The 220,116-nt window shown below is 71.9% G+C and carries 230 protein-coding genes and 2 pseudogenes (2 of these 232 cut by a window edge); 109 read left to right on the plus strand and 123 right to left on the minus strand.

All coding sequences use genetic code 11. The features are described 5' to 3' along the window. Nucleotides 1-295: the 3' end of an MFS transporter gene (locus FHX46_RS14150; RefSeq protein ID WP_167114330.1), read on the plus strand. It extends 1,034 nt beyond the left edge of the window; the window shows 295 of its 1,329 coding nt (coding positions 1,035-1,329); the start codon falls outside the window, past its left edge; its stop codon occupies nt 293-295. A 759-nt stretch (nt 296-1,054) separates the two neighbouring features. Next, a pseudogene (locus FHX46_RS29130) lies at nt 1,055-1,327 on the plus strand (transglycosylase SLT domain-containing protein); the annotation flags it as partial. Nucleotides 1,328-1,407: 80 nt separating this feature from the next. Here FHX46_RS29130 and FHX46_RS14160 read toward each other — a convergent pair. Continuing rightward, complete coding sequence (locus FHX46_RS14160) at nt 1,408-2,370, minus strand: alpha/beta hydrolase (RefSeq protein WP_167114338.1); 963 nt, start codon at nt 2,368-2,370, stop codon at nt 1,408-1,410. A gap of 165 nt (nt 2,371-2,535) precedes the next feature. Between FHX46_RS14160 and FHX46_RS14165 the strand changes: the two genes are divergently transcribed. Together FHX46_RS14165 and FHX46_RS14170 are read left to right on the plus strand one after the other, a co-directional pair. Continuing rightward, on the plus strand, nt 2,536-2,991 hold the full coding sequence (locus tag FHX46_RS14165; protein ID WP_167114341.1) for a MarR family winged helix-turn-helix transcriptional regulator: 456 nt from the start codon (nt 2,536-2,538) through the stop codon (nt 2,989-2,991). An 89-nt stretch (nt 2,992-3,080) separates the two neighbouring features. Further along, nucleotides 3,081-4,733 (plus strand): amidohydrolase, encoded by a 1,653-nt coding sequence (locus tag FHX46_RS14170; protein WP_167114344.1) that lies wholly within the window; start codon nt 3,081-3,083, stop codon nt 4,731-4,733. 1 nt (nt 4,734) lies between these two features. Here the strand turns inward: FHX46_RS14170 and FHX46_RS14175 are convergent, their stop codons facing one another. The 3 genes from FHX46_RS14175 to FHX46_RS14185 all read right to left on the minus strand — a co-directional run bounded on the left by FHX46_RS14175 (nt 4,735) and on the right by FHX46_RS14185 (nt 7,809). Then, complete coding sequence (locus tag FHX46_RS14175; RefSeq protein WP_167114347.1) at nt 4,735-5,847, minus strand: DUF1015 family protein; 1,113 nt, start codon at nt 5,845-5,847, stop codon at nt 4,735-4,737. Nucleotides 5,848-5,870: 23 nt separating this feature from the next. Then, nucleotides 5,871-6,671 (minus strand): alpha/beta fold hydrolase, encoded by an 801-nt coding sequence (locus FHX46_RS14180; protein ID WP_167114350.1) that lies wholly within the window; start codon nt 6,669-6,671, stop codon nt 5,871-5,873. Between the two features lie 97 nt (nt 6,672-6,768). Beyond that, nucleotides 6,769-7,809, minus strand: a complete 1,041-nt coding sequence (locus FHX46_RS14185; protein ID WP_167114353.1) for an AraC family transcriptional regulator — start codon at nt 7,807-7,809, stop codon at nt 6,769-6,771. Nucleotides 7,810-7,926: 117 nt separating this feature from the next. Here FHX46_RS14185 and FHX46_RS14190 point away from each other — a divergent pair, with 117 nt between their 5' ends. From FHX46_RS14190 to FHX46_RS14210, 5 genes are all read left to right on the plus strand, one after another. Beyond that, nucleotides 7,927-9,411 (plus strand): flavin-containing monooxygenase, encoded by a 1,485-nt coding sequence (locus tag FHX46_RS14190; RefSeq protein WP_167114357.1) that lies wholly within the window; start codon nt 7,927-7,929, stop codon nt 9,409-9,411. After that, entirely contained in the window at nt 9,408-11,114 is a 1,707-nt protein-coding gene (locus FHX46_RS14195) for an FAD-dependent oxidoreductase (RefSeq protein WP_167114360.1), read from the plus strand. The genes FHX46_RS14190 and FHX46_RS14195 overlap by 4 nt, the downstream gene beginning before the upstream one ends. A 7-nt stretch (nt 11,115-11,121) precedes the next feature. After that, nucleotides 11,122-11,730, plus strand: a complete 609-nt coding sequence (locus FHX46_RS14200) for an acetoacetate decarboxylase family protein (protein WP_167114373.1) — start codon at nt 11,122-11,124, stop codon at nt 11,728-11,730. 384 nt (nt 11,731-12,114) lie between these two features. Next, the gene (locus FHX46_RS14205) at nt 12,115-12,399 is read left to right on the plus strand and encodes a hypothetical protein (RefSeq protein WP_313886134.1); all 285 of its coding nucleotides are present in this window, start codon (nt 12,115-12,117) and stop codon (nt 12,397-12,399) included. A gap of 578 nt (nt 12,400-12,977) precedes the next feature. Continuing rightward, complete coding sequence (locus FHX46_RS14210; protein ID WP_313886135.1) at nt 12,978-13,295, plus strand: hypothetical protein; 318 nt, start codon at nt 12,978-12,980, stop codon at nt 13,293-13,295. Between the two features lie 303 nt (nt 13,296-13,598). On the opposite strand, the gene FHX46_RS14215 is transcribed toward FHX46_RS14210, so the two are convergent. Beyond that, entirely contained in the window at nt 13,599-13,913 is a 315-nt protein-coding gene (locus FHX46_RS14215) for an antibiotic biosynthesis monooxygenase family protein (RefSeq protein ID WP_167114378.1), read from the minus strand. A 339-nt stretch (nt 13,914-14,252) separates the two neighbouring features. Here FHX46_RS14215 and FHX46_RS14220 point away from each other — a divergent pair, with 339 nt between their 5' ends. Continuing rightward, nucleotides 14,253-14,900 (plus strand): response regulator, encoded by a 648-nt coding sequence (locus FHX46_RS14220; protein ID WP_167114381.1) that lies wholly within the window; start codon nt 14,253-14,255, stop codon nt 14,898-14,900. A gap of 18 nt (nt 14,901-14,918) precedes the next feature. Here FHX46_RS14220 and FHX46_RS14225 read toward each other — a convergent pair whose 3' ends face one another. The 3 genes from FHX46_RS14225 to FHX46_RS14235 form a co-directional block, all read right to left on the minus strand. Then, nucleotides 14,919-15,752 carry an aldo/keto reductase gene (locus tag FHX46_RS14225; protein WP_167114384.1) on the minus strand — a complete coding sequence of 278 codons (834 nt, stop codon included), beginning with the start codon at nt 15,750-15,752 and terminating at the stop codon, nt 14,919-14,921. Between the two features lie 23 nt (nt 15,753-15,775). Continuing rightward, on the minus strand, nt 15,776-16,957 hold the full coding sequence (locus FHX46_RS14230; RefSeq protein WP_167114386.1) for an MFS transporter: 1,182 nt from the start codon (nt 16,955-16,957) through the stop codon (nt 15,776-15,778). Nucleotides 16,958-17,122: 165 nt separating this feature from the next. Further along, nucleotides 17,123-17,836: a haloacid dehalogenase type II gene (locus tag FHX46_RS14235; protein ID WP_167114389.1), complete on the minus strand. Its 714-nt coding sequence runs from the start codon at nt 17,834-17,836 to the stop codon at nt 17,123-17,125. A 216-nt stretch (nt 17,837-18,052) separates the two neighbouring features. On the opposite strand from FHX46_RS14235, the gene FHX46_RS14240 reads away from it, so the two are divergent. Beyond that, complete coding sequence (locus tag FHX46_RS14240) at nt 18,053-20,116, plus strand: NAD(+) synthase (protein ID WP_167114392.1); 2,064 nt, start codon at nt 18,053-18,055, stop codon at nt 20,114-20,116. Here FHX46_RS14240 and FHX46_RS14245 read toward each other — a convergent pair. The 3 genes from FHX46_RS14245 to FHX46_RS14255 all read right to left on the minus strand — a co-directional run bounded on the left by FHX46_RS14245 (nt 20,113) and on the right by FHX46_RS14255 (nt 23,420). Continuing rightward, nucleotides 20,113-20,835: a CPBP family intramembrane glutamic endopeptidase gene (locus FHX46_RS14245; RefSeq protein WP_167114395.1), complete on the minus strand. Its 723-nt coding sequence runs from the start codon at nt 20,833-20,835 to the stop codon at nt 20,113-20,115. The genes FHX46_RS14240 and FHX46_RS14245 overlap by 4 nt on opposite strands. A gap of 87 nt (nt 20,836-20,922) precedes the next feature. After that, entirely contained in the window at nt 20,923-21,558 is a 636-nt protein-coding gene (locus FHX46_RS14250; protein WP_167114400.1) for a response regulator, read from the minus strand. Between the two features lie 137 nt (nt 21,559-21,695). Beyond that, nucleotides 21,696-23,420, minus strand: coding sequence for a GAF domain-containing sensor histidine kinase (locus FHX46_RS14255; RefSeq protein ID WP_167114403.1), 1,725 nt, complete (start codon nt 23,418-23,420; stop codon nt 21,696-21,698). A 122-nt stretch (nt 23,421-23,542) separates the two neighbouring features. Between FHX46_RS14255 and FHX46_RS14260 the strand changes: the two genes are divergently transcribed. Genes FHX46_RS14260 through nrfD form a run of 4 tightly spaced genes read left to right on the plus strand, consistent with a single transcriptional unit; the run spans nt 23,543 to nt 29,126 of the window. After that, the gene (locus tag FHX46_RS14260) at nt 23,543-23,971 is read left to right on the plus strand and encodes a DUF6098 family protein (RefSeq protein WP_167114405.1); all 429 of its coding nucleotides are present in this window, start codon (nt 23,543-23,545) and stop codon (nt 23,969-23,971) included. 57 nt (nt 23,972-24,028) lie between these two features. Beyond that, the gene (gene fdh / locus FHX46_RS14270; protein ID WP_243871272.1) at nt 24,029-27,286 is read left to right on the plus strand and encodes a formate dehydrogenase; all 3,258 of its coding nucleotides are present in this window, start codon (nt 24,029-24,031) and stop codon (nt 27,284-27,286) included. Then, nucleotides 27,283-28,188 (plus strand): 4Fe-4S dicluster domain-containing protein, encoded by a 906-nt coding sequence (locus tag FHX46_RS14275; RefSeq protein WP_167114411.1) that lies wholly within the window; start codon nt 27,283-27,285, stop codon nt 28,186-28,188. Before fdh ends, FHX46_RS14275 begins: the two co-directional genes overlap by 4 nt. Then, nucleotides 28,185-29,126, plus strand: a complete 942-nt coding sequence (gene nrfD / locus FHX46_RS14280) for an NrfD/PsrC family molybdoenzyme membrane anchor subunit (RefSeq protein ID WP_167114414.1) — start codon at nt 28,185-28,187, stop codon at nt 29,124-29,126. Before FHX46_RS14275 ends, nrfD begins: the two co-directional genes overlap by 4 nt. Here the strand turns inward: nrfD and FHX46_RS14285 are convergent. Continuing rightward, nucleotides 29,104-29,925 (minus strand): MBL fold metallo-hydrolase, encoded by an 822-nt coding sequence (locus FHX46_RS14285; RefSeq protein WP_167114417.1) that lies wholly within the window; start codon nt 29,923-29,925, stop codon nt 29,104-29,106. The genes nrfD and FHX46_RS14285 overlap by 23 nt on opposite strands. 91 nt (nt 29,926-30,016) lie before the next feature. On the opposite strand from FHX46_RS14285, the gene FHX46_RS14290 reads away from it, so the two are divergent. Continuing rightward, nucleotides 30,017-30,649, plus strand: coding sequence for a hypothetical protein (locus FHX46_RS14290; protein ID WP_167114420.1), 633 nt, complete (start codon nt 30,017-30,019; stop codon nt 30,647-30,649). Between the two features lie 35 nt (nt 30,650-30,684). On the opposite strand, the gene FHX46_RS14295 is transcribed toward FHX46_RS14290, so the two are convergent. Further along, nucleotides 30,685-32,343 (minus strand): hypothetical protein, encoded by a 1,659-nt coding sequence (locus tag FHX46_RS14295; RefSeq protein WP_167114423.1) that lies wholly within the window; start codon nt 32,341-32,343, stop codon nt 30,685-30,687. A gap of 1,141 nt (nt 32,344-33,484) precedes the next feature. On the opposite strand from FHX46_RS14295, the gene FHX46_RS14300 reads away from it, so the two are divergent. The 3 genes from FHX46_RS14300 (at nt 33,485) to FHX46_RS14310 (ending at nt 35,924) form a co-directional block, all read left to right on the plus strand. After that, entirely contained in the window at nt 33,485-34,666 is a 1,182-nt protein-coding gene (locus tag FHX46_RS14300; protein WP_167114426.1) for an MFS transporter, read from the plus strand. Between the two features lie 46 nt (nt 34,667-34,712). Then, nucleotides 34,713-35,291, plus strand: a complete 579-nt coding sequence (locus FHX46_RS14305) for a TetR/AcrR family transcriptional regulator (RefSeq protein ID WP_167114430.1) — start codon at nt 34,713-34,715, stop codon at nt 35,289-35,291. Nucleotides 35,292-35,381: 90 nt separating this feature from the next. Beyond that, entirely contained in the window at nt 35,382-35,924 is a 543-nt protein-coding gene (locus tag FHX46_RS14310; RefSeq protein ID WP_167114433.1) for a hypothetical protein, read from the plus strand. 13 nt (nt 35,925-35,937) lie between these two features. Here FHX46_RS14310 and FHX46_RS14315 read toward each other — a convergent pair whose 3' ends face one another. Then, nucleotides 35,938-37,038, minus strand: coding sequence for a CaiB/BaiF CoA transferase family protein (locus tag FHX46_RS14315; RefSeq protein WP_167121463.1), 1,101 nt, complete (start codon nt 37,036-37,038; stop codon nt 35,938-35,940). A 187-nt stretch (nt 37,039-37,225) separates the two neighbouring features. Here FHX46_RS14315 and FHX46_RS14320 point away from each other — a divergent pair, with 187 nt between their 5' ends. After that, complete coding sequence (locus FHX46_RS14320) at nt 37,226-37,900, plus strand: hypothetical protein (protein WP_167114436.1); 675 nt, start codon at nt 37,226-37,228, stop codon at nt 37,898-37,900. Between the two features lie 51 nt (nt 37,901-37,951). Here the strand turns inward: FHX46_RS14320 and FHX46_RS14325 are convergent, their stop codons facing one another. Genes FHX46_RS14325 through FHX46_RS14335 form a run of 3 tightly spaced genes read right to left on the minus strand, consistent with a single transcriptional unit; the run spans nt 37,952 to nt 39,540 of the window. Further along, the gene (locus tag FHX46_RS14325) at nt 37,952-38,350 is read right to left on the minus strand and encodes a ChaB family protein (protein ID WP_167114439.1); all 399 of its coding nucleotides are present in this window, start codon (nt 38,348-38,350) and stop codon (nt 37,952-37,954) included. 58 nt (nt 38,351-38,408) lie between these two features. Continuing rightward, nucleotides 38,409-38,684: a hypothetical protein gene (locus FHX46_RS14330; RefSeq protein WP_167114442.1), complete on the minus strand. Its 276-nt coding sequence runs from the start codon at nt 38,682-38,684 to the stop codon at nt 38,409-38,411. Between the two features lie 10 nt (nt 38,685-38,694). Then, nucleotides 38,695-39,540 (minus strand): SDR family oxidoreductase, encoded by an 846-nt coding sequence (locus FHX46_RS14335; protein WP_167114445.1) that lies wholly within the window; start codon nt 39,538-39,540, stop codon nt 38,695-38,697. 95 nt (nt 39,541-39,635) lie between these two features. Between FHX46_RS14335 and FHX46_RS14340 the strand changes: the two genes are divergently transcribed. From FHX46_RS14340 to FHX46_RS14350, 3 genes are read left to right on the plus strand one after another with little or no spacing between them, the layout of a single operon-like run. Next, a complete protein-coding gene (locus tag FHX46_RS14340) occupies nt 39,636-40,706 on the plus strand; it encodes an NAD-dependent epimerase/dehydratase family protein (RefSeq protein WP_208400147.1) in 1,071 nt (356 codons plus the stop codon). A gap of 35 nt (nt 40,707-40,741) precedes the next feature. Then, entirely contained in the window at nt 40,742-42,052 is a 1,311-nt protein-coding gene (locus tag FHX46_RS14345) for a M20/M25/M40 family metallo-hydrolase (protein ID WP_167114448.1), read from the plus strand. Next, entirely contained in the window at nt 42,049-42,561 is a 513-nt protein-coding gene (locus FHX46_RS14350) for a hypothetical protein (protein WP_167114451.1), read from the plus strand. Before FHX46_RS14345 ends, FHX46_RS14350 begins: the two co-directional genes overlap by 4 nt. Nucleotides 42,562-42,690: 129 nt before the next feature. On the opposite strand, the gene FHX46_RS14355 is transcribed toward FHX46_RS14350, so the two are convergent. From FHX46_RS14355 to FHX46_RS14365, 3 genes are all read right to left on the minus strand, one after another. Beyond that, nucleotides 42,691-42,912, minus strand: coding sequence for a DUF5703 family protein (locus FHX46_RS14355; protein ID WP_017982338.1), 222 nt, complete (start codon nt 42,910-42,912; stop codon nt 42,691-42,693). After that, nucleotides 42,909-43,937, minus strand: a complete 1,029-nt coding sequence (locus tag FHX46_RS14360; RefSeq protein ID WP_167114454.1) for a hypothetical protein — start codon at nt 43,935-43,937, stop codon at nt 42,909-42,911. The genes FHX46_RS14355 and FHX46_RS14360 overlap by 4 nt, the downstream gene beginning before the upstream one ends. A 62-nt stretch (nt 43,938-43,999) precedes the next feature. Continuing rightward, the gene (locus tag FHX46_RS14365; RefSeq protein ID WP_167114457.1) at nt 44,000-44,962 is read right to left on the minus strand and encodes an aldo/keto reductase; all 963 of its coding nucleotides are present in this window, start codon (nt 44,960-44,962) and stop codon (nt 44,000-44,002) included. A gap of 122 nt (nt 44,963-45,084) precedes the next feature. On the opposite strand from FHX46_RS14365, the gene FHX46_RS14370 reads away from it, so the two are divergent. The 5 genes from FHX46_RS14370 to FHX46_RS28500 all read left to right on the plus strand — a co-directional run bounded on the left by FHX46_RS14370 (nt 45,085) and on the right by FHX46_RS28500 (nt 49,419). Then, entirely contained in the window at nt 45,085-45,921 is an 837-nt protein-coding gene (locus tag FHX46_RS14370; protein WP_167121465.1) for an undecaprenyl-diphosphate phosphatase, read from the plus strand. Nucleotides 45,922-45,930: 9 nt separating this feature from the next. Continuing rightward, nucleotides 45,931-46,647, plus strand: a complete 717-nt coding sequence (locus FHX46_RS14375; RefSeq protein WP_167114460.1) for a histidine phosphatase family protein — start codon at nt 45,931-45,933, stop codon at nt 46,645-46,647. Then, nucleotides 46,644-48,692 carry a M3 family metallopeptidase gene (locus FHX46_RS14380; protein WP_167114464.1) on the plus strand — a complete coding sequence of 683 codons (2,049 nt, stop codon included), beginning with the start codon at nt 46,644-46,646 and terminating at the stop codon, nt 48,690-48,692. Before FHX46_RS14375 ends, FHX46_RS14380 begins: the two co-directional genes overlap by 4 nt. Nucleotides 48,693-48,807: 115 nt before the next feature. After that, nucleotides 48,808-49,143, plus strand: coding sequence for a class I SAM-dependent methyltransferase (locus FHX46_RS28495; protein WP_313886136.1), 336 nt, complete (start codon nt 48,808-48,810; stop codon nt 49,141-49,143). 24 nt (nt 49,144-49,167) lie between these two features. Further along, nucleotides 49,168-49,419 carry a hypothetical protein gene (locus FHX46_RS28500; RefSeq protein WP_243871273.1) on the plus strand — a complete coding sequence of 84 codons (252 nt, stop codon included), beginning with the start codon at nt 49,168-49,170 and terminating at the stop codon, nt 49,417-49,419. A 17-nt stretch (nt 49,420-49,436) separates the two neighbouring features. Here the strand turns inward: FHX46_RS28500 and FHX46_RS14390 are convergent, their stop codons facing one another. Then, nucleotides 49,437-50,045 carry a TetR/AcrR family transcriptional regulator gene (locus tag FHX46_RS14390; protein ID WP_167114467.1) on the minus strand — a complete coding sequence of 203 codons (609 nt, stop codon included), beginning with the start codon at nt 50,043-50,045 and terminating at the stop codon, nt 49,437-49,439. 165 nt (nt 50,046-50,210) lie between these two features. Here FHX46_RS14390 and FHX46_RS14395 point away from each other — a divergent pair, with 165 nt between their 5' ends. The 3 genes from FHX46_RS14395 to FHX46_RS14405 are packed head-to-tail and all read left to right on the plus strand — an operon-like array spanning nt 50,211 to nt 52,951. Continuing rightward, a complete protein-coding gene (locus FHX46_RS14395) occupies nt 50,211-51,329 on the plus strand; it encodes an MFS transporter (RefSeq protein ID WP_313886137.1) in 1,119 nt (372 codons plus the stop codon). Between the two features lie 45 nt (nt 51,330-51,374). Further along, complete coding sequence (locus FHX46_RS14400) at nt 51,375-52,166, plus strand: alpha/beta fold hydrolase (protein ID WP_208400148.1); 792 nt, start codon at nt 51,375-51,377, stop codon at nt 52,164-52,166. Then, nucleotides 52,160-52,951, plus strand: a complete 792-nt coding sequence (locus FHX46_RS14405; RefSeq protein ID WP_167114473.1) for a MerR family transcriptional regulator — start codon at nt 52,160-52,162, stop codon at nt 52,949-52,951. The genes FHX46_RS14400 and FHX46_RS14405 overlap by 7 nt, the downstream gene beginning before the upstream one ends. A gap of 54 nt (nt 52,952-53,005) precedes the next feature. Here the strand turns inward: FHX46_RS14405 and FHX46_RS14410 are convergent, their stop codons facing one another. From FHX46_RS14410 to FHX46_RS14430, 5 genes are all read right to left on the minus strand, one after another. Further along, nucleotides 53,006-53,995, minus strand: a complete 990-nt coding sequence (locus tag FHX46_RS14410; RefSeq protein ID WP_167114476.1) for a malate dehydrogenase — start codon at nt 53,993-53,995, stop codon at nt 53,006-53,008. Then, nucleotides 53,992-56,190 carry an FUSC family protein gene (locus FHX46_RS14415; RefSeq protein WP_167114479.1) on the minus strand — a complete coding sequence of 733 codons (2,199 nt, stop codon included), beginning with the start codon at nt 56,188-56,190 and terminating at the stop codon, nt 53,992-53,994. Before FHX46_RS14415 ends, FHX46_RS14410 begins: the two co-directional genes overlap by 4 nt. Then, nucleotides 56,187-59,318: a GH92 family glycosyl hydrolase gene (locus FHX46_RS14420; RefSeq protein ID WP_167114481.1), complete on the minus strand. Its 3,132-nt coding sequence runs from the start codon at nt 59,316-59,318 to the stop codon at nt 56,187-56,189. The genes FHX46_RS14415 and FHX46_RS14420 overlap by 4 nt, the downstream gene beginning before the upstream one ends. Nucleotides 59,319-59,345: 27 nt before the next feature. Further along, nucleotides 59,346-63,134 carry a GH92 family glycosyl hydrolase gene (locus FHX46_RS14425; RefSeq protein ID WP_208400149.1) on the minus strand — a complete coding sequence of 1,263 codons (3,789 nt, stop codon included), beginning with the start codon at nt 63,132-63,134 and terminating at the stop codon, nt 59,346-59,348. Between the two features lie 386 nt (nt 63,135-63,520). Continuing rightward, a complete protein-coding gene (locus FHX46_RS14430) occupies nt 63,521-63,862 on the minus strand; it encodes an ArsR/SmtB family transcription factor (RefSeq protein WP_167114486.1) in 342 nt (113 codons plus the stop codon). Nucleotides 63,863-63,918: 56 nt separating this feature from the next. On the opposite strand from FHX46_RS14430, the gene FHX46_RS14435 reads away from it, so the two are divergent. Next, entirely contained in the window at nt 63,919-65,115 is a 1,197-nt protein-coding gene (locus FHX46_RS14435) for an MFS transporter (RefSeq protein WP_313886138.1), read from the plus strand. Nucleotides 65,116-65,450: 335 nt separating this feature from the next. Here FHX46_RS14435 and FHX46_RS14440 read toward each other — a convergent pair whose 3' ends face one another. The 3 genes from FHX46_RS14440 to FHX46_RS14450 are packed head-to-tail and all read right to left on the minus strand — an operon-like array spanning nt 65,451 to nt 68,858. Further along, complete coding sequence (locus FHX46_RS14440; protein ID WP_167114489.1) at nt 65,451-66,725, minus strand: erythromycin esterase family protein; 1,275 nt, start codon at nt 66,723-66,725, stop codon at nt 65,451-65,453. Between the two features lie 23 nt (nt 66,726-66,748). Next, nucleotides 66,749-68,038 (minus strand): M20/M25/M40 family metallo-hydrolase, encoded by a 1,290-nt coding sequence (locus FHX46_RS14445; RefSeq protein WP_167114491.1) that lies wholly within the window; start codon nt 68,036-68,038, stop codon nt 66,749-66,751. Beyond that, nucleotides 68,031-68,858, minus strand: coding sequence for a M55 family metallopeptidase (locus FHX46_RS14450; protein ID WP_167114494.1), 828 nt, complete (start codon nt 68,856-68,858; stop codon nt 68,031-68,033). The genes FHX46_RS14445 and FHX46_RS14450 overlap by 8 nt, the downstream gene beginning before the upstream one ends. A 115-nt stretch (nt 68,859-68,973) precedes the next feature. Between FHX46_RS14450 and FHX46_RS14455 the strand changes: the two genes are divergently transcribed. The 5 genes from FHX46_RS14455 (at nt 68,974) to mptB (ending at nt 75,999) form a co-directional block, all read left to right on the plus strand. Continuing rightward, nucleotides 68,974-70,788, plus strand: coding sequence for an ABC transporter substrate-binding protein (locus FHX46_RS14455; protein ID WP_167121468.1), 1,815 nt, complete (start codon nt 68,974-68,976; stop codon nt 70,786-70,788). Between the two features lie 2 nt (nt 70,789-70,790). Continuing rightward, entirely contained in the window at nt 70,791-71,807 is a 1,017-nt protein-coding gene (locus FHX46_RS14460) for an ABC transporter permease (protein WP_167114497.1), read from the plus strand. Then, a complete protein-coding gene (locus FHX46_RS14465) occupies nt 71,804-72,718 on the plus strand; it encodes an ABC transporter permease (RefSeq protein WP_313886139.1) in 915 nt (304 codons plus the stop codon). The genes FHX46_RS14460 and FHX46_RS14465 overlap by 4 nt, the downstream gene beginning before the upstream one ends. Then, nucleotides 72,715-74,334: a nickel ABC transporter ATP-binding protein NikE gene (nikE, locus tag FHX46_RS14470; RefSeq protein WP_167114498.1), complete on the plus strand. Its 1,620-nt coding sequence runs from the start codon at nt 72,715-72,717 to the stop codon at nt 74,332-74,334. The genes FHX46_RS14465 and nikE overlap by 4 nt, the downstream gene beginning before the upstream one ends. Before the next feature lie 75 nt (nt 74,335-74,409). Continuing rightward, nucleotides 74,410-75,999 (plus strand): polyprenol phosphomannose-dependent alpha 1,6 mannosyltransferase MptB, encoded by a 1,590-nt coding sequence (mptB, locus tag FHX46_RS14475; protein WP_167114502.1) that lies wholly within the window; start codon nt 74,410-74,412, stop codon nt 75,997-75,999. On the opposite strand, the gene FHX46_RS14480 is transcribed toward mptB, so the two are convergent. Genes FHX46_RS14480 through FHX46_RS14490 form a run of 3 tightly spaced genes read right to left on the minus strand, consistent with a single transcriptional unit; the run spans nt 75,968 to nt 79,153 of the window. Then, complete coding sequence (locus FHX46_RS14480) at nt 75,968-76,375, minus strand: TIGR03668 family PPOX class F420-dependent oxidoreductase (protein WP_167114505.1); 408 nt, start codon at nt 76,373-76,375, stop codon at nt 75,968-75,970. The genes mptB and FHX46_RS14480 overlap by 32 nt on opposite strands. Next, nucleotides 76,365-77,222: a S66 peptidase family protein gene (locus tag FHX46_RS14485; RefSeq protein WP_167114508.1), complete on the minus strand. Its 858-nt coding sequence runs from the start codon at nt 77,220-77,222 to the stop codon at nt 76,365-76,367. Before FHX46_RS14485 ends, FHX46_RS14480 begins: the two co-directional genes overlap by 11 nt. Then, nucleotides 77,219-79,153 (minus strand): alpha/beta hydrolase family protein, encoded by a 1,935-nt coding sequence (locus FHX46_RS14490; protein WP_167114511.1) that lies wholly within the window; start codon nt 79,151-79,153, stop codon nt 77,219-77,221. The genes FHX46_RS14485 and FHX46_RS14490 overlap by 4 nt, the downstream gene beginning before the upstream one ends. 76 nt (nt 79,154-79,229) lie before the next feature. Between FHX46_RS14490 and FHX46_RS14495 the strand changes: the two genes are divergently transcribed. The 11 genes from FHX46_RS14495 (at nt 79,230) to FHX46_RS14545 (ending at nt 84,748) form a co-directional block, all read left to right on the plus strand. Next, nucleotides 79,230-79,808, plus strand: a complete 579-nt coding sequence (locus tag FHX46_RS14495) for a DUF3090 domain-containing protein (RefSeq protein ID WP_167114514.1) — start codon at nt 79,230-79,232, stop codon at nt 79,806-79,808. 3 nt (nt 79,809-79,811) lie between these two features. After that, nucleotides 79,812-80,615 (plus strand): SCO1664 family protein, encoded by an 804-nt coding sequence (locus FHX46_RS14500; RefSeq protein WP_390622620.1) that lies wholly within the window; start codon nt 79,812-79,814, stop codon nt 80,613-80,615. 146 nt (nt 80,616-80,761) lie between these two features. After that, a complete protein-coding gene (locus FHX46_RS14505) occupies nt 80,762-81,325 on the plus strand; it encodes an RNA polymerase sigma factor (protein WP_167114516.1) in 564 nt (187 codons plus the stop codon). Further along, nucleotides 81,316-81,885 (plus strand): Asp23/Gls24 family envelope stress response protein, encoded by a 570-nt coding sequence (locus tag FHX46_RS14510; RefSeq protein WP_167114519.1) that lies wholly within the window; start codon nt 81,316-81,318, stop codon nt 81,883-81,885. The genes FHX46_RS14505 and FHX46_RS14510 overlap by 10 nt, the downstream gene beginning before the upstream one ends. Then, on the plus strand, nt 81,882-82,259 hold the full coding sequence (locus tag FHX46_RS14515) for an Asp23/Gls24 family envelope stress response protein (RefSeq protein WP_313886140.1): 378 nt from the start codon (nt 81,882-81,884) through the stop codon (nt 82,257-82,259). Before FHX46_RS14510 ends, FHX46_RS14515 begins: the two co-directional genes overlap by 4 nt. After that, nucleotides 82,256-82,552 (plus strand): hypothetical protein, encoded by a 297-nt coding sequence (locus FHX46_RS14520; RefSeq protein WP_167114524.1) that lies wholly within the window; start codon nt 82,256-82,258, stop codon nt 82,550-82,552. The genes FHX46_RS14515 and FHX46_RS14520 overlap by 4 nt, the downstream gene beginning before the upstream one ends. 69 nt (nt 82,553-82,621) lie before the next feature. Further along, nucleotides 82,622-83,077: an Asp23/Gls24 family envelope stress response protein gene (locus FHX46_RS14525; protein ID WP_167114527.1), complete on the plus strand. Its 456-nt coding sequence runs from the start codon at nt 82,622-82,624 to the stop codon at nt 83,075-83,077. 13 nt (nt 83,078-83,090) lie between these two features. Next, entirely contained in the window at nt 83,091-83,267 is a 177-nt protein-coding gene (locus FHX46_RS14530; RefSeq protein ID WP_167114529.1) for a hypothetical protein, read from the plus strand. A gap of 4 nt (nt 83,268-83,271) precedes the next feature. Further along, entirely contained in the window at nt 83,272-83,643 is a 372-nt protein-coding gene (locus tag FHX46_RS14535; RefSeq protein ID WP_167114532.1) for an Asp23/Gls24 family envelope stress response protein, read from the plus strand. Next, on the plus strand, nt 83,640-84,179 hold the full coding sequence (locus tag FHX46_RS14540; protein ID WP_167114535.1) for a DUF6286 domain-containing protein: 540 nt from the start codon (nt 83,640-83,642) through the stop codon (nt 84,177-84,179). Before FHX46_RS14535 ends, FHX46_RS14540 begins: the two co-directional genes overlap by 4 nt. Next, the gene (locus FHX46_RS14545) at nt 84,176-84,748 is read left to right on the plus strand and encodes an alkaline shock response membrane anchor protein AmaP (RefSeq protein WP_167114538.1); all 573 of its coding nucleotides are present in this window, start codon (nt 84,176-84,178) and stop codon (nt 84,746-84,748) included. The genes FHX46_RS14540 and FHX46_RS14545 overlap by 4 nt, the downstream gene beginning before the upstream one ends. Before the next feature lie 6 nt (nt 84,749-84,754). Here FHX46_RS14545 and FHX46_RS14550 read toward each other — a convergent pair whose 3' ends face one another. Beyond that, nucleotides 84,755-85,135 carry a winged helix-turn-helix transcriptional regulator gene (locus FHX46_RS14550; RefSeq protein ID WP_167114541.1) on the minus strand — a complete coding sequence of 127 codons (381 nt, stop codon included), beginning with the start codon at nt 85,133-85,135 and terminating at the stop codon, nt 84,755-84,757. Between the two features lie 198 nt (nt 85,136-85,333). Here FHX46_RS14550 and FHX46_RS14555 point away from each other — a divergent pair, with 198 nt between their 5' ends. The 4 genes from FHX46_RS14555 (at nt 85,334) to FHX46_RS14570 (ending at nt 89,502) form a co-directional block, all read left to right on the plus strand. Continuing rightward, nucleotides 85,334-86,797: a DHA2 family efflux MFS transporter permease subunit gene (locus tag FHX46_RS14555; RefSeq protein ID WP_313886141.1), complete on the plus strand. Its 1,464-nt coding sequence runs from the start codon at nt 85,334-85,336 to the stop codon at nt 86,795-86,797. Beyond that, the gene (locus FHX46_RS14560; protein ID WP_167114548.1) at nt 86,778-87,587 is read left to right on the plus strand and encodes a DUF3097 domain-containing protein; all 810 of its coding nucleotides are present in this window, start codon (nt 86,778-86,780) and stop codon (nt 87,585-87,587) included. Before FHX46_RS14555 ends, FHX46_RS14560 begins: the two co-directional genes overlap by 20 nt. A gap of 75 nt (nt 87,588-87,662) precedes the next feature. Then, on the plus strand, nt 87,663-88,094 hold the full coding sequence (locus tag FHX46_RS14565; RefSeq protein ID WP_167114551.1) for an NfeD family protein: 432 nt from the start codon (nt 87,663-87,665) through the stop codon (nt 88,092-88,094). Between the two features lie 28 nt (nt 88,095-88,122). Continuing rightward, a complete protein-coding gene (locus tag FHX46_RS14570; protein WP_167114554.1) occupies nt 88,123-89,502 on the plus strand; it encodes an SPFH domain-containing protein in 1,380 nt (459 codons plus the stop codon). Between the two features lie 216 nt (nt 89,503-89,718). On the opposite strand, the gene FHX46_RS14575 is transcribed toward FHX46_RS14570, so the two are convergent. After that, a complete protein-coding gene (locus tag FHX46_RS14575; RefSeq protein WP_167114557.1) occupies nt 89,719-89,961 on the minus strand; it encodes a helix-turn-helix domain-containing protein in 243 nt (80 codons plus the stop codon). A gap of 2 nt (nt 89,962-89,963) precedes the next feature. Here FHX46_RS14575 and FHX46_RS29135 point away from each other — a divergent pair, with 2 nt between their 5' ends. After that, nucleotides 89,964-90,188, plus strand: coding sequence for a PaaI family thioesterase (locus FHX46_RS29135; RefSeq protein WP_390622651.1), 225 nt, complete (start codon nt 89,964-89,966; stop codon nt 90,186-90,188). Here FHX46_RS29135 and FHX46_RS14580 read toward each other — a convergent pair. The 3 genes from FHX46_RS14580 to FHX46_RS14590 form a co-directional block, all read right to left on the minus strand. Next, the gene (locus tag FHX46_RS14580) at nt 90,174-91,535 is read right to left on the minus strand and encodes an MFS transporter (RefSeq protein WP_167114560.1); all 1,362 of its coding nucleotides are present in this window, start codon (nt 91,533-91,535) and stop codon (nt 90,174-90,176) included. The genes FHX46_RS29135 and FHX46_RS14580 overlap by 15 nt on opposite strands. A 124-nt stretch (nt 91,536-91,659) precedes the next feature. After that, nucleotides 91,660-92,418, minus strand: coding sequence for an SGNH/GDSL hydrolase family protein (locus tag FHX46_RS14585; protein ID WP_167114563.1), 759 nt, complete (start codon nt 92,416-92,418; stop codon nt 91,660-91,662). A gap of 152 nt (nt 92,419-92,570) precedes the next feature. Further along, a complete protein-coding gene (locus FHX46_RS14590; protein ID WP_167114567.1) occupies nt 92,571-94,004 on the minus strand; it encodes an MFS transporter in 1,434 nt (477 codons plus the stop codon). A gap of 214 nt (nt 94,005-94,218) precedes the next feature. On the opposite strand from FHX46_RS14590, the gene FHX46_RS14595 reads away from it, so the two are divergent. Further along, complete coding sequence (locus tag FHX46_RS14595) at nt 94,219-95,133, plus strand: helix-turn-helix transcriptional regulator (protein WP_313886142.1); 915 nt, start codon at nt 94,219-94,221, stop codon at nt 95,131-95,133. Between the two features lie 16 nt (nt 95,134-95,149). On the opposite strand, the gene FHX46_RS14600 is transcribed toward FHX46_RS14595, so the two are convergent. Beyond that, on the minus strand, nt 95,150-96,229 hold the full coding sequence (locus tag FHX46_RS14600) for a DUF5937 family protein (RefSeq protein WP_167114573.1): 1,080 nt from the start codon (nt 96,227-96,229) through the stop codon (nt 95,150-95,152). A 101-nt stretch (nt 96,230-96,330) separates the two neighbouring features. Here FHX46_RS14600 and FHX46_RS14605 point away from each other — a divergent pair, with 101 nt between their 5' ends. Beyond that, nucleotides 96,331-97,599 (plus strand): MFS transporter, encoded by a 1,269-nt coding sequence (locus FHX46_RS14605; RefSeq protein WP_208400150.1) that lies wholly within the window; start codon nt 96,331-96,333, stop codon nt 97,597-97,599. Here FHX46_RS14605 and FHX46_RS14610 read toward each other — a convergent pair. Continuing rightward, nucleotides 97,596-98,108, minus strand: coding sequence for a CGNR zinc finger domain-containing protein (locus tag FHX46_RS14610; RefSeq protein WP_167114578.1), 513 nt, complete (start codon nt 98,106-98,108; stop codon nt 97,596-97,598). The two genes, FHX46_RS14605 and FHX46_RS14610, sit on opposite strands and share 4 nt — an antisense overlap. Nucleotides 98,109-98,133: 25 nt before the next feature. Between FHX46_RS14610 and FHX46_RS14615 the strand changes: the two genes are divergently transcribed. Beyond that, nucleotides 98,134-98,313: a hypothetical protein gene (locus FHX46_RS14615; protein ID WP_167114581.1), complete on the plus strand. Its 180-nt coding sequence runs from the start codon at nt 98,134-98,136 to the stop codon at nt 98,311-98,313. Next, on the plus strand, nt 98,310-99,158 hold the full coding sequence (locus FHX46_RS14620) for a patatin-like phospholipase family protein (RefSeq protein ID WP_167114584.1): 849 nt from the start codon (nt 98,310-98,312) through the stop codon (nt 99,156-99,158). Before FHX46_RS14615 ends, FHX46_RS14620 begins: the two co-directional genes overlap by 4 nt. A 27-nt stretch (nt 99,159-99,185) precedes the next feature. On the opposite strand, the gene FHX46_RS14625 is transcribed toward FHX46_RS14620, so the two are convergent. The 7 genes from FHX46_RS14625 to FHX46_RS14655 form a co-directional block, all read right to left on the minus strand. Continuing rightward, nucleotides 99,186-100,070, minus strand: coding sequence for an SMP-30/gluconolactonase/LRE family protein (locus tag FHX46_RS14625; protein ID WP_167114587.1), 885 nt, complete (start codon nt 100,068-100,070; stop codon nt 99,186-99,188). A 73-nt stretch (nt 100,071-100,143) separates the two neighbouring features. After that, the gene (locus tag FHX46_RS14630; RefSeq protein WP_167114590.1) at nt 100,144-101,271 is read right to left on the minus strand and encodes a tyrosine-type recombinase/integrase; all 1,128 of its coding nucleotides are present in this window, start codon (nt 101,269-101,271) and stop codon (nt 100,144-100,146) included. A gap of 275 nt (nt 101,272-101,546) precedes the next feature. Beyond that, nucleotides 101,547-102,311 (minus strand): SDR family NAD(P)-dependent oxidoreductase, encoded by a 765-nt coding sequence (locus FHX46_RS14635; protein ID WP_167114593.1) that lies wholly within the window; start codon nt 102,309-102,311, stop codon nt 101,547-101,549. Between the two features lie 26 nt (nt 102,312-102,337). Beyond that, nucleotides 102,338-102,787 carry a MarR family winged helix-turn-helix transcriptional regulator gene (locus FHX46_RS14640; RefSeq protein ID WP_167114596.1) on the minus strand — a complete coding sequence of 150 codons (450 nt, stop codon included), beginning with the start codon at nt 102,785-102,787 and terminating at the stop codon, nt 102,338-102,340. Continuing rightward, nucleotides 102,784-103,353: an NADPH-dependent FMN reductase gene (locus FHX46_RS14645; RefSeq protein WP_167114598.1), complete on the minus strand. Its 570-nt coding sequence runs from the start codon at nt 103,351-103,353 to the stop codon at nt 102,784-102,786. The genes FHX46_RS14640 and FHX46_RS14645 overlap by 4 nt, the downstream gene beginning before the upstream one ends. A 396-nt stretch (nt 103,354-103,749) precedes the next feature. Continuing rightward, nucleotides 103,750-104,274, minus strand: a complete 525-nt coding sequence (locus tag FHX46_RS14650) for a hypothetical protein (RefSeq protein WP_167109608.1) — start codon at nt 104,272-104,274, stop codon at nt 103,750-103,752. Between the two features lie 149 nt (nt 104,275-104,423). Beyond that, nucleotides 104,424-104,798 (minus strand): MerR family transcriptional regulator, encoded by a 375-nt coding sequence (locus FHX46_RS14655; protein WP_167114601.1) that lies wholly within the window; start codon nt 104,796-104,798, stop codon nt 104,424-104,426. A 92-nt stretch (nt 104,799-104,890) separates the two neighbouring features. Here FHX46_RS14655 and FHX46_RS14660 point away from each other — a divergent pair, with 92 nt between their 5' ends. Both FHX46_RS14660 and FHX46_RS14665 read left to right on the plus strand, forming a co-directional pair. Then, nucleotides 104,891-106,096, plus strand: coding sequence for an MFS transporter (locus FHX46_RS14660; RefSeq protein ID WP_167114604.1), 1,206 nt, complete (start codon nt 104,891-104,893; stop codon nt 106,094-106,096). Between the two features lie 107 nt (nt 106,097-106,203). Then, a complete protein-coding gene (locus FHX46_RS14665) occupies nt 106,204-106,539 on the plus strand; it encodes a hypothetical protein (protein ID WP_167114607.1) in 336 nt (111 codons plus the stop codon). 621 nt (nt 106,540-107,160) lie between these two features. On the opposite strand, the gene FHX46_RS14675 is transcribed toward FHX46_RS14665, so the two are convergent. Then, on the minus strand, nt 107,161-107,739 hold the full coding sequence (locus FHX46_RS14675) for a helix-turn-helix domain-containing protein (protein ID WP_167114608.1): 579 nt from the start codon (nt 107,737-107,739) through the stop codon (nt 107,161-107,163). 124 nt (nt 107,740-107,863) lie between these two features. On the opposite strand from FHX46_RS14675, the gene FHX46_RS14680 reads away from it, so the two are divergent. After that, nucleotides 107,864-108,832, plus strand: a complete 969-nt coding sequence (locus tag FHX46_RS14680) for an NAD(P)/FAD-dependent oxidoreductase (RefSeq protein WP_313886143.1) — start codon at nt 107,864-107,866, stop codon at nt 108,830-108,832. Continuing rightward, nucleotides 108,832-110,031 carry an MFS transporter gene (locus tag FHX46_RS14685; RefSeq protein WP_167114611.1) on the plus strand — a complete coding sequence of 400 codons (1,200 nt, stop codon included), beginning with the start codon at nt 108,832-108,834 and terminating at the stop codon, nt 110,029-110,031. The genes FHX46_RS14680 and FHX46_RS14685 overlap by 1 nt, the downstream gene beginning before the upstream one ends. Before the next feature lie 449 nt (nt 110,032-110,480). Here FHX46_RS14685 and FHX46_RS14690 read toward each other — a convergent pair whose 3' ends face one another. After that, the gene (locus FHX46_RS14690) at nt 110,481-110,678 is read right to left on the minus strand and encodes a hypothetical protein (RefSeq protein WP_167114614.1); all 198 of its coding nucleotides are present in this window, start codon (nt 110,676-110,678) and stop codon (nt 110,481-110,483) included. Nucleotides 110,679-111,179: 501 nt separating this feature from the next. Between FHX46_RS14690 and FHX46_RS14695 the strand changes: the two genes are divergently transcribed. Continuing rightward, entirely contained in the window at nt 111,180-112,157 is a 978-nt protein-coding gene (locus FHX46_RS14695) for a hypothetical protein (RefSeq protein ID WP_313886144.1), read from the plus strand. 254 nt (nt 112,158-112,411) lie between these two features. On the opposite strand, the gene FHX46_RS14700 is transcribed toward FHX46_RS14695, so the two are convergent. Then, nucleotides 112,412-112,843, minus strand: a complete 432-nt coding sequence (locus FHX46_RS14700) for a GDSL-type esterase/lipase family protein (protein ID WP_390622621.1) — start codon at nt 112,841-112,843, stop codon at nt 112,412-112,414. Between FHX46_RS14700 and FHX46_RS14705 the strand changes: the two genes are divergently transcribed. Further along, the gene (locus FHX46_RS14705) at nt 112,813-112,974 is read left to right on the plus strand and encodes a hypothetical protein (RefSeq protein WP_167114620.1); all 162 of its coding nucleotides are present in this window, start codon (nt 112,813-112,815) and stop codon (nt 112,972-112,974) included. The genes FHX46_RS14700 and FHX46_RS14705 overlap by 31 nt on opposite strands. Nucleotides 112,975-113,049: 75 nt before the next feature. Here the strand turns inward: FHX46_RS14705 and FHX46_RS14710 are convergent, their stop codons facing one another. Then, nucleotides 113,050-113,922, minus strand: coding sequence for an NmrA/HSCARG family protein (locus FHX46_RS14710; RefSeq protein WP_167114623.1), 873 nt, complete (start codon nt 113,920-113,922; stop codon nt 113,050-113,052). 135 nt (nt 113,923-114,057) lie between these two features. On the opposite strand from FHX46_RS14710, the gene FHX46_RS14715 reads away from it, so the two are divergent. Next, entirely contained in the window at nt 114,058-114,504 is a 447-nt protein-coding gene (locus FHX46_RS14715) for a MarR family winged helix-turn-helix transcriptional regulator (RefSeq protein ID WP_208400153.1), read from the plus strand. Nucleotides 114,505-114,519: 15 nt separating this feature from the next. Here FHX46_RS14715 and FHX46_RS14720 read toward each other — a convergent pair whose 3' ends face one another. After that, a complete protein-coding gene (locus tag FHX46_RS14720) occupies nt 114,520-115,422 on the minus strand; it encodes an aminoglycoside phosphotransferase family protein (protein ID WP_167114629.1) in 903 nt (300 codons plus the stop codon). A gap of 286 nt (nt 115,423-115,708) precedes the next feature. Here FHX46_RS14720 and FHX46_RS14725 point away from each other — a divergent pair, with 286 nt between their 5' ends. Then, nucleotides 115,709-116,701 (plus strand): zinc-binding dehydrogenase, encoded by a 993-nt coding sequence (locus FHX46_RS14725; RefSeq protein WP_243871274.1) that lies wholly within the window; start codon nt 115,709-115,711, stop codon nt 116,699-116,701. On the opposite strand, the gene FHX46_RS14730 is transcribed toward FHX46_RS14725, so the two are convergent. The 3 genes from FHX46_RS14730 to FHX46_RS14740 are packed head-to-tail and all read right to left on the minus strand — an operon-like array spanning nt 116,698 to nt 119,539. Further along, a complete protein-coding gene (locus FHX46_RS14730) occupies nt 116,698-117,804 on the minus strand; it encodes an aminotransferase class V-fold PLP-dependent enzyme (protein ID WP_167114632.1) in 1,107 nt (368 codons plus the stop codon). The genes FHX46_RS14725 and FHX46_RS14730 overlap by 4 nt on opposite strands. Beyond that, entirely contained in the window at nt 117,801-118,208 is a 408-nt protein-coding gene (locus FHX46_RS14735; RefSeq protein ID WP_167114635.1) for a RidA family protein, read from the minus strand. Before FHX46_RS14735 ends, FHX46_RS14730 begins: the two co-directional genes overlap by 4 nt. Next, on the minus strand, nt 118,205-119,539 hold the full coding sequence (locus tag FHX46_RS14740; protein ID WP_167114638.1) for an aspartate aminotransferase family protein: 1,335 nt from the start codon (nt 119,537-119,539) through the stop codon (nt 118,205-118,207). Before FHX46_RS14740 ends, FHX46_RS14735 begins: the two co-directional genes overlap by 4 nt. A gap of 170 nt (nt 119,540-119,709) precedes the next feature. Between FHX46_RS14740 and FHX46_RS14745 the strand changes: the two genes are divergently transcribed. The 7 genes from FHX46_RS14745 to FHX46_RS14775 are packed head-to-tail and all read left to right on the plus strand — an operon-like array spanning nt 119,710 to nt 126,650. Continuing rightward, on the plus strand, nt 119,710-120,957 hold the full coding sequence (locus FHX46_RS14745; protein ID WP_167114641.1) for a M20 family metallopeptidase: 1,248 nt from the start codon (nt 119,710-119,712) through the stop codon (nt 120,955-120,957). Next, complete coding sequence (locus FHX46_RS14750) at nt 120,950-121,765, plus strand: IclR family transcriptional regulator (RefSeq protein ID WP_167114644.1); 816 nt, start codon at nt 120,950-120,952, stop codon at nt 121,763-121,765. The genes FHX46_RS14745 and FHX46_RS14750 overlap by 8 nt, the downstream gene beginning before the upstream one ends. Beyond that, complete coding sequence (locus tag FHX46_RS14755) at nt 121,762-122,550, plus strand: SDR family NAD(P)-dependent oxidoreductase (RefSeq protein WP_167114647.1); 789 nt, start codon at nt 121,762-121,764, stop codon at nt 122,548-122,550. Before FHX46_RS14750 ends, FHX46_RS14755 begins: the two co-directional genes overlap by 4 nt. A 42-nt stretch (nt 122,551-122,592) precedes the next feature. Then, nucleotides 122,593-123,549 (plus strand): thiamine pyrophosphate-dependent dehydrogenase E1 component subunit alpha, encoded by a 957-nt coding sequence (locus FHX46_RS14760; RefSeq protein WP_167114650.1) that lies wholly within the window; start codon nt 122,593-122,595, stop codon nt 123,547-123,549. Beyond that, nucleotides 123,542-124,525, plus strand: a complete 984-nt coding sequence (locus FHX46_RS14765) for an alpha-ketoacid dehydrogenase subunit beta (protein WP_167114651.1) — start codon at nt 123,542-123,544, stop codon at nt 124,523-124,525. The genes FHX46_RS14760 and FHX46_RS14765 overlap by 8 nt, the downstream gene beginning before the upstream one ends. 8 nt (nt 124,526-124,533) lie before the next feature. After that, nucleotides 124,534-125,340 (plus strand): acetoacetate decarboxylase family protein, encoded by an 807-nt coding sequence (locus tag FHX46_RS14770; protein WP_167114654.1) that lies wholly within the window; start codon nt 124,534-124,536, stop codon nt 125,338-125,340. Between the two features lie 5 nt (nt 125,341-125,345). Continuing rightward, on the plus strand, nt 125,346-126,650 hold the full coding sequence (locus FHX46_RS14775) for an MFS transporter (RefSeq protein WP_167114657.1): 1,305 nt from the start codon (nt 125,346-125,348) through the stop codon (nt 126,648-126,650). A 148-nt stretch (nt 126,651-126,798) separates the two neighbouring features. On the opposite strand, the gene FHX46_RS14780 is transcribed toward FHX46_RS14775, so the two are convergent. Continuing rightward, nucleotides 126,799-127,341, minus strand: coding sequence for a GNAT family N-acetyltransferase (locus FHX46_RS14780; protein WP_167114660.1), 543 nt, complete (start codon nt 127,339-127,341; stop codon nt 126,799-126,801). A gap of 203 nt (nt 127,342-127,544) precedes the next feature. Next, complete coding sequence (locus tag FHX46_RS14785; protein ID WP_167114663.1) at nt 127,545-128,498, minus strand: alcohol dehydrogenase catalytic domain-containing protein; 954 nt, start codon at nt 128,496-128,498, stop codon at nt 127,545-127,547. A gap of 281 nt (nt 128,499-128,779) precedes the next feature. Here FHX46_RS14785 and FHX46_RS14790 point away from each other — a divergent pair, with 281 nt between their 5' ends. Together FHX46_RS14790 and FHX46_RS14795 are read left to right on the plus strand one after the other, a co-directional pair. Then, complete coding sequence (locus tag FHX46_RS14790; RefSeq protein WP_167096297.1) at nt 128,780-129,010, plus strand: hypothetical protein; 231 nt, start codon at nt 128,780-128,782, stop codon at nt 129,008-129,010. 45 nt (nt 129,011-129,055) lie between these two features. After that, a complete protein-coding gene (locus FHX46_RS14795) occupies nt 129,056-129,763 on the plus strand; it encodes a trimeric intracellular cation channel family protein (protein WP_167114666.1) in 708 nt (235 codons plus the stop codon). Between the two features lie 5 nt (nt 129,764-129,768). On the opposite strand, the gene FHX46_RS14800 is transcribed toward FHX46_RS14795, so the two are convergent. Both FHX46_RS14800 and FHX46_RS14805 read right to left on the minus strand, forming a co-directional pair. Further along, on the minus strand, nt 129,769-130,629 hold the full coding sequence (locus FHX46_RS14800; protein ID WP_167114669.1) for a dihydrodipicolinate synthase family protein: 861 nt from the start codon (nt 130,627-130,629) through the stop codon (nt 129,769-129,771). 116 nt (nt 130,630-130,745) lie between these two features. Beyond that, the gene (locus tag FHX46_RS14805) at nt 130,746-131,624 is read right to left on the minus strand and encodes a LysR family transcriptional regulator (RefSeq protein ID WP_167114672.1); all 879 of its coding nucleotides are present in this window, start codon (nt 131,622-131,624) and stop codon (nt 130,746-130,748) included. 89 nt (nt 131,625-131,713) lie between these two features. Here FHX46_RS14805 and FHX46_RS14810 point away from each other — a divergent pair, with 89 nt between their 5' ends. Both FHX46_RS14810 and FHX46_RS14815 read left to right on the plus strand, forming a co-directional pair. Beyond that, nucleotides 131,714-132,070, plus strand: coding sequence for a YybH family protein (locus tag FHX46_RS14810; RefSeq protein ID WP_167114675.1), 357 nt, complete (start codon nt 131,714-131,716; stop codon nt 132,068-132,070). 143 nt (nt 132,071-132,213) lie between these two features. Then, entirely contained in the window at nt 132,214-133,002 is a 789-nt protein-coding gene (locus tag FHX46_RS14815) for a putative protein N(5)-glutamine methyltransferase (RefSeq protein WP_167114678.1), read from the plus strand. Here FHX46_RS14815 and FHX46_RS14820 read toward each other — a convergent pair. Genes FHX46_RS14820 through FHX46_RS14830 form a run of 3 tightly spaced genes read right to left on the minus strand, consistent with a single transcriptional unit; the run spans nt 132,977 to nt 134,564 of the window. Next, a complete protein-coding gene (locus FHX46_RS14820; RefSeq protein WP_167114681.1) occupies nt 132,977-133,684 on the minus strand; it encodes a FadR/GntR family transcriptional regulator in 708 nt (235 codons plus the stop codon). The two genes, FHX46_RS14815 and FHX46_RS14820, sit on opposite strands and share 26 nt — an antisense overlap. A 39-nt stretch (nt 133,685-133,723) precedes the next feature. Further along, nucleotides 133,724-134,212 (minus strand): DUF1990 family protein, encoded by a 489-nt coding sequence (locus FHX46_RS14825; RefSeq protein ID WP_167114684.1) that lies wholly within the window; start codon nt 134,210-134,212, stop codon nt 133,724-133,726. Between the two features lie 16 nt (nt 134,213-134,228). Next, nucleotides 134,229-134,564 carry a cupin domain-containing protein gene (locus FHX46_RS14830; RefSeq protein WP_167114687.1) on the minus strand — a complete coding sequence of 112 codons (336 nt, stop codon included), beginning with the start codon at nt 134,562-134,564 and terminating at the stop codon, nt 134,229-134,231. A gap of 70 nt (nt 134,565-134,634) precedes the next feature. On the opposite strand from FHX46_RS14830, the gene FHX46_RS14835 reads away from it, so the two are divergent. Next, nucleotides 134,635-135,585, plus strand: coding sequence for a GlxA family transcriptional regulator (locus FHX46_RS14835; protein ID WP_167114690.1), 951 nt, complete (start codon nt 134,635-134,637; stop codon nt 135,583-135,585). Nucleotides 135,586-135,986: 401 nt separating this feature from the next. Here the strand turns inward: FHX46_RS14835 and FHX46_RS14840 are convergent, their stop codons facing one another. Beyond that, nucleotides 135,987-136,352, minus strand: coding sequence for a winged helix-turn-helix transcriptional regulator (locus FHX46_RS14840; protein ID WP_167114693.1), 366 nt, complete (start codon nt 136,350-136,352; stop codon nt 135,987-135,989). An 86-nt stretch (nt 136,353-136,438) separates the two neighbouring features. Here FHX46_RS14840 and FHX46_RS14845 point away from each other — a divergent pair, with 86 nt between their 5' ends. Beyond that, nucleotides 136,439-137,104 (plus strand): NADPH-dependent F420 reductase, encoded by a 666-nt coding sequence (locus FHX46_RS14845; RefSeq protein WP_167114696.1) that lies wholly within the window; start codon nt 136,439-136,441, stop codon nt 137,102-137,104. A 122-nt stretch (nt 137,105-137,226) separates the two neighbouring features. Here FHX46_RS14845 and FHX46_RS14850 read toward each other — a convergent pair whose 3' ends face one another. After that, nucleotides 137,227-137,568: a hypothetical protein gene (locus FHX46_RS14850; protein ID WP_167114699.1), complete on the minus strand. Its 342-nt coding sequence runs from the start codon at nt 137,566-137,568 to the stop codon at nt 137,227-137,229. A gap of 194 nt (nt 137,569-137,762) precedes the next feature. On the opposite strand from FHX46_RS14850, the gene FHX46_RS14855 reads away from it, so the two are divergent. Then, entirely contained in the window at nt 137,763-138,152 is a 390-nt protein-coding gene (locus FHX46_RS14855; protein WP_167114701.1) for a VOC family protein, read from the plus strand. Here the strand turns inward: FHX46_RS14855 and FHX46_RS14860 are convergent. Both FHX46_RS14860 and FHX46_RS14865 read right to left on the minus strand, forming a co-directional pair. Next, nucleotides 138,149-139,285: an RNA polymerase sigma factor gene (locus tag FHX46_RS14860; RefSeq protein WP_167121474.1), complete on the minus strand. Its 1,137-nt coding sequence runs from the start codon at nt 139,283-139,285 to the stop codon at nt 138,149-138,151. The two genes, FHX46_RS14855 and FHX46_RS14860, sit on opposite strands and share 4 nt — an antisense overlap. Before the next feature lie 8 nt (nt 139,286-139,293). Then, complete coding sequence (locus FHX46_RS14865) at nt 139,294-139,701, minus strand: YciI family protein (RefSeq protein ID WP_167114705.1); 408 nt, start codon at nt 139,699-139,701, stop codon at nt 139,294-139,296. A gap of 198 nt (nt 139,702-139,899) precedes the next feature. Here FHX46_RS14865 and FHX46_RS14870 point away from each other — a divergent pair, with 198 nt between their 5' ends. Both FHX46_RS14870 and FHX46_RS14875 read left to right on the plus strand, forming a co-directional pair. Continuing rightward, nucleotides 139,900-140,883 carry a GlxA family transcriptional regulator gene (locus FHX46_RS14870; protein ID WP_167114707.1) on the plus strand — a complete coding sequence of 328 codons (984 nt, stop codon included), beginning with the start codon at nt 139,900-139,902 and terminating at the stop codon, nt 140,881-140,883. A gap of 83 nt (nt 140,884-140,966) precedes the next feature. Next, on the plus strand, nt 140,967-141,569 hold the full coding sequence (locus tag FHX46_RS14875; RefSeq protein WP_167114710.1) for an isochorismatase family protein: 603 nt from the start codon (nt 140,967-140,969) through the stop codon (nt 141,567-141,569). A 76-nt stretch (nt 141,570-141,645) separates the two neighbouring features. On the opposite strand, the gene FHX46_RS14880 is transcribed toward FHX46_RS14875, so the two are convergent. Beyond that, complete coding sequence (locus FHX46_RS14880; protein WP_167114713.1) at nt 141,646-142,329, minus strand: ABC transporter ATP-binding protein; 684 nt, start codon at nt 142,327-142,329, stop codon at nt 141,646-141,648. Continuing rightward, on the minus strand, nt 142,326-143,414 hold the full coding sequence (locus FHX46_RS14885; protein ID WP_167114716.1) for an ABC transporter permease: 1,089 nt from the start codon (nt 143,412-143,414) through the stop codon (nt 142,326-142,328). The genes FHX46_RS14880 and FHX46_RS14885 overlap by 4 nt, the downstream gene beginning before the upstream one ends. Before the next feature lie 172 nt (nt 143,415-143,586). Between FHX46_RS14885 and FHX46_RS14890 the strand changes: the two genes are divergently transcribed. Together FHX46_RS14890 and FHX46_RS14895 are read left to right on the plus strand one after the other, a co-directional pair. Beyond that, the gene (locus FHX46_RS14890) at nt 143,587-144,807 is read left to right on the plus strand and encodes a sensor histidine kinase (RefSeq protein WP_167114719.1); all 1,221 of its coding nucleotides are present in this window, start codon (nt 143,587-143,589) and stop codon (nt 144,805-144,807) included. Then, nucleotides 144,804-145,439 (plus strand): response regulator, encoded by a 636-nt coding sequence (locus FHX46_RS14895; protein ID WP_167114721.1) that lies wholly within the window; start codon nt 144,804-144,806, stop codon nt 145,437-145,439. Before FHX46_RS14890 ends, FHX46_RS14895 begins: the two co-directional genes overlap by 4 nt. A 72-nt stretch (nt 145,440-145,511) precedes the next feature. Here the strand turns inward: FHX46_RS14895 and FHX46_RS28250 are convergent, their stop codons facing one another. Further along, the gene (locus FHX46_RS28250; protein ID WP_208400156.1) at nt 145,512-146,024 is read right to left on the minus strand and encodes a CGNR zinc finger domain-containing protein; all 513 of its coding nucleotides are present in this window, start codon (nt 146,022-146,024) and stop codon (nt 145,512-145,514) included. 63 nt (nt 146,025-146,087) lie between these two features. On the opposite strand from FHX46_RS28250, the gene FHX46_RS14905 reads away from it, so the two are divergent. Next, nucleotides 146,088-146,828, plus strand: a complete 741-nt coding sequence (locus tag FHX46_RS14905; RefSeq protein ID WP_167114724.1) for a DUF6196 family protein — start codon at nt 146,088-146,090, stop codon at nt 146,826-146,828. A gap of 313 nt (nt 146,829-147,141) precedes the next feature. On the opposite strand, the gene FHX46_RS14910 is transcribed toward FHX46_RS14905, so the two are convergent. From FHX46_RS14910 to FHX46_RS14925, 4 genes are all read right to left on the minus strand, one after another. Further along, nucleotides 147,142-149,526, minus strand: coding sequence for an ATP-binding cassette domain-containing protein (locus tag FHX46_RS14910; protein WP_167114727.1), 2,385 nt, complete (start codon nt 149,524-149,526; stop codon nt 147,142-147,144). A 61-nt stretch (nt 149,527-149,587) separates the two neighbouring features. Continuing rightward, complete coding sequence (locus tag FHX46_RS14915; protein WP_167114730.1) at nt 149,588-149,995, minus strand: VOC family protein; 408 nt, start codon at nt 149,993-149,995, stop codon at nt 149,588-149,590. Nucleotides 149,996-150,005: 10 nt separating this feature from the next. Then, nucleotides 150,006-150,449, minus strand: a complete 444-nt coding sequence (locus tag FHX46_RS14920; RefSeq protein ID WP_167114732.1) for a helix-turn-helix transcriptional regulator — start codon at nt 150,447-150,449, stop codon at nt 150,006-150,008. A gap of 91 nt (nt 150,450-150,540) precedes the next feature. After that, nucleotides 150,541-150,918, minus strand: coding sequence for a hypothetical protein (locus tag FHX46_RS14925; RefSeq protein WP_390622622.1), 378 nt, complete (start codon nt 150,916-150,918; stop codon nt 150,541-150,543). Nucleotides 150,919-150,984: 66 nt separating this feature from the next. Here FHX46_RS14925 and FHX46_RS14930 point away from each other — a divergent pair, with 66 nt between their 5' ends. After that, entirely contained in the window at nt 150,985-151,770 is a 786-nt protein-coding gene (locus tag FHX46_RS14930) for a glycerophosphodiester phosphodiesterase (protein WP_167114735.1), read from the plus strand. Nucleotides 151,771-151,779: 9 nt separating this feature from the next. Here the strand turns inward: FHX46_RS14930 and FHX46_RS14935 are convergent, their stop codons facing one another. Beyond that, complete coding sequence (locus FHX46_RS14935; protein ID WP_167114738.1) at nt 151,780-152,451, minus strand: transglycosylase family protein; 672 nt, start codon at nt 152,449-152,451, stop codon at nt 151,780-151,782. A gap of 230 nt (nt 152,452-152,681) precedes the next feature. Here FHX46_RS14935 and FHX46_RS14940 point away from each other — a divergent pair, with 230 nt between their 5' ends. Further along, the gene (locus tag FHX46_RS14940) at nt 152,682-153,437 is read left to right on the plus strand and encodes a thymidine kinase (RefSeq protein ID WP_167114741.1); all 756 of its coding nucleotides are present in this window, start codon (nt 152,682-152,684) and stop codon (nt 153,435-153,437) included. 228 nt (nt 153,438-153,665) lie between these two features. After that, nucleotides 153,666-154,013, plus strand: a complete 348-nt coding sequence (locus FHX46_RS14945) for an RNA polymerase-binding protein RbpA (protein WP_017982421.1) — start codon at nt 153,666-153,668, stop codon at nt 154,011-154,013. A 280-nt stretch (nt 154,014-154,293) separates the two neighbouring features. Here FHX46_RS14945 and FHX46_RS14950 read toward each other — a convergent pair whose 3' ends face one another. From FHX46_RS14950 to FHX46_RS14960, 3 genes are read right to left on the minus strand one after another with little or no spacing between them, the layout of a single operon-like run. Further along, nucleotides 154,294-154,908, minus strand: a complete 615-nt coding sequence (locus FHX46_RS14950; protein ID WP_167114744.1) for a DsbA family oxidoreductase — start codon at nt 154,906-154,908, stop codon at nt 154,294-154,296. A 14-nt stretch (nt 154,909-154,922) separates the two neighbouring features. Next, nucleotides 154,923-156,464 (minus strand): MFS transporter, encoded by a 1,542-nt coding sequence (locus FHX46_RS14955; protein ID WP_313886145.1) that lies wholly within the window; start codon nt 156,462-156,464, stop codon nt 154,923-154,925. A 1-nt stretch (nt 156,465) separates the two neighbouring features. Further along, nucleotides 156,466-157,488, minus strand: a complete 1,023-nt coding sequence (locus FHX46_RS14960) for a zinc-binding dehydrogenase (RefSeq protein ID WP_243871276.1) — start codon at nt 157,486-157,488, stop codon at nt 156,466-156,468. A 45-nt stretch (nt 157,489-157,533) separates the two neighbouring features. Between FHX46_RS14960 and FHX46_RS14965 the strand changes: the two genes are divergently transcribed. Together FHX46_RS14965 and FHX46_RS14970 are read left to right on the plus strand one after the other, a co-directional pair. Beyond that, the gene (locus FHX46_RS14965) at nt 157,534-157,692 is read left to right on the plus strand and encodes a hypothetical protein (protein ID WP_167109609.1); all 159 of its coding nucleotides are present in this window, start codon (nt 157,534-157,536) and stop codon (nt 157,690-157,692) included. Between the two features lie 31 nt (nt 157,693-157,723). Next, the gene (locus FHX46_RS14970; protein ID WP_167114747.1) at nt 157,724-158,428 is read left to right on the plus strand and encodes a TetR/AcrR family transcriptional regulator; all 705 of its coding nucleotides are present in this window, start codon (nt 157,724-157,726) and stop codon (nt 158,426-158,428) included. 111 nt (nt 158,429-158,539) lie between these two features. Here the strand turns inward: FHX46_RS14970 and FHX46_RS14975 are convergent, their stop codons facing one another. The 4 genes from FHX46_RS14975 to FHX46_RS14990 form a co-directional block, all read right to left on the minus strand. Then, nucleotides 158,540-158,692, minus strand: a complete 153-nt coding sequence (locus tag FHX46_RS14975; protein WP_167114750.1) for a hypothetical protein — start codon at nt 158,690-158,692, stop codon at nt 158,540-158,542. 278 nt (nt 158,693-158,970) lie between these two features. Beyond that, nucleotides 158,971-159,735 carry a polyprenol monophosphomannose synthase gene (locus FHX46_RS14980; RefSeq protein ID WP_167114753.1) on the minus strand — a complete coding sequence of 255 codons (765 nt, stop codon included), beginning with the start codon at nt 159,733-159,735 and terminating at the stop codon, nt 158,971-158,973. 26 nt (nt 159,736-159,761) lie between these two features. Continuing rightward, entirely contained in the window at nt 159,762-161,351 is a 1,590-nt protein-coding gene (gene lnt / locus FHX46_RS14985; protein ID WP_167114756.1) for an apolipoprotein N-acyltransferase, read from the minus strand. Nucleotides 161,352-161,361: 10 nt separating this feature from the next. Further along, on the minus strand, nt 161,362-162,972 hold the full coding sequence (locus FHX46_RS14990; RefSeq protein ID WP_167114759.1) for an amidohydrolase: 1,611 nt from the start codon (nt 162,970-162,972) through the stop codon (nt 161,362-161,364). Nucleotides 162,973-163,070: 98 nt separating this feature from the next. Here FHX46_RS14990 and FHX46_RS14995 point away from each other — a divergent pair, with 98 nt between their 5' ends. The 4 genes from FHX46_RS14995 (at nt 163,071) to FHX46_RS15010 (ending at nt 167,122) form a co-directional block, all read left to right on the plus strand. Beyond that, nucleotides 163,071-164,465, plus strand: coding sequence for a KamA family radical SAM protein (locus tag FHX46_RS14995; protein ID WP_167114762.1), 1,395 nt, complete (start codon nt 163,071-163,073; stop codon nt 164,463-164,465). Between the two features lie 159 nt (nt 164,466-164,624). Beyond that, nucleotides 164,625-165,110: a MarR family winged helix-turn-helix transcriptional regulator gene (locus FHX46_RS15000; RefSeq protein WP_167114765.1), complete on the plus strand. Its 486-nt coding sequence runs from the start codon at nt 164,625-164,627 to the stop codon at nt 165,108-165,110. A 59-nt stretch (nt 165,111-165,169) separates the two neighbouring features. Continuing rightward, nucleotides 165,170-166,150 (plus strand): zinc-binding dehydrogenase, encoded by a 981-nt coding sequence (locus FHX46_RS15005; protein ID WP_167114768.1) that lies wholly within the window; start codon nt 165,170-165,172, stop codon nt 166,148-166,150. A 66-nt stretch (nt 166,151-166,216) separates the two neighbouring features. Next, complete coding sequence (locus FHX46_RS15010; RefSeq protein WP_167114770.1) at nt 166,217-167,122, plus strand: NmrA family NAD(P)-binding protein; 906 nt, start codon at nt 166,217-166,219, stop codon at nt 167,120-167,122. Nucleotides 167,123-167,175: 53 nt separating this feature from the next. Here the strand turns inward: FHX46_RS15010 and FHX46_RS15015 are convergent, their stop codons facing one another. Further along, nucleotides 167,176-167,505: a hypothetical protein gene (locus FHX46_RS15015; RefSeq protein WP_167096332.1), complete on the minus strand. Its 330-nt coding sequence runs from the start codon at nt 167,503-167,505 to the stop codon at nt 167,176-167,178. A gap of 101 nt (nt 167,506-167,606) precedes the next feature. Between FHX46_RS15015 and FHX46_RS15020 the strand changes: the two genes are divergently transcribed. After that, complete coding sequence (locus FHX46_RS15020; protein ID WP_167114773.1) at nt 167,607-168,056, plus strand: hypothetical protein; 450 nt, start codon at nt 167,607-167,609, stop codon at nt 168,054-168,056. On the opposite strand, the gene FHX46_RS15025 is transcribed toward FHX46_RS15020, so the two are convergent. Continuing rightward, nucleotides 168,053-169,153, minus strand: coding sequence for an MGDG synthase family glycosyltransferase (locus tag FHX46_RS15025; RefSeq protein WP_167114776.1), 1,101 nt, complete (start codon nt 169,151-169,153; stop codon nt 168,053-168,055). The genes FHX46_RS15020 and FHX46_RS15025 overlap by 4 nt on opposite strands. Beyond that, nucleotides 169,150-170,037, minus strand: a complete 888-nt coding sequence (locus FHX46_RS15030; protein WP_313886146.1) for a DMT family transporter — start codon at nt 170,035-170,037, stop codon at nt 169,150-169,152. Before FHX46_RS15030 ends, FHX46_RS15025 begins: the two co-directional genes overlap by 4 nt. A 97-nt stretch (nt 170,038-170,134) precedes the next feature. Between FHX46_RS15030 and FHX46_RS15035 the strand changes: the two genes are divergently transcribed. Next, on the plus strand, nt 170,135-171,211 hold the full coding sequence (locus tag FHX46_RS15035; protein WP_313886147.1) for a GDSL-type esterase/lipase family protein: 1,077 nt from the start codon (nt 170,135-170,137) through the stop codon (nt 171,209-171,211). A 13-nt stretch (nt 171,212-171,224) separates the two neighbouring features. Here FHX46_RS15035 and FHX46_RS15040 read toward each other — a convergent pair whose 3' ends face one another. The 6 genes from FHX46_RS15040 to FHX46_RS15065 form a co-directional block, all read right to left on the minus strand. Further along, nucleotides 171,225-172,238, minus strand: a complete 1,014-nt coding sequence (locus FHX46_RS15040; RefSeq protein ID WP_167114779.1) for a MerR family transcriptional regulator — start codon at nt 172,236-172,238, stop codon at nt 171,225-171,227. Beyond that, entirely contained in the window at nt 172,232-172,909 is a 678-nt protein-coding gene (locus tag FHX46_RS15045) for a HEAT repeat domain-containing protein (RefSeq protein ID WP_167121481.1), read from the minus strand. The genes FHX46_RS15040 and FHX46_RS15045 overlap by 7 nt, the downstream gene beginning before the upstream one ends. Nucleotides 172,910-172,977: 68 nt before the next feature. After that, entirely contained in the window at nt 172,978-173,277 is a 300-nt protein-coding gene (locus FHX46_RS15050) for a hypothetical protein (RefSeq protein ID WP_167114781.1), read from the minus strand. Then, nucleotides 173,270-173,491, minus strand: a complete 222-nt coding sequence (locus tag FHX46_RS15055; RefSeq protein WP_167114784.1) for a hypothetical protein — start codon at nt 173,489-173,491, stop codon at nt 173,270-173,272. The genes FHX46_RS15050 and FHX46_RS15055 overlap by 8 nt, the downstream gene beginning before the upstream one ends. A 31-nt stretch (nt 173,492-173,522) precedes the next feature. Next, the gene (locus FHX46_RS15060; protein ID WP_167096338.1) at nt 173,523-173,975 is read right to left on the minus strand and encodes an Lrp/AsnC family transcriptional regulator; all 453 of its coding nucleotides are present in this window, start codon (nt 173,973-173,975) and stop codon (nt 173,523-173,525) included. Further along, complete coding sequence (locus tag FHX46_RS15065) at nt 173,972-175,114, minus strand: M24 family metallopeptidase (RefSeq protein ID WP_167114787.1); 1,143 nt, start codon at nt 175,112-175,114, stop codon at nt 173,972-173,974. The genes FHX46_RS15060 and FHX46_RS15065 overlap by 4 nt, the downstream gene beginning before the upstream one ends. Before the next feature lie 53 nt (nt 175,115-175,167). Here FHX46_RS15065 and FHX46_RS15070 point away from each other — a divergent pair, with 53 nt between their 5' ends. Beyond that, nucleotides 175,168-176,103, plus strand: a complete 936-nt coding sequence (locus tag FHX46_RS15070) for a 5'-3' exonuclease (RefSeq protein ID WP_167114790.1) — start codon at nt 175,168-175,170, stop codon at nt 176,101-176,103. On the opposite strand, the gene FHX46_RS15075 is transcribed toward FHX46_RS15070, so the two are convergent. Genes FHX46_RS15075 through FHX46_RS15085 form a run of 3 tightly spaced genes read right to left on the minus strand, consistent with a single transcriptional unit; the run spans nt 176,104 to nt 177,838 of the window. Further along, a complete protein-coding gene (locus FHX46_RS15075; protein ID WP_167114792.1) occupies nt 176,104-176,742 on the minus strand; it encodes a GOLPH3/VPS74 family protein in 639 nt (212 codons plus the stop codon). After that, nucleotides 176,729-176,944, minus strand: coding sequence for a hypothetical protein (locus FHX46_RS15080; protein WP_167096342.1), 216 nt, complete (start codon nt 176,942-176,944; stop codon nt 176,729-176,731). Before FHX46_RS15080 ends, FHX46_RS15075 begins: the two co-directional genes overlap by 14 nt. After that, nucleotides 176,945-177,838, minus strand: coding sequence for an SPFH domain-containing protein (locus tag FHX46_RS15085; RefSeq protein ID WP_313886148.1), 894 nt, complete (start codon nt 177,836-177,838; stop codon nt 176,945-176,947). Between the two features lie 81 nt (nt 177,839-177,919). Between FHX46_RS15085 and FHX46_RS15090 the strand changes: the two genes are divergently transcribed. The 3 genes and pseudogenes from FHX46_RS15090 to FHX46_RS28845 form a co-directional block, all read left to right on the plus strand. Continuing rightward, the gene (locus tag FHX46_RS15090; RefSeq protein WP_167114795.1) at nt 177,920-178,831 is read left to right on the plus strand and encodes an ABC transporter ATP-binding protein; all 912 of its coding nucleotides are present in this window, start codon (nt 177,920-177,922) and stop codon (nt 178,829-178,831) included. Then, nucleotides 178,828-180,036, plus strand: coding sequence for an ABC transporter permease (locus tag FHX46_RS15095; RefSeq protein WP_167114798.1), 1,209 nt, complete (start codon nt 178,828-178,830; stop codon nt 180,034-180,036). The genes FHX46_RS15090 and FHX46_RS15095 overlap by 4 nt, the downstream gene beginning before the upstream one ends. A 161-nt stretch (nt 180,037-180,197) precedes the next feature. Next, a pseudogene (locus FHX46_RS28845) lies at nt 180,198-180,410 on the plus strand (epoxide hydrolase N-terminal domain-containing protein); the annotation flags it as partial. A gap of 399 nt (nt 180,411-180,809) precedes the next feature. Here the strand turns inward: FHX46_RS28845 and FHX46_RS15105 are convergent. The 13 genes from FHX46_RS15105 to pafA form a co-directional block, all read right to left on the minus strand. Further along, nucleotides 180,810-182,009, minus strand: coding sequence for a GNAT family N-acetyltransferase (locus FHX46_RS15105; protein WP_167114801.1), 1,200 nt, complete (start codon nt 182,007-182,009; stop codon nt 180,810-180,812). Then, nucleotides 182,006-182,371 (minus strand): DUF4333 domain-containing protein, encoded by a 366-nt coding sequence (locus tag FHX46_RS15110; protein WP_167114804.1) that lies wholly within the window; start codon nt 182,369-182,371, stop codon nt 182,006-182,008. Before FHX46_RS15110 ends, FHX46_RS15105 begins: the two co-directional genes overlap by 4 nt. A 24-nt stretch (nt 182,372-182,395) precedes the next feature. Further along, nucleotides 182,396-183,595, minus strand: a complete 1,200-nt coding sequence (locus tag FHX46_RS15115; RefSeq protein ID WP_167114807.1) for a GNAT family N-acetyltransferase — start codon at nt 183,593-183,595, stop codon at nt 182,396-182,398. A 40-nt stretch (nt 183,596-183,635) separates the two neighbouring features. After that, entirely contained in the window at nt 183,636-184,157 is a 522-nt protein-coding gene (locus FHX46_RS15120; RefSeq protein ID WP_167114810.1) for a DUF4333 domain-containing protein, read from the minus strand. Between the two features lie 65 nt (nt 184,158-184,222). Next, complete coding sequence (locus FHX46_RS15125) at nt 184,223-186,973, minus strand: DEAD/DEAH box helicase (protein WP_167114814.1); 2,751 nt, start codon at nt 186,971-186,973, stop codon at nt 184,223-184,225. A 46-nt stretch (nt 186,974-187,019) separates the two neighbouring features. Further along, the gene (locus tag FHX46_RS15130) at nt 187,020-187,877 is read right to left on the minus strand and encodes a diacylglycerol/lipid kinase family protein (protein ID WP_167114853.1); all 858 of its coding nucleotides are present in this window, start codon (nt 187,875-187,877) and stop codon (nt 187,020-187,022) included. A 14-nt stretch (nt 187,878-187,891) separates the two neighbouring features. Then, a complete protein-coding gene (tatC, locus tag FHX46_RS15135; RefSeq protein WP_167114856.1) occupies nt 187,892-188,836 on the minus strand; it encodes a twin-arginine translocase subunit TatC in 945 nt (314 codons plus the stop codon). A 17-nt stretch (nt 188,837-188,853) separates the two neighbouring features. Next, entirely contained in the window at nt 188,854-189,198 is a 345-nt protein-coding gene (gene tatA / locus FHX46_RS15140; protein ID WP_167114859.1) for a Sec-independent protein translocase subunit TatA, read from the minus strand. Further along, nucleotides 189,198-189,443, minus strand: a complete 246-nt coding sequence (locus FHX46_RS15145; RefSeq protein ID WP_167096351.1) for a bacteriophage holin — start codon at nt 189,441-189,443, stop codon at nt 189,198-189,200. Before FHX46_RS15145 ends, tatA begins: the two co-directional genes overlap by 1 nt. Nucleotides 189,444-189,452: 9 nt before the next feature. Then, on the minus strand, nt 189,453-190,433 hold the full coding sequence (locus tag FHX46_RS15150; protein ID WP_167114862.1) for a helix-turn-helix transcriptional regulator: 981 nt from the start codon (nt 190,431-190,433) through the stop codon (nt 189,453-189,455). Beyond that, nucleotides 190,430-191,410 (minus strand): helix-turn-helix transcriptional regulator, encoded by a 981-nt coding sequence (locus FHX46_RS15155; protein WP_167114865.1) that lies wholly within the window; start codon nt 191,408-191,410, stop codon nt 190,430-190,432. The genes FHX46_RS15150 and FHX46_RS15155 overlap by 4 nt, the downstream gene beginning before the upstream one ends. Nucleotides 191,411-191,520: 110 nt before the next feature. Continuing rightward, entirely contained in the window at nt 191,521-192,297 is a 777-nt protein-coding gene (locus FHX46_RS15160) for a DUF1684 domain-containing protein (RefSeq protein ID WP_167114868.1), read from the minus strand. Next, the gene (pafA, locus tag FHX46_RS15165; protein ID WP_094002928.1) at nt 192,294-193,652 is read right to left on the minus strand and encodes a Pup--protein ligase; all 1,359 of its coding nucleotides are present in this window, start codon (nt 193,650-193,652) and stop codon (nt 192,294-192,296) included. The genes FHX46_RS15160 and pafA overlap by 4 nt, the downstream gene beginning before the upstream one ends. A 181-nt stretch (nt 193,653-193,833) precedes the next feature. Here pafA and FHX46_RS15170 point away from each other — a divergent pair, with 181 nt between their 5' ends. After that, on the plus strand, nt 193,834-194,628 hold the full coding sequence (locus FHX46_RS15170; protein WP_167114871.1) for a pentapeptide repeat-containing protein: 795 nt from the start codon (nt 193,834-193,836) through the stop codon (nt 194,626-194,628). Nucleotides 194,629-194,695: 67 nt separating this feature from the next. Here FHX46_RS15170 and prcA read toward each other — a convergent pair whose 3' ends face one another. The 4 genes from prcA to dop form a co-directional block, all read right to left on the minus strand. After that, on the minus strand, nt 194,696-195,448 hold the full coding sequence (gene prcA / locus FHX46_RS15175) for a proteasome subunit alpha (RefSeq protein WP_167114874.1): 753 nt from the start codon (nt 195,446-195,448) through the stop codon (nt 194,696-194,698). A gap of 56 nt (nt 195,449-195,504) precedes the next feature. Then, the gene (prcB, locus tag FHX46_RS15180) at nt 195,505-196,365 is read right to left on the minus strand and encodes a proteasome subunit beta (RefSeq protein ID WP_167114877.1); all 861 of its coding nucleotides are present in this window, start codon (nt 196,363-196,365) and stop codon (nt 195,505-195,507) included. A 121-nt stretch (nt 196,366-196,486) separates the two neighbouring features. After that, nucleotides 196,487-196,681, minus strand: a complete 195-nt coding sequence (locus tag FHX46_RS15185) for a ubiquitin-like protein Pup (RefSeq protein WP_017982463.1) — start codon at nt 196,679-196,681, stop codon at nt 196,487-196,489. Nucleotides 196,682-196,751: 70 nt separating this feature from the next. Then, nucleotides 196,752-198,254: a depupylase/deamidase Dop gene (gene dop / locus FHX46_RS15190; RefSeq protein ID WP_167114880.1), complete on the minus strand. Its 1,503-nt coding sequence runs from the start codon at nt 198,252-198,254 to the stop codon at nt 196,752-196,754. A gap of 101 nt (nt 198,255-198,355) precedes the next feature. Here dop and FHX46_RS15195 point away from each other — a divergent pair, with 101 nt between their 5' ends. After that, nucleotides 198,356-198,934, plus strand: a complete 579-nt coding sequence (locus FHX46_RS15195) for an NUDIX hydrolase (RefSeq protein WP_167114883.1) — start codon at nt 198,356-198,358, stop codon at nt 198,932-198,934. On the opposite strand, the gene FHX46_RS15200 is transcribed toward FHX46_RS15195, so the two are convergent. From FHX46_RS15200 to arc, 4 genes are all read right to left on the minus strand, one after another. Next, a complete protein-coding gene (locus FHX46_RS15200; RefSeq protein ID WP_167114886.1) occupies nt 198,888-199,490 on the minus strand; it encodes a hypothetical protein in 603 nt (200 codons plus the stop codon). The two genes, FHX46_RS15195 and FHX46_RS15200, sit on opposite strands and share 47 nt — an antisense overlap. A gap of 66 nt (nt 199,491-199,556) precedes the next feature. Beyond that, entirely contained in the window at nt 199,557-200,582 is a 1,026-nt protein-coding gene (locus tag FHX46_RS15205) for an aldo/keto reductase (RefSeq protein ID WP_167114889.1), read from the minus strand. 20 nt (nt 200,583-200,602) lie between these two features. After that, nucleotides 200,603-200,944, minus strand: a complete 342-nt coding sequence (locus tag FHX46_RS15210) for a hypothetical protein (protein WP_167114892.1) — start codon at nt 200,942-200,944, stop codon at nt 200,603-200,605. Nucleotides 200,945-201,068: 124 nt separating this feature from the next. After that, nucleotides 201,069-202,877, minus strand: coding sequence for a proteasome ATPase (gene arc, locus FHX46_RS15215; RefSeq protein WP_167096363.1), 1,809 nt, complete (start codon nt 202,875-202,877; stop codon nt 201,069-201,071). A gap of 462 nt (nt 202,878-203,339) precedes the next feature. On the opposite strand from arc, the gene FHX46_RS15220 reads away from it, so the two are divergent. Further along, nucleotides 203,340-203,549: a hypothetical protein gene (locus FHX46_RS15220; RefSeq protein WP_167114895.1), complete on the plus strand. Its 210-nt coding sequence runs from the start codon at nt 203,340-203,342 to the stop codon at nt 203,547-203,549. Between the two features lie 31 nt (nt 203,550-203,580). Beyond that, the gene (locus FHX46_RS15225) at nt 203,581-204,345 is read left to right on the plus strand and encodes a hypothetical protein (RefSeq protein ID WP_167114898.1); all 765 of its coding nucleotides are present in this window, start codon (nt 203,581-203,583) and stop codon (nt 204,343-204,345) included. Nucleotides 204,346-204,354: 9 nt separating this feature from the next. On the opposite strand, the gene FHX46_RS15230 is transcribed toward FHX46_RS15225, so the two are convergent. Both FHX46_RS15230 and FHX46_RS15235 read right to left on the minus strand, forming a co-directional pair. Further along, nucleotides 204,355-205,179, minus strand: coding sequence for a tRNA (adenine-N1)-methyltransferase (locus FHX46_RS15230; RefSeq protein WP_167114901.1), 825 nt, complete (start codon nt 205,177-205,179; stop codon nt 204,355-204,357). Between the two features lie 55 nt (nt 205,180-205,234). Next, entirely contained in the window at nt 205,235-206,392 is a 1,158-nt protein-coding gene (locus tag FHX46_RS15235; protein WP_208400158.1) for a site-2 protease family protein, read from the minus strand. Nucleotides 206,393-206,488: 96 nt separating this feature from the next. Here FHX46_RS15235 and FHX46_RS15240 point away from each other — a divergent pair, with 96 nt between their 5' ends. The 3 genes from FHX46_RS15240 to FHX46_RS15250 all read left to right on the plus strand — a co-directional run bounded on the left by FHX46_RS15240 (nt 206,489) and on the right by FHX46_RS15250 (nt 209,207). After that, nucleotides 206,489-207,364: a RecB family exonuclease gene (locus FHX46_RS15240; RefSeq protein ID WP_167114904.1), complete on the plus strand. Its 876-nt coding sequence runs from the start codon at nt 206,489-206,491 to the stop codon at nt 207,362-207,364. 44 nt (nt 207,365-207,408) lie between these two features. Further along, on the plus strand, nt 207,409-208,203 hold the full coding sequence (locus FHX46_RS15245) for a thioesterase family protein (RefSeq protein ID WP_167114907.1): 795 nt from the start codon (nt 207,409-207,411) through the stop codon (nt 208,201-208,203). Between the two features lie 77 nt (nt 208,204-208,280). Continuing rightward, on the plus strand, nt 208,281-209,207 hold the full coding sequence (locus FHX46_RS15250; RefSeq protein WP_167114910.1) for a ParA family protein: 927 nt from the start codon (nt 208,281-208,283) through the stop codon (nt 209,205-209,207). Between the two features lie 104 nt (nt 209,208-209,311). On the opposite strand, the gene FHX46_RS15255 is transcribed toward FHX46_RS15250, so the two are convergent. Together FHX46_RS15255 and FHX46_RS15260 are read right to left on the minus strand one after the other, a co-directional pair. Beyond that, nucleotides 209,312-210,523, minus strand: a complete 1,212-nt coding sequence (locus FHX46_RS15255; protein WP_167114913.1) for an RNA polymerase sigma factor — start codon at nt 210,521-210,523, stop codon at nt 209,312-209,314. Beyond that, a complete protein-coding gene (locus tag FHX46_RS15260; RefSeq protein WP_167114916.1) occupies nt 210,520-210,891 on the minus strand; it encodes a YciI family protein in 372 nt (123 codons plus the stop codon). Before FHX46_RS15260 ends, FHX46_RS15255 begins: the two co-directional genes overlap by 4 nt. Nucleotides 210,892-211,011: 120 nt before the next feature. Between FHX46_RS15260 and FHX46_RS15265 the strand changes: the two genes are divergently transcribed. Beyond that, on the plus strand, nt 211,012-211,458 hold the full coding sequence (locus FHX46_RS15265; RefSeq protein ID WP_167114919.1) for a YybH family protein: 447 nt from the start codon (nt 211,012-211,014) through the stop codon (nt 211,456-211,458). Here FHX46_RS15265 and FHX46_RS15270 read toward each other — a convergent pair. The 5 genes from FHX46_RS15270 to metH all read right to left on the minus strand — a co-directional run bounded on the left by FHX46_RS15270 (nt 211,455) and on the right by metH (nt 217,839). Beyond that, on the minus strand, nt 211,455-212,396 hold the full coding sequence (locus FHX46_RS15270; RefSeq protein ID WP_167114922.1) for an AEC family transporter: 942 nt from the start codon (nt 212,394-212,396) through the stop codon (nt 211,455-211,457). The genes FHX46_RS15265 and FHX46_RS15270 overlap by 4 nt on opposite strands. Next, nucleotides 212,393-213,238, minus strand: coding sequence for an ATP phosphoribosyltransferase (gene hisG / locus FHX46_RS15275; RefSeq protein WP_167096374.1), 846 nt, complete (start codon nt 213,236-213,238; stop codon nt 212,393-212,395). The genes FHX46_RS15270 and hisG overlap by 4 nt, the downstream gene beginning before the upstream one ends. A gap of 31 nt (nt 213,239-213,269) precedes the next feature. Next, on the minus strand, nt 213,270-213,533 hold the full coding sequence (locus FHX46_RS15280) for a phosphoribosyl-ATP diphosphatase (RefSeq protein WP_167114925.1): 264 nt from the start codon (nt 213,531-213,533) through the stop codon (nt 213,270-213,272). 66 nt (nt 213,534-213,599) lie between these two features. Continuing rightward, the gene (locus tag FHX46_RS15285; protein ID WP_279589468.1) at nt 213,600-214,271 is read right to left on the minus strand and encodes an HAD family hydrolase; all 672 of its coding nucleotides are present in this window, start codon (nt 214,269-214,271) and stop codon (nt 213,600-213,602) included. A gap of 16 nt (nt 214,272-214,287) precedes the next feature. Further along, nucleotides 214,288-217,839, minus strand: coding sequence for a methionine synthase (metH, locus tag FHX46_RS15290; RefSeq protein WP_167114928.1), 3,552 nt, complete (start codon nt 217,837-217,839; stop codon nt 214,288-214,290). A 51-nt stretch (nt 217,840-217,890) separates the two neighbouring features. Between metH and FHX46_RS15295 the strand changes: the two genes are divergently transcribed. After that, on the plus strand, nt 217,891-218,805 hold the full coding sequence (locus tag FHX46_RS15295; RefSeq protein ID WP_167096377.1) for a PAC2 family protein: 915 nt from the start codon (nt 217,891-217,893) through the stop codon (nt 218,803-218,805). Beyond that, nucleotides 218,802-219,929 (plus strand): MFS transporter, encoded by a 1,128-nt coding sequence (locus FHX46_RS15300; protein WP_167114931.1) that lies wholly within the window; start codon nt 218,802-218,804, stop codon nt 219,927-219,929. Before FHX46_RS15295 ends, FHX46_RS15300 begins: the two co-directional genes overlap by 4 nt. Here the strand turns inward: FHX46_RS15300 and FHX46_RS15305 are convergent. After that, nucleotides 219,912-220,116, minus strand: the final stretch of a protein-coding gene (locus FHX46_RS15305; RefSeq protein ID WP_167121485.1) for a metallophosphoesterase family protein. It continues 620 nt past the right edge of the window; the window shows 205 of its 825 coding nt (coding positions 621-825); the start codon falls outside the window, past its right edge — the gene reads right to left on this strand; it ends in the stop codon at nt 219,912-219,914. The genes FHX46_RS15300 and FHX46_RS15305 overlap by 18 nt on opposite strands.

Raw genomic sequence — 220,116 nt, forward strand, 5'->3', positions numbered from 1 at the left:
GCTGCACGCGCTGCTGTACGGCCCGGAAGCGAGCTTCCTGCTCGAACTGTTCGAAACGCGGCTCCGCTACACCGGTTCCGCGGTCGGTTACCAGATCGGCAGCATGCTTTTCAGTGGTCCGACTCCGTTCATTGCGGCGGCCCTGTTCGCCTGGGCGCAGTCGATCTGGCCGCTGGCGGCTTACATGATCCTTTCCGGGGTGCTCACCGTGATCGGAGTGGCGATGGCGAAGGAGACCCGGGCGATCGAATTCGTATCGGCCCGCTCCGGTGAGGCGCTCGACAAGGTCGAGTAGCAGCGCTGTCACCGAGGGCAAAAACCGTGTCCGAGCTGCGCGAACACGGTGCAGGTAGATCGCCCTCGGCACCCCTAAACTGTGGGTTCAGTCACCGTTTGGTGATATCTCCGTTGCTCGTTCGTAATCTGGCTGAGGCCTCGTGGTGACCCCGAGAAATCCCCCGTTCTCCTCACCCGTGGCCCCCGCCGGCCTGGCCCCCGACAGGGCCGGCGCGGACGAACGTCCGAGCAAGGAGACCTCCCGTTCATGGGAAGCCATAATTCGAAAACCCGTTTTCCCCGCCCAATGGTCCTGTTTTCCCCGGACAGGAACCGTCCCCGACACGCAGCAAAACCGAAGAACTCCGGTCGCCTCGCCGCGCGCACGTCCGTTTCCGCGGGCCTGCTCGTGATGTCGGTGGCCGGATCCGCGAGTCCGCTCGCGATGGCGAGCACCGGCGGCGATCCCGCGCCGCCGGTGCCCGCCGCCGAGACCGCCCCGGTCGCCGACGCCGCACATGTCGCTCCGGTCCTCGGGCCGCCGTCGACCTGGGTCGTGAGCACCCCGGCGTCCGTCCTGGACATCCCGGCCCGCCCCGCGCACCCGGAGCCGGCCGCCGCGGAAACCCCCGCCGCGGCACCGGCTCCGCCGCCCCCGCCGCCGCACCCGCCGGAGGTGTTCGACACCAGCGGCGACCAGCTCGCCGACTGGGTCAACGAGGCCCTGCGCGTCATGAAATCGCAGGACATGCCGGTGGGTGCCGGTGATGTGCGGGCCATCCGCACGATCATCGAGAAGGAGTCGGGCGGCGACCCGCAGGCGGTGAACCGGTGGGACAGCAACTGGATCGCCGGCCACCCGTCCAAGGGCCTGATGCAGTGCATCGACTCGACGTTCAACTCGTACAAGCTGCCCGGCCACGACGACATCTTCGACCCGGTGGACAACATCATCGCCGGGGTGCGCTACACCTTCGACCGCTACGGCGGTTTCGCCGGTCACCCCGGGCTGAAGAGCATGTCCCAGGGCAGCGGTTACCGCGGCTACTGACGTACCACGGGCGTCCGTCCGATCCGGACGGACGCCCGTGGCCGCTGTGGACGGTCCCGCGGACCGGAACCCGCCGCACCTCAGTCCTGCAGTGCCTTCCTCAGCACCGACACCGCCTGGTTGATCGCGGCGTCGGCGGCCGGGGTCTCGCGTAGCGCGTTGAGCATCACGAAGTCGTGGATGACACCCTGGTAGCGCACGGCGGTGACCGGGACGCCGGCCCGGCGCAGCTTGTTCGCGTACGCCTCGCCCTCGTCGCGGAGCACGTCGGCCTCCGCGGTGATCACCAGCGCGGGGGGCAGCCCGGCCAGCTCGTCCAGGCTCGCGCGCAGCGGTGAGGCGGTGATCTGCGCGCGCTGCGCGGCATCGGTGGTGTACTGGTCCCAGAACCACTTCATGCCCTCCAGCGCCAGGAAGTAGCCGGTGGCGAACTCCCGGTACGAGGCGGTGTCGAAGCTCGCGTCGGTGACCGGGTAGAACAGGACCTGCTGGCGGAAGGTGACGTCGCCGCGCTGCTTGGCCAGGATCGTCACGGCGGCGGTCATGTTCCCGCCGACCGAGTCGCCGGCGATCGCCACGCGGTTCGCATCGAGTCCGTGCTCCGCGCCCTCGGCGACGATCCACTGCGCCGCGGCGTAGTTCTGCTCCAGCGCGACCGGATAACGCGCCTCGGGTGAGCGGTCGTATTCGGGAAAGACGACGGCCGCACCGGTACCGGCGGCGATCTCCCGGATGAGCCGGTCGTGGGTGTGGCTGTTGCCGAACACCCAGCCCGCGCCGTGGATGTAGAGCACGACCGGCAGGGTGCCGGTGGCGCCGGCGGGACGCACGATGCGCAGCCGCACCTGGCCGGTCGGCCCGCCGTCGATGGTGCGGTCCTCGATGTCGGCGTCCGGCTTGGCGATCTCCCCGGACTGAACCTCGTCGACGGCCCTGCGGCCTTCCTCGGGCGGGAGCTGGAACAGGTACGGCGGCTTGTCGGTCGCCTCGGCGAACGCCTGGGCCGCGGGTTCGAGGGCGAGGTTGTGCGGGTTGGCGGTCATGACGGTCTCCTGACTGTGCGGGCCGGCGGTCCGACCATTCGGTTGCATCAAACCAGATTGTGCACAACTTAATTGCCCGATATGGTATGTGTCACTCTTGAATGGCGGGCGACCTGGTTCTGGGGGAAGATCGAGTGCTGGTACTCCGGGTGGGAAGGAGGAGGCATGGCCGAGGACGCACCACGACTCGACGATCAGGTCTGCTTCGCGTTGTACGCCGCCTCGCGCGCGGTGACCTCGCTGTATCGTCCCCTGCTCGACGAGCTGGGGCTCACCTATCCGCAGTACCTGGTGATGCTGGCGCTGTGGGAGCACGGCGAACTCTCGGTCAAGGAGCTCGGCCGGGCGCTGTCGCTGGACTCCGGCACGCTGTCGCCGCTGCTCAAGCGTCTGGAGAAGCTCGAGCTGGTGCGCCGTGAACGGCGTGCCGACGACGAGCGGTCGGTGTGCATCCGGCTCACCGGCAAGGGGGACGAGCTGCGGTCGAGGGCGGCGCCGCTGCCCGGGGTGGTCGGCACGGCGATGGACCTGCCGGCAGCCGGGCTGGAAGACCTGCGCGCGACGCTGCGCGGGCTGACCGACTCGGTGAACGCCTACCGCGAGTCCCGGACGGACGTATAACGACCTATACGGCGCGGCCCGGACGCGTGCGATCCGGCGGGCGGGACCCCTACCCTGCAAGGGAACGGCCCCGACCGGAAGGATCTGCTGTGCTCGATCTCCTGGTGCGCAACGTCCGTGCGCTGACCGTGTCCGACGAACGTCCCCGGGCGCACGCCGTCGGCGTGCTGCACGGGCGGATCGTCGGCCTCGACGAGGAGGTCGAGGGGCTGGCCGCCCGGACCGTGATCGACGGCGGCGGCGCGGTGCTCACGCCGGGGTTCGCCGACGCGCACAACCACATGGTCTGGTACGGCTTGTCGCTGGCGGAGATCGACCTGTCGGTGTGCCGCACCCTGGACGAGCTCTACGACACCGTCGCCGCGCGCGCCGCGCAGCTGCCCGCCGACGCCTGGGTGATCGGCTCGAAGTACGACGACTTCGTGCTCGGCGGCCACCCCGACCGCACCGCGCTGGACCGCGCCGGCGGCGGCCGTCCGGTGTGGCTCAAGCACCGCTCGGCGCACATGTGCACGGTCAGCTCCGCGATCCTCAAGCAAGCCGGGGTGCTCGACGCCGCGGTGCGCGTGCCCGAGGGCGGGGTGGTCGCCCGCGACGACGACGGGGCGCCGACCGGGCTGCTCGCCGAGCAGGCGCAGCAGCTGGTGGACGCGCTGGTGAAGCCCTACCCGGTGGAGGAGCTGGCGGCCGCGATCGAACGGGCCGCGAAGGTGTACGTCACCGAGGGCCTGACCTCGGTGACCGAGGCCGGGATCGGTGGCGGCTGGATCGGCCACAGCCCGGCCGAGGCGTCGGCGTACCAGCTCGCGCGTGCCCGTGGTGCCCTGCCGGTGCGGGTCGAGCTGATGCCGGCCAGTGAGGTGCTGCATCCCCTGGGCGGCAACCCCGCCGACACCGGGTCGATCGGCGTGGACCTGGGTCTGCGCAGCGGGTTCGGTGACGAGTTCCTCCGGCTCGGCCCGATGAAGATCTTCACCGACGGCGCGTTGAGCAGCCGGACCGCCGCCCTGACCGAGCCGTTCTGCTCGCACGGCGGCCTGGGTGTGCTGCAGGACGACCCGAAGGTGCTGCGGGACACCATCGTCGCCGCTCACCGCAGCGGCTGGCGGGTCGCCGCGCACGCGATCGGCGACCGGGCCATCGACCTGACGCTGGACGCGTTCGAGGAGGCCCAGCGGGTGCTCCCGCGCCCGGACGTGCGGCACCGCATCGAGCACGCCGCCATGGTGCGGCCCGATCAGCTGCCGCGGCTGGTGGCGCTGGGCGTGGTGCCGGTGCCGCAGGCGCGGTTCCTGTACGAGATCGGCGACACCATGGCCGAGGCGCTCGGCGAGTCGCGGGTGCCGTGGTTGTACCGCCAGAAGTCGCTGGTGGCGGCCGGATTGCGGGTGCCGGGCAGTTCCGACCGGCCGTGCGTCGGGGTCGGCGCCCCGCTGGCGGGGCTGCGCTCGATGGTGGAGCGCACGACCAGCGCGGGCGTGGTCCTCAGCCCGGACGAGCGCGTCGACGGGGCGGAGGCGCTGCGCGCCTTCACCGCGCACCCGGCGTGGGCGTCGCACCAGGAGAACGAGCGGGGCCGGCTTGCCCCCGGGTTGTGGGCGGACATGGTGCTGCTCGACGACGACCCGACCACCGTGCCGAGCGCGCGGATCAGCGAGATCGGTGTCCTGGCCACGTTCGTCGGCGGCCGGTGCGTGCACGGTGCCGGCAACGTGCGGGCCGACGGCCCGGTACCGGCCTGATTCATCCGGTCAGCGCGGCGAGCAGCAGTCCGCTGCGCGGTTTCGGGGTGAAGTAGGTGCTCTTGCGCGGCAGGCGGCGGCCCTGCGCGTGCGCGGTGAGCACTTCGGACAGTGGCACGGGCGCCAGCCGCAGGACGGCGTCCGTGCCCGGCCCGGGCGGGTGACCTTCGGGCAGCGCGTGCACGTGCGGGCCTTCCGGGTCGAGCCCGAGTGCCTTGGCGAGTAACAGGTTCTCCACCGCGGTGTGGTCGGGCTCGCCCGGCGGCAGCTCGACCAGCAGTGTGCCGCCGTGGCCCGTCACGACCGTGCTGCCCGGGACCGGGGTGTCCACACCGGACGTTTCCCGGACGGTCAGGCCGGCCCTCCGCCAGGCCCGCGCCAGCGCGGCCGCGGTCAGCCCGGTACCGCTGATCGTGCGGTGGATCGCGCCGATCCGCAGGTCCGGCCCGGCGGTCACCAGCGCCAGCAGGGGAGTGCCCGCCTCGGCCGCCGCCGCGACGCGGTGGTTGCCGTCGGCGACGAGCAGGGGAGCGGCGCGCACGGCGGCGAGCAGCCGGTCCTGCTCCGCACCGGGACCGGTCAGCCACAGCCGGTGCGCGCGGCCGCCGCCGGTCACCTCCACCGCGGGCGCGCCGCGCGCCGCGCCCAGGGCCGCCGCGGTGAGCTCGTCGCCGGACACCGGCACCAGCATGGCCGCGCTCGTGGCGCAGCCGAGCGCCCGCAGCGCGGCCGCCCGCTCCGCGACCACACCGGTGTAGACCTCTTCGCTGTGCCGGATCCGGGCGCCGACCGCGGACGGGTCGACCAGGCACAGCACTCCCGCCGCGGTCCCGTCCGGCCCGCTGATCCGGTACGGCGCGACGACGTCCCGCACCGGCCGGTAGTCCCGGGTCCGCAACCGGTCCAGCATCGCCCGTGCGGCCGGCAGGGACTCTTCCAGCGACCGGCCGCCCGGCAGCCGGTGCGGGTGCTGCACCGCCAGCAGCGAGTCGCCGGGGTCGGCCGCCAGCGCCGCCGCGATCTCCACCGGGTCGGCGAACTCGTCCACGTCCGGCCCCCCGGCCGGCGCGTCGAGGACCCATCCGGTGCCGATCGGGCGTGCCCAGTCCGTCATGCCCCGATCCTGCCGGACGGGGTTCAGCACGCCGCCGGCAGTTCCTCCGTGCCGGTCCCGGTGCGTGCCCAGCGGGCCAGCCGCGGCGCCGCCGCCACGTAGAAGTCCGGGTCCAGCCCCATCCCGGTGTGCGAGCTGCGCACCTCCACGCATTCGGCGTACGGGTCCAGGCACAGCTGCCACGGTGCGATCGCGTCGGCGCGCGAATACACCGCCAGCGCGGGCACCTCCGGCGGCAGGGGCGCGGCGAGGGCCTTGATGTTCTCGTCGTAGCAGGCACCGGTGAAGCAGTCGGTGTTCATCAGCCCGGGAATGCCCAAAGTGGACAGCCGGGCGAGGAGACGGGCCACCCGCACCACCTTCGGGTGCGCGCCCAGCGGGTCGAGCACCGGGCTGCCGAGCATCACCAGGCCGCGCACCAGATCCGGGCGGCGGATCGCGGCCAGCCGCGCCAGCCACCCGCCGCGGCTCTGCCCGAGGAGGACGACGCGGCGACCGGTGTCCGTGGCGTGCCGTTCCAGCCGTGCGACGAGCCGGTCGACCAGTTCGGTGGTGCAGCCGACGTTGAACCCGATCCGCGCCCCGGCCGGGCGGTAGCCGCGCGCTTTCAGCCAGGCCCCGGCCAGCGTCATGCTGCGGTCGCCGAAGCCGAAACCCGGCACCAGCAGTACACCGAGCCCGGCGCCCTCCCGCGGATCGTCCGGCCGCCAGATCGGGTGCCGCATCAGCCGCGGGATGTCGAGCATCGCCAGCAGCAGGTGTTCGCGTGTCGCCATGCGGATGGTGTCGCCCGCTGCGCGCGCGGGCTGGAGCAGCGTGATCATGTGCGGCCTCCTCGCGAGCTGAAGAGACCCTTGATCTACCCCGGAATTCCGCTGTTGACACCTCGAACCGCGCCGACGGTCGACATCGGACGCGAAGTCAGCGGCGCGGCCCGCTCCGCAGGTACCGCGCGGGAGTGGTACCGGTCCAGCGGCGGAACGCGAAGATGAAGCTGGACGCCTCCGCGTATCCCAGCCGCAGGGCCACGTCTTCCACCGACAGCGCGCCGGTGGCGAGCATTTCCTCGGCCAGGGTCTGGCGGACCTCGTCGAGCAGTGCGCGGAAACTGGTGCCGGCGTCCTCCAGGCGCCGCCGCAGGGTGCGGGTGCTGATGTTGAGCTCGCGCGCCACCTCGTCCATGGCCAGCGTGCCACCGACGCGGATCAGCTTGTCCCGCACCTGCTGCCCGATGCCGGAACGGGCGCGGCGGCGGCCGACGAGCTCGCGGCACTGCGCCTCGCACAGGGCGACCGTGTGCTCGCTGGCCTGCGGCAGCGGCTGCCCGAGGGCGGCGGGATCGAGCGTGACGAGGTGCGCCGCTGCGTCGAAGCCCGGGTGGATACCGAAGACCTCCGCGTACCGCGCGGGATCCGGTGGCCCGGGGAAGGGGAAGTCCACGCGACGCAGGTGCAGACCACTCGGCAGCAGGTCGTGCAGGACGGTGTGGATCGCACTGGCGTCGCGTTCCAGCAGGAACCGGCGCACGTCGTGCGGCAGGCCGTCGTCGCGCAGCCCGAACCGCAGCTCGTCCTCGGCCAGCTCGACGACCGGCAGGCAGAAGATGAAGCTGAGGTCGAGGTAGCGCAACGCGAAACCGATCGCGTCACGCAGGGTCGGGCTGCTGATGCAGGCGAACCCGAACACGCCGAAGGTCGCGACCCGGTAGCGCACGCCGGCGTCCAGCCCCAGGCCCGGTGGGTCACCGAGCGCCCGCACGAGGTTGCGCGCCACGGCCAGCTCCTGGCGCGCCTCGACCTGCGCCGCCGGGTCGTCCAGCCGGGCCGGGGACAGCCCGGTCCCGCGCAGCAGGGCCTCGCGGGACACTCCGCGCTCGGCGCCGAACCGCACGAGCAACGCCACGCTCGCGACACCCCGGGGGAAGTCCCAGTCGCGCACGGCGACGGGTAGCAGCTGAGCCATGGCCGGAAGTATGCACCGGGGGTGTCCGGAACTCTCGATTTCCTGGCCGCTGGTCTCTGGGATTCCGCCTCACCAGCACCCTACTGTGGAGTAGCACGACCGGCACCGAGGAGCAGCATGGTATCGACCACCACCGGCCGACGGCCGTCCGTCCTGATCATCGGTGCCGGTTTCGGCGGCCTCGCTGTCGCGACCGAACTGGTCCGTGCCGGGTTCGCGGATTTCACGATCCTGGAGCGGGCGGAGGAGATCGGCGGCGTGTGGCGGGCCAACACCTATCCCGGCGCGGGCTGCGACATCCCGTCGCCGCTGTACTCGTTCTCGCACCGGCCGAACCCGGACTGGCCCCGGCGGTTCTCCCTCCAGCCCGCGATCAAGCGCTACCTGGAGGACGTGGCCCGCGAGTACGGCGTGACCGACCGGATCCGCTTCGGCACCGGCGTCGCCTCCGCCGAGTTCGACGAGGGCACCCGGCGGTGGCGCGTGCGCACCGAGGCGGGCGAGGTGATCGAGGCCGACGTGCTGGTCCCGGCCGTGGGCCAGCTGTCCCGCCCGGCGCTGCCCGAAATCGCCGGCCGCGACTCCTTCCGCGGCCCGGCCTTCCACTCGGCGAACTGGGACCACGACTGCGAAACGGCGGGCAAGCGCATCGCGGTGATCGGCACCGGTGCCAGCGCGATCCAGTTCGTGCCGCACCTGCAGCGGGTCGCGAAGCAGGTGACGGTGTTCCAGCGGTCCGCGCCCTGGGTGGTGCCCAAGAACGACGTGGCCTACACGCGGTGGCAGCGCCGGCTGTTCCGCCGCCTGCCGGTGACCCAGAAGGTCGAGCGGTTGCGCATCTGGCTGGTGTGCGAGCTGCTGTCGCTCGGGCTCGTCGACGTGCCGCTCGTGCGGTGGTTCCTCGGCCGGCTCGGCACCCGGCACCTGGCCCGGCAGGTACCGGACCTGCAGCTGCGGGCCACACTCACGCCGGACTACCCGCCCGGCTGCAAGCGGGCGCTGTTCTCCAACGACTACTACCCGGCCCTGACCCGGCCGAACGTGACCGTGGCGACCGAGAAGATCGTGGAGATCCTCCCCACGGGCGTGCGCACCGCCGACGGCGTGGTGCACGAGGCAGACGTGCTGGTCTACGGCACCGGGTTCCACGCGACCGACTTCCTGGTCCCGATGACGGTCCGCGGGCGCGGCGGTGTCGAGCTGGCGAAGCGGTGGCGGGACGGCGCGTGGGCCTACCTCGGCATGACGGTCCCGGGTTTCCCCAACCTGTTTCTCGTCTACGGCCCGAACACCAACCTCGGCGGCAATTCGATCGTGTTCATGCTCGAGTCGCAGGCCCGCTACATCGTCCAGGCGGTCCGGGCGCTGGCGGGCCGGCCGGGGACCGCGCTCGACGTCAAGCCGGAGGTGGCCGCCCGGTTCGACACCGCGCTGCAGCGGCGGCTGGCCCGCTCGGTGTGGACCCGCTGCGCCAGCTGGTACCGCACCGGGACCGGCCGGATCGTCAACAATTGGCCGGGCACGGTCACGCGGTACCGGCGGCGCACGCGGACCCTCGACCTGCGCGACTACCGGGCGCTGACGGGGGAGGAGGCGGCATGACCGGCGAGCCGGACTACGACGTGGTGGTGATCGGCTCGGGGTTCGGGGGCAGCGTCAGCGCGCTGCGCCTGACCGAGAAGGGCTACCGGGTGGGGGTGCTGGAGGCGGGCCGGCGGTTCGCCGACCACGAGTTCGCCAAGACGTCCTGGCGGCTGCGCCGGTACCTGTGGGCTCCGGCGCTGGGCTGCTTCGGCATCCAGCGGCTGACGTTGCTGCGCGACACCTTCATCCTGAGCGGTGCCGGGGTCGGCGGCGGCTCACTGGTCTACGCCAACACCCTCTACGAGCCGCCGGCGGCGTTCTACGCGGACCGCCAGTGGGCGCACATCACCGACTGGCGCGCGGAGCTGGCGCCCTACTACGACCAGGCCAGGCGGATGCTCGGCGTCACCGCCTACCCCGGCACCACGCGGGCCGACCGGGTGCTGCGCGAGGTGGCCGGGGACATGGGCATCGCGCACACGGTGCGGCCCGCCCCGGTCGGGGTGCTGTTCGCCACCGGCGGCCGGCGGCCCGGCCAGGAGGTGCCGGACCCGTTCTTCGGCGGCGCCGGTCCCGTGCGGCGGACGTGCACGCACTGCGGCCAGTGCATGACCGGCTGCCGGCACGGCGCGAAGAACACCCTGGTCAAGAACTACCTGCACCTCGCCGAGCTGGCCGGGGCTCGCGTGCACCCGCTGACCACGGTGGTGGACGTCCGCCCGCGGCCCGGCGGCGGGTACGAGGTCGGCACGGTCCGCACCGGGGCGCGCCGGCACCGCCGGACGTTCACCTGCGAGCAGGTGGTGTTCGCCGCGTCCGCGCTGGGCACGCAGCGGCTGCTGCACCGGCTGCGCGACCGGGGCGCACTGCCGGAGCTGTCGCCCCGGCTGGGGCACCTGTCGCGCACGAACTCGGAGGCGATCCTCGCGGTGCGGTCGCGGGACCGGCACGCCGACTACACCGACGGCGTGGCGATCACCTCGTCGATGCACCCCGACGACGTCACCCACATCGAACCCGTGCGCTACGGCAAGGGCAGCAACCTGATGAGCCTGCTCGCCACCGTGCTCGTCGACGGCACCGGCGGCACCGGGGGGCAGCGGCGGTGGGTGCGGGGCCTGCGGGAACTGGCCCGGCACTGGCGCGAGCTGCCGCGCCTGCACAACCCGCGCCGGTGGTCGGAGCAGATGGTCGGCCTGCTGGTGATGCAGAGCGTGGACAACTCCGTCACCACCTACACCCGGCGGGGGCTCTTCGGCCGCCGGATGACCACCCGGCAGGGCGACGGCGCGCCGAACCCGGCGTGGATCCCGCACGGCCACGAGGTGGCCCGCCGCGTGGCGGAGAAGATCGACGGCGTGCCCCAGGGCGCCTGGACCGACTTCGCGAACATCCCGCTCACCGGGCACTTCATCGGTGGCTGCCCGATCGGGGACTCGCCGCGGACCGGTGTGGTGGACCCCTACCAGCGCCTCTACGGCCATCCCGGCCTGCACGTGGTGGACGGCTCGGCGATCACGGCGAACCTCGGCGTGAACCCGTCGCTGACGATCACCGCCCAGGCCGAGCGCGCGCTCGCGCTGTGGCCCAACAAGGGCGAGGCCGACCGGCGTCCGCCGCTGGGGGAGCCCTACGTCCGGCTGGCCCCGGTCGCCCCGCGCACCCCTGTCGTCCCGGCGGCCGCGCCCGGTGCGTTGCGCCTGCCCGTCACCCCGATCTGAGGTCCTGATGGCTGAACCGGCCGGATACCCGCCCGAACCCTGGCACCTGCGCGGCCGGATGCACGGCTCCCTCTGGTGCGTCCCCGCCGCCGAACTGCCCACGCTGCCGCCCGGGGTGCGCCCGCTGACCGTCGCGGGGCGCGCGTTCGTGATCGCCGCGTGGGTCGACTACCAGCCACCCGGGGTGCTGTCCTACCGCGAGCTGATGGTCACCGTGGCGGTGCGTGACCTGCCGTCGGTGACGATTCCGCACATCTGGGTGGACAGCCCGGTGTCCCTGGCCGGCGGCCGGGCCCTGTGGCACATCCCGAAGGAGCTCGCCGAGTTCACGCTGGCCGACGAGCCGGAGTTCACCGCAACGGCCCACGCGGACGGGAGCCTGCTGGCGGGCGCGGAGTTCACGCGCCTCCGCACGGTGCCCGTCCGGCTTCCCCTGGCGTTCTCCGTGCTGCAACGCGGTCCCCGGCGCAGCCGGGTCCGGGTGACCGCCCGGCTGGGGGTGGCGCGTGCGGCGTGGCGGGTCGGTGCGGGCGGTCCACTGGCGTTCCTGGCCGGGCGCCGGCCGGTGATCAGCCTGGTCGCCCGCGACTTCCGGATGCGCTTCGGCGGCACCTGAGACCCGGGTGATCCGCCGGCACTTCACACGGGCGGGTTAAATTCATGATCGAATTCGCTGACGGTACGTGCGCACTGTGGTACCGCATCAGGCGCGTTTAGCCGCAGCACATCGCGCGTTTTACGCACGGTGATGACCGTGGGTGAAGCACCCCCCTGCGCAAACTACCGGATCATCGCAGCGCACGACACGTGTGGGTGGGAAAGGGCCGGCCCGCACGGAATGAAACGTCGTTCGTCCGGGTGATTGCGTGGTGCGCTCGAATCCTCGCCGGGTGGCGCCGACCGGCTGCTAGCGTCTGCCGTGCTCGTGACGGGACTCCCGTCGCGGCAGAACTGTAAGCGAGTCGATGGGAATCACAAGGTGCTCAAGAAGTCTGCAATTGTGGCGGCCGTCGCGGCCGGTTTCGTGATGATCGGTTCCCCGGCCTTCGCGGCCCAGGGCGCGTGGGACGAGGGCGGCGACACCGGCCAGGTCGGCCTGGTCAACGTCGACGACGTCCTCAACGACAACAACGTCGGCGCCTGCCACAACAACGTCAACGTCCTCGGCGTCCAGGTGGCCGACGCTCTCAACGGCGTGGGCCTGGACATCCCGGTCCTGACCGGTGCGGCCCAGCAGGAGGCCGGCTCCGCGCCGAACGTCTGCGTCGCCGAGGTCGAGGACTGATCCGGCCGCACGCCGGGCCGGCCCGGTCCGGCTGATCAGGGGCGCGGGCGGGAACCACTGGTACTGATTCCCGCCCGCGCCCACTTTGGCCGAGTGACAACAAGGCACACCCGCATCCGAATGGGATGCGGGTGTTTTGCCGTGCGCGGGTAATTCCGCCCGTGGCGCCGGGCCGGCTGTGCCGATTGCCGGGGGACCGCTGGGATTCCGCGATACGGACGGGAATGACACGCCGGTACGTCACACCTCCGGGCTAATTGCTGACGCCCGTCCCTTCACGGCAGGTATCTGCTGTTCTACCTGATCGGTGGGTTTAGCGGCGGGCGGCCGCACCCGTCCGGGGCAGGATCACCGACAGTGAAAACCCGGGGGTAGGAATGGAGTGGATAACCGCAGCACACCGCGTATGTGGGTACCGAACGCCGGGTGAGGTGCTGGTGAAACGTCGATCGACCGGGTGATGCCGGAACACGTACCGATTTGCTTTCGACGGGCCCCTGCTGCTGATAATGTCTGCCGTGCTCGGGACGGAAGTCACGTCACGGCGAAACTGTAGTCGAGTCGATGGGGAATAAAAGGTGCTCAAGAAGTCCGTAATTGTCGCCGCTGCTGCGGCCGGTTTCATGATGATCGGTTCCCCGGCCTTCGCCACCCAGGGCGGCGGATGGGGTCACCACCACGGCGGCGGCGACACCGGTCAGATCGGTCTGATCAACGTCGACGACGTCCTCAACGACAACAACGTCGGCGTCTGCCACAACAACGTCAACGTCCTGGGCATCCAGGTGGCCGACGCGCTCAACGGCGTGGGCCTGAACATCCCGATCCTGACCGGTGCGGCCCAGCAGGAGGCCGGCTCCGCGTCGGAGGTCTGCGTCGCCGAGGTCGAGCACTGAGGCCGGATTCCGGAGGGGGTTCCGCGCCGGAACGATTCTGATCCGGCCGAGAGTCCCGTCGGTCCGACTGCACTCCGGATGGACCGGGACGGTTTTCTGGGTGAGAGCCGGCCGGATCGGAAAAGGCGGGTACGGACGGGAACTACTGGTACTAGTTCCCGTCCGTACCCGGTGTTCTTCGGGTAGTACGACGACAAGCACCCGTATTCGCATCGCGAATGCGGGTGTTTGCCGTGTCCGCGATTCTAGCGGTATACCGGCGGTGGTGCGACCGCGTGCCGGGCTGCGGCCGGCCGCTGCTACTCAGGGTCGTTCGAACTCCACCACGACGTCGTAGAGGGCCGGGTTCGGGGACACGACGCCCGGCACTCCGCGCATCGCCGCCCGGAAGCCGGGTTGGCCGGTGGCGGCTTCCCACGCCTCGGCACTGTCCCAGTGGGCGACGTTGACGAGCTGGAAGCGGGTGTCCGGGAGCTGGGCCCGGTGCAACCGCGAGTCCCGGAATCCCGGCGCGTCCCGCATGAGCTTCGCGCGTTCCCGCCACTGCTCGACGAACGCGTCCACCTCGTCGGCGGGCAGCTCGATGACGTTGATGAAGGTGACCCCGTTTTCAACCATGCATGAATTCTGGGACCTCGACCGCGGTGGAGGTCAAGAGCGCCGCCGGGATGTCCCCAACATCACCTCCCGCCAGCACCGCGGGCAGGTGATTCGTGTCTCGGCCGGATGACGGGACGGGTTAGCGCTCCGCCGCCCGGGGTAGCCGGTTGACGAAGGGCTTCCGGCGGTGTGCGCGGCACCGCACCCGACGAACGCAAAGCAGGGGTAGGCACCATGTTGTGGCTGATGTTGTTAGTTCCGGTCGTGATCCTGATCAGCACGGTGAGCATGCAGAAGTTCGAGGCCGTCATGCTCGAGACCGACCCGCTGCGCGACCGCGACCGGTATCGATGAGCCATGGTCCGGGTGTTCCTCGTCGACGACCACGAGGTGGTCCGGCGCGGCGTCGCTGACGTCGTGCGGGCGGAGGCGGACCTGGAGGTGGCGGGCGAGGCGTCGACGGCGGGGGAGGCGCTGGCCCGCATCCCGGCGGTACGGCCCGACGTGGCGGTGCTCGACCTGCGGCTGCCGGACGGCAACGGCATCGAACTGTGCCGGGAGCTGTGTTCCCGCATGCCGGAGCTCCGGTGCCTGATGCTGACCTCCTACACCGACGAGCAGGCCATGCTCGACGCCATCCTCGCCGGTGCGCGCGGGTACGTCGTCAAGGACGTGCGCGGCATGGAGCTGGTGTCCGCGGTGCGCCAGGTCGGCGCCGGGAAGTCCCTGCTGGACAACCGGGCCGCCGCGGCGCTGATGGCCCGGCTGCGGAACGAGCCCGCCGTGCCGCGGGCCGTGGCCGGGTTGTCGGACCGGGAACGCGCGCTGCTCGACCTGATCGGGGAAGGCCTGACCAACCGGCAGATCGCCGAGCGGATGTTCCTGGCCGAGAAGACCGTGAAGAACTACGTTTCCCGGTTGCTGCACAAGCTGGGGATGCAGCGGCGCACACAGGCGGCGGTGCTGGCCACGAGCCTGCGCCGGGAAGTGCCGGGCCGCCGCTGAGGCAGCCCGGCACGGTCCTCAGCGCATGTTGAAGGTGTCCGGGTCGGGACCGGTGCGCAGGCCCTTCTCCAGCTTCGCCAGCTCGGCGAGGTCGCCGTCGTCCAGCTCGAAGCCGAACAGGTCGAGGTTTTCCCGGACGCGGGAGGGCGTCACCGATTTCGGGATGACCACGTTGCCCAGCTGCAGGTGCCAGCGCAGCACGATCTGCGCCGGGGTGCGGCCGTGCTTACCCGCGATCGCGGTCACGGCCGGCTCGGCGAGCAGCTCGCCGCCTTTCGCCAGGGGGCTCCACGCCTCGGTGACGATGCCGTGGGCGGCGTGGTAGGCCCGCAGCTCCGTCTGCTGCAGGTAGGGGTGCAGCTCGATTTGGTTGACCGCGGGCACGATGTCGCTCTCCTGCGCCAGCCGGTCCAGGTGGTGCGGCTGGAAGTTGGACACGCCGATCGCGCGGACACGCCCCTCGGCGTGCACCTTCTCCAGCGCACGCCAGGTGTCGACGTAGCGGTCGGCGTCGGGGACCGGCCAGTGGATCAGGTAGAGGTCCAGGTGGTCCAGGCCGAGGTCGGCCAGGCTCCGGTCGAACGCCCGCAGGGTCTCGTCGTAGCCCTGGTCGGAGTTCCACAGCTTGGTGGTGACGAACAGCTCCGCACGCGGGAGGCCGGACTGGTGCAGGGCCCGCCCGACCGCGGCCTCGTTGCCGTAGGCGGTGGCGGTGTCAATGCTGCGGTAGCCGGCCTCCAGCGCGGTGGCGACGGCCTGGGTGGTCTCCTCGGCGGGGACCTGGAAGACCCCGAAGCCCACCCGCGGCATGGCCACGCCGTTGTTCAGATCGACCGTGGGAATGGTGGTCATGTGTGTCCTTTCGTTGTCGTCGGTCAGTGGAGGGCCGGGATCTCCGGCTCCGTCCGGGGCGCCGGGCGCCGGTCGAGCGCGCCGGAGAGCAGCGCGACACCGAGCCCGGCCGCGGCCAGTACCGCGCCGATCCAGTTCGGCGCCGTGTAGCCGAGGCCGTGGGCGATCGCGAGCCCGCCGAGCCACGAGCCACCCGCGTTGCCGAGGTTGAACGCCGCGATGTTCGCGGCCGACGCCAGGGCCGGTGCGTCCCCGGCCTTGGCCATCACCCGGGCCTGCAGCGGCGGCACGGCCGCGAACCCGGCGGCGCCGAACACCGCGATCGTCACGGCGGCGGGCAGCTGGGCGTGGGCGGTGAACACGAACACGACGAGCACGGCGGCCAGCACCGCCAGGCTGACGTACAGGCTCGGCATGAGCGCGCGGTCCGCGGTCCTGCCCCCGATCAGGTTGCCCACGACCAGGCCCCCGCCAAACAGGACGAGCAGCCACGCCACTGCACCGGAGGAGAACCCGGCGACCTCGGTCATCATCGGCGCGATGTAGCTGAACGCCGCGAACATGCCACCGAAGCCGAGTGCGGTCATCGCCAGCGCGAGCCACACCTGGGGGCGGCGGAACACCGCCAGCTCGGAGCGCAGGCTGTGGTCCTCGTCGACCGGACGGCTGGGGACCAGCGCGACGACGCCGATCAGCGCGATCACGCCGAGGACGGTCACGGCCCAGAACGTCGAGCGCCAGCCGAACTGCTGGCCCAGGGCGGTGCCGGCGGGCACGCCCAGGACGTTGGCGACGGTCAGGCCGGTGAACATGATCGCGATCGCGCTGGCCTGGCGCGATGTGGGTACGAGCGACGCGGCGACGACCGACCCGACGCCGAAGAACGCGCCGTGGGAGAGGGCGGCGACCACCCGGCCGGTCATGAGCAGACCGTAGCCGGGCGCCAGGGCGGAGACGAGGTTGCCGGCGATGAACAGCACCAGCAGGCCGGTCAGCACCGTCTTGCGCGGGACCTTCGAGCCCAGCGCGGTGAGCAGGGGAGCGCCGACCACGACGCCGAGGGCGTATCCGGAGATCAGGAGCCCGGCCGTGGGCACGGAGACCCCGAGGTCCGTGGCGACGTCGGGCAGCAGGCCCATGATCACGAACTCCGTGGTGCCGATGCCGAAGGCGGCGATGGCCAGCGCGAGCAGGGCGACAGGCATGATCTTTCCTCGAGGTCGAGATAGTTGCATACGCGGCTTATTGCGAACGATGACTACGTTATCAGTCAAGCATCCGCGGGGAAGGCTGCGCAGCCTGCAGGGGAGGTGAAACGGGTCACCGCCTGGCGACGTCCCTGATGTATAACGCCCTATACGCCGCGGCGATCAGCAGCCGAGCGTGGTCGCCAGCTCCGGGAAGCTCGACACGACCAGATCGGCCGGGACATCGCCTGGCCGGTCCGCGGCCTGGTGCGGGCCCTTCTCCTCCGGCCGTTCCAGGAACGCGGTGCGCAGCCCCGCGGCGCGCGCACCGGCGAGGTCCCACCCGTGCGCCGCGACCATCAGCATCTCGTGCGGCGCGACGTCCAGGAGGGCGGCCGCCGTGTGGTAGACCTCCGGGGCGGGCTTGTAGGTACGCGCCAGCTCCGCCGACAGGACGCAGTCGAACGGCAGCGCCGCATCCTTGATCAGGTGGGTCATCAGGGCGAACCCGCCGTTGGACAGGGCCGCCACCACGAACCGCGACCGCAGCCGCGCCAGGCCCGCGACGGAGTCGGGCCAGGCCGGCAGCCGGTGCCAGGCGCGCACGAGCCGGGCGCGGTCCTCCTCGCCCAGCGCGACGCCGTGCTCCTCGAGCAGCGCGTCCAGGGACTCGCGGTGCAGGGTGTCCAGCACGGCCCAGCCGCGCGAGCCGTCCTGCACGCGCCGCATCGAGGGCAGGTACTCCGCGCGCCACGCCGAGGCGAACCCACCCGCGTCCAGCTCCACCCCGGCCGCGCCGAACACCTCGGCCACCTGGTCGCGCACCCCGCGGTACCAGTCCACGGTGGTGCCGAAGATGTCGCACGCGATGACACGGATGCCGTCGAGGTCGCCCATCCCGCCATCTTGCCGCAGCACCACGCGTGCCCGCCGGTACCGGCGCCGGGACGGCGGTCCCCGGCCCGACGGCTACCTCGCGGCTCACCGCCAGTCCGTCGGACCCCGGGATGGAAACGCCGGCGTCGGCGAGATCACGCACCCGGGTGCCGGGCACCGGAGAAGCCTGGATCTAGGCTCGAAGGTGGACGGTACGCACGCGGAAACGGGGACAGTGTGACATCAGCGCAGGACCACGACTTCACCTCCCTCTACCGGCACGGGTTCGTGCGGGTGGCCGCCGCGGTGCCCGAGGTCCGGGTGGCCGATCCCGAGTTCAACTGCGACGCCACGCTGACGCTGGCCCGCCGCGCCGCCGCGGACGGCGTCGCCATCACCGTCTTCCCCGAGCTGGGTTTCTCCTCCTACACCGCCGACGACCTGTTCCACCAGAACGCGCTGCAGGCGGCGGTGGACGACGCGGTGGCGCGGTTCGTGCAGGAGTCCGCGGAGCTGCCGGGCGTGTTCGCGATCGGGGCGCCGCAGCGGATCGACGGGCGGCTGTTCAACTGCGGCATCCTGGTGCACCGGGGCCAGGTGCTCGGCGCGGTGCCCAAGAGCTACGTGCCGGGCTACCGCGAGTTCTACGAGAAGCGGCAGTTCGTGGCCGGCCGGGACGCGGTGTCGGAGCGGGTCCGCATCGCCGGGCAGGACGTGCCGTTCGGCAGCGACCTGCTCTTCGCCGCGCCGAACGTGCCGGGCCTGGTGTTCCACGCCGAGATCTGCGAGGACGGCTGGGTGCCGGTGACGCCGAGCGGGTTCGGTGCGCTCGCCGGGGCGACGGTGCTGCTGAACCTGTCCGCGAGCAACATCGTGATTGGGAAGGCCGGCTACCGCCGCACGCTGTGCACCGGGCACTCCGCGCGGTTCCTCGCCGCCTACATCTACTCGGCGGCCGGGCCGGGGGAGTCCACCACGGACCTCGCCTGGGACGGACAGGCGGTGATCGCCGAGAACGGCTCACTGCTGGCCGAGGGGGAGCGGTTCGCCTCCGACCAGCTGGTGACCGCCGACGTCGACCTGGAGCGGCTGGCCGCCGACCGGCTGCGGCTGACCAGCTTCAGCGACAACGCGCACGACCACCGGGAGCGGCTCAAGCGGTTCCGCCGGGTGGACTTCGAACTGGACCTGCCGCCCGGGCCGGTGCAGCTGCGCCGCGAGATCCAGCGCTTCCCCTACGTGCCGGCGAACACCGCCGACCGCAACGAGCGGTGCCGCGAGGTCCACCACATCCAGGTGCAGGGGCTGGCGCAGCGGCTCGCCGCGACCGGGATCGAGAAGGTCGTCATCGGCGTTTCCGGCGGCCTGGACTCGACGCAGGCGCTGATCATCGCCGCGCAGAGCATGGACAAGCTGGGCCTGCCGCGGGAGAACGTGCTGGCCTACACGATGCCCGGTTTCGCGACCAGCAACCACACCCTGACCAACGCGCACAAGCTGATGAAGGCGCTGGGCACGTCGGCGCACGAGATCGACATCCGGCCCTCGGCGCGGCAGATGCTGGCCGACCTCGGGCACCCGGCCGCGGACGGCTCGCCGGTGTACGACGTGACCTTCGAGAACGTGCAGGCGGGGGAGCGGACCTCGCACCTGTTCCGGCTGGCCAACCACCACGGCGCGCTCGTCGTCGGCACCGGCGACCTGAGCGAGCAGGCGCTGGGCTGGGCCACTTACGGCGTGGGCGACCAGATGTCGCACTACAACGTCAACGCGTCGGTGCCCAAGACGCTGATCCGGTACCTGATCGCGTGGGAGGTGGAGACCGAGCGGCTGGGGGCGGGCGCCGACGAGGTGCTGCGCTCGATCCTGGCCACGGAGATCTCGCCGGAGCTGGTGCCGGGCGAGGGGCCGGACGCGGGTCCGGCGCAGAGCTCCGAGGCGAAGGTCGGCCCCTACGAGCTGCAGGACTTCCACCTGTACTACCTGCTCCGGTTCGGGTACCGGCCCAGCCGCATCGCCTACCTGGCCCAGCACGCGTGGGGCGACGCGGGCACCGGCGCCTGGCCGGATCTGGTGCCGGAGTCCGAGCGCAACAGCTACGACCTGCCCACGATCAAGAAGTGGCTGCGGGAGTTCCTGTGGCGGTTCATCCAGACCAGCCAGTTCAAGCGCTCGGCCATGCCGAACGGGCCGAAGGTCGGTTCGGGTGGTTCGCTGTCGCCGCGCGGCGACTGGCGCGCCCCGAGCGACGCGAGTGCGCGGGCCTGGCTGGACGAGCTGGAGGCGAACGTCCCCGGCTAACCGCCGCGCCCGGCGAACCAGGCGAGCACGAGCCCGCCGGAGTTGAGCGCGAAGTGCACCAGCGCGGGGGCCAGCACGCCGCGTCCGGCGTAGCGCAGTGCGCACAGCGCCACCCCGGCCACGGCGGCGCCCGCCATCGCCAGGACCGACAGCAGGGGGAGGGGAAGGGCCCCGACTGCGGCGTCGACGCCGGCGTTGCGCCGCAGCGCCAGTGACGGCAGCAGGTGCCACAACCCGAACAACGCGGATGCGCCGAGGACGGGCCGCCACCGCCAGCGTTCGCCGCCGCCGAGCAGTGCGGGCAGCACGCCCCGGAAGGCGACCTCTTCGACGACGACGGTGCCGAACGGGATGCGCACCAGCGCCAGCCACACCAGGTCAGCCGGCGACGGTTGCCCGACGCGCCCGTCGTGGAACAGCGGCCGCAGCGCGGGCACGGCCAGCGCGACGGCGAAACCGGCCGCGACAACGAGGCAGGTGAGACCGCCGGTCCGGGCCGCGCGCCGCCAGTCGCGCGGCGACAGACCCAGCTCGCCGGACCGGTACCCGGCCAGGCGGGCGAGTCCGATGAGGACACCCGCGGTCACCACTCCGCAGACGGGATAGGCCCACCCGGGCAGCACCCGGTTGGCCAGCGTGGTGGCGGCCGCCAGGACCACGACGGCGCCGAGGACGGCGGTCCGGCTGGACAGGCGGGGGGCGGCGGTGTTCTGGCGCATCCTCCTCAGTGTGCCTGGCCCGGAGATCAACTAGTGTATAATGCCCTATACAGCACAGCTCTGTACGAGCCAATTTTGCCCCGGCACCTACCTGCCCTCCCGCAGTTTCGTCGCAAGGACGGCGGCCTGGGTCCGCCGTTCCAGGCCGAGTTTGGTGAGCAGGCGGGAGACGTAGTTCTTGACCGTCTTCTCGGCGAGGAACATCCGCTCCGCGATCTGCCGGTTGGTCAGCCCTTCACCGATGAGGTCGAGGAGAGTGCGCTCCCGGTCGGTCAGCGCGGCGAGCGGACCGCGCTCCGGGGTGTCCGAGCGCAGCTTCGCCATCAGCGTCGCGGCCGCGCGCGTGTCCAGCTGGGAACGGCCCGAGCCGACCTCGCGCACCGCGGACAGCAGCTGGAGGCCCTGGACGTCCTTGATCACGTAGCCGCCCGCACCGGCGAGGATCGCGTTGAGCATCGCCTCCTCGTCGGTGTAGGAGGTCAGGATCAGCACGTTCAGCCCGGGCAGCCGGGAGCGCAGTTCCCGGCACAGCTCGATGCCGTTGCCGTCGGGCAGCTGCACGTCGAGCACCGCCACGTCCGGACGCAGCGCGAGCACCCGGGCCAGTGCCTGCCCCGCGGTGGACGCCTCGCCGATGACGGACAGCCCGGGGTCGGACTCCAGCAGGTCGGCGACGCCACGGCGGACGACCTCGTGGTCGTCGACCAGGAACACCTCGATCATCCCGCTACCTTTCGCCGTGCGCGGAACCTCCCAGGCTACGGACGCCCGCGCCGCCCGGACACGGACGAAGGTCACCAGCGCTCAGGGCACGAGGACCGCAGCTCCGGTGACCCCGTGGGGCGGGAGGTCCCGAACCGCTACGAGACGGGCGCGGACCAGGTCAGGCGGGTGCCACCGCCCTCGGCGAGGGTCACCGAGCAGGTGCCGCCGGCCTGCGCGGCGCGTTCGCGCAGGTTGTGCAACCCGCTGTGGGCGACCCGGTCCGGGATCCCGGTGCCGTTGTCGACGACGTCGATCACGAGATCGTCGTCCACCGACACGGTGATCGTCAGGGTGGTGGCGCGGGCGTGGCGGACCGCGTTGGTCAGCGCCTCCCGCAGCACGGCTTCGGCGTGCTCGGCGAGTTCGCTGCCGATGACGCCGATCGGTCCGGACATGCGCACGGTCGTGCGCAGGCCGGTGTCGCCGGTGACATCGGCGATGATCTCGTTGAGGCGCTTGCGCAGCTGGGTGGTGCCGTGCAGGCCACCGTGCAGGTCGAAGATCGCGGTGCGGATCTCGGCGACGATGTTCTGCACGTCGTCGATCATGTCCGCCAGGCGCCGCTGGATCTCCGGGTTGCGGGTGCGCATGTGCGTGCTCTGCAGCGCGAGCCCGTGGGCGAACAGCCGCTGGATGACGTGGTCGTGCAGGTCCCGTGCGATGCGGTCGCGATCGGAGACCACCTTGAGCTCGCTCAGCGAGCGCTGGTCCTCGGCCAGCTGGAGCGCGAGCGCCGCCTGGTCGGCGAACGCCGCGGCGAGCGGGAGCTGGGTGTGGTCGAACGGGTCCTGCCCGGTTTTGCGGAGCGTGACGAGCACGCCGGAGACGTGGTCGCCGGACGGGCGCAGCGGCAGCACCAGCGCGGGCCCGAACTCGGGGGACAGGTCGTAGGTGAGGTTGTCCACGCGTCGCGGCTGGGCGTCGGTGTAGGCGGCGCCGCAGCTGGAGCCCTCGACGGGGATGTCGCGGCCGGTCAGCGGGTTGTCGTCGAGACCGGTGGACACCGTGACGGTCAGGTGGGTGACATCGGCGGGTGGCAGGTCGGGGTCGTCGGGCTGGGCGATGAACGCGTAGTCGGCCCCGGCGAGGGCGAGCGCGCGGTTGGCGATGAGGGACAGGACGTCGGTGGGATCGGCGGCGGCGAGGAGTTCGGCGCGGATCTCGCTGGTCGCTTCCTGCCAGCGTTGCCGCAACCGGGCTTCCTCGTAGAGGCGCGCGTTCTCCACGGCGATACCGGCCGCGGCGGCGAGTGCGCGCACCACGACCTCGTCGTCCTCGGTGAACGGCTGGCCGTTGTTCTTCTCGGTGAGGTAGAGGTTGCCGAACACCTCGTCGCGGACCCGCACCGGCACCCCGAGGAAGGTGCGCATCGGCGGGTGGTGGGCCGGGAACCCGGCGGCGGCGACGTGCTGGGACAGATCGTCCAGGCGCAGCGGTTCGGGTCGCTGGATGAGCAGCCCGAGCAGGCCGCGCCCGGTGGGCAGGTCGCCGATGCGGTGGCGGGTCTCCTCGTCGATGCCCTCGTAGACGAACTCGGCGAGTCCTTCGCGGTCCTGGTCGACCACCCCCAGCGCGCCGTAGCGGCAGTCGACGAGGTCGATCGCGGCGTGCACGACGCGGCGCAGGGTCGCGTCCAGTTCGAGGCCGCCGGCGACCGCGAGCATCGCCTCCAGCAACCCGTCCATCTGGTCCCGCGACTGCACGAGTTGCTCGATGCGGTCCTGCACTTCCCGCAGCAGTTCGCGCAGGCGCAACTGAGACAGCGTCTCGCGCAACCCGGCGACGGGTGGAGCCGCGCCGGAATCGTCGGTCCCGGGCATCTCGCCAGAGTCGCATGTCACCTGGGCCGACACCAGTCAAAGGAGGCGTCTCGTGCGGCGATTTTCCGCCCCTCGGTGCGCCGCCGCGGTTAGCGACCGCCATGGCTGGGCATGTGTGGGACATGGCCGTTGAAGACTCCCTGCCCACGCTGCACCGGCTGGCCGATCTGGCCGAGCTCCTCACTCCCGGATCGGTCGTCTACGTCCGCTACTCGCCCGGTCCGGAGGCGGACGCCGAGCACCCGAGCACCGATCACGAAAGCGGGCTCGAGATGCCCGGCGTATCGGTGAACCCGCTGAACGCGCCGGGCTGGTGGACGCTGCCGGTGGAGGACTGGCTGGCGCGGCGGATCTGCCAGTACCTGCACCAGCAGCAGGAGGGGGCGCGGCCGTGGGTGCTCACCGGCAAGGAGGTCGACTTCGGACCGGACAACGAGCCGTTGCTGGTGGACGTGGAGCCCATCGCGTGGATTTCCGGCGATCTGGTGCGCGAGGCGCGCGAGCGGTACCACTCCCGGTTGGACGCGGGGCGCGCGACGCACGAAGATTGACCGCACGGGGTTTGCTGTGTCCGGCGGCCGGGAAAGCGGGCCGGGAGGAGGTGCGCGATGGGCGTGGGTGACTGGCTGCGCTCGTGGCCGGTGTACCGGCAGCTGACCGGCGCCGACCCGCTGGGCCGGGGTAGCGCAGCGCAGTCGGCGCGGTCGCGGTCGCTGGTGCCGCGCACCGCCTCGGCGGACCGGGTGGTCCATTCGGTGTGCCCGTATTGCGCGGTGGGGTGCGCGCAGAACGTCTACGTCAAGGACGAGCAGGTCGTCCAGATCGAGGGCAATCCGGACTCGCCGATCTCGCGTGGCCGGCTGTGCCCGAAGGGGTCGGCCAGCAAGCAGCTGGTGACCGGTCCGCAGCGGGTGCAGAAGGTGCTCTACCGCGCGCCCTATGGCACGCAGTGGCAGGAGCTGGACCTGCCGACGGCGATGGACATGGTGGCCGAGCGGGTGCTGGACGCGCGGCGCAAGGGCTGGCAGGACCGCGACGAGCACGGCAACACGTTGCGGCGCACGATGGGCCTGGCGAGCCTGGGTGGCGCGACGCTGGACAACGAAGAGAACTTCCTGATCAAGAAGTTGTTCACGGCGCTGGGTGCGATCCAGATCGAGAACCAGGCCCGTATTTGACACTCCGCCACGGTTCCCGGTCTGGGAGCCTCCTTCGGTCGCGGTGGTGCGACGGATTACCAGCAGGACCTGATCAACTCCGACTGTGTGATCATCATGGGCTCGAACATGGCCGAGGCCCATCCGGTCGGGTTCCAGTGGGTGGTGGAGGCCAAGGCGCGGGGCGCGAAGGTCTTCCACATCGACCCGCGGTTCACCCGGACCAGTGCGCTGGCGGATCGGCACGTGCCGTTGCGCGCCGGGTCGGACATCGCGTTCCTCGGCGGCGTGATCAACTACATCCTGAGCAACGGGCTGGAGTTCCGGGAGTACGTGCGGTCGTACACGAACGCGCCGTTCCTGGTGAGCGAGGAGTTCGCCGACACCGAGGACCTGGACGGGTTGTTCAGCGGCTACGACCCGGAGACGGCGTCCTACGACCCGGCGAGCTGGCACTACGAGAGCTCGCGGCCCGGGCCGGGTGACGGCGCGCGGGCGAAGGAGCAGTCGGCGCCGGACCAGCACGGGTCGGGCGGGCCGCCGATCCAGGGCGGGGCCGACGACATCGCCGCGGATCCGTCGCTGGAGCACCCGCGGTGCGTGTTCCAGATCCTCAAGCGGCACTTCTCGCGGTACACGCCGGAGATGGTGGAACGCGCGTGCGGGGTGCCCGTCGAGCTGTTCCTCGAGGTGTGCCGGGCGTGGACGGAGAACTCGGGCCGGGAGCGGACCGCGGCGCTGGTGTACAGCGTGGGCTGGACGCAGCATTCGATGGGTGCCCAGTACATCCGGGCGGGTTCGATCATCCAGCTGCTGCTGGGCAACATCGGGCGTCCGGGCGGCGGGGTGTTCGCGCTGCGCGGGCACGCCTCGATCCAGGGCTCCACCGATATTCCGACGTTGTTCAACCTGCTGCCCGGGTACCTGCCGATGCCGGACACCTCGCACGAGGACATCGCCGCCTACCTGCGCGGCATCCGCGGTGAGCGGCAGAAGGGGTTCTGGCACAACGCCGACGCCTACCTGGTGTCGCTGCTGAAGGAGTACTGGGGCGAGCACGCCACGGCGGACAACGACTGGTGCTTCGACTACCTGCCGCGGATCAACGGTGATCACGGCACCTACCGGACCGTGATGGACATGATCGACGGGAAGGTGTTCGGGTACTTCCTGCTGGGGCAGAACCCGGCGGTGGGGTCGGCGCACGGCCGGTTGCAGCGGCTGGGCATGGCGAACCTGGACTGGCTGGTGGTGCGGGACCTGGCGATGATCGAGAGCGCCACGTTCTGGAAGGACTCGCCGGAGATCGAGACCGGGGAGATCGTGCCGGAGCGGTGCCGCACCGAGGTGTTCTTCTTCCCGGCGGCGTCGCACGTGGAGAAGTCGGGCACGTTCACGCAGACGCAGCGGATGCTGCAATGGCGGGACAAGGCGGTGGAACCCAAGGGTGATCAGCGCAGCGAGCTGTGGTTCTTCTACCACCTGGGCCGGATCCTGAAGGAGAAGCTCGCGGGGTCGGCGGACGAGCGGGACCGGCCGCTGCTGGACCTGTGGTGGGACTACCGGATGGAGGGGGAGGAGCCCTCCGGTGAGGACGTGCTGCGGCGCATCAACGGGGTGAACCTGGAGACCGGGCGGGCGCTGAACGGCTACCTCGAGCTGAAGGCGGACGGCAGCACGGCGTGCGGTTGCTGGATCTACAGCGGGGTGTTCGCCGACGAGGTGAACCAGGCGGCGCGCCGCAAGCCGCACGACGAGCAGGGGCCGTACGAGTCGGAGTGGGGCTGGACCTGGCCGCTGAACCGGCGGGTGCTGTACAACCGGGCGTCGGCGGATCTGCAGGGCCGTCCGTGGAGCGAGCGCAAGAAGCTGGTGTGGTGGGACGCGCAGAAGGGCGAGTGGACCGGGTACGACGTGCCGGACTTCGAGAAGACGAAGCCACCGGACTACCGGCCGGAGCCGGGTGCGTCGGGTCCGGCCGCGTTGCACGGTGATGATCCGTTCGTGATGCAGGCCGACGGCAAGGGCTGGCTGTTCGCGCCGAACGGGGTGCTGGACGGGCCGTTGCCGACGCACTACGAGCCGCACGAGTCGCCGGTGCGCAACCCGCTGTACGGGCAGCAGGGCAATCCGGCGCGCAAGGTGTACGCGCGGGCGGACAACCCGTCGAACCCGTCGCCGCCGGAGCAGCACGGCGAGGTGTTCCCGTTCGTGTTCACCGCGGCGCGGCTGACCGAGCACCACACGGCGGGCGGGATGAGCCGTCAGCTGCCGTACCTGGCGGAGTTGCAGCCGGCGTTGTTCGTGGAGGTCTCGCCGGAGCTGGCGGCCGAGCGCGGGCTGGTGCACCTGGACTGGGCGCACGTGGTGACGAGCCGCGCGGCGGTGGACGCGCGGGTGTTCGTCACCGAGCGGATGCGGCCGCTGCGCATCGAGGACCGGGTGGTGCACCAGATCTGGATGCCTTACCACTGGGGTTACACGGGTCTGGTCGACGGCGACGTGGTGAACGACCTGCTGGGTGTGGTGGCCGATCCGAACGTGTTCATCCAGGAGAGCAAGGTGGCCACGTGCGACATCCAGCCGGGCCGCCGCCCGCGGGGCCCGGCCCTGCTGGACTACCTGGAGGAGTACCGGAAGCGGGCGGGTGTCACGGTGGAGACGGGCGCGCACGTCGACACGGCCGCCGGAGCGGAGGGGCGGTCATGACGAACGGTTTCTCCGGTCCGTTGCCGGACCCGGCGGGCAACGCCGGTTACCTGGAGCACCCGCCGCGGGTGGGGTTCTTCACCGACACCTCGGTGTGTATCGGCTGCAAGGCGTGCGAGGTGGCGTGCAAGGAGTGGAACGGGGTGCCCGACGACGGGTTCGACCTGCTGGGCATGTCGTTCGACAACACCGGGTCGCTCGGGGCGAACTCGTGGCGGCACGTGGCGTTCGTGGAGCAGGACCGGCCGGGTGCGGTGTCGCCGGAGCCGGTGGATCTGGGGCTGCCCTCGTTCGAGCTGCCGGGCGCCGGGGACGGCGCGGGGAGCCGGACGGACTTCCGGTGGCTGATGAGTTCCGACGTGTGCAAGCACTGCACGCACGCCGGTTGCCTGGACGTGTGCCCGACCGGCGCGTTGTTCCGCACCGAGTTCGGGTCGGTGGTGGTGCAGCCCGACATCTGCAACGGCTGCGGCTACTGCGTGTCCGGCTGCCCGTACGGGGTGATCGAGCGGCGTGAGGACGACGGTCGCGCGTGGAAGTGCACGTTGTGCTACGACCGGCTGCGGGACGGGCTGGAGCCGGCGTGTGCGAAGGCGTGCCCGACCGACTCGATCCAGTTCGGACCGCTGGACGAGCTGCGGGAGCGGGCCGCACGGCGGGTGGACGCGCTGCACGAGGCTGGTGTTGCCGAGGCGCGGTTGTACGGCGAGAGCCCGGACGACGGTGTGGGCGGGGACGGTGCGTTCTTCCTGCTGCTGGACGAGCCCGAGGTATACGGTCTGCCACCGGATCCGGTGGTGCCCACCAAGGATGCCGGGTCGATGTGGCGGTACGCGGGGGTGGCCGCCTCCGCGCTGGTGGGCGCCGCGGTGTCGGTCTTCTTCGGACGGGGCAGGGGATGAAGGAGCAGGTCGCGGTGCCGAAGGCGGAGTTCCGGTCGTACTACGGGCGGCCGGTGCTCAAACCGCCGGTGTGGGAGTGGAAGATCCCGGCCTACCTGTTCACCGGCGGGTTGTCGGCCGGGTCGGCGCTGCTCGGTGCGGGGGCGGATCTGACGGACCGGCCGGTGCTGCGGCGGGCGGGCCGCCTGGGCGCGCTGGGTGCGCTCGCGGCGAGCATGTACCTGCTGGTGGCCGATCTGGGCCGGCCGGAGCGCTTCCTGCACATGCTGCGGGTGGCCAAGCCGAGTTCCCCGATGAGCATGGGCACCTGGATCCTGGTGGCCTACGGGCCGGGCGCCGGGGTGGCGGCGGTGGCCGAGCTGGTGCCGGCGAAGCTGGCGAAGACGTGGCCGGGGCGGCTGCTGCGGTGGGCGGCGCGACCGGCCGGGCTCTCCGCCGCGGCGATCGCGCCTGCGGTGGCGTCCTACACGTCGGTGCTGCTGTCGCAGACGGCGGTGCCGGGGTGGCACGCGGCGTACCGGCAGCTGCCGTTCGTGTTCACCGGGTCGGCCGCGGCGAGTGGCGCGGGGCTGGGGCTGGTGTGCGCGCCGGTCGCGGAGGCGGGCCCGGCGCGGCGGCTGGCGGTGGTTGGCGCGGCGGCCGAGGTGGTGGCGTCGAAGCTGGTCGACCAGCGGCTCGGGCTGATCTCGCAGGCGTACACGACGGGCAGGGCGCACCGGCTGCGGAGGTGGGCGGAGTACCTGACCGTCGGGGGCGCGGTGGGTGCGCTGGCGGGTCGTCGCAGCCGTGCGGTGTCCGTGGTGTCGGGACTGGCGTTGCTGGCGGGTAGCGCGTTGCAGCGGTTCGGGGTGTTCGAGGCCGGGGTGGAGTCCACGAAGGACCCGAAGTACGTGGTGGTGCCGCAGCGGGAGCGGCTCAGCCGCGCGCGCGGGCGCTGATCAGGTTCGCCAGCGGGAAGCTCTCGCCTCGGGCGAGCAGGCGCACGTCGGTGGCCGGGTGCCGCCGGGCGGCCTCGGTGAGGAAGTTCGACACCGGTGAGGTGAACTTGCCGTAGTCGTCGAAGTGCACCGGTACCACGTGGGTGGGGTTCATCAGTTCCAGCATGCGGCCGCCCTGGCGGTCGTCCATGCTGACCAGCACGCCGAGCACGCGGGTGCCGCCCAGGTGCAGCACGGCGACGTCGATGTCGGGGTAGCGCCGGCGGATCTGGGTGAGTTCGTCGTGGATGATCGTGTCGCCGCTGACGTAGAGGCGCAGTGCGGCGGCGCCGGGGTGCGGGGTGTACTCCCAGATGCTGCCCATCACCGGTGGCAGGATCCGGTCGAGCGGGCCGCGGGAGTGCCGGGCGGGGACGGCGGTGACGGTGAGGGTCGCGTCGCCGTCGGCGAGGGTTTCGCTGTGCCAGGTCGGCAGGGCGATGGTGGCGCCGAAGCCCTTCTTGGACAGCCGGGTCGCGGCGTGCTCGGTGGTCAGGATGGGCACGTCGGCGGGCAGGTCGCGGCGGGCGATGCGGTCGAAGTGGTCGCCGTGCAGGTGGGACAGCACCACCCCGTCCAGAGGCGGCAGGTCGGCCACCTGGGCGGCGGGTTCGGTGCGGCGCCGGGAGATTAGACCCTGGCCGAAGTGGGACCACTGGCCCCGGTGCAGGAAGTTCGGGTCGGTGAGCACGGTGAACGGCCCTAGCCGGATGAGGGTGGTGGCGGTGCCGATGAAGGTGAGCGAGTCGGCGGGGAACATCGGCGCCCTTTCGGCCGGAGGTGGTGACGGGGCGGGGCTACCCCGGGCGGGCCGGATGATTCACCGGCGGACGGGCGGGAACCCGGCCGTCATGGCACCTGCCCTCGTCCGACCCGTGTTCGGCGCGCTGGCCCGACTGCGTAAGGCGCGCGTGTTCCACCCCCGTGGGCTGCTGCTGCGGGGCACGCTGGAGACGCTGGATCCGGACGCGTTGCCGCTGCCGGCGGGCGGCGGTCCGGTGGTGGCGCGGCTGTCGAAGGGCGCCGGGCTGCGTGGCGGCGCGCCGGACATCCTCGGGCTGGCGCTGCGCATCCCGACCGACGACGGGCCGTGGGACCTCACCCTCGCCAGCGCGCGCGCCCGGTTGCTGCTGTGGCCGTCGGCCGGGTGGCGGCGGGCGCGGTTCAGCAGTCTGGTGCCCTACCGCACGGCGGCCGGGCTGCGGTGGATACTGGCCGGTGTGGACGGTCCGGAGGGGGCGTCGCTCGATGAGCTGGCCGGGGACGTGGCGTCCCGGCCGGTGACCGTCCGGTGCGCTACGGCGAAGCTCACCGGCCGGCCGCTGCCGGTGGCGCGGATCGTGCTGGACGCCCTGCTCGGTGATGGTGAGCGGCCCAGTTTCGACCCGATGCTGCACAGCCCGCCCGGGGCGCGGCTGTACCCGGAGTGGCTGTCGCGCCTGCGGGAGCCGGCCTACCAGGGCAGCCGCGCCGGGCGCCGCTGACCCGGCGCCGGGGCGGGACGACGGTGATTGATGTGTCAGATCGGGAGCACCCCACGGCGGTGGTGATCCCGCTGTGTGCGGGGGACGGCCAGCACCGCGGTGCCGTGGACGTGCGTATGGGGGCCGAGGTCCGTCAGGTCGACCGACAAATGCTCCGCTGCCGCCCAGGCCCCGAAGAGTAGGTTTTGCTCCCACGTCGCTGCTGTCGGTCTGCCGTCCTCGTCGGACTCTTCGGCGGCGTCGTGTTCGTCCGGGAGGCGATCGTCGCCGTGACGTTCGCCGAGGACGTCTTCGTATGCTTCGGCTCTTTCTTCGTCATCCCGTCGGTTCGCGCGACCGATGTCGTGGGCTTCGATCCAGGCCTTCAGTTCGCCGAGGGAGTCCACCGGGTTCGATTCCTCGCACCGGTAGACCCAGACGTCGTCGGAGGACACGCAGTGCATGCGGATCTCACCCTCCCGGGCGATGCACCATTGTGACCACGTCAGGAAGGTGTAGTCGTCGACGCCGAAATGTTCGTACCAGTGTGCCGATCCGAATCGTCGGCTCAGTTCTTCCAGCCGCTGGTACAGGTCGTGCCGGTGTTCGGTCGAGACCGCTCTCGGGGCCAGTCCACCCAGTACCTCGTTCTTGCAGTATGCGACGGTCCACCCGTCCAGTGCCGGCGTGACGAAGACCTCGGGGTTGGGTTGGTCGGGGTAATAGCTTGATCGCTCCATGACAGCGCTCCCCATGCGCAGTGTCGCGGGAACCGGGTCGGTGAGGTCGAGCGCGTCCAGGACCGCGGCCTGATCGGTGGTCGGGAAGGCGTACCATCCCCCGTGGGCGTCCAGCACCGGCAGTGGTTCGGGAGTTTCACTCACTTGCTTGATGCGGATCAACCGCTGTAGCGCCCTCCTGTCCTCGGCGGGGATGTGATCCCACCCGAATCCGGCCAGCAGGAGCAGTGCATTTCGTCGAGCGGCGGGAAGCGACCGCCGCGCGGACCGCAACAGATCGGTCGCGCCGGGACCGAAACCCTCGACGATGTTCATCGCCTCGTCCCTGACCGCGTGCAGCGAACTGCCCAGCAACGCGATGGAAAGAGGCAAGTGCGGGCATTCACGCGCGGCGACAACACCGCTGCACCAGGTGAACGGCCAGCAGTGGACCTGTGTGGAACATCCCTCGGGCGACACTTCGAGTAATGGGGTCGCGGCGGGCAGGCCGAGCGCGACCGACAGCCTTTTCCGCAAATCCGGCGGCGCCTCGATGTACTCGCTCACCAAAGTTTTGACCGGAGGGTCGCGGCGCAACACCTCGATGCATTCCGGCCAGGCGTACTCGAAACGATCGTCGGCCAGCAGCTCCAGCGCTGTGGTGTGGCGCGACGGATATCCGACGACGACGATGTTCACCCAGCCCGCTCGGTTCCGCACCACCGGGTCAGGATCGGTCAGCAGTCTTCGGAACTGCTCGGGCTCGAGGTCGCGCAGCACGAGTGCGAAGAGGTCGGCTCGCGTGGAGTCGTCGACGACCAGATCGAGCGCGTCCCAAGCTTGCCGGCGGACAGTCGGATCGGGGTCTGTGACCAGCTCACGGGCCTCCTCCAGCAACTCTGCTGGTTCGCGCTCGTAGCGCGCCCGTTGGGCGAGCTCGTGCACCGTGCCCTCTGCCAGCAGGGTCTTGAGCCTGTCCGAGTTGATCTTCCCCATCGCGGCAATGTAGCAACGACTGCGTTGCCACTGTGTTTGCGGCCTCCGGCGCGGATCGTGTGGTAACTCCGGGAGCCGCGGCTTATCAGGGATCTGGGCACATGACCTGGCTACCCGCTCATCTCAATGCCATTGCAGTACCAGAGCCGGTGGTTGTTCTCACCGCAGGCCGGCAACGGAGCGACAGTCGATGAACATGTCACGCACGTACCAGTCGTGCACAACCCCGCCGCGGATCGTGCGGCGGCGGATATGGGCGCCTGCCGTCACGGCGGGCGAGGTAGCCGCGGACGGCGGCTACATCGCCCGTGTGGAGGCGGTTGTCTCGGTCTCTGCCGCCCGCCCGCCTCCACACAGCCGGGAGCGCGGCAGCTAACCGGCGACCCGTGAGGCAACCCCCACGCGAACAACTTTTCCCTTGTTTTTGGGACAGGTTACGCGTGATACGTTTGGCGGCGATACGACATTGCCCTTTATCCGTTTCTCGGGATCCATCTTCTCGCACTGCACCTGAACTGAATACCGGGAATAGGCGGGTTTATCGAGCCCGGTAGGGCGGCAAACTGCTTCCGCGGTGTAAGTGCCCGTCTTTTTGGTTACGCAGTGCGGGTCTGCTGAAGCAGGTGTGCCGCCCACTAGCGGCACGAGCCCTGCGACCGTCAGCACGGCGAAGGCCTGACCCATAATGCGCCTGGTCTTTACACGAAAATTCAACCCCATGATCCGCACTCTATCAGCCCTGCGGTGATGCACCTTCCTTGGGCATGTTCCTCCGCGACCCCGCCTGATGCGAATTTCTTTTGCAGCTAATGTGAACATTTTTCTGGTGTACTGGGCACCATTCCCGACGCCAGAACGGCGGGGCCGCCGACGCGTCCCGGGAACCGGAGGTGCGACCGGCTCACCCGAGCCGCGGGCCAGATGGGGACGGCGGATCTCACTCTCCGGGGCTGCTCCGGGAGAGGGGCTCTCGCCGTCAGGCCGGGTGGCGGCTCGCCCCGGCTACGGTCCGGCGGATATTGGATCAGATGAACTAAAAATCTGGTACCGTGCATCCGGCAACGCACATCCCGGCCACCCGGCCGGCCCAGAAAGGACTTCAGCTCATGGCAGCAACACCCGGCCGGAAGGCGGCCCGCTGATGCCCCTCGCGGTCTTCGTCCTCGGCTTCGCGATCTTCTGCCTCAACACGACAGAGGTCATGGTGGCCGGACTGCTCCCGTCACTCTCCGACGGACTCGGCGTCTCGATCACCGCCGCGGGCAACCTGGTTACCGTCTTCGCGCTGGGCATGGTCTTCGGCGGCCCGGTGCTCACGCTCACGCTCCGCAAGGCGCCGCCCAAGCAGGCGATGGTGATGATGTTCGTGCTGTTCCTGGCGGGACAGACCATCGGCGCCCTCGCCACCGCCTATTGGGCAATGGTGCTCGCCCGCATCGTCACGGCCCTGGCGACCGCGGCCTTCTTCGGGCTCGCCGCCTCGGTGTGCGCCAATCTCGTCCCGGCGGACAAGATCGGCCGTGCCCTGGCCATCGTGTTCGGCGGCTTCATGGTGGCCAACGTCTTCGGCCTGCCCCTGGCCACCTTCATCGACCAGCTCATGGGCTGGCGGGCCGCGTTCTGGGCCGTGGACATCCTCGTCGCCCTGTGCCTCGTCCTGGTCGTCTGCACCGTCAAGGCCGTCCCGGCACCGCAGGCGCCGGACGTGCGTTCGGAGCTGTCGGTGTTCCGCAGCGGGCGGCTCTGGGGTGCGTTCGCCACCAACGCCCTGCTGATCGGCGCGGTGTTCGCCACCTTCGCCTACCTCGCTCCGGTGCTGACCGAGGTGGCCGGGTTCTCCGCCGCCGTCGTCCCGCTGCTGTTCGTGCTCTACGGCGTGGGCACCGTCGTGGGCAACATCGTGCTGGGCCGCCTGGCCGATGCGCACACGATGCGCGTCCTGTGGCTCGGCGGCGTGGTCCTCGCGGTGCTCCTGGGCCTGTACGCGCTCGTCGCGAGCAGCCAGGCGCTGTCCATCGCCGCCCTGTTCCTGCTCGGGTTCACCGGGATGCCGCTCAACCCGGCCATGGCGTCACGGGTCATGCGCCTGTCCAACAGCGGCGCCCTGATCAACACCATGAACACCGCGACGATCTGCGCGGGCATCACCGTGGGCAGCTGGCTCGCCGGACTGGGCGTCGACGCCTACGGCTACCGGGCCCCGATGTGGACGGGCGCGCTGCTCGCGGTCGGCGCTCTGGTGAGCCTGCTGCTCGCGCGGGCCGCCGGGGGGCGCCGCGCGACCACCGCCGGTTCCGTCCCGCAGATCTCCAGCCCGCACTGAGCGCGGACTTTTTTGACAACCGATCCAAAAGGGTTAGGTTGGCGGTATGGGCAGGCCCAGGAAGTTCGACGAGACCAGCGCGCTCACCGCGGTCATGAACACCTTCTGGCAGCGCGGGTACGAGGCGACCACCACCCGCGACCTGGCCGAATCGACCGGCATGGGCCTGTCCAGCCTGTCCAACGCCTTCGGGGACAAGCGGCAGCTGTACCTGCGCGCGCTGCGCCGCTACTACGAGACGAACACCGCCGTGCAGGTCGAGCTCCTCGGGCGGCCGGGGCCGGTCAAGGACCGGCTGCGGAACCTGATGACCCAGGCCATCGACCTCGACCTGGCCGATCCGCCCTCCCTGGGGTGCCTCGTCATCAACGCCTCGATCGAGATGGCGAACACCGATGCGGAGGTGGCGCAGGAGGTGCGCCGCCACTTCACCACCGTCGAGCGCGCGGTCCACGCCGTCGTGGCCGACGGGCAGCGCACCGGGGAGATCACCCGCGACCGGACCGCGATGGCGCTCACCCACCACGTGCTGACCAGCTACTACGGTTTGCGGGTGCTCGCCCGCGTCCAGCCCGACCGGGCGGCGCTGCTGGACGTGGTCGACACGATGCTGGCCAAGTTGTGACCGTCGGACCGGGCATCGGGAGCGCGACGAGCGACCCGGGCCACCACGGTGAGCTGCTCGCTCGCCCGGCCCGCCGGTAGGTTGGCCGGTATGGCAAGGCCGAACAGCACCGTCGTCGTGCTCACCGGTTCCGCTGCCGGGGAGGTGCTGGCCGGACTGGACGGGCTGGCGAACGTGCGGGTGGCGCGGTCGGGCAGCGCCGCAGCCCTGGTGGGGCAGACGCACGCGGCTTACGTGGTGCACGACCAGGATCCGCTGGGCGGGGTGGCGGCTGCGTGGGCCGGGTTCTTCGACCAGCAGGCGCCGCCCGGCACCCTCGAGGTCGCCATCGAACACGCGGTTGCGGACCTGCGACGGGGCGCCGCACTGCTGCCGGACTACTACGTCGTCCTCGACCCGGAGTCGCTGCCCGCCACGGGCAAGCACTGGTGGCTGGGTGTGCTCGCCGGTGCCGCGCCCAGCCGGGTCGTGCCCGCCGCGCCGACGGTGTCCGCCGTCCGGCGCGCGCTTTCGCGACTGCCGTCGGGGCGGTGGTGGCCCGACGACCTGGAGACCTGGCTGCGCGACCTGGTCCGCGCGGTCCCCGACCAGGTGGGGCTGCCGGGACATCTCGCGGACGATTCCACGGGATAGCTCCTGACCAGCGTCAGCCCGGCACACCCCAGTCCCGGATCACGTCCTCGGTGTCCGCGCCCGCGGTCGAGGGCGGCTTCGGGTCGGTCGCGGGGGTGCGGGAGAACCGCGGTGCGGGCGCGGCCTGGGTGACACCGTTGAGCTCCCGCACCGAGCCGCGGGCCACCAGGTGGTCGTTGCGGGCCGCCTCGGCGAAGGACAGCACTGGCGTCACGCAGGCGTCGGTACCGGCGAACACCGCCGTCCACTCGTCGCGGGTGCGGGTGGCGATCACCTCGGTGAACCGCTGCCGCAGCTTCGGCCAGCCGTCCCGGTCGCCCTGGGCGGGCAGATCTTCGCCGTCCAGCTCCAGCCCCCGCAGCAGCTCGGCGTAGAACTGGGGCTCCAGCGCCCCCACCGCGATGTACTCGCCGTCGGCGCAGCGGTAGGTGTCGTAGAAGGGACACCCGGTGTCCAGCAGGTTCGTCGCGGGTTCGTCGGACCAGGCGCCCTGCGCGCGCATCGCCCACATCATCTGCAGCAGCACGCTCGCCCCGTCGACCATCGCCGCGTCCACCACCTGGCCGCGCCCCGAGCGCTCCCGCTCCAGCAGTGCCGCGAGCACCCCGGTGACCAGGAACATCGACCCGCCGCCGAAGTCGCCGACCAGGTTCAGCGGCGGGATCGGCTTGCCCGCGGGGTCCCGCACCGCGTAGAGCGCGCCGGTGAGGGAGATGTAGTTGATGTCGTGCCCGGCGCGCTCGGCCATCGGGCCGTCCTGACCCCAGCCGGTCATCCGGCCGTAGACCAGCCGCGGGTTGCGGGCGAAGCAGTCCTGCGGGCCGACCCCGAGGCGTTCGGCCACCCCGGGCCGCAGACCCTCCAGCAGCACATCGGCCTTCGCCACCAGCTGCCCCACCAGCCGCCTGCCCTCGGCGGTCTTGAGGTCCGCGGCGATCGACCGGCGGCCGCGCAGCAGGTGGTCCCGCGCCTCCGGCGGCATCATCCGCAACCCACCCGAGGGGCGCTCGACGCGGACGACGTCGGCACCGAGGTCGGCGAGGATCATCGCTGCATGCGGACCCGGGCCGATGCCCGCCAGTTCCAGCACCTTGATCCCGTCCAGCGGCCCCATCGGCACCCGCTCCCCACTCCTCGACGTGCTCCCGCCCCGGATTCTGCCAGCCGTGCCCGCCGGGCGGTGAGGCGCTTTCCACCACCGGACGGTGCGGTCCGCGGCGCCCGCCCGCACTCCGCAACCAGGCGCATCATGGAGTCAGGAGCACCCGCGCCGGGTGCCCGCCGTGGTGAGGGAGCTGCCGATGCCCTACCAAGACCTGGGAGCGTTCGTCTGGCCCGTCATGGTGCTGATCTGGGTGCTGGCCGCGTCCTACTCCCGCGCGGCGATGCACCACCGCTGGCAGGCCCGCGCGCACCCGCCGCCGAAGCCGCCCGTTCGTCCGGTGGACGCGCCCGACGCGGGCGAGTCGCTGCGGGCGCTGTGGGAGACCGCCCGCGTCCGCTACGCGCGCATCGCGGGGGAGTACGGCGCCTACGAGGCCGACCCGAAGCAGGTGCTGCGGCGGCCCGCGCTGGCCGACCCGGCGGTGCCCTCGACCGGCCGGTTCATCGACGCCTTCCACGAGGCGATGGCCCTGCACACCGAGTCCTACCCGCCGGTGGACCTGGCGAAGAAGTACGTGGAGGCGACCGAGAACGCGGAGAAGGCGTGGACAGCCGCGTGCGCCGCGGCGGACAAGCTGCGGGCGTCCCGGTTCACCACCGACGAGCGCGCGCTGATCAACCAGGGCATCAAGCTGCTCGAACTCGCCGAGGGCGCCGCCACCCCGGCCGAGCAGGAAGCCGCCTACGCGGCTGCGCGGCAGGTGCTGGCCAAACTCGAACGCAGCGCCGGCACCCGGCTGGACTGGCGGGTGCCGCGGCCCGCCCGCCGAGCCATCGACCGGCTCGGCAAACCCACGCTGCCCCCGTCGTAACGCGGAAGGGGCCCGGCTCACCGAGCCGGGCCCCTTCCCACCAGTACCTGCCTACCGGCGAGCCTTGGCGGTCTTGCGGTTGTTGGCCTTCTGGATGGCTTTGACCAGCTCGTCCTTGTTCATCGACGAGCGGCCCTTGATGTCCAGCTTCTTGGCCACGTCGTACAGGTGCTGTTTGCTGGCCGAAGCGTCCACGCCGCCGGCGGTCTTCGTCGGCTTGCGGCCGGCACCGCGGGCGGCCTGCTTGTCGGAGGGGCCCTTGCGGCCCTTCTCCTCCCAGTGGTCCCCGACCTTTTCGAACGAGTGCTTCAGCGACGCGTACGCCGTCTGGTGCGCACGCCGGCCCTCGCCGTAGGTCTCGACCGCCGAGTCGTGGGTCTTCACCCACGTGTCCTGCGCCTTCTTCGACGACCGCTTCAGCGTGCTGGGCAGGGCTTCACGTCCGGGCATCGGAGCACCTCCAGTCTCCTCTCGTGCCTGATCACGGAATTCCCGGACCACCGGGACGTCAAACGTCGCCGTCCTCGACCCGCATCGCCTGCTGCTCGGCACCGCCCGCCGGCCGCTGGCGGCCTTCCGCCGCGCCGATCTCGGTGCCCTCGGCGTCGACGAGCTCGTTCGAGCGGTCCGGCGCCGCGAACTGCTCGCCCGGCGCCTCGGAGTCCGGCTCGACGGCCCGGTCCGGGTCGGTCACCCGCCACGACACCGGGTCCTCCAGCGGTGCCGGCTCGGCGTCGAGTTCCAGGTTCTCCTGCTGCTCGGATCGGATCCGGTCCTCGCTCATCTTTCCCTCCTCAGCCCGGCAGCGTCTCGCCGCCGAGCGCGGCGAGCACCTCGCCGGTGTAGTAGGACGACAGCTGCCCGGCCGCGAAGAACACATAGGACGGTGCCAGCTCGTCCGGCTGCGCCGCCCGGCCCATCGGCACCTGCTGCCCGAACTTCTCCACGTGCTCGGCGGACATCGTCGCCGGGATCAGCGGTGTCCACACCGGACCCGGCGCGACCGCGTTGATCCGGATCCCGCGGTCGGCCAGCGCCTGTGCCATCGCGTAGGTCCAGGCGATCACCGCGCCCTTGGTGGCCGAGTAGTCGATCAGCGACTTGTTGCCGCGCAACCCGTTCACCGAGGCGGTGTTGATGATCGCCGAACCCTCGCCGAGGTGCGGCAGCGCCGCGTGCGTGACCCGGAAGTAGCTGTGGATGTTGACGTCGAAGGTGCGCATCCACTGCTCGTCGGTCAGGTCCTCGGGTGCGTCCAGCTCCTGTTGCGTGGCCACGTTGTTGACCAGCACGTCCAGCCCGCCGAGCTCGCGCACCGTCTCGTCCACGATCTTGCGGCACTGCTCGCGCGACCCCAGGTCCCCGGGCAGGAGCAGGCAGCGGCGGCCCTCCTTGCGGACCAGCTCGGCGGTCTCCTCGGCGTCGGAGTGCTCGTCCAGGTAGGCGATTGCCACGTCCGCGCCCTCCTTGGCGAACGCGATCGCCACGGCGCGGCCGATACCGGAGTCCCCGCCGGTGATCAGCGCCCGCTGGTCGCGCAGCAACCCGCGCCCGGTGTAGCCCTCCATCCGGTCCTGCGGCCCGGGCTCCATCTCGCCCGTCACACCCGGCGGTTCCTGCTGCTGCCGTGGCTGTCCCATGCACACTCCTTTCCTCGTGTGCCGCAGGTGTCCCCGCTCGGGCGGGCGCCAAACCCGGCGGTTGGCCGTCCGGTGCGGCGGGTAACCGGATCCGCATGAACTCGCCAGTCAGCAGCGGCCTGCGCGTCGTCGTCACCGGGGCCAGCGGGAACGTGGGCACCAGCACCGTCCAGGCGCTCAGCCGCGACCCCGCGGTCGCGTCGATCCTCGGCGTGGTGCGGCGCGAGCCGCAGTGGAGCGCCCCGAAGCTGGAGTGGCGCACCGCGGATCTGGCCGAGGACCAGATCGGTCAGCTGGTGCGTGGCGCCGACGTGGTGATCCACCTGGCGTGGTTGTTCCAGCCCACCCACGATGCGGCCACCACGTGGCGCGTCAACGTCCTCGGCGCCATCCGCGTGTTCGAGGCGGTCGCCAGGGAGAACGCGCCCGCCCTGGTGTACTCCTCGTCGGTCGGTGCCTACTCGCCGGGCCCGAAGGACCAGGCGGTTCCGGAGAGCTGGCCCACCCACGGCTGGCCCGGCGCGGCCTACCCGCGGGAGAAGTCCTACCTGGAGCGCTACCTGGACGGGTTCGAACAGAACCATCCCGGGGTGCGGGTGGTGCGGCTGCGGCCGGGGTTCGTGTTCAAGCGCGAGGCGGCGTCGGCGCAGCGCCGCCTGTTCGCCGGGCCGTTCGTCCCCGGCAGCCTGGTCCGGCCCTCGCTCATCCCGCTCGTCCCGGACGTGCCCGGGCTGCGCGTGCAGGCCGTGCACTCCGCCGACATCGGCGAAGCGTTCCGGCTGGCCGCCCTGACCGACGTGCGCGGCGCGTTCAACGTGGCCGCCGACCCGGTGATCGACGCCACGGCACTGGCCGGGCTGCTCGGCGCCCGCACCGTCCCGGTGCCGGCCTGGGCGCTGCGTGCCGCGGTCTCCGCCGGCTGGTACGCGCACCTGCTGCCCGCCTCCCCGGGCCTGCTGGACACGGTCCTGCGACTGCCGATCATGGACACCACCCGCGCCCGCGACGAGCTCGGCTGGATCCCCCGGCACACCGCCCTCGACGCGATCAGCGAGTTCCTGGCCGGTCTGCGTTCCGGTGCGGGCATGGCCACCCCGCCGCTCACCGCGGACAGCGCGTCCGGCCGGATCCACGAGGCGAGTACCGGGATCGGCTCCCGGCCCTGAGCCCGCCACCCCGCCGGGGTGGTAGGAATGGCGGCGTGAGCATCGAGATCGCGGCCGACGAAGCCGTCACGCTGACCAGCGAACTGATCCGCATCGACACCACCAACACCGGGGATCCGGACACACTGGTGGGGGAGAAGGCGGCGGCGGAGTTCGTCGCGGAGAAGCTCACCGAGGTCGGCTACGACATCGAGTACGTGGAGTCCGGCGGCCGCAACCGGCACAACGTGATCGCCCGCCTCGCCGGTGCCGACCCCAGCCGGGGCGCCCTGCTGGTGCACGGCCACCTCGACGTGGTGCCTGCGGACGCCTCCGAATGGTCGGTGCACCCGTTCTCCGGGGCGGTCCAGGACGGCTACGTGTGGGGCCGCGGCGCCGTGGACATGAAGGACATGCTCGGCATCATGCTGGCGCTGGCCCGCCACTACAAGCGCGAGAACATCGTCCCGCCGCGCGACATCATCTTCGCGTTCCTCGCCGACGAGGAGGCCGGCGGCAAGTTCGGCGCCCAGTGGCTGGTGGAGAACCGCCGTGACCTGTTCGAGGGCGCCACCGAGGCGATCAGCGAGGTCGGTGGCTTCTCCATCAACCTCAAGGACGATGTGCGCACCTACGTGGTGGAGACCGCGGAGAAGGGCATCCGGTGGATGAAGCTGCGCGTGCGCGGCACCGCCGGGCACGGCTCGATGATCCACCGCGACAACGCGGTCACCAAGCTCGCCGCCGCGGTCGCCCGGCTCGGCGAGCACCGGTTCCCGCTCGTGCTGACCGACTCGGTGCGCGAGTTCCTCGCCGGCGTCACCGAGATCACCGGCTGGGACTTCCCGGAGCACGACATCGACGGCGCGGTGGCCAAGCTCGGCGCCATCTCCCGCATGATCGGCGCCACCCTGCGCGACACCGCGAACCCGACGATGCTGACCGCCGGCTACAAGTCCAACGTCATCCCCTCGGTCGCCGAGGCCGCGGTGGACTGCCGGATCCTGCCCGGCCGGGAAGAGGCGTTCGACCGCGAGCTCGACGAGATCCTCGGTCCGGACATCGAGAAGGAGTGGATGGAGCTGCCCCCGGTCGAGACGACCTTCGACGGCGCGCTCGTGGACGCCATGACCGCCTCGATCGCCGCCGAGGACCCGGGCGCGAAGGTGCTGCCCTACATGCTCTCCGGCGGCACCGACGCCAAGTCGTTCCAGACCCTGGGCATCCGCAACTTCGGGTTCGTGCCGCTGCGGCTGCCCGCCGACCTCGACTTCTCCGGCCTGTTCCACGGCGTGGACGAACGCGTGCCGGTGGACGCGCTCAAGTTCGGCACCCGGGTGCTGGACCGGTTCTTCCGCGCCTCATGACCACCGTGGCGCAGCTGCGCAAGGCCGCGGCCTACCTCCCGGAGGCGGTCGAGGACGGCGGGGTGTTCACCGTGGCCGGCAAGCCGTTCGCCGCGCTGGCGGAAGGCCGGCGCGCCCACCTGCACCTGTGCGCGGCCGACGCGGCCGAGGTCGTCGCGGCCTGCCCGTCGGCCGAACGTGTGACCGGCGGCGTGCGGATCCCGCTCGCGGACATCACCGGCCAGCAGCTCAACCACTGGGTGCGCCGCGCCTGGCTGGCGCAGGCGCCGGAACGGCTCGCGCGGCAGGCCGGGGCCGCCGAGACCGCGGCCGCCGGGGCCGTTGGCGACCTGCCGGCGGGCATCGGGCGGCCGGCGACCCGGGCGCTGACCGCCGCCGGGATCACCACCCTCGACCAGGTCGCCGAGCGGACCGAGGACGAGCTGCTCGCGCTGCACGGCGTCGGCCCGAGGGCCATCCGCATCCTGCGCGAGACCCTCGCGGAGTCGGGCCGGTCGCTGGCGGGGTGAGCCGGACTGTCGACAGCTCCCACCCCTCTTCGAAAGCCGCCCACCACGACCGCGAGCAGCGCCACAGCTGACATCCGCGCGGCGTCCGCACCGCAACCGCGTGGGCGGGCGCCGCGCCGGGACGAACGGTCAGATCAGGACTTCGGGCAGGGCGGTGGCCGGCTGCCGCTTGCGGCGCAGCCAGACGCGCCGGGTTCCGTCGGAGTAGAGCCGGACCGTCGACAGCTCCCACCCGCCGTACTCGGCGTTGATGGACAGCTGGGTGGCCGCGGCCCGCCGGGACACGCCGGGTGGCAGTTGCAACCGGCGGTACTCCCAGTCCTCGTCGACCACCGCCTCCTGGTGCTTCATGGCTGGATCACCTGCACCCCTTCTCCCGCCGCGGAGCCGACGAACACCCGCCCGCTCCGCTCCTCGACGGTAACCGAATTCGGCTGCCGGACCGTCGGGAAACGGTACTTCTCGACCGGTTCGCCGCCGCGCACGTCGAACCCGACGACCTCGTTGCGCCCGGTGAGCGTCACCCACGCCAGCGCGCGCTGCGGGTCGTAGGCGAGGCCGTACGCCCCGCCCGGCACCGGGTACCGCTGCCGCAGCAACAACGGACCGGTGGAGAACGCCAGGAGAGCACCGGTGCGGGTGTCGACCACCAGCACCCGGCCGAACGAGTCGGCGACCGCGTGGGTGGCGCCGTCGCCGGCCCGCAGCCCTTCGGCCATCGTGCCGCCGTCCACGTCCACCGAGAACACGGCGGTGCGCAGCTCGTCCAGCACCACGGTGTTCCCGCCGGCCTGCAGCACGTCGTCGGCGCTGTAGAGCTGGCCCTGGATGCTGCGGGTGAGCCGGTCGCCGGTGAACACGTCGACGGCCTTGCGGTCACGCACCGCGACCAGCGTCCGGTCGCCGTCGACGACCGCACCGGCCGGCTGGCCCGCGACGGCGAGCGTGCTGACCTGGCCGGTGGGCAGCGCGATGCGGGCGACCTGTCCCGCGGCCGGCAGGCTGGCCAGCAGGACACCCCCGCTGACCCGCAGCTGCTCGGCCCGGCCGGCCACCGGCACCCGCAGCGGCGCTGCCGACAGGTCGCCGGTGCGGTACAGCAGCACAGCGTCCGGAACCGCGACGGCGAGCACACCGGTGGCCGGGTCGGCCGCGACCGCGCTCACCTCGCCCGGCGTGCCGATCACCGTGCCCGCGGGGGCGGCTGCGGGCGGGGGCGAGGCGGGCGCGGTGGCGGCCACCGGGTTCGCCACGACCTGCAGTGTGTCGCCGCTGTCACCCTGTTTGCCCGAGCAGCCGGACAACGCCAGGGCGCAGGTCACCACCACAGCGGTGCCGACGGTGGCCGACGAGCGCACGAGACCTCCGGGTCGCATCCTTGTCCTGTCTCCAGCATTCCCTGAAAATCCCGCCGCGTCACCCGCTGTCCACCGGGCGATCACCTGGTGCCCCGCTCCGGGTAACCGAACTCGACCGCGCTGACGTCGTCCAGCGCCGAGGAGATCGCGACCGGCAGCGTGATCTCCTCCGCCGCGAGCGAGCCGGTGAGCTGCCCGGTATCCCGGGCCCCCACCACCGGCGCCACCACGCCCGGCCGGTCCCGCACCCAGGCCAGCGCCACCACCAGCGGCGACACCCCCAGCCCGTCGGCCGCGGTGGTGACCGCTTCCACGATCCGCGCCGCCCGCTCGGTGCGGTGCTGCTCGACGTATCCGGCGTACTCGGCGGAGGCGCCACGCGAGTCCGCGGGCGTGCCCTTGCGGTACTTGCCCGTCAGCACCCCGCGTCCCAGCGGCGCCCAGGGCAGCACCCCGAGCCCGTGGTAGCGGGCCGCCGGTACCAGCTCGCGCTCCACGCCCCGCTCCACGAGCGAGTACTCGGCCTGGGTGGCGATGAGGCCGGTCGTGCCGAGCCCGGCGGCCGAGGCCAGCTGCCAGCCGGAGTAGTTGCACACGCCGGTGTAGCGGACCTTGCCGGAGGTCACCGCGTGCTCCAGCGCCGAGAGGGTCTCCTCCAGCGGCACCGACTCGTCCCACGCGTGCAGCTGCCACAGGTCCAGGTGGTCCACGCCGAGCCGCCGCAGCGAGCCCTCCAGCGCCGACAGCAGCGCGCCCCGGGAGGCGCCGCCACCGAACGGGCCGTCGGTGCGGCGCGCGACCGCCTTGGTCGCCACGACGATTTCGTCGCGTGGCACCAGGTCGCCCAGCAGGCCACCCAGGATGCGTTCGCTCTCCCCGTCGGCGTAAATGTCCGCGGTGTCGACGAGGGTGCCGCCGGCCTCCACGAACGCGACGAGCTGGCTGGCTGCCTCGTCCGCGTCGGTCTCGGCGCCCCAGGACATCGTGCCGAGCGCCATCCGGGAGACCCGCAATCCCGACCTGCCCAGCTGTCGCTTCTGCATGCACGAAGAGTAACTAAGGCGGGGCACCGAACTTGTCCAAGGCGGCTCATCCGGTGATCCGGGCCGCAGATAGCCTCTCCCACCGTGCGAACGCGACCGACTTTCCCGAAGGCCCGGTGAGCATGGGCTGGTTCGAAGCACTCGTTCTCGGCCTGGTCCAGGGCCTGACCGAGTTCCTGCCGATCTCCTCCAGCGCCCACCTGCGCATCACCGCCGCGCTCGCCGGCTGGGGCGACCCCGGTGCGGCGTTCACCGCGGTCACCCAGATCGGCACGGAGCTGGCGGTCATCCTGTACTTCGCCAAGAAGATCGGCCGTGTCCTGGCCGCCTGGTGGCGCTCCCTGTACCGCCCGGAGTGGCGCCGGCACCCGGACGCGCGGCTGGGCTGGCTGATCATCGTCGGCTCGCTGCCGATCGTCGTGCTCGGCCTGCTGCTCCAGGACGCCATCGACAGCGCCTTCCGCGACCTGCGCATCACCGCCACCACACTGATCGTGTTCGGTGTGCTGCTGCTGATCGCCGACCGGGTCGGCCGCCAGTACCGGACGCTGGACCAGCTGACCGTCCCGCACGGGCTCGGGTACGGCTTCGCGCAGGCGATGGCGCTCATCCCCGGCGTGTCCCGCTCCGGGGGCACCGTCACCGCCGGCCTGCTGCTCGGCTACACCCGCTCCGACGCCACCGAGTACGCGTTCCTGCTGGCCGTGCCCGCGGTGTTCGGGTCCGGGCTGTACAAGCTCACCGACATCGGCGGTGAGAACAGCCCGCAGTGGGGGCCGACCATCCTCGCCACCCTGGTCGCCTTCGGCGTCGGGTACGCGGTGATCGCGTGGCTGATGAACTTCATCAAGACCAAGAGCTACGTGCCGTTCGTGATCTACCGCATCGCGCTCGGTGTGCTGCTGATCGTGCTGGTCGCCACCGGTGTCCTTGATCCGGACGCGGGCCCGGCCCTGTAGGTTGGCGGCGTGGCTACCGTGATCCTGCTGCGGCACGGCCGCTCGACCGCGAACGGGTCGGGCGTGCTGGCCGGCCGGACCCCCAAGGTCGGGCTCGACGACACCGGCCGCGCGCAGGCCAAGGCGCTCGTCGAGCGGCTGGCCGGTGTGCCGCTGGCCGAGGTCGTGGTGTCCCCGCTGCTGCGCTGCAAGAACACCGTGGCCCCGCTCGTCGCCGAACGGGGCCTGACCCGCACCGTCGATCCACGGCTGTCCGAAGTGGACTACGGCGAGTGGACCGGGCGCGAGCTGAAGGCGCTGGTGAAGGAACCGCTGTGGCGGGTGGTGCAGGCCCACCCGTCGGCGGCGGTGTTCCCGGGCGGCGAGGGCCTGGCCGGCATGCAGGCGCGGGCGGTGGCCGCGGTGCGCGAGCACGACGCGCGCATCAGCGCCGAGCACGGCGACCACGCCGTGTGGCTGCTGTGCAGCCACGGCGACGTGCTCAAGTCGATCCTGGCCGACGCGCTGGGCCAGCACCTGGACTCGTTCCAGCGGATCGTGGTCGACCCGGCGTCGATCTCGGTGGTGCGCTACACCGAGGTGCGGCCGTTCGTGGTGCGCGTCAACGACCACAGCGCCGACCTGGCCGGGGTGGTACCGCCGCCGCCGAAGCGCGGTAGGAAGAAGAAGACGTCCTCCGACGCGGAGATCGGGGGATCGACAGGACAGAAGGGTCGCGCTGGATGACACCGGACAACCCGTTCGCGCAGGCGAGTGACCTGCCCTACGGTCTGCCGCCGTTCGACCGGATCACCGACGAGCACTTCGGGCCGGCGTTCGAGGCGGGTCTGGCCGAGCACGCCGCCGAGATCGCGGCCATCGCCGGCAACCCGGAGCCGCCGACCTTCGAGAACACGATCGTGGCGCTGGACACCTCCGGCCGCCTGCTGCAGCGCGTGTCGTCGGTGTTCTTCAACCTCACCTCGTCCGACACCAACCCGGCGCGGCAGGAGCTGCAGGCCGCGATCGCGCCGAGGCTCGCCGCGCACTCCGACGCGATCCACCTGAACCCGGCGCTGTTCGCGCGGGTGCGTGACCTCTACGAACGGCGTGACCAGCTGGGCCTCGACCCGGAGTCGGCGTGGCTGCTGGACCGCACCTACACCGGATTCCAGCGCGCCGGCGCCGGGCTCGACGAGGACCAGCAGGCCAAGCTGCGGGCGCTCAACGAGGAACTGTCCACGCTGTCCACCCGGTTCCAGGACAACCTGTTGCGCGACACCAACGACCTCGCCGTGCTGGTCGACGACGTCGCGGAGCTCGCCGGGCTGTCCGAGGGCACCATCGCCGCCGCGGGTGCGGCCGCCGCGTCCCGGGGCGAGGAGGGCAAGTACCTGCTCACGCTGAACCTGCCCACCTCGCAGCCGCTGCTGAGTGTGCTGGCGAACCGGGCGCTGCGCGAGCGGCTGTACACGGCGTCGATCTCGCGCGGCAACCGGGGCAACGCGGCCGACAACAACGCTGTGCTGGCGCGGATGGCGCAGCTGCGCGCCCAACGGGCCGCACTCCTCGGCTACCCCAACCACGCCGCCTACGTGATCTCCGACGAGACCGCCCGCACCGCCGAGGCCGCGGTCGGGCTGCTGGAGCGGCTCGCCCCGGTGGCGGTCGCCAACGCGCGGCGCGACGCCGAGGAACTGCAGCGCTACCTCGACCAGGACCACCCGGGCGCCACGCTCGAGCCGTGGGACTGGGCCTTCTACGCCGAACGCGCCCGCAAGGCGCGCTTCGACCTCGACGACGCCACGCTGCGGCCCTACTTCGAGCTGGACCGGGTGGTGCGCGACGGCGTGCTGTTCGCGGCGGGCGAGCTGTACGGGCTGCGCTTCGCCGAGCGGCACGACCTGCCTGTGTACCACCCGGACGTGCGCGTGTTCGAGGTGTTCGACGCCGACGGCAGCCCGCTGGGCCTGTTCCTCGGCGACTACTACGCGCGCGAGTCCAAGCGCGGCGGCGCCTGGATGAACACCTTCAGCGACCAGTCGCGGCTGCTCGGGGAGCGGCCGGTGGTGGTGAACAACCTCAACATCGCCAAGCCGCCGGCTGGCGAGCCGACGCTGCTCAGCTTCGACGAGGTCACCACGCTGTTCCACGAGTTCGGCCACGCCCTGCACGCGTTGTTCTCGGACGTGCGGTACCCGAGGTTCTCCGGCACCAACGTGCCGCGGGACTTCGTGGAGTACCCCTCGCAGGTCAACGAGATGTGGATGCTGTGGCCGGAGGTGCTGGCCAACTACGCCAAGCACCACGAGACCGGTGAGCCGCTGCCGCGGCACCTGGTGCAGCGGCTGGAGGAGTCGGCCCAGTACGGGCAGCCGTTCGCCACCACCGAGTACCTGGCCGCGGCGTTGCTCGACCAGGCATGGCACGGGCTGGGCACCGACGACGCGATCGGCGACGTCGCCTCGTTCGAGGCGGCCGCGCTGGAGAAGGCCGGGGTGGCGGTGCCGGCGATCCCGCCGCGCTACCGCAGCACCTACTTCGCGCACGTGTTCAGCGGCGGGTATTCGGCCGGGTACTACTCCTACATCTGGAGCGAGGTGCTCGACGCGGACACCGTCGAGTGGTTCACGGAAAACGGCGGCCTGAAGCGCGCCAACGGTGACCACTTCCGCCGCACGCTGCTCTCCCGTGGCGGCAGCGGGGATCCGATGGAGTTCTTCCGCACCTTCCGCGGCCGCGACCCGGAGATCGGGCCACTGCTCGCGCGCCGTGGGCTGACGGGCGCGTGACCGTCGGACCGGAGCCGCAGTACGAGATTTCGCCGACGAGTACCTCGACCACGCCCGGGACGGGTTCCACAACGCCCATCTCGACCGGCCCGCCTGCCTGGACCTGCTGGGCGACGTGAGCGGGCTGACGGTGCGGGACGCCGCGTGCGGTCCGGGGTTGTCCGCCGCGGACCTGGTGGACCGCGGCGCCCGCGTGATCGGCGCGGACATCAGCCCGCGCATGGTCGAACTGGCCCGGCACCGCGCTCCCGGGGGCGAGTTCCGCGTGCACGACCTCGCGCAGCCCCTGGACTGGCTGCCGGACGCGTTGGTGGACCGGGTGCTGCTCGCGCTGGCCGTGCACTACCTGGACGACCGGATCGCGGCGCTGCGGGAGCTGGGCGACTGGCTCCGGCACGGCGGCAACTACTTCGAGCCGCGCGTGATCGAGGAGGTGTGGAGCCGGGGCTGACGGGTCCGCTACCGGCTGACCCCGTTGGAGCAGACCTGCGAAGAGCTGGCCGAGGCCGGTTTCCTGATCAAGCGGCTGCGCGAGCCGCGGCCCACGCCGGACGCAGCCGCCCTGGACCCCGAACGGTACGCGCGGCTGACCCGCGAGCCGACCGGTTTCCTGGCGATCTGCGCGGTGCCGGGCCCGCGTGGGGCGCCGTCGTCCTGGCGCAGCCGGGCGGCGTGCGCGGCACCGCCTGCACGGCCTCGTCCGAGGGCCAGGACGGCTACGGCGTGACGTCGGTGCCCGCGCCGTCAGGTGTGGTGCGCCGCGGCCGGCTCCGGACCGAGGGAACGGATCGCGAAGTCGATCGTGGCGGCCAGGCGTGCCGGATCGTGGCCGGCGCGTTCCCGCACGCGCAGCCCCAGCACGGTGGTGAACAGCAGTTCCACGGCCGCGTCGACGTCGAGGTCCGCGGGTAGTTCACCATCGCGGCAGCCGCGGCGCAGCACCTCGGCGATGGCCTCCCGCGTGACCTCGAACGCCGCCTCGGTGCGCTGCTGTACCTGTGGATCCCCGGTGCCGAGTTCGGTCGTGGTGTTGACCACGAAACAGCCCAGCCCGGAGTGGTCGCCCGCACTGCCGGTCACCAGCCACATCAGCCAGTTCCGCAGCACTTCCCGGGTCGGCCCGGTGCCGCCCAGCCGGGCCCGTGCTTCCGCCGAATCGGTCTCGCGGTAGTGGTCGAGCGCGCGCAGGAACAGCGTGTGCTTGTCGCCGAAGGTGCGGTAGAGGCTGCTGGGCTTGAGGTCGAGCTCGTCGCCCAGGTCGCGGACGGAGGTGGCGTGGTAGCCGAGGCGCCGGAACAGGCCGGCGGCGCGGGCCACCACGTCCTGCTCGTCGAATTCGCGTGGCCGTGGCATGCCGCACAGCCTACCAGGATTGTGGAGCGATCGTTCCCATACTAAGGTCGTCCCTCATATGGGAGCGACCGCTCCCAAATTGGAGGGAGATCGATGGTGACGACGGCAGAACCAACCACGACGGCGCGGCCCGGCAGAACCGGCGGATGGCCCGCGGTCGCGGTCGTGGCGTTCGGGACCTTCCTGCTGGTGACCGCCGAGCAACTACCGGTCGGGCTGCTGACCCGCGTCGGCACGGACCTGTCGGTCAGCGCGGGCACCGCCGGGTTGATGGTGACGGTGACCAGCATCGTGGCCGGGCTGGCCGCCCCCGTGGTCCCGGTTCTCGTGGGGCGGCTGGACCGGCGATGGCTGCTCACCGGCCTGATGGGCCTGATGACCCTGGCGAACGTGGCGTCCGGTCTGGCGCCGGGCTTCGCGGTGCTGATGGTGTCGCGCGCCCTGGTCGGGGTGGCGATCGGCGGGTTCTGGGCCGTGGCCGGTGGCCTTGCGGTCCGGCTGGTGCCCGCCGAACGGGTGCCGCGCGCCACAGCCGTCATCTTCGGCGGCGTCGGCGCGGCCAACGTGTTCGGCGTCCCGATCGGCACCGTCCTCGGCGACTTCGCCGGATGGCGCGTCGCGTTCGCCACGCTCAGCGGCCTCGCGCTGGTGGTCCTGATCGCCCTGCTGGTGATGCTGCCGCCGCTGGCCGCCACCGAGCCGGTCCGGCCCCGGCTGCTGGCCGGGCAGTTCCGCAACCGCGGGGTGCGGCTGGGCATCCTCGCGACCTTCCTGATCGTCACCGGGCACTTCGCCGCCTACACGTTCATCAGCCCGGTGCTGCAGGACCTGTCCGGGGTGCGGGCGGACCTGGTGGGGCCGCTGCTGTTCGGGTTCGGTGTGGCCGGGGTCGCCGGGAACTTCGTCGCGGGCGCCGCCGTGGCGCGCCGGCTGCGGACGACGGTGCTGGTGATCACCGCCGCTCTGGCGGTCGCGGTGCTGATCTTCCCCGTCCTGGGTGAGACGCCGGCGGGCGGCGTGACGCTGCTGATCGTGTGGGGGCTGACCTACGGTGGCGTGTCGGTGAGCCTCCAGACCTGGATGATCAAGGCCGCGCCGCGCGCCGTGGAAGCCGCGTCGGCCCTGTGGGTGTCGGTGTTCAACCTGGCGATCGGGCTCGGCGCGCTGACCGGCGGCGCGATCGTCGACGCACTCAGCCTGACCGGGGTGCTGTGGCTGGCCGGTGCGCTGTTCGTGCTCGCCGGTGCCACGGTCTGGGCGGTCCGGGCCGCCGATCTGCGGTGAGCGGGGTTGACCCTGACGCAGGGTCAAGCCCGCACCATGGCCGGCATGACCACGACGCAGAACTTCACGATCCACCACGACGGCGTCACCATCGCCGCGACCCGCGGCGGCCGGGGACGCCTGGTGGTCCTGTGCCCCGGGCTCAACTCGACGCAGGCCGACTTGCAGCAGCTGGCCGGGCTGCTGCGGCGGGACCACGATGTGGTGACCTTCGACCTGCGCGGTCACGGTCTGAGCTCGGCCGCCGACCGGTACTCCTTCGCCGCGTTCCTCGGCGACCTGGCGGCGGTCATGGCGGAGCTGGGACGCCATGACCGCGCCGCCGCGCCGCTGCTGGTGGGCTACTCGCTCGGCGCCGACCTCGCCGTGCACTACACGGCCGAGCACCCCGGCACCGTGTCCGGTCTCCTGCTCATCGACGGCGCCAACCCGGTGCCCGAACCGTTCCTCACCGAGGCCGTCCTGCCGGAGTTCCGCGCGATGTGGGAGGACATGGCGGCGCGCCAGCAGGCCGGGCGGGGAACTGCCCGCCAGGTGCTGCTGACCGGGCAGGAGATCCTCGACCTGAACGTGGAGATCGACCAGGTGCGGGCCGGGATCCTCGCCCGGTACGACGTGATCGACCAGCCCATCACCATGATCATGTCGACGTCGATGGCCGGGGACGGTGACGACGAATTCGTGCGGTCGCTGAACCAGAACTGGCGGGCCGGTGTCGAGCGGCTCCAGCGCGAGCACCCGGGCATCGCCACGCACTGGCTCGACGCCGACCACCAGCTGGTGTTCACCCACGCCGTGGACATCGCGGCGATCACGCGGACACTGGTGCCATGTTGACCATCGGGGAACTGGCGGCCTACGCGGGAGTGACGGTGCGCGCGGTGCGGCACTACCACGCCAAGGGGCTGCTGCCCGAACCGGAACGGGACCACTCCGGCTACCGGCGGTACGACGCCGGCGCCGTGATCGAGCTGATCAAGATCCGTACCCTCGCCGAGGCCGGCGTCCCGCTGGCCCGGGTGCGGGAGCTGCTCCGGGCCGGTGCGGAGGAGTTCGCCGCTGCTGTGCGGGACATCGACCGGCAGCTGCAGGCCGAGATCCGGCAACGGCAGCGGCACCGCGAGCAGATCGCGCGGCTCGCCGCCGGGGACCACCTGGCGCTGCCGCCGGAGGTCGTCTCGTACCTCGACCGGTTGCGGGCGCTGGGCGTCCACGAGCGGATCCTCCAGGTCGAACGGGACGGCTGGATCCTGCTGGCCGCGCGCTCACCCGGCCGGGTGGCGGAGTGGACGGCCCGCAAGCACGAGCAGACGGCCGACGGCCGTCTGCTCGGCTTCTACCGCATCCTCGGGGAGGCGCTGGACCACGACGGGGACGACCCGCGGCTGGTCGAGCTCGCCGACGAACTGGCCGCCTACTTCACCCGGCTGGCCGACGAACAGGGCGAGGACTACGTGGACGACACCGATCTGGAGCCCGCGCTGGTCCAGTTGATGGACGCACTGGCGTTCGACACCGTGCCGCCGGCCCGGCAGCTGATCGAGCTGCTCGCGGAACGGGGCTGGACCGGCTGGACCAAGCTCGTGCGCGTCCCGCCCGGAGCGGATGCGGTGTCCCGGTGAGAAACGTGCGGAGGGCCGGCCCGCACGGGCCGGCCCTCCGATGACGGGACTACCTCAGATCAGGCCGAGCTTCTTCACGGCCTCGCGCTCCTCGGTGAGCTCCGCGACGGACGCGTCGATGCGGCCACGGGAGAACTCGTTGATCTCCAGGCCCTGCACGATCTCGTACTTGCCGCCCTTGCAGACGACCGGGAACGACGAGATCAGGCCCTCCGGCACCCCGTAGGAGCCGTCGGACGGGACGGCCATCGAGGTCCAGTCACCCTCGGCGGTGCCGTTGACCCAGGTGTGGATGTGGTCGATGGCGGCGTTGGCGGCCGACGCGGCCGAGGACGCGCCCCGGGCCTCGATGATCTCGGCGCCGCGCTTGGCCACGCGCGGGATGAACTCCTCGGCCAGCCACTTCTCGTCGTTCACGGCCTCGGCGGCGTTCCGGCCGCCGACCTCGGCGTGGAAGATGTCCGGGTACTGGCTGGCGGAGTGGTTGCCCCAGATCGTGAGCTTGCGGATCTCGCTCACCGGAGCGTTGAGCTTCTTCGACAGCTGGGCCACGGCGCGGTTGTGGTCCAGGCGGGTCATCGCGGTGAACCGCTCGGCCGGGACGTCGGGCGCGTGCGACTGCGCGATCAGGGCGTTGGTGTTGGCCGGGTTGCCGACCACCAGCACGCGGACGTCATCGGCGGCCCCGGCGTTGATCGCCTCGCCCTGCGGCTTGAAGATGCCGCCGTTGGCCTCCAGCAGGTCGGCGCGCTCCATGCCCTTGGTGCGCGGGCGGGCGCCCACCAGCAGCGCGATGTTGGTGCCCTCGAAGGCCCGCTTCGCGTCGTCGAAGATGTCGGTGCCGGCCAGCAGCGGGAACGCGCAGTCCTCCAGCTCGAGCGCCGTGCCCTCGGCCGCCTTGACCGCCTGCGGGATCTCCAGCAACCGCAGCTTCACCGGGGTGTCCGGGCCGAGCAGCTGACCGGACGCGATGCGGAACAGCAGCGCGTAGCCGATCTGGCCGGCGGCGCCGGTTACGGTGACGTTGACGGGGGCTTGGGTCATTGCGTACTCCTGCGGACGGAATTCTGGCTTGTGCTCGTGACCTTATCGCCCTCTGCCTGCACTGACGTGGTGCGTCGGCTCACGTTCTGCTGAACCGATCGAGTCGAATCGGCCACCGGAACCTCGAACGCCCTGCCCAGTGCGACGGTCCCGGCCTCCATCCGGCCCAGGCTGGTGAGCACGGAGCGTGCCTGCGCGTTGTCCGTCTCGTGGATGTCGGGTGCGCTGGTGTTGCGGGTCAGCGTGCGGCGCTCGTCCCCGTCCAGGGCGTCGCGGATCACGTCGATGTTGCGGCTGATCCGTTCGATCAGCGCGGTCAGCCGGTCGTCGGCGGGCAGCAGGCCCGGTTCGGAGCGGGCGGCGATCTGCCGCGCCCGGAACGCGAGCCGGTCCAGGGTGCTCAGCACGTACCAGCCGTAGTCGCGGCGGCTGGCGAGGCTGATCGGGTGGGTCAGCGGCTCGACCGTGGCGCGCACTTTCTCCACCGAGCGGTCCAGCTCCCGGGAGAGTTCGATCACGTTCACGTTCTCCCGCCCGGACAGCAGCGCCTCCGCGCCGGCCAGGAACTCGCACAGGTTCACCAATGCGGTGTCGATGTCGGACACCATCACGGTGCGGGTGCGCACCGGCACCACGAGGACCGCCGCGACGAGCCCGGCCGCCGCGCCGACGGCCGTCTCGGCGACCCGCAACCACAGCACCTCGACGCTGAACGTGCCGAGCAGGCTGTAGAGCACGCCCAGCATGCAGGTGATGAAGAACGCCATCATCAGCTGCGACACCCGGGCCACGTAGACCAGGCAGAACACGCACACCAGCAGCAGGGCCACGGTGGCGGCCGTGTTGCCGCTGACCAGCAGCGCGAGCAGCATGCCGCCGAAGATCCCGGCCAGCGTGCCGGTGACCCGGCGGAACCCCTTCACGAAGGTGGCCCCCGCGGTCGAGGTGTTGAGGAACACCACGAACACCGTCAGGACCGCCCAGTACCAGCGCGCGTGGGACAGCAGCTCGCCGCCCAGCACCGCCAGCCCGCCACCCACCATCGCCTGGATCGCGCTGCGGGTGCGGTTGTCGTAGGCGAAGACCGTGCTGGACCCGGTGGGCTCCGTTGCTCCGGTGGACTCGGTGGGTTCCGGTTCCACGGCCTGCCCGGGCAGCTCGGTCTCGGCCGAGTAGTCCCGCTCGGCCACGCGCTGGGCGTTGACGTCGGCCAGCGCCAGCTCCGCGATCGCGCGGCGCACCTCGTCGCCCGGCGCGGTGCGGTCGGCGAGCCGGCTGCCCGCGACCAGCATCCTGCTGAACTCCGCGGTCTCGCTGATCACCGGCAGCTCCCGCGGATCACGCTCGATCAGCGAGTCCAGCCGCAGCAGTCCGGCCACCAGGTCGGCGCGGACGTCCTCGGGCAGGTCCGCCGCCTCGCTGGCGCGGCGCACCGTGATCGCGAGCCACTGGCAGGCCAGTTCCACGGCGAGCAGCCGGCGGCGCAGCAGCTGGGTGCCGGTCTCGTCGAACAGGTCGCCGATGGTGTCCTCGATCATGAGCACCGCCTCGTGCAGGCGGGTGTCGGCCTTGCGCAGCTGGGTGATCCGCCACTCGCTGCCGCCGCTGGCCAGTGACGCGGCCGCGGCCCGCACGACCGCGCTGATCCGGGCGCGGAACGCGCGCCGGGCGCGCAGCAGCTCGGCCTCCGGCCGCCGCCGCAGCACCCCGAACCGCATCACGGCGTTCGCGGCCAGACCGACCGCCAGCGCCGGGAGGTACTGGGGCAGCTGGCTGGGGTGGACCGCGAGGAACATCGCGAAGAAGAACATGAAGAACGACAACGCGCCCATCGCCGTGCCGCGCGGCGCGAACCGCTGCGCGTAGACCGCGAGGAAGATCAGCAGCACGAACAGGACCGGATCCAGCAGCGGCACGGCGGCGCCGAACGCGGCGACCGTGAGCGAGGCCGACCCGCACAACAGGACCAGCACGAGCGTGATCGCCTGGTCCTTCTCGGTCTTGTCGTTGACGCTGAACGCCGAGTTCATCGCCGCGATCGAGGCCACCATGATCGCCGGGAGCGGACGGCCGAGCAGCACCAGCACGATGATCGAGAGCACGATGCCGCCGACCGCGATGCCGGCCAGCCGCAGCCGCACCAGGCCCGGGTCGGTGGCGACCAGCCGGTCCAGGGCCACCTTCGCGAACCTCATACCCGGCTCCCGAGCAGTTCCCATTCGGTCAGCGCGGTGCGCCGCCCCGTCGCCGCGGTGATCCGCAGGCGGTAGGCCCGGTAGGGTCCCGGCTCGGCCACGGAGAACGGCCGGGTCTGGCGCCGCCACCGGAACACCTCCCCGCGCCGCTCGTCCAGCCGCACCCAGGACCTCCCGTCGATCGTGCCCTCCAGCACCCAGTCGCTCGGGTCGCCACCGCGTGCGGCGGAGGTCAGCGTGTACAGCTCGACCCGGGCTGGTTCGCGCACCGCGCACTCGATCACCGGGGTGCGGGAGCGGAACGTGACCTGGCTGGCGGTGGTGTCGGCGAACAGCGCGGTGACGTCGGTGCCGTCGTCGCAGGTGCCCGTGCCGGTGACGTCGGTCAGCGGCGCCGGTGGCGCGTCGCCCGCGGTGAGCGACGGTGGTGGCGTGCCCCAGCCGGTGGGCGTGCCGGTCACGTCGAACTCCAGGTGCTCGGCCCCGGCCAGTTCCTCGTGCGACAGCCAGGTCGAGGTGTGCGGCCTGCCGTCGATCGTCAGGCCCCGCACGTACGGCTGGGCGCCGGGTGCGCTGATCGTCACCGTCCGCCCGTTCTCCAGGCGCAGCCGGGCCCGCTCGAACAGCGGTGCGGTGAGCACGTAGCCCGGGCTGCCCACCGCCAGCGGGTACATCCCGAGCGCGGCGAGGACGTACCAGGCCGACATCTCGCCGTTGTCCTCGTCACCGGGATAACCCTGTCCGATCTCGCTGCCCAGGTAGCAGCGCGTGAGCACCTCACGCACGATCGCCTGGGTCTTGGCCGCGGCTCCGGCGTGGCAGTACATCCACGGGATGTGGTGGCTGGGCTGGTTGGAATGCCCGTACTGGCCGAGCCGGATGTCGCGCGCCTCGGTCATCTCGTGGATGATCCCGCCGTAGGAGCCGGGCGCGCGACCGGTTTCCGGGGTGGCGAAGAACGCGTCCAATGCGGACTCCAGCGCGGCGCGGCCGCCGAGCAGGTTCGCCAGTCCGGCCCCGTCGTGCGGCACGGAGAACCGCGTGTTCCAGCCGTTGGTTTCGGTGTAGTCGAACCCCCACAGCGCCGGGTCGTAGTGCCCGGGTTCCCAGCGCCACCGGCCGTCGCGGTGCCGGCCCTGGAAGAACCCGGTGCGCGGGTCGAAATGGCGGACGTAGGCCAGCGCCCGCTGCCGGAAGTAGCGCGCGTTGTCCCGGTGTTCCGCCCGGCCGGTCCGCGCGTGCAGCGCCTCGGACAGGTTCGCCAGGCCGAAGTCGTTGAGGCAGCCCTCCAGCGCCCAGGACAGGCCCTCGCGGGTGGTCAGCGGGGTGAAGCCGAGGAAGATCGACTCGTGCAGGCCCTTCCGCCCGACGCTGCGGTCCGGTGGGGTGACGGTGGCGTTGCGGATCGCCGCGTCGTAGGCGGCCTGGACGTCGAAGGTGCGCACCCCGCGCAACCAGGCGTCGGCGAAGGCGGCGTCGGAGCTGGTGCCGGTCATCAGGTCGGCGTAGCCGGGGGAGGACCAGCGGGCGATCCACCCGCCCTCCCGGAACTGCTGCACGAACCCCTCGATCAGCTCACCGCAGCGGCGCGGCGACAGCAGCGCCAGCGCCGGCCACACCGTGCGGTAGGTGTCCCAGAAGCCGTGGTTGACCGACATCGGACCGTCCACGACGTGCGCTCCGGTCCGGGTGCGGGTGCTCGGCCACCACCGGCGCCGCACCGGGCTGGCGTGGCGCATCCCGCGCGGGGTCTGTTCGTGCGCCGAGTTCGGGTAGAGGAACAGCCGGTACAGGTTGGAGTAGAAGGTGGTGAGCTGGTCCGGTGTGGCGCCGTCGAGTTCGACGCGGCCGAGGACGTCCTGCCACGCCGCGCGGGCGCGTTCGCGGACCTGCTCGAACGTGGTGCCGGCCGGGATCTCCTGCTCGAGGTTGCGCCGGGCCTGCTCCAGGCTGATCAGCGAGGTGGCGATCCGCAGCTCGACCCGCGGTTCGCCGAACGCCAGGTACCCGGTGTTCGGCCACCGCAGCCGGCGGCCACCGGTGGCGGGCCGGTCGAACGTGCCGTGGACGAACATCCGCCGCGCCCCTGCCGACAGCCGGCTGCGGGCCCAGGTGTGACCCGTGACCACCCCGCGGGCCGGGTCGACGCGCAGCCCGCCGCGCCGGTCGACGTTGTCGAACAGCACCCACCCGCCCTCGCCGGGAAAGCTGAACCGGACCAGCGCGGCGTGGTCGGTGGGGGCGAGGTCGACGGTGATGCCGTTGTCGAAGCGCACGCCGTAGTGGTGCGGCTGGTCGGTTTCGTCGTCGTGCGAGAACGGCAGGGCCCGGGCGGCCCGGTCCACGGTCACCGGACCGATTCCCGGCAGGAATTGGAAGGAGTGGCGATCGCCCATCCACGGGCTCGGCTGGTGGCTGACCGCGAAGGCCTGCAACGCCGGCCGGTTGTCGGCGTTGTTGCGCCGGTGGTACTCGTACAGCCAGGTGGTGGACCCGGCATCGGTGACCGGGGTCCAGAAGTTGAACCCGTGCGGCACGGCGGTGGCCGGGAAGGTGCTGCCGCGGGAGATCTCGTTGCTCGACTGCGTGCCGCGGGTGGTGCGCACCCAGTCGACCGGGTCGCGCGGGCCCGGTGGCGGCACGTCGGCCAGCCGGACATCGTCGATCCAGCCCGACACCGGCTCGCCCGGTGGCGGCTCGACGAGCAGCACGATCGCCCGCGCCGTGCGGCCCGCGGCCCCGGCCAGCGCGTGGTGCACCGCGTTCCACTGGTCCAGGTAGAGCGTCTTGGACTCCCCGGCGCTCCGGGCCGATCCGCCCACCAGGGTGCCGTCGTCCAGCTCCACCGCCAGCGCCACGAACGTGCTGCGCCAGCTCGGCCCGGCGTCGGCCTGCGGAAAGACCACATAGGACAGCCGCGTGTCCGGGCCGATCTCGGCGTCCACTTCGAACAGCACGTGACGTGCGGTTTCGCCGGCCGTGTAGCGGGCGGCGCGCCCTCCGGTGAACCCGGCACCGGACTTGGCCGCCGGTGCGCGCTCCGGGCCTGCGCCGACGGTGACGACGGCACTGGCGCGGGGTTGCGGATCCCCGGCCTCGAACGACGAGAAGAAGTGGGTCCGGCTCACCCCGCCTACCGTAACGGGCGGCCCCGCTCACTTCCCGCCGAGCAGCTCCACCTCGGCCAATCCGGGCGCGCCGCCGCTGCTGCCGGTGATCCGCAGCCGGTAGTGGGCGTAGGCGCCGGGCGTGGCGACGGTGAAGGCGCGGGTCTGCCGGCGCCAGGGGAACGTCTCGCCGGACCGGGTGTCCAGCGGCGTCCAGGTCTGACCGTCGGCCGAGCCCTCGAGCACCCAGGCGTTCGGGTCGCCCGCGTCCGTGCCGGAGGTGAGGGTGTAGGAGGTGGCCGTCACCGGCCCGGGCACCGGGCAGTCCACCGTCGTGAGCGGCCCGGCCTGGGTGGCCGAGGTGTTGTCGAACAGCGGTGACCCGCCCGGCACGGTCAGGTCCGCCGGTGGCTGCGGCGGCTGGTCGCCCCGGGTGAGCGAGGGTGGCGCGTCCGCCGCCCCGGTACCCCAGCGCGACGGGGCCGGCCCCATCGCGAAGTCCAGCGTGCCACCCGCGGCGAGCACGTCGTGCGGCAGCGCGGTGGAGGTCCAGGCCCGCCCGTTGACCCGCAGGCCCTGCACGTAGACGTTGCGGGCGTTGTTTTTCGGCGCGTTGATCACCAGGTCATGGCCGTTCTCCAGGTGCACGGTGGCCTTGGTGAACAGCGGTGAGCCGACCGCGTACTCCGGGCTGCCCATCCGCAGCGGGTAGATCCCGAGCGCGCTGAGGACGTACCAGGCCGACATCTCGCCGTTGTCCTCGTCACCCGGATAACCCTGCCCGATCTCGCTGCCCAGGTAGAGCCGGGACAACGCCTCCCGCACCCCGGCCTGCGTTTTCCACGGCTGCCCGGCGTAGTCGTACATGTAGAGGATGTGGTGGCTTGGCTGGTTGTTGTGGGCGTACTGGCCCATCCGCACATCACGGGCCTCGCGCATCTCGTGGATCAGCTCGCCGTAGGCGCCGGGGAACCCGGCGGTCTCCGGGGTGGCGAAGAACTGGTCCAGTTTGCCGGCCAGCGCCTCCCGGCCGCCGTAGAGGTTCGCCAGACCCTGCCCGTCCTGCGGCACGGTGAAGGCCATGTTCCAGCCGTCGGTCTCGGTGTAGTCGTAGCCCCACACCCGCGGGTCGTACCGGTCCGCCGGGACGCGGAACGTGCCGTCGGCGTTGCGGCCCTGGAAGAACCCGGCGGCCTGGTCGAACACGTGCACGTAGTTGAGGGCCCGGTCCCGGAAGTAGGCCGCGTTGTCGGAGTACTCGCGGCGGCGCGGGTCGTCCGGCGCCGCCTCGTCGGCGAGCTTGCGGGACAGGTTGGCGATGCCGAAGTCGTTGAGGTAGCCCTCGATCGCCCACGACATGCCCTCGCTTGTCGACGTCGGCGTGTAGCCGAGGAAGATCGACTGCTCCAGGCCCTTGCGGCCGACGTTGTCGTTCGGAGGTGCCACGGTGGCGTTGCGAATCGCCGCGTCGTAGGCGGCGTGCACGTCGAATCCGCGCACGCCCTTGAGGTAGGCGTCGGCGAAGGCGACGTCGGAGCTGGTGCCGGTCATCAGGTTGGCGTAGCCGGGGGAGGACCAGCGGGCGATCCACCCGCCGTCGCGGTACTGCTGGACGAACCCGTCGATCATCTTGCCGGCCATGCCAGGCGACAGCAGCGAATAGGCCGGCCAGGTGGTGCGGTAGGTGTCCCAGAACCCGTTGTTGACGTAGATCTCGCCGTCCACCACCTTCGCCCCGGTCTGCACCGGGGTGTCCGGCCCGGCCCTGGGTGAGACGGGGCTGGCGTAGGCGTGCCGCGTGGGGGCGACGTTCTCGAAACCGGAGTTGGGGTAGAGGAACAGCCGGTACAGGTTCGAGTAGAGGGTGGTCAGCTGGTCGGCGCTCGCGCCCTGCACCTCGATCACCCCGAGCGCCCGGTCCCATGCGCCCTGGGCGGCCGCGCGGACGGTGTCGAACGCGGTACCGGTGGGGATTTCCTGCTCCAGGTTGCGCTGCGCCTGCTCCAGGCTGATCAGGGAGGTCGCGATCCGCATGGTCACCGTGCCGGCGCGGGCCGGGTCGAACCGGAGGTACCCGCGCACGTGGTCCCGGCCCTGCCCGGGCAGCATCGACCCGGCGGTGGCCGGCTGGTCGAAGGTGGCGTAGACGAACATCCGTCCGGCGCCGGCCGAGTTGCCGCTGCGCACGTCGGTGAAGCCGGACAGCGTGCCGCTCGCCGGGTCGAGGGTCAGCCCGCCCGCGTCGGTGACGTTGTCGAAGATCAGGTTCGCGTCGGGGCCTGGGAAGGTGAACCGGAACATCGCGGCGTGGTCGGCCGGTGCGATCTCGGCGTGGATGCCGTTGTCGAACTCCACGCCGTAGTAGTGCGGTTTCGCGGTCTCGCGGGTGTGGTCGAACGACAGCGCCCGCGCGGCCCGGTCGCCGTCCGGCACGCCCGCCGCGGCCGAGGGCATCACCTGGAAGGTCTGCCGGTCGCCCATCCACGGGCTCGGCTCGTGGGACAGCGCCAGCGCCTGCAACGCCGGCCGGTTCCGCGCGTCGTTGCCCTCCTGGTAGCGGTAGAGCCAGGCCGTCGCCCCGGCGTCGGTGACCGGGGTCCAGAAGTTGAAGCCGTGCGGGACCGCGGTGGCCGGGAAGTTGTTGCCGCGGCTGAACGTGAGGTTGGCGTTCGTGCCGCGGGTGGTGAGCACGTGGTCGGACAGGTGGGTGACGCGGGCCTGCGGCGCGGCAGGGCCGATCCGGATGTCGTCGACCCAGCCGCCGAACGCGCCGCCCCCGTCCGGGTTGTCGTAGGCGAGGAGGATGTGTGCCACGGTTTTGCCGCGCGCGACCGTGCCGAGGGCGGCGCGGACGAGGTTCCACTGCTCGACCGACAACGACTTCGCCGCGCCCTGGCCGCGTGGGGACACCGGGAAGCCGTACTGGTCGGCCGCGTTCAGGTCGGACAGGTGGGTGCCGTCGGTGAAGGCCAGATCCACCGCGACGTGCGTGCTCCGGTACGCCGGGTCCTTGCCGAGGAGTTCGGGGAACACCGTGTAGGACAGCTCGGTGTCCGCGCGGACCGGGATGTCCACGTCGAACACCGTGTTCCAGGAGTAGCCGTGCGGCGCGGTCTGGCCGCCGCCGTAGCGGTACGCACGCAGCCCGGTGAACCCGGCGTGCGGCTTGCTGGTGTAGCCGGCGGGCGGGCCACTGTCCGGATAGGACCGCATGCCGGGCGGCAGCGGGGCGGGCTGGTCCCCGGCGAGCAGCAGCTCGGCCAGCTGCACGCTCGGCGCACCGTGGTTGGCGGTGATGTCCAGCCGGTAGAAGCGGTGGGTGGCGGCCGCGGCGAGCCGGAACTCCCTGGCCTCGAGCCGGGCGCCGAACGTCTGGCCGGTCCGGGTGTCCAGCGTGGTCCAGGTGGTGCCGTCGTCGGAACCGAGCAGCGCCCAGTCCCGCGGGTCGCGCTCCGGGGCGTCGTTGGCCGAGGTGAGCCCGTACCGGGTGATGGTCACCGGTTCGGCGAATGCGGCCTGCACCCAGCCGGTGGGGGAGAACGCGAGCCACTTCGACTCCGGGCTGCCGTCCAGGACGTTGGCGGCGACCTCCCCGGCGCCGGCGTTCTCCCCGCTCGCGGTCGCGCCGGTGGCCAGCCCGCGCACGTCGCCGGGGATGGCCACCCCGGTGACGCCGGAGGTTCGCGGCCGGCCGTCCGGTCCGGTCTCGACGGTGTCCGTCGCGGGCGCCGGATCTCCCGGTTCGAACGACGACGCGAACCGCGCGCCCCCCTGCGCTCCGGCGGGCGGGGTGGGTGCCAGGCCCGTGATCAGCAGGACGACGGCCAGCACGCGCATGGTTCGAACCACTCAGGCACCGAACCGTGTGCCGGCCCCGTCGTCAAGCAGGCGCGCCGCAGCGGCCCCGAACCGGACAGGGCCGGGTGACCGCCGCGGTCGCGGATTCGGGGACCGGGGCGTGTGCCCGGCTCACCCGGCCTGGCTGACCACGGGACCGGTCGTGGCGAGTTGGAGCGTGGGCCCGAAGATCTGTCGCAGCGGAGCGCGACCACACGCGGGGACCTGCGGCGGGATCATGTTGTCCGGGCTGATTCCGCGTTCTGCGAACACTTCGACCGTGAGTCCTTCGATCGCTTCACGGGTCGTGTCTTCCGGGCCTCGGGGTGCCCCTGTCACGAGTTCTTTCCGGGAGTTCCCCTTGACCTTCTTGGCGGGGTGGGGAGTTAGTTCGCCGAGATGGCGGTGCGGTCGGGGGCGTTGAGGATCGCTTCGAGAAGGCCCGGGAACCGCCTTTCGAGGTCTTCCCGGCGGACGCGGACCACTCGTTTGCGCCCCTCGACGACCGTGCGGGTGAGCCCGGCCTCGCGCAGTATCCGGTAGTGGTGCGAGATCGTCGGGTTGCTCAGGCCCAGGCCGGTCTGTTCCACCAGTACCGCGCAGTCGACGGGTTCGGGGGCCCGGTACATCGCGGTCAGCAATGCCCGCCTGCTCGGATCGGCCAGCGCGCTGAGGATGACGGTCAGGTCCAGCGAGTCGATCGACGGCTCAGGCAGCGTCCGGGACACGGGGGACTCCTTTCGACGCTTTGACCACTATCAAATCATAGCCTACACTTCTCGATGTGACGATTCGACAAGCATCAAATGATACGTGGGCCTGGCGTCTGGTGATCCTCGCCGTGGGCACGTTCGTGCTCGGGGTGGACGGTTTCGTAATGCCGGGGCTGCTTCCCGAGATCTCGTCGGACCTGGCGGTGAGCGTGGCGACCGCCGGACAGCTGACGACCGTGTTCGCCGTCTCCTACGCGGTGGGATCGCCGGTCATCGCGACCCTCACCGGGCGGCTGGACCGCCGGATCGTCATCGGCGCGGGCATGGTCTCGTTCCTGCTCGGGATGGTGCTGCAGGCTGCCGGGCCCACGTATGGGGTCGTGCTGGCCGGGCGGGTCGTCGCCGCGCTCGGAGCGGCCGCGTTCCAGGCCAACGCGTTCGCCGTGGCCGGTGTGCTCGCGCCGCCTGATCGGCGGGCCCGGGCGTTCGCGGTGATCGGCGCGGGTTTCAGCCTCGCGGCCGTTCTCGGGGTGCCGTTCGGGCTGCTGATCGGTCAGGTCTGGGGCTGGCGCGGTACCTTGTGGACGATCGTCGCGCTGGCGGTGGTCGCCGCGGTGCTGGCCGGGCTGTTCGTTCCGTCGATCACCCTGCCGGCCACCACGATGCGGGACCGGCTCACGGTGCTGGTGAACCCGCGGATCCTGGTGCTGCTTGCGGTCAGTGCTCTGGTGCTGGCGCCGTTGTTCCTGCTGACCGCCTACGCCTCGGCGGTGGTCGGCATCAGCTCCCCGGGCAGCGACAACGCCATCCTCGTCGCTCTGCTGGTCTACGGTGCGGGCTCTTTCCTGGGCAACCGGCTCGTCGGGCTGTTCGTCGACCGGTTCGCCTCGCTGTCGGTGATCGTGACCGGGCTCGGCATCGTCGCGCTGGCCTCCGGGTTGCTCGCCGTCGTCCAGCACTGGTTCGTGCCCACGCTGGCCGTCCTGTTCGTCCTGGGCGTGCTGGGGTCCTCGCTGTTCATCCCCCAGCAGAGCCGGGTTTTCGACGCCGGTGGTGATCTCGCCACGGTCGCGCTGAGCCTCAACGGCTCAATGAACTACGTCGGTACCGCCCTCGGCGCCGGCCTGGGCGGGGTCGTGCTCGCGACCGCGGGGCCGCTGTGGCTCGGGCCCGCCGCGGCGGTACTGGCGGCCGCGGTGATCGCGATCGCCGTGATCACCGCCCCGGAACGCCGCACCAGGACGACCACACTCGCGACCTCGCAGTGACCCGCCTTTTCATCTCACGATGCCGTGGTGGCCATCAGCAGTTGGGGTGGTGCCGGTGAACTGGTAGGGGCGTAGCCGCTGCCCGACGACGTCGATCCGAGTCAGCTTCGGCTGGTGTTTTGAGCATCAGTTCGATCTCGAGCCCCGCAAGTTGCTTGCCCACGCAGAAATCCGGGCCTCCGCCACCGAAGCCCACAGTGCGGGGTCGGGTCCCGGCTTGCGTTGAAGCGTTCCGGATCGGCCGTGGCCCCCTTCCGGTGCCGACGACAACACCAAGCCCGCCTCCGCTACCACGAACGACGCGGCTACCCACTCACCTCACTGCCAATGCAGTACTAGCCGGCGAACCCGACCGTGTCGTCCGTAGTCACCATCGGCGTCACCAGCACCCCGTCGAACGCCTCGGCGACCGGGGTCTCCAGCACCACGCTCTGCGTGCGGAACCGGTCCGGCAGCGCGCCGGCGGGCAGATCGCGGCGAGCGTGCCGCAGGTCGACGAGCACGTGCTCCGCACCCAGACCGGCCTCGACCACGCCGGCTTCGACGCTGCCCGGCTCCGGGGCCGCCAGCGGCGTGTCGACGATCTTGAAGCCCAGCTCACCCTCCCCGTCCGGGTACATCTCCGGCACGTGGTTGGCGGTGTGCGTCAGCGCCAGCGGCCGGTAGTCGTCGCCGAGGACCCGGTGCAGCAGCTGCCCCATCGGCATCGTCGTCAGCTGCCCTCCGAACGCGACCGGGGTGCGCTGCAGGTGGTTGTTGTGCGCCGCGAGCACCACCCGCGCGCCCGCCGGCAACCGGTCCAGGTGCCAGCGCAACGACTCGGTCAGGTAGAGCTCCCGCACCGTCGTGTCGGCCTCGAGGCTGCGGCCGGCGAAGAGGTTGCTCATCGCACCGAACATGTAGTCGGCGTGGCACGCCGCTTCCAGCCGGCGCCGGGCCCGGTCGAAGCTCTCCTGGCCGCCGCGCTCGACGAACAGCGGTTCCAGTGCCCGCAGGCGCAGCAGCAAGCGGGACAACGACGCGGTCAGCGCGTCCTGCTCGGCCGCACCCAGCTCCGCCCACTTCGGCGCCGCGGAAGCCACCGATGTGCCCGCGATCCGGTTGTTGATCTCCAGCGCCCGATCCAGTAACGGCACGGCGTCCGGGTCGACCTGGCGCAGGTACCCGGCCACCGGCTCCAGCGCGGGACGCAGGTCGCCACCGGCGAGCGGGATGTCCAGTCCGGCGAACCGCAGCGGATGCGGCCCCGCGTTGTACTCGCGCAGCCACCGCGTCAGGCCCTGGTTCACGCCGGAGGCGGTCGTGCCGCTCAGCCCGGACAGGTCGTCGGCGTCCCCGGCACCGCGCAGCCAGTCGTCGAGCGCGAAGCCTTCGCTGAACCCGAACTCGAACGCCAGCACGGTGAACCCGCACCGTTCCGCCAGGAACCGCAGCACCCGCTGGCGCAGCAGCGTGAACTCGGCGACGAAGTGCGCGCCCTCGCCGAGGCCGACCACCCGCGCGTCGCCGACGATTTCCCGCAACGGCTCCAGATCGTCGACGTCGGCGGTCAGGTCGAGACCGTGCACGGTGTGCGCGTGCGCGCGCAGCCAGTCCGCGAACTCGGTCACGGTGGTGTTCCCCCAGCGGTCGGTCAGCAGTGTGTCAGGAAATGCTCCAGCACCTGCTTGCCGAAGTGCAAACCCTTTACCGGAACCCGCTCGTCGACACCGTGCGCCATCGCCCGGTAGGGGAAGCCCTCGGGCAGCCACAGCGGCGCGAAGCCGTAGCAGGCGATGCCCAGCGGGCTGAACGCCTTCGCGTCGGTGCCGCCACCCATGCAGTAGGGCACCACCACCGCGTCCGGGTCCTGTGCGCGCAACGCGTCGGCCATCGCGGAGAACCACGGCGAGTCCACCGGTGCCTGCACCGCCGGCTGGTTGGCCACGAACTCGCGTGTGATGTCCGGCCCCAGCAGCTCGTCGAGCCCGGCCAGCAGCTGCTCCTCGGTGCCCGGCAGCGTCCGGGTGTCGATCTGCGCCTGCGCCAGGCTCGGAATCACGTTCACCTTGTACCCGGCGTCCAGCATCGTCGGGGTGGTGCTGTTGCGGATGGTCGGCTCCACCAGCTTCGCCGCCGGTCCGAGCCGCGCCACCGTGCCTTCCACATCGGACAGATCGACCTCGACGCCCAGCGCCTCGCCGGTGCGGACCAGGAACGCCTCCACCGTCGGGGTCAGCGTGACGGGCCAGGTGTGCGCCGCGATCCGGTGCAGCGCGTCGATCAGCCGCACCACGGCGTTTTCGTGGTTGGGGCGGGATGCGTGCCCCGCCCGGCCCCGCGCGGTCAGCCGCATGTGCGCGGTGCCGCGTTCGGCGGTGCCCACCGGGTAGAGCCGCTTGACCGACCCGTCCGCGGCCGGTACGTGGTAGGTGTAGCCGCCGGACTCGCTGATCGCCGCGACGCACCCGTCGAACAGGTCGCGGTGCTCGGCCGTCAGCCAGTGCGCCCCGTACTCGCCGCGGTCCTCCTCGTCGGCGACGAACGCCAGCACCAGGTCGCGCCGCGGCGTCAGCCCGTCCGCGAGCGCGCACAGCACCATCGCGATGAAGTCCTTCATGTCCACCGCGCCCCGGCCCCACAGGTAGCCGTCCCGGATCTCCCCGGCGAACGGTGGCACCGTCCAGTCCGCGGCGTCCGCCGGCACCACGTCCAGGTGCCCCTGCACCAGCAGCGCGGGCAGGGTCGGGTCAGTACCCGGGACGCGGGCGACCACGTTGGTCCGCCGCGGAGCGGACTCCAGGATCAACGGCTCGATCCCGGCACCGGCGAGCACGCCCGCGACGAACTCCGCCGCGTCCCGCTCGCCCTCGGCGTCGCCGTGGCCGCGGTTGGTGGTGTCGAACCGCAGCAGCTGCGCGCACAAACTCTCGACGTTAGCCATACTTCCCCTGCACCGCGCCCGCGGCGATCGCCGTGACCACCTTGAACGCCTTCATCGCTTCGGTCATCGTGGCGGCCTCGAAGCCGACCCGGCGGACGCCGGTCTGCTCGACGGTCGGCACCACCGCGGCGGCCTGCGCCAGGTGGGTCGCGTCGAACTCGACTTCGATGCGGTGCGCGGCGGCCGTGGCCGGTGTCCGCACCGCTCGGTCCATGCTCGCCCGCGCGGCCGCGGTCAGCATCTCGGCGGTCCGCGCCGGGGGCAGGCAGATGGCCGCGTACCGGCTCACGCACTCCTTCACCGCGACCAGTTCGGCGCCCGGCGCGTAGCTCGCCGCGTCCGCGCACGTCCGGTCGTCCCCGGAGACCAGCAGCACCGGCACGCCGTGTTCGGCGGCCAGCGCGGCGTTGAGCCGGCCCTCGCCGGCCGGTTCGCCGTCCAGCCACACCCCGGTGATCTGGTTCTCCAGGTAGGTGTGCGACAGCACGCCGTCCACCCCGGCGCCGGCGTGGTAGCCGAGGAACACCACGCCGTCCACGCCGCTGTCGATGCCCTGCATCATCGACAGCGGCTTGTGCCGCCCGGTCAGCAGCCGCGCCCGCTCGTCGAGCTCCTCCAGCAGCAGGTTGCGCTGCGACGAGTGCGCCTCGTTGACCAGCACGTCGCTCGCGCCGCCGTCGTGGAGGCCACGGACCACCGCGTTCACGTCGCCGGTGAACAGGCGCCGGAACCGCTGCCACTGCTCGGTGCCCGGCACCACGTCGTCGGTCCAGGTGACGCCGGTGGCGCCCTCCATGTCCGCCGAGATCATGATCCGCATGGTCCAGACCTTACGTCACGGCTCGGCAACGGCGTGCGTGAGTCGTTGACTCCGCGGGCCGGTAAGTGGTTACTTTCCGGTCTCGGAATCAGCCAGAGAGGTGGAACCAGTGGGGATGCGCTTCCGGAGACGAACACGGTGGGTCAAGAGCATCACGGTGGCCGGAGCCGCGTTGCTCGTGGCGGGCCCGTTCGTGCCGGCGGCCCAGGCCCAGCAGCAGGGCGGCAAGGTGCTGCGCGTGGCGCTGGTGCAGGAGATCGACCACCTGAACCCGTTCCTCGCCTCGTTCGCCTCCAGCACCATGGTCGGGCGGATGACCTGGGAGTTCCTCACCCTGCCCTCGGCGGAGGACAACACCCCGGCGCCGGGTCTCGCCGAGTCGTGGTCCACCTCGCCGGACAAGCTGACCTGGACGTACAAGATCCGCGACGGCGTGAAGTGGTCCGACGGGCAGCCGGTGACCGCCAAGGACGCCGCCTACACCTTCACGCGGATCATGACCGACGAGAACGCGCAGGAGGCCAACGGCACCTACGTGGAGAACTTCGACTCGGTCACCGCGCCCGACGACCACACCCTGGTCATCCGGACGAAGGCCCCGCAGGCCAGCATGACCGCGCTGGACGTGCCGATCGTGCCCGAGCACATCTGGTCCCACCAGGCGGCGATGAGCGACCCGGTCACCGACTCGGTGCCCGTGGTCGGCGTCGGCGACGGCCCGTTCCTGATCAGCGAGTACCGCCCGAACGAACTGGTCCGGCTCAAGGCCAACCCGGACTACTGGCGCGGCCGGGCCAAGATCGACGAGCTGCAGTTCATCAGCTACAAGAACTCCGAGGCCGCGGTCAACGCGCTCAAGAACAACGAGGTCGACTTCGTCAACCGGCTCACCTCGACCCAGTTCGACACGCTGAAGAACGCCCCGGGGATCGCCACCAACCAGGCCGGCGGCCGCCGCTACCGGGAGCTGATGATCAACCACGGTGCCCAGCTGCTGTCCCGGCAGCCGATCGGTGACGGCAACCCGGTGCTCAAGGACGTCCGCGTGCGGCAGGCGATCGCGCGCGCCCTGGACCCGCAGACCCTGGTGGACAAGGTGCTCGGCGGCTACGGCCAGCCCGGCGGCGGCATCGTGCCCGCCTCCTTCCCGGCCTACCACTGGGATCCGCCGGCGAGCGCGCGCTACGCCTTCGACCCCGCCGCCGCCAACGCCCAGCTCGACCAGGCCGGCTACCCGCGGGGCAACGACGGCATCCGCGTCGGCCCGGACGGCAAGCCGATCGAGCTGCGGCTGCTCGGCCGCGCCAGCGAGGACTTCGCCCAGCGCGCCTCCGACTACGTGGTGAGCTGGCTCGGGGCCGTCGGCATCCGCGTGACCAAGCAGCTGGTCTCGGACAACGAGGTCGACCAGCGCACCAACGAGGGCAACTACGACCTCGCGTTCTCCGGCTGGGGCACCAGCCCCGACCCGGACTACATCCTGTCCAAGCAGACCTGCGCCGCGCTGCCCACCGTGCCCGGCAGCAGCAGTAGCACCGCCTTCTTCTGCGACGCCGACTTCGACCGCCTCTACGCCGCGGAGAGCACCGAGTTCGACCCGGGTCAGCGTGCGAACCTGGTCAAGCAGGCGCAGGCCCGCTACTACGACCAGGTGCCCAGCGTGGTCCTCGACTACGACAACGTGCTGGAGGCCTACCGCTCGGACAACTTCGCGAGCTTCACGAAGCAGCCCGCGAACACCGGGCAGATCATGGAGCAGAGCGGCTACTGGGGCTTCTACGGCGCCACGCCCGCCGGCGGCGGTGCGAACGGCAGCGGTGGGCTGTCCCCCGGGGCGTGGATCGGCATCGCCGCCGGTGTCGTGGTCGTGCTCGCCATCGGTGGCACCGCCGCCGGGCGGCGCCGCAAGTCCGCCGACGACCAGGAGTAGGCGTGACGAACGCGGTTTCGACCGCCGCGGCGGAGCTCGACGAGCCCCGCCGCGGCACCGGCACGGCCCGGTTCCTGCTCGGCAAACTCGGTGGCGCAGCCGGCAGCCTGCTGCTGGTGGTGGCCCTGGGCTTCCTGTTGTTCCGGATGATCCCCGGTGACCCGGTCACCACCTTGACCCGGGACCGGCCGACCAGCCCCGACCAGCTGGCGCAGCTGCGCGCCCGGCTCGGCGTGGACAAGCCGCTCTACCAGCAGTTCCTGGACTACCTGAGCGGGCTGCTGCACGGTGACCTGGGGACCTCCTACGGCTACAACCGGCCGGTGTCCGCACTCATCGGCGAGCGGCTGGGCCCGACGCTGCTGCTGGTCGGCACCGCCACGGTGCTGGCGGTCGCCCTCGGGTTGTGGCTCGGGGTGCGGGCGGCGTGGCGGCGCGGCAGCCCGTTCGACCGGACCCAGACCGGGATCGCGCTGACGCTGTGGTCGATGCCCCAGTTCTGGCTGGGCCTGCTGCTGCTCATCGCCACCCAGGGCGCGTTCCCCAGCGGCGGCATGCGGTCGCCGGCCACCCCGCCGGAGTTCCTCCCGCAGCTGCTCGACGTCGCCCACCACCTGGTGCTGCCGTGCGTCACGCTCCTCGCGGTGATCTACGCCCAGTACATGCTGGTGATGCGCTCGTCGCTGCTGGGCGAGATGAACGCCGACTACCTCACCACCGCCCGTGCCAAGGGCCTGCGGGAGGACCTGGTGCGCCGCCGGCACGCGGTGCCCAACGCGCTGCTGCCCACGGTGACGCTGGTGTTCCTCCAGTTCGGCCTGGTGGTGTCCGGCACCGTCACGGTCGAGACCGTGTTCTCCTGGCCCGGGCTGGGGCTGCTCACCTACGAGGCGCTGCGGGTGCCGGACCTGCCGCTGCTGCAAGGAGTGTTCGTGGTCATGGCCGGCTCGGTCATCGTGATGAACCTGATCGCCGAGGTGCTCTACCGCGTGCTCGACCCCCGGGTGCGTGCCCAGTGACCGCACCTTCCACACCCACCGCGCCGGCTGCGATCGCCTGGCGGCGCCGCCGCGCCGCGGTCGCCGCCGTGTGGCGTGAGTTCGCCGCCGACCGCGGCGGCCTGGCCGGGCTCGGTGTCCTGGTCCTGGTGGTGCTGCTGGCCGTGCTGGCGCCGGTGATCAGCGATCAGGCCGGCCTGGACGTGGTCCACGCGCCCGGAAAGCCCTTGCAGCCGCCCAGCGGTCAGTTCCCGCTGGGCACCGACATCGACGGCCGTTCGGTGCTGTTGCTGACGTTGTGGGGCGCGCGGGTGTCCCTGCTGGTCGGGTTCGCCGCCACGATCCTGTCGGTGCTCATCGGCACCGTGGTCGGGATCGCCGCCGCGCACTTCGGCGGCTGGGTGTCCGGCCTGCTCATGCGGTTCACCGACTTCTTCCTGGTGCTGCCGTCGCTGGTGCTGGCGATCGCACTGTCCACGGTGCTGCCGCACGGGGTGCCGACGATCATCGTGGCGGTCGGCGTGACCTCGTGGCCCACCACGGCCCGGCTGGTGCGGGCCCAGACCCTGACCATCGAGTCCCGGCCCTACATCGAGCGCGCCCGCGCGCTGGGCGGCGGGCACCTGCACGTCGTCGGCAAGCACGTGCTGCCCGGGGTGCTGCCGCTGGTGCTGGCCAACACCACGCTCGTGGTGGGCAACTCGATCATCGCCGAGTCCACGCTGTCCTTCCTCGGTCTCGGCGACCCGGCCGCACCCTCGTGGGGCCAGATGCTGCAGCGCGCCCTGTCCTCGGGCGCTGTCACCGGAGGAGCGTGGTGGTACCTGATCCCGCCCGGCCTGGCGATCGTGGTGATCGTGCTGTCGTTCACCCTCGCCGGACGCGCGCTGGAGACCGTGCTCAACCCGCGGCTGAAGGGGGAGCGCGCGTGAGCCCGCTGCTGGAACTGAAGAACCTCGCCGTCTCCTACGGCGACCTCGAGGCCGTGCGCGGCGTCGGCCTGACCCTGCAGCCGGGGGAGACACTCGGCATCGCCGGCGAATCCGGCTCGGGCAAGTCCACGGTCGCGATGAGCGTGCTGCGGCTGCTGCCCAGGTCCGCGACGGTGACCGGCGAGATCCTGCTCGACGGCGAGGACGTCACCACGATGCGGTGGGGACGGCTGCGCGCCGTGCGGTGGGCCGAGGCGTCGGTGGTGTTCCAGGGCGCCATGCACGCGCTCAACCCGGTCCGCACCATCGGTGACCAGATCGCCGAGCCGATCCGGCTGCACGACCCGTCCGTGCGCGACGCCGGCCGGCGGGTGGCGGAACTGCTCGAATCGGTCGACCTGCCGCCCTCGCGTGCCGGCGCGTACCCGCACGAGCTCTCCGGTGGTCAGAAACAACGCGTCATGATCGCGATGGCCCTGGCCTGCCGGCCGCGGCTGATCATCGCCGACGAGCCGACCACCGCGCTCGACGTGATCGTGCAGGCCCAGGTGCTCGACCTGCTCAGCCGCCTGGTCGCCGAGCACGGCCTGGGGCTGGTCATGATCAGCCACGACCTGTCCGTGCTCGCCGCGACCTGCGCGCGCATCGCCGTGATGTACCGCGGCGAGATCGTCGAGGAAGGCCCGTCGGCGGAGGTGATGCGGTCACCCGCGCACGAGCACACCCGGGCACTGGCCGCCGCGTTCCCCACCGTCGGCGACCCGGCCGCCCGGTTCGCCCCGGCGACCACCGCGCCGCTGCCCCCGGAACCGGAGGACCCGCCCGCGCCGGACGTGCTGCTGGCCGCGGAGGACCTGCGCGTCAGCTTCCGCGACCGCCGTGGCGCCCGCGTCGACGCGGTCGCCGGGGTGGACCTGCAGGTGCGGCGCAACGAGATCGTCGCGCTCGTCGGCCAGTCCGGTTCGGGCAAGACCACCCTGGCCCGCACGCTCCTCGGCCTGCAGAAGCCGACGTCCGGGGTGGTGCGCTACGACGGCGCTCCGGTGCCGTCCTCTGGTGCCGCGCTCAAGGCGTACCGGCGGCAGGTCCAGCTGGTGCTGCAGGACCCGGCCAGCGCGCTCAACCCGCGGCACACCGTCTACGAGGCGGTCGCCGAGGGGCCACGAATCCACCGGCTGCCCGGCGACGAACGGCAGATCGTCACCGAGGCGCTCGAGGCGGCCGAACTGCGACCCGCTGAGCGGTTCCTGCACCGGCTGCCGCACGAGTTGTCCGGCGGGCAGCGGCAGCGGGTGGTGATCGCGGGTGCGCTCGCGCTGCGGCCCGGTGTGCTGGTCGCCGACGAACCGGTCGCGTCCCTGGACGCCTCGGTGCGTGGCGAGATCCTCGGGCTGCTGCTACGGCTGCGCCGCGAACTCGGCCTGGCCGGGCTCGTCATCACCCACGATCTCGGGCTGGCCTGGAACATCGCCGACCGGGTCGCCGTGATGTACCGGGGCGAGCTGGTCGAGGTGGGGACCGTGGAGGAGGTGCTGCTCGACCCGCGGCACGCCTACACCAAGTCCCTGCTCGCGGCGCTGCCCGGCGGTACCGCGCGCGAGTCGCTGCCGTCCTGAAATGCCTTCCAGCCAGCGAAACACCGTTCCCGACGGGAACCCGACCCGGAACGGTGTGTAATCTCCGTGGACGAAATGGCCACCACTACTGACCCCGCGCCCGGGGCGCCTGCGCAGGCGCACCCGCGCACGCGCGTGCGCGTGCCCTCGCAGTTCCCGTACCGCACGATCGCGATGGGCACGCTCGGCAGCACCCTGCTGCTGCTCGGTGCGCTCGGGGCGGGCGGCATCCTCATCCGGGACCCGGTCCTCGGGCACGGCCCGCTGTCGTGGGTCCGGTTCGGTCACGGGCAGATGCTCGCCACCGCGGTGGTCTACGCCGGGTTCGCGCTGGTGGTGTGGGCGTGGGTGCGGCTGGGCCGCTACATGCTCGCCGGGCGCATCGGCAGCAGGCCGATCCTGATCGCGGCCCTGTGCTGGATGGCGCCGCTGCTGATCTCGCCGCCGCTGTTCACCCGCGACGTGTTCTCCTACCTCGGCCAGGGCGCACAGCTGCTGCACGGCCTGGACCCGTACGCGCACGGCCCGGCCGAGCTGAAGGTGCTGCCGAACGTGGTGCAGAACGTGCACCCGGTCTGGCAGACGACACCCGCCCCGTACGGTCCGCTGTTCCTGCTCGTCGCCAAGGGCGTCGTCTCGGTGACCGGGGACAACATGATCGCCGGCGTCATCGTGACGCGGCTGTTGCTGTTGATCGGCCTGGCGATGATGCTGTGGGCGCTGCCGCGCCTCGTGAAGCACCTCGGCGGGAAGCTGCCGGTCACGATGTGGCTCGCCGTCGCCAGCCCGATGACGGTGATCCACCTCGTCGGCGGCCCCCACAACGACCTGCTGATGCTCGGCTTCCTCACCATCGGGGTGCTGGCCGCGCTGGAGCGCAAGCACGCGCTGGCGGTCGTGCTGGTCACGATCGGGATGCTGATCAAGCCCACGGCGGCGGTCGCGCTGCCGTTCCTGGTGTGGGTGTGGGCCAACCACCTCCCGCACCCCAGCCGCGTCCGCAACTTCCTGCAGGCGTTCGGGATCTCGCTGGGCCTGTTCGGTGTGGTGTTCGTGGTCGGCACCTCGGTGTCGCTCGGCTCGTTCAACCTCGGCTGGGTCACCGGCCTGCAGGCGCCGACGCTGGTCACGAACTGGCTGAACTTCCCGACCGGGCTCGGGCAGCTGGTCCACACCCTGGTGAACCTCGTGATCCCGGTGCCGGAGTCGCCGTTCGTGACGGTGGCCCGCGCGGTGGCGATGGTGACGCTGGCGGTGTTCGGCGCACGGCAGTGGTGGAAGTCGCGCCACGGCGGCAACGAGGCGATCTTCCGGATGGTGCTGGCCCTGCTGGCCACCGCGATCCTCGCTCCGCCGACCCTGCCGTGGTACTTGACCTGGGGCTTCGTGATCGCGTCGGCGTTCCCGTGGCGGCGCAGGCACCTGGCGATCGTGGTCGCTGTGGCGTCGTTCCTGGTGCTGGCGTACTACCCGACGGGCCAGCAGGCCCTCTACGACTGGTGGTTCGTCGTGCCGGTCATCGGCCTGTCGGTCTACGCGGCGGCGTCGCTGCTGCGTCCCGACCCGCTCGGGCTGGTCGGCGCGTGGCGGCGGGAGCCCGCGGTCCCGGACTTCGCCGCCGGGGACGAAGCCGTCAGGTCCCGGCCCAGCCGCTCCACCGCGTGACACGGGTGATCACCACCGGTCCCGTCGGCGGGTTCCGCGCGTACTGGTCGTACTTCGCGCGCAGCAGCGCGACCGCGTCCGGCGCGGATTCCACCACGGTGGCCGTGCCGTCCGCCCGGGACCACCACAGGCGGGTCCAGTCCTCGTCGTAGGCGTCGGCGAGGAAGCTGACCGCGGGGTTGGCCGTGATGTTGGCCAGCCGCTGCAGGGCGGTCGTGGACTTCGGTTTGTGGTCGACGGCGAAGACGATCTCGTCCCCGGACACCGCGAAGGTCACGGGCACCAGATGCGGCCGCCGGGCTGCCGACACCGTCGCCAGCCTGGCCACCCGTGCCGCGGCGAACCGCTCCCGCGCCTCCCGCGGATCAAGCCGCATGGGTGATCACGCGCAGCTCCGCCGTGTCCAGCACCGCGTCGACCCCGAGCGGGACGGTCAGCGACCCCTCGACGTGCCCGAACGGCACCCCGGCCAGCACCGGAACCCCCAGCGGCGCCAGCCGCTCCAGCATCAACGCGTGCACGTCCGCGGGCTCGCCACAGCGCGTCCAGGTGCCGAGCACGATCCCAGCCACCCCGGCGAACCAGCCGGACCGCAGCAGCTGCGTGAGCATCCGGTCCAGCCGGTACACCGGCTCGCTCACGTCCTCCAGCACCACGATCGCCTCTCGCGCGCTGCCCTGCTCGGGTGTCCCCACACCGGTGGCGAGCAGGCTCAGGTTCCCGCCCGTCAACCGGCCCCGCGCGGTGCCCGGCACCAGGACCTCCGTCCCCGGCAGCGTCACCGGCCCAGGCATCAGCAACGCCCGCCGCAGGTGCTCCCCGCCCGCCTCGTCCCAGTAGTCCCCGGCGGGCATGGGCGAGAACAGCGTCGGCAGCCCCAGGTGCGCGTGGATCGCCGCGTGCAGCGCCGTCGTGTCGCTCGACCCGGCGAACACCTTGGGACCGGCGTTCCGCAGCGCGGCCCAGTCGAGCAGGTCGAGCATGCGCTGCGTGCCGTAGCCGCCGCGGACGGCGAGCACGACGTCGACCTCGGGGTCGAGCCATGCTTCGGTGAACAGCTTCGCCCGCGCCACGTCGGTGTCGGCCAGGTACCGAACCGGCCGCGAACCCGGCGTGACGAGGTTGTGCACCCGCAGCCCCCAGGAGGCGAGCACGGCCAGCGCCCGGTCCAGCCGCTCGGGGGTGACCGGCCCGGCTGGGGCGACGACGGCGACGGTGGTCACGAGCGCAGCTCCAGCACCGGGACCCCGGGCGTGGCGAAGCCGAACACCTGCCCGTAGAACGACAGTTCGGCTTCCAGCGCGGCGATCATCGTCTCCGCCCGCCGGAACCCGTGCTGTTCGCCCTCGAACGTCAGGTAGGCGTGCGGGATGCCGCTGCCGGCCAGCGCCTGCACGAACCGGTCGGCCTGCTCGGGCGGGCAGATCTGGTCGTCGAGCCCCTGCAGCAGCAGCACCGGCCCGGCCAGCCGGTCCGCGTGCCGCAGCGGGGACCGCTCGGCGTAGCGGTCGAGGGTCTGCGGCAGCGGGCCGACCAGCCCGAGCACGTAGCGGGATTCGAAGTCGTGGGTCTCGCCGCCGTTGCTGGTCCACCCGGCCAGGTCGAGGATCGGGTACTTGATCGTCGCCGCGCGGTAGGTGGTCACGCTGGTCATCGAGGCCGCCGATGTGTAGCCGCCCGCGCTGCCGCCCCGGATCGCCAGCCGCGCCGGGTCGGCGGTGCCCTCGGCGGCCAGTGCTTCGGCGACCGCGGCGCAGTCGCGCACGTCGACCACGCCCCACTGCTCGCGCAGCCGTTCCCGGTAGGCGCGGCCGTAGCCGACCGACCCGCCGTAGTTGACCGCGACGACGCCGATGCCGCGGCTGGTGAAGTAGGCGAAGTCGAGGTCGAGATCGCCGGACACCCGGCCGGTCGGGCCGCCGTGCACGTGCACCAGGTAGGGCGGGCGCTCGCCGTCCGGGCCGGTGAAGCCCGGGTTGGCAGGCGGGTAGACGTAGGCCGGGATCGGCACGCCGTCCGGGCCGGGGAAGGTCCGCTCCTCCGGCACCGGCAGGTACTCGGCCGGCGGCGCGGGGTGCGCCGGCCCGGCCGGTTCGGTCAGCGCGGTCACCGCTGCGCTGTCCAGGTCGACGTGCACGACCGCGCTCTCGTGGCGCGGCCCGGCGGCGATGCCGGCGACGCCGTCACCGTGCCGGGCCAGCGTCGCGGCCCAGCTCGTGAGGTGACCGGCCACGACCGTCACCTCGCCGGTGGTCTCGTCCAGGACGGCCAGGCGCCCGGAGTCGAGCACCGCGTGCCGTCCGCCGCCCAGCGGGACGAACCAGTTCGACCCGATCTTCCACAGCGGCCCGCCCAGCTCACGCGCCATCGGCGCGACGTTGGTGACCACGCCGCCGAGGGTGATCCGGTGCAGGTTCCACCAGCCGTCCGGGTCCAGCAGCGCCAGCACCGTGCCGGAGTCCTCCCACTCCAGCTGGCAGACCGACACCCCGGGCCCGCCGGCGAGCACCCGGTGCGGCCCGAGGCTGCCGTCCGGCCGCACCTCGGCCACGCACAGCTCGGTCGAGTCCCACGGCATGTCCGGGTGCTCCCAGCCGAGCCACGCGGCGTGCCGGCCGTCGGGGGACAGCTGGGGTGCGGTGAGGAAGTGGTGGCTCGCCGCGAGCGGCACGACTTTGCCGCCGCTCAGCGCGACCAGGTCACGGCGGATGTCGGTGCGCGCCGGGCCGGTACTGGTCTCGCGCACCGCCCACACCGCGCCGCCCGGACCCGGACGGAGGTCGCCGTACCGGACGCCCTGCGGCACCGGGGGCTCGGGTGTGACCGGAACCACCGCGCCGCCGTCCAGGTCACGCGCGTGGACGCGCTGGTCGTCCCAGTGCGTGAAGAACAGCGTCCGGTCGATCACCACCCACGGCCGCCCGCCGTACTCGTGCACCCGGTTCCGGGCGTTCCACGGCGCGGGAAGCATCTCCTCCACGCCGTCCTGACCAGCGCGGACCAGCGCGAGCCTGCCGCCCTCGGCGGGCCGCGCCTCGGCCCACCAGACGGTGCCGCCGACGACGTCGAGCCACTGCGCGCCGCCGCCCCCGGCGGCGACGTCGGCGGCGGAGATGGGGGAGGTCCAGGTGCCGTACGGCGCGGTTTCAGCCACCGCCGCACTCTAACTAAGATGCAAGCGGGGGCGGCGGATGCCGATCATGAAACGGTGGCATAGGGTCGGGGGTGCCATGGCTCGTGTAATCCACGTCTTCCGCCAGCCCGACCGGTTCGTCGCAGGGACCGTCGGGGAACCGGGCGACCGCACTTTCTACCTGCAGGCCACCGAGGACGTCCGCACGGTGAGCGTGACGATCGAGAAGCAGCAGGTCCAGGTGCTCGCCGAGCGCCTGTCCTCGCTGCTGGAGGAGATCGTCGCGCGGTTCGGCGCCGAGGTGCCCGAGACGGTGCCCGACGACCTCGTCGACGTCGACCCGCTCGAAGTGCCCGTCGAGGAGGAGTTCCGCGTCGGCACGATGGGTCTCGGCTGGGACGCCGAGACCAGCGCGGTCGTCATCGAGCTGCTCGCGATGACCGAGGGCGAGGTCGACGAGACCGTCGTGCTCGACGACACCGAGGAGGGCCCGGACGCGGTGCGCGTGTTCCTCAGCCCGGCCGCGGCGCGGGCGTTCGCCGAGCGCGCCGACCGGGTGGTGCGCGCCGGCCGGAAGCCGTGCCCGCTGTGCGGTGAGCCGCTGGACCCGGAGGGCCACATCTGCCCCCGGCAGAACGGCTACCGGCGCAGCAGCGACGTGACGGACGAGAGCTAGATCGTGGCCCCACCGGTCGGCCCGGCCGATCCCGCCGCCACCGAGCTGCTCACGCGCGGCCGCCTGACCGTCGAAGGCCGGCTGGTGGACGCCTCCAACGTCACGCTGTTCTGCTCCGTGGAGCTGGACGGCCTGTCGGCGCAGGCGGTCTACAAGCCGGTGTCCGGGGAACGGCCGCTGTGGGACTTCCCGGACGGCACGCTGGCCGGCCGGGAGGTGGCCACCGCTCTGCTGTCGGAGGTGTCCGGGCTGGGCCGGGTGCCGCCGACCGTCCTGCGCGACGGCCCGTTCGGCGAGGGCATGGTCCAGTTGTGGGTGGAGACCGGCGACGAGGAGCTGATCGACGTCCGCTCCCCGGAGGACGTGCCCGACGGCTGGCGGATCGTGCTGCACGCCCACGACCGGCTCGGTGAGCCCGCGGTGCTGGCGCACGCCGACCACCCGGGCATGCGGGACCTGGCCGTGCTGGACATCGTCGCGAACAACACCGACCGCAAGGGCGGGCACATCCTGGCCGGCACCGACGGCGCGGTGTACGGCGTGGACCACGGCATCTGCCTGCACGCCGAGCCGAAGCTGCGCACCGTGCTGTGGGGCTGGGTGGGCGATCCGCTGCCCGCCGACACCCTGGAGAAGCTGCGCGCGCTGCCCGGCATGATCAAGAGCGAGCTGGGCGAGCGGCTCGCGCCGCACCTGACCAGCCTGGAGATCAGCGCGATCGCCGAGCGCGCCGAGATGCTGGTGGCGACCGGCGTGTTCCCCGAGCCCGGGGACGACTGGCGCGCCATTCCCTGGCCCCTGTTCTGACTCCCCGCCGCGGTTCCCCCTGCACCGATCCGGTGGTCGCCGTCACCCGAACCCGTGACGAACGGGGCGTGAGCTTTCGCCCTGCCCGGTGTCTGGCCTAGAGAGGCGAGTGGGAACGCGGGGAGGCTCCACATGGGCGGGATGCGGTGACGGCCGGGACCGGTCTCGGCGCGACCCTGGACGATCAGACGCTGGTCGCCCGGGCCCGCGACGGCGACGTGCGCGCCTACGAGCAGCTGGTGCGGCGCTACCAGGGCCCGATGTACCGGCTGGCGTTGCGGATGCTGGGCAGCGCGGGGGACGCTGAGGACGTGGTGCAGGAGGTGTTCCTGACCGCGTGGCGCAGGCTGGAGCAGCTCCAGGCCGACGCGGCGTTCGTGGGCTGGCTCTACCGGTCGACCGCGAACCGGTGCATCAACGTGATCCGCGCCAGGCGGCCGGTCACCGACGTTGACCCGGACGACACCGAGACCCCGCGCGGTGATGCGCGGCCGGAACACGCCGCGGAGGTCAGCGCCCAGATGGCCGCGCTGACCACGGCCCTGACCGGGCTGACGCCGGAGCAGCGGGCGTGCTGGTTGCTGCGTGAGGTGCACGGCCGCTCGTACGAGGAGATCGCGGAGGCCGTTTCGTCCTCGCCCGGCGCGGTCCGCGGGCGGATCTCGCGGGCCCGTGCGCAACTGGCGGAGGTGATGCAGCCATGGCGCTAGACCAGACGACCCACGACCTGCCCTGCGGCCGCTCGCTGGAGGAGGTGTGGGACACGCTCGGCGCGGTCGAGGCCGGGTTCGTCACCGACCACGACCTGACCTGCCCGCACTGCTCCACCGCGCGCGGCAGCTTGCTGGCGTTGCGCGACGCGACGCGCGAGCTCGCGGCGGAGGAGGCCGAGCCGTCGCGGGACCTGACCGAGAAGATCATGGCCGCGGTCCGCAGTGACGTGCGCCGGTACGGCCGCATGGTGCCGCTGCCCGCGGCCGGGCCCGGGCGGCTCGAGGTGAGTTCGGCCGCGGTTGCGGCGGTGCTGCGGTTCGCTGCCGACGGGATGGACGGGATCCGCGGCCGGCGCTGCCGGGTCACCCGGACCGGGGTGGACGCCGACGGGCGGACGTTGATCGAGGCCGAGCTGACGGTCGCCGCCGCCTACCGGGTCGAACTGGACGAAGTGCTGGACCGGTTGCGGGAGCGGGTGTCCGCCGCGTGCGCGTCCGGTATCGGGGTCCGGCTGGTGCGGCTGGATCTGACCGTCGAAGACGTCTACCACCGGTGAGGGGGGACCTGGTGCACGTCGAATGGATCGTCGAGGACGCCGTGGTGGCGGCGGTGGCCGCGCACGCGGCGCGGTCGGTGCCGGGGGTGGCGCGGCTGGAACCGGGGGTCGCCGGGCTGGTGCGCGGCTGGGGCCGGGCCCGGTGGCAGGAGGTCAAGGGGCTCACCCCGGCCCCCGCTGACGGGGTGACCGTGCGGCGCGCGGGGGGCGAGTTCGAGGTCTGCGTGGGCATCGCGACCCGCGCGGGTGTGCAGGTCGCCGCCGTCGCCGCCGCCGTGCAGCACGAGGTGCGCGCCGCGCTGGTCCGGGACACCGGGGTGGTGCCCGGGCAGGTGTCGGTGACTGTGCTCGACGTCGATCCGGAGGTGCGATGACCACCCGAACCGAACACGTCGCCGCGATCCTTACCGCGTTGTCCGAAGTGGAGGGTCTGCGCCCGGCCGCTCCCGTGGTGCGGCCGGTGGCGTCGCGCAACCCCGCCGCACTGGCGGTCGACCTGACCGCCGAGGTGGTGCGGGTCCGGCTGGTCGCCACCGCGCTGCCGTTACCGCCGCGGTTGCGGCTGGCAGCCGACGCCGTGGCGAAAGCGCTGGTGGGAAGCCCTTACTCGGACGCCGGAATCCGGCTCGTGGTGACCGATGTGGACGGATCCGCGTTCGGCCCGTGACGTTTCCGGCGCGGCCGTGTCGGAACGAGTGAAGACCCGAGAGGAAAGAACCAGGAAGGGGACAACGAGATGAGCACCGGTACCGAAGGACAGGCCACCGCGGTGAGCAAACCGTCGGACAGCGCGCTGGTGACCGAGCAGGGGACGACCACGATCGCGAGCACCGTGGTGCAGAAGATCGCCGGGCTGTCCGCCCGGGAGATCCCGGGCGTGTACGACCTGGGCGGCGGCGCGGCCCGCGCGTTCAACGCGTTGCGGGAACGCATCCCGGGCGCCAGCGGCAGCGTCGGGCAGGGCGTGTCGGTCGAGGTCGGGGAGAAGCAGTCCGCGGTGGACCTGCAGATCGTGGTCGAGTACGGCGTGTCCATCGCCGACCTGGCACAGGCGGTGCGCGCCAACGTGATCAACGCGATCGAGCAGATGACGGGGCTGGAGGTCGTCGAGGTCAACATCACCGTCAACGACGTCCACCTGCCCAGCGACGACAACGAACAGGGCGAGGGCGCACCGGCCCGGGTCCAGTGACGCGGGAGGCGCGATGAATGCCACGATCGCCGGTCTGCTGACCGGTCTCGTCCTGGGCCTGGCCGCCGCCTTCGGGGGGTTCGGCGCGTTCCTGGTCGTCGCCGTGCTCGGTGCACTGGGCCTGCTGGTGGGCCGGGTGCTGGACGGCAAGCTCGACCTGTCCCAGTTCACCGACCGCGAGCGGAGGTGACCCGGTGACCGTCGAGGCGCCCGAGCGGCGCGGCACCACGGTCGTGGCCGACCGGGCGGTGCAGCGCATCGCGGAGCAGGTGGTCAGCGGGCTGGGCGGTGTGGGTGGCGCGGCCCGCCGGATCCTCGGGGTCCCGCTGGGTGCGGACGATCCGGAGCAGCCGGCCAACGTCACCGCGCGGGTGCGCGACGGGCGGATCCGGCTGGCCGTGGAGCTGTCGGTGGACTACCCGGATCCGGTCTCCCGCACCACGCGGGCCGCCCGGGAACGGCTGGTGCGGGACGTCGGGGAGATGACCGGGCTGGTCGTGGACCGCGTGGACATCACGGTGACCGCGTTGCACAGCGACCGGTCACGGGAGAGGAGCCTGGCATGATCCGGCGGTCCCGGCGCAGCCTCGCCGCCACGCTCGTCGCCCTGGTCGGCCTGGCCCTGTGCGTGCTGGTGGCGATCAGCGCGGTGCAGCTCCTGCTGCACGCGCGGCCGGTGCTCGACTACGACGCCGCCGCGGCCAGGGCGCACGCGACCCACTGGGACGCGCTGCCGGTGGCGATCATCGGCGGGGTGCTGGCCGCGGTGGGCCTGGTGGTGCTGCTGGCCGCGATCCTGCCGGGCCGCGCGCTCGTACTGCCCCTGACGGGGGGAGGCAGTCCGGACGCGGCACCGGTGAAGGCCGGGGCCAGCCGCCGCAGCATCACCGGCAGCCTGCGGTCGGCGGCCGAGCAGGCCGACGGGGTGGAGTCGGTGAAGCTGCGGTTGCGGCGGCGCAGCGTCACCGCGCGGGTGCGCGGCGGGCGGCTGGCCACCGGCGAGGTGGCCGGGGAGGTGCGGCGGGCGATCGAGGATCAGCTGGACCGCATCGCCCCCGCGCACCGCCCGCGGGTGAAGGTGCACGTGCGGAGCACGGCATGACCAGCCTGAACCGTCCCGCCCGGCTCAACCGGACACTGCTCGCGCTGATCGGTCTCGTCCTGCTGGCCGCCGGCGCGTTCACCCTCGCGACCTCGCTCGGCTGGCTGCGGGTGCTCGACCGGGCGGCGCCGCTGGTGCCCGGCGACCAGCGGCCACCGACCTGGGTGCTGTACGTGGTCGTCGCCGCCGCCGTGGTGCTGGGCCTGCTGTTCCTGCGCTGGCTGGCCGCGCAGGCGCTGCGCCGCCCGAAGAGCGGGACCTGGCGGGTGGAGGACGACCCGGCGCAGGGCGTGACGAAACTGTCGTCGGACGCTGCGGTCGCGCCGTTCGAGTCGGAGGTCTCGGCCTACCCGGGGGTCCGGTCGGTGACCGCGACCCTGTCCGGGCCGCAGGCCCGGCCGACGCTGCTGGTGACGGCGACGGCTGAGCCGGGTACGGATCTGTCGGCGCTGCGCGAACGGATCGTCGATGACGGGGTGGCACGGCTGGCGCAGGCGCTGGACCTGGGCGCGCTGCCCACGGTCATCGAGTTCCGCATCGCGGCCGAAGCCGCTGCCCGGGTGATCTGACCGCCGCTACACGGCTGCCGCGGCCTGCTGCGCGTCGTAGGTGTGGCGGGCCGCGGCGATGGCGCCCCGGTACTTCTCCGCCCACGACGTCAGCCCGACGAGCGTCTGGTGCAGCTCGCGGGCCATGTCGGTCAGGGTGTACTCCACGCGCGGCGGCACCGTCGGGTACACGGTGCGCACGAGCAGCCCGTCGCGTTCCAGTTTGCGCAGTGTCAGCGTCAGCATGCGACGGCTGATGCCCTCCACCTCGCGCTCCAGTTCGGTGAACCGCACCGGGCCGTGCGCGGCGGCGACCAGGATCCCGATCGCCCACTTGCCGGCGACGTGGTCGAGGACCTCCACGATCGGGCACGCCTCGGTGATGGGGGAAACGGTGTCGGCAGCCATTGCTCGATGGTTTCACGAGTGACCCCCGGTTACCAATCGTCTCCCATGGCGTCCGTGAGCTGGATCACACCGGCATCTGCGGGACCAGGAGTGGTACATCGATGTGCCTCTGGCACAGCGAACTGCCTTCTTCCGGGCACGGTCTCGGGCTCACATGATGGACCAGTTACAAATCGTGCTCCTTTGGAGGTCAACACCGTGCCCACCGATCAGCCGGCCGGACGATCCCGGTGGCTCGCCCTCGCCGTGCTGTCCGCGCAGACGCTGATGATCGTGCTCGACCAGACCATCGTCAACGTCGCCCTGCCCGCGATCCGCGACAGTCTCGGCTTCACCCAGTCGAACCTGTCGTGGGTCGTCAACGCGTACCTGATCCCGTTCGGTGGGCTGCTGCTGCTCGCCGGGCGCCTCGGTGACCTGGCCGGCCGCCGCCGCGTCTTCCTCGCCGGGATGGCCGTGTTCACGCTGGCCTCGCTGCTCGCCGGGCTCGCCTGGAACCCGGAAACCCTGATGGCTGCGCGGTTCCTGCAGGGCGCCGGCGGCGCCGCCTCGACCGCGGTCGCGCTGGGCATGGTCGTCCGGCTGTTCCCGGAGCCGGCCGAACGCGCCAAGGCGCTGGGCGCGTTCAGCTTCGTGCAGGCCGCGGGCGGCTCGATCGGCAGCATCGCCGGCGGAGTGCTGACCCAGGCGCTGAGCTGGCACTGGATCTTCCTGATCAACCTGCCGATCGGCGTGGCCGCCGGGCTGGTGGCGCTGCGGGTGCTGGAGGCCGATCGCGGTCTCGGGCTGGGTGCCGGGGCCGACTGGCTGGGCGCGGTGCTGGTCACCGCGGCGCTGATGCTCGGCGTGTACACGATCGTCGGGGTGGACTCCCACGGCTGGACCTCCGCGCACACGCTCGTCCTCGGTGCGGTGTCGCTGGTGCTGCTGGTGGCGTTCCTCCTGCGCCAGGGCCGGGCCCGCGACCCGCTGCTGCCGCTGCGGATCTTCACCTCCCGCGGTCTGTCCGGGGCCAACCTGACGATGGCGCTGCTGGTGTCGTCGATGTTCGGGTTCCAGTTCCTCGTGGTGCTCTACCTGCGGCAGGTGCTGGGCCTGAGCGCGCAGGCGACCGGGCTGGCGATGGTGCCGATCGCCGTGGTGATCGCGGTGGTGTCGCTGACCGTGTCGCCGCGGGTGGCCACCCGGTTCGGCGACTTCCGGGTCCTGCTGGCCGGTCTGGTGCTCATCGGGGGCGGGCTCGCGTGGCTGGCGCGGGTGCCCGCGGACGGCGGGTTCGCGGCGGACGTGCTCGGCCCGACACTGGCGATGGGTGCCGGGTTCGGCCTGGCGATGCCCGCGCTGATGGGGCTGGGCATGCGCGACGCCCGGCCCGAGGACACCGGCCTGGCGTCCGGGCTGTTCAACACCACGCAGCAGGTCGCCGGGGCGCTCGGCCTGTCGGTGCTGGCGGTGCTCGCCGCGACCCGCGCCGAGTCGGTGACCGGGGTGCGGCCCGAGGAAGCGCTCACCGCGGGCTACCACCTCGCGTTCTGGGTGGGCACCGGGCTGGTTGCGGCCGCGTTCGTGGTGGCCGCGCTGGTGCTGCGCCCCGGCGTGGCGGCGCGACGAACGGGTGAATCCGGCGCTAACGTCCCGGATCGTGCGCTCCCACAGCTATGACGACATCCTCGCCGGCCCGCGCCGACGCCAGATCCCCGAGGTCGTGGCGGAGCGCGGGCTGGTGGTCGAAGAAGCGGGAAGCGGTTTCTGCGGCGCGGTGGTCCGGTTCGAGCACGGCAACGTCGTGCTGGAGGACCGCCACGGCAGGCACCGGGTGTTCCCGCTGGAACCCGCCGGGTTCCTGCTCGAGGGCAAGCCGGTGACGCTGGTGCGGCCGAAGGCGGCCCCGCCGTCACGGGCGTCGGCCCGCTCGGCGTCCGGGTCGGTCAAGGTCGCCGGCCTGCGAGCCCGGACCGCGCGCGACTCGCGCATCTGGGTGGAGGGCAAGCACGACGCCGAGCTGGTCGAACGCGTGTGGGGGCACGACCTGCGGGTCGAGGGTGTGGTCGTGGAGCCCCTGGACGGGGTGGACGTGCTGGCCGACCGGATCACCGAGTTCGGCACCGGCCCCGGCCGGCGGTTGGGTGTCCTGGTCGACCACCTGGTGCCGGGCAGCAAGGAGTCCCGGCTGGTGGACGCCATTTTCGACGAGCACGTACTGGTCACCGGCCACCCCTACGTGGACGTGTGGCAGGCGGTGAAACCGGCCGCGGTGGGCATCCGCGAGTGGCCGTCGGTGCCGCGGGGCACGCCGTGGAAGGAAGGCGTGTGCGCGGCGCTGGGCTGGGGCGAGACCTACGAGGGGTGGCAGCGGGTGCTGGCCGCGGTGCGTACCTTCCGTGACGTGGAGACGCCGCTGATCGGCGCGGTGGAGCGGCTGATCGACTTCGTCACCGACCCGGAAGGCTGAATCCGGCAGGTCACACCCAGGTCTCTTCGGGCCGTCAGCTGGTCGCGAGCGGTCACTTTCTGCCACGATGGGCGCATGACTCCGGCGCTCGTCTGGCTGATCGTCGCCATCGCCCTGATGGCCGCCGAGGTGCTGTCCGGAGACTTCTTCCTGTTGATGCTCGGCCTCGGCGCACTGGTCGGGGCCGGCGCGGCGTTGATCACCGGCAACGTCGTGGTCGACGCGATCGTCTTCGCCGTCGCGTCCAGCGCGTTGATCTTCCTGGCCCGGCCGGCGCTCAAGCGCCGGTTCCTGTCCGGGACGGGTCATCGCACCAACACCGAGGCCCTGATCGGCGCCAGGGCCGTGGTCTTGTCCGTTGTAGACGGCCAGTCCGGGCGGGTCAAGCTGGCCGGGGACGTGTGGTCCGCACGGGCCATCGCCGACGGTCAGCGCATTGAACCCGGCACGACCGTGACCGTGGTAGAGATAGCGGGCGCCACGGCCGTGGTGGCGCCCGAGCCGTAACCACAACCCTCATATCGGGAGAGCGATCTTGGGAACCGCAGCGATCATTGTTGTCGCGGTCATCGCGTTGTTCGTGATCGTGACGATCGCGAAGGCGATCATGGTGGTCCCGCAGGCTCAGGCCGCGGTGATCGAGCGGCTGGGCAGGTTCAAGTCGGTCGCCTCGCCCGGCCTGAACTTCCTGGTGCCGTTCCTGGACCGGGTGCGGGCCCGGATCGACCTGCGCGAGCAGGTCGTGTCCTTCCCGCCGCAGCCGGTGATCACCGAGGACAACCTGACGGTGTCCATCGACACCGTCGTCTACTTCCAGGTCACGGACGCGCGCGCCGCGGTGTACGAGATCTCCAACTACATCGTGGGTGTCGAGCAGCTGACCACCACGACGCTGCGCAATGTGGTCGGTGGCATGACCCTGGAGCAGGCGCTGACCTCCCGCGACCAGATCAACAACCAGCTGCGCGGCGTGCTCGACGACGCCACCGGCCGGTGGGGCATCCGGGTGGCGCGGGTGGAGCTGAAGGCGATCGACCCGCCGCCGTCGATCCAGGACTCGATGGAAAAGCAGATGCGCGCCGACCGGGAGAAGCGCGCGATGATCCTCAACGCCGAGGGTCAGCGGGAGGCGCAGATCAAGACGGCCGAGGGGCAGAAGCAGTCGCAGATCCTCGCGGCGGAGGGCGCCAAGCAGGCCACCATCATGGCGGCCGAGGCGGAGCGGCAGTCCCGGATCCTGCGGGCGCAGGGTGAGCGCGCGGCCCGGTACCTGCAGGCGCAGGGCCAGGCCAAGGCGATCGAGAAGGTGTTCGCCGCGGTCAAGGCCGGCAAGCCCACGCCGGAGGTGCTGGCCTACCAGTACCTGCAGACGCTGCCGCAGATGGCGCAGGGCGATGCGAACAAGGTGTGGCTGGTCCCCAGCGACTACGGCAACGCGCTGCAGCAGTTCGCCCGCGCCTTCGCCAAGCAGGACGACGACGGCGTGTTCCGGTACGAACCGGCCCAGTCCGACGGCGCGGAGCCGCCCACCCTGGACGACGACGAGGTCGCCAGCTGGTTCGACACCTCCACCGACCCGCGCATCGCCGAAGCGGTGCGCGAGGCCGAGGCAGTGGCCCGCCAGGAGGTGCCCGGCCCGCTGGCGCACCAACCGCAACCGCCGGCGCCGCAGGCGTCCAGCGCGCTGCGCGGCAACCCGGTGACCGACGAGGCGCAGGAAGCACCCGCGGTCGAACCACCCGGGCAACCCGAGCCGCCGGCGCTCTCGCCGCCGACCACGCCGCAACCGCAGTTCCCGACGGCCGGTGGCCAACAGGGCCAGCTGCCGACCCGCAACCCGGGCCAGCACTACGGCACCCCGCCGCGGCCCCCGTACCCGCCGCAGCAGCCGCCGCCCGCACCGCCGCAGCAGTAGGCGCTTTCCGGACGGACCCGCACCGCTCCCCGGAAGCCGGACTGGAATCCAGGCCCGGCTTCCGGGGAGCGGTTTTGTCAGGTGCGCCCGGCAGCCGCGCGTCAAACCGACAGCCGAGTGCGCCCTGTCCGATCTCCGCGAGGCGTGATCCTGTCCGCCTGGTCGGCCCCAGCACGTCGGCGGCGGGACTTCCGGTGGAGCCCGGGCACGCACTGCCTAGGCGGGCTGACCGGAAGCGACCGCCGGCGGAGTGCGGAACGCCTCCCGGTAGGCACTGGGCGTGGTGCCGATCGTGCGGGTGAAGTGGCGGCGCAAGGTGGCTGCCGTGCCCATGCCGACGCGCGCCGCGATGTGCTCGAGCGGGGTGTCGGTGTCCTCGAGGAGGAGCTGGGCCTGGCGGATGCGCTCGAGGTGCAGCTGCCCTCGCCGACACGGCCTGCGGGTACGGCTGCCTGGCATCCCTGCCCGCAGGCCGGGACACGTTCGCCACCATCGACCTCGTCACGCACCTGGTCGGCGCCGCCCGGCCCGGCGAGGACGTCGAAGCGGTCGCGGACCTGCGCCATGACGGCCGCACCACCCAGGTGTGGGACGCGACCGTCACGGCGGCGGGCCCGGAGCGACGGGTGATCGCCCACTTCCGGTGCACGCAGCTGCTGATGACCTCCCGCCTACCGCGCGACTGAGCGGGCGCGGAGGTACACGGTGTCGTCGCTGATGTCGGCGCGGGAGCGGTCCTTGAGCAGCGCCACGCAGACGATCGTGACCGCGGCCGAGAACACCACGTACGCCGAGATCGAGTACGGCGTGCCCGTCACGTGCAGCAGCCAGGTGGCCAGCAACGGCGCCGGCCCGCCGGCGAACACCGACGCCAGCTGGTAACCCAGTCCGGCGCCGCCGTAGCGCAGGTGCGTCGGGAAGCTCTCGCCGATCAGCGCCGCCTGCGGCCCGTACTGCATCGCGTGCGGGATCATCGCCACCACGATCGCGATGAAGATGATGACCATGCCGCCGTTCTTGAGGATCGCGAAGTACGGGAACGCCAGCACCCCGGTCAGCACGGCGCCGGTGAGGTAGACCCGTTTGCGCCCCAACTGGTCGGACAACTGGGAGAACCACAGGATCAGCGCCAGCTCCAGTGCCGCGCCGAGCAGCACGGCGTTGAGCACGAACGTCTTCGAGTAGTGGTGCTGGGCCACCACGTACACCAGGACGTAGCTGGTGTAGAGGTAGAACGGCATCTGCTCGCTGAACCGCAGCCCGGCCGAGAGCAGGATCTCGCGCCAGTGGTGCTTGATCGCGTCGCTCACCGGGCTGCGCGAGGTCCGCTGCTGCGCCACGATCTTGGCGAACATCGGGGTCTCCAGGATGCGCAGCCGGATCACCAGGCCGACGGCGACGAGCACCAGGCTGGCCAGGAACGGGATCCGCCACCCCCACGAGCTGAACGACGCGTCGGAGAGCACCGCGGACAGCAGGGTCATGCCGCCGGTGCCCAGGACGAGCCCGACGGGCACGCCGATCTGCGCGAAACTGCCCAGCAGGCCGCGTTTGCGCTGGTTGCCCCATTCCATGGCGAGCAGCACCGATCCGCTCCACTCGCCGCCGATCGCGATGCCCTGGATCAGCCGCAGCGCCACCAGGAGCAGCGGGGCCGCGATGCCGATGGTCGCCGCGCCCGGCAGCACGCCGACCAGGCCGGAGGCGATCCCCATCATCAGCAGGGTGACGATGAGCGTGGCCTTGCGGCCGATCCGGTCGCCCCAGTGGCCGAAGATCGCTGCGCCGACCGGGCGGGCGGCGAACCCGACCGCGTAGGTGGCGAACGACTGCATCGCCCCCGCGTAGCTGGAGGAGGCGGGGAAGAACAGGTGCGGGAAGATCAGTGCCGCTGCCGTGTTGTAGAGGAAGAAGTCGTACCACTCGATGGTGGTGCCGATGGCGCTGGCGACGGCGGCGCGCCGCACCTGCTTGCGCTGCTGCCGGCCCTGTTCCTGGAGAACGTTGTCCGCTTCGTTTCGCCCGAGAACCATGTCCGTCGTGCCTCCTGTGACTGGCCTCACACTTGCTGGAACGATCCCTCACACGGGTGACGATGTCCAGTTGAGAACCAAGATTCACGGTGCGTGACCGGTACTCCGCGCGCGGCGAGCGGGCTCAGTCCACCGGCAGCAGCCGCGGTCGTTTCGCGGCGAGCGTGTCGCCGGAGGATTCCCCACGCAGGCGGCGGCCGATCCAGGGCAGCACGTGCTCGCGGCCCCACTGCAGGTTCTCCGCGCGCTGCCGCCGCCGGTCGGCCGGCTCACGCGGCCCGAGCGCGGCGGGGGAGAGCCCGTGCGGCCGGCCGAGTGCCTCCAGCACGGCGATGGCGACCTCGGTGTGGCCGAGGGAGTTGAGGTGCAGCCGGTCGGCCGACCACAGGCGCCGGTCCCGCAGCTGCCGCATCGCCCACATGTCCACCAAGCGCGCGCCCTGCCGGGCCGCGATCACGCGCGTGTGCTCGTTGTAGATCGCCGTGCGGCCGCGCAGCTTGCGGAACACCGGGTCTTCGGCGCCGTCGACGCCGGTGAACAGCAGCACCGTCGCCCCGGTCTTGGCGAGCTGTTCGACGGCGTCCTCCAGGCGGGCGGCCAGCGCATCGATGTCCGCCTTCGGGCGCAGCAGGTCGTTGCCGCCGGCGTAGAGCGAGACCAGGTCGGGCTGCAGCGCCAGCGCGGGCCCGAGCTGCTCGGCGATCACCTGGTCGAGCAGCCGTCCCCGGATCGCGAGGTTGGCGTAACGGAACTGGGGGTCGGCGGCCGCCAGCTGCTCGGCCACGCGATCGGCCCAGCCCCGCACGCCGTTCGGGCGCGTCGCGTCGGGGTCGCCGACGCCTTCCGTGAAGGAGTCGCCCAGGGCGACGAAACGCTGACTCATGCGCCCACTCTAAGCGAGCGCTTACTGCGTTCCGGCACCCTGCCCCGGCCCCTCGCATAGTGGTCACCTCCTCCGTTGTGGACGACCACCAGAGGGAAGTCGCGCGCCGATTCGCGACCTGGCCGGGGTGCGAAAGTGGGCACAGCCGTCGATCAGGGTCGCCCGGCCGGCCTGCTGCCACGCAGGAACACGGCACTGGTGAGGACGCCGAGGAGCACGAGGGCGGCGTTCACCGCGATCGCGACCTTCAGCCCGCCGAGCATGGCCGCGGCTCCGGTGCCGGCCATCGCGGCGGTGACGACGGCGCTCATGACGGGCGTGCCCATCGTGATGCCGACCTGCTGGGTCATGGTGGCGAGTCCGGTGGCCAGGCCCTGTTCGTGGTTGGCGAGCCCCGAGGTGGCGGTGACCATGAAGCCCACGATGACGAGCATGTTGCCGACCCCGCCGGCGAAACCGGCGACCAGCATCAGCCACATCCAGGCGGGATCGGCACCGAGGCCGAGCAGGGCCGCGGTGAACACGGCCTGCAGGAGGCCGCCCGCGATCAACGTCCGTTTGCTGCCGATCCTCCCGATGACCTTCGACGCCGTGCTGCCGCCCAGGACCGTCCCCGCGCCGAGCACGCCGAAGGACAGGCCGGCGGCGAGCGGGGAGAGGCCGAGGACGTTCTGGAGGTACAGGGTCAGCGGGAAGACCAGGGAGGTCTCGGTGAGGAACGCGATCAGGCCGGCGACATTGCCCCAGGCCACCGAGCGCTTGCCGAGCACACCGACGGGCACCAGCGGCGCGGGCACCTTGCGTTCGACCGCGTAGAACACCAGCAGCAGCACCACGCCAACCGCCAGGGACGACACCGCGGCTGCCGAATCCCAGCCCTGTTCGCCGGCCTGGGTGAGCCCGAAGACGACGGCCAGCAGGCCGAGCGTGACGCTCACGGCGCCGGGCACGTCCAGCCGGGGACGCCCGCCGGGCCGGGATTCCTTGATGACCGCGGGGGCGACGAGCAGTACGACCAGAGCGACGGGCACGTTGAGGAAGAACGCCCAGCGCCAGGAGAGCAGGTCGGTCAGCAGGCCGCCGAGGACCGCGCCGGCGGTGAAACCGGTGGACATCAGCGCCCCGTTGAGACCGAGCGCCTTCGCGCGCAGCGGACCCTCCGGGAACGCGGTCGTCAGCAGCGACAACCCGGCCGGCGTCACGGCCGCGGTCGCCAGCCCCTGGAACACGCGGGCCGCGATGAGCATCTCCGGGGTCCGCGCCAGCCCGCCCACGAGCGAGGCCGCGCCCAGGACGGCGAGCCCGCCGAGGAACAACCTGCGGCGGCCGAACAGGTCCGCGACCCGCCCGAAGAACAGGGTGAAGCCGGCCGCGCACAGCGCGAACGAGGTGGCGATCCACTGCAGGTGCCCCAGCGAAAAGCCCAGGCCCCGGCCGATCACCGGCAGTGCCACGTTCAGGATCGCGAAGTCCACGGCCAGCGTGAACTGCGTGGTGAGCAGCAGCACCAGCACCAGCCGGAGCCGAGGGGTGAGCGCGGCCGGTGCCGTGCCGGCGGCGGGCGCCTCCACACCAGTGACAGACATGACGTCGATTCCCTTCCCGGGTTCCGCACGCGGCGCACTCGCGTCCCGCGTGATCGTGGAAAGGCTCGCGCCGGCGCGGTTTCCCAGCCAGAACCCCGTGGTGCGCAGCCGGCGGGAGGGTAGTCACGGGATGACCACCCTCCCGGCTTCCCGCGGTCCGGGCCCGCGGGCATCATGGGGATGTCAGTCCACCGACCTGGAGGGATGCCTGCGCGTGTTGACCGAGCTGGGCGACTTTCTCAAGTCCCGCCGCGCCGCGCTGCGCCCCGAGGACGTCGGCCTCACCCCGCACCCGGCCCGCCGCCGGGTTTCCGGGCTGCGCCGCGAGGAGCTGGCGCTGCTCGCCAACGTCAGCATCACCCACTACACGCGCCTGGAGCAGGGGCGCGCCGCGAGCGTGTCGGACAGCTTGCTGGAGGCCATCGCGCGCGCCCTGCGCCTCACCGAGGACGAGACGGCCCACCTGAAGGACCTGGCCCGCCCGGCTGCGGCGTCGTCCCGGCCGGCACCGCCCCGCGTGGAACACGCCAGCGCCTCGGCCCGGCAGCTGCTCGCGGCCATGACCGACGTGCCGGCGTTGATCCTGGACCGCCGCAACGACGTCCTGGCGTGGAACCGGCTGGGCCACGCCCTGCTCGCCGCGCACCTCGCGCCGGGCTCCCCGGACACGCCCAGCACCCGGCCCAACATGACCCGGATGTTGTTCCTGGACGAGCAATACCGGCGGTTGTACGCGAACTGGCACGACCAGGCCGTACTCGCCGTGGCCAGTCTGCGCCTGGTCGCCGGCCGCCACCCCGACGACCGCGCCCTGGCCGAGCTCGTCGGTCAGCTCAGCATGAACAGCGACGAGTTCGCCTCGCTGTGGGCGCGGCACCCGGTCCGCACCTGTACGTCCGGGGTGAAGCACCTGCACCACCCGCTGGTCGGCGCGATGGCACTCAGCTTCGAAAACCTCGTCATCCCCGGCGCCGCGGACCAGCACCTGATCGCGTACACGGCCGAGCCCGGCTCGCCGTCGGAGGCGGCGCTGCGGCTCCTGGCCAGCGTGACGGCCCCGGTGACCCTGGACGCGCCCGCGGGGCGCCACGGCGTCACCGCCCACAGCCTCCCGTCCGGCCCACGGTGAGGCGTGCCGCGGCTGCTCAGCGCAGGACAGCCGCGAGCAGGTCCGTGCCCAGTGTCGTCATCTCGGGCACGTTGAGGGTGTAGTGGACGTAGCGCCCGCGCCGCCGGGAGGTGAGCAGTCCCGCGCGACGCAGGACGGCGAGGTGGCGGGACACCTCCGGGGGCGAGAGCTTCCAGGCGTGGGCCAGCTCGCCCGTGGTGTGCGCGCCGCGCGCCAGGGTGCGCAGCAGCCGCAGCCGGACCGGATGGGCGAGTGCTTCCAGCCGGAGGGTGACTGTGTCCAGCGGCACCGGTTCTGGCGGCTCGGCGACGGGGTACTGCACCACCGGCTGCCAGCCGGCCGCGTGGATCACCACCAGGTGCGGGCGGCCGAAGGTGGTGGGGATGAAGGTGATCCCGCTGCTGTGCGCGGCGGTCGCGTTGTCCTGCAGCTTGTCCACCACGATGCAGTCGCCGTCCGGCGCCAGGGTGAGCGCGCCGGAGACCGAGGCGAGTGCCGCCCGGATGCCCTGGCGTTGCAGCAGGTCGTTCTTCTGGCGCAGGTCGGTGGTGAGTTGCCCGGAGATGCCCGACCAGGCGGCGTCGAAGAACGCCTCGGCACACTGTTCCAGGGTCTGCCGGACGCGCGCCCGCACCGCGGCCGGGTCCGCGAGCAGCCGCTCAGCGAACGCCTCCTGGAGCGCGCCACGGGCCTGGGCCAGTTCCAGGGCCCGGTCGCGGGCGGTCGCGTCGGCGAGTGGCGACGGCGACCCGAAGCGGACCCGGTTGCTGCCGCACGTGGTGGTGAGCGCGGCGGACACGTAGGTCTCGTCGTCGAGGCGGTCCACATCGTCCAGCTCCTCGGCGAGGGTCTGCCGGGGCCGCGCGGGGACCAGGAAATCGGCTCGTGAGGAACGCCAGAGGAACTCCGCCTCGCGCAGCCGCTCGGCCAGCTCCGGCGGTAGCCCGGCCCAGACGTCCCCGGCCCAGGGGGCCAGCCGCGGGTGATGTCCGGGTTCGGCCAGGACGTGCAACATCGCGGTCAGCTCGGCCAGCGGCGAGACGGCGAACCGCAGCCGCTCGGCCGGCAGCCCGGTGATGTCGATGCGCAGCGTCATGGCCGCCATCATCCCTGGTTGGGCGGTGAACGGCGCCGTCGGTTGACGAAATCCGTCAACCGGCTTGCCGCGCCCGGCCGCCCGGCAGAACCGTGGGCGTCGTGCCGAACGCCACCAACAGCCGTCCCCGCGCGCTCCTTCGGGCCTCCGGCGGCCCCCGCTACGCCGTCGCCCTGGCCGTGGACGCGCTCGGCACCGGCCTGCTGCGGCCCTTTCTGCTGCTCTACGGGGTGACGGTGCTGGGGCTGTCCGCGCCGGTCACCGGCACCACCATGACCGCAGGCATCGTCGTGGGCCTGGTGTGCATGCCCGCGGTGGGCGCGTGGCTGGACCGGGGCGCTCGCAGCACGGTCGTGGCGGCGTCGATGCTGGTGCGGGTGCTGGGCGTGGCGCTGCTGCTGGCCACCCCGACGGGGAACGTCTGGATGTTCGCGGCCGCGGCGCTCTTCCTGGGCATCGGCAACCAGGCGTGGCCGGCCGCCCACGCGGCCCTGGTGTCCACGATCGCCCACGGCCGGGAACGCGACGCCGCCCTCGCCGGGGGCCGCGCCCTGCGCAACGCCGGCCTCGGCGCGGGCGGCCTCCTCGCGACCGCGTGCCTGGCCGGCGGCACCACCGCATTGCGGGTGCTGGCAGTCGTCACCGGGCTCGCCTACCTCACCGCGGCGGCCTTCGCGTGGTCGGTCCACGTGCACGCCCATCCGGCCACTGCCACCAAAACCGCCTCCGGCACCGACCCCGGCACTGCCGAGGCCGGGGACGCCGAGCCCGCACCCCGGATGGGCGCGCTGCTGGCCGCCAATGTGATTTACGTCTTCTGCCTCAACGTCCCCGAGATCGCGCTCCCGCTGGTCCTGGTGACGCAGATGCACGCCTCCCCGGTGTGGTCGGCGGCCATCTTCGTGGCCAACACGGTGCTGGTGGTCACCCTGCAGGTTCCGGTCACCGTGCTGCTGTCCCGATTTTCCCGCCGGTCCGTGCTCGCTCTCGCCGGCGTGGTGCTCACCGCGTCCTACCTCGGTTTCCTCGCGGCCGCCGCCCTGGGCTACGGCTGGCGTGCCCCGGCCATCGCCGCGGTGTCCGTGGTCTGCACCCTCGGCGAAATCATCTACGCGGGCAGCGCCACCGCGCTCGTCACCGCGATGGCCCCGGCGCGGGTCCTCGGGCGCGCGCTCTCCCGGTTCCAGTTGTCCACGGGCTTCGGGCTCGCCGTCTCCCCGGCGGTCATCACCGGCCTCGCGTCCCGTGGCCAGTTCGCCCTCTGGGGCAGCCTCGCCGCCGCGACCCTCCTCTCCGCCTCCGCCGTGCGCCGCACCGGACCCGGCGGGCACCGGCTTTCCTCGCGGCGGCACCGCGCCGTGCGGCGCTAGGAGGCGCGGGCGCGGTGCTCGGCCACGTGCACCCGCGTCGCGCAGCGCGTGGAACAGAACCGGCGGCGGCCGTTGCGCGAGGTGTCCACGAAGACGATCTCGCAGCCGTCGCGGGCGCAGGCGCCGAGGCGGTCCGGGTCCTCGCACAGCAGGTGCGCCAGGCCGCCCGCGGTGAAGGCCCGGATGCGGCGGGGCAGTGGGTCGTCCTCGGCGGCGTAGTGCAGGTGTGCGGGCAGCCCGTCGTGGCGGGAGACGAACGGACGGCAGGCGGTCTCCGCCAGCAGCTCGTTGACCAGGTCGACCCGCCGGTCCGGGCCGGGTTCGGTGAACACCGGCCGCAGGCGGCGGCCCCACGCCCGTGCCGCGCGGGCGTCGGCGTCGGTGAGGCGGGTCAGCGACATGCCCGCGGCACGCATCATGCGCAGCAGCCCGGCGGCGTCCGCGTCCGGCATGTTGACCAGGCCCGCCGCCACCTGAGCGGCCGGACCGCCGTAAGGGTTGAAGTGCACTGAACCATTACAGCACGCTGAGGGCATGACCGACGAACGCTGCCCTCGCTGCCAGTGGCCGATGACCGAACTCCGCGGTGGCGGATCGCGCCACCCGGTGTCCACCGGCCGCGTGGACTACCGCCGCTGCATCTGCGGGGCCTGGCTGCTGATCGTCAACGACACACTCGCCGGTGCCACCCGCACCGCTACGATCGAGGCATGACACGCGCACTTGTGCTCGGCGGTGGCGGAGTTGCCGGAATCGCCTGGGAAATCGGCCTGCTGTACGGCTTGTCTGAGTCCGGAGTGGACGTACTGGACGCCGACCGCTTCGTCGGCACCTCCGCGGGCTCGACCGTGGCCGCCCAGATCACCAGCGGCACCCCGCTGGCCGAGCTGTTCCAGCGCCAGGTCGATCCGGCGCTGCAGGCGCCGGAGATCCCGGCGAACATCGATACCGAGGCCGCCGCCGCCATGTTCGCCGCCGCCACCGACGCGGCGACCGACGCTCGTGACGCACGTCGGCGGATCGGTGAGATCGCCCTGGCAGCCGAGACCGTGCCGGAGGCCGAACGGCTGAAGGTGATCGAGGCTCGCCTGCCCTCGCACGAGTGGCCCGCGGCGCCGCTGCAGATCGTCGCGGTGGACGCCGCGACCGGGGACGAGCGCGTGTTCACCGCCGAGTCCGGCGTCTCGCTGGTGGACGCGGTCGCGGCCAGCTCCGCTGTGCCGGGCACCTGGCCGCCGGTGACCATCGACGGCGGCCGTTACGTCGACGGCGGGGTGCGGAGCATGAGGAACGCCGACCTGGCCGCCGGCTGTGACCGGGTGCTGGTGTTGCAGGTCATCCGGATTCCCGGCGACCACGACCTGGACGCGGAGATCGCCGCGCTGCGCGAGGACGGCTCGCGGGTGCTCGTGGTCGAGGCGGACGAAGCCACGAGCGAGGCGATGGGACCGAACCCGCTCGACCCCTCGGTCCGGGACGCGGCCGCGCGCGCCGGGTACGAGCAGGGCCTGCGCGTGGCCGCCGAGGTTGCCGAGCTGTGGGGTCAGCCGGGCGCCTAGCCCGATCGGTGCGTGGCGCCCGCTACCTCAGGGGCGTCCCGCGCGCGGAACGTGGACGCGGAAGGCGAGCAGGCTGGCTTCCCGGACGTCCTTGCGGGCGTGCTCGGAGAAGTCCGGTGCCGCGCAGGCGAACAGGGTGCGTCCGTCGGCGCCGCCGAGCATGCACGCGAACACCCCGGTGCCCGGCCTGATCTCGTCGATGATCTCGCCGCCCTCCCGGACGCGGACCAGCCGTCCGCCCAGCCCGTCGGCGATCCACAGCGCGCCCTCGGCGTCCAGGCAGCAGCCGTCCGGGGCGACCACGAGCTGGGGAAGCGCTTCCTCCAGCTCGCGTTCGGTGGGCGGCTCGCCGAACTTCGCCCAGGTGCGCCGATTGGTCAGGGAACCGTCCGCGGCGATGTCGAAGGCGGTCACGCGGTTGCCGAAGGTCTCGTCGACCAGCAGCACCCCGTCATCGGTGATGACGCTGCCGTTGGGGAACAACATCTCCTCGGCGACCACGGTGACGGTGCCGTTGGGGTCGGCGCGCAACAGGCCGGCCGGCGCGATCGGCGCGCCGTTCATCAGGTCGAAGCCGAAGTTGCCGACGTAGGCGCGACCCCGGTCGTCGACGACCATGTCGTTGGGGTGGCCGGTGACGTGTGCGGACAGATCGGCGTGGGTGACGAGCGTGCCGTCCGGTTCGCGGCGCAGCAGGCGGGCGTCGCGCATCGAGACGATCAGCAGGCGGCCGTCGGGCAGCCATCCCAGCCCGGACGGTTGCTGCGGCACTTCCGCCTCCACCCGCAGGTCGCCGCCGTCCTCCGTGGCGGAGAACACCCGCTGCGTGTAGAAGTCGGCGAACCAGATCCGTTCCTCGTGCCAGCGCGGGCATTCGAGGTAGGAGAACCCGTCCAGAACTGCGTTGCTCACTGTGCGCTCCGCTCGCCATGGGTACAGTGTGGACAGTGAGCCACGGCGGGCGGGCGGTGTCAAGGCCGGGCGGTCAGGCGTCGCGGACCAGCCGGAGATGACGCTGTTCCTCCGGTTGCGGCGCGCTGGTGGCGGGGCCGGTGGTGCCGCTGGTGAGGTCGGCGAGCATTTGGGTGGTCTGGCGGCGCCGGCTGCGGCGGACGTAGATCAGCGTGGTGGCCACGCTTTCGTGGCCGGCGAGGTCGGCCAGGTCCTCGACGGAGACGCCCTGTTCGTAGCCGAGGGTCAGCACGGTGTGCCGCAAGGAGTGCGGCACGATGTCGTCGGGGTGGTCGAGTCCTGCGCCGCGGGCGGTCTCCCGCAGCAGGTTGCCGAGATCCCGGGAGGTCAGCGGGGTGCCGGTGCGGGTGGCGAACAGCCAGCCGGACAATTCGGCGACCGGGGTGCCTTCCCGGCGGGCGCGGGCGGTGAGGTAGTTGCTGAGTGCGAGGTCGGCGCGGCCGAGGATGTCGGCCGTCTTGCGGTGGCCGCCCTTGTTGACGTAACGCAGGATCCGATGGCCGCGGTCGACGCCGAGGTCGCCGTCCGGGCCGCAGCGGGCGTGCAGGATCGCGCCGGACCGCACGGCGGTGGTCGCCATGATCTCCAGGATGGCGAGGTTGCGCAGCGCGGGCTCGGTCCCGGTGCCGGCGGCGCGGGCCCGGGCGTGGCCGAGCAGGGCGAGGAGTTCGTCGTAGGTCAATGCCCGGGTCTGCGACTCCTGGTCCCGCTTGTGCCGGGGGACCAGCCGCGCGGGGTTGTCGTCGTGGGCCCGGTTGTTGATCAGCTCGGTGTACCACGAGCTGACCGCGGCCAGACGCGCGTTGTACGTGACCGGGCTGCCGGGGTCGAGCAGGGCGATCCAGTCCTTGACGTCGGCCAGCCGGGCGGCCAGCGGGTCCACGCGGTGCCAGTCGCAGTAGGACAGCCACAACCCCAGTCCGCGCCAGTAGGAACGGCGGGTCTGGTGGCTCTTCATCTCCAGCAGCCACGACCGCGTCACCCCGCGCGGGCCGAGCTCGTCCGCCGGATCGTCGCGCAGCCCCGGTAGTTCGGCGACCAGCTCGGTCACCAGGCGCCGCAGGACCGGTTTGTCCGGCGCGCGTGCGGGCATCGGCCGCGGCTCGTACGGCGCCAGCTCGACGGCCGGCCCAGCGTTCATGACAGCACCATCCCGGTTCACGGCGATCCGGGTCAGGCTATCGCAGCTGCCGCCGTGTGCCCTGGCGGCCGGCACGCGGACGGGGTGGATGCGGCCGCAATCGCCTCCCGAACCGTGGCCGGTCCGGCGGTCAGCAACCGGTACGGAAGAACCGCCCAGCTGCGTCTCGTCGGGTCGGTGCCGAACCGGCCGCATGGAGCATGGTGCCCCCCGTCAGGAATTTCACCGGCACCGGCCGCCGCCAACGTCCCGTGACGAGGTGAGCCCGCCCCCGGTCAACCTGGGCTGAGGAAGTGGCCATCGGTTCTGATGGCTTCGCCGGTGGTGTTGGTGTTCGCGGTCGAGCAGAGGAAGACGATCATCCGCGCGACGTCGTCGGGGTGGGTGACCCTGCGGGTTGCGGCGGCGGTGCCGGCCTGTGCGATGAGCCCGGGTGGCAGGGGTTTGTCCGCCGGGGTGAAGCCGGGCATGACGACATTGGTGAGGATGCCGTCGGCGGCCAGTTCCCGGGACATGACGCGCGTGAGTCCGTGCAGTCCTGCCTTGGCGGCGACGTAGGAGACGTTGCCGGGGAAGCCGTCCTCGACCAGGCCGGTGGAGACGTTGACGATGCGGCCCCAGCCGCGGCCGCGCATGTCGGCGACGACCGCGCGGGCAAGCAGGTAGGGGCCGATCAGGTTGGCGTTCACCGAGGTGGCGAATCGCTCGGGTGGTGCGGTTTCGAACAGCTCGTCGGGCTGGGCCCGGTCCGGCCATCGGACTGCGTTGTTGACCAGGACGTCGATCGGCCCGAGGTCTCGGCGGGCGCGCTCGACAGCGGCGTCCAGCGAATCAGGTCGGCCGAGGTCGAGCTGCCAGCGGATCGCGCGAGCGCCGCGTTGTTCGGCCAGGTTCACCGTTTCGGCGGCGGCGGGGGTGTTGGAGTGGTAGCCGACGGCGATGTGCGCCTTTTCCTCGGCGAAGGCCAATGCGGTGGCTCTGCCGATCCCCGTGCTGGCGCCGGTCACCAGCACGACTTTTCCTTCCAGGCCAAGCTCCATGGTCATCTCCTGGCGTTCGGTTCGGGTCAGTGGGGTTGTTCGAGGCTGTGGCTGATTGTGGCCAGCAGGCGGATGAGCTGTTCGGCTTCTTCGTCGGTGAGCCCGGCGGTCGCCTGGGCGTCGGCCTCCGCCCATGCGGCCGTAACGGCAGCCACGACGGCCTCGCCGCGTTCGGTCAGCTGTAGCCGGGTCACCCGGCGGTCGCCGGGATCGGCGGTGCGCTGGATGAACCCGGTCCGCTCCATCCGGGTGAGCGCCTTGGCGATGGTGGGCTGCTCGAAGCCGAGCCGCTGGACGAGTTCCGCCTGCGTCGTGCCGGGGTTGTGGTGGATGTCGACGATGAGGAGTTCCTGGCCCAGATGTAGGCCCAGTTGTGCCATCCGGCGGTGCAACACGGCACGGTGCGCCCGGGTGGCACGCGCGAGCGCGTAACCCACCGGCCCGGCGCCCGCGGCGATCTGACGACCGGTGGTCATGCCGGTACTGCCGGCCGGTCGTTGCGAATTTGGGTGAGGACGCGTTGCCAGAGTTCGGTGATTTCGCGCCGGGGGTCCTCGCCCACCAGGACACCGTGGTCGTCGACCTGCCGATGGGCGTCGCCGACCACGACGTCGAGGTCGGACAGGACCTCGGCGCCGGACCGCCGGAGCAGGTCGCCGAGCTGTAGCTGGGCGAACGCGCCGCCGAACCGGTTCGGCGAGGCACTCATCAGCACGACGGGCTTTCCGGTCAGCGGGCGAGGCGGCGCGAGAATCCCGAGCCAGTCGACGATGTCCTTCATGGTGCCGGGAATCGCGCGGTTCAGCTCCGGCGTCACCAGCAGCAGCACATCAGCCGCCGCGACCCGATCGCGTAAGGCCCCGATGACCGGGGGGAACGGCCGCCCCATGGCGGCGTGGACGCGGGGAACCTCCGCCTCGCCGTCCCATGTCTGCACGCGGAAGGGAGCCGGGGCCAGTTCCTGAGCGGCCAGCAGCAGTGCCCGGTTCAGCGACCCGGGCCGCAGGCTCCCGCAGATGCCGAGTACGTCGATGAGTTCCATAGCCGGGAATCCTATAGCCGGATATGTAATCTTGTCGAATGGGCCCGCGCAGCAGCACTCGGTTCCTTCGGTGACGTCCGGCCCAGGCCCGGGGGAGTGGTGGCCCCAAGGGGCGTCGGCGTCCGGCTGCCGCGTACGGGTGCCGGCGGCCGGTCTCCGCCCGGCGGCTGGCAGCTCCAGCTCTGTGAGGCCGGGTCCGTGTTCTTGTCGGCCATGAGCCACGCGCCTGGTGAGCATGACGACCAGTACGGGTGGACTGGGGCGGCTGGAGGCCGAGCGCAGCGCGGCCGGCGAGTGCGGTGTGGTGTTGGAGCCGATCGGTGCTGTGCTCGCGGGTACGGAGGAAGCGATCGAGCGGGTGCGCCGCACGTGGGGATGCGGGCTTGCGGGACGCGATCAGCCGGTTGGACGAGATTGGTGTTCTGGTGGATGAGGCTGTCCGGCTGACGGGGGTGTTGGTCGATCGGCGCCGGTCGGTGCGGTGATCGAGCTGTTCAGTCGTTCCGAGTAGATGCGGTGCGCCTTGCGCTCGGCTGGGGACGCGCCGTCGGTGCCCAGCACCCCTGCGGCGTTGAGCAGCGCGTGGTGCACGTGGGGCGGTGCGGTGACGTGCAGGCTGTAGCCCTGGGCACGCCGCACTTCGCGGCCTTTCCGCAGGGCTTCCCGTCCTGCTTCGCCGAGGCCGTCGTGGTCGGCCAGGTGGCGGGCGATCTTGCCCGGCATCTCGACGCGCACCGGTTGTGATGTGTCGGCGGCGGGTGCCGTTGTTCGGGTCGGCTGGGCAGCAGGTCGGCGACGGCGGTGCGGATGGCGACCCGGCTGACCGCGTGCTGGCACGAGCCCAGCCTCGGCGAGCAGGTGGGTCTGGCGCTGGGTGTTCTGCTCGTCGGTGGACACCCGCGTGTAGACCAGCTCCACCATGCCCGCGCCACCTCTCCGGTGGCCGGCCGCCGCCGATGACGGTTCGACCTGTCGCTAAACCTTCAGTACCGGCCCGACCTGATCGACGGCTGCCTCGCCGAGACCGGCCTTACGATCACCGGCTACCTCCCGACCCCACACCGAAAACCTCAGTAGGAGGCTTGGATATTGCGGCGTACGGCGTCGAGGTAGTCGGTGATGGCTCGGTGGTTCTTGGTGAGGCATTCGATTTTTTTGGCCATGCGGTCGCGTTCGTGTTCGAGCGTTGCGACCATGTCTGGCGTGACGTAGGGCATGTGGATCGTGCGGGGGGTGTTCAGGCAGGGCAGGATCTGCTTGATGATCCGGGTGGGCAGCCCTGCGTCGAGCAGGCCTCGTACCTGGAGAACCCGGTCAACGACGTACTCCTCATAGTCCCGGTATCCGTTGGGCAGTCGATCTGACGCGATCAGTCCCTGCTCCTCGTAGTAGCGCAGCAACCTCACCGGAGTCCGCGTGCGTGTCGACAACTCACCGATCCGCATATCCCTCTCCTCGCCCTCTGTGGCTGGCGTCGTGTGACTCAGCGGACTCCGAATTGACCCTCACACCAATGTCACCCTTCGATCATAGGGCCATGACACGATCAGATGCTCTGCCGTCTCCCTCGATAACGAACGCCCGGCTCCCACTGGCGGGTCTTCTGGCTTTGGCCACCACCGGGTTCATCACGCTCCTGACCGAGACGATGCCCGCCGGGGTGCTTCCCGGGATGAGCCGAGACCTGGGTGTGAGCGAGAGCACTGCCGGGCAGAGCGTCACCGTCTTCGCGATCGGGGCGATCCTCGCCGCGATCCCGCTCACCAAGGCGACGATCGGGTGGCCGCGCCGACACTTGCTGCTGGTGGCGATCGCAGGACTCGCGATCGCCAACACCGTCACCGCGCTCTCCGAGAGCTTCGCACTTACGCTAGCCGCCCGGTGCCTCGGCGGCATCGTCGGCGGGTTGCTCTGGGCGTTGTTGGCCGGGTACGCGGTACGGATGGTTCCCTCACCTCAGCGCGGCAAGGCAATGGCGATCGCGATGGGGGGCGCAATCGTTGCCCTGTCCGTCGGAGTTCCTGCTGCGGCGTTTCTGTCCAAGCTCGTCGAGTGGCGATACGCGTTCGGGATCATGACCGTCCTCACGATCGCGTTGATCGTGTGGGTCATCGCGGCGGTGCCGAGCTTCCCCGGACAGCCCAAGGGCTCACGGCTCCCGCTAACCCGTACCATTCGCATTCCCGGCGTAGCGCCCGTGCTCTTCGTGACCCTCACGTTCGTGCTCGCCCACAGCATCCTCTACACCTACATCGCCCCGTTCCTCAAGCCGCTCGGCATGGCAGGTCAAGTCGACGCCGTGCTGCTCACCTTCGGCCTGGTGTCGCTGGTGAGCATCTGGATCGCCGGAGCGCTCGTCCATCGGCGCCTGCGCCTCCTCATGATCCTCGCGTGTGTGCTCTTCGCGACATGCGCGCTGCTGCTCGGCATCTTCTCCGGCGTGCCTTCGCTCGTCTACGCCAGCGCAGCGCTCTGGGGGCTCGCGTTCGGCGGCACCTCTACTCTGCTGCAGACCGCAGTCGCCGAAGCAGCAGGCGACGCCGGCGATGTCGCCCAAGCACTCCTCACCACCGGATGGAACGTCGGAATCGCCGGCGGTGGCATCATCGGAGGCATCGTCCTCAGTGGATTGGATGCATCCTGGCTGAGTTGGGTCACGCTCGCACTGCTCGTCCCTGCACTCGCCACTGTGCTCGCGGCACACAAAAACGGGTTCACCAAGGGAGAGCTCGGCAGTCGCTAAACCACCGCTGCCCCTGACTGAGCTTCTCTCGCGTACCAGCGCGCGGTGGTGCCGCACTCGGTCCGTGTGCCTGGTCTACAAGCGGGTTCACATGGCCGGAGCGCTATGTGACCAGCCCTGACGTGGCGATCTGCATCGGCTTGAGCGGTACGCACGTGCTCATCTGGAACCCGTTCGCCGGTGGCTGTTTCTGCGACCGAGTCGATTCGCAGGACTGCATGCTCGATGAGGCTGACCCACTGTTTGAGGGAGCGGTGGTGCCCCGGCCCAGCGCCCTGGTGTCCGCGGCGAGGCTCATCGACACGCAGCGGCTCGAACACCTGCCGCTGCTGTACGCAGGAGAGACTCCGGTGACGGCGGAAACCCGGCTCACGCCCGCCCAACAGCGCGCGGTCGACCGCGGCGGGCTCACTGAGGACGTCGCGCGGCGTCTGGCCGTCTAGGCGGCGCCTGCTTCACGGAGGCTCTGAGCCGCCCCATGACTCCACGACCAACAACTGGCGGCTTCTGGGCTCACCTTGGCGATACCTGCACTATTTCACCAGGCCGTGGTCGGCGACAGCCGCCAGGAACTCCTTCGTCTGCAACACGGGTGTGCCGCGCAGCGACGGATTCGACGGTGCGGGGTCGGCCAAGTCCGTGTACCTCGCGGACACGCGCTCAACCGCGGCCCGCATCTGCCGTTGCCGGTGTTCCTCCACGACCTGCGCGTACGGCTCCGGGATCTCACGCTGTCGTGGATGCCGATGAGCGTCGTCATACCCTCACGGCCACCGTCGAACCCATAGGTACCGAACCTCCAGCCCAGCTCACGCGCCGCCTTGCGCAACGCAGCCCGGATCAAGTCCAAGCCGCCCACGACAGCTCTGCACTCAGGTTCAGCCCAAGGCCCCGCGATCGTGCGTCCGACGTGCAAGCCGACGACCATGATCGATCTCAGCGCCAACCGCTGTACCGCTACTACTCAATCCCGATGATCCGCATGATCTGAGGACGCTGCTGGCCGCCTGTCGTCAAAGGACCATTTGATGACAATTGGATGGCGCCGTGAGAGTGCTTCTGCGTCAGCGTCGTGAGGTGCGGAGGTGGATCCGTTCGCCCTGCTTGCCGAAGAGGCTGAGTACTTCGACGCTGCCGCGTCCGGCGGCGCCGAACCAGTGCGGTATCTGGCAGTCGAACTCGGCTGCTTCACCGGCTCCCATAGTGAAGTCGTGGTCGCCCAATTTCACGCGGAGTTGTCCGCGGAGCACGTAAAGCCATTCGTAGCCCGCGTGGGTGCGCAGGTGGGGCTGTTCGTCGTGCGCGGGGATGGTCATCTTGTAGGCGCGTGGTTCTCCCTGTTGCCGGGATAGCGGGATCAGCACCCGGCCGTCTTTCTTGGTGGGTTGCTGCGGCACGCGCGGATCGACGATCCGTGGTGCGGCGACGATTTCGTCGAAGGGGATGCCGAGAGCCGCGGTGATCGGCAGGAGTAGTTCGAGGCTTGGCTTGCGCTGCGCTGATTCCAGCCGGGACAGCGTGCTCGTCGAGATGCCGGTGGCTCGTGCGAGGTCGGCCAGGCTGACGCCGTTCTTCTCGCGGGCGCGTCGCAGCCGGGGAGCGATCTGCTCGATCACGGCATCGACGCTCGGTTGATCGTCCATGGGATGCAGTCAACCAATGTGTCCCGGAATCAGCAACGGAAGTTGTTGAAGTCGGTCGAGCTCCCGGATCCTCGCGGTGGAGGTGATCCGAATGGATGCAACGACGCAGGTAACGAGGGGATCGGTGTCCGAGGCGCTGTGGGACAGCATCGTCGTCGGTGGTGGGGCAGCCGGGTTGTCGGCGGGGGTTGTGCTCGCGAGGGCACAGTTCGCGACGCTGGTCGTTGATGGTGGTGAGCCCCGAAACGGGCCCGCCGAGCACGTGCACGCGTACCTGACCCGGGACGGCATGGCCCCGAGTGAGTTCACGGCGACGGGGCGGGACGAGCTTGCTCGTTATGGCGGGACGCGTGTGCCGGCATCGGTGGTCGACACGCGCCGTGCGTCGGACGGCACGTTTGAGCTGCGGCTCGACGACGACCGCGCCGTGCGCGCTCGGTCGGTGCTGGTCGCGACCGGGCTGACCGATGAGCTACCCGACATTCCTGGGCTATCCGAACGGTGGGCTTCGCAGGTGCACCACTGCCCGCACTGCCACGGCTACGAAGTGCGGGGGCGCACCATCGCCGTAATCGGCAGCACGATGGGCGCGGTATCGACACATCTGGCCGCGCTGATGCGCCGCTACAGCTCGTCGGTGACGTACTGCATCAACGGCATCGAGGTCAGCGCCGCCCAGCGGCAGCGCCTCACCGCGTACGGCGTGCGACTGGTCGACGGGCGCGTCACGCGGATCGGCGCCAGCGCCGACACCGCGGGCGGGAATCCGGTCGCGATCGAACTCGACACCGGCGAGACGGTGACGTGTGAGGCCATCTTCGTGGCGCCCCGCCCAGCGCCCCGTACCGCGATCCTGACCATGCTCGGTGCGGCCACGGACCCGGTGAGCGGACTGGTTGTCGTCGATTCCCAGGGTGCTACGAACATCCCCGGGCTCTGGGCGGCCGGGAACGTGGTCAACCCCCGTGCCCAGGTCATCGCCGCCGCGGGCGCGGGCTCGGCTGCCGCCATGAACATGACCGGCTGGCTGCTCGACCAGGAGCTGTCCGCTGCCGTCTCCAGCCACCAGCCGCATGTCGGGGGTGTGAGCTGATGGTCAGCACCGACACCGAGAAGTCCCGAACCCGTCGCGGTGAACGACTGCCCATCGGCGTGTACCTGCTGGGCTTCAGCCTGTTCGCGATGGGCAGCGCGGAGTTCCTGCTGGCCGGCGTACTGCCCGAGGTGGCCGCCGATCTGGACGTCACGCTCTCCTCAGCCGGGTACCTGATCACCGCGTTCGCTCTCGCCGTCGTGATCGGCGGACCACCGTTCGCGGTGCTCAGTCTGCGCTGGCCTGGCCGCGCTGCGCTGGTGGCAACCCAGGGCGTGTTCGCCGTCGGCGTCGTCGTCGGACTTCTCGGCAACTACCAGGTTCTGCTGCTCGCCAGGGTGGTGATGGGTATCGCCTACGCGGGCTTCTTCGCTGTCGCGTCAGTGACCGCGATCAGCCTGGTGACCCCGGACCGCAACGCCCGCGCCTCCGGAGTCGTGGTCAGCGGGCTCAGCGTGGCCATGGTCGCCGGCGGTCCCGCGGGCACACTCCTCAGCCACTTCACCCAATGGCGCGGCGGCTTCTGGGCGGTGGCGGCCCTGACGGTCGCCGGGGTGATCGGCTGCCTGCTCGGCGTGCCCGCCGTCGGCTCGAACACCGACCGGCGCACCGCGCCGAGGGTGTCGCGGGAGCTCGCCACCATGCGAAAACCGATGCTCTGGGGCATCTACGCGATCACGATCCTGACCACGGCGGCATACATGATCACGTTCAACTATCTGGCAGCCATGCTCGCCGATATCACCGCCATCCCCCAGGTCTGGATTCCGGCGATCCTCGCGCTGTTCGGGGTCGGCGCCTTCGTCGGTCTGTCCATCGGCGGGCGCATCTCCGACCAGCGCCCCCATCTCGCACTGCTCACGGGCGCATCGGCGATCGTGATCCTGTCAGTCGTGATGGTTGCCGCGATCCACCAGGTCTGGGCAGCGGCGCCAACGGTCTTCCTGCTCGGCATCGCCGCGTTCGTGCTGAACCCCGCCATCTACGGACGCGTCTTCGCGCTCGCAGCCGATGCGCCGATCCTCGCCGGTGCCACCACTGTGTCGGCATTCCAACTGGGCATCAGCAGCACCCCCGTCCTCGCAGCCGCCTCACTCACCCAAGGCACCGTTCTCACGTCGGTCTGCTTGATCGGGGCCACCCTCGCTGCGACCGCTATCCCGCTCATTCTCCTTGACCGGGCACGACAAGTCCGCTGAACGTAAGCATGGCGGCTGACACGACCTCAGCCGCCATGCGTTCGGCCCCTGCTGATCAACGCGCTGGCAGAATTCCCGTCACGGCGCGAGCGGCGGAGGCGCCTGTGCCGGTCAAATTCCGTACCGAGGATCAGCGTGCCCGCTACGGCCGGTTCAACACTGACCCTGACCGAACCCAGTTGGGCGGATTCTTCCACCTCGAGCCACCGCCCGCGCCACGCGATGACATGCAACGGCGCCCGCAAGCAACTCGGCTGGGCCGTCCAGTTGGGTGCGGTGCGGTTTCTCGGCACGTTCATGGAACCGAAGGATCTGAAGGGCTAGACCGAACGCGCCGTGGAAGCCATCCGAGCCGAAGGCAAGCGCCCCGCCGCCGCCGACATCGCCCGACTCCCACCGCTCGGGTTCGACCACTTTCGGCTCACCCTGGTGACCATCACGGTCGACCATCACCCGGCGGCGTCCGATCCACCAGCGACGGCCGGCATCCGGCGAACCTGCTCGTGCGACACGTCGGAGAAGGTCGCGATCCGCCGCAGCCCCCACCCCTCGTCCCGCGCGGACACCATCGCCGACGCCAGCGCCGACAACGTCACCAGCTTCTTCGTCTGGACATTGATCGGTTCTGCCGGGAGTTGGTGGATCATCCGCCTGCGGTGCGGTCGCGGACGTTGGCGGGGTTGCGGGAGATGCTGGACGAGACCAGGCCATCCAAGCTCTCCCGACCACCGTGGCCTGCGGAAACCCTGTGTTCCGCTCCTCCTGGACCCCCCAGTTGGGGCGCCGCCGGAGGTCTTCGAACCGGCCCTCCCGTTCCTACTCCCCGGCATCCGGTGCGTTTCGTCACGGTGACGACCGCCCAGTTTTCGCCTCCGGCACGAGGTTGACGAGGGCCCGCGATAACCGTGATTATCGCGAGAGCCTGCTTGATCTAGATAACGAACTCTAACCTAGGATTGAAGTAAAGAAACTAGAACTGATAGCCTGCGGTTATGCCGGAAACACCACCCCCACCGCGCCGGGACGCCGCGGGGAACCGTGAGCCGATCAGTGATCCGGGGTTGTGCCGGTACTGCCGGCGCCATCCGCGGAAACAGCCGGGACCACGCGGTGGCCGGCCGGGGGAGTACTGCACGACGGTGTGGGCGGTGGACGACCGTGGCCGGGACGTGACGTGCGCTCGGCTGGACGAGGCCGAGCAGGTCTCGTTCGCCGCTTACGGGCCGGCGTTGCCCGGTCTGGACGTGGCGGCGGTGGGCCGGGACGTGAGCCGGGCGCTGGCGGAGATCACCCCGCTGCAGCGGACCCTCGCCACACTCGACGAGCGGCTCGACGCGGAGGTGGCGGACGCCCGGGCACGGGCCGCGCAGGCCGACACCGCACGAGCCCACGCGGAGGCCAGGGCCGAGGCCGCCGAGCAGCGCGCCGCCGATGCGGACGCGGCCGCGGCGGAGGCGGCGGAGCGGGCCTCCGCGGCGCAGGCGCGGGCGGACGAGGCCGAGCATCGGGCAGCGGCCGACCGGGCTCAGGCCCAGCGGGCCATCGCCGACCGGTTGACCGCCGAGGGCGAGATCCGGCAGCTGCGGGAACGACTCGACGAGCAGGCCACCGAGCAGCAGCGCGCGACCGAAACCGCGGCGGCCCGCATCGAGGAGCTCACGGCGGCGGCCGCGGCCCGCGGCAGCGAAGCGGAGGCCGCGCACGCCCGGGCGCGGCAGCTGGAGACGGACCTGCGGGACCTCGCCACCCAGCACCACGCCGACCTCGAAGAGCTGCGCACCCGGCACGAGCAGGCACTCGCCGCGGAGCGGGAGCGTCACCGCCAGGCGCACGACCAGTGGCAGTCCGAACGCGACGAGCAGATCGCCGGGCTCCGCGCCCAGCACGAGGCCGCACTGACCGAGGCCCGGCACCGCGCCGCCGAACTGGCCACGGCAGCGGCCCGGGCGGACACCGCCGCCACGGAGGCTCGCGCCGCCGCTGCGGCCGCCGGTCGCACAGCCGAAGCGACCGCCGCGCGGCTGGCGGCGGTGCGGGAGGGTGTGCTGGCAGCCCTGGCGGAGCCGGAGGCCGACCTGCCGGCCCGTCTGCGCGCCCTGCTCGCGCAGACGGCACCACCGTCCTGACTCCTACCCCGCTGGTGTCCGCCCGGCGCAGGTGGTGCGGCTGGTCGTGCACCTGCCGCCGGCGGGCTGGAGTCCGGCGGGCCGCGCTGGGCGGCCCACCGTCCCGGTGGAAACTCGCTCGCCCGAACAAGATCCTCGCGTGGGGTCGAATCGGAGTCGGGCTCCTCGAGCGCTCCACGATCCCCAGAGCCCGATGAGGAGGGGCTGCACACCTCCGGCGTGGTCGGCCGGGGCACCCGGGTGGGGGCTCGTGGTCAGGCCAGGAGTGCGTCAGCGACGGTGTGGGCGATGACCTGGGCTCCGGCGTCGTTGGGGTGGATGTGGTCGCCGCTGTCGTAGCCGGGGTGCAGGGCGGCGGGTGCGGCGGGGTCGCGGAGTGCCCGGTCGAGATCGGCGACCGCGTCGTAAGCGTCGTTGGTGCGGATCCACTGGTTGAGCCGCCGGCGCGTGCTCTGGGCTTCGGGGGTGTCGAACCCGGGTCCCGCTCCGGCGGCGCCGGCGAACGGGGTGACGGTCGCGATGATGGGCTTGATCCCGTGCCGGCGGGCGCGGGTGGCGAGCGCCGAGAGTGCGCCGATGAGGTCGGTGACCGGGAGCGCGGGCTCGTTCAGCATCCCGGGCAGGCCGATGTCGTTGAGGCCGAGCCCGCACCCGGATGGGCACCCGCCCGATCGACGACGCCGCACTACTGGAGCTGGCCCGCGCCGCCGTCGACGCCTTCCTGCGGATCTTCGGCCCGCCGGACACCACCGACGCGGGAACCGGCGTGTCCGCAGTGGCCGGTTCGGACGACCGGGCCCGCCCTGCCGGGAGTTAGGCCATCCGGGTGCGTTCGTCCGGCCCGGGTGACGATCCCCGGGCCGGACGAGCGTGTGCCCGTGGCCGTCGAAGGTCAGCGGGAGCCCGGCGTCCAGCCGCTGGTGCCGAGCCAGGACCGGAGGCTGGCGAGCGCGGGGTGGCGGCGGCGCAGGGCCGGCACATCGGCGCGGTAGCCCTCGCGGTCGAACCAGCCGAACATCGCGGCCATCTCCGTGCTGATCGCCTGCAGCTGTTCGATCGGCTGCTGCTCGTACCGGGTGGGGATACCGGTCACCTGGGCGAAGACCTCGGCCATCTGCGGCCCGGTGAGTTCGTCCCCGGCGAGCTCGATCTGCCGCCCGATCCAGTGCGCGGGGGCGTCGAAGGCGTCCGCGGCGAACACCCCGATGTCGGCGGTGGCGATCAACTGCAACGGAACCTCGGGCCGCAGCCACAGGCCCAGTACGAGCTCGCCGTCCACGAGCCGGGGGCCGACGTCGTGGAAGCCGTCGTAGAACATGGCCGGCCGCAACACGGTCGCCGGCAGGCCGAGTGCCTCGATGTGCTGCTCGACGTGCCACTTGCTGTCGAAATGCGGCACGCCACTGTCCCGCTCCGCCCCGCCCACCGAGCTGTACACCAGGTGTGCCACCCGCGCTCGCGCCGCCGCGTCGGCCACCGCCTTGCCCTGCCGTTCCTCCGCCGCGACCCCACCGGGTCCCTGGAACGTCTGCACGCTGAACACGCCCCGCACCCCGCGCATGGCCGCTACCAGCGACTCCGGGTCGTCCAGATCTCCGCGAACCAGCCGCGCACCCGCGGCGGCCAGTTCCCGCGCCGCGGGAGCCTCCGCATCGCGCACCAGTGCGTGCACGGTACGACCCCGCCGCAGCAGCTCCCGCGCCACCGCGCCGCCTTGCCGACCCGTGCCGCCGATCACCAGGATCGGCTCGTTGTTCTCCGACATCACACGCCTCCTCGAGTTGCTTGGTACGACAAGCATATTACTTGTTGTACCAAGTTTATGGATTGGGTGTGACGGAACACGGACTCCGACCGGTATGGTTGTCGTGCCAAGTAACGGGGGAGACGGGAGTTGCGCGTGGTCGAACAGGGCGAAATCAGCCGCGGTATCGCGGCCGTTGCCCGGGCACATCTCGCGGTGGCCGGGCGGCTCCTGCGGGAGTGTGGCCTCTACCCGGGGCAGGAGCTGCTGCTGATGCGGCTGTGGGAGAACGACCACCGGTCGCAGACCGAGCTCGCCCGGGCGCTCGACCTCGACCTGTCCACCGTGAGCCGGACCGTGCAGGCACTGGAGCGCAACGGATTCGTCGTCCGCGGCTCGTCGCAGACCGATCGCCGGTCGGTGATCGTCTCGCTCACTCCGGCCGGTCGCGGGCTACGCCCGGCCGTCGAGCGGATGTGGGCCGCGCTGGACACCGCCACGACCGCCGGACTGTCCGACCGTCAGCAGGCGGACCTGCTGCGCTTGCTGCGGCGCGTGGAACGCAACCTGCTCGACGCCGACAGCGCGTCCGCCGGCACCTGACCGCCGGCCTCCTGCCTACCTCAGGCCGTCTTGCACGACACGTTCGAGCGCTGCCCGGCCCGCTGGGCCCCACGCCGGTTTGCCGCCGGGCAGGCCGCGGTCTCCGTTCTGGCCCATGAGCATGAGGAACAGGCATTTCAGAGCAGCCACGCCGCGAGCGCGCCGGATCGTCGCCGCGTCCACCCGTGCGTACACGTCGAAGAACCGTGAGGCGGTGCCCGCGGGAAGGACCACCCAGGCGGCCGCGAGGTCCCACGCCGGGTCTCCGGCGAACATGTCACCGAAGTCGATCACGCCCGACAGCGTCCCGTCCGAGACGATCACATTGGCGGGATGGAGGTCACCGTGCACCCAGACCGGCGGCCCGTCCCACTCGGGCGCGGCGATCGCGTCCTCCCAGACGGCCCGGACCCGGTCGGCAACGGCGCCCGGGGAAACGGCTTGGAAGAAGTGATCGAAGCCGTCGGTGGACGCCCTGGGGTGAGCGCCGCGGTCCGGACTGACCGGCGCCTCAACCGGCGCCTCCACGTGCAGCGCCCGGAGGAAGCGGGCCAGGGTGTCGGCCGAGTGATCGGCGCGGGTGAGGGGAGTGGAGTCGAGTGGCTCGCCGGGAACCCACGTCATGATGGTCCAGGGTTTCGGGAAGCGCGTGGACGGTACGCCGGTGCGCACCGGGTTCGGGACCGGGAGCGGCAGGCGCGGGGCCAGGACAGGCAGCCACCGGCGCTCTTTGCGCTGGAGCTCCGGAGCACGTTCGGTACGCGGCAGGCGCACGACCAAGTGGTCCCCGAGGCGCCACTGCTGGTTGTCCCATCCGCCCGCTACTTCGCGGACGGTCAGCCCGGCGAGGTCTGGATGCTGCTCCTGAAGCAGCTCACGAACCAGGTCTGCGGTGGTCTCAATCCCGGCGGAAGCCATGCGAAGTGACAGTACAAGCTCCGGTGTGGACGGCGGGCCCGGCGTCCGGCTGCGAGGCGTCTCCAGCGCCACAGCAAGCCATCGGGTTGGGTGGTCGTGACCCGATGATCGGTCAGGTCACGCCGTCCTCGGCGAACAACCACGCCGACCTGGCCCGCGCCGACCTGGTCGCAGCGGCCGGCCGGGGCACCGGACGCGCAAGGACTTCAACATGTGAAAGTCCCGCACTGTGACCGAGTTCGCGATGGATCGCCGGTGTCCCGGCACCATCGCTAGCTTCGTGGACATGACAACGATGGTGGCGGTGGTGCACGAAGGTGAGACGGGGCTGACGGGTGTCCGGGCGGCCGAGGTCCCGGCACCGGAGCCGGGAGCGGGGGAGGTGGTGGTCGCGGTGCGCGCCGCCGGGCTCAACCACCGCGACCTGTTCCTCGTCGGCGCCCGCGAACCCGGCGACGCGCGCGTGGTGCTGGGTTCCGACGGAGCCGGGGTGGTCGTCGCCGCGGGCCCAGGTGCGGCCGTCGCCCCCGGCACCGAGGTCGTCATCAACCCGTCGCTGGACTGGGAGGAGCCCGACGAGGTCCCGGACGTGCCGGCGATCCTCGGCGTGCCGACCGACGGCACGTTCGCCGAGTACGTCGTCGTGCCGGCGCGCAACGTGGCGCCGAAACCGGCGCACCTGGACTGGGCCGAAGCGGCGGCTCTCCCGCTGGCCGCGCTGACGGCCTACCGGGCGCTGTTCACGCGCGGCGGGTTGCGTCCGGGCGCCCACGTGCTGCTGCCTGGCATTGGCAGCGGAGTGGCCACCTTCGCCCTGGCGATGGCCAAGGCGGTGGGGGCCACGGTCACCGTCACCTCACGCAGCGCCGAGAAGTGCCGGCAGGCCCGGGAACTGGGGGCGGACCACGCGATCGGCAGCGCGGAGGACTGGACCAGTGCGGTGTCCGAGCCGGTGGATCTCGTCGTCGACAGCGTCGGTTCCGCCACGTTCGGCAAGTGCGTCTCGGTGCTGCGCCCGGGTGGACGGCTGGTGTCGCTCGGTGCGACGACGGGACCGGACGTGCAGCTGTCGTTGCGGGACATGTTCTTCCGGCAGATCAGCCTGCTGGGCACCTCGATGGGCAGTGCGCGGGGGTTCGAGCGGATGCTCGCCCTGGTGGCCGAGCACCGGATCCGGCCGGTGGTCCACCGCACCTTCCCGCTGCCGGACGGTCCGCGTGCGCTTGCCGAACTGGCCAGGGGCGACCAGTTCGGCAAGCTGGTGCTGACCGTGGACTAGGACGAGCCGTGTCCGGTCGCGGCCGCGAGTGCGCGGACCGCGGCCGCGACGTCGGACTCGTCGTTGAAGTAGTGGAAACCGAACCGGACCCGGTCGCCGAGCGCAGTGGCGCGCACCCCGTGATCAGCCAGCGACCGCGCGATCCGGTTCGCGTTCGCGGTGGCCAGGACCACGATGTGCGAGCCCGGTCCACCGAGGACCCGGCGCAGGCCGAGCGCCGCCGCCTCGCCGGTGAGGAGCCCGGCCAGGCCGAGCACGTGCCGCTCCACCCGGGCCGGATCCACGGCGTGGAACAGGCGCAGCGCCGCGCCCGCACCGAGCCACGAGAACCAGGCCGGGGAGGCGTCGCACCGGGCGGCGTCCGGCGCCAGGTCGAGGGTCCCGCCGAAGTAGCCGTGCGGGGCGGCCGTCGACTTCCACCCCGGCGCCAGGGGCCGCAGGCCGGGTACCCGGTCCGGTCGCGTCACCAGCCACGCCGCGCCGCGCGGGCACAGCAGCCACTTGTAACCGTGCACCGCGAGGTAGTCCGGGCGCACGGCGGCGAGGTCGAACCGCAGAGCCCCGAGCGACTGGGTCAGGTTGACGAACAGGCGGGCGCCGACCCGGTCGGTCGCGGCGCGCAGCGCAACGAGGTCGAGCCGCTGCCCTTCCCGGCTGGTCACCTCGCTCACCGCGAGCAGCACCACCTCGTCGTCCAGGGCCGCGATCAGGTCCTCGACCCGGGTGGCGCCGTCGTCCCGCGCCGGCACGCTCACCACGTCGTGCCCGGCCAGCCACGGAAAGCGGTTGCTGCGGAAGTCCTGCTCGGCCACCACGACCCGGCCCCGGGGCAGCGACGCGGCCACCGTCGCGGCAGCTTCGGCCAGCGACGACATCGTGGTGACCGTGCCCGCGGGCACGCCGACGAGGTCCGCGAACAGCTGCCGCGCCCGCGCCGCGGCCCCGTCCCAGTCGAGCCAGTCGAACGCGCCGGACGACCAGCCCTCCAGCGCCTCCCGCATCACGGTCACCACGGGCTCGGCTCCCGGCGGCGCTCCCGGGGTGTCCAGCCACACCTGCTCGCGCAGCGCCGGGAACAGGCCCCGGAACTCCTCCGGTGTCATCGGGGCACCGCGGCCATCGCCTCGACCTCCACCAGGATGTCCGGCCTGGCCAGCGCGGCCGCCACGATCAGCGACTGGGCCGGCCAGTCACCGCCGGGGAACCAGCGGGTGAAGGTCTGTTTCACCACCGAGCGGAAACCGGGCAGGTGCTCGGTGCCGGCCACCATGCTGAACACCTTCACCAGGTGCTGCGGTCCTGCACCGGCCTGCGCGAGCAGCTGCTCCAGGTTGGCGAACACAGCCTCGGTCTGGGCCGCGGCGTCCTCGCCCGCCAGCGTGCCGTCCGGCTGCGCGCCGACTTGCCCGGAGATCACCACGAGCTCGTGGCCGGCCGGCACCTGAGCCAGGTGGCTGTACATGCCGATGGGTGCGGCGACGGTGCCCGGGGTCCAGCGCCGGATCATGCGTTCTCCTCGGTGTGTTCGGCAGCGGTGTTCGCCGTGGTCACGGTGTTCACGGTGGTGAGGACGTCGCGCAGCACGGCGAGAGCTTCGTCCGCCTCGGCGACGGTGACGGTCATCGGCGGGGTGACGCGCAGGACGTTGCCGTGCAGGCCACCGCGCCCGATGAGCAGGCCGCGGTCCCGCGCGGCGTCGAGCACGCCGAGGGTGGCGGCGACGGCGGGCTCACGGGTGCCGGGTACGACGAGTTCCACCCCGATCATCAGCCCCATTCCGCGGACTTCGCCGATCAGTGGGCAGTCTTCCGCGATCCGGCGCAGGCCCGCCATCAGGTGGTCGCCGACCTTGTCCGCGTTGGCCTGCAGGTCGTGCGAGAGCAAGTAATCGAGTGTGGCGACCCCGGCCGTTGTGGCCAGCGGGTTGCCGCCGGCGGTGGAGATCGAGTTCGCGCCAAGGCAGTCCATCAGCCCGGCCGGGGCGACGACTCCACCGATCGCGATGCCGTTGCCGAGGCCCTTGGCGAAGGTGATGGCGTCGGGAGTGGCGCCGAACCCGGGCATGGCGAAGAACGACCGGCCGGTGCGTCCCCATCCGGACTGGACCTCATCGGAGATCAGCAGGATGCCGTAGTCGTCGAGCACGTCCTTCATGGCGGGGAAGAAGCCGTCGGGCGGGGTGGCGAACCCGCCCGCGCCCTGCACCGGTTCGGCGAGCAGGCAGGCCACGTCCCCGGCGGTCGAGGTCTCGATGATCGTGCGCAGCTCCTCCGCGCACGCCGCGACGAACCCGGCGTCGTCGAGGTGGCCGAAAGGGCTGCGGTAGCGGTAGCCGCTGTGCACGTAGGTGACGGCGAGCGGGCTGAGCGCGGTGGCCGACCAGCCGCGGATGCCGGTGGCGGCGACTGTGCCGAACGAGCGGCCGTGGTAGCTGCCGCGCAGGGCGAGGACCTGGTTGGACCGGCGGTGCTGGGTGGCCAGCAGCAGCGCCGTCTCGACGGCCTCGGTGCCGGAGTTGACGAAGAAGACCTTCGGATCGTCCAGGCCGGACAGCTTCGCGATCCGCTCGGCGAGTTCGACCTGGCTGCGGATCAGGTAGAGCGTGGACGAGTGCAGCAGACGTCCCGCCTGCGCCTGGATCGCCTCGGTGATCTCCGGGATGTCGTGGCCGACCATGGTCGCCAGCAGGCCGCCGAAGAAGTCCAGGTACTCGCGGCCTTCGCCGTCGGTCACGCGCCGCCCCTCGCCGCGGACCAGTTCGATCGGCTCGTCGTAGTAGAGCTGCATCCAGGCGGGCATGACCCGCTGATGTCGTTGCCACAGCTCGGCGTGGGACACGGTTCCTCCTCGGGAGACGGGGACGCCTGCGCACGCTAGGTCGGGGCGCGGACCGATCCCACCGGCCCCACGGCCGAATTTCAGATAGTCCAAAAACGGGTTCAGTCTGATGCAATGGTCGCGGCCGAAGCCGCAGAGTGTCGGACCAGCCGACGAACAGGAGGTGACCAATGCCGCGACCGACCGACGCGCAGGTACTGGCCCGGGTCGACGCCGTGGCCGAGGACATGCTGTCGTTCCTCGCCGCCACCGTCCGCGAGCCCAGCGAGAGCGGGTGGGAGGACCGGGTGACCGGCCGGTACGCCGACTGGTTCGCCGCGCGTGGCTGGCCGCTGGTGCGGCAGCCCCTCGAGCCCACCGGGCTCGCCGCCGGCGAGCCGCGGCCGGCGGACCGGGAGAACCTGATCGTCTGGTACCCGCGGCGCCGCGGGCTGCCGTGCCTGGTCCTCAACGGGCACGTCGACGTGGTGCCGGCCGGTGACGAGCAGGCGTGGTCGCGCCCGCCGCACTCCGGGGCCAGGGCCGGCGGCAAGGTGCACGGACGCGGTTCGGTCGACATGAAGGGCGGCATCGCGGCCGGGCTGTACGCGCTGGCCGCGCTCGAAGACCTCCGCGCGGACCTGCCGTTCGACGTCGCGGTGCAGCTCGTCGTGGCCGAGGAAACCACCGGGGTGGGCACACGGGCCGCCGCGCTCGAGGTGCCGGACCCGGCGGCCGCGCTGGTGCTGGAGCCGACCGGCGGCGCGATCGTGCCGATCAGCACCGGCCTGTTGTTCTTCACCGTCGACGTCACCGGCGTCGCGGCGCACACCTCCGCCCCGTGGCGCGGGGTGGACGCGTTCGACAAACTGATCCGCGTGCGCGAGGCGCTGGCCGAGCTGGCCCGCAAACGCGGCGCGGCCTACCGGCACCCGCTGTTCGCCGACGTGCCCACCGCGATCCCCTTCGCGATCGGTACCGCCCGGGCGGGCAGCTGGCGCGCCGCGGTGCCCGACCACGCGACGATGTCCGGCCGGATCGGGCTCGTCCCGGGGGAGGCCCCGGCCGAGCTGCGGCAGGAGGTCGAGCGGGTGCTCGCCGAGGTCGCCGCCACCGACGACTGGCTGCGGGACCACCCGCCCGCCGTGCGCTGGGACCACGAGGGCCTGCCCGGCTGGGAGACGCCCACCGACCACGAGCTGGTCGCCGCGCTGCGGTCGGCGCAACGGGCCGCCACGGGGGAGGAGACCCTGACCGGCTTCACGGCCGGCTCCGACGCCGCCTTCTTCGGAGCGCGGGGGGTGCCGACTGCGATCTTCGGTCCGGGTGACGTCACGCTGGCGCACGCGCCGGACGAGTGCGTCGCCGAGGCGGACGTCGTGCGGGCGGCGAAGGTGCTCGCGCTGGCGCTGACCAGGATGGTGGTGCGCGGTGGGTGAGCAGCGCACCACGGTCCTGCACACGCTGGAGCGCGGGCTCCAGGTGCTGGAGGCGGTCGCCGCGGCCGACGGCGGCGCCACGGCGAAGGTGCTCGGGCGGCAGCTCGGCATCAAGATCGGCACCTGCTACCACCTGCTGCGGACGCTGGTCGCGAGCGGCCACGTGATCCGGCTGCCCGGCGGCTACTACGACGTCGGCCCGAAGGCCGCCTCGCTGAGCAGGCACCTGCAGCGGCGCTCCGGGCCCTCGCCCGAGCTCGCGGTCGTCCTGACCCGGTTGCACAACAAGACACGCGAGACGTCCTACATCTCGGGCTGGAACCACGGGACGCTGATCCTGCAGCACTACCTCGCCGGCCTGCACACCTTGTCGGTCGGCAACCTCGACGTCGGCTACACCGGCCACCTGCACGCGCGCGCGTCGTGCAAGGCCGTGCTGGCGTTCCTGCCGGAGGAGCAGGTCGCGGCGATGTTCGACGGCGTTCCGCTGGAGGCCGTCACGCCCTCCACCATCACCGACTTCGACGCGCTGACCGTGGACCTGGCCACGACCCGCAGACGTGGCTACGCCCTGGACCTCGAGGAGTTCAGCGCTGGCGTCTGTTGCGTGTCGGCGCCGTTCTTCGACGAGCACGGCACGCCGGCCGGGGCGTTCACGGTGTCCGTGCCGCAGCCGCGCTTCGTCGAGCGCCGGTCGTGGCTGATCGCGGAGGTGCGGGAGGCCGCGGCGATGGCGACCGGGTTGCTGCGCACCGGCCGGCTCACCGTGCCCTCGCCGGAGCCGCGGACGAACCGGGAGGTGTCATGAGGACCCTGGAGCGGGCGCGGGCGGTGGTCACCGGAGCGGGCCGCGGGATCGGGCGTTCGATCGCGGTGCGGCTCGCCGCTGCGGGCGCATCGGTCGCCGTCGTGGACACCAACCCCGGAACCGACAGCAGCGACAGCACCGACAGCGCTGGCGGGGCGGTCGCGGGACCGGTGGTTCCGGAGATCGCCGCTCACGGCGTGGACGCCATGGCCCTGCGGTGCGACGTCACCGATCCCGGGGCGGTCGAGGCCGCGGTGGGTGCGGTGATCGCCGCCTGGGGCGGGGTGGACGTGCTGGTCTGCAACGCCGGTGGCGGCACCGGTCCCATCCACGGCAACCGGGCGTCCGAAGTGGAGCTCGCCGAGCTGGAGAAGGTGCTGCGGCTGAACCTGTTCGGCACCGTCCACTGCTGCCGCGCGGTCGCCGGGCCGATGCGGCGGCAGCGGCACGGCAGCATCGTGACGATGAGCTCGGTCAACGGGCTGGCGGCCACCGCGGACGGCGGTTACGCGCACTACGGCGTCGCCAAGGCCGCGGTCGTGCAGTACACCCGCTACCTGGCGCGCGACCTCGGGCCGCACGGCATCCGCGTCAACGCGGTCGCCCCGGGACCGATCCGCACGGCCCGCCTGCAGGCCCGGTACGCCGAGGCGGGCGAAGACCTCGCTGGCGCCGGTGAACCCGATGACGTCGCCGCCGTCGTGGAATTCCTGGCCGGGCCCGGCGCCCGGCACGTCAGCGGACAGGTCGTCACCGTCGACGGCGGCCTGCCCCACTACGCCTGAACCTCGATTTTCCCCTGTGCGAAAAGGAGAGTGGGTACCCCCATGCCCGAAACAGCGGCACTGCTCGCCCATCTGGAGTCGATGCGGCGGATCCGGTCCTTCGAGGAGGAGGTGACCCGCCTGCGTGCGACCGGCGACATCGTCGGATCGGTCCACCTGTGCAACGGCCAGGAAGCGATCTACGTCGGCGCCTGCGCCGCGCTCGATCTCAGCCGCGACGCCGTGTTCCCCACCTACCGCGGTCACGGCTGGACGCTCGCCTGCGGAGCGCCGCCGCACGCGCTGTTCGCCGAGCTCCTCGGCCGCGCCACCGGGATCAACGGTGGCCGCGGCGGATCGGCCTACCTCTCCGCGCCCGAGTACGGGATGTACGGGGAGAACTCGATCGTGGGTGCCGGCGCCCCGATCGCGGCGGGCGCCGCTCTGGCCGCCACCTTCGACGGATCGGGCCGCGTGGCGCTCGCCGCGTTCGGGGACGGCGCGATGAACCAGGGCGCGGTGCACGAGGCGATGAACTTCGCCGCGGTCCGTGCGCTGCCCGTGATCTTCCTCGTCGAGAACAACCACTACTCCGAACTCACCCCGATCGCCGACATGGTGCGCGTCGACCGGTTGTTCAAGCGGGCCTCCGCCTACGGGATGCCGGGCGCGCGCATCGACGGCAACGACCCGGAGGCGGTGCGCCAGGCCGTCGCGGAGGCCGTCCGCCGGGCTCGTTCCGGCGCGGGCCCGGTGCTGCTGGAGGCGATGACCCAGCGGATCGTCGGGCACTACATCGGCGACGCACAGCACTACCGGCCCTCCGGCGACCTGGACGCGGCGCTCGCCGCGGAACCGATCGGACGGCTCGCCCGGGAGCTGCTCGGCCTCGGCGTCGCACAGTCCGAACTGGACGAACTCGAAGCGCGGGTGGCCCGCGAGATCGCCGATGCCTCCGCCCGCGCGCTGGCCGATCCCGTCGCCGACCCCACGACCGTTCTGGAGCACCTGTATGCCTGAGACGAAGAACCTGTCCTACGCCGAGTCGGTCAACGCGGCGCTGCGCCGCGCTCTCGCCGAACGCCCGGAGGCGCTGCTGTTCGGGGAGGACGTCGCCGCACCCGGCGGGGTGTTCGGCGTGACGAAGGGCCTGCGCAGGGAATTCGGCGACCGCGTGTTCGACACCCCGATCTCGGAATCGGCCATCCTCGGCGGCGCGGTCGGCGCCGCGATGTTCGGTCGCCGGCCGATCGCCGAGATCATGTGGGCCGACTTCTCCCTGGTCGCCCTGGACCAGCTCGTCAACCAGGCCGCCAACGTCCGCTACGTGTCCCGCGGGTCGCTGTCGGCGCCGCTGACCGTGCGCACCCAGCAGGGCAACGCGCCCGGGGCGTGCGCCCAGCACTCGCAGTCGCTGGAGGCGTTCTTCGCCCACGTGCCCGGGCTGCGGGTGTGCCTGCCCGCCACGCACCAGGACGCCTACGACCTGCTGCTGTCGGCGATCTGGTGCAACGACCCGGTGATCGTGATCGAGAACCGCACCCTGTACCACGCGGGCAAGCAGCAGGTCCAGCTCGGCGGGGACGTGCAGCCGGTGGGGGGTGCGGCGGTGCGGCGTCCGGGCCGCGACGTCACGGTGCTCACCTGGGGTGCGCTGCAGCACCGGGTGCTGGAGGCGGCCGGCCGGCTCGCCGGGGACGGGATCGAGGCCGAGGTGCTGGACGCCCGCTGGGTGCGCCCGCTCGACCTGGAGGCCGTGCTGGCAAGCGTGCGCCGCACCGGACGGCTGGTGGTCGCCCACGAAGCGCACACGGTCGGCGGGGTCGGTGGCGAGGTGCTCGCCGCCGTCGCCGAAGCCGGGCTGCCGCTGCGCTGCCCGCCGGTGCGGATCGGTGCGCCGGACACCCGCATCCCGGCCGCGCCGGGGCTCGCCGCGGCCGTCATCCCCTCCACCGAGGTGATCGCCGAGGCGATCACCAAGTCCGTCCGAGCCTAGGAGGATCCGTGACCGAACCCGTCGTCGCGATGCCCCCGTTCGCGCCGCTGTACGGCGTGGGCACCGAGACCGTGCAGCTGCGCTGGCTCACCGTCGAGTACCGCACCGACCCGGAGGTGCTGGCACGGCTGCTGCCCGCTCCGCTGGCGCCGGCGCCGGATCCGCTCGTCGCCATCTGGGTGGCCGAGTTCCTCGGGGCCGGGTTCCACCTGCCCGACGGCACCGTCGAACAGCGGCCGCCGTACCTGCAGGCCGGGATCAGCGTGCAGTGCCGCCGCCAGGACGAGGTGGGCGCCTATCCGCTCACCTTCTTCATCGAGGGCCTCAACCACGGCACTCTCGGGCGGGAGATCTTCGGGCTGCCCAAGAAACAGGCCCGCGCGGTCACCCTCACCGAGGACGGTGACGAGGTGACCGGCCGTATCGTCACCGCCAACGACATCGAGATCGTCACCGTGCGGGCCCGGGCCGCCACGCCCGGCGCCGCGCTCGACCCGATCCCGGAGTGGTTCGGCCACCACTTCGCGCTGAAGCTGATCCCGAGCGCGGAGGGCACCGGCTACGACATCAGCAGGCTGGTGCGCATCCCGTTCCGCACCTCCCGGCCGACCGGTGGGTGGGACGGCACAGCGGAGGTGACCGTGCGGCCGTCCGCCGCCGATCCCGTCCACCTGCTGCCGTGCCTCGAGGTCACCTCCGCCCGCTATGGCGGGATCCGCCTCGACATCGGTTTCGGCACCTATCTCGACCACGTCGACCACGTCCCCGTCGCGGGGACACCGGACTGGGGCAGCGTCGCCCCGTCAGGAAGGTGAACACCATGACCGTCCAGACCCAGCCGGCCACCGGCGCCCGGCACCGCATCACCTCGGTGCAGCGCAAGTCGATCGTGGCCGCCTGCATCGGCAACTTCATCGAGTGGTACGAGTTCGTCCTCTACGGGTACTTCGCGTCGACGATCGCGAAGCTGTTCTTCCCGGCCGGGGACCCGACGGCCGCGTTGCTGCTGACGTTCGCGCTCTTCGGGGTGAGTTTCGTGGTGCGACCGCTCGGCGGGGTGGTGTTCGGCTACATCGGCGACCGGCACGGCAGGCGCGCCGCGCTGTCGGCGATCATCCTGCTGATCTCGCTGGGCACCGCGCTGATGGCGCTCGTGCCGTCGTACGCGTCGATCGGTGTCGCCGCGCCGGTGCTCATCCTGGTGCTGCGGCTGGCGCAGGGCGTGTCGGCGGGCGGTGAGTGGACCGGTGCCGTGGCGTACGTGATCGAGACGGCACCGGCCGGCAGGCGGGCGTACTACGGCAGCTGGCAAACGATCACGATCGTGCTCGGCATGATGGTGGCGAGCCTGTCCGCGCTGCTGTTCAGCGAGGTGCTCCCGCCGGCCGCGCTGGAGTCGTGGGGCTGGCGGATCCCGTTCGTGGTCGCGCTGCCGCTGGGCCTGATCGGGCTGTACATGCGGTTGCGGCTGGACGAGACGCCCGAGTTCGCCCGGGTGGCCGCCACGGAGGGGCACGAACGGGCTCCGCTGCGCTCGACGCTGCGGCACGACTGGCGGTCGATCCTGCGCGTGGCCGGGCTGGTGTGCTCGCCGACCATGTGCACCTACGTGCTGCTGGTGTACGGCCCCACCTTCCTGGTGACCGAGCTGTCGGTGCCGCCGGCGCGGGCGAAGCTCGCCGGGTTCGGCGCGATGGTGGTCATGATGGTGCTGACCGTGGTGTTCGCCCGGGTGTGCGACCGGGTGGGGCGCAAGCCGTTCCTGATCGCCGGGGCCATCTGGGTGCTGGTGACCGCGCCGCTCGGGTTCCTGTTGCTGCACCGGTTGTCCTTCGGGTTCCTGGTGGGCGGTCTCGCCCTGGTGGTGATCGGCGAGGCGATGATGCTGGCGCCGCAGCCGGCGATCTTCGCCGAGCTGTTCCCGACCGCCCGCCGGTACAGCGGGGTCGGCATCGGCTACAACATCGGCGTGGTGCTCTTCGGCGGCGCCGGGCCGCTGGTGGCCACCGCCGTCGTGGAGGCCACGCGAAGCACCTACGCACCCGCGGGTTACCTGATGTGCGGCGCGCTGATCAGCCTGGTCGCCGCGTTCGTCACCCCGGAGACCCTGCGCGCCCGCTCCTGACCGCACAACGCCGGGCACCGGCCGGCCGCGCGCCGGTGCCCGGCATTCGCCGTACCCCCGCCGTCGAACAGATGCAGAAGCCCATGTTCATCGTGATCACGGCCGGGCAGCGCGGTTCGCTACGAGGCGACCGTCCTCGTTGCCGCCCTCAACGAGTGGTTCTGACGTACCGATTCGACGACAACTCGAACACCCGCACTCGCCGGCCGCCGGTGGGATTGACGGTCTCGCCGACCGGATGCATCCCCAGTTTGGTCGTGATCCGTTCGGAGGCGTCGTTGCCCACTTGGATGATGCTGACGATCCGCTCCAGCCCTCGCTCTTCGAACCCGAACCGTGCAGCGGCCGCAGCGGCCTCGGTGGCCAAGCCCTGCCCCCAGTGCGACCGTCCCAGCCGCCAACCGATCTCGACCGCCGGCAGTACCTCCGGCAAGTAGGCGGGCACCGAAAGGCCGGTGAACCCGGCCAGCTCGCCGGTGGACCTGATCTCCACGGCGAACAGGCCGAAGCCCTGTGACTCCCATTCGCTCTCCCACGCCAGGATCCCGTCGCGAGTTTGCTTCTCGTCACGGACACTGCCGTCGCGGATCCACCGCATGACCTCGGGATCGGCATTGACGGCAGCCATGGGCGCAACGTCTTCCTCGCGCCAGCGACGCAGGATCAACCGGGGAGTCTCCAGCGTGACCATCCGATCATTCTGGATGACAACGGGCTCCCTGCCATCCTGCACTTGGCACCTTCACTTGGCACCTTCGAAACCCCCGAAGCGCCACACGGCTGGGCATGGCCCGCGTCGGATTCCGCACGTGCCGGTGTGCGACCCGGATGACGCCAGCGACCAGCGGTCGCGGAACGTAGGAAATCCCGTGGCCCGCCGCAAGAGTGAGGTCGTCAGGGCAGCAGGATGACTTTGCCGAACTTGCCCGGGCCGGCCAGGCGGGCGTAGGCGTCAGCGAACTGGTCGAGTGGGAAGGCCGCGTCGATGGGTACCCGCAACCTCCCCTGCGCCAGCAAGGGCACCACGGACGTCCGGACGGTGTCGGCGAGGAGCGCCTTCTCGGCGTGTGAGCGCCCGCGGATGGTGGTGCCGATCAGCTGGGCGCGCGCGAGCATGAGATCGAACATTCGCAGCGGCGCCGTGGTGCCGGCCTGGACCCCGACGACGAGGACCTTGCCCCGGCTGCGGAGCAAGGCGACCCGCTGCAGGCAGTCCTGTCCGCCGACCAGTTCCACGATCACGTCGTACGGTGCGTGCGCGGTTTCCTGGTCGGGGGTTACGACGTCGATCCGGCCATCCGGGGCGAGTGCCTTCACGCGGTCATGGAGTTCGGGCCGGCGCACGCTGGCCACGGTGTGCGCGCCGGAGACCGCGGAGACCTGCACCATGGCCGTGCCCACCCCGCCCGCCGCGCCGCTGACCAGCACCCGGTCGCCGGCGCGGATCCCGGCCTGGGTGACCAGGGCGTCCCAGGCGGTGCTGAACGCCTCCGGGAAACCGGCGGCCTCCTGCCAGGGCAAACCGTCCGGCACCGGCAGCAGAAGATCGGCGGGGATGGCGATCCGCTCGGCGTGGCCGCCACCCCCGACCAGTGCCATCACCCGGTCTCCCGGTACGACCCCCGTGACCCCGGATCCGACCTGCTCGACCTCGCCGGCGACCTCCAGGCCGGGCACGTCGGCCGGCCACCCCGGTGGCGCCGGGTAGTCCCCCCGTGCCTGCTGCAGGTCAGCGGCGTTGAGTCCAGCGGCCCGCACCCGGACGACCACGGCCCCCGGTCCAGCGACCGGCTCTGGACGCTGCTCCAGCTGGAAGGTCTGTCGGGAATTGATCACTACGGTTCGCATGATCGCAATGTAGGCCCGCGGTGAGGCTGCCTGCGCCGGTGGTGGTCCACAGATCGCCCGTGGTGTCGATCACGAACGCCCACCAACTCGACAGGCAGTGGGCCAGGCGCCGATCGCACCGGGGGTACGGGCTCGCGGGACCGAGCGGGTGTTCGCGCGGCTGCGCGACCGCGTGGGCCGCAAGCCGTGCCTGATCGCCGGCGGCCGGCCGCGCGCCGGTGCCCGGCATCCGTCGTACGCTGCGGGTAACGTCCGGGCAGGACCGTGGACGGGGGTGACGGGTGCGGGCGAAGGATCAGCTCAGCCTCTTCGAGGCGCTGCCGTGGTTCGTGCCCGACGTGCCGGCGCCCTTTGCCGACGAGCGGCGAGCGCACCTGTTCGCCGATGAGCAGCCGTACCTGGGTTACCGGATCGCGCGCTGCGGCGAGCGCCGCCGCATCTGGACGGCGATCGAGCACGTGCCCGGTGGGGCTGCGGTTCCGCGCTGCGCCGACTGTCTCGCGGTGTCCTGATCGTCCGTCCACTGCGGAGTCCCCGGGCGGTTTAAGGTGCCCGGTATGGCGAGTGGGACAGCGGTCGAAACGATCAACCAGATCACGCGCTACCTCGACCTGGCGGGTGTGTTCGCCTGCGCGATCCTCGGTGGCGCGGTGGCCCGCAGCGAGCGGCTGGACCTGTTCGGGTTCCTCGTCGTGGGCAGCGTGTCCGGCCTGGGCGGCGGGGTCATCCGGGACACGCTGCTGCAGCACGGCACTCCCGTCGCCCTGACCGACTACGCCTACCTGCCCACGGCGCTGGCGGGTGCGCTGCTGTCGTTCGTGATCTCGATCAGCGAAAGCGCGTGGGACAAGTTGTTCACCGCGCTGGACGCGGCGGTCATCGGGTTCTGGGCGGTGACCGGGGCGCAGAAGACGCTGGCCACCGGCCTGGGCTGGTTGCCGGCGATCCTGCTGGGCACCACCACCGCGGTCGGCGGCGGGGCCCTGCGTGACGTCCTGCTGCGCCGGGTGCCGGCCGTGTTCGGCGGCAACGCCCTATATGGGACGGTGGCCGCCGCAGTGGCGGCGACCATGGTGGTCTGCAACTACCTGGGCGCGCCGCTGGTGGGGCTCGTTGCGGGGATCGTCGGGGCGCTGCTCTTCCGGGTCGCGGCGGTCAAGTTCGGCTGGAACCTGCCCAACGGCCTGGAGTGGCAACCGCACTCGCGGCTCGCCAGCGCGTGGCGCAGCCGGCGCCGGCGCCGCAACGCGCGCGCGGGCCGGTAACGCGGCTACAGGCCGAGCGCCGCCAGCGTGGCGGTGACCTCGCGCAGCGTGTCCCCGTCGAGTTCACGCAGTGGACGGGGCAGGACCCGGTTCCCGGTGAGGCCGGCACGGGTGGCCGCGGCGGCGAGGACGCGGATGGTGCCGTAGCGGGCGAACACGTCCCACAGCGGCTGCAGCCGCTCCGACTCGCCCGGGTCCCGCATGATCGCCTGCGCGATGTGCGGGAACAGCCCGGCGACCGCGGAGTACCAGGCGTCGCAGCCCGCGGCCAGCCCGGTGGCGGCCAGTGCGTCACCGCTGACGCCGATGGTCACGGTGTCCGGGATCAGCGCCCGCAACCGGTCGATGCGGGCCGTCGCCTCAGCCGGGTCTGCGGGCACACCGGGGATCTTGATGGACGCCACGCCCGGCAGGCAGGCGATCCGGCCGTGCAGCTCGTCGCTGAAGCGGAAGTGGGTGGTGCGCGGGTTGTCGTACACGCACAGCGGCACCGACAGTTCGCGCGTGACCTCCTCGTAGAGTGCGTACACCTCGTCGTCGTCGAGGACCTGGTAGCTCAGCGGTGCGAGCAGGACCGCGGCGACACCCGCGTTCTGGGCGTCCTCGGCCAGCGCGAGCACGTCCCGCGTGGCCAGCGCCCCGATGCCCGCCAGGACCGGGGTGCCGGCGGCCGCGTCGACGGCGATCTTCGCCGCCTCGGCCCGTTGCTGCCGCGTGAGGTACGGGGAGGCGCCGGTGGAGCCGAGGGCGCCGATCGAATCCACGCCGGCGTCCGCGAGCCGCGCGACGAGCCGCTCGTAGGCGGCCGTGTCGAGACTGTCGCCGGTGACCGGGGTGAGGGGGAAGGCGGACAGGCCGGTGAACATGGGCGTCCTCTCACAGGCGGATGGCGGTCCACCCCGGCGGGCGAGGCGGGTGCCGGTCAGGCATCGCGTCCCACCCTAGCCACTGCAGCGGTGGGAGATCGGGTTTGCCACGTGCGTCAGCGCAGGCGGGCACGCGCGTGGTTGAGGAAGACCCGCGCCGCGGGGCTGACCGGGCCGTCGGCACGCCACAGCAGCGCCAGGCTGCCCCGCAGCGGCGGATCGGTGATCGCGACGGCGTGCAGGTCGGACCGCCCGGCGGGCACGGATGCCGGCAGGATCGCCACACCCAGCCCGCGGGCGGCGAGGTCGCCGAGGACGGTGGGGTGGCCGGCCTCGAACCCGATCCGCGGCGCGAAGCCACGCGCCGCGCACGCTTCGTCCAGGCGGGCCCGCAGCCCGGTGCCGGGTGGCAGGCTGACCAGCCGGCGGTCGCGCAGCGCCTCGAGCGGAACGCTGTCGCGCCCCGCCCACTCGTCGTCCTGGCCGACCGCCGCAACGATCGCCTCGTCGGTGAGGACCAGCACGTTCAGGCCGGGTGGCTGCTCGCCGGTGGCCAGGCTGGCGATGGCGGCGTCGAGCCGGCCGCCGCGGACGTCGCCGGTCAGCTGCTCGGAGCGGGCCTCGACGAGCGTGATCTCCACGCCCGGGTAGGCGTCGTGGAACGCCGCGAGCAGGCCGGGCACGTCGAAGCTGTGCGAGGTGACCATGCCGAACGCGATCCGCCCCCGGACCAGGCCGCGGAACTCGTCGGCCACGAGCCGGGCCCCGGCGACCGCGGCCAGCGCGGCGCGGGCGTAGGGCAGGACGGCGGCACCGACCTCGGTCAGCCGCACGGTGCGCCCGGACCGGTCCAGCAGCTCATGGCCGAGCTCCCGTTCCAGCCGGCGGACCTGCGCCGACACCCCCGGCTGGGCCACGTGCACGCGTTCGGCGGCACGCGTGAAGTTGCCTTCCTCGGCGACGGTCACGAAGTACTCGAGCTGCCGCAGTTCCATAACCGCTGATTCTAGCGGCGAGACCGAGCAGCTCTTGGACTTCTCGTTCGAGCTGGGCGAACCTGGACGTGCTGGAAAGGAGAGCAACCATGATCGAGAAGGCCACCAAGCCGGAAGACCTCGCCGTGATGTTCGTCGAGCGCGCCAACGCCCGCGACGCCGAGGCGCTGTCGGAGCTCTACGCCGAGGACGCCGTGCTGGCGTTCCCGCCCGGTTCGCAGACCGTGGGCCGGGACGCGATCCGGAAGGTGCTCGAGCAGATGCTGGAGCAGGCGGGCGAGTTCGTCGCCGAGGAACCGATGCCCACCGTCTACCACGGCGACCTCGCCCTGACTTCCACCCGTCCCGCGGACGGCACGGGTGGCCGGGTGCAGGTGGCGCGACGGCAACCGGACGGCACCTGGCTGCGGATCATCGACCGCCCGGAGATCCGCAGCCCGCGGTGACGCCTGCGGGCGGTGCACTAGGGTCTCGATGTCCGGCACGCCGAGGAGAGGAGGTGGGTCCCGTTTCCGCCGTCGTCATCCGGGTGCTCGCCTCCGATTGCCGGTGAGGTCCGAGCGCCCGTTCTCCCCGTGAAAGGCGCTCCATGTCCACCGACACCGAAACCATCCTCGCCGGCCGGCTGCGGGCCGCCGGTTGCGTCTTCGCCGAAGACGAGGCCCGCCTCCTGCTGGCCGCCGCGCGCACGCCCGCCGAGCTCGAGGCCCTCACCGCCCGGCGGATCGACGGCGAACCCCTCGAGCAGGTCCTGGGCTGGGCTGCGTTCCGCGGTCTGCGGGTGCACGTCGAGCCCGGCGTGTTCGTGCCCCGGCGGCGCACCGAACTGCTCGTCGAGCAGGCGGCCCGGCTCGCCCCGGCCCGGGCGGTCGCCGTCGATCTGTGCTGCGGCTCCGGGGCGGTCGGCGCGGCGCTGGCCGCGGAAGCCGACCTCGCCGAGCTGCACGCCGCCGACCTCGACCCGGCGGCCGTGCGCTGCGCCCGCCACAACATCCCCGGCGAGGTCCACGAAGGCGACCTCTTCGACGCGTTGCCCGCGGAGCTGCGCGGCCGGGTGGACATCCTGGTCGCCAACGCCCCGTACGTGCCCAGCGACGCGGTCGGGCTGATGCCGCCGGAAGCCCGGCTGCACGAACCCCGGCTGGCGCTGGACGGCGGGGCCGACGGGCTCGACCTCGCGCGGCGGGTGATGGCCGGTGCGCCCGGCTGGCTCGCCCCGGGCGGGTGGGTGCTCGTCGAGACCAGCGAGCGCCAGGCGCCGGCGCTGCTGCGCGCCGCCAGTGGCGCGGGGCTCGCCGCGCAGGTCGTGAGCTCGGCGGAGCTGGACGCGACGGCCGTCGTGGGCCGCCTGGTCACTCGGGCTGACCGAGCGGGGTGAGGGTGACGGCGGTGCGGACGCCGCACAGGACGGGGTCGAGGTTGGCGACCGTGGCGGCGACGGCCGCGTCGGGATCCCGCCGTTCCAGCGCGTCCAGGAGGTCGGCGTGGGCGGGGGAGGAGTCCGGCAGGTGGGTTTCGTGACGCACCAGGTCGGTGAGGATTTCCCGCAGTACCGGCTCCGCGGCGGTGAACAGGGTCAGCAGCAGGGCGTTGCCGGACAGCTCGACGACCGCGCGGTGGAAGGCGAGGTCGGCGTCGACGAACACCGCCGGGTCGCTGTCCCGCTCGTCCTGACGTTTCCGCAGGTCCTCCCGCAGGCGCGCGACGTCCTCGGGCCGCACCCGCTGGGCGGCGAGCCGGGCGGCCTCCACCTCCAGCGCGCGGCGCACCTCGTAGACCTCGAGCAGGCGGGCGCGGCGCACCAGCTGCCGCACATCACGGGTGGCGGGCGGCTCCCCGGTGGCGACGAAGGTGCCGGAGCCGTGGCGGACGTCCAGCAGGCCGTCCTGAACCAGCAACCGGACCGCCTCGCGCACCGACGACCGTCCCACGCCGAACTCGGCCGCCAGCCGCACCTCGTTGGGCAGCCGGTCACCGGGCCGCCAGTCGCCGCGGCGCAGGCGCTGCCGCAGCAGGCCCGCCACCTGGGGCACTACCGGTCCACGCCGCAGCTCCGTCACGGCCGCACCGTAGCACCGCAGACGTCCGAGGACCGCCGGTCACAGGGCCTGGAGGTAGCGGTTCGTCATCACACCCTCGGCGAGGTGTGCCACCGGCCCGGCCAGCCGGGTCAGCAGCGACGCCGGCCGCGAGAAGGCGGTGATCCGGAAGGTCACGGTCCCGGCAAGACCGAGCTCCACCACGAAGGCTTCCTCGCCCGATTCGGGGTGCCCCGGCAGCGTCCCGTACCCGAATCCGCGCCGCCGGTCCTCGTCCAGCACGTAGACGACGCGGACCGGCGCGGTCATGCGCAGCGGGCGGGGTCCCAGCCGCAGGTGCGCGACCGCGCCCTCGGTGACGGTGTCGGCCGCGGTGTCCACCCGCAGCCCGGCGCGCTTCTGCACCTCCCAGTGCAGCAACGCGGCTGCCGCCTCCTCGAACCGGTCCCGCCCCTGGCCGAGCACGCGGTGCCGCCGCAGGTGGCGGTAGCCCGCCGGCAGTGCGCCGCGGGTACCGCCCACCTCGGCGTAGGTGAACTCCGGAGGCATCACCCGACGATAACCCCTACCCCTCCGGGTAGAAGAGGAACAGCGTGCAGCCGCTGCTCGTCGCGGGGACGTGCCAGGTGCCGGCGGGGGCGTGCAGGAACGTGCCGGCGGGGTAGTCGCGGGCGCCGTCGTTGAACACGCCCGACACCACGTAGACCTCCTCCGGGCCGGGTTCGTGGACGTCGCGGCGCGGCCAGGACGAGCCCGCGTCCATCTCCAGGATGTTGGCGTGCGCACCGTTCACGCCCTTCCACAGTGGACGCAGCCGGATCCCGGGGAACACGTCGACGACGGGTGCTTCACTGACGGAGACGGAGGTGTAGCCCTCCTGGTCGAGGATTTCGGGATGCATACCCACACTGTGGCGTGGCAGGTCCGGCCGTCCCAGCGCCAGGAACGACACGATGGGGTACTTTCTTGCCATGCATCGCGTGGTGGCCCTGGTGCGCCCCGTCCAGTCGACGTTCGAGCTCGGCTGCGCCTCCGAGGTCTTCGGGCTGGTGCGGCGCGGCATCCCGCAGCACTACCAGTTCGACGTCTGCACCGAGCACCCCGGCCCGGTGGCCACCACCGCCGGCTACGCGATGCACGTGTCCCGCGGGCTGTCCGCGCTCGAGGACGCCGACACCGTCATCATCCCCGGCTGGTCCCCGGTGGAGGCACCGCTGTCCGGGCGAGTGCGCCGCGCGCTGCTGCGCGCACACGCCCGCGGGGCGCGGCTCGTCACGATCTGCGCCGGCGTGTTCGCCCTCGCGCGCACCGGGCTGCTCAACGGCCGCTCCGCCACCACCCACTGGGAGCGCGCCGACCAGCTGCAGCGGGAGTTCCCGCAGATCAAGGTCGAGCTGGACGTGCTCTACGTCGACCACGGCGACGTCGCCACCAGCGCCGGTGCCGGGGCGGGCGTCGACCTGTGCCTGCACCTCGTCCGCAAGGACCACGGCGCCGAGTACGCGGCCCTGATCGCGCGCCACATGGTCATGCCGCCGCACCGCGACGGCGGCCAGGCGCAGTTCGTGCCGCCCGCCCCGCCGGAGGACGACCTCGACGGGCTGCTGGAGTGGGCCGGCGAGCGCCTCGGCACGCCGTTGTCGGTCGCGGATCTGGCCGCGCACCTCAACGTCTCGCCACGCACGCTGGCCCGGCGCTTCGCCGAACAACTCGGCACCAGCCCCGGCGCCTGGCTGCTGTCGCGCCGGGTGGCCGAAGCCCGCGGCTTGCTGGAGGAGACCGAGCTGCCGGTGGAGGCCATCGCGGCCCGCGTCGGCCTCGTCTCCGCGGTCAACCTGCGCCGCCGCTTCCGCGCCCACGTCGGCACCACCCCTGGCGCCTACCGGCGGGCGTTCCGGGTCGCGTTCCGCGCGGCGTCCTGACGTTCCAGGAGTGGGACCGGAATACGCCAGAAGCGGTCCGCGGACTTCAGCAGTTGCTGGTCAGCCGCGTCGACGTGGGCCGGACAGCGTCTCGGTGGCCTCGTGCACGGCGGCGGGGCCAGGTTTGACGTAGCGCCGGACTGACCGCACGGACCTGTGCCCGCTTTCGTCATGACGACGTTGGCGGAGACGTTGGCCTCGCCGAGATGCGTGGCCGAGGAGGGCCGGAGCTGGTGTAGTCGGAGCCCGTCGGCGTCGTGGGCGAGCAGGATGCGGCCCGGGCGCGGCCGGTCTCCGGGCAGATGTCCTTGGGGTCGGTGGTGGTCAGGCGGTGCGGGCCGGTGCTCCGACAGGAACCGTAGGTCGGCGCCATAACGACCCGGTACTCGAGTCCCGGGTCGTTATGGCGTTGTTGACGGGCCGGTGAGTTCTGCTTGGTTGTCGGCTGCCCACTGCGCGAGCTGCGCCAGGGGCCCGTTCGCGAAAGACTCGCCGAGCGGGGTGAGCTGGTAGATCGCTCCGGTCTGCGGTGCCGGTCGCTCTGTATTGCGGGCTTTGGTGACGAGCCCGCACGCTTCGAGGCGTTGGAGCGCCTGTGTGAGGACCTTGTCGCTGACCCCTGCGACGCGGATGAGTAGCTCGTTACGTCGCGTTGGCCCCATGCGGAGGGCCGACAGGATGACCGAGTCCCAAGCGTGCCTGATGAGCTCAATCGCCGTGCGCACATGGCAGTCGGAAACGAAGGTTTGGCAGGACCCATCGATCACGAGCCGAGTCTCGCACACGTCGCCTACCAAACGGTAGGAACCTGGCTCGTAGCGTTCCCAAGGACACCTACCCGAAGGAGATCGTTGTGAACGTGGGCATCTTGGGCACCGGGAACCTGGCCGTGACGCTTGGCCGCGCGTGGGCGCTGGCCGGCCATTCGCTGTTGGTCACCGGGCGCAACCCGCTGCACGCCAGTGAGGCCGCCGCCCAGATGGGCGATGCGGCAAGTGCCGTCGACCCCGTCGACTTCGCGGGCAGGGCCGACGTGGTCGTAGCCGCGATCGCCTGGGAAGGGCTCGAGGGGGCCGTTTCTCTCGTCGGAGGTGCCCAGGGGTCCTTGGCCGGCAAGACCGTGATCGACTGCACCAATGCGGTGGACTATGCGACCGGTGAACTGAAGCCTGCGTCCGGCTCGGCGGCTGACCTCGTGGCTCGCTCGGCGCCCGGAGCGTCCGTGGTCAAGGCGCTCCACCTGTTCGCCGGAGCTTCCTGGCCCTACGTGGGACCGAAGGAGACGGCGCCGGTCGTGGCGATCTGCGGTGACGCGCAAAGTGCCCTTGATCTCGCCGCGGCGCTGATCGGGGACCTCGGCGGGCAGACCGCCGTGGTCGGAGGGCTCGCCAGCGCCCGGCAACTGGAGGAAGCCGCAGGATTCGTCATGCGGGTCGTGGCGGCGGGCCACAACCCGAGGCTCGCTGTGCCCGACGTGGACCCGGCGTCGCTCAGCGCAGCAGGCACCACGAGCAACTGAGCCACCAGGACCGTGCGGAGAGGGCCTTGATCCGACGTCATGGCCCTCTCCTCGCCGCTTATCTGGAAAGACTCACCGCAACGCTCCTCCGCGGGGTTGAGGGCCGATCCTTTCCGGCCCGTCTACATCCGCTCGTCGCGGGGGAGATGCGTGCTGTGCGCGTCGAACGCGCGCTGCCGCTCCCAGTCGCTCAGCAGGAACAGGAACGGACGGCCCGCGCACCGCGGGCACACCGTCGCGCACGCCACGTCGTAGCCGTCCGTCCGGGAGAACACCGACGTGACCACGCGCAGATCATCGGCGGCGCCGCAGCCCTCGCACTGCGTGCCGAGCGGGCAGTCCCGGTGCCCGGCCAGGCTCTCCCGCGGCGCGTCGAAGGCGAGGTTGTCCAGGTCGTCGGCGTCCTGCCACACCGGACGGTGCTCGCGGAGGCGCCGCAGGCGGCTGCGGAGCTTGGTCACCATCGCGCTCGTCCCTTCCCGCCGTCGTCACGTCCGGTCCCATGGTCGACCGGCCGGCGACCGACGGCGGGCACAACACCCGGCCGTGCCGGCGAAACGACCTGACCGGGTGACCGCGGGACCAAATGCTCTGGCCCGGCTCAGGGCCCGTGGCTAGCGTCGGTTGTTCCCTCATCGGCCAACCGCAGGAGGCGGGAATGAGTGGCAAGATCGTGCACTTCGAGATCCCGTTCGACGACGGCGAGCGCGCTCGTGGCTTCTACCGCGAGGCGTTCGGGTGGAACGTGATGGTGATGCCCGAGATGGACTACACCATCGTCACCACGGGCCCCACCTCGGAGCAGGGCATGCCCGCCGAACCCGGGTTCATCAACGGCGGCATGTTCACCCGCGCCGAGTCCGCCCCGAAGAACCCGGTGCTCACGATCGACGTACCCGGCATCGACGCCGCACTGGAAAAGATCGAACGGCTCGGCGGGTCGAAGCTGGTGGGGCGCACCGAAATCCCGGACATGGGCTACTACGCGTACTTCACCGACAGCGAGGGCAACGTCCTGGGCCTGTGGGAGAACAAGCCGCAGAGCTAGCCGCGCGCGTTGAGCCGGGCCGCCTGCCGCACGAGGTGGTCGCGCTCGGCCAGCGTCGGCGCCTGCCGCGCGGCCTCGGCGTAGAGCACGGCCGCCCGGCTCAGGTCGCCGTCCCGTTCGTGCAGGTACGCGGCCACCGCCGGGTACCGCGGCAGGCCCGGGTCGAGCTGGGCGAGCTCGGCGAGCCCGGCCCGTGCGCCGTCGGCCTCGCCGACCGCCACCGCACGGTTGAGCCGGACGACCGGGCTGCCGGTCAGCCGCACCAGCTCGTCGTACCACTCGACGATCTGCACCCAGTCGGTCTCGGCCGCGGTCGGCGCGTCGGCGTGCAGGGCCGCGATCGCGGCCTGCGCCTGGAACTCGCCCAGCTGGTCCCGGGCGAGCGCCGCCTGCAGGATCTCGACACCCTCGGCGATCAGGCGCGTGTCCCAGCGGGCGCGGTCCTGCTCGGCCAGTGGCACCAGGCTCCCGTCGGCCGCGGTCCGGCTCGCCCGCCGCGCGTGGTGGAGCAACATCAGCGCGAGCAACCCCGCCACCTCCGGGTGGTCGATCACGGCCGCCAGCTGCCGCGTCAGCCGGATCGCCTCGGCCGCGAGGTCGACGTCGCCGGAATAGCCCTCGTTGAACACCAGGTACAGCACCCGCAGCACGGTCGCCACATCACCCGGCTGGTCGAACCGCACCCGGGACACGGTCCGCTTGGCGCGGCTGATGCGCTGCGCCATCGTCGCCTCGGGCACCAGGTACGCCTGCGCGATCTGACGGGTGGTGAGCCCGCCGACGGCCCGCAGCGTGAGCGCGACCGCGGACGACGGCGTCAGCGACGGGTGCGCGCACAGGAAGTACAGGTGCAGGGTGTCGTCCACCGCGACAGCATCGGGCACCGGCTCGTCGGCGACGGCCTCCTCCCGCCGCCGTCGCGCGGCCTCCGCCCGGGTGGCGTCCAGGAACTTCCGCCACGCGACGGTGACCAGCCACCCTTTCGGGTCACGCGGCGGGTCGGCCGGCCACACCCGCAGCGCCTCCACCAGGGCGTCCTGCACGGCGTCCTCGGCCGCCGCGAACTCGGCTCCCCGGCGGACGAGGATCCCGAGCACTCCGGGCGTGAGGCTGCGGAGCAGCGTCTCGTCCATCAGCGTGGTCATTCGCCGACGGTGGGCGGCTCGGTCAGGAGGGGCCGCAGTTCGAGCCATTCGTGGATCGGCTTGCCGTCCGCGCCCGGTGCCGCGGACAGCTCGCCGGCCAGTTCGAGGGCGCGGTCGTAGCTGTCGACGTCGATCACCATCCAGCCCGCGATGAGGTCCTTGGTCTCGGCGAACGGGCCGTCGGTGACCGGCGGGCGGCCCTCGCCGTCGTAGCGGACCCAGGTGCCCTCCGGTGCCAGCGCCAGCTCGCCGGCGAACTCGCCGGTCGCCTCCAGACGGTTGGCGAAGTCGCGCATGTACTGCACGTGCGCCGAGAACTCGTCCCGGGTCCACTGGTCCATCGGCACGTTGTTGACCGGAGCCGGCGCGCCGCGGTAGTGCTTGAGCAACAGGTACTTGGCCATCGTGATCTCCGTGTTCTCCTCGATGCGGCCCGGCCCGGGGGTGGGCCGGTGTCACCGCGGGGACGGAGCCGGCGGCACGTTCTCGACATCCGCCGGGAGTGGTCCGGATGTTACCTGGGGCGGCACCGCGGGACGGGTGTCCGGATTTGAAAGAACCCGGTCATTGCCGCCATCGGCTCCGGCAGTCACGATGGATGCATGAGCCTCACCCGCCGCATCGTGATCGCGGTCTTCCCCGACGTCGACCTCCTCGACGTCACCGGCCCGGCCGAGGTGTTCGCGCTGGCCAACCGGGAGACCGGGGGCGCCGCGGGCTACCGCGTCCAGCTCGCCGGCCCGGTGGCCGGACCGGTCACCACCTCGGCCGGGGTGCGGCTGGTGACCGACCTCGCCTTCGCCGACGTCGACGGCGCGGTCGACACGCTCATCGTGCCGGGCGCGGTGGACCCGCACCCGGACGGGCCGGTCGCCCGGATCGACCAGGATGTGGTGACCTGGGTGAAGGCCGCCGCCCCACTGGCCCGCCGGGTCGCCTCGGTGTGCGTGGGCGCGCACCTGCTGGCCGCGGCCGGGCTGCTGGACGGCCGCACCGCGACCACCCACTGGTCCACGGCGGCGCAACTGGCCGCCGACCACCCGTCCGTGCGCGTCGACCCCGATCCGATCTTCGTCCGGTCCGGCAACGTGTGGACCGGCGCCGGGATCAGCGCCTGCATGGATCTCGCACTGGCGCTGGTGACCGAGGACCTGGGGGAGGAGGTCGCCCTGGCCGTGGCCCGCCAGCTGGTCGTCTACCTCAAACGGCAGGGCGGGCAGAGCCAGTTCTCGGTCCCGCTCAGCCGGCCGCCGTCGACGCGGCGGGACATCGACGAGCTGCGGATGTTCATCGCTGACCACCTGGACGACGACCTGTCCAGCGCAGCGCTCGCTGCCCGCATGTGCCTGAGCGAGCGGCACTTCGCCCGCGTGTTCCGGCGCGAGACCGGCACCACCCCGGCCGCCTACGTCGAAGCGGCACGGGTGGAGGCGGCCCGCCGCCTGCTGGAGAGCACCGACGAGCCGCTGGACCAGATCGCCGCGGCCTGCGGGCTCGGCTCGGTGGAAACCCTGCACCGGGCGCTGCGCAAGCAGATCGGCACCACCCCGGCGGCCTACCGCCGCCGCTTCCGCACCACAGCCTGAACACACCTGGTGTTCACCCCAGGGCGCGGCACCCGCCGCGTCCGTGCTGTCCCGTTTTCCCGCAACCGAACAGGAGTTCCGTCATGCCCGTTTCCGCCACCCTGCGCGAGGTTTCCGGCCTCGGCACCGAGCTGCCGCGCCTCGCCGACGCCACGCTCATCATGATCGACTACCAGAACACCTACCGCACGGGTGTGATGACCCTCGAGGGAGCCGAACCCGCCGTCGCCGCCGGTGCCCGGCTGCTCGCCGCCGCCCGCGCCGTCGGCACACCGGTCGTCCACATCGTCAACGACGGCGGCCCCGGCACCCCGTACGACATCCGGGCCGAGATCGGTGCGATCAGCCCCGAGGTCGCCCCGCTCGACGGGGAACCGGTGGTGGTCAAGCAGGTCCCCAACGCCTTCCACGACACCACCCTGGAGAAGGTGCTGCGCGACCTGGGCGCCGGCCCCGACCTGGTGCTGGCCGGGTTCATGACCAACATGTGCGTTCTGTTCACCGCCCAGGGCGCCTTCAACCTCGGCTACCGGCCGACCGTCGTCGCCGAGGCCAGCGCCACGCGGTCCCTCCCGGCACCCGACGGCAGGCCCGTGGCCGCCGACGCGCTGCACACCGCGGCGCTGACGACCATCGGCGACCTGTTCGGCACGGTCGCTCCCACGGTGGCCGACCTGACCGCCTGACCGGGCGCCGTGGTGGTGCGGCATCGGCCCGATGCCGCACCACCGCCTGCCCGGCTGCGCAGCGGTGTGACGGAGATCAGCGGGCTCCGGCGGGCACTTGGAGGCGCCCGTCGCCGATTTCGGCGACCTGGTCGACGGCCGTCAGGTGGCCGCGGTCGTGGGTGACCAGCACAGTGGCGGTGGCCCGCTGGTGGGTGAGGCGGATGATCAGGTCGATCACGGCGGCGCCTCGTTCGTGGTCGAGGGCACTGGTGGGCTCGTCGACCAGCAGGACGGTCGGGTCGTTCATCAGGGCGCGGGCGATGTTGACGCGCTGGCGCTGGCCGCCGGAGAGCTGGTGCGGCCGGCGGCCGGCCTGGTCCGCGAGGCCGACCGCGTCGAGAAGTTCCCTCGCTCGGTCCCGCGCGGTGCGGGGGTTGCGGCCGGCTATCTGGGCCATGACCTGGAGTTGTTCGACTGCGGTGAGTGAGGGCAGCAGGTTGGGCTGCTGGAAGACGACGCCGATCTTGTCGCGCCGTAGTTCGGCGAGTTTGGCGCGGCTGAGACCGGTGGTGGTCCGGCCGTCGATGGTGACGGTACCGGCGTCGGGGGTGACCAGGGTGGCGGCGACCGCGAGGAGGCTGGACTTGCCCGACCCGGAGGGACCGACCACGGCAGTCAGAGTGCCCTTGGTGACCTCCAGGCTGACCTGGTCCAAGGCGGTCAGGCGAGCCTCGCCGTCGGCGTAGGTGAGCGTGATTCCGGTCAGGTGCAGGCTCATCGCACGCTCCCCAGGGCGGTCAGAGGGTCGACAGAGGTGATCCGGCGAATCGACAGGACGGCTCCAAGAACGCCGAGGAGGACCATCACCGCGGCCGGGAGCACGACGGTGGCGGGGGCGAGGAGGAACGGCACGGCGGAGCCGGACACGAGCGCGCCCACGGCGGCGGCGATGCCGGTGCCGACCGAGGCGCACCCGACGAGCAGGACGACGGCCTGTCCGAGAGCGTCCTTGAGGAGACTCCCGGTGGAGGCGCCGAGCGCCTTGAGGACAGCGACGTCACCGCTGCGCTGGATGGTCCAGACCGTGAAGAAGGCCCCGACGACGAGGGCGGAGATGGCGAACAGGAAGCCGCGCATCAGCTGCAAGGAGCCGTTCTCGGAGGAGTAGGAGCCGATTGCGGACAGCGAGTCCTCGGTCGCGACCGTCGTGGTGCCGGCCTGGCGATCCGTGAGCGCCGTATCGGCCTGGGAGGTGGTCTGCAGGGCGATGACGGTGGCCCGCGGGCCCAGCTCGCTGCCGGTGGGCGGTGCGGTCTTCTGCCAGGTGTCCAAACTGGTCCAGATCACCGGGAGGTGGCTGAAGTGCCCGTCGCCGCCGACCGCGGCCACCTCCAGTTGCCGGCCGGACAGCGTGAGGGAGTCGCCGGGCTGCACGCCGAGGTCGGCGGCGGCCGCGGTGGACAGCACCGTCGCGCTGCTGGTGATCTTGTCGCTGTGCGGGGCCAGGCGGGAGCCGGGCCCGACGCCGAAGGCCGACACCCCGGTGCTCCTGTCCCCGGCGGTGGCCTTGGTAGTGGTGATTCCCAGCGGCTCGGCGTGCTCGACACCGGGCGCCGCGGACCACTGTTGCCACTGCCGCTCGGTGACGGTGGAGTTGGAATACGACAGCTCCTGCCCGCCGCCCGGCGCCTGGAAGGCGATCTTGTCGGCGGGCAGGTCGGTGATCGCGGAGACGTTCTGCCGGCCCAGTCCTGCCGTCAGTCCGGACAGCAGCCCGACCAGCAGCGTGATCAGCACGATGACGGACGCCATCAGGGCGAAGCGCCCTTTGGCGAATTTGAGGTCTCTCCAGGCGACGAACACAGCCTTGGCCTGTCCTTTCCGGTGGGGAAGCGGTATCAACCCCACCGTCGCCGCCGGCCCCCGGTGCGCGCATCCGACGCCGGACCGCACTTCGCGGGCCGGAAGGTGGCACCGTGGTTCCAACTTCCGATAGAGGCCCCGGGGGGCCGGTCTCCGTAGTCTGGAACGCACTGTGAACACCGCTGCTCCTGTCCTGACCCCGACCAGCCGGGCCCTCGCCTGGTGCCTGCACCTGCTGGTCATCGGCCTGCTCGCGCTGGCCGTCGGCCGGGCTGTCTCCGCCGGCGGCCCGCATGCCGCGTGGATCGTCGCCGCGTCGGCGGCGTGCTGCGTGATGTACTCGTTCGGACCGGCGCTGCCCGGCATCCGCCGCTCGCGGGGGGCCGCCGCGCTGTGGCTGGCCGCCGTCGGCGCCTGCTGGCTGGTGCTGCTCGCGCTGTCTCCCGACGCCGTGTGGGTGGCCTTCCCGCTGTACTTCCTGCAGCTGCACCTCTTGCCGTGGCGCGCCGGTCTGGCGGCTGTGATCGCGACGGCCTTCGCGGCCATCGGGGGATTTGCCGCCCATCAGCACGATTTCAGTCCCGCCATGGTCGTGGGTCCCGCGCTCGGCGCGGCGGTGGCGGTCGCGGTGGTGTGGGGGTACCAAACGCTGTACCGGGAGAGCGAACACCGCCGCAGGCTGATCGAGGAGCTCACCGCCACCCGCGCCGAGCTGGCTGCCGCCCAGCACACCGCCGGTGTCCTGGCCGAACGCGACCGCCTGGCCCGCGAAATCCACGACACCCTCGCCCAGGGCCTCTCGAGCATCCAGTTGCTGCTGCGCGCCGCGGAACGGGCTCTGCCCCAGGCACCGCAGACCGCGGCCCGCCACGTGGACCAGGCACGGCAGGCCGCCATCGACAACCTCGCCGAGGCCCGCCGCTTCGTCGCCGCCCTCACCCCGCCCACCCTGGAAGGCACCACCTTGGCCGGCGCGCTGGAACGCGTGTGCGCCACCACCAGCACCCGGCACCGGCTCACCACACGCTTCCACCTCACCGGCGACCCCGCCCCGCTCGCCACCGCGCACGAGACCGCCTTGCTGCGCATCGCCCAGTCCGCGTTGGCCAACATCGTCCGACATGCCGGCGCCACCACCGCCGAGATCACCCTCAGCTACCTCGGCGACCACGTCGCCCTCGACGTCGTCGACGACGGACGCGGTTTCGAGCCCGACCGCCTGCCCGCCCCCGACCCGGAATCCGGCGGGTTCGGACTGGCGGCCATGCGTGCCCGCGCGAAGGCACTCGGAGGCACGCTGACCGTCGAATCCGCCCCCGGCCGGGGCACCGCCCTGGCCGCTCAGCTGCCACTCACCCCGCCGGCCGAGACCGAACCCGGGGCCCGGCCGTGACCGACACCCCCATTCGCCTGCTCCTGGCCGACGATCACCCCGTCGTACGGGCCGGGCTGCGCGCCGTGCTGGAGACCGAGCCCGGCCTCGTCGTCGTGGCCGAAGCCGCAACCGCCGAGGACGCCGTCGCCCGCGCCGGCGGAGGCGACATCGACGTCGTGTTGATGGATCTGCAGTTCGGCGCGGGCATGGGCGGTGCCGAAGCCACCGCCCGGATAACCGCCTTGCCGCGAGCACCCAGGGTGCTGGTCGTCACCACCTACGACTCGGACGCCGACACCCTGCCCGCCATCGAAGCGGGTGCCACCGGCTATCTCCTCAAAGATGCCCCACCCGAAGACCTCGCCGCCGCCGTGCGCACCGCAGCGGCCGGGCGCACCACGCTGGCGCCCACTGTCGCGGACCGGCTGATGAACCGGCTGCGCACCCCGGGCACCGCCTTGACCCGGCGCGAGATCGAAGTCCTCGCCCTGGTCGCCGAAGGCCTGTCCAACCAGGCGATCGGCGCACGCCTCCATCTGACCGAGGGCACCGTCAAGTCTCATCTGGCCCGCATCTACGTCAAGCTCGGCGTCGAGTCGCGCACCGCCGCCGTGGCGACCGCCACCGATCTCGGCCTCATCCGCCGCTGACGGGCGTGGTGGATGTCAGCCACCGTCCCCGCATCAGCGGGTTCGGTTCGAGCCGGAAAGCTCGGCGGATGCTCAACCGTGACGCCGGGCGTGAGCGGCGACCCGGGCGCGGTTGCCGCAGATCCGGCTGTCGCACCAGCGGCGGTGCGCGCGCGTGGAGACGAAGACCTTGTGGCAGCCCTCGCCCTGGCACCGTCGCAGCTGCTCGGCCTGCTGACCGAGGAGGAAATCGACGAGCGCCCGGCCGAGCAGGTGCTGCACGGCCTCCGGGCCGGTCCCGTCCAGTGCGACGCCGCCGGGGACGGGCCGTATCCGGAAGCCGGCAGGGGAGAGGCCGGGACCGGTGGCGAAGTCGAGTTCCTCCGCCGGTGGCCGCTCGCCGGCCGCGATGCGGTGCAGGACGAGCTGGGTGGCGTCCCGGTGTGCGAGGACGTCCGGCAGATGGTCCGACCGCAGCTCGGCGGCGCAACCCGCCAGGGCGGGCCACGGCCGGGCCCAGGCCCGGAACCGCTCGAGGGTCGCGATGCGGTCGCGCTCACGGGAGGACCGGGTGTTGGCGAACGCCAGGGCCAGTGGCTCGGTCATGCTCCGGACTCTAACAAACTAATGGGTTGACCCATTAGTTCTCCTCGTGCCAGGCTGCCACTCATGGTGTCGATCTCCCGGGAAACGGGTGCCCAAACCGAAGCCCGGCTGCGCAGGGTGTTCCGCACGTCTGCCATCGAGTGGCTGGACGGAGCGTGGACCTTCGTCGAAGGTGCCGACGCGGCGCGCCGCGATGACGCGATCGCGCTCATCCGCGACGAGGGACGGTCGAGCGCGCTCTGCCCGGCCACCGGGGACGGGGAGCGGTTCGCCGTGTTCCGCGTGGTGCTCCCACGCGGTGCCGACGACAGCGGGTTCGTCGGCTGGCTGGCGTCCCGGGTCAAGGCGTCGACCGGAAGCGGGCTGTTCGTGATCTGCGGGCAGGACAGCGACCGTGGCGGGATCTTCGACTACTACGGTGTGCCCGAGGCCGCGGCCGGGGAGGTCCGGCAGGTGCTCGATCGCCTGTCGCGCACCGAGGGCCTCGACGGCGTCGTGTTGCGCACCGTGGCGACGGCGGACAACTCCGCCCTGGGCCCGGACACCGTGTTCTGCTTCGAGCAGCGCGGTGACGCGATCACCGCGCGCTACGGCGGCAGCGGGATCACCGACGGCTGGCTCGCCGGCACCGTCGACGGCACACAGGTCCAGTTCCACTACCTGCAGGTGCAGGCCGACGGAACCGTCGACAGCGGCCGGTCGGCGGGCGAGGTGACCCGGCTGCCCGACGGGCGGTGGAGCCTCACCGAACACTTCACGTGGGCGAGCCGGGAGGGCAGCGGCACCAACCGCTTCGAGGAGTAGCACGACGCACTACTTGACATAATGTGCATTATCGGCGCATTGATCAGGCGGCCCGGCGGCGTGCCTGGGATCTCGGGAAACCGCTGGAAACACCGCGCCGAGCTCACAGTTTGGCGCGGCGACGGTGCGTGCTTGTGCTGCTGGAGCGTGTAAAACCGTCCGGCCGTTCGACGGCCAGCGCCCGTCCGGCCCAGCTCCTGACACGATGGCGCCGCCGCGCCGGCGGAAAGCAGCCCGCCGACCGACGCGAGGTCGCCCGATCGCCCGTTTCCGGGTGGCCCGCCGGACCACCCGGAAAACGTCACGTGACGTTTCAGCTGACGTAGGCGGCGAGGTGCTCACCGGTCAGCGTGGCGCGCGCGGAGACCAGGTCGGCCGGTGTTCCCTCGAACACGATCCGGCCGCCGTCGTGGCCGGCGCCAGGCCCGAGGTCGATGATCCAGTCCGCATGGGCCATCACCGCTTGGTGGTGCTCGATCACGATGACCGACTTGCCCGAGTCCACCAGCCGGTCCAGCAACGCCAGCAGCTGCTCGACATCGGCTAGGTGCAGACCCGTCGTCGGCTCGTCCAGGATGTACACGCCGCCCTTCTCCCCCATGTGGGTGGCCAGCTTCAGCCGCTGCCGCTCACCACCGGACAGCGTCGTCAGCGGCTGGCCCAGCGTCAGGTACCCGAGCCCGACGTCCGCCAGATGGGTGAGGATCTTGTGGGCCGCCGGCACCTTCGCCTCGCCGTCACCGAAGAACGCCTGTGCCTCGGCGACCGGCATGGCGAGCACCTCGCTGATGTCCCGGCCGCCGAGCTTGTACTCCAGCACCTCGGCCTGGAACCGCTTGCCCTCGCACTCCTCGCAGGTGGTGGCCACGCCCGCCATCATCGCCAGGTCGGTGTAGATGACCCCGGCGCCGTTGCAGGCCGGGCAGGCCCCCTCGGAGTTCGCGCTGAACAACGCCGGCTTCACGCCGTTGGCCTTGGCGAACGCCTTGCGGATCGGCTCGAGCAGCCCGGTGTAGGTCGCCGGGTTGCTGCGCCGCGACCCCTTGATCGCGCCCTGGTCGACCGTCACCACGCCGTCCCGGCCCGACACCGACCCGTGGATCAGCGAGCTCTTGCCCGAACCGGCCACACCGGTGACGACGACCAGCACGCCGAGCGGGATGTCCACGTCGACGTCGCGCAGGTTGTGGGTGTTCGCGCCCCGGATCTCCAGCTTCCCGGACGGGGTGCGCACCGACGGCTTGAGCGTGGCGCGGTCGTCGAGGTGCCGTCCGGTGAGGGTGCCGCTGGCGCGCAGCCCCTCGACCGTCCCCTCGTACACCACCTGGCCGCCCCCGCTGCCCGCGCCGGGGCCGAGGTCGACGACGTGGTCGGCGATCCCGATGGTTTCCGGCTTGTGCTCGACGACCAGGACGGTGTTGCCCTTGTCGCGCAGCTGCAGCAGCAAGTTGTTCATCCGCTGGATGTCGTGCGGGTGCAGCCCGATGCTCGGTTCGTCGAACACGTAGGTCACGTCGGTGAGCGACGATCCGAGGTGGCGGATCATCTTGGTGCGCTGCGCCTCACCGCCGGAGAGTGTCCCGGAGGGACGGTCCAGGCTGAGGTAGCCGAGCCCGATCTCGACGAACGAGTCGAGCGTGTGCTGCAGCGACGCCAGCAGCGGGGCGACGGACGGTTCGTCCAGGCCCTTGACCCATTCGGCGAGGTCGCTGATCTGCATGGCGCAGGCGTCGGCGATGCTGATGCCGTCGATCTTGGACGAGCGGGCCTCGGCGGTGAGGCGGGTACCCGCGCACTCGGGGCAGGTGGCGAAGGTGACCGCGCGCTCGACGAAGGCGCGGATGTGCGGCTGCAGAGCTTCCTTGTCCTTGGACAGCATCGACTTCTGGATCTTCGGGATCAGGCCCTCGTAGGTGAGGTTGATGCCGTCCACCTTGATCTTGGTGGGTTCCTTGTAGAGCAGGTCGGTCAGTTCGCGCTTGGTGAACTTGCGGATCGGCTTGTCCGGGTCGAAGAAGCCGCAGCCGGTGAAGATGCGGCCGTACCAGCCGTCCATGCTGTAGCCGGGGATCTTGAGCGCGCCGTCGTTGAGCGATTTGCTGTCGTCGTAGAGCTGGGTCAGGTCGATGTCGGAGACCCGGCCCATGCCCTCGCAACGCAGGCACATGCCGCCGGTGATGGTGAAGCTCCGGCGCGACTTCACGGTCCGGCCGCCGCGTTCGGTGGTGACGGCGCCCGCGCCGCTGATCGAGGCGACGTTGAAGGAGAACGCCTGGGGCGAGCCGATGTGCGGCTGGCCGAGGCGGCTGAACAGGATGCGCAGCATCGCGTTGGCGTCGGTGGCGGTGCCGACGGTGGACCGCGGGTTGGCGCCCATGCGTTCCTGGTCGACGATGATCGCGGTGGTCAGCCCGTCGAGCACGTCGACGTCGGGCCTGCCGAGGGTCGGCATGAAGCCCTGCACGAAGGCGCTGTAGGTCTCGTTGATCAGCCGCTGCGACTCCGCCGCGATCGTGCCGAACACCAGTGAGCTCTTGCCCGAACCCGACACGCCGGTGAACACCGTCAGGCGCCGCTTGGGCAGCTCGACGCTGACGTCCTTGAGGTTGTTCTCGCGGGCGCCGTGCACGCGGATCAGATCGTGGCTGTCGGCGGCGTGGGACGCGGGCCGGGTGCCGGCCTTCGCGGCCTTGGTCATCGGGTCTCCCTGTCAGGTCGGGCGCTGGTGGCGGCGGGCGGGCCGCCACCAGCGTCGCGGGTCAGCGCAGTTCCTGGATGCGGATCATGTTGCCCGCCGGGTCGCGGAAGGCGCAGTCGCGCACCCCGTAGGGCTGCTCGGTCGGCTCCTGGACGACCTCGGCGTCGGTCGCCTGCAGCCGCTCGAAGGTGCCGTCGAGGTCCTTGGTGGCGAGCAGGAGCGAGCCGAAGGTGCCCTTGGCCATCATCTCGGTGATGGCCTTGCGTTCGTCGTCGGTCAGGCCGGGTGTGGCTTCCGGCGGGTACAGCACGATGGAGGTGTTCTGGCCGGGCGGGCCGACGGTGATCCAGTGCATGCCGTTGAAGCCGACGTCGTTGCGCACCTCGAAGCCGAGGACGTCGCGGTAGAAGGCGATGGCGGTGTCGTGGTCGTTGTGCGGCAGGAAGCTCGAGTGAATGGTGATGTCCATGCGGTTCACACTATTTCCGGCCGGGGGGCCACGCTTCTCGATTCCTGATCGGTCTGGTGACCTGTTTCGCGACGCACGGCGGCATGCCGGCGGTGGCGTTCGCGGCCTGGGCGCGGTAGGCGCTGGGCGGCACGCCGACCAGTTCGGTGAAGCGGGTGCTGAAGGTGCCCAGGGACGAGGAGCCGACGGCGAAGCAGACCTCGGTGACGCTCAGGTCGCCGCGGCGCAGCAGTGCCATGGCCCGTTCGATGCGGCGGGTCATCAGGTAGGAGTAGGGCGACTCGCCGAAGGCCCGTTTGAACTCCCGGCTGAGGTGCCCGGCGGACATGTTCACGCCGCGGGCGAGCGCTTCGACGTCCAGCGGCTGCGCGTACTCCCGGTCGATGCGGTCGCGGACGCGGCGCAGCAGGGCGAGGTCGCGCAGCCGCGCTGCTCCGGCGGAACTAGCGGTCACCTGCGGAATCGTGCCACACCGGCCGCTGCGGCGGCACGGGCCGGCGGGAAAGGCCATCCGGCGCTACCGGCCGCGATGGCCGGCGCGGGGGTCAGCGCAGCCGTTCCAGCTCGCGGGCGGTCTCGGCCAGTTCGAGGGCCATCCGGCGGAGCTCGCCGGCGTCGGCTCCGTCGTCGGCGGCGGTGACCACGTCCTCGGCCGCGCAGCGCAGCTGGAACAGGCGGTCCTGCAGCGCGGTCAGCTCGGTGTCGGACAGCACGACGGCGTCCTCGGGCAGGCCGCCGCGCTGGACGGCGAGGCGCCGTTCGTAGGCCCGTTGCCGGCACGACTGGCCGCAGTAACGCCGTCGCCGGCCGGTGCTGCCCTGCTCGATCCGCCGGCCACACCACCCGCAGTGCAGGACGGCGCGCTCCCGCCGGTGCGGCGGCACGCCACGGGACGCTGCGATCTGGTCCACCTGTGCGCTCACGCAGCAGACCCTAACCGGCCATCCCGAACTCGTGCCGCGGCCACGCCGATACCGCAGACTGGTGGGGTGCAGATCAACCACCCGTACCTGAGCGGCACCCGGCCTCGCGCGTTCGCCCACCGCGGGTGGCACCTGGACGACCTCGACGGGCTGGAGAACTCGCTGCCGTCCTTCCAGCGTGCGGCCGCCGAGGGCTACGCCTACGTGGAGACCGACGTGCACACCACGGCCGACGGCGTGGTCGTGGTGCACCACGACGCCCTGCTCGACCGCACCACCGACAGGCACGGCCCGATCGCCAAGCAGACGTGGTCAGCGGTGCGGCAGGCCAAGATCGGTGGCCGCACCCCGGTGCCCCGGCTGGAGGACGTCCTGGAGGAGCTCCCCGAGATCCGGTTCAACATCGACGTCAAGACCAGCCGGGCGATCGTGCCGTTCGTGCGCACCATCGAGCGGATGGGCGCCTTCGACCGGGTTGCGGCGGCGGCGTTCTCCGACGCGCGGCTGGCGGCGATCCGCAAGCTGGCCGGGCCGAAGCTGATCACGTCGATGGGCCCGCGCTCGGCCGCGGTGCTGTGGGCTCGCGGCTGGCTGCCGTGGGTGCGGCGGAACTTCCGGCACCGGGGTGAGATGGCCCAGGTGCCGTCCCGGCAGGGCGCGATGACGGTCATCGACCCCCGGTTCGTGCGCAGCGCGGAGCGTGCCGGTGCCGAGGTGCACGCGTGGACGATCAACGACCGGGCACACATGGAACGGCTGCTCGACCTGGGCGTGCACGGCATCGTGACGGACCGGCCGGACGTGTTGCGCGAGGTGCTGGCCGCGCGGGGCGCGTGGCCGCCCACCAAGTAGCGGCCGTCGTCAGCGTGGCCGGGTGCCCGACCAGGCGGCTTTCCACGTCTTGGGGCCCAGGCGCCCGGAGTCGTTGATGCCGTTGGCGCGTTGCAGGTCGAGCACGGCCTGGCGGGTCTTGTCGTAGTAGCAGCCGGTGCCGGTGAAGCCGTAGCCGAAGGCGTTCATGCGCAGCTGGAAGGTCTTCAGCGCCTCGGCGCAGTCGCCGTAGGAGTAGACGGCGCCGGGCCAGGCGGGGGCCGCAACGGGCACCGGGGCCGGGGCGTGGCCGCCGCCGATGTAGGCGCTCTCGGCGTAGGTGGGCACCCGTTTGCTGCGGGCGTCCTTGTCCTCGCGCAGGCCGAGCATGCCGGCGCACTCCCAGGGCTGCCAGCCGCGCATCCGGTAGAGGTAGAGCGCGCGGTAGTCCTGCTCGACGGGGCTGGCGAGGTCGGGGCGGCCCTGGCCGCCGACGCTGCGCCAGGTGGGCAGGTCGAACTGGTAGGCGCCGTAGTAGCCGTTGCCGGTGTTGACCGTGTAGCGGTTGCTGGACTCGCACATGCGCAGCTTCAGCCAGGTCGCCGCGCTCGGGTCGGCGCCGGCGGGTGCGGCGGCGACCAGCTGGACCCCCAGCGCCAGGAGCGCCGCGAGGACGAGTCCGGTTGCCGCGCGGACCGAGGGTCTCCACCGGTGCTTGCTCATGCCCGCACGGTAAGTGGGCACCTCATTGATCACAACTTTCACACCAAACCCATCAGGATCACATGCACCACCCGTCAGCCAGCGCCGCGACACGCCGGTGGACCTGCGGAAGATCGCGGAGAACCGGACAAATCGCACCACTCCCCCGTGATCGGCAGCGGGTGGCCGGACCTGCGCTGTTTTCACCCGATCAAGGGAGCTCCGGTCGTGGCTGGATAGGGTCGTCCGTCGTGACCACCCTTGGTGATTCCGACCCGGACCCGACCGACGCGCTGTCCCCGCTGCCCTCGCGCAGCGCGACGGGCACGCCGGTGCGGGGCAGGCTGCGGTTCTGCTACGGCCCGATGGACTGCGGGAAGTCCACGCTGGCGTTGCAGATCGACCACAACCACGCGCGGCAAGGGCGGCGCGGGTTGCTGCTGGTCCGGCACGACCGCTCGGGCGAGCCGCGGATCAGCAGCCGGATCGGGATCACGCGGCAGGCGACCGAGGTGGGCGAGGACACCGACCTGCGTCAGCTGATCCGCCGCGAGTGGGTCGCCGGGCGGCACCTGGACTACTTGATCGTGGACGAGGCGCAGTTCCTGTCCCCGGCGCAGGTCGAGCAGCTGGCCGAGCTGGCGGACGAGGTGGCGCTGGACGTGTACTGCTTCGGCATCGCCACCGATTTCCGCAGCCGGCTCTTCCCCGGGGCGCGGCGGTTGTTCGAGCTGGCCGACGAGCTGCAGCCGGTCCAGGTGGAGGTGCTGTGCTGGTGCGGCGTGCCGGGGCGGTTCAACGCCCGGGTGGCTGACGGCGAGGTCCTCCGTGAGGGGGACACGGTGGCCGTCGCGGATACCTTTTCGGGGGTAGTTGAAAAGAAAAATTCACCACCCTCGGAGACGGAATCGACTACGATCCGTTATCAAGTATTATGCCGCCGCCATTTCCGCCTGGGTGATCTGGGTCCCGCGACACCCCGGCACGGCCAGCTGCGGCTGACCTGAACGGCCCAGCCGCTCCCCCGCATGGGGGAATATCCCCAGAAGAACGAGCCATCCGCGTCACGTCGTGCCGCGAATTCCCTCTCAACAGAGGAAGCTGTTGCCGAGGGGTGAGCCAGCTCATCGTGAGCGACGACATGGCGCTGTGGGAATTCCCAGTTGCCAGTACCCGTTGCATAGGGTGAGCATCACCCTGGCTCTAGACCCGGAGCCGACTGAAAGGACGTCATCATGGCCGACCGTGTTCTCCGTGGAAGCCGGCTGGGAGCGGTCAGCTACGAGACCGACCGCAATCACGATCTGGCCCCGCGCCGTACGGTGCGTTACGCGTGTCCGAAGAACCACGAGTTCGAGGTGCCCTTCTCCGACGACGCCGAGATCCCCTCGGTGTGGGAGTGCCGCCTGCACGGCAGCGAGTCCGAGATCGTCGATGGTGCGCAGCCCGAGCAGAAGAAGGTCAAGCCGCCGCGTACGCACTGGGACATGCTGCTCGAGCGGCGGAGCATTCCCGAGCTCGAGGAACTGCTGAACGAGCGTCTCGCTGAGCTGAAGGGACGGCGTACGTCCAAGTCGGCGTAACGCTGCGACCCTCCCACGACCGAAGGCCCCCGTGTCCTCCCGCCACGGGGGCCTTCCGCTGTCCGCGGGCGGCCTCTCGGCGCCGACGGTCGTGCCTGTCGTCGTCGCGGTCCTCAGCCGCTGCCGGGTCGTGGAGGTGGCGATCCCGCGGGTTGACGAGCATCGGAGGGAAATCCGCGCTGGCGGACCGATGGGGCTGACGTGGCCGATGCGTGGGGTCTGATCCATCTTCAGTTCGGTGCGGTAGTGCGCGGTCCAACCCGAACGAGGTCACAGCCGTTCAGCGTTCGCCCCTCAGAAGCCTGGTCAGCGTCGCGACATCCTGGATTGCCGACGCCCGTATGCCTGTTTGGACCACGAGCGTGGGTACGCCACGGATGCCGCGTTCGTCAGCACGGCGTTCGTCAGCGCGGACGGTGTCGGCGAACGCGTCGCTGTGCAGGAGTTTGTCGGTCTGCGCGGGATCCAGTCCGGCTTCGGTGGCAAGGGTCTCCAGCACATCGGGGTCGGCGATGTTGCGTCCTTCGGTGTGGTAGCCGTGCATGAGTCGTTCGAGGACTTGATCGGCCAGCCCGCACGAGGCAGCCAGCTGGACCAGCCGATGGGCGTCGAAGGAGTTGACCGGCCTGGCCTTGTCCAGATTCAGCGTCAGGCCCTCGGCGGCGCCCAGGGCCTGGATCCGGGCGACGCGGGCGGCGGCCTGCGCGCGGTCGGGCTGGTGGGCGCTGATGACTTCGGCGGCCGTGGGCCCGGGAACGGACGAGCCCTCCGGGTCGAGCTCGCGGCTGCGCCAGAGGAGCTCGGTTCCGGGAGCGCCGCGCAGTGCAGCGGTGAGCCGTCGCTTGCCGATGTAGCACCAGGGACACAAGACATCGAAGTAGACCTCGGCTCGCATTGACGGTGTTCCCTTCATTCGGTGTGGGCGGGAGGGGTCCCGTCCCGCTGCGCGGGTTCGCGGCAGAACGTGATGGTCAGGATGGCGAGGACCGCCAGGAGCGGGATGAGGATGATCGCGTGAACGTGCAGGCTGTGCGCGAAGGCGTCCCGAGCGGCCTCGGTCAACGTGACACCCAGCTCATGGGGAAGTCGGCTCGCCACCTCCAGTGCGGCCGGCAGCGTTTCGCGGGCGGTCGCCACGATGTCGGTGGGGACGTCCGCGGGCAGGTGCTCGGTCAGGTGACGGCCGTAGACGGCGGTCGCCACACTGCCCAGCACGGCGATGCCGAGAGCGCCGCCGAGTTCCGCGCCGGTCTCGGAGATCGCCGACGCGGCGCCGGCGCGTTCGGGTGGTGCGGAGTTCAAGATCAGGCCGCTTCCCAGGGACATGAACGGCGTCAGCCCGGCGAACAGCACGACCGAGCCGCCCACCAGGACCAGCGGGCCCCGGTTCACCTGGGTGAGCAGGACCGGGCCGAGGATCGCCAGGGCCGCTCCGGCGCTCATCAGCACGGCAGGCCGGAAACGTGCGGCTAGGCCGGAGACCACCAGAGCAGTCACGGTGCTGAACACCGCCGAGGGCAGTTGCCACAATCCGGCCTGCAGGGGGCTGAAGCCGAGGACCAGTTGCAGGTACTGCGAGGTGAGCAGGCTCGTCCCGAACAGCAGGAACCCCACCAGCGTCATGCCACCGGCCGCCACGGCGAAGGCGGGCACGTGGAAGAGGCCGAGATCCAGGAACGGGACGGACAACTGCCGCTGGCGGCGTGCGAAGAACACTCCCGCCAGCACCCCCACCGCCAGCGTGCCGAGACCCGGCAGGCTCAAGCCCTGCACGGCGAGCTCCTTGATCGCATACACGGCCACCAGCGGCGTCACCAGTGACAGCGCGACGCTGGCGGCGTCCGGCCGCGCCGCGCCGGAGCGGGGTGTCTCGGGCAGCAGGAACGGCGCGCAGACCAGCAGTACCACCATGGTCGGGACGGCGGTCAGGAACATCGAGCCCCACCAGAAGTACTCCAGGAGCACTCCCCCGATCAGCGGGCCGAGCGCCCCGCCGCCCATGAAGCTCAGCATCCAGATCGTGATGGCGAGGGTGCGCTGCCGCTCATCGCGGAACATCGTGCGAATCAGCGACAGCGAGGAGGGTGCCAGGCATGCGGCGGCGATCCCCTGAACGGCGCGCGCTGCGACGAGCCAGGCGGCTCCGGGCGCGAAGGCAGCCAGGACCGAGGCGACGGCGAAGGCCACCGCGCCGGCCACCAGGACCCGGCGGTGTCCGAGCCGGTCGCCGAGTGTTCCCAGGGTGACGAGGAAACCGGCGACCATGAAGCCGTAGACATCGATGATCCACAGCAGTTGCGGGCCCGTCGGGTGCAGGTCCGCGCTGAGGCCGGGCAGTGCCAGGTACAGCATCGACATGTTCATCATGACCAGCACGGCCGGAACGCCCAGTACGGCTAGTGCGATCCATTCCCGGCGCCCGGCGGTGGCCGTCGGCTGAGGAGCGGGCACGTCACCCCTCCCGCGCGTTGTCGACGGTCAGCAGGGTCTTGCCCAGTGTGGTGCGGGCCTCGATCGCGCGTTGTGCCGCGGCGGCCTCGTCCAGGCGGAAGGTCTGCCCGATGAGCGGCCGCAACGTTCCGGCGGCGTTCATCTCCAGCGCATCGGCGATGAGGGCGCGGGCCTCGGCGGGGCTCGGCGCGGAGGTGAGGCCGATGACCTCGATCGAGCGGGCGCGCAGTTCGGCCGGATCGTGCTCGGCGTCCGTCCCGCTCGCCATCCCGTACACGCTGACACGTCCGCCGTCGCGCAGCGCGCGAACGGCCTGGGTGCCGACGGCTCCGCCGACGCCGTCGAAGACCAGGTCGAGACCCTTGCCCCCGGTGACGGCGCGGACCCGGTCCAGCCATCCGGGCCGGGAGTAGTCGACAACGGCGGCGGCTCCCAGGCCCATGACCGGTTCCGCCTTCCACGCGCCCCGGGCCGCGCCGATGACGCGGGCCCCGTCGGCTGAGGCGAGCTGCACCAGCAGGCTGCCCACACCGCCGGCCGCTGCTTCCACCAGCACGTGCTCGTCCCGGTGCACGTTCGCCTGCCGGTACAACCACAACGCGGTGTGTCCGTCGGCGAGCAGCGCGACAGCGTCCCCGAGCGCCACCCCTTCCGGAACCGGAACGAGGTCCTGGGCCCGAGCCGTCGCCAGCTCGGCGTAACCGCCCTCACCACCGGTCGTGGTGACCACGATCGTCCCCACCAGCACCGGGTCCACGCCGGAACCGACCGCGACGACGCGCCCGCCCACGCCGTTGCCCGGCACACGGGGCAGACCGGGCCTGCTGAACGGCCCGCGGCCCGACCGCACCTGCGTCTCGACGAAGGTGATGCTGGCGTAGGCCACCGCGACCACCACCTGTCCGGGTTGGGGCTCAGGGTCGGGGACCTCCCGTATCCGCAGCACCTCCGGCCCGCCGCCGTCGTCGACCTGGATCGGCATGAGCCGCGGCGCCATCTCGACCACGTGCGGGGACAGGCCCATTCGCGGCCGTGCCCGGCCTGGATCTCGGTGATCCGGCGGGCAACGATGGGCGCCAAGCTGATCCCGAAGGACCGCATCCTGTCCGGTGAGGCGCTGGCCGAGCTGCCGCAGGACAAGCCCGCCGAACTCCTCCATCACCACGGCACGCATGAGTCCTCCAAACGGATAGAAACCCTCTCGTTTGATCTGCACTATAACGGATAGAACCACTTCGTTTGAGCGCTAGACTGGCGCCATGGCACGCAAAGCCGCGCGGCACGCCGAGGCCGAACGCAATGACCGGGCCCTGTTGGAAGCCGCGAAGAAGGTCCTGTCCAGGGACGGCGCACATGCGTCGATGGCGAAGGTCGCGGCCGAAGCCGGAGTGGGGATCGCCACTGTCTACCGTCGCTACCGCACCAAGGACGAGCTGTTCCAGCACATGTGCGCGCTGTCCCTCGACCAGTGGATCGACGCCGCCGAACAAGGGCTCCGGCACGACGATCCCTGGGAGGGACTCGTCCACTACGCGACGACCGCCGTCGAGTTCAGCGGAGGTTCGCTCGGATCGCTGGCGGGCACGATCGCCATCACCGACGACATGGCCCGCAAGTTCACGCGTGCGGAGGAGCTGATGGCCGAACTGGTCGCTCGAGCGCACGCCGCCGGGGTCCTCAGGAGCGACGCCACACCCCTGGACATCGCACTGCTGATCGAGCAACTCGGCAAGTCACCCCTGGTCGACCAGCTCGAACGGCAGGGCCGCACCGACCTCACCGACGCGGCGGCCAACGCCCGTGGCCGCGTGATCGCCATCGCCCTCGACGGCCTGCGCGCCGGGAACCCGCCCTTGCCGGGGACCGCTCCGACGCCTGACCTCTTCTCCGGTCGCTGGGAACACGACCCCACGACCCAGGCCCCGTCGGCCACCACGAGGCGAAACCCTGCTCACTCCGGGTGATCACCACGCGTCTCGCGCTGACGGCCGAAGCGCTCTGCGGGCGTGCGCCTCAGTCGAACGCCGCACCACAGTGGATCAGCGGGGCACCGGCGGCCGCCGTGCCGGGCTCGGTCACCAGCGCGTACCCGGTGTTGAGCGCCCGGAAGTCAGGCAGGCCGCCACCGACATGTCGAAGTCGGCCAGCTTGCTGGTGCCGCCGGCGACTGAGATGAACGCCTGCTCGAATCCCCCGGCCCGGCCCGGCAGCGCGGTCAGCGTGGCCACCGGAAGACGGCCCTGCTCATCGACGCTCAGCCCGCCCTCGCGGTGCCCCGGCCAGCAGCTCCGCGCGTGGGTCGCGCCGCCGCGCCGACGCCTGGGCGGGTTGGCCTCGGTCCGCCGCTACCGCCGCCGTCTGCTGCCGCCCGGTGTAAGCCTCGACCACCGACACATCAGCGATTCCGAGCTGGCCCGCCAGGTAGTCCGCCACCTCGACCGGGACGTCCAGCGGATCGGATTCTCGTTCCGAGGCTGGTCGGACCCGATCCCCCGCCGGTGATCCCTCAGCGGCGCAGTAGCGCCCGCAGCTGGCCGGCTCGGTAGCGGGCGCCCCACACGCCGACGCGCAGCAGCGCCTCGCGGATGATGGTGCCGCTCATCTTGGACTGGCCGATCTCGCGTTCGGTGAAGGTGATCGGCACCTCGGCCACGTCGAAGCCGGCACGGACCGTGCGCCAGGCGAGGTCGATCTGGAAGCAGTAGCCGCGGGAGGCGATCTCCTCCAGCGGCAGCTGCTCCAGCACCTCGCGGCGGTAGGCGCGGAACCCGGCGGTGACGTCCTTGATCCGCACCCCGAGTGCGAGCCGCGCGTAGAGGTTGGCGCCGCGGGAGAGCAGTTCCCGGTGGCGGGGCCAGTTCACCAGGCTGCCGCCCGGCACGTACCGCGAGCCGAGCACCAGGTCGGTGTCGCCGAGTGCTTCGAGCATGCGGGGCAGGTCCTCGGGGGCGTGCGAGCCGTCGGCGTCCATCTCGACGATCGTGCGGTAGTCGCGCGCCAGGCCCCAGTGGAAACCGGCGACGTAGGCGGCGCCGAGGCCGGCCTTCGCACTGCGGTTGAGCACGTGGACGCGGTCGTCGCCGGCGGCGATCTTGTCCGCCAGCTCGCCGGTGCCGTCCGGACTGCCGTCGTCGACCACGAGGGCGTGCACCGCGGGCAGGGCCCGCTGCAGCCGGTCCAGGATGAGCGGCAGGTTGTCCCGTTCGTTGTAGGTCGGGATCACCACCAGCACCGGATCGATCGGTCGGGCCACCCGTGGCGCGTGCGCCATCCCCTTGTTCCTCCCCCGCGGAGCGATCACTCCGCCCTGGTCGCCGTCGTGCTTGTCGCCCAGGTGCGGGCACGCAGCACGAGCCCGGTCAGGATCGCGGCGACCGCCACGCCGACCAGCCCGTACTCCGTCCACGCCCCCAGTCGATCCGACAGCGTAGCCTGCGTGCGCAGCGGCACGGTGCCGACCAGGGATGCCGGGGTGAACTGGCCGGTGGACTGCGTCACCGTGCCGTCCGGCTCGACCAGCGCGCTGACCCCGGTGGTCGAGGACACCACCACCGCCCGGCCGTGCTCGACGGCACGCAGCCGGGCCATGGCCAGCTGCTGGTAGGACATCTCGCTGCGCCCGAACCAGCCGTTGTTGGTGGGCAGCACGATCAGCTGGGCGCCGTCGCGCACCGCGTCACGGGGAACGTAGTCGTAGGCGATCTCGTAGCAGATCGGCACGGCCACGCGGGTGCCGGCGACGTCGAGCACCGCGGGTGCGGTGCCGGCCCCCATGTCGCCGGTGTCGTCGACGAACGGGGTGAACCAGCGGGCGATCGCGCGGGCCGGGACGAACTCGGCGAAGGGCACGAGTTCTTGTTTGCTGTAGCTCGCGCCGCGGCCGGTCACCGGGTTCCACACGAACTCGGTGTTCTGCGTGGGCTGCCCGGGTGCCCGGTACCGGGCACCGATGAGGGTGGGCACGCCGAGGTCGCGCACCGCCTGGTCCACGGCGGGATCGGCTCCGGTGAGGTCGGTGGCGGTTTCCGGCCAGACGACCAGGTCCGGGCCGGGCACGGCGCCGGTGCGGATCTGCCCGGCCAGCACTTCGCTCTGCGTCAAGTGGTTCGCGCGCAGCGTGGGAGCTTCGTTCATCAGGTCGAGGCCGACGTCGGGCGCGTTGCCCTGCACGATCGCGACGGTGCGGGTGCCGGCCTGTGCCCCGGTGCCGATCGTGGGCCACAGCGCCAGTCCGGCGACGACCGGCACGACGGTAGCGACCACGGGCAGCCGCAGCCCCCGCCAGTCGCGGCGGGCGGCGCCGGCGAGCAGCGCGGCCAGGCCGAACCCGGTGACGACCACGGCGAACCCGACCAAGGGCGCGCCGCCGATCGAGGCGAGCGGGGTGAACGCTCCCCCGGGCTGGCTGAACGCGACCCGCCCCCAGGGGAACCCGCCGAGGGGCCACCAGGTGCGCGGTGTTTCGCTGGCGATCACGACCGCCGCCATCCACACCGGGCCGCCGGGCAGCCGCGCGACGACGGTGCAGCAGGCGGCGGCGAGCCCGAGGTAGGCGGCCAGCGCGCCGGACAGCGCACCCCAGGGCGCGGGGCCGAACCCGCGGCCGAGGAAGTCCTGCAGCCACAGCAGCAGCGGCAGGTACACGCCGAGCCCGAACACGAAGCCGTAGCCCAGGCCACCCCAGAACCGGCGCCCGCGCAGCACGAAGCCGAGCCCGGCGAACCCGAGCGGCGCGAGCCACCACAGGTCACGGGGCGCGAAGCTGAGGTAGAACACGAACCCCGACGCCGCCGCGAGCGCGAGCCGCAGCAGCCAGGAGCGCCAGTTCCGCTTCGTCCGGGCGGGGGGCGCCGCGGGGGCGGCGGACTCGGCCACTGGTGCTGCCATGCGAGCAACCTTAGGCCGCGGAGGTGAACGCGTCGTAGAGCACCTGACCCGCGCGGACGGTCCGCAGGCAGGTGGGCAGTGGCGCGCCGGGGTCGAGCGGCGGCAGCGCCGGCACCCGGGAGCGCGGGTCGGTGGACCAGCGCTGGACGCGCGAGTCGGACGCGGCGACGACGAGGTCGGCGGCGTCCCAGATGGCGTAGTGGGCGGGAGCGCCGGGGACCAGGCTGCCGGTCCGGCCGTCGTGGACACCGGCGGCGCGGTGCCCGCCGCGGGTGTGGGCGGTGAACGCGGCACGCGCGGACAGGCCGGAGCCGGGAGTGCGGTGGTGGACGGCGGCGCGCACGGCTTCCCACGGCTGCAACGGGGTGACCGGGCAGTCGGAGCCGAAGGCGAGCAGGACCCCTTCGGCGGCGAGCATCGCGAACGGGTTCATCCGCGCGGCCCGCTCGGCGCCCAGCCGCTGGGCGTACATGCCCTCGGTCCCGCCCCACAGGGCGTCGAACCGGGGCTGCACCGACCCGGTGACGCCCCAGCCGGCCAGTGCCCTGGCCTGATCGGCGTCGATCATCTCGAGGTGTTCGAGGCGGTGGTGGCCGCCGGCGAGGGCGCGTTGCCCGACGGTCTTCTCGGCGAGCTGGAAACCGCGGACGACCTCGGCGACGCCGGCGTCGCCGATGACGTGGAAACCGGCCTGGAGCCCGGCTTCGGTGCAGGTGACCAGGTGCGCGGCGATGGCGTCCGCGTCGAGGTAGCGGGCGCCGGCCGAGCCGGGCTCGTCGAGGTAGGGCTCCGCCAGCGCGGCGGTGCGGGAGCCGAGGGCGCCGTCGACGAACAGGTCACCGGCCAGGCCGCGCAGACCGAGGCGGCGGGCGACGTCGACGGCTCCGGGCTCGCCCCAGTAGCCGACGACCTCGGGGTGACCGGGTTCGGCGGCCAGGGCGAGCAGGTCGGCGAGGTCCTCCTCGCCGGAGATGTCGGGGCCGGCGCACTCGTGGACGCTGACGATGCCGCGTGCGGCGGCCAGCCGGAGGAACGCCTGCTGGGCGCGGCGGCGCTGCTCGCGGGTGAGCGCGGCCCGGACGGCGGCGCGGACGTGGTGGTGGGCGTCGCGGGTCAGCGGCCCGTCTGCGGACCATCCGGCGGCGTCGCGGGCGGTTGGCGCGAGGTCCACCAGGGCGGTGGACACCAGTGCGGAGTGGACGTCGACGCGGCTGAGGTAGACGGGCACGCCGCCGGCGGCCTCGTCGATCTCGGCGCGGCTGGGCAGCCGTTGCGCGGTCCAGGTGGTCTCGTCCCAGCCGTGGGCGATGAGGACCTCGCCGGGGCGGGCGGCGGCCCGGACCGCGGCCAGCAGCCCGGCGGCGTCGGTGACCCCGCCGAGGTCGACCCCGGCCAGGTGCAGGCCGGTGGCGGTGGCGTGCACGTGGGCGTCGACGAAACCGGGGGCGACGAAGGCGCCGTCGAGGTCGTGGATCTCGGCATCCGGGTGCAGCGCGCGGCCGGGGCCGTCCTGGCCGACCCAGACGATCGTGCCGCCGGTGACGGCCATCGCGGTCGCGTCGGGGTTGCTGGGCGAGTGGATTCGCCCGCCCAGCAGGAGCGTGGTGCTGTCGTCGGTCACGTGTCGAGTGTGCACGATGGGGTCGCGACGAAAGCTTTTCCGTCGTATTGTCGTTTTCACCGTAGATTTTGACGCCTGATGGCCGACGAGGAGCAGAGATGACTGCGATCCAGGAAGTCTCCCCCGCCGAGAGCACCGACAGCGCCACCGATGCCACCGATGCCACCGGACAGCCCTACGCCTACCGCCGCACGGAGCTGGTCGAACCGGACTGGCGCCGCTTCCCCGGCTGGCGGGAGGTGACCGAGGCGCAGTGGCGGGACGCGCAGTGGCAGCGGGTGCACTGCGTACGCAACATCAAGCAGCTGCGCGCGGTGCTCGGCGACCTCGTCGGCGAGCGCTTCTACGACGACCTGGCCGCCGACCAGCGCGAGCTGGCAACGATGTCGATGCTGGTGCCGCCGCAGATGCTCAACACCATGTCGGTGGACTCGACCGACGCCTTCTACGCCGACCCGGTCCGCCGCTACATGCTGCCGGTGCGCAGCGACCGCGACCGGGACTGGCCCAGTCACCCGCACTCGGCGCGCGACTCGCTGCACGAGGCGGAGATGTGGGTGGTGGAGGGCCTGACCCACCGCTACCCCACCAAGGTGCTGGCCGAACTGCTGTCGACGTGCCCGCAGTACTGCGGGCACTGCACCCGGATGGACCTGGTGGGCAACTCGACCGACCAGGTGGTCAAGCACAAGCTGGACCTCAAGCCGGCAGACCGCCAGGACGCGATGATCGACTACCTGCGCCGCACGCCCGGGGTGCGGGACGTGGTGGTGTCCGGCGGTGACGTGGCGAACGTGCCGTGGCACCAGCTGGAGTCGTTCCTGATGCGGCTGCTGGACATCGAGACCGTGCGCGACGTCCGGCTGGCCACCAAAGCGCTGGCCGGGCTGCCGCAGCACTGGTTGCAGCCCCGGATCGTGGAGGGGCTGGAGCGGGTGGCCGGCACGGCGCGGCGACGCGGCGTGAATCTGGCGATCCACACGCACGTCAACCACGTCCAGTCGGTGACGCCGCTGGTCGCCGAGGCGGCGCGGACCGCGCTGGAGGTCGGCGTGCGGGACGTGCGCAACCAGGGTGTGCTGATGCGCGGGGTGAACGCCACCCCGGCGGCACTGCTGGACCTGTGCTTCGCGTTGCAGGGCGAGGCGAACATCCTGCCGTACTACTTCTACCTGTGCGACATGATCCCCAACGCCGAGCACTGGCGGCTGGCGGTGTGGGAGGCGCAGGAGCTGCAGCACGCCATCATGGGATACCTCCCGGGTTACGCCACCCCGCGCATCGTGTGCGACGTGCCGTACGTCGGCAAGCGCTGGGTGCACCAGCTCGCCGAGTACGACCGGGAGCGCGGCATCTCCTACTGGACCAAGAACTACCGTACCGGGATCGAGCACTCCGATCCGGAGGCGTTGCGCCGCCACTACCCCTACTACGACCCGATCCGCACGCTTCCCGCGGACGGGCGGGCGTGGTGGGCGCAGCAGGCGAGCTGACCCCCACGCCCGACGATCCGGCCCCGGCGCTCTTCCGACAGCGCGCCGGGGCCGGATCGCGTCGAGCGTCACACACCCCGAGATGTATGCGCTTGCATCAACTTGCCGAACGTGTATAGTTGGTTTTGTCAAACCAACCTTTCGGGACGGGGTGTGCAGATGGACCAGGTACCGGCCGGTGCGAACGGCCTGTCCCGTCCCCAGCATGAGGCCGTCGACGGAGTGGCGGCCGCCCTGGCCACGGTGGGCAACTGGATGTTCGCCCCGGCCACGCGGCGCAAGATCATGGCCGCGTCCGGGCTGGACCTGTCACTGGGCGACTACACCCTGCTGGCCCAGGTGTCGCTGCACGCGCCGGTGCGGCTGTCGGTCCTGGCGGAGCTGATGGAGGTGGACAAGTCCACCCTGTCCCCGCCGGCCAAACGCCTGGAGTCGCGCGGATTCATCGAGCGCCGTCCCGATCCGGCCGACGCGCGCGCCCAGCTGGTGAGCGTCACCCGGGCCGGGAAACTCGCCATCGGCAAGCTCTGGAAGGCGCGTGCCACCGCGGTTGCCGCCCTGCTCGCGGACTGGGACACGGCCGATGTCGAACAACTGGCCGTGAGCCTCGGCGCGCTCAGCGAAGCGATCAAGAGAGGGCGCTGAGCCCCACCCGGCTGCCACACACCCCGCACAAGCTTTCGCACATCAAGGAAGTGAGTCACATGCGTGCCGTTCTGCTGCACGAATTCGGGCCGCCGGCCCAGCTGCGCATCGCGGACGTGCCCACGCCGGAACCGGCGGCGGGCGAGGTCGCGGTGCAGGTCGCCGCGGCCGGAATCCAGTTCCTGGAGACGCAGGTCCGTGCCGGGACCATGCGCGGCGTGCTCGGTGGCGCGCCGCTGCCGGTGATCCTCGGCAAGGAGATCGCCGGCGTGGTCACCGAGGTCGGTCCCGGTGGCGACCCCGGCCTGATCGGCACCCGGGTCCTGGCCAGCACCACGGGCCTGGGCGGGTACGCCGAGACCGCCGTCGTCCCGGCCGACAGCCTCGTTCCGGTGCACGACGGGGTGGAGCTGCCCGAAGCCGTCGCCCTCTACCGGTACGGCGTCACCGCCCAGGGCCTGGTCAGGGCGGCCCGCGTCACCTCCGGTGACCGGGTCCTGGTGCTGGCGGCCGCCGGTGCGGTCGGCACCATCCTGGTGCAGCTGCTCAAACGGGCCGGGGCCACCGTCGTCGCGGCCGCCCGCGGGGAGCGCAAGCTCGCGTTGCTCGGCGAGCTGCAGGCCGACCACGTGGTGGACTACTCACTCCCCCACTGGACGGCCCGCGTCCGGGACGCCCTCGGCGGGCCCGTGGACGTCGTGTACGACCACGTCGGCGGAGCGCTCGGGCGCGCGGCGTTCGAGCTGCTCACCCCGGGCGTGGGGCGTCAGATCACGTTCGGCTTCTCCAGCGGCACGCCGCTGGAGGTGCGGCCCATGGAACTGCTCGGCCGCAGCCTGACCCTGACCGGGTTCAGCGCCGGTTCCCTCTGGAGCCGGCCCGAACTGGCCCGCGACCTGGCGACCGAGGTCCTGGAACTCGCTGCGGCCGGCCAGATCCGGCCGGTCGTCGGCCAGCGTTTCCCGCTCGAGCGGGCAGCCGACGCACACGCCGCGATCGAGGCGCGCGACACCGTCGGCAAGACCCTCCTCATCCCCTGACCGGCCAGAAACGCCCGCGGACCCGCGGGTGCACGTCAACATTCAGCACGAAGGAGTTCACACCTCATGTCCGCTTCCCCCAAGATCTTCGTGGCCGGTGCCACCGGACTGCTCGGCGGCCAGATCGTCCAGGCCCTGCTCGACCAGGGTGCTTCCGTCCGGGCGCTGGTCCGGCCGGGGACCAGTGACGAGAAGAAGCGTTCCCTGACCGCCGGCTCCGGCGACGTGGAGCTGGTCGAGGGTGACATCACCGCTCCGGTCGAGCGCCTGGCCGAAGCGATCGGCGACGCCACCACCGTGGTCTCGGCCGTGCAGGGCGGCCCCGACGTCGTCGTGGACGGGCAGGCCAACCTCCTGCGCGCCGCGGAGAAGGCCGGCGCCCGGCGGTTCATCCCGTCCGACTTCGCCATCGACATCAACAAGCTCGACGACGGCGACAACTTCATGATCGACTGGCGTCGGAAGGCCGCCGCCGAGCGCACCGGCACCGACATCGAGGTGGTGTCCGTGCTCAACGGGGCCTTCTACGAGGTGATGGTCGGCTTCATGGGGATCGTCGACTGGGAGCAGGGCACCCTGTCCCACTGGGGCGACCCCGACCAGCCGCTCGACCTGACCTCGGTGGCCGACACCGCGGCCTACACCGCCGCCGTCGCCCTCGACCCGTCGGCCACCGGCACCCTGCGCTTCGCCGGTGACGTCGTCTCGATGCGCGAGTTCCACGAGGCGGTCCAGCGCGGCTCCGGCCGCACCCTGCAACTGCGTCACCTCGGCAGCGCCGACGACCTGCGTGCGGAGATCACCCGGCAGGCGGCGGTCGCCGAGAACCCGTTCGACTACGTGGCGCTCCAGTACCAGTGGTGCATGGTCAGTGGCAAGGGCAAGTTCGACCAGCTGGACAACGACCGGTACCCGCACGTCAAGCCCCAGTCGGTGGCCGACTTCGTCGCCGCCAACCCGCCGGCGAACTGACGGGGAAGTCCGGTGAGCCGCGCACCGGCTCACCGGACCACCCGCCCGGGTCCTCAGACGTGCCGCAACACCTCGTTGAGCAGGTTTCCGCCGCGATCGAGGCAGTCGTCGCAGATGACGGCGCCGGTCTGGCGGCAGCTCATCCGCCGCAACGACCGGGTGAACCCGAAAAATCCGCGGCGGTCGCTGCGGTCGCAGAACTCGCACGGCTGCCCGCCGCCGCGGACGCGTTCCAGTTCGGTGCCACCGCGGCTGACGCGGGGATGCCCGTCGCGGACCAGGCCGAGCCCGGCCTCCACGCAGCGCGCGCAGATGGGACCGGCCGGGCCGGGAACCCGCCGCTCACCGGCCGTGGGCGGGGTGTCGCAGAACCTGCACCGCATCACCCGGTTTTCCCCACCCGGTCGCGCCGGAAACCCGCGCGACCGCGGTGGACCGCGCGTAGCGTGGAACCGGGAGCCAGCTCACCAACGGAGGTGAACAGATGCGCAGGAAGCGCCGCGCCCAGTGGGTGCGGATCGAACCGTGGCACATCCCGGTCCGGCTGGTCACCGGTGCCTTCATCCTGAACTCCGGCCTGACCAAGCAGACCGCGGACGAGACCGGCGCCACCCAGTTGCACGGCTTCGCCGCCGGCGCCTACCCGCCGGTGAAACAGATCCCGCCACAGCGGTTCGTGCAGATGCTCTCCGCCGGGGAGATCACGCTGGGCGCTGCGCTGTTGATCCCCGCCGTGCCGCCGCTGGTTGCCGGGGCGGGACTCGCCGCGTTCTCCGCCGGACTGCTCGGCCTCTACGCCCGCACGCCCGGCATGCGCAAGGAGCGGTCGGTGCGCCCCACCGAGCAGGGCACCGGGCTGGCCAAGGACGTGTGGATGTTCGGCATCGGCACGGCCCTGGTGCTCGACCACTTCCTGGGTGCGCACCGCCGCTAGACGGGCTGTCCGGCGAGGGCGCGCAGTGCGTCGTCGAGGTCCCCGGCCGACTCCAGGTGCCGCGCCGCGGCCTCCGTCATCGTCTTGGCCAGCCCCGGGGTGTCGATCAGCTGCCGGACGGCCGCGGTGAGCTCACCGTCGGCCTCGCACACCATCGCCAGCCCGGCTTCGGCCATCAGCCGGGCGTTGGCGCGGCCGTGCGCGGCGATCGGGCGGTGCATCAGCACCGGACGGGCACACGCGAGAGCCTCCAGGCCGGTCGCGCCGCCGGCGTTGGTGACCACCACGTCCGCGGCGACGGTGAACCCGGCCATGTCGTCGGTCCAGCCCAGCACCCGCAGACGCGGATCGCTCAGCCGCCGCAGCACACGCGCCAGGCGCTCGTTGCGACCGCACACCACCACCGGCACCACCGACGAGTGGGCGGCCAGCAGCTCCCGCGCCGCGGCCTCCACCTGCCCGAACCCGAGCGAGCCGCACGACACCAGCGCCACGAACGCCTCCGCCGGAAGGCCGAGCCTACGGCGGGCGCCCTCCCGGTCGCCGGGGCGGAACACCTCCCGCACCGGCGGCGCGGACACCGCCACCGGCGCGTCCGGCACGCACCGCACAGCGGGCGGGATCGCCACCGGGTGCATCACCAGGTTGCGGTCGATGCGCCCGTACACCCAGAACGGGTGCGGTGCGAAATCGGAGATCCAGGCGCCCACCGGGGCCGGCAGCCGGCCGCGCCGGCGCAACCACTCCAGCCCCGCCGTCCCCAGCGGGTAGGTGGACAGCACCAGATCCGGCTGCCCGAGAACCCGTGCGAGCCGCCGCCCGCACCACGCGCCGGTGAAGCGCTTGGAGGCGGCGGCGAACCACCGCCACCGCCACAGCGCCCAGTAGAAGAACTCGTACAGCCACGGGGTGCGCCGCACGTTGGTGACGTAGATCTGCCGGAACAGCGGTCCCACGCCCGGGCCCATCACGTCCAGCGCGTCGAGCCAGCGGATCTCCGCGTCCGGCCACAACCGGTGCACGGCCTCGGCGAGGGCACGGCCGGTGGCGTTGTGGCCTTCACCCATCGTCGCGGACAGCACCAGGACCTGCTTCACCGGGACTCCTCGGGGGTCAGGCGCGCCGCACGGGCGGACAGCACCACGATGCCGGCGACGACGACCAGACCGGCCAGGCCGGCGCCGGCGAGCGCGCCCGGGTCGTGGTTGACGGTCTCCCCCAGCCACCACACGCCGATCGCGACACCGACGAGCGGGTCGAGGGCGGTGATCACGGCCAGCGCCGGCGTGAGGAACTCGCCGCGCTGGAAGGCGTTCTGGCTCAACAGGAATCCGAGCGGGCCGACGATGCAGACGACGTAGAGCACGGGATGGGTGAACGGCTCGAGAAGGCTGTCGCGTGCCTGCCCGGCGACGACCTTCATCAACCCCGCCGTCACGCCGTACAGCACGCCGGTGGCGACGGCGAGCCCGAGGACGCGCGACGCGCGGTGCCCCAGCACGGACACGGCGAGCCCGACCACGGTGAGCCCGCCGAGGGTCAGTGCGAGCACCACCGGCGCCGGCCCGGACACCGCGGGTGTGCCGTCCTCGCCGGGCTGCGTCAGCACCAGCACCGCGGCCAGCCCGGCCACGCACATCAGTGAACCGGCGCCGAGCACCGCGTCCGGGCGGCGGCGGTCCAGCCGGTCGGCGAACAACCCGGCGAAGACCAGGGAGGTGACCAGCAGTGGCTGCACCACCAGCAGCGGCGCGAACGCCAGCGCCACCAGCTGCAGCGCCAGCCCGGCCACCGTGGCGACGATCCCGGCGAGCCACAGCGGGCGGTGCGCCAGGTGGGTCAGCAGCGACGGGTCGAGCGTGCGGGCGACCTCCACCTGTTTCGTGGCGCGCGCCTGTGCGGCGCTGGCCAAGCCCATCAGGGCCGCGCCGACCACGGCGGCCGGCACGGCCACCTCCAGCGCGCTCGGTCCGGTCGGCACCTCACCCCCTCGGTTCTCCTCCGACGGTAGCCCGCAGCGACGATCACCGCAGCGGGTTTCACCTGGGCTTTGACCGCGCTTCTCTAGACTGCCACCGGTGCGGCGGTTTCGGTGGTGGATCGGTGGGGGCGTTTCGCTCCTCGTCCTGGTGCTGGTGGCGATCTTCGTGTTCACCGGGCCCGGCACACCACCTGGTCCGCTGCGCCGCCCCGGCCCGCCCGGCACCGGTCCGCTGACGATCGTGTCGATGGGCGACAGCACCCTGTCCGGGGAGGGCGCCGGGGATTACACGGCGGACACCAACGGTGCCGGGGGCGACTGGTGTCACCGCTCCCCGCACGCCACCGTGACCAGGGTCGACGTGCCGGGCATCGTGGAGAAGGTCAACCTCGCCTGCTCGGGCGCACCATCGGCGCAGGTCGGGCTGGGCGAGGTGCGGCAGTGGACCGAGCCGTCGCAGGCCGCGCGGCTGGCGGAGCTGGTGAAGACCCACCGGGTCGCCGCGGTCGTGGTAGCCGTGGGCGCCAACGACGACCCGCACTTCTCGCAGCTGATCTCGCAGTGCTTCCAGGCGTGGTTCGTCGCCGGCAGCCCGCCCTGCCGCACCGCGATCGGCCCGGGCTGGCAGCAGCGCATCGACGCGATGGTACCGAAGGTGGTCTCGGCCCTGGGCGACATCAAGGCGGTGCTCGCCCGCGCCGGGTACCAGCCGGAGGACTACCAGCTGGTGCTCCAGTCCTACGCGGCGCCGATCGGGCCGGGGATCCCGGCGAATCTGCAGAACCTCAACGGCTGCCCGTTCCGCACCGAGGACCTGCACTGGGTGGTCGAGGAGGGGGTGCCGGTGCTCTCGCGCGGGCTCGCGGCGGCCGCCGCGCAGGCCGGCGCGCGGTTCCTGGACCTGTCCCGGGCGGGACTGGGGCACGAGGCGTGCAGCGGCGGCCCCGATGCCTCGACGGAATGGTTCAGCCGCCTGACGCTGCAACTGAACGACCTCGCCGACGCCGACCGGGCCAGTCATGCCATTCAGGAATCGTTCCATCCCAACGCGAACGGGCACGCCGAGTTCGGCCGCTGCCTGAGCGAATTCCTGGTGACCGACGGCCCCCGGGCCGCCTGCCTCGCCGGGCAGGACGGGCACCTCCACCCGGCGGCACCGGTCACCGCGGGCTGACGGCCACCCGGGGTCAGTCCGCAGATCCCCGCTCGAGCACGTCCACGAGAGCCGAGGCGACCAGGGCGACCGACCGATCGCCGTCGCCGGCCAGACGGCGCAGCGCGCCCTGGGCGATGGTCCGCGGCATCTCCGCCAGTGCCTGGGCCACGCGTATCCGCACGGCGGCGTCCGTGGGATGCGCGTCCAGCTCGCCGGTCAGCGCGGTCATGATCCGGTCCGCGCACCCGGAATCCCTGGCCAGCGCGCCCAGGACCTCGGACGCCTCGACGTCGCTCGTGCCCGCGACCACCATGCCGACGAGCGCCGGCACGGCCGCGGTCACGCCCCGCGCCCCCAAGGCGAGAGCGGCGTACTTGCGCACCGTCACATCCGGATCCGCGAGCGCGTCCGTGAGCACCGCGGCACCCTCCTCACCGGGCGTCTCCGCGATCGCCAGGACCGCGCGGCGACGGACCTCGACGTCCGCCGCACGCGCACCGGCGGCCAGGCGCGCGACGACGTCGCCGCCCGCCCGCGCCAGGGCCCAGCGCAGGGCGCCGGCGACGTTCAGATCGGATTCGGCGAGGACCGCCTCGGCCAGCACCTCGGCGGGAACCGGCATGTCCTCGGCCGGCGCCAGGACGGTCTGCTGACGTCGCGCGCCACTGGCCGAGGTGAGCCCATGCAGCAGCTCGACGATACGCAGGACCTCCGGCCAGCTCGCAGGCGCCGAGGCGTCGACCGCGCGGAGCCGTTCGAGGAGCTCCTGCTCCCGCTCCAGCCGCTCTTCGGTCCGCCGGATCAGGTCGGCGACCAGTGCGGACGGCGCGAAGGCCGGATCATCCAGCACACGCCCGATCTCCCGCAGGGACAACCCCAGCGACCGGAGGCTCTCCACGTGGAAGATCCGCCGGATGTCCGCGGCGGAGTACTCGCGGTAGCCGCCCACGGTGCGACCGGTGGGGCGCACCAGCCCGAGAGTGTCGTAATGCCGCAGCATCCGCGTGCTCACCCCCGAGCGGCGCGCCACCTCGCCGATCAGCACGCTGCTTCCCCGGCCCGTTCCGGTCCGAGCGCGACGACCCGTTTCGCCTCCTCCAGAGCCGGCTCGAAACCGGCGTCCGGGTCCCGCAGGAGCCGCTCTGTCGCGTGGGCGTGCACACGCACCGTCTCATCGGCACTCGCCCGTGCCGCCCGCAGCACCGGCTCGATCACGTCCCCGAGCGCGACGAGCGCGCGGCTCAGGCTCGCCTGCACGGTCCGGTCACCGCGACCGAGCTGGGCCGCCAGATCCGCGGCGAGCCCGCTTTCCTGCCCCGCGGGCACGAGGACGACGGCAGCGCGCCACGCGCTGCGCGCCACCTCGTCGTCGGCGTCACCCAGCAACGCGCGGGTCAGCGCCGGCCACGCGCTCTGGTCCCCGATCTTGGACAGGGTGTGCAACGCCTGACTCCGCGCCTGCGCGCGCTGCGACCCGAGCTCGGCCAGCAGCCCCGGGACCGTGATCTCCCGTGGGTGCCGGGTGAGCGCCCAGGTGAGCATGTCGCGGACGAACAAGTCCGGCTCGACCGCGCAGCGCGCCACGAGCGGCTCGACGAGAGCGGCGTCCGGATGCGTGCCCGCCGCCAGTGCGGCCTGCAGCCGCGTCGAGGAGTCCGCGGCGGCCAGCGCGTCGAGCAGGCCCGGGATCGGTGGGTTCCTGGATGCCGCGTTCATGACGATCACCTCCACCACCCAGTGCACTCCTTGTCACGGTGTCAAGGTCAAGGGCGCGGGGGCTTCGTTCACAGATCGAGCGCGGCGCGGAGCGCGATGTCCACCTGTTCCTGCGTCTGCTGGTCGATCTCGGCGATGCGTTCGACGAGCCAGCCGCGGTAGAGGCGGGTCAGGAACAGCGTGGAGATCCAGAACCGGCTGTCCAGGGCGACGCCGAGGATGTCCTGCGGATCGTCCTCGAGCAGCTCGGTGCCGATGAGCCAGGGGCGTTCCGATTCGTTCACCCCGTCGGAGGACAGCAGCAGCACGGTCCGTTCCCGCGCGGGCTGGGTGGGCGGCTTGTACGCCCAGATCTCGCCCTTACGCACCCAGGTCCCGTTCCGCCGCGGTCAGCTCCGCCTCGTCCGCCGCCGCGAGTGCCTCCGCGTCGTGCGGCCGCGCGCGGTAGCCGGTGCGGACCGCCTCCCGCCGTGCGGCGCGGGACAACCACGCCGACAGCGAGATGCCGTGCGCCTTGGCCGCGCGCTCGGCATATTCGATGGCCGCCGTGTCCAGCGAGAGCGTCACCTTACGTGTTGCCATACCTTTTATCGTACTCCTCGCCCGGCCGTTGTCACACCGTCGGCGGACGGCCTTCGAACGGGGTCGACAGCACCACCGTCGTGCGCGTCGACACCTTCGCCGCCTCCCGGATCCGGCGCAGCAGGTCCTCCAGGTCCCGCGGCGAGGCGACCCGCACCAGCAGGATGTAGGACTCGTCGCCGGCCACCGAGTAGCACGACTCGATCTCCCGGATGTGCTCGATCCGCTGCGGGTAGTCGTCCGGCGCCGCGGGATCGTTGGGCGTCAACGAGATCAGCGCGGTCAGCGGCAGGCCGATCTGCTCGCTGTCCAGCCGCGCCACGTACCCCTGGATCACGCCGCGCTGCTCCAGCCGCCGCACACGCTGGTGCACCGCCGACACCGACAACCCCACCCGCTCGGCCAGGTCGGTGAAGGAACAGCGGCCGTCGACCGCCAGCTCCCGCGCGATCGCCTGGTCCAGCTGCTCCAGCGGGCCGCTCACGAGTCGAGCACGACGAGCTCGTGCGGGCGCTGGTTGAGTGCGTCGACCCCGTCCGCGGTGACCACCACGATGTCCTCGATCCGCGCACCCCACCGTCCCGGCTGGTAGATGCCCGGCTCGACGCTGAACGCCATGCCCGGCTCCAGCACCAGATCGTTGCCCTCGACGATGTAGGGCTCCTCGTGCACGTCCAGGCCGATGCCGTGCCCGGTGCGGTGGATGAAGAACTCCCCGTACCCGGCGTCGGCGATGATCTCCCGCGCGGCCGCGTCGATCGACTGGGCGGTGACCCCGGGCCGCACGGCCTCGACCGCGGCCCGCTGGGCGCGCTCGAGCACCGCGTACGTCCGCGCCACGTCGGCGTCCCGCGGCTCGCCGACCGCGTAGGTGCGGGTGGAGTCGGAGTTGTAGCCCTCCGGGAGCGGGCCGCCGATGTCCACCACGACCACGTCGCCGCGCTCGATGACCCGGTCGGACACGTCGTGGTGGGGGCTGGCGCCGTTCGGGCCGGAGCCGACGATGACGAAGTCGGCGTGCAGATGCCCCTCGGCCACGATGGCGTCGGCGATGTCGGCGCCCACCTCCGCCTCGGTGCGGCCGGCGCGAAGCCACTCCCCGACCCGCGCGTGCACCCGGTCGATCGCGGCACCGGCGCGGCGCAGCGCGTCGATCTCGGCGGTGTCCTTGCGCATCCGCAGTTCGCGGAGCACCGGCCCGGCCAGGGTCTGCTCGGCCGAGCCGAGCGCGGCGCGGAAGGCCAGCACGTGCAGCGCGATCAGCCCGTCGCTGACCGCCACCCGGCCCGGCTTGCCCAGCCGGTCGGCCACCATCCGGTACGGGTCCTCCCCGTCGACCCAGGTGACCACCTCGACACCGAGCGCGTCGGTGGGCACCGCCGTATAGCCGGGCGCCTCCAGTTTCGGCACCACGAGGGCCGGGGTGCCCTCGGCGGGCACCACGAGGGTCGTCAGCCGCTCGAAGGAACCACCGGCCGCACCGATCAGGTACCGCAAGTCCGAGCCCGGTGCGACGAGCAGGGCGTCGGTGCCGGCGGCCGCGGCGGCGGCGCGGGCGCGCTCCAGGCGGGCGCGCAGGGTGTCCGGGGCGAGGGCGGGGATCTCGGGTGAACGGGAGGACATGGCACGCAGCGTAGCTGGCCCGCGCCCGGAACGCGTCTGGCAGGCTGTGGTCCGTGACACTTGCCCTGCTGGACTCCGCGAGCCTGTACTTCCGCTCGTTCTACGCGCTTCCCGAGTCGATGACCGCACCGGACGGCACGCCGGTCAACGCGGTACGCGGGTTCACCGACACCCTGGCCCGCATCGTCACCGACCGGCGTCCCCGCCGGCTCGTCGCGTGCCTGGACGCGGACTGGCGCCCGAAGTTCCGCACCGATCTGCTGCCCAGCTACAAGGCGCACCGGGTGGCCGACGCCGGAGCGAACGCCGAGGAGGTCCCGGACACCCTCACCCCGCAGGTGCCGATCATCCTGGAGCTGCTGGAGGCGTTCGGGTTCGCCACCGCGGAGGCGCCGGGGTACGAGGCCGACGACGTGATCGGTGCGCTGACCGCGCGGGAGGAACACGACCCGGTCGAGGTGATCACCGGGGACCGGGACCTGTTCCAGCTGGTGCGCACCGAGCCGACGCCCGCCTCGGTGGTCTACGTGGGCAAGGGCTGGGCGAAGGCCGAGGTGCTGGGACCGGCCGAAATCGCCGGGCGCTACGACGTGCCGGTCGCCAACGCCGGCCCGGCCTACGCCGAGATGGCGGTGCTGCGCGGCGATCCGTCGGACGGGCTGCCCGGGGTGGCCGGGATCGGCGAGAAGACCGCGGCGAAGCTGATCACCCGGTTCGGGTCGCTGGAGGGCCTGCTCACCGCGGCCGCGCAGGGCGACAAGGACGTGCCGCCGAAGACCCGGGCCAGGCTCGCCGAGGCGCAGGAGTACCTGCGGGTCGCGCCGACCGTCGTGAAAGTGGCCGTCGACGCGCCGGTGTCGGTGTCCGGGCCGGACGAGGTGCCCGCCGCCCCGGCCGATCCCGATCGGGTCCTGCAGCTGGCCGAACGGTGGAACCTGGGCAGTTCGGCCACCCGGCTGGTCAAGGCGCTCACCGCCGCGGCCCGCTGATCACCCGCCGGAGGCAACGGCTGCGCGCTGCGTCTGGATGGCCTTGCGCAGCGCCGTCACCACCGGCTCCACCGGGCGGCTCAGGTCGGCCAGCCGCGCCCGGTACTGGCGCCGTTCGCTCCGGCTGAGCACCGTGCGCAGCTCGGCGGTGCCCGCCAGTGCGCACAACGCACCCAGCCGCGCGTCGATCCGGGACGCGGGTGCCCCGCCGCGGATGACCCGCCGGACCTCCGCCGCCAGCCGGTTGACCTCCTGTGGCCGGCGCAGCGTGATCCGGTGCGCGGGGAACAGCCCGAGCACGCGGTGCGGCTCCACCCTGATGACCCGGTTGCCGGCGAGCTGGTCGCGCACTGCGGGCACCATGCGGCCGGCGCGGCGGGACACCCAGCGCCGCCACGACCGCGGCGACGCGGCGGTGATCTCCGTCAGAACGAGGTCGAGCACCGGGTCCAGCCGGGCGGCGGGGATAGCCGGGGCCGCCTTGCCGTGGTCGTCGGTGAGATGCCCGGCCAGCACCAGGTCGGCCAGTGCCGCGGCCCGCAGGGCGTAGCCCAGTTCGGACCGCGACACCAGGCGGTTCTTGTCCTTGTCGTAGGCCAGCAGGAAGAGCTGCGCGGCCAGGGAGTCAGGTCGGTGCATCGTCGTCCTCTTTCCGGGGGCGTCCCCGCGGGCGCATCCGGCCCACCTCACGGGGCAGCCGGCCGGCGTCGGCGAGTGCCTTGCGCAGCAGGAACTCGATTTGCGCGTTGGTGCTGCGCAGCTCGTCCCCGGCCCAGCGCGCCAGCGCGTCGTGCACGGCCGGGTCGAGCCGCAGCAGGATCTTCTTCCGGTCGGCCGGCATCTACTGGTACAGCGTCCCGGTGTTGACCACCGGCTGCGCGTCGCGGTCACCGACGAGGACGACGAGGAGGTTGCTCACCATCGTCGCCTTGCGTTCCTCGTCCAGGTCGACGACCTCGTGCTCGGCCAGCCGGTCCAGTGCCATCTCCACCATCCCGACCGCGCCTTCCACGATGCGCTGGCGCGCGGCGACCACGGCCCCGGCCTGCTGGCGCCGCAGCATCGCCTGCGCGATCTCCGGGGCGTAGGCCAGGTGCGTGATCCGCGATTCGATGATCTTCACCCCGGCGGACGCGACACGGGCCGCGATCTCCGCGGACAGCTTCCCGGTGATCTCGTCCGCGTTGTCCCGCAACGACATCCGGTGGTCGTCCGGGGTGTCGTAGGGGTAGGCGTTGGCGATGTGCCGGACCGCGGTCTCGCTCTGGATGGCGACGAACTCCACGAAATCGTCCACTTCGAACACCGCCTGGGCGGTGTCGGCGACCTGCCACACGACCACGGCAGCGATCTCGATCGGGTTGCCGTCGGCCTCGTTGACCTTGGCGACACCCGTCTCGTGATTGCGGATGCGGGTGGAGATCTTGCGCCGCTGGGTGAACGGGTTGACCCACTGCAGCCCGGCGGTGCGCAGCGTGCCGACGTAACGGCCGAGCAACTGCACCACACGCGCCTCTCCCGGCGCCACCGGCGTCAGACCGCAGAGCAGGATCACACCGGCGACCCCGGCGACGACCCCGCCGATCGTCATGCCCACTGCCTTGCCGCTGGTGACGAGCAGGATCACGCCGGCAACCAGCAAGACCATCGCCAGCCCCAGCATCGCGAATCCGTTGAGCGCGTTCGCCGGGCGCTCGCGCGTGCTCGGCGCCGGCATGTCCACGACAGTTTCCACGTGGTTCCCCTCGATTCCCTTGTTCCGATGGCCTTAGTGTAGCATTGTGATATCACATTTTCTACGAGTGGAGGGGGCGAAGTGGCGGACAGGCAACTGGAGATCGACGGCTTGACCAAGCGGTACGGCGCGAGAACGGCGTTGTCAGACATGACCTTCGAGGTCCGCGCGGGCGAGCTGTTCGGGTTCGTGGGCAGCAACGGCGCGGGCAAGACCACGACGATGCGGATCGTGCTGGGGGTCCTCGCGGCCGATGCGGGTCAGGTGCGCTGGGACGGCGCGCCGGTGACGTTGCAGACGCGCAACCACATCGGGTACATGCCCGAGGAGCGCGGCCTCTACCCGAAGATGAAGGTCGGCGAGCAGCTGGTCTACCTGGCCCGGCTGCACGGCATGTCGGCCGCCGCGGCCCGCCGGTCGGTGGAGACGTGGACCGAGCGGCTCGGCGTGGCGGCCCGCCGCGACGACGAGGTGCAGAAGCTGAGCCTGGGCAACCAGCAACGCGTGCAGCTCGCCGCCGCACTGGTGCACGACCCGGCGATCCTGGTGCTCGACGAACCGTTCTCCGGGCTCGACCCGGTCGCGGTCGACGTGATGAGCCAGGTGCTGCGGGAGAAGGCCGCCGAGGGTGTGCCGGTGGTGTTCTCGAGTCACCAGCTGGACCTGGTCGAGCGGTTGTGCGACCGGATCGGCATCGTGCGCGACGGGCACATGGTCGCCTGCGGCGCGGTCGAGGAGCTGCAGGCGGGGTCCGCGGTGCGGCTGCTGGTCGATGCGCCGGCGGCGCCGGCGGGCTGGGCGGACGGGCTGGCCGGGGTGACCGTGGTGCGACAGGCCGGAAGCCGCACCGAACTGGAACTCGGCGAAGGCGCCGACGATCAAACCGTGCTCCGCGCGGCGCTGGCGACCGGGCCGGTGCACGAATTCGCGCGGCACCGCCCATCGCTGACCGAGTTGTTCCGGCACGTCGTGACTGAGGAGGTGGCGGCATGACCGCACCGGGCAGGGACCAGAGCAGCTGGGCCGGGGTTTCGCTGATCGCCTCGCGCGAGATCGGCATCCGGTTGCGGTCCAAGGCCTACCGGCTGAGCACGCTCGCACTGCTGATCGTGATCATCGGGTTCACCGTCGTGATGAAGCTGATCGGCGGGAACGGCGCCGACAGCACGATCGGGGTCACCGGCGCGACCTCGGCGCTGACCGCGCCCATGCAGGCCGCCGCTGCCGCGGTCGGCGAGACGGTCGAGATGAAGACCGTGCCCGACGAGGCCACCGGCGAGGCGCAGCTGCGCGACGGCGACCTGGACGTGCTGCTGGTCGGCGACGGCACCCGCGTGCAGGCCGTGGTGAAGAAGGACCTGGACGACAAGGCACGCACGGCGCTGGAGCTGCTCGCGAGCCGTCTCGCACTGGACCAGCAGATCGCCGGCCTGGGCGGGGACCCGGTGCAGGTCAACGCCGCGGTCGCGCACGCGGGCGTGGAGGTGCGGCCGCTGGAGCAGCCCTACCCCTACAACTCGCAGCAGCTGGTGCTGGGGATCGTCGCCGGCGTGCTGATCTACCTGTCGCTGATGCTCAACGGGCAGTCGGTGGCGCAGGGTGTGGTCGAGGAGAAGACCAGCCGGGTGGTCGAGCTGCTGCTGGCCACGGTGCGGCCGTGGCAGCTGATGACCGGCAAGGTGCTGGGCATCGGCGCGGTCGGGCTGATCCAGATGCTGGCGATCGGTGTGGTGGGCATCGTCGCGGGGCTCGCGACCGGGGTGCTGACGATCTCGGTGTCCGCTGCCGCGGGCACGGTAGTGTGGCTGATCGTGTGGTACCTGCTCGGGTTCCTGATGTACTCCATCGTGTTCGCCGGGCTCGGTGCCCTGGTGTCGCGGCAGGAGGACGTCGGCGGGGCGATCACCCCGGCGCTGTTCTTCGTCATCGCCGGATACGTCGTGGGAATCTCCGTGCTGCCGACCGACCCGGGCAGCAGGCTGGTGGCGATCCTGTCGGTGATCCCGGTGTTCGCGCCGACGCTGATGCCCATGCGGCTGGCGATGGGCGGGGTGGCGCCGTGGGAGGCGATTCTGTCCGTCGGGCTGGTGGTGGCGCTGATCCCGGCGCTGGTGTGGCTGTCGGCGCGGATCTACCGCAACGCCGTGCTGCGCACCGGGGCGAAGGTGCGCATCCGGGAAGCGCTGCGCGCGGCCTGAGGCCGCAAGAACGGAGAAGACCGGCGGGCCGGGGACGGCTAGGGTCGGAGCTCAGCCGGCCCCGCCTGGGGGCGGGGCCGGCTGTCCGGGCCCGGCGCGAAGCGGGCCAGGGTGCTTCGGAGCGCGTCGGCGAACGCTTCGGGCTGGAACGTGAAGCCGAGGTGGTTCCCCGGTACTACGGCGTCCCGGACAGCTCTCTGCGTGAGCTGGTCGCCTACTGGCGGGACGGCTACGACTGGCGCAAGGCCGAGGCCGCCATCCACGCCTACGAGCACCACCAGGTGACCGCCGACGGCGTCCCGATGCGCTTCATGCGTAAGCCGGGCGGCGGACCACGGCCCATCTCGTTGATCCTCACCCATGGCTGGCCGTGGACCTTCTGGCACTGGTTGATCGACCCGCCCGCCGACCCGGCCGCCTCCGGCGGTGACCCCGCGGACGCGTTCGACGTCATCGTGCCGTCCCTGCCCGGCTTCGGTTTCCCGGACGTCAACTTCTGGAAGGTCGCAGATCTCTGGCACACCCTGATGACCGAAACTCTGGGCTACCAGAAGTACGCCGCCGGGGGCTGCGACATAGTGGTTCGATCACGTCAACGTCACCGCGCACGACCACGGCGGCCACTTCATCCCGCGGGAGAACCCGGACGCCTGGGTGAACGACCTGCGCCGCACCTTCCACGGCCGCCGGCCCTGACACTCTGCAGACCTGGACGACGCGGGCCGTGGGTTCGACGACGTCCAGCCGTCCTGACCGCCGGGGGCGCGGAGGTGTCAGAATCCGGTGCCGCACCAGGGCGGAACCGCCGTGACGAACAGCGTGTCGGCGTGGGGCAGCGCAGCCGGGTCGGCCACGTCGATGCGCCCGATCGCGGCGAGCGTGCTGGGCCGGGCGTCGCCGAGGTAGAGCATCGCCAGGGTCTCCGGGGTCACCCGCAGGTCCGCCGCGGCCGTGGTGCTCCGCGTCCCCGTGGGCGAAAGGCGGTAGCGGCCGGTGTTGCCGGGCAGTTGCGGGTCGGTCACCTCGATCACGACCGGCTCCCCCGGTCCCCAGCTCCGGGCGGCGAGCGCGGCGGGCACGTCGACCAGCCGGAGCCACGTGTCGTCGTCCACACCGGTGACCGCGCAGGCGCGCGGGTCGGTGAGCATCGCACCGGCCGGCTCGTCCAACGGCCGCCCCGGCGCATGGACTTCGGAGACGAGGTCCACCCGCAGCAGGAACCGCCAGAGCCCGGCGGCCGCGGCGGTGTTCGTGGCGTGCAGGTCCTGCACGACGAGCGCGGCGCCGCGATTGGGGTGGTCGAACGTGCGCCGGGCCTCGGTGCGGTAGAGCACGAAACCGTCGTCGCCGCGCGGTCCGGTGTGGACGGCGACCTGGTGTTCGCCGATCAGTCGCTCGCGCGCGTGGGCCCACCACACCTCGGGCCGCTCGATCATGCCGGGCCGGGTCAAGCCCATTTCCGCGTACAGCCCGGGCAGCAGTTCGCGTGCCTCCGCCGTGGTGAGCAAGCGGACGGTCCCGCCGGCGGGCGCATCGTCGCGGAAGGCGGTCGGCGTGATGCGCACGGTCTTGCCGCGGGTGGCGGCGCCGTAACCGAAGCGGCCGTAGATGGTCGCCTCGCTGGCGTGCAGGGTGGCCAGCACGTCACCACGGCGGCCGCAGTCCGCCAGCTGGGCGGCCATCAACGCGGTCAGGACACCGCGTCGCGTGTGATCGGCCCGCACCGCGACCCCGTCCACAGCCGCGGCGGGAAGCGTTTTCCCGCCGGGCACGGCGAGACGGGCGGCGAAGGAGCCCGCGACACCCACCACCTGCTCACCGGTGAACGCGCCGAACCGGCGCTCGGCCGGGAAGGACGCTGCCCGGCGCCGCCACAACTCGTCGGTGACGGTGACGTGCAAGGCGCGGCCGAGCACCTCGAACGCCGCCCGTTCCTCCCCCGCCGCCAGGGCCCGGATCTCGTAGCCGGTCATGGCTTCGGCTGGGAGACCTCGTAGCCGCCGGCCGCGTCACGCACGGTGATCGTCACCTTCTCCTCCCTCCCGGCGATGTCCACAGTGCACTCGAACGTGCGGCCGGGGACGACGTCCTGGTCTGCCGGGCAGGACACGTCGCCGACTTCGGTGACGAGGTAGGACTCGGTGAGCACGCGCCGCACCCCGTCCTGCACATGGGCGGGGTCGAACACCCGCCGCACCGGGGTCAGCGGCGGCGGGGACGAGGTGACGACCACAGGGGCCGGGGTCGACGGTGCTGGGGCGGGCGGTGCGGGCGGCGCACTGTCGCATCCGGACAGCACGAGGGTGCCGCAGACGAGCACCAGCGTGATCCGCACCGATCACCCCCCGGGACAGGCTTGTCAGAAGTGTGTACCACACCACGCCGGGACCGGCGTGGTGAACAACCGGTCGGCCCGCTCCAGCCCGGACGCGCTCGTCGCCCGGATCCGCCCCGCCCCCGCCAGCAGGGACGGCCGCCACGCGCCGAGGTAGATCATGGCCAGCGCGTCCACGTCCAGCCGCAGATCGGCCGTCTTGTCGGTGCGGTGCACCCCGTCGGGCGAAACCCGGTAGCGCCCGGAGTTGGCCGCCAGCACCGGGTCGGCCACCTCCAGCACGACCGGCTCACCCGTGTACCCGCGCGCACCCAGCGCCGCGGGCACGTCGACCAGCCGCAGCCACAGCTCGTCCCCGCCGCCGGTGTCGCGCACCGCGCGGATATCGGTGAACAGCAGCTCGACCGGCTCGTCCACCGGGCGCTCGTCGGCCCGGATGGTGTCGACGAGGTCCACGCCGAGCAGGTAGCGCCACAGCCCGGTGAACGCCTCGTCGGTGGCGGTCTCCAGGCCGATGACGTCCAACGTGGCCGGCTCGGACCAGTGCTTGCGTTCCACCTTGTAGACGACGTAGCCGTCGGGGCCCTCGCTGCCGTGGTGCACGGCCGTCACGACCGGGCTCGTCGCCTCGCGGGCGTGCCGTTCCCAGCCCGGCCACCAGTACGGTGGCCGGGTCATCATGGCGGGGCGGGGGTGCGGCAGCGCGTCGTACAGCGCCGGCAGCCGCTCCAGGGCGGTGTCCAGCGACCACAGTTCCACCTGGCCGCCGGCGGGCACCTCGGGGCGGAGCACCGCGCGGCGCCGTTGGATCTCGTAGCTGCGGCTGCGCGTAGCCACGCCATAACCGAAGCGGTGGTAGATGACGCCTTCGCTGGCCCACAGCGCGGCGAACGGCAGGCCGCGGGCGGCGATGTCGGTGAGCTGGGTGCGCATGAGCTCGGTGAGAACACCCCGCCGGGTCCGGTCCGGCCGGACCCCGACCCCGGTCACTGCCGCGAGGCCGGCTCGGGCACCACCGGGCAGGGTCATCTCCGCGTCGAAGGAGCGGGCGGTGCCGATGAGTTCGGTGTCGAACGCGCCGAGCGTGCGGCCGGGCTGGAGCATCCGTTCGGTGATCCGCCAGGAGTCGTCCGTGGTGGGGACGACGTGGAGGGTGGACCGGAACAGGTCGGCAGCGGCGCGGTGCTCGTCGGGTCGCAACGTCCGCACGGTGTAGTCGGTCACCCCGCGATCGTCGCGGACCGGGCGGCGGCGCGCCAGCCAATTACCGGGGGTAGGCGACCTCGTAGTCGGCGGCGGTGTTCTTGATGGTGATCTGCACGGTCTTGCCCTGGCCGTTGATCACCGCCGCACAGGTGAACGTGGCGCCCGCGGTCACCTTCTGGCCGGCCGGGCACTGCACGTCGCTGACACCGGTGAGCTGGTAGTTGCCGGTCAGGACCTGCTTGACACCGTCCTGCACGGCGGTCTGGCTGAGCTCGGTGCTCTTGAGGAAACCGGGCGCGACGAACGCGGTGACGCAGAACGCGGCGACCACGACGACCAGCGCGCCGAGCCCGACGGCCAGGCCCTTACCGCGCTTCTTCGGCGGCTGCTGCGGCTGACCGTAGGCGCCCGGGTGCTGCGGCTGCCCCGGGTACTGCTGGCCGTACTGCGGCTGACCGTATCCGGGCTGCTGGCCGTACTGCGGCTGCTGCGCGTACTGGGGTGGGTGACCGGGGTGCTGCCCGTACCCGGGCTGCTGGTTCCACTGCTGGGGGTCGGTGCCGCCGTAGGGCGTGCTCATGCTCCTGGGCCTCCGCTGTTCGTCCTCGCTCAGCGCGATCCAACCACAACGCTGCGTGCGGCGCGCTACTCGGCACCGGCCGCCACGACCCCGCGTCGCAGCGCCTTGACCGCCTGGGCGGCGGCGTCGCCGACCGGGTCGGCCCGCCCGAGCACCGTTTTGATCTGGTCGAGCAGGTCGACCACCTGCCGCGACCAGCGCACGAAGTCCCCGGCGGACAGTTCCTGGCCGTTGGCGTCGGCCGCGGTGAGCACCTTCTCCAGCGATTCGCCCCGCGCCCACCGGTACACCGGCCAGGCGAACCCGGCATCGGGCTCCCGGGTCCGGTCCAGCCGGTGACGGCGCTCGTCCTCGGCGAGGTCGGTCCAGATCTTGGCGGTCTCCTGCCACGCCCGGGGCACGCCGCCCGCGGGCAGGCGCGGCTCACCGGGCGAGTCCCGCCGCGCCTCGAACACCAGCGTCGACACGACCGCCGCCAGCTCGGGCGGGGTCAGCCCCTCCCACACACCGTGCCGGATGCACTCGGCCGCGAGCAGGTCCGACTCACTGTAGAGGCGGGCCAGCCGCTCGCCGTGCTCGGTGACACGGTCCTCGTGCTCGGCGAGGTACCCGCGTTCCGCCAGCAGTGCCCGGATCCGGTCGAAGGCACGAGCCAGGGAGTGAGTGGTCGCGGCGACGCGGCGTTCCAGCTGCTCGGTCTCCGCGGCCAGCCGGTGGTAGCGCTCGACCCAGCGGATGTTGGCCTCCCGCTCGGCCAGTCCGTGGCACGGGTGCGCCCGCAGGGCACGGCGCAACGCGGCCAGCTCACCATCCTCCCCGGCACCGGACCGGCGCTTCTGCCGGCCCGGCAGCGCGATCCCGGAGTCGCGCAGGTGGGAGGCGATGTCGCGGCGCGTCTTCGGCGACCGCAGCTCGACGTGCTTGGGCAGCCTGATCCGGCCGAGCGGTTCCACCGGCGCGGAGAAGTCCGCCAACGACAGCGGGCCGGACCAGCGGTCCTCGGTCACCACGACCGGGCGCGGCTCACGCAGCGGGTCCAGACCCGGGTCGATCACCACCGCGAGCCCGGCGCGCCGGCCGGCCGGCACGGCGATGACGTCACCTTTGCGCAGCTTCTCCAGCGAGGCGGCGGTGTCGGCGCGGCGCGCGGCGGTGTTCTGCCGGGCCAGGGCCTTCTCCCGGTCGGAGACCTTCTTGCGCAGCTGGACGTAGTCGAGCATCGCGTCGAAGTCGCCGGTCACCGCCTCGGCGTAACCCTTGAGCGCCTCGCGGTTCTTCTCGATGCGCCGCGCCAGGCCGACCACCGAGCGGTCGGCCTGGAACTGGGCGAAGGACTGCTCCAGCAGCTCACGGGCCTGCTCGTGGCCGAGCTGGGCGACCAGGTTGATCGCCATGTTGTAGCCGGGCCGGAACGACGACCGCAGCGGGTAGGTCCGGGTCGAGGCCAGGCCGGCGACGGCCTTCGGATCCATGCCCGGCTGCCACACCACCACCGCGTGGCCCTCGACGTCGATCCCGCGGCGCCCCGCCCGGCCGGTCAGCTGGGTGTACTCGCCCGGGGTGAGGTCGACGTGCGCCTCGCCGTTGTACTTGACCAGCCGTTCCAGGACGACGGTGCGCGCGGGCATGTTGATGCCCAGGGCGAGGGTCTCGGTGGCGAACACGACCTTGACCAGCCCGCGCACGAACAGTTCCTCGACGGTCTCCTTGAACGCGGGCAGCAGACCGGCGTGGTGCCCGGCGACACCGTTCTCCAGCGCCTCGCGCCACTCCCAGTAGCCGAGCACGCCCAGGTCGCCCTCGGGCAGGTCCTTGGTGCGCGTGTCGACGATGCGGCGCACCTCGGCAGCCTCTTCCGGGGTGTTCAGCCGCAGCCCCGAGCGGGCCACCTGGCTCACAGCGGCGTCACAACCGGCGCGGGAGAAGATGAACACGATCGCCGGGAGCAAGCCCGCCGCGTCCAGGCGGGTGATCAGGTCCACCCGCGACGGCGGGCGGAACCGCGGGCCGCGCGAGTACTGCCGGCCACCCCGCCCGCGGCGCAGTGCGGCCGGGGCGTGCATGCGCCCGACCTCCTCCACGCGCCGCAGCAGGCCGGGGTTGATGCGCAGTTCACCGCGTGAGCCGTCGTCGGCGAACAGGTCGAGCAGCCGGTTGCCGACCACCATGTGCTGCCACAGCGGCACCGGCCGGTGCTCGTCGACCACCACGGTGGTGTCCCCGCGCACCGTGACCAGCCATTCGCCGAACTCCTCGGCGTTGCTGACCGTCGCGGACAGGCCGACCACGCGCACGTACTCCGGCAGGTGCAGGATGACCTCTTCCCACACCGCGCCTCGGAACCGGTCGGCGAGGTAGTGGATCTCGTCCATCACGACGTAGCCGAGGTCGGTGATGGCCGAGGAGCCCGCGTAGAGCATGTTGCGCAGGACCTCGGTGGTCATCACCACGATCTGCGCGTTGCCGTTGATCGCGGTGTCACCGGTGAGCAGGCCGACCGCGCCGTTGCCGTACCGGGCGACCAGGTCGCCGTACTTCTGGTTGGACAGCGCCTTGATCGGCGTCGTGTAGAAGCACTTGCGCCCCTCGGCGAGGGCGAGGTGCACCGCGAACTCGCCGACCACCGTCTTACCCGCACCGGTGGGCGCGCACACGAGCACGCCGTGGCCGTCCTCCAGCGCGCGGCAGCCGCGGATCTGGAAGTCGTCGAACCCGAAGTCCGCCTCGTCGGCGAACCGGGTCAGCTGGGGGTACTGGGCGCGGCGCCTGGCGGCCTGGTAGGCCTCGGCCGGCGACACGGAAGGGCGAGCAGCCACCCTGCCAGGGTGTCACATGCGGTGTCCGGGCCGCATGCGGCGGGTATCAGCCCAGCACGGTCAGCGCGTCGCGCACGCAACGCACCGTGACGGGACCGCCGGCGAGCACCTCGCCGTCGGCGCACCACGGCCAGCCGCTGGCCTCGATCCGGACCTCCCGCGCGCGCAAGGTCCGCACCGCCGGGTGGCGCAGGTGCTTGCCGTGCCGCAGGCCGGGCAGGATGCGCAGCAGGTCGGCCCGGGTGGCGCGGCCGATGACGGTGACGTCGAACAACCCGTCCGCGGGGTCGGCCCGCGGGCAGATCGGCATGCCGGCGCCGTAGTAGGCGGTGTTGCCGATCGCGACGAGGGTGGCGTCGAGGTCGAAGCGCCCGGTGCCGGTGGTGAGGGTGACCGGGCGGGCGCGGAACGCGGCGAGCTCGGCCAGGACCGCCAGGTCGTAGCGGTGCGGCCCGGGTGGCCAGCACAACCGGCCGGCGCGGGCGTTGACGGCGGCGTCGAAGCCGGTGCACAGCACGGTCGCGAACCAGGTGCTGCCCACCCGGCCCAGGTCCACGGTGCGGTGCCGCTGCTCCCGCACCGCGGCGACCACCGCGTCGGCTGCGGTGACCGGATCCAGCGGGAACCCGAGACCGCGGGCCAGGTCGTTGCCGGTGCCGGCCGGGACCAGCCCCAGCGGCGTGCCGGTGGCGGCGCAGAACTGCACAGCGTGGTGCGCCGCCCCGTCCCCGCCGAGCACGACGAGCGCGTCGAGGTCCCCGGTCAGCGTCGACGGTGCCGCGGCGCCGAGCAGGTCCAGGCGGTCCACCCCGGCACGCAGACGTTCGGCCACGGTGCCGGCGATCCGCGCCGCCGCGCCGCGGCCGGTGCCGGGGTGGACGGCCAGGGCCACACGGATACCCATCGAGCTCCGCCCGGCTAGGTCACGTCCTCGGTCCTGGGCTTGGCCGGCGTGTCGTCGTCGACGGTGGTCGGGGTGTAGTCGAACGGCGCGGGCTGGTCGTCGGGCAGGTGCGCCCACTCCGAGCTCTCGCTCTCGCGGTACTTGCGCGCGTCGTGGACGCGGGCGATCTGGATCGCGAGCTCGGCGAGCACGGTCAGCGCGCCGGCCAGGGCGATCATCGAGAACGGGTCGGAGCCCGGGGTGGCGAACGCCGCGAACACGAACACCAGGAAGATCAGCCCGCGACGCCACTTCTTCAGCTGGGCGTACTTGACCACGCCCACGAAGTTCAGCATCACCAGCACCAGCGGCAGCTCGAAGCTGACCCCGAAGATGATCAGCAGCGACAGCACGAACGAGATGTACTTGTCACCGGTCAGGCCGGTGATGAAGAAGTCGCTGCCGAAGCCCATCAGCAGCTGCAGCGCGTGCGGGATGATCAGGTAGGCCACCACCGCGCCACCGGCGAACAGCACACTCGCGCAGCCGACGAACGTCAGCGCGTACTTGCGCTCCTTGCTGTACAGGCCGGGCGCGATGAACGCCCAGAACTGGTACAGCCACAGCGGGGAGGTCAGCACTGCGCCCGCGGCCAGGCCGACCTTCAGCTGGATCATGAACGCCTCGAACGGCACGGTCTGCAGCAGGCGGCAGCCTTCGCCGCTGCCCAGCCGCCGGTCGGGCGGGATGGCGCAGTACGGGCCGTTGACGATGTCGCCCAGCGACGGCACCGGCCCCATCCGGGTGTTGAACCAGATGAAACCGAAGATCCCCCCGGCGACCACGGCGAGCAGTGCCCAGCCGAGCCGGCGCCGGAACTCGTAGATGTGCTCGATGAGCGTCATCGTGCCGTCGGGGTTGAGCCGGCGGCTGCGCTTGCGCCGCCGGTCCCTCCGGCTCGGGGAGGCGGAGTCCGCCACGAGAGGCTCCGTCCTCGTCAGCTGGCGTGCTTGTGCGCCTGGTCGGCCTTCTCCGCCGCCTGCTGCCGCTTCAGTTCGTCGAGCTGCCGCTGCAGCTGCGCGACCTGGTCATCCGCCGGACCCGCCGTGGACCCGGTGGAAGCCGTGGACGCGGTCGCGGTCGTTCCCTCGGAGGTCGTGATCTGCTTCGTATCGGGCTCGGTGGCCGTGCCGTCCTCACGGAGGTCCTTGGTCTCGGCCTTGAAGATCTTCATGGACTTGCCGATGGACCGCGCGGCGTCCGGCAGGCGCTTCGCGCCGAACAGCAGGACCACGAGGAGCACCAGAATGATCAAGTGCCACGGCTGCAACCCGTTCAGCATCAGTGGCCTCCTTCCTTGCTTGTGACCAATGCTACTTGCTCGGGGGTGGGACGCCGCCGTTGCTCGATCGCGACGCGCAGACCGGCCGACCGGGCCTTCAGCAGCCCGGTGCGGTCGGTGATGTTCACCGTCACCATGCTCGATGCCCGCCGGAACCGGCGCAAGACCCTGACTGTCCGGATCAGGACAACAATGAGCGCGAGCACTCCCGCGGCGGCGAGCAGAACACTCGGCAGGTACGACACGCCGTCACCCTACTGGCCCAAGGTGACCGGCAGGTGACGTGCCCTTTCCAGCGCGGCGGCGGCCCGGCTGCGCACCGCCGCCGCGAGCCCGGGCGGACTCTCCACCCGCGCATCGCCGCCCAGACCCAGCACCAGCCGCACCATCCAGGACTCGTCGCCGTAGCGCATCCGCACCCGCAGCCGCCCGCCGTCGAGCTCGCCCAGCTCCTCGCACGGGTAGTACTCGGCCACCCACCGGGCGTCCGGTTCGAGCACCAGCTGCGCCTCCGCCTGACCGGGCCGCGCCCGGAACACCCCGTCGGAGATGTCGGTGGGCCGCGCGGCCGGCGGCGGTGCGGCCCGCTCGTCGAGCACCTCGACCTCGTCGATGCGGTCCAGCCGGAACAGCCGCACCCCCTCGGCGCGCCGGCACCAGGCCTCCAGGTACCCGACCGCCTGCACGATCAACAGGCGCATCGGGTCGACCGTGCGCTCGGTGATCTGGTCCCGCGACGCCGTGTAGTAGCGGATCCGCAGCGCCCGGCCGGCCCGCAGGGCGCTCTGCACCACCCCCCGGGTGGCCGCGGTCTTCTCACCCTCCCGCAGCGCACGCCCGACCACGACCCCGGACGGCTGCGCCTGACCCGCCGCCGCCTCGATCTTCGCGATGGCGCGGTGCACCGCGTCGGTGTCGACCACGCCCGGGGTCTCGGCCACCGCCCGCAACGCGACCAGCAACGCGGTCGCCTCACCCCCGGTGAGCCGCAGCGGCCGGTTCATGCCCGCGTCGAAGGTGACGGTGACCGTGTCACCCTCGAAGGACAGGTCGATCAGATCACCCGGACCGTAGCCGGGCAGCCCGCACATCCACAGCAGCTCCAGGTCGCGGCGCAACTGCCGCGCGCTCACCCCGAAGTCGCGCGCCGCGTCCTCGATGCGGATACCCGGCCGGGCCAGCAGGTACGGCACGAGCGCGAGCAGCCGGGGCATCCGGTCGGTCGAGCCGCTCATCGCCGCACCTCGTGGTGCAGGATCGACTCGAGCCGCCCGCGGACCGCCTTGGCCAGCACGTCCGGCTCCAGCACGAGCACGTCCGGCCCGTGCCCGGCGATCCAGTCCGCCGCGCTCTCCGGGAAGTACAGGTCGATCTCGGCCAGATCCCCCGGCACCCCGTCCACCGTCATCCGCCCGGTGAGCCGCGCCCGGCGCCGCACCCCCGCCGCGCGGTGGTCGGCGATCCACAACTTCGCGGTGGTCACCGGCGACGGCTCCGGCTCCCCGGTGCCGGCGATCAGCTCCAGCAGGTTCACGTTTTCCGGCCGCTGCACCTCACCCGGCCTGCCCACCGTGCGCACGTCACCGACTATCCGCGACAGCCGGAAACACCGCGGCGCCGCCCGATCCCGGTCGTGCCCCACCACGTACCACCGCGCCCGCCAGGACACCACACCCCACGGCTCCAGGGTGCGGGTCAGCCGCTCCGCCGACCCCGAGCGCCGGTAGGAGAACTGCACCGCCTGATGCGCCTGCACCGCGGCGACCAGCGGGGTGAAGGCCGGCTCCGCCCGCACCCGCGACTCCACCACCGGCGGCTCGGTGTGGTCCACCTCGACCCCGGCCGCGCGCAGCTTCACCAGCGCACCCTGGGCCTGCCCGGTCATCTCCGGCGAGTCCCACAGCCGCACCGCGAGCCCCACGGCCGCGGCCTCGTCAGGCGCCAGCTCGATCTCCCCCAGCTCGTAGTCGCGGCGCGCGATGCGATAGCCCTCCGCCGGGTCGAACGCCGAGTTGCGGCCGGTCTCCAGCGGAATCCCCAGCTCGCGCAGCTCGGTCTTGTCCCGCTCGAACATGCGGGAGAACGCCTCGTCGCTGGCCGCGTCGGCGTACCCGGGCACGATCCCGCGGATCCGGTCAGCGGTCAGGTACTGCCGGGTCGACAGCAGAGCGAGCACCAGGTTGACCAGGCGCTCGGCGCGGGCGGTGGACACCCGACAACAGTAACTCGCACTGATGATCGAGTCCGCGCGGTCCGCCCCCGGCGCGCCAGGAACTTCACGAGATACCCACCCGTGCCGCACCGAGCCGTGAAATCATCCGCTCAGCGGCGTTCCCACGGGATCTGCTCGCCCGCCTCGACCGCGAACGGCAACCGGTTCTCCGCCGGCGGCAGCGGGCAGGTCGCCAGGTCGATGAACGCGCACGGCAGGTTCACCGCCCGGTTGAAGTCCAGCTCCACCCGGCCCCGCGCGTCCGGCGCCGCGACCGACAGGCTGCGGTTCGCCGCATACGTCGTCACCCCGGACGTCGCATCGGTGAACAGCACCGAGAACGCCGCCGCCCCCTTGCCGTTGAACGCGGTCAGCGCGAACTCCTCGCCCGCACGGGAGAACCGCAGCACCCCCGGCGAGGAATACACGTGCGACAGTCCCTCCACCACCGCCCCGACCGTCACCGCACGCGGCTCGTCGAACGGCTCGAACCGCCCGGACAGCACCCACGCCGGATCCGGCTCGTAGGCAGGCACCCCGCGGAACGCCGCCCGCACCGGGGCCGCCGGATCCCGCAACCGCACCAGGTACCCGCCGCGGCGCGCCACCTCCACGACCCGGTCACCGGCCTTGACCATCTCGCCAGGGCCGCTCTCGGCCAGCTCGAACCGCGCCGTCCCGGACACCTCGAGCTCGTCGTCCGGGCCGGCCGACACCACTGCAGCGGCGCCCTCCTCGTGCCAGGTGCCCGGGATGCCGTCGAACCGCTGCGGCTCCGGCGTCAGCCAATGCCGCGCCGTGATGCTCAACCAGCCGTGCGGCTCCGCGAGCACCCGCTCCCGTTCGGCGTGCCACTCCCGCCACGCGGCCGCGAACCCGCCGCTCACAGCGAGCTGATCAACCGGTCGACGCGCTCGTCCACCGCGCGGAACGGGTCCTTGCACAACACGGTCCGCTGCGCCTGGTCGTTCAGCTTCAGGTGCACCCAGTCGACCGTGAAGTCGCGCCCCGCGGCCTGCGCCGCCGCGATGAAATCACCCCGCAGCTTCGCCCGCGTGGTCTGCGGTGGGGTGTCCTTCGCCAGCTCGATCTCACCGTCGTCGGTGATCCGCCGCACCAGCCCCTTGCGCTGCAGCAGGTCGAACAGGCCCCGCCCACGCCGGATGTCGTGGTAGGCCAGGTCCAGCTGCGCCACCCGGGGGCTGGACAGGTCCAGGTTGTGCTTGGCCCGGTACCGCTCCACCAGCCGATGCTTGATCGCCCAGTCGATCTCGGTGTCGATCTTGCCGAAGTCCTGTTGCTCCACCGCGTCCAGCGCACGGCCCCACAACTCGACGACCCGCTGCGCGGTCGGGCCGGAATCGTTGGCCTGCACGTGCTGCACCGCACGGCCGTAGTACTCGCGCTGGATGTCCAGCGCCGAGGCCTCCCGCCCGCCGGCCAGCCGCACCGGGCGGCGCCCGGTCAGGTCGTGGCTGATCTCCCGGATCGCCCGGATCGGGTTGTCCAGCGTGAAGTCCCGGAACTGGACACCCTGCTCGATCATCTCGAGCACCAGGTTCGCCGTCCCGATCTTCAGCAGGGTCGTCGGCTCCGCCATGTTCGAGTCGCCCACGATGACGTGCAGCCGGCGGTACCGCTCGGCGTCGGCGTGCGGCTCGTCCCGCGTGTTGATGATCGGCCGCGACCGCGTGGTGGCGCTGGACACGCCCTCCCAGATGTGCTCGGCCCGCTGCGACAGGCAGTACACCGCGCCCCGCGGCGTCTGCAGCACCTTGCCCGCGCCGCAGATCAGCTGGCGGGTCACCAGGAACGGCAGCAGCACATCCGCGATCCGGGAGAACTCACCCGCGCGCGTCACCAGGTAGTTCTCGTGACACCCGTAGGAGTTGCCGGCCGAGTCGGTGTTGTTCTTGAACAGGAAGATGTCGCCGCCGATGCCCTCGTCGGCCAGCCGCCGTTCCGCGTCGACCAGCAGGTCCTCGAGGATCCGCTCACCGGCCTTGTCGTGCGTGACGAGCTGCACCAGGTCGTCACATTCCGCGGTGGCGTACTCCGGGTGCGACCCCACGTCGAGGTAGAGCCGGGAGCCGTTGGACAGGAAGACGTTGGACGAGCGCCCCCACGACACGACCCGCCGGAACAGGTAGCGCGCCACCTCATCGGGCGAGAGCCGGCGCTGCCCGTGAAACGTGCAGGTGACGCCGAACTCGGTCTCGATGCCAAAAATCCGCCGCTGCATCTCTCAATGCTAGGCGCTTTTGGCCCGCCAGCGGTGCGCCGTTCGGGCGGCGACACGCCGCGTGATCGTCGCATCCCGTGCCCGGTCGCCGCGGGCAACGCCGTCACCTGGGGTTTCCCACCACGTGACCGGAACCACCCGATAGAGTCGTAGCTGACGACGACAGGGGTGACCCGCAACCGTGACCGGCAACCAGCTGCGAGCCGACTGCTCCCGGTGCTTCGGCCTGTGCTGCGCCGCGCTGCCGTTCGCCGCCTCCACGGACTTCGCCGTGGACAAGCCCGCCGGCACCCCCTGCACCAACCTGCTCGCCGACTTCCGCTGCGGCATCCACTCCCGCCTGCGCGCGGAGGGGTTCGCCGGCTGCACCGTCTTCGACTGCTTCGGCGCCGGTCAGCGCCTCTCCCAGGACACCTTCGGCGGCCGCGACTGGCGCCAGGCACCCGAGCTGCGGCAGCCGATGTTCGCCGCGTTCCCGGTGATGCGGCAGCTGCACGAGCTGCTGTACTACCTCACCGAGGCACTCCGGCTGCCCGCCGCGCACCCCGTCCACGACGCGCTGCGCGCCGCCCTGGAGGAGACCGAACAGCTGGCCCGCGGCGGACCGGCGGAACTGGCCGGGCTCGACGTGACCGCGCACCGCGACAAGGTGAACGGACTGTTGCTCCAGGCGAGCGAGCTGACCCGGGGCAAGCGCGGGAAGAACCGCCGCGGAGCCGACCTGATCGGCGCGAAACTGCGCGGAGCCGACCTCCGGGCGGCCAACCTGCGCGGCGCCTACCTGATCGGGTCCGACCTGCGCCGCGCCGACCTGCGCCAGGCCGACCTCATCGGCGCCGACCTCCGCGGCGCGAACCTGGCAGGCGCCGACCTGACGGCCAGCCTGTTCCTCACCCAGGCCCAGGTCAACGCCGCCCGCGGCGACGCCACGACGCGCCTGCCCGAGGGGCTCGCGCACCCCCCGCACTGGAGCTGACCGGAACCGCGGGCTCGACGCGAAATAGCCCTCGGAACCGCGGTTCCGAGGGCTATTTCCGGCAGCGTCAGCCCGCCGGCGGCGTCTCGTCGTTCTCCGGGGTCTCCGGCTTCCCATCACCGGCATCGGCGGGCTGCTGGGGCAGCAGCGCGTCCAGCGCCGCGCCCTGGATCCGGCGGAACTTCCGGCCCGGCCGATCCCGGTCCAGCACCGCCACCTCCAGCTTCAGCGGCGCGGTGTCCCCGTTGTTGCTCACCGCCCGCAACGCGTCCAGCGCGACCTTCAGCGCGTCCCGCAGCTCCAGGCCGTCGGAGTAGATCTCCTTGAGCTTGTTCGCCACCGGCTCGGTCTGCCCGCCGGTCACGACGTACCGCGGCTCGTCGAAGATCGACCCGTCATAGGTCAGGCGGAACAGCTGGTCCTCCTCCGGCGCCGACCCCACCTCGGCCACGCACAGCTCCACCTCGTACGGCTTGAGCTGCTCGGTGAAGATACTGCCCAACGTCGCCGCGTAGGCGTTCGCCAGCGCGCGCGCCGTCACGTCACGGCGGTCGTACTGGTAGCCCTTCAGATCCGCGTGCCGGATACCCGCCACCCGCAGGTTCTCGTACTCGCTGTAGCGGCCGACCGCCGCGAACCCGATCCGGTCGTAGATCTCGGAGATCTTGTGCAGGGTGGTCGACGGGTTCTCCGCCACGAAGAGCACACCGCTGCGGTACTTCAGCACGACCACACTCCGGCCGCGCGCAATGCCCTTGCGCGCGAGCTCCGAGCGCTCGCGCATCAACTGCTCGGGAGAGGCGTACAGCGGCAGCGTCACGGTCAGGCTCCAAAGGTGTTCGAAGGAAGGGGGACTTCGGCGTCAGGCGCCCGCGGTCAGGTCCGGCCGCGCGTGGCCTGCTCGGCCCGGCCCTCGACGACCGCCTCCGCCACCGCGGCGGACTGCTCGTCCGGCAGCCGCACCGCGCCGCGCTCGGCGGTGATCGTCACCATCGTCGGGAAGATCCGGCGCACCAGGTCCGGCCCGCCCGTCGCGCTGTCGTCGTCGGCCGCGTCGTACAGCGCCTCGATCGCCGTGCGCACCGCGGTCTCCTCGTCGGCGTCCGGGTCGTACAGCTTCTTCAGCGACGACTTCGCGAACAACGATCCCGACCCGATCGCGTGGTAGCCCGCACGCTCCTCGTACCGGCCGCCGGTCACGTCGTAGGACACGATCCGGCCGGCCCGCTTCGGGTCGTCGGCCTCGATGTCGTAACCGACGAACAACGGCAGGGCCGCCAGGCCCGCCATCGCCACGTCCAGGTTGCCCTTCACCATCGTGGCGAGCTTGTTCGTCTTGCCGTCCAGCGACAGCGGAACGCCCTCGATCTTCTCGTAGTGCGCCAGCTCCACCGCGTAGAGCCGCACCAGCTCCAGCGCGATGCCGGCACTGCCCGCGATACCCACCGCGGAGTAGGCATCGGCGACGTGGACCTTGTCCATGTCGCGCGAGGCGATCAGGTTGCCCGAGGTGGCCCGGCGGTCACCGGCGATCAGCACACCACCGGCGAACGACACCGCCACGATCGTCGTGCCGTGCGGGGCGTCCAGCTCGCCCGCCCCGGAGTTCGGCAGCTGCCGGCGCCCCGGCAGCAGGTCAGGCGCCTGCATGCGGAGGAACTCGGCGAACGACGACGTCGTGCTCGAGAAGAAGGCAGCGGGCAGCGCGGAGCCCGTGGGGCCCGAGGTGTGTTCCATACGTGCTCGTGGTTCCCATCGACGAAGTGTGGTGCTCCCGCGGGTAGGAAACCAGCGGGAACACGACAACCGGCACTACAAGCTACTCAGTGCGACCACCCTAATGGCCGCCGGTGAGCGGCTACTCGCCGCCCTTTTGCACGTAGGCGCGCACGAAGTCCTCGGCGTTCTCCTCGAGCACGTCGTCGATCTCGTCCAGGATCGTGTCGACGTCCTCACCCAGCTTCTCGCGGCGTTCCTGGCCGGCCGGGGCACCACCCTCGACCTCGTCGTCGGAGCCGCCGCCACCGTGCTTCTCGATCTTCTCCTGAGCCATCTCGCCTCCCGGTGAGTCCTGTCCCTAGCCTACCCAGAGACCACGACAATCGGTGGTTTTCCCGCTGCGGTCAGTCGGAACCGGTGAGCGCCTCGACCAGCTCCTCCGCCGTCGCCGACTCGTCCAGAAGGCGCCCGACGTGCGCCTTCGTGCCCCGCAGCGGCTCCAGCGTCGGGATGCGGACCAGCGACTCCTTGCCCACGTCGAAGATCACCGAATCCCAGGACGCGGCCGCGATCGAGGTCGCGTACTTCTCCAGCGCCCGCCCCCGGAAGTAGGCGCGGGTGTCCTCCGGCGGGTTCGTGATCGCCGCCTGCACCTCCTCCTCGGTGACCAGCCGCTTCATCGAGCCACGCGTCACCAGCCGGTTGTACAGGCCCTTCTGCAGCCGCACGTCCGAGTACTGCAGGTCCACCAGGTGCAGCCGCGGCGCGGCCCAGCCCAGGTTGTCCCGCTGCCGGTAACCCTCCAGCAGCCGCAGCTTCGCCGGCCAGTCCAGCCGGTCGGCGCACTCCGCCGGGTCCCGGGCCAGCGCGTCCAGGATCTCGCCCCAGACCCGCAGCACCTCCTTCGACACCGCGTCCCCGCCCGTGCGCTCCAGGTGCGCCGCGGCCAGCTCGTGATAGGCGAACTGCAGGTCCAGCCCGGTGAACTTGCGCCCGTTGGCCAGCGACACCTTCGTCTTCAGCGTCGGGTCGTGGCTGATCTGGTGCACCGCGCGCACCGGCTCGTCCAGCTTCAGGTCGTCGAACCGCTGCCCGGCCTCGATCATGTCCAGCACCAGCGCGGTGGTGCCCAGCTTGAGGTACGTCGAGTACTCGGCCATGTTCGCGTCACCGATGATGACGTGCAGCCGCCGGTACTTGTCCGCGTCGGCGTGCGGCTCGTCGCGGGTGTTGATGATCCCCCGCTTCAGCGTCGTCTCCAGGCCGACCTCGACCTCGATGTAGTCCGAGCGCTGCGACAGCTGGAAACCGGCCTCCTCGCCCTGCGGCCCGATACCCACGCGACCCGAACCGGTGACGACCTGCCGCGACACGAAGAACGGGGTCAGTCCGCCGATCACCGAGGTGAACGGGGTGGACCGGGACATCAGGTAGTTCTCGTGGGTGCCGTAGCTGGCCCCCTTACCGTCGACGTTGTTCTTGTACAGCTGCAACGGCGGCTGCCCGGGCACGGTGGCCGCCCGCATCGCGGCCTCCTCCATCACCCGCTCGCCCGCCTTGTCCCAGATGACCCCGTCCCGCGGGTTGGTCACCTCGGGCGCGGAGTACTCCGGGTGCGCGTGGTCGACGTAGAGCCGGGCACCGTTGGTCAGGATGACGTTGGCCGCTCCGAGGTCCTCCACGTCCGGGTCGTGGCCCGGCCCGCCCGGCCCGGCCAGATCGAAGCCCCGGGCGTCGCGCAGCGGCGACTCGACCTCGTAGTCCCACCGCGCACGACGTGCCCGCGGGATGTCCGCGGCCGCCGCGTAAGCCAGCACGACCTGCGTCGACGTCAGTACCGGATTGGCCGTCGCGTCACCCGGCACGGCGATGCCGTACTCGACTTCGGTTCCCATGATCCGCCGCATGTCCCAAGCCTACGGGTCCCGGGCGGCAACGGTGCGATGACCACCCGTTGCGACCAGGTAAAGCACGGCTTTGGGGCTACGGCTTCTGGGATGCTGCGGTGGTGAACAACGCGGACGAACTGGTGGCCCACTACGACGCGGCGGGAACGGTGGTGGGACGGGTGCGCCGCGCCGAGATGCGCGCACACGGACTCTGGCACGCCGCGACGCTGGTGCTGGTGCGCTCCGGCGACGGCTCCCGGGTCTACGTCCACCGCCGCGCACCGGACAAGGACGTCTTCCCGGGCCTGCACGACTGCTGGGCCGGCGGGGTCGTCGCCGCCGGCGAAACCCCCGCCCAGGGAGCCGAACGGGAGCTCGCCGAGGAGCTCGGAGTGCGGGGTGCGCCGCTGCGACCGCTGTTCACGTTCACGTTCGAGCAGCCGCCGGTGCGGTGCCACTACTTCGCCTACGAGGTGCACTGGGACGGCCCGATCGCGCACCAGCCGGAGGAAATCGTCTCCGGCGGGTGGATGCCCGTGGACGAGCTGCGGGCCTGGGCCGAGGACCCGGAAAGCCCTTTCGTGCCGGACGGCAGGTACGCGATCCGGGAGTGGTTCCGCCGGCGCGAACCGGGCTTTCCGCGGCAGGACCTCAGCTCTGGGGAAGCTTCCCCGCCGCACGGGGAGCCAGGGTCTTGAGCGCCTCGGCGGCCCGGTTCTGCGTGCTCGCGGTGATCTGCAGGCCGGACAGCACGTGCCCGCCCGCCAGCAGGAGCGTGCAGGTGGTGCCGTCGCACCAGGCGCGCACGGCTTCCGCACCCGGTGGACGCGCCACCGTCAGGGCCTGCCCGCCGCAGGCCACGTGTGCCAGCACGTCCCCCGCGGTCCGGTCCAGATAGCCGGTGACCTGCTGGGTGAGCGACGAACCGCTGCTGTAGAGCCAGGTCGAGCCACGGGGGTCGCCGGCCGGCACGGCGTCGAAGCAGGAACCGTTGGCGGCGCGGGCAGCCGCCTCGCGTACGCCCTCGCCCGCCAGGTCGGTCTTGGTCAGCACTGCCGCCGCCACGTCCTGGGCGATGTGGTTCACCGGGCCGTTCGCGGACGCCTGCTCGACCGGGACACTGGACGAGGTCGCCGGGGGCACCGGGGACGGGCTGCCCGCACCCGCCGGCTTGTCGTAGTAGGTCTCGAGGTCGTTCGGGCGATCCGCGCACCCGGTCAGCCCGGTCAGCACGACCGCGGCCAGGACCACCATCCCTCCATGACGCACGGTGACGTTCCCTTCAGTATGCGTTGTGGGCGCTGAGATTAATGCAAGCGCTCACTGCCACTGCAGCGAGGACCGCCGACCCCAGTAGCGTTGCGCGGGTTCGGCCAGCCCGCGCAACGCCGCGAGGTCGCCAGGCGGCAGCACGACGCTGGATGCGGCGAGGTTCGCGGCCAGTTGCTGCGGGCTGGACGGGCCGATCAGGACGATGTCCGCCCAGGGCTGCGCGAGCACGGCCGCGACCGCCACCGCGTCCGGGCCGACCCCGAACCGTTGCGCCAGGCGGCTGATCGCGGGCGGCGGCTCCACCACGAGACGTCCGTTGGCGAGGGTTTCCTTCACCAGCACCAGGTTCCCGGCGGCGTGTGCCTCCGCCAGGGCCGGTCCGGCGGACGGCTCGAGGAGGTTCCAGGTGGACTGCACGGCCGAGAACACCGGCCGTCCGGCCACTTCCAGCTCGAACGCCCGCCGGATCGTCGCCGCCTGCGCCGGGCCGGAGGTGGAGAACCCGACCCGCACGCCGTCGTCGCTGAGGGCCGCCAGCGCCCGCTGCAGCGCCTCGTCGGTGAACAGCGGGCTGTCCACGGTGAGCGAATGCACCTGGTAGAGGCTGATCGCGGATCCCAGCAGGGCACGGCTTTCGGTCCACTGCCGGGAGAACACGCTGGCGGAATGCTCCTTGACCTCGTGCATCGTGGCGTCCATGCGCCAGCCGCCGACGTAGGTGTAGCCCCATTTGCTGGACACGGTGAGGCCGCCGCGACCAGCACGGTCGCTGACGGAGTCGAGGTCGCCGACGTCCCGGTGCCCGCGCTCGGCCAGCCAGTCGGCGAGGAACTCCTCGGCGCGGCCGTACGAGCGGGCCACGTCGATCCAGCGCACGCCGGCCGCGTAGGCCGCGTCGAGCACCGCGAAGGTCACCTCCCGCATGCTCCGCACGTCCCGGCGGAGCGGGAGCTCACTGCTTCTGCCAAGGTTGATGTAGGCGGGCCGGCCGAGGGCCGCCAGACCGAGTCCGATGCGCAGGACACTGTCCTTTCCGTGCGGGTTTTTCGCGGATGTGCGCAGTTTTGCGCTCATATGCCGCGACGTATAGTTCGTTATACATCGGACGATCGCTGGCGGAGGATCTCCAGCCACTGGTCCGAGTTCAACGCCTGCCGGTGCAGCTTCTCCAGTCGCGCCGCCGGCGCCCGCACATAACCCTTGCCGAAGACCGGCGCGATCTGCCGCAGGCTCGCCCCCTCCTCGCGCGCGGCCAGCAGCACCCAGTCCGAGGCGTCCGCGCAGGCCGCCGACGCGCGCCGCAACTCCCCCAGCAGCCGGATCAGCTCCGCCGCGGGGATCTCGTGGGCCCGGACCGCTTCCGCGGTCTCCTCCAGCCAGGTCAGGACGTCGGCCTCGGTGATCGGGGCGCGGGGCTCGGCCGCGGGCTCGGTCATGGCCGGCAGTATAGGACGTTATACAGACGCCTGACCTGTCCAACACGCCGGCACGCAGCAACCGATGCGGAAACGAGGAGAGGCCGCCGACCGTGGCGGTCGGCGGCCTCCCAGGCCTGCCTGGTTACAGGTACTGGCCGGTGTTGGTGGCCGTGTCGATGACGCGGCCGGACTCCTGGTTCTTTCCGGTGACGAGCGTGCGGATGTAGACGATCCGCTCGCCCTTCTTGCCGGAGATCCGGGCCCAGTCGTCCGGGTTGGTGGTGTTGGGCAGGTCCTCGTTCTCCGCGAACTCGTCGACGATCGCGTCGAGCAGGTGCTGCACCCGCAGCCCGGGCTGCTTGGTCTCCAGGACCGACTTGATCGCCGCCTTCTTCGCCCGGTCCACGATGTTCTGGATCATCGCACCCGAGTTGAAGTCCCGGAAGTACAGGACCTCCTTGTCACCGTTGGCGTAGGTGACCTCGAGGAACCGGTTCTCGTCGGTCTCCTCGTACATGCGCTCGACGGTGTTCTGGATCATCGCGTCGACCGTGGCCTGCTCGTCCCCGCCGAATTCGGCGAGGTCGTCGGCGTGGATCGGCAGTCCCGGCCGCAGGTACTTGGAGAAGATGTCCTTCGCACCCTCGGCGTCCGGCCGCTCGATCTTGATCTTCACGTCCAGCCGGCCGGGCCGCAGGATCGCCGGGTCGATCATGTCCTCCCGGTTGGAGGCGCCGATGACGATGACGTTCTCCAGCCCCTCGACACCGTCGATCTCGGCCAGCAGCTGCGGCACGATCGTGGTCTCCACGTCCGAGGAGACGCCACTGCCACGGGTGCGGAAGATCGACTCCATCTCGTCGAAGAACACGATGACGGGCGTGCCGTCGGACGCCTTCTCGCGAGCCCGCTGGAAGATCAGGCGGATGCTCCGCTCGGTCTCGCCGACGAACTTGTTGAGCAGCTCCGGGCCCTTGATGTTGAGGAAGTACGACTTCGCCTCGCTGGAGTTGCCGTCGCCGCGCGCCTCGGCCACCTTCTTGGCCAGGGAGTTCGCGACCGCCTTCGCGATCAGCGTCTTGCCGCAGCCGGGCGGGCCGTAGAGCAGGACACCCTTGGGCGGCCGCAGCTCGTACTCCCGGTAGAGGTCGGCGTGCAGGAACGGCAGCTCGACCGCGTCGCGGATCTGCTCGATCTGCCGCCCGAGGCCACCGATGTCCTCGTACCGGACGTCCGGGACCTCCTCCAGCACGAGGTCCTCGACCTCGGCCTTGGGCACCCGTTCGTAGGCGTAGCCCGCCTTCGAGTCCACCAGCAGCGAATCGCCCGGCTTGAGCGTCTGCGCGGCGAGCGGATCGGACAGCCAGACCACCCGCTCCTCGTCGGCGTGGCCGACGACCAGGGCGCGGGCGCTGCCGCTGTCCGTGGCCGGCGACAGGACCTCACGCAGCGAGCAGACCTCGCCGGTGAGCTCGAAATCGCCCGCCTCGACCACGGTCAGGGCCTCGTTGAGCCGCAGGGCCTGACCGCGCTGGAGGGACTCCACCTCCACCGCGGGGGACACGGACACCCGCATCTTGCGGCCGGCCGTGAACACGTCGACGGTGTTGTCCTCGTACGCGGTGACGAACACGCCGTACCCGCTCGGGGGCTGGGCGAGCCGGTCGACCTCCTCGCGCAGCGCGAGGAGCTGTCCCCGCGCCTCGCGGAGAGTCTCCACCAGCTTGTTGTTCCGCTCCGTGAGCTGGGCGACCCGCTCCGACGCCTCGGCGAGACGCTGCTCGAGCACCCGGTTCTGACGGGGTGATTCGGTTAGTTTGCGCCGCAGCAGCGCCACTTCCTCTTCCAGGAAGCGGACCTGCCGCGCCTGCTCGTCCGCCGTCGTTCCAGCTCCACTGATCTCAGAAGGGTCGGCGTCCTCGTGCCGACCTCCGGGAAGGTCGTGTTGCATGTCGGCACCTCCTCGGAGTGCTTTTAACCCACGGTACCGGCGATCACCGACATGAAAAGCCCTATCCGCATCACAGGATCGGCGCGTCGCATCACGAATCCGGACGGAACCGTTACACCGGCGTCCCGCCAGGCGGTCGGCGAACCGCTCGAGAAACCACGGACAGTGACCACCCGGCGGCCACCAGCGGCCATCCGGGCGGTGAGCGATTCACTCATGTGACGACCACCCAACCAAGGCTTTACCGGACGTTCACAGAGCGTCTTCCCCCTCTTCTCATCCTTCAAACCCCGGCGCTTTCCGCGCCACCACACCGGATTCGCGCCACCACGTCGCACCGCCAAGATCGGGTCCTCCTCGGTGCGGGGGCCACCACCGGCCCACTCCCGACCGCGACGAAACCGGACGCGGCCCCGGCACGTCGAAGGCAGGCAGACACCGCCCGTGCACGAGGAGACGTCCGTGACCCACCTGCCGCACGGCCCGGGGCGGTCACCCCAGGCATGCGCCGGCCGCCGCGCCGCGCCGACCTGGGGCGGGTTCATTCCGGGCGGAGCGTCCGGCCTGCCGCGGACGTGGGACACGGCCGAGCTGCTCGGCAACGGCGCGCTCCGAGATGCGAAGATGCCGGTGAAACGGCAGGGTTCGCACTGGTGCGTCGACGGATCCTGAGCCAACCCATCCACGAAGGGGCGACCCGATCATGACCTACCCGCCGCAACCGCCCGGGCCCCACGGCGGCCCGCCCGGCCCCTACGGCCCGCAGGGCCACCCGGGTCCCTGGGGGCAGCAGCCGGGCGGCGGCTACCCCCAGGGCGGGCCACAGCAGCCGGGATACCCCCAGGGCGGGCAACCCGGTTATCCGCAGGGCGGGCAGCCGGGCTACCCGCATACCCCGTCGCCCGCGTTCCCCGGCGCCACGCAGCCCTTCGGCCAGGACCCGTACGCCACCCCGCAGTACGCGGGCGGCCCGGGCGGCGATCCGCCGAAGAAGAAGACCGGGCTGATCGTGGGTATCGCGATCGCCGCGGTGGTCGTCGTCGCCGGCGCGGTCACCGCGATCCTGCTGCTCACCAACGGCGACGACACCGGCAGCACCGCCGCTCCGGCCACCGGCGCCGCCCCTCCCCCGGCCAGCAGCTCGCGCACCCCGGCCTCCACCCCGAAGGGCACCGCGGTGCCCGGGGCGAAGGCGACCCCGGAGGAGGCCGCGCAGGCGATCGCCACCGCCTACAGCACCGGGGACAAGACGACGCTGCAGGGCATGGTGTGCGCCAGCAAACCGCAGCAGGTGCCGCCGATCCCGTCCGGTATCACCGTGACGGTCACCGGCAGCCCCGACGTGGTGGGCGACACCGCCTACGTGCCGGTCCACGCGGTCGGCCCCGGCGGCACCAACGACTTCGACCTCGGCCTCGCCAACGAGGGCGGCGTCTGGTGCTACCTCGGCGACCGGCTCGGCAGCTGACGCCCGGCCTCAGCCGCGGCTCGGCCGGCGCTGCGGCCGCGGCGGGGTCACCCCGTCCGCCAGCCGGCGGGTGGTGAGCAGGAAGGCGGTGTGCCCGACCATCCGGTGTTCCGGGCGCACCGCCAGCCCCACCACGTGCCAGGGCCGCACCAGGCTCTCCCACGACTCCGGCTCGGTCCAGCACTGCTGTTCCCGCAGCGCCTCGGTGACCCGCGACAGCTGCGTCACCGTCGCGACGTACACGACCAGCACCCCGCCCGGGACGAGGCTGCGGTACACGGTGTCGAGCACCTCCCACGGCGCCAGCATGTCCAGCACCACCCGGTCGACCTCGCCGGTGTGGTTGCGCAGGTCGTCCACCGTCAGCGTCCAGTTGGCCGGCCGCTCGCGGAAGAACCGCTCCACGTTCTTGACCGCGTGTTCGGCGTGGTCCTCGCGCACCTCGTAGGACAGCACGCTGCCCTCCGGGCCCACCGCGCGCAGCAGCGAGCAGGTCAGCGCACCCGAGCCGGCGCCGGCCTCGAGCACCCGCGCACCCGGGAAGATGTCACCCCACATCACGATCTGCGCCGCGTCCTTGGGGTAGATCACCTGCGCACCGCGCGGCATGGACAGCACGTAGTCGGCCAGCCGCGGCCGCAGCGCGAGGTACGCGGTGCCGCCCACGGACGTGATCACCGAGCCCTCGGGCTTGCCGATCAGGTCGTCGTGCCGCAGCGCGCCGCGGTGGGTGTGGTACTCCTCCCCCTCGGCGAGCACCAGCGTGTAGTTCCGTCCCTTCGGATCGGTCAGACGCACCCTGTCGCCCGGACGGAACGGCCCGCTCACCTGCACTTCCACACTCCTCGCATCACACGAACGCAGCGCTGAATCTTCGCAGACGGGCCGTTCAGCGCCCGCGGCGGGCCGACAGCGCCGACCGCAGGTCCGCCCGGCGCAGCACCCCGGACGGGCGGCCCTCGTCGTCGACCACGAGGAACTGCCAGGCCGCGGTCTCCCGGACCCGCTCGGCGATCTCCTCCCCCGGCTCGGAGGCCAGCAGGACGGTCTCGGCGCGGATCGGTTCCGCGGCCAGCTCCGCCGGCGCCTGCGGCGAGGTCTCGGCGAGCCGCTGCGCGGCGGCCTCGTCCAGCAGGCCGGCCGCGACCCCGTCCGCGCGCACGAGCACCACACCCCGGCCGGCAGCAGCCGCCAGTGCATCGGACACCGGGCTCTCCGCGGGCAGCTGCAGCACCGGACGGGTCAGCTCGGTCACCGCGAGCCCTTCCGGCCAGCCCCGGCCGGCCTCCGCGGCGAGTTCGGACGCCGCGCCCACCGCGACGAACCACGCGGTCACCACGCACACGCCCAGCCGCAGCCACCGGTCCTCGGTGCCGGACACCACGCCGGCCAGCGCCCACACCAGCAGCCCGGCGGCGACGATCCCGCCGCCCGCGACGGCCGCCCGCGTGCCGCCGGACCGCCGGCCGGTCAGCGCCCAGACCCCGGCGCGCAGCATGCGGCCGCCGTCCAGCGGCAGGCCGGGCAGCAGGTTGAACACGCCGACCGCGAGGTTGGCCACCGCGCACTCGGCCACCACCAGCCACACCGCGCCCTCCGGCGGCACAGCGAACAGCAACAGCCCGCAGAACGCCGCGAGCAGGATCGACACGATCGGGCCGGCGGCCGCGATCAGCCCTTCCTGCCCCGGTTTGCGGGGCGTGCGGGCCACTTCGGACAGCCCGCCGAGCAGGAACAGCCGGAGCCGTCGCACCGGGATTCCCATCCGCAGGGCCACGACGCAGTGGCCCAGCTCGTGGGCCAGCACCGACAGGCCGAGCAGCACGGCGAACGCCGCGGCCAGCACCCAGGACACCCCGCCGGTCGCCCCGGGCAGCAGCCGGTCGACGAGCGGCTGGTAGAGCACGACGACCACCAGCGAGCCGATCCACCAGGACGGGGCGAGCAGCACCGGCACGTCCTGGACCCGGAACAGCAGCAGGCCGCCGTCGGCGGTGGTCAGCACCCGCCTCGGCTGGTGTCGCCCGTGCTCGCCGGTCGCGGTCATGCCGGACAGGGTAGAGCGTGTGGTGTCAGGCAGCCGTGACCCGCAGGTGCGCGCGGCGTCACGATCTTGTCGTACCCCTGCTCTAGGGTGCGGGGTATGGCTCAGACGGCGACCACGGAACCCCAGCTCGGCGTGCGCCGCCCCGCACTGTCCCCCTCCCGGGCCAGTGACTTCAAGCAGTGCCCCCTGCTGTACCGCTTCCGCGCGGTGGACCGCCTGCCGGAGGTGCCGACCAGGGCACAGCTGCGCGGCACGCTGGTGCACTCGGTACTGGAGCGGCTGTTCACGCTGCCCAGGTCCGACCGTGCCCCGGACCGCGCCCGCGAGCTGCTCGCGCCCACCTGGAGCGAGCTGGCGGCGGACAACCCCGAGTGGGCCGAGTTGTTCGGCGGCGCCGACGGCGCGGAGATCGACAGCTGGCTCGAGTCCGCCACGAAGCTGCTGGACAGCTACTTCCAGCTGGAGGACCCGCGCCGGTTCGATCCCGAGGCGTGCGAGCTGCACGTCGAGCTCGAACTGGAGTCGGGGGTCCGGCTGCGCGGGTACGTCGACCGGCTGGACGTCGCGCCGACCGGCGAGATCCGCGTGGTGGACTACAAGACCGGGGCCGCGCCGCGGGAGATCGGCGAGGCCAAGGCGATGTTCCAGATGAAGTTCTACGCCGTGGTGCTGTGGCGGCTGCGTGGCGTGGTGCCGCGCCAGCTCAAGCTGATGTACCTGACCGACGGCCAGTCACTGGCCTACGCACCGGACGAGGCGGAGCTGCGCCGGTTCGAGCGCACGCTGGAGGCGATCTGGCAGGCGATCCTCAAGGCCGGCCGCACCGGCGACTTCCGGCCCAGCCCGAGCCGGCTGTGCGACTGGTGCGCGCACCAGTCGTTGTGCCCGTCGTTCGGCGGTACCCCGCCGGAGTACCCGGGCTGGCCCGAGCCGGACCCGGGCGTGGAGACGGCACTGGACCGGGCGGACTGAGATGCGGGCGGACTGAGATGACCGAGGCGATGAACGGGACGGGGATGACCGGGACAGGGACGACGGAGAGCGCTTTCTACCTGCCGCTGGGCGGTGACCGGTACCAGCCGACCGAGCACACCGCCGGCCCCTGGACGCCGGACGCACAGCACTTCGGGCCGCCCTCGGCCCTGCTCGCCCGCGCGCTGGAAGGACTGGTGACCGACCGGCCGGGGCTGCTGGCGCGGGTCACCGTCGAGATCCTCGGTCCCGCGCCGCTGACCGAGCTGTCCGTGCGGGCGGGGATCGAGCGGCCGGGGCGGTCGGTCCAGCTGCTCGGCGCCGAACTGCACGACGGCACGCGGGCCGTGGCGCGTGCTTCGGCGTGGTGGATCACCGAGTCCGACAGCACGGCGGTGGCCACCGAGGAGCAGGCCCCGCCGTCCCCGGAGGACTGCGCACCGGCGTCGTGGCCGGACAGCTGGCGCCCGGGCGGTTACCTCGGCGCGATGGAGTGGCGGGGCATCGCCGGGTCGCCGGCCGAACCCGGACCGGCGTGGGTGTGGGGCCGGCAGCGGGTCGAGCTGGTCGCGGGTGAGAAGCCGACGCCGCTGCAGCGGCTGTTCGCGGTCGCCGACACCGGCAACGGCGCGTCGAACTACCTCGACCCGGCGCGCTGGTGGTTCATCAACAGCGAGCTGACCGTGCACCTGCGCCGCGCGCCCGTCGGCGAGTGGATGGCACTGGACGCCCGCACCGCGATCGGCCCGGCCGGGGTCGGCACGGCCGCCAGCACGCTGTCCGACGTGCGCGGACCGGTGGGCCAGGGCGCGCAGGCACTCATGGTGCGGACACGCTGACGGGCGTGACCGTCCCCCGCGGGCCGCGGGAGATCGATTACGCTGCGTCCAGGATCGATCGACCTGGGAGCGCTCGAGTGCAGATCACCTCGGTGGTCAACCAGAAGGGCGGCGTGGGCAAGACGGCGCTGAGCGTCGGGGCGGCCGCGGCGCTGGCCGAACGCGGCCGCCGGGTGCTGCTGATCGACCTCGACCCGCAGGGGCACGCGACCACGGAGATGCTCGGCCTGGACGAGGCGCCGGCGCACGCGCCGAGCCTGGCCAAGGCGCTGACCAAGACCTGGAAGGGGCCGGTCGAGGAGCTGATCGTGCCGCACCGGCGCAGCAACATCGGCCCGGGCGGCGCGTTCGACGTGATCCCCACCTCGCCCGGCATGTTCGACCTCGTGCGCAGGCTCGACCAGTTCCGGGTGCCGGGCTGGCAGCTGGCACGTGTCGTGCAGTTCGCCAACTACGACCACGTCATCATCGACTGCCCGCCGGCGCTGGACGTGCTGACCAACAACGCGCTGGCGGCGACGCACGGCATCCTGGTGCCGGTGCAGCCGGACCGGACGAGCATCCGGGCGCTGCGGCTGCTCAACGACCAGCTCCACTTCGTCCAGCAGGCGCTCAACCGGCCGCCCATCCCCTACTTCGGCGTGGTGCCGGGCCTGTACCGGCGGCCGATGTCGGGGTACGCGGTGGCGGCCTTGGAGGAGCTGCGGCAGTTCGGCTATCCGTTGCTGGCCCACGTGCCGCTGGGCGTGGTGATGAACGAGGCCGCGGCGCACGGCATGCCGGTCACCACCTTCGCTCCGGAGACCACGCAAGCGGTGGCGTTCCGGGAGATCGCCGCGGTGCTGGACGGGCACCTGGCCCGGCAGGGCCCATCGGCGCCGGTGCCCGAGGACGATTTCGTGTTCGAGGACTTCATCACCCAGGTCGCGCACGCCCGCAACCAGAACGACAACGGGGCGCGCAAGAAGTTGTACGACCTGATGCCCAAGCGCCCCCGCGGCTGACTGGCGGCACGGGAAGCGCTTTCCTCCCTGGCCTGCTTGGGTTTCTGCGCGGTCTCTTGTGGAACGGGCCAGGCTGGTCGTACCGGGAAACGCCGTATAGGGCGTTATACATCGCGCGGGCCGCAGGCCCGGGCCCGTTCCTCCAGGTACCGCCGCTCCGGGGCACTCGACGTCCGCCGCGCCGCGGCGAGGTACGCCGCTTCGGCCGCCGCGCGGTTCCCGGCCCGTTCCAGCAGGTGCCCGCGGACCGCGTCGACCCGGTGGTGCCCCGCCAGCGCCGGATCCGCCTCCGCCACGGCCAGTTCCCGCAGTCCGGCGTCCGGACCGTCCACCTCGGACACCGCGACGACCCGGTTCAGCGTTACCATCGGGCCCGGTGCCACCACGGCGAGCAGTTCGTAGAGCCCGGCGATCTCCCGCCAGTCCGTGTCCGCCGCCCGCTCAGCCTGCGCGTGCACCCCCGCGATCGCAGCCTGCAGCTGGTACGGCCCGATGGGCGCGGTGCGCAACGCCCGCTCGAGGAGTTCGAGGCCCTCGGCGATCATCGCCCGGTCCCAGCGCCTCCGGTCCTGCTCGGCGAGCGGGACCAGGGCGCCGCCCGCATCCGTGCGCGCGGGTCGCCGCGCATCGGTCAGCAGCATCAGCGCAAGCAGGCCGGACACCTCGCCCTCGTCCGGCAGGCGAGCGTGCAGGTGCCGCGTCAGCCGGATCGCTTCGCCGGTCAGGTCGGCGCGCTGCAGCTCCTCCCCCGCGCTCGCGGTGTGTCCCTCGGTGAAGATCAGGTACAGCACGTTGAGCACCGCCGCCAGCCGCGCCGGGTACTCCTCCGGCGTGGGCGGCCGGAACCGCGCCCCACCCGCCTTGATGCGGTGCTTGGCGCGGCTGATCCGCTGCGCGACCGTGGCTTCCGGTACCAGGAAGGCCCGCGCGATCTCCGCCGTGGTCAGCCCTCCCACCGCGCGCAGTGCCAGGGCCACCTGCGAAGCCGGCGTCAGCGACGGGTGACAACACAGCATCAGCAGGGTGAGCGTGTCGTCCACCGCCGCCACCGGCTCCGGATCCGGCGGCGTCAGCAGCGCGGCGTTCTCCTCGCGGCGCCGGCGGGCGGTGTCGGCGCGCCACAGTTCGATCCGGCGCCGGGACGCCGCGGTGATCAGCCATCCCTTCGGGTTGGCCGGCATCCCCTGGTCCGGCCACTGCGTCGCGGCGGCGAGCAGCGCCTCCTGCACCGCGTCCTCACAGGTATCGAAGTCGCCGTAGCGGCGGACCAACGCAGCCAGGACCTGCGGCGCCAGCTCCCGCAGCAGGTCGCTCACGGCAGGAACACGCTCAGGTCCTGGGTCGGCCGCACCTCGACCAGCCCCAGCGCCGCCTCCGGAATCCGCGCCGCGCACTCCACCGCCCGGTCGAGGCTGTCGCAGTCCAGCACGTAGAACCCAGCCAGCTGCTCCTTGACCTCGGCGAAGGGACCGTCACCCGCAACGATCTGCCCGTCGCGCACCAGCACCCGCTTGCCCGTCTCCGGTGGCGCCAGCGACGACGACGCCACCAGCTCCCCGGCGGAGGCGAGGTCGCGGTCGAGCGCCTCGTACGCTTTGAGGCCTTCCCGCTTCTCCTCGTCGGTCAGGCGTTCCCACACCTCCTGGGACGCCGCGTTGTGGTAGATCAGCACCAGGAACCTCATGTGCCCTCCCCCGGTCCGCCGGGACACTCCGCACGGGACACCGTGCACCCGGGATGTCGAGACCGCCGCGGCGGCTTCGACGTCCCCGGTGAACTCACCACCCTAGCGGCAGGAGCAGCCATGACGAGCACCATCGACGAGCAGGACGAGATCCGCGCCGTCATCGAGGAACAGGCCGCCGCGATGCGGGCCGGGGACGCCGACGCGGTGGTCGCGCGGTACGCCCCGGACATCGTCGCCTTCACCCTCGCGCCCCCGCTGGCCCACGGCCCGGACGAACTGCGCGACCCGGCCACGCTGCGGGGCTGGTTCGCCGGGTTCACCGGCCCGGTCGGCTACGAGGTGCGGGACCCGCGGATCACCGTGCGCGGCGACCTCGCCTTCTGCGCGAGCCTGAACCGGATGTCGGCGGTCCCCGCGGGCGCGGCCGGGCCGTTCACGCTGTGGTTCCGGTCCACGGTGTGCCTGCGCCGGGAGGGCGGCCGCTGGCTGATCGCGCACCAGCACCAGTCCACGCCCTTCCACATGGACGGCTCGTTCGCCGCGGCGCTGGACCTGGAGCCCTAGCCGATCCCCGCGACCAGCCAGGCGAGCAGGGACAACGAGCCCATCGCCAGCAGCGTCGACACCAGCACGCAGTCCCGCACGAACCGGCTGTCCAGCGCGTACTGGCTGGTCGCGATGAACACGTTCTGCGCGGTGGGCAGGCCGGCGCACACCACCGCGACCGCCAGCGCCGGGTGCGGCACCCCGAGCAGCAGCCCCGCTCCGAGGGTGATCACGGGCTGGGCGACGAGCTTGAGCGCGACCACGGTCGCGAGCTCGGTCCGCCGGGTCCCGTCGCCGACCGGGGCGCGGCCGCCGGAGGTGAGCGACATCCCCAGGACCAGCAGCGCGGTGCCGACGCCGGCGCCCGCGATCAGGTGCAGCGGCTGGGCCGCCAGGGCCGGCAGGTGCAGCCCGCTCGCCCGGAACAGCACGCCGAGCAGCGACGCAGCGATCACCGGGGTGCGCACCGGCAACGCCACCAGGGCCCGCCACCGCGACCGGCCGGGCGTGTGCGCCTCGCTTTCCAGCAGCGCGAGCAGCGACGGCATCAGCACCAGCGTCTGCAGCAGGATCAGCACCACGGTGAACGCGGAGCTGCCGAACAGCTGCATCGTCACCGGGATGCCCAGGTTCGCCGCGTTGGTGTAGCAGGAAGCCATTCCGGTGACCGCCCACTCCGCCGGTTTGCGCCGGAACACCCACCGCCCGAGCGCGAACCCGATGCCGCCCACCACGACGGTGCCGGCCAGGAACGCGATCGCACCCGGGTTGGCCAGTGCGGTCAGCGGCGTGTCCAGCATCGTGCTGAACAGCACCGCCGGCATGGCGACCGTGAAGACATACCTGGTCAGCACCTCCTCGGCCCGCTCGCCGAGCACCCGGAAGCGGCCGAGGAGGTACCCCAGTCCGGTCAGTGCCCAGATCGGCGCGAACGCCGGCAGGACACCCCCGGTCAAAGCCGGCAGGACCGGATGTCGGAGGCGAGCACCGCCTTCGCGCCGACCTCGGCGAGCTCGTCCATGATCTGGTTGACCTTCTTGCGCGGGACCATCGCCCGCACAGCGACCCAGTCCGCGTCAGCCAGCGGCGCGACCGTCGGCGACTCGAGACCCGGGGTGATCGCGACGGCCCGCTCCAGCAGGGAACGCGGGCAGTCGTAGTCGAGCATCATGTACTGCTGGGCGAACACGACACCCTGCAGCCGTGCGGTCAGCTGCGACTTGGCCTTGACGGCGTCGCTCCCGGCCCGCTGCACGAGCACCGCCTCGGACACGCAGATCGGGTCACCGAACGCGACCAGGTTGTGCTGGCGCAGCGTGCGGCCCGAGCCGACCACGTCGGCGATCGCATCGGCGACCCCGAGCTGGATCGAGATCTCCACCGCGCCGTCGAGCCGGATCACCTCGGCCTCGACGCCGTGCCTCGCCAGGTCGTCACGCACCAGCTTCGGGTACGACGTCGCGAGCCGCTTGCCGTGCAGGTCGGCCGGTTTCCAGTCCTGCCCGGCCGGTGCCGCGTAGCGGAACGTGGAGCCGCCGAAGCCGAGGGCGAGCACCTCCTCGACCGGCGCGCCGGAGTCCAGCGCCAGATCACGGCCGGTGATCCCCAGGTCCAGTTCACCCGAGCCGACGTAGATCGGGATGTCCTTGGGGCGCAGGAAGAAGAACTCGACCTCGTTGGTCGGGTCGAGGACGGTCAGGTCACGCTGCTCATGCCGCTGGCGGTATCCGGCCTCGCCGAGCATCTCCGACGCCGGCCCGGCCAGCGCTCCCTTGTTCGGCACCGCAACCCGCAGCATGCCCTCACTCCTCGTTCGTTCCTCGCGCCCGCTACAGGTAGCGGTACACGTCCTCGGTGGTCAGCCCACGACCGAGCATCAGCACCTGCACCCGGTACAGCAGCTGGGAGATCTCCTCGGCCAGCCGCTCGTCGGACTCGTGCTCGGCGGCGATCCACACCTCACCGGCCTCTTCGAGCACCTTCTTGCCCTGGGCGTGCACGCCGGCGTCCAGCGCCGTCACGGTGCCGGACCCGGCGGGCCGGGTGCGGGCCCGCTCGGTGAGCTCGGCGAACAGCTCGTCGAAGGTCTTCACGGTCTGTAGATCCTTCCATCCGCGCCCCGGCCGCAACGACCCGGCCCGCCGCTGCCGGCGGACAGGTCACACCCCGGCGTGGATCGCGACGAGGGTGTCCGCGTCCACCCCGGTCAGCGACGTGCGGAACACCCGCCGCGGCCCGGGTTCCACGGAGACGTCGTTGGGTACCACGAGGACGACGCAGCCCGCCGCAGCCGCCGATGCGGCGCCCGGCGGGGAATCTTCGACGGCCACGCAACGCGCCGGATCCACGCCGAGCAGCCGTGCCGCGCGCAGGTAGGGCTCCGGGTCCGGCTTGTTGCGGCCGCCGACCTCGTCACCGCAGACGGTGGCATCGAAGAAGTCCCGGCCGATCGTGTTCAGCGCCAGCTCGGTCAGCGCCCGTTCGGTGGAGGTGACCAGCGCCGACGCCAGCCCCGCCCGCCGCACCGACGCCAGCGCCTCGCGCGCGCCGGGCCGCCAGGGCAGCTCGTCGGCGAACAGGTTCGCGGTGCGGTCGCGGATCCACGCGCCGGTGCGGGCGACCGCGGCGGGCGCCGGTTCGTGCCCGGTCACGGTCAGCAGGTAGGACGCGGTGGCGTCCATGTTGGACCCCACGAGGGTCAGCCGCTGCTCGGTGCTCAGCGTGCCGCCCAGCCACTCCGCGCACTCGTACAGCGCCACATCCCACAGCTTCTCCGAGTCCACGAGCGTGCCGTCCATGTCCCAGAGCACGGCAGCCAGGCCGTCCGTCAAGTGGTTCTCCCTCTGCTCAGGTGTTGAAGTACTTGGCCTCGGGGTGGTGGGCCACGATCGCGTCGGTGGACTGCTCGGGATGCAGCTGGAACTCCTCGGACAGCTTGACGCCGATGCGCTCGGCGCCGAGCAGCTCCACGATGGTGGCGCGGTCCTCCAGGTTGGGGCAGGCGCCGTAGCCGAGGGAGAACCGGGCGCCGCGGTAACCCAGCTTGAAGAACTCCTCGACCTCGCGCGGGTCCTCGTCGGCGACCGCGCGGCCGCTGGCGAAGTGCAGCTCCTGCCGGACACGGCGGTGCCAGTACTCGGCCAGCGCCTCGGTCAGCTGCACGCCAAGGCCGTGCACCTCCAGGTAGTCGCGGTAGGCGTCGGCGGCGAACAGCTCGTTGGCGTAGTCGGCGATCGGCTGGCCCATGGTCACCAGGGTCAGCGGCAGCACGTCCACCTCGCCGGTCTCGCGCGGCCGGTAGAAGTCGGCCAGGCACAGGTACCGGTCGCGCGTCTGCCGCGGGAAGGTGAACCGGGCCCGCTCCGGGGCGTCGGCGTGCGCCTCGGACAGCACCACCAGGTCGTTGCCCTCGGCGACGGCCGGGAAGTACCCGTAGACGACGGCCGCGTGCTGCAGGACCCCGTCGGTGGCCAGCCGGTCCAGCCAGTACCGCAGCCGCGGTCGGCCTTCGGTCTCCACCAGCTGCTCGTAGCTGGGGCCGTGTCCACCGCGGGCGCCGCGCAGGCCCCACTGGCCGAGGAAGGTGGCCCGCTCGTCGAGCAGGGTGGCGTATTCGGCGACCGGGATGCCCTTCACCACGCGGGTGCCCCAGAAGGGCGGCACGGGCACGGGCACGTCGGTCGCGACATCGGATCGGGCGGGAATCGGGGCCTCCGGCTCTCGGGCGGACTTGCGGGCTTCGGCGATGCGCAGGGACCGCTCGCGGCGGGCCTTGCGCTCCGCTCTCTTCGCGGCCTCCTCGGCGCTGATCTCCGGTGCCCGGCCCTGCTTGGCGGCCATGATGGTGTCCATCAGCCGCAGGCCCTCGAACGCGTCCCGCGCGTAGCGGACGTCGCCGTGGTAGAGCTCGGCGAGGTCGTTCTCGACGTAGGTGCGGGTCAGGGCCGCCCCGCCGAGCAGGACCGGCCAGCGGCCGGCGACCTCCCGCGAGTTCATCTCCTCCAGGTTCTCCTTCATGACCACCGTGGATTTCACCAGCAGCCCGGACATGCCGATCGCGTCCGCCGCGTGCTCCTGCGCGGCATCCAGGATCGCGCTGATGGGCTGCTTGATACCCAGGTTGATCACGTCGTACCCGTTGTTGGACAGGATGATGTCGACCAGGTTCTTGCCGATGTCGTGCACGTCGCCCTTGACCGTGGCCAGCACGATCTTGCCCTTGGTCTGCACGTCGCCGTGGCTCTGCTCCTGGATGTGCGGCTCGAGGTGGGCGACGGCGGCCTTCATCACCTCGGCCGACTGCAGCACGAACGGCAGCTGCATCTGACCGGAGCCGAACAGCTCACCGACCGTCTTCATGCCGGACAGCAGGGTCTCGTTCACGATGTCCAGCGCCGGCTTCTCGGCCAGCGCGGCGTCCAGGTCGGCCTCCAGGCCGGTGCGCTCGCCGTCCACGATCCGCCGCTCCAGCCGGTCGAACAGCGGCAGCGCGGCCAGCTCCTCGGCGCGGGACGCGCGACTGGAGGCCGCCGAAACGCCCTCGAACAGCGACATCAGCTTCTGCAGCGGGTCGTAGCCCTCCCGCCGCCGGTCGTAGACCAGGTCGAGCGCCACCTCCCGCTGCTCGTCGGGGATGCGGGCCATCGGCAGGATCTTCGACGCGTGCACGATGGCCGTGGTCAGCCCGGCCTGGACGCATTCGTGCAGGAACACCGAGTTCAGCACCTGGCGCGCGGCGGCGTTGAGCCCGAACGAGACGTTGGAGATGCCCAGCGTCGTCTGCACCGCCGGGTAGCGGCGCTTGAGCTCGCGGATCGCCTCGATCGTCTCCAGCGCGTCGCGGCGGGTCTCCTCCTGGCCGGTGGTGATCGGGAACGTCAGGCAGTCGACGATGATGTCCTCGGCGCGCATCCCCCAGTTGGTCACCAGGTCCTCGATCGTGCGGGTCGCGACCCGCACCTTCCACTCGGCGGTGCGGGCCTGGCCTTCCTCGTCGATGCACATCACCACGACCGCGGCGCCGTGCTCGGACACCAGCCGCATGATGCGCTGGAACCGGGAGTCCGGGCCGTCCCCGTCCTCGTAGTTGACGCTGTTGACCACGCAGCGGCCGCCGAGCCGCTCCAGCCCGGCCTGCAGCACCGCCGGTTCGGTGGAGTCCAGCATGATCGGCAGCGTGGACGCCGTGGCCAGCCGCCCGGCCAGCTCGGCCATGTCGGCCGCTCCGTCCCGGCCCACGTAGTCCACGCACAGGTCGAGCAGGTGGGCACCGTCGCGGGTCTGCTCGCGCGCGATCTCCACGCAGTCCTCGTAGCGGCCCTCGAGCATCGCCTCCCGGAACTTCTTGGAGCCGTTGGCGTTGGTGCGCTCGCCCACCATCAGCACCGAGGCGTCCTGCTCGAACGGCACCGCCTGGTACAGCGACGACACCCCCGGCTCGGGCCGCGGGCGGCGCTCCGCGCGCTCCACGTCGCGCACCGCCTCCGCCAGCTGCCGGATGTGCTCGCCGGTGGTGCCGCAACAGCCGCCCACCAGGCCCACGCCGAACTCGCGCACGAACCCGGACAAGGCTTCGGCGAGCCCGTCCGGCGACAGCGGGTACACCGCGCCGTCGGGGCCCAGCTCGGGCAGGCCCGCGTTCGGCATCACCGACAGCGGAACCCGGGCGGACCTGGACAGCGTGCGCAGGTGCTCGCTCATCTCGGCCGGGCCGGTGGCGCAGTTCAGGCCGATCAGGTCGATGCCGAGCGGTTCCAGCGCGGCCAGCGCGGCGCCCACCTCGGTGCCGAGCAGCATGGTGCCGGTCGTCTCCACCGTGATCGAGGCGATCACCGGCACCTCCTGCCCGGCCGCGCGCATCGCCCGCCGCGCCCCCAGGATCGCCGCCTTGGTCTGCAACAGGTCCTGGGAGGTCTCGACCAGCACCGCGTCGACGCCGCCGTGCAGCAGGCCGGTGACCTGCTCGGCGTAGGCGTCGCGCAGCTGCGCGTACGGCGCGTGCCCCAGGGTGGGCAGCTTGGTGCCCGGCCCCACCGAACCCAGCACGAACCGGGGTCGCTGCGGCGTCGCGTACTCGTCGGCGGTCTCCCGCGCCAGCCGCGCGCCGGCCTCGGCGAGCTCGCCGATCCGGTCGGCGATCCCGTACTCCCCCAGGTTCGCCAGGTTCGCGCCGAAGGTGTTGGTCTCCACCGCGTCCGCGCCGGCCTCGAGGTAGCCGCGGTGGATGCCGCGCACCACGTCCGGCCGGGTGACGTTCAGGATCTCGTTGCAGCCCTCGAGGCCCGCGAAGTCGTCCAGCGAGAGGTCGTGCGCCTGCAGCGCCGTGCCCATCGCGCCGTCCGCCACGACCACACGGGCGGCGAGGGCGTCCAGCAGCGGTGACGAAGAGCGATCCGACATGACCTCCAGGCTACGGTCTCGCCGGTGCCCGGGGGGTCGTAGGCTGGGTGGGTGAGTGACCCAGCCGACGCGACCCCGCAGCCCGAGCAGTCCGTCCCCGGGGACGACGCGTCCCGGGAACGCGTCATGATTCTGGCCTTCGAAGGCTGGAACGACGCAGGTGACGCGGCCAGCACCGCCGTGGAGCACCTCCAGCTCAGCTGGGACGCCAAACCGCTCGCCGAGCTGGAACCGGACGACTACTACGACTTCCAGGTCAGCCGCCCCACCGTCCGCCTGGTGGACGGCGTCACCCGGAGAGTGGAATGGCCGACCACCCGCCTGGCGATCTGCCACCCGCCCGGCTACGACCAGGACATCGTGCTGGTGACCGGCCCCGAGCCGAACATGCGGTGGCGCGCGTTCTGCCGTGAGCTGCTCGACCACATCGAGGACCTGGGGGTGACCACGGTCGTCACGCTCGGCGCCCTGCTCGCCGACACCGCCCACACCCGGCCGGTCCCGGTCACCGGCACCGCCTACGACCCGGAGGCGGCGGCCCGGTTCGGGCTGGAACGCAGCCGCTACCAGGGTCCGACCGGCATCGTCGGCATCCTCCAGGACGCGTGCGTGCAGGCCGGCATCCCGGCCATCTCCATCTGGGCCGCGGTGCCGCACTACGTGTCCCACCCGCCGTCCCCCAAGGCGACGCTGGCGCTGCTGCACAAGCTCGAGGACGTCCTCGACGTCGAGGTCCCGCTGGGCGCGCTGCCCGAGCAGGCCGAGGAGTGGCAGCAGACGGTCACCGAGATGGCCGAGGAGGACGAGGAGATCGCCGAGTACGTGCGCACGCTGGAAGAGCGCGGCGACGCCGAGACGGCGATCACCCTGGAGGAGTCGAGCGGCGAGAAGATCGCCGCCGAGTTCGAGCGCTACCTGCGGCGGCGCCGTCCGGGCGCGGAGGGGCCGGGCCCGGCCGGCCGGTGAGCGGGCGGCTCGCCCGCGCCGCGCTGTACGTCGGAGGGCTGCTCGGCCCGTTCGGGGGCGGGGTGGTGTCGTCGATGCTGCCCGAGCTGTCGGGCAGTTTCGGCGTGTCGCAAGCCGCCGCGGCGTCCGCGCTGACCGCCTACCTGCTGCCGTTCGCGCTGGTCATGCTCGTGTCCGGGACGTTCGGCGCGCGCTGGGGACCAGGGCGGACGATCCGGATCGCCTATGCCGGTTACGTCGTGGCCGCGGCGCTGTCGGCCCTCGCGCCGTGGTTCTGGCTGTTCCAGATCAGCCGTGGCCTGCAGGGCGTGGCGAACGCGTTCACCACGCCCCTGTTGCTGACCAAGCTCGCCGCCAGCACCCCGCCCAGCCGGCTCGGCCGGGCGCTCGGCGCGTTCGGTGCCGCGCAAGCGCTGGGGCAGACGTCGGCTCCGCTGGTGGGCGGGCTGGCCGCGGAGACCGACTGGTGGTGGGCGTTCGCCGGCATCGCGCTGGTCGCACTGGTCCTCACGGCCAGTCCGCTGCCGCCGGACGAGCCGGCCGGGGCGGCGGGGACGCAGCTGCGCGACGCGTGGCGGCCGATCGTGCTGTGGGCCGGCGCGGTGGTGTTCCTGGCCTGGGCGTGCCTGGCCGGGCTGCCGTTCCTGGTCGCCTTCCGGGTGGACGACCTGTTCGGACTGGCACCGGACGTGCGTGGTCTGGTGCTGACCGCCTACGGCATCGCCGGCTTCGTGGCCGCCCGGCTGGCCGGGACGGCGTCGGACCGGTTCGGGCCGCGGGCCGCGCTGGCTGCCGGGCTGCTGATGGGCGCGGCGGCGATCGCCTCGATCGGGCTGTTCCCGTCGCTGCCCGCGGTGACGATCGCGTGGGCCGTGGGCGGGGTGTGCGGGCAGCTGATCCTGGTCGCGGTCAACGCGACCGTGCTCGGGGGCGCCGGTCCGGGGCGCAGTGGTGCGATCTCGGTGGTGACCTCGCTGCGGTTCCTCGGCATGTCCGCCTCGCCCGCCGTGTTCACCGGCCTGTACCGGCAAAGCCCGGTGCTGGGTTTCCTCGTGGCAGCCGGGGTGCTCGCGGCGGCGGTTCCGCTGGTGGCGCTGCGGCCGCGGTCAGAGGATGCGGCGTAGCGGGACCGGCCCCCGTGCCCGCTTGCGCCACTCGCGCGGGTAGCCGAGGGACACCTCCTCGAAGCGGACGCCGTCGGCCCACGTCGTGCGCGGAATGTGCAGGTGCCCGAACACCGCGGCCTCGGCCCGGTAGCGCAGGTGCCAGTCCTCGGTGCGGGTGGTGCCGCACCACAGCGCGAACTCGGGA

It is taken from the genome of Amycolatopsis viridis, assembly GCF_011758765.1.
Classification (GTDB): Bacteria; Actinomycetota; Actinomycetes; order Mycobacteriales; family Pseudonocardiaceae; genus Amycolatopsis_E; species Amycolatopsis_E viridis.

What these genes read in the sequence shown, in the direction of transcription:
- FHX46_RS14655 (WP_167114601.1), bottom strand. Translation starts at nt 104,798, where the DNA reads ATGCGGATCGGTGAGTTGTCGACACGCACGCGGACTCCGGTGAGGTTG.
- FHX46_RS14635 (WP_167114593.1), bottom strand. Translation starts at nt 102,311, where the DNA reads ATGGAGCTTGGCCTGGAAGGAAAAGTCGTGCTGGTGACCGGCGCCAGC.
- FHX46_RS14545 (WP_167114538.1), top strand. Translation starts at nt 84,176, where the DNA reads ATGACCAGCCTGAACCGTCCCGCCCGGCTCAACCGGACACTGCTCGCG.
- FHX46_RS14330 (WP_167114442.1), bottom strand. Translation starts at nt 38,684, where the DNA reads ATGAGCGAGGACCGGATCCGATCCGAGCAGCAGGAGAACCTGGAACTC.
- FHX46_RS14825 (WP_167114684.1), bottom strand. Translation starts at nt 134,212, where the DNA reads ATGCCTCCGGAGTTCACCTACGCCGAGGTGGGCGGTACCCGCGGCGCA.
- FHX46_RS14865 (WP_167114705.1), bottom strand. Translation starts at nt 139,701, where the DNA reads ATGGCCAAGTACCTGTTGCTCAAGCACTACCGCGGCGCGCCGGCTCCG.
- FHX46_RS14415 (WP_167114479.1), bottom strand. Translation starts at nt 56,190, where the DNA reads ATGAGGTTCGCGAAGGTGGCCCTGGACCGGCTGGTCGCCACCGACCCG.
- FHX46_RS14550 (WP_167114541.1), bottom strand. Translation starts at nt 85,135, where the DNA reads ATGGCTGCCGACACCGTTTCCCCCATCACCGAGGCGTGCCCGATCGTG.
- hisG (WP_167096374.1), bottom strand. Translation starts at nt 213,238, where the DNA reads ATGCTGCGGGTTGCGGTGCCGAACAAGGGAGCGCTGGCCGGGCCGGCG.
- FHX46_RS14165 (WP_167114341.1), top strand. Translation starts at nt 2,536, where the DNA reads ATGGCCGAGGACGCACCACGACTCGACGATCAGGTCTGCTTCGCGTTG.
- FHX46_RS14710 (WP_167114623.1), bottom strand. Translation starts at nt 113,922, where the DNA reads ATGTCGGAGAACAACGAGCCGATCCTGGTGATCGGCGGCACGGGTCGG.
- FHX46_RS14615 (WP_167114581.1), top strand. Translation starts at nt 98,134, where the DNA reads ATGACCGACGAACGCTGCCCTCGCTGCCAGTGGCCGATGACCGAACTC.
- FHX46_RS14685 (WP_167114611.1), top strand. Translation starts at nt 108,832, where the DNA reads ATGGTCAGCACCGACACCGAGAAGTCCCGAACCCGTCGCGGTGAACGA.
- FHX46_RS14780 (WP_167114660.1), bottom strand. Translation starts at nt 127,341, where the DNA reads ATGGTCACGCTGGAGACTCCCCGGTTGATCCTGCGTCGCTGGCGCGAG.
- FHX46_RS14450 (WP_167114494.1), bottom strand. Translation starts at nt 68,858, where the DNA reads ATGCGGATCATGATCTCGGCGGACATGGAGGGCGCCACCGGCGTCACC.
- FHX46_RS14650 (WP_167109608.1), bottom strand. Translation starts at nt 104,274, where the DNA reads ATGGTGGAGCTGGTCTACACGCGGGTGTCCACCGACGAGCAGAACACC.
- FHX46_RS14360 (WP_167114454.1), bottom strand. Translation starts at nt 43,937, where the DNA reads ATGCGACCCGGAGGTCTCGTGCGCTCGTCGGCCACCGTCGGCACCGCT.
- FHX46_RS14255 (WP_167114403.1), bottom strand. Translation starts at nt 23,420, where the DNA reads ATGCCCGGGACCGACGATTCCGGCGCGGCTCCACCCGTCGCCGGGTTG.
- FHX46_RS14775 (WP_167114657.1), top strand. Translation starts at nt 125,346, where the DNA reads ATGACCGTCCAGACCCAGCCGGCCACCGGCGCCCGGCACCGCATCACC.
- FHX46_RS15080 (WP_167096342.1), bottom strand. Translation starts at nt 176,944, where the DNA reads ATGCCGGCCGACCGGAAGAAGATCCTGCTGCGGCTCGACCCGGCCGTG.
- FHX46_RS14235 (WP_167114389.1), bottom strand. Translation starts at nt 17,836, where the DNA reads ATGGGCGACCTCGACGGCATCCGTGTCATCGCGTGCGACATCTTCGGC.
- FHX46_RS14215 (WP_167114378.1), bottom strand. Translation starts at nt 13,913, where the DNA reads ATGGTTGAAAACGGGGTCACCTTCATCAACGTCATCGAGCTGCCCGCC.
- FHX46_RS14850 (WP_167114699.1), bottom strand. Translation starts at nt 137,568, where the DNA reads ATGGTGACCAAGCTCCGCAGCCGCCTGCGGCGCCTCCGCGAGCACCGT.
- FHX46_RS15260 (WP_167114916.1), bottom strand. Translation starts at nt 210,891, where the DNA reads ATGAGGTTCCTGGTGCTGATCTACCACAACGCGGCGTCCCAGGAGGTG.
- FHX46_RS14810 (WP_167114675.1), top strand. Translation starts at nt 131,714, where the DNA reads ATGATCGAGAAGGCCACCAAGCCGGAAGACCTCGCCGTGATGTTCGTC.
- prcB (WP_167114877.1), bottom strand. Translation starts at nt 196,365, where the DNA reads ATGGAACACACCTCGGGCCCCACGGGCTCCGCGCTGCCCGCTGCCTTC.
- FHX46_RS14725 (WP_243871274.1), top strand. Translation starts at nt 115,709, where the DNA reads ATGACAACGATGGTGGCGGTGGTGCACGAAGGTGAGACGGGGCTGACG.
- FHX46_RS14520 (WP_167114524.1), top strand. Translation starts at nt 82,256, where the DNA reads ATGACCACCCGAACCGAACACGTCGCCGCGATCCTTACCGCGTTGTCC.
- FHX46_RS14305 (WP_167114430.1), top strand. Translation starts at nt 34,713, where the DNA reads ATGGGCAGGCCCAGGAAGTTCGACGAGACCAGCGCGCTCACCGCGGTC.
- FHX46_RS15130 (WP_167114853.1), bottom strand. Translation starts at nt 187,877, where the DNA reads ATGGGTATCCGTGTGGCCCTGGCCGTCCACCCCGGCACCGGCCGCGGC.
- FHX46_RS14870 (WP_167114707.1), top strand. Translation starts at nt 139,900, where the DNA reads ATGAGCCTCACCCGCCGCATCGTGATCGCGGTCTTCCCCGACGTCGAC.
- FHX46_RS14690 (WP_167114614.1), bottom strand. Translation starts at nt 110,678, where the DNA reads ATGATCCACCAACTCCCGGCAGAACCGATCAATGTCCAGACGAAGAAG.
- FHX46_RS14835 (WP_167114690.1), top strand. Translation starts at nt 134,635, where the DNA reads ATGCATCGCGTGGTGGCCCTGGTGCGCCCCGTCCAGTCGACGTTCGAG.
- FHX46_RS14910 (WP_167114727.1), bottom strand. Translation starts at nt 149,526, where the DNA reads ATGACCAAGGCCGCGAAGGCCGGCACCCGGCCCGCGTCCCACGCCGCC.
- FHX46_RS15010 (WP_167114770.1), top strand. Translation starts at nt 166,217, where the DNA reads ATGTCCGCTTCCCCCAAGATCTTCGTGGCCGGTGCCACCGGACTGCTC.
- FHX46_RS15055 (WP_167114784.1), bottom strand. Translation starts at nt 173,491, where the DNA reads ATGGCAACACGTAAGGTGACGCTCTCGCTGGACACGGCGGCCATCGAA.
- FHX46_RS14980 (WP_167114753.1), bottom strand. Translation starts at nt 159,735, where the DNA reads ATGGCGCACGCGCCACGGGTGGCCCGACCGATCGATCCGGTGCTGGTG.
- FHX46_RS14705 (WP_167114620.1), top strand. Translation starts at nt 112,813, where the DNA reads ATGGGCACCCGCCCGATCGACGACGCCGCACTACTGGAGCTGGCCCGC.
- FHX46_RS15235 (WP_208400158.1), bottom strand. Translation starts at nt 206,392, where the DNA reads ATGACCGCGACCGGCGAGCACGGGCGACACCAGCCGAGGCGGGTGCTG.
- FHX46_RS14245 (WP_167114395.1), bottom strand. Translation starts at nt 20,835, where the DNA reads ATGCGCCAGAACACCGCCGCCCCCCGCCTGTCCAGCCGGACCGCCGTC.
- lnt (WP_167114756.1), bottom strand. Translation starts at nt 161,351, where the DNA reads ATGGCAGCACCAGTGGCCGAGTCCGCCGCCCCCGCGGCGCCCCCCGCC.
- FHX46_RS14230 (WP_167114386.1), bottom strand. Translation starts at nt 16,957, where the DNA reads ATGCCTGTCGCCCTGCTCGCGCTGGCCATCGCCGCCTTCGGCATCGGC.
- FHX46_RS14590 (WP_167114567.1), bottom strand. Translation starts at nt 94,004, where the DNA reads ATGTCTGTCACTGGTGTGGAGGCGCCCGCCGCCGGCACGGCACCGGCC.
- FHX46_RS14755 (WP_167114647.1), top strand. Translation starts at nt 121,762, where the DNA reads ATGAGGACCCTGGAGCGGGCGCGGGCGGTGGTCACCGGAGCGGGCCGC.
- FHX46_RS14580 (WP_167114560.1), bottom strand. Translation starts at nt 91,535, where the DNA reads ATGGTTCTCGGGCGAAACGAAGCGGACAACGTTCTCCAGGAACAGGGC.
- FHX46_RS14220 (WP_167114381.1), top strand. Translation starts at nt 14,253, where the DNA reads ATGGTCCGGGTGTTCCTCGTCGACGACCACGAGGTGGTCCGGCGCGGC.
- FHX46_RS15015 (WP_167096332.1), bottom strand. Translation starts at nt 167,505, where the DNA reads ATGCGGTGCAGGTTCTGCGACACCCCGCCCACGGCCGGTGAGCGGCGG.
- FHX46_RS15075 (WP_167114792.1), bottom strand. Translation starts at nt 176,742, where the DNA reads ATGCACCGACCTGACTCCCTGGCCGCGCAGCTCTTCCTGCTGGCCTAC.
- arc (WP_167096363.1), bottom strand. Translation starts at nt 202,877, where the DNA reads ATGCAACACGACCTTCCCGGAGGTCGGCACGAGGACGCCGACCCTTCT.
- FHX46_RS14400 (WP_208400148.1), top strand. Translation starts at nt 51,375, where the DNA reads ATGACCACGACGCAGAACTTCACGATCCACCACGACGGCGTCACCATC.
- FHX46_RS15150 (WP_167114862.1), bottom strand. Translation starts at nt 190,433, where the DNA reads ATGAGCGGCTCGACCGACCGGATGCCCCGGCTGCTCGCGCTCGTGCCG.
- FHX46_RS14830 (WP_167114687.1), bottom strand. Translation starts at nt 134,564, where the DNA reads ATGCATCCCGAAATCCTCGACCAGGAGGGCTACACCTCCGTCTCCGTC.
- FHX46_RS14945 (WP_017982421.1), top strand. Translation starts at nt 153,666, where the DNA reads ATGGCCGACCGTGTTCTCCGTGGAAGCCGGCTGGGAGCGGTCAGCTAC.
- FHX46_RS14340 (WP_208400147.1), top strand. Translation starts at nt 39,636, where the DNA reads ATGAACTCGCCAGTCAGCAGCGGCCTGCGCGTCGTCGTCACCGGGGCC.
- FHX46_RS15200 (WP_167114886.1), bottom strand. Translation starts at nt 199,490, where the DNA reads ATGGTGGTCCTGGCCGCGGTCGTGCTGACCGGGCTGACCGGGTGCGCG.
- FHX46_RS14915 (WP_167114730.1), bottom strand. Translation starts at nt 149,995, where the DNA reads ATGGACATCACCATTCACTCGAGCTTCCTGCCGCACAACGACCACGAC.
- FHX46_RS15225 (WP_167114898.1), top strand. Translation starts at nt 203,581, where the DNA reads ATGACCTACCCGCCGCAACCGCCCGGGCCCCACGGCGGCCCGCCCGGC.
- FHX46_RS14315 (WP_167121463.1), bottom strand. Translation starts at nt 37,038, where the DNA reads ATGGGGCCGCTGGACGGGATCAAGGTGCTGGAACTGGCGGGCATCGGC.
- FHX46_RS14445 (WP_167114491.1), bottom strand. Translation starts at nt 68,038, where the DNA reads ATGGCTAACGTCGAGAGTTTGTGCGCGCAGCTGCTGCGGTTCGACACC.
- nrfD (WP_167114414.1), top strand. Translation starts at nt 28,185, where the DNA reads ATGAAGGAGCAGGTCGCGGTGCCGAAGGCGGAGTTCCGGTCGTACTAC.
- FHX46_RS14380 (WP_167114464.1), top strand. Translation starts at nt 46,644, where the DNA reads ATGACACCGGACAACCCGTTCGCGCAGGCGAGTGACCTGCCCTACGGT.
- FHX46_RS15000 (WP_167114765.1), top strand. Translation starts at nt 164,625, where the DNA reads ATGGACCAGGTACCGGCCGGTGCGAACGGCCTGTCCCGTCCCCAGCAT.
- FHX46_RS28250 (WP_208400156.1), bottom strand. Translation starts at nt 146,024, where the DNA reads ATGACCGAGCCACTGGCCCTGGCGTTCGCCAACACCCGGTCCTCCCGT.
- FHX46_RS14355 (WP_017982338.1), bottom strand. Translation starts at nt 42,912, where the DNA reads ATGAAGCACCAGGAGGCGGTGGTCGACGAGGACTGGGAGTACCGCCGG.
- FHX46_RS15105 (WP_167114801.1), bottom strand. Translation starts at nt 182,009, where the DNA reads ATGACCGGCTACGAGATCCGGGCCCTGGCGGCGGGGGAGGAACGGGCG.
- FHX46_RS14300 (WP_167114426.1), top strand. Translation starts at nt 33,485, where the DNA reads ATGCCCCTCGCGGTCTTCGTCCTCGGCTTCGCGATCTTCTGCCTCAAC.
- dop (WP_167114880.1), bottom strand. Translation starts at nt 198,254, where the DNA reads ATGCGGCGGATCATGGGAACCGAAGTCGAGTACGGCATCGCCGTGCCG.
- FHX46_RS14160 (WP_167114338.1), bottom strand. Translation starts at nt 2,370, where the DNA reads ATGACCGCCAACCCGCACAACCTCGCCCTCGAACCCGCGGCCCAGGCG.
- FHX46_RS14310 (WP_167114433.1), top strand. Translation starts at nt 35,382, where the DNA reads ATGGCAAGGCCGAACAGCACCGTCGTCGTGCTCACCGGTTCCGCTGCC.
- FHX46_RS14320 (WP_167114436.1), top strand. Translation starts at nt 37,226, where the DNA reads ATGCCCTACCAAGACCTGGGAGCGTTCGTCTGGCCCGTCATGGTGCTG.
- FHX46_RS14335 (WP_167114445.1), bottom strand. Translation starts at nt 39,540, where the DNA reads ATGGGACAGCCACGGCAGCAGCAGGAACCGCCGGGTGTGACGGGCGAG.
- FHX46_RS14935 (WP_167114738.1), bottom strand. Translation starts at nt 152,451, where the DNA reads ATGAGCAAGCACCGGTGGAGACCCTCGGTCCGCGCGGCAACCGGACTC.
- FHX46_RS15095 (WP_167114798.1), top strand. Translation starts at nt 178,828, where the DNA reads ATGACCGCACCGGGCAGGGACCAGAGCAGCTGGGCCGGGGTTTCGCTG.
- FHX46_RS15265 (WP_167114919.1), top strand. Translation starts at nt 211,012, where the DNA reads ATGACGAGCACCATCGACGAGCAGGACGAGATCCGCGCCGTCATCGAG.
- FHX46_RS14350 (WP_167114451.1), top strand. Translation starts at nt 42,049, where the DNA reads ATGACCACCGTGGCGCAGCTGCGCAAGGCCGCGGCCTACCTCCCGGAG.
- FHX46_RS14250 (WP_167114400.1), bottom strand. Translation starts at nt 21,558, where the DNA reads ATGATCGAGGTGTTCCTGGTCGACGACCACGAGGTCGTCCGCCGTGGC.
- FHX46_RS14180 (WP_167114350.1), bottom strand. Translation starts at nt 6,671, where the DNA reads ATGATCACGCTGCTCCAGCCCGCGCGCGCAGCGGGCGACACCATCCGC.
- FHX46_RS14175 (WP_167114347.1), bottom strand. Translation starts at nt 5,847, where the DNA reads ATGACGGACTGGGCACGCCCGATCGGCACCGGATGGGTCCTCGACGCG.
- FHX46_RS14630 (WP_167114590.1), bottom strand. Translation starts at nt 101,271, where the DNA reads ATGAACGCTGGGCCGGCCGTCGAGCTGGCGCCGTACGAGCCGCGGCCG.
- FHX46_RS15205 (WP_167114889.1), bottom strand. Translation starts at nt 200,582, where the DNA reads ATGAGCGCAAAACTGCGCACATCCGCGAAAAACCCGCACGGAAAGGAC.
- FHX46_RS14675 (WP_167114608.1), bottom strand. Translation starts at nt 107,739, where the DNA reads ATGGACGATCAACCGAGCGTCGATGCCGTGATCGAGCAGATCGCTCCC.
- FHX46_RS15240 (WP_167114904.1), top strand. Translation starts at nt 206,489, where the DNA reads ATGGCTCAGACGGCGACCACGGAACCCCAGCTCGGCGTGCGCCGCCCC.
- FHX46_RS14575 (WP_167114557.1), bottom strand. Translation starts at nt 89,961, where the DNA reads ATGCCAGGCAGCCGTACCCGCAGGCCGTGTCGGCGAGGGCAGCTGCAC.
- FHX46_RS14410 (WP_167114476.1), bottom strand. Translation starts at nt 53,995, where the DNA reads ATGACCCAAGCCCCCGTCAACGTCACCGTAACCGGCGCCGCCGGCCAG.
- FHX46_RS14905 (WP_167114724.1), top strand. Translation starts at nt 146,088, where the DNA reads ATGGTGTCGATCTCCCGGGAAACGGGTGCCCAAACCGAAGCCCGGCTG.
- metH (WP_167114928.1), bottom strand. Translation starts at nt 217,839, where the DNA reads ATGTCGGATCGCTCTTCGTCACCGCTGCTGGACGCCCTCGCCGCCCGT.
- FHX46_RS14295 (WP_167114423.1), bottom strand. Translation starts at nt 32,343, where the DNA reads ATGGGGAAGATCAACTCGGACAGGCTCAAGACCCTGCTGGCAGAGGGC.
- FHX46_RS14860 (WP_167121474.1), bottom strand. Translation starts at nt 139,285, where the DNA reads ATGGACGAGACGCTGCTCCGCAGCCTCACGCCCGGAGTGCTCGGGATC.
- FHX46_RS14370 (WP_167121465.1), top strand. Translation starts at nt 45,085, where the DNA reads ATGGGCTGGTTCGAAGCACTCGTTCTCGGCCTGGTCCAGGGCCTGACC.
- FHX46_RS14495 (WP_167114514.1), top strand. Translation starts at nt 79,230, where the DNA reads ATGGCTCGTGTAATCCACGTCTTCCGCCAGCCCGACCGGTTCGTCGCA.
- FHX46_RS14290 (WP_167114420.1), top strand. Translation starts at nt 30,017, where the DNA reads ATGGCACCTGCCCTCGTCCGACCCGTGTTCGGCGCGCTGGCCCGACTG.
- FHX46_RS14190 (WP_167114357.1), top strand. Translation starts at nt 7,927, where the DNA reads ATGGTATCGACCACCACCGGCCGACGGCCGTCCGTCCTGATCATCGGT.
- FHX46_RS15245 (WP_167114907.1), top strand. Translation starts at nt 207,409, where the DNA reads ATGACCGGGACAGGGACGACGGAGAGCGCTTTCTACCTGCCGCTGGGC.
- FHX46_RS14275 (WP_167114411.1), top strand. Translation starts at nt 27,283, where the DNA reads ATGACGAACGGTTTCTCCGGTCCGTTGCCGGACCCGGCGGGCAACGCC.
- FHX46_RS14200 (WP_167114373.1), top strand. Translation starts at nt 11,122, where the DNA reads ATGGCTGAACCGGCCGGATACCCGCCCGAACCCTGGCACCTGCGCGGC.
- FHX46_RS14455 (WP_167121468.1), top strand. Translation starts at nt 68,974, where the DNA reads ATGCGCTTCCGGAGACGAACACGGTGGGTCAAGAGCATCACGGTGGCC.
- FHX46_RS14785 (WP_167114663.1), bottom strand. Translation starts at nt 128,498, where the DNA reads ATGCGAACCGTAGTGATCAATTCCCGACAGACCTTCCAGCTGGAGCAG.
- FHX46_RS14735 (WP_167114635.1), bottom strand. Translation starts at nt 118,208, where the DNA reads ATGATCCGGCGCTGGACCCCGGGCACCGTCGCCGCACCCATCGGCATG.
- FHX46_RS14365 (WP_167114457.1), bottom strand. Translation starts at nt 44,962, where the DNA reads ATGCAGAAGCGACAGCTGGGCAGGTCGGGATTGCGGGTCTCCCGGATG.
- FHX46_RS14405 (WP_167114473.1), top strand. Translation starts at nt 52,160, where the DNA reads ATGTTGACCATCGGGGAACTGGCGGCCTACGCGGGAGTGACGGTGCGC.
- FHX46_RS14730 (WP_167114632.1), bottom strand. Translation starts at nt 117,804, where the DNA reads ATGACACCGGAGGAGTTCCGGGGCCTGTTCCCGGCGCTGCGCGAGCAG.
- FHX46_RS14815 (WP_167114678.1), top strand. Translation starts at nt 132,214, where the DNA reads ATGTCCACCGACACCGAAACCATCCTCGCCGGCCGGCTGCGGGCCGCC.
- FHX46_RS14950 (WP_167114744.1), bottom strand. Translation starts at nt 154,908, where the DNA reads ATGCGAGCCGAGGTCTACTTCGATGTCTTGTGTCCCTGGTGCTACATC.
- FHX46_RS14540 (WP_167114535.1), top strand. Translation starts at nt 83,640, where the DNA reads ATGATCCGGCGGTCCCGGCGCAGCCTCGCCGCCACGCTCGTCGCCCTG.
- FHX46_RS14855 (WP_167114701.1), top strand. Translation starts at nt 137,763, where the DNA reads ATGAGTGGCAAGATCGTGCACTTCGAGATCCCGTTCGACGACGGCGAG.
- FHX46_RS15185 (WP_017982463.1), bottom strand. Translation starts at nt 196,681, where the DNA reads ATGGCTCAGGAGAAGATCGAGAAGCACGGTGGCGGCGGCTCCGACGAC.
- pafA (WP_094002928.1), bottom strand. Translation starts at nt 193,652, where the DNA reads ATGCAGCGGCGGATTTTTGGCATCGAGACCGAGTTCGGCGTCACCTGC.
- FHX46_RS15120 (WP_167114810.1), bottom strand. Translation starts at nt 184,157, where the DNA reads ATGAGCACGCCCTACGGCGGCACCGACCCCCAGCAGTGGAACCAGCAG.
- FHX46_RS14510 (WP_167114519.1), top strand. Translation starts at nt 81,316, where the DNA reads ATGGCGCTAGACCAGACGACCCACGACCTGCCCTGCGGCCGCTCGCTG.
- FHX46_RS14620 (WP_167114584.1), top strand. Translation starts at nt 98,310, where the DNA reads ATGACACGCGCACTTGTGCTCGGCGGTGGCGGAGTTGCCGGAATCGCC.
- FHX46_RS15210 (WP_167114892.1), bottom strand. Translation starts at nt 200,944, where the DNA reads ATGACCGAGCCCGCGGCCGAGCCCCGCGCCCCGATCACCGAGGCCGAC.
- FHX46_RS14805 (WP_167114672.1), bottom strand. Translation starts at nt 131,624, where the DNA reads ATGGAACTGCGGCAGCTCGAGTACTTCGTGACCGTCGCCGAGGAAGGC.
- FHX46_RS14585 (WP_167114563.1), bottom strand. Translation starts at nt 92,418, where the DNA reads ATGAGTCAGCGTTTCGTCGCCCTGGGCGACTCCTTCACGGAAGGCGTC.
- FHX46_RS14795 (WP_167114666.1), top strand. Translation starts at nt 129,056, where the DNA reads ATGGCGAGTGGGACAGCGGTCGAAACGATCAACCAGATCACGCGCTAC.
- FHX46_RS14720 (WP_167114629.1), bottom strand. Translation starts at nt 115,422, where the DNA reads ATGGCTTCCGCCGGGATTGAGACCACCGCAGACCTGGTTCGTGAGCTG.
- FHX46_RS14745 (WP_167114641.1), top strand. Translation starts at nt 119,710, where the DNA reads ATGCCGCGACCGACCGACGCGCAGGTACTGGCCCGGGTCGACGCCGTG.
- FHX46_RS14960 (WP_243871276.1), bottom strand. Translation starts at nt 157,488, where the DNA reads ATGGGCCTGTCCCCGCACGTGGTCGAGATGGCGCCGCGGCTCATGCCG.
- FHX46_RS14285 (WP_167114417.1), bottom strand. Translation starts at nt 29,925, where the DNA reads ATGTTCCCCGCCGACTCGCTCACCTTCATCGGCACCGCCACCACCCTC.
- FHX46_RS14390 (WP_167114467.1), bottom strand. Translation starts at nt 50,045, where the DNA reads ATGCCACGGCCACGCGAATTCGACGAGCAGGACGTGGTGGCCCGCGCC.
- FHX46_RS14970 (WP_167114747.1), top strand. Translation starts at nt 157,724, where the DNA reads ATGGCACGCAAAGCCGCGCGGCACGCCGAGGCCGAACGCAATGACCGG.
- FHX46_RS15005 (WP_167114768.1), top strand. Translation starts at nt 165,170, where the DNA reads ATGCGTGCCGTTCTGCTGCACGAATTCGGGCCGCCGGCCCAGCTGCGC.
- FHX46_RS14225 (WP_167114384.1), bottom strand. Translation starts at nt 15,752, where the DNA reads ATGACCACCATTCCCACGGTCGATCTGAACAACGGCGTGGCCATGCCG.
- FHX46_RS14260 (WP_167114405.1), top strand. Translation starts at nt 23,543, where the DNA reads ATGGCCGTTGAAGACTCCCTGCCCACGCTGCACCGGCTGGCCGATCTG.
- FHX46_RS14525 (WP_167114527.1), top strand. Translation starts at nt 82,622, where the DNA reads ATGAGCACCGGTACCGAAGGACAGGCCACCGCGGTGAGCAAACCGTCG.
- FHX46_RS14325 (WP_167114439.1), bottom strand. Translation starts at nt 38,350, where the DNA reads ATGCCCGGACGTGAAGCCCTGCCCAGCACGCTGAAGCGGTCGTCGAAG.
- FHX46_RS14995 (WP_167114762.1), top strand. Translation starts at nt 163,071, where the DNA reads ATGACTGCGATCCAGGAAGTCTCCCCCGCCGAGAGCACCGACAGCGCC.
- FHX46_RS14875 (WP_167114710.1), top strand. Translation starts at nt 140,967, where the DNA reads ATGCCCGTTTCCGCCACCCTGCGCGAGGTTTCCGGCCTCGGCACCGAG.
- FHX46_RS14640 (WP_167114596.1), bottom strand. Translation starts at nt 102,787, where the DNA reads ATGACCACCGGTCGTCAGATCGCCGCGGGCGCCGGGCCGGTGGGTTAC.
- FHX46_RS15065 (WP_167114787.1), bottom strand. Translation starts at nt 175,114, where the DNA reads ATGTCCTCCCGTTCACCCGAGATCCCCGCCCTCGCCCCGGACACCCTG.
- FHX46_RS14760 (WP_167114650.1), top strand. Translation starts at nt 122,593, where the DNA reads ATGCCCGAAACAGCGGCACTGCTCGCCCATCTGGAGTCGATGCGGCGG.
- FHX46_RS14195 (WP_167114360.1), top strand. Translation starts at nt 9,408, where the DNA reads ATGACCGGCGAGCCGGACTACGACGTGGTGGTGATCGGCTCGGGGTTC.
- FHX46_RS14660 (WP_167114604.1), top strand. Translation starts at nt 104,891, where the DNA reads ATGACACGATCAGATGCTCTGCCGTCTCCCTCGATAACGAACGCCCGG.
- FHX46_RS14965 (WP_167109609.1), top strand. Translation starts at nt 157,534, where the DNA reads ATGGGCGCCAAGCTGATCCCGAAGGACCGCATCCTGTCCGGTGAGGCG.
- FHX46_RS14530 (WP_167114529.1), top strand. Translation starts at nt 83,091, where the DNA reads ATGAATGCCACGATCGCCGGTCTGCTGACCGGTCTCGTCCTGGGCCTG.
- FHX46_RS14645 (WP_167114598.1), bottom strand. Translation starts at nt 103,353, where the DNA reads ATGGAACTCATCGACGTACTCGGCATCTGCGGGAGCCTGCGGCCCGGG.
- FHX46_RS14880 (WP_167114713.1), bottom strand. Translation starts at nt 142,329, where the DNA reads ATGAGCCTGCACCTGACCGGAATCACGCTCACCTACGCCGACGGCGAG.
- FHX46_RS14185 (WP_167114353.1), bottom strand. Translation starts at nt 7,809, where the DNA reads ATGGCTCAGCTGCTACCCGTCGCCGTGCGCGACTGGGACTTCCCCCGG.
- FHX46_RS14800 (WP_167114669.1), bottom strand. Translation starts at nt 130,629, where the DNA reads ATGTTCACCGGCCTGTCCGCCTTCCCCCTCACCCCGGTCACCGGCGAC.
- FHX46_RS14480 (WP_167114505.1), bottom strand. Translation starts at nt 76,375, where the DNA reads ATGCGGCTTGATCCGCGGGAGGCGCGGGAGCGGTTCGCCGCGGCACGG.
- tatA (WP_167114859.1), bottom strand. Translation starts at nt 189,198, where the DNA reads ATGCTGAACGGGTTGCAGCCGTGGCACTTGATCATTCTGGTGCTCCTC.
- FHX46_RS14765 (WP_167114651.1), top strand. Translation starts at nt 123,542, where the DNA reads ATGCCTGAGACGAAGAACCTGTCCTACGCCGAGTCGGTCAACGCGGCG.
- FHX46_RS14600 (WP_167114573.1), bottom strand. Translation starts at nt 96,229, where the DNA reads ATGACGCTGCGCATCGACATCACCGGGCTGCCGGCCGAGCGGCTGCGG.
- FHX46_RS14425 (WP_208400149.1), bottom strand. Translation starts at nt 63,134, where the DNA reads ATGCGCGTGCTGGCCGTCGTCCTGCTGATCACGGGCCTGGCACCCACC.
- FHX46_RS15045 (WP_167121481.1), bottom strand. Translation starts at nt 172,909, where the DNA reads ATGAACGCGGCATCCAGGAACCCACCGATCCCGGGCCTGCTCGACGCG.
- mptB (WP_167114502.1), top strand. Translation starts at nt 74,410, where the DNA reads ATGGCCACCACTACTGACCCCGCGCCCGGGGCGCCTGCGCAGGCGCAC.
- FHX46_RS14565 (WP_167114551.1), top strand. Translation starts at nt 87,663, where the DNA reads ATGACTCCGGCGCTCGTCTGGCTGATCGTCGCCATCGCCCTGATGGCC.
- FHX46_RS15020 (WP_167114773.1), top strand. Translation starts at nt 167,607, where the DNA reads ATGCGCAGGAAGCGCCGCGCCCAGTGGGTGCGGATCGAACCGTGGCAC.